The sequence below is a fragment of the Enterococcus sp. C57 genome (assembly GCF_040887305.1).
Taxonomy (GTDB): Bacteria; Bacillota; Bacilli; order Lactobacillales; family Enterococcaceae; genus Enterococcus_B; species Enterococcus_B hirae.
The window spans coordinates 57,672-288,357 of sequence record NZ_JBFOFP010000004.1; the positions used below are offsets into that span (position 1 = coordinate 57,672).

The 230,686-nt window shown below is 36.9% G+C and carries 218 protein-coding genes, 4 pseudogenes, 1 riboswitch and 1 other annotated feature (2 of these 224 only partly in view); of the genes and pseudogenes, 177 read left to right on the top strand and 45 right to left on the bottom strand.

The window, feature by feature from the left end; genetic code table 11:
- From AB5M32_RS05860 to coaA, 5 genes are all read right to left on the bottom strand, one after another.
- Window positions 1–170, bottom strand: partial view of a restriction endonuclease gene (locus tag AB5M32_RS05860; RefSeq protein WP_178286991.1) — the beginning only. It extends 388 nt beyond the left edge of the window; 170 of the gene's 558 nt are visible here — the first part of the coding sequence; it begins with the start codon at window positions 168–170; its stop codon lies beyond the left edge, outside the window.
- Between the two features lie 23 nt (window positions 171–193).
- Window positions 194–1,159, bottom strand: coding sequence for a caspase family protein (locus AB5M32_RS05865; RefSeq protein WP_178286989.1), 966 nt, complete (start codon window positions 1,157–1,159; stop codon window positions 194–196).
- An 11-nt stretch (window positions 1,160–1,170) separates the two neighbouring features.
- Window positions 1,171–1,548 (bottom strand): TIR domain-containing protein, encoded by a 378-nt coding sequence (locus AB5M32_RS05870; RefSeq protein WP_178286987.1) that lies wholly within the window; start codon window positions 1,546–1,548, stop codon window positions 1,171–1,173.
- A gap of 186 nt (window positions 1,549–1,734) precedes the next feature.
- Complete coding sequence (gene guaA, locus AB5M32_RS05875; protein ID WP_010720480.1) at window positions 1,735–3,300, bottom strand: glutamine-hydrolyzing GMP synthase; 1,566 nt, start codon at window positions 3,298–3,300, stop codon at window positions 1,735–1,737.
- Window positions 3,301–3,359: 59 nt separating this feature from the next.
- Window positions 3,360–4,283, bottom strand: coding sequence for a type I pantothenate kinase (gene coaA / locus AB5M32_RS05880; protein WP_010720479.1), 924 nt, complete (start codon window positions 4,281–4,283; stop codon window positions 3,360–3,362).
- 321 nt (window positions 4,284–4,604) lie between these two features.
- Between coaA and AB5M32_RS05885 the strand changes: the two genes are divergently transcribed.
- The 13 genes from AB5M32_RS05885 to deoD all read left to right on the top strand — a co-directional run bounded on the left by AB5M32_RS05885 (window position 4,605) and on the right by deoD (window position 19,809).
- Entirely contained in the window at window positions 4,605–5,210 is a 606-nt protein-coding gene (locus AB5M32_RS05885; protein WP_010736788.1) for a class I SAM-dependent methyltransferase, read from the top strand.
- Window positions 5,211–5,562: 352 nt separating this feature from the next.
- Window positions 5,563–7,884 (top strand): hypothetical protein, encoded by a 2,322-nt coding sequence (locus AB5M32_RS05890; RefSeq protein ID WP_368024365.1) that lies wholly within the window; start codon window positions 5,563–5,565, stop codon window positions 7,882–7,884.
- Window positions 7,885–8,052: 168 nt separating this feature from the next.
- Window positions 8,053–9,069: a LacI family DNA-binding transcriptional regulator gene (locus AB5M32_RS05895; protein WP_010720475.1), complete on the top strand. Its 1,017-nt coding sequence runs from the start codon at window positions 8,053–8,055 to the stop codon at window positions 9,067–9,069.
- 140 nt (window positions 9,070–9,209) lie between these two features.
- Window positions 9,210–10,511, top strand: coding sequence for a pyrimidine-nucleoside phosphorylase (locus AB5M32_RS05900; RefSeq protein WP_063626393.1), 1,302 nt, complete (start codon window positions 9,210–9,212; stop codon window positions 10,509–10,511).
- 14 nt (window positions 10,512–10,525) lie between these two features.
- Window positions 10,526–11,188, top strand: coding sequence for a deoxyribose-phosphate aldolase (gene deoC / locus AB5M32_RS05905; RefSeq protein WP_010720473.1), 663 nt, complete (start codon window positions 10,526–10,528; stop codon window positions 11,186–11,188).
- A gap of 17 nt (window positions 11,189–11,205) precedes the next feature.
- Window positions 11,206–11,604 carry a cytidine deaminase gene (locus tag AB5M32_RS05910; RefSeq protein ID WP_010720472.1) on the top strand — a complete coding sequence of 133 codons (399 nt, stop codon included), beginning with the start codon at window positions 11,206–11,208 and terminating at the stop codon, window positions 11,602–11,604.
- A 73-nt stretch (window positions 11,605–11,677) separates the two neighbouring features.
- Window positions 11,678–12,760 (top strand): BMP family protein, encoded by a 1,083-nt coding sequence (locus AB5M32_RS05915; RefSeq protein WP_010720471.1) that lies wholly within the window; start codon window positions 11,678–11,680, stop codon window positions 12,758–12,760.
- A gap of 381 nt (window positions 12,761–13,141) precedes the next feature.
- Window positions 13,142–14,704 carry an ABC transporter ATP-binding protein gene (locus AB5M32_RS05920; RefSeq protein ID WP_010720470.1) on the top strand — a complete coding sequence of 521 codons (1,563 nt, stop codon included), beginning with the start codon at window positions 13,142–13,144 and terminating at the stop codon, window positions 14,702–14,704.
- Complete coding sequence (locus AB5M32_RS05925) at window positions 14,697–15,830, top strand: ABC transporter permease (protein ID WP_010720469.1); 1,134 nt, start codon at window positions 14,697–14,699, stop codon at window positions 15,828–15,830. Before AB5M32_RS05920 ends, AB5M32_RS05925 begins: the two co-directional genes overlap by 8 nt.
- A complete protein-coding gene (locus AB5M32_RS05930; RefSeq protein WP_010720468.1) occupies window positions 15,830–16,786 on the top strand; it encodes an ABC transporter permease in 957 nt (318 codons plus the stop codon). Before AB5M32_RS05925 ends, AB5M32_RS05930 begins: the two co-directional genes overlap by 1 nt.
- Window positions 16,787–16,883: 97 nt before the next feature.
- A complete protein-coding gene (gene deoB, locus AB5M32_RS05935) occupies window positions 16,884–18,050 on the top strand; it encodes a phosphopentomutase (protein WP_010720467.1) in 1,167 nt (388 codons plus the stop codon).
- Between the two features lie 211 nt (window positions 18,051–18,261).
- Window positions 18,262–19,080 (top strand): purine-nucleoside phosphorylase, encoded by an 819-nt coding sequence (locus AB5M32_RS05940; RefSeq protein ID WP_010736792.1) that lies wholly within the window; start codon window positions 18,262–18,264, stop codon window positions 19,078–19,080.
- 21 nt (window positions 19,081–19,101) lie between these two features.
- Window positions 19,102–19,809 (top strand): purine-nucleoside phosphorylase, encoded by a 708-nt coding sequence (gene deoD, locus AB5M32_RS05945; RefSeq protein WP_368024366.1) that lies wholly within the window; start codon window positions 19,102–19,104, stop codon window positions 19,807–19,809.
- 54 nt (window positions 19,810–19,863) lie between these two features.
- Here the strand turns inward: deoD and gpmA are convergent, their stop codons facing one another.
- The 3 genes from gpmA to rpiA form a co-directional block, all read right to left on the bottom strand.
- Window positions 19,864–20,550 carry a 2,3-diphosphoglycerate-dependent phosphoglycerate mutase gene (gpmA, locus tag AB5M32_RS05950; RefSeq protein WP_010720464.1) on the bottom strand — a complete coding sequence of 229 codons (687 nt, stop codon included), beginning with the start codon at window positions 20,548–20,550 and terminating at the stop codon, window positions 19,864–19,866.
- A gap of 308 nt (window positions 20,551–20,858) precedes the next feature.
- The gene (locus AB5M32_RS05955) at window positions 20,859–21,440 is read right to left on the bottom strand and encodes a recombinase family protein (RefSeq protein WP_010720463.1); all 582 of its coding nucleotides are present in this window, start codon (window positions 21,438–21,440) and stop codon (window positions 20,859–20,861) included.
- A gap of 137 nt (window positions 21,441–21,577) precedes the next feature.
- Window positions 21,578–22,261 carry a ribose-5-phosphate isomerase RpiA gene (gene rpiA, locus AB5M32_RS05960; RefSeq protein WP_010736793.1) on the bottom strand — a complete coding sequence of 228 codons (684 nt, stop codon included), beginning with the start codon at window positions 22,259–22,261 and terminating at the stop codon, window positions 21,578–21,580.
- Window positions 22,262–22,569: 308 nt separating this feature from the next.
- Between rpiA and rpsL the strand changes: the two genes are divergently transcribed.
- The 49 genes from rpsL to AB5M32_RS06205 all read left to right on the top strand — a co-directional run bounded on the left by rpsL (window position 22,570) and on the right by AB5M32_RS06205 (window position 62,239).
- Complete coding sequence (rpsL, locus tag AB5M32_RS05965; protein ID WP_002294318.1) at window positions 22,570–22,983, top strand: 30S ribosomal protein S12; 414 nt, start codon at window positions 22,570–22,572, stop codon at window positions 22,981–22,983.
- A gap of 91 nt (window positions 22,984–23,074) precedes the next feature.
- On the top strand, window positions 23,075–23,545 hold the full coding sequence (gene rpsG, locus AB5M32_RS05970; protein WP_010720461.1) for a 30S ribosomal protein S7: 471 nt from the start codon (window positions 23,075–23,077) through the stop codon (window positions 23,543–23,545).
- Window positions 23,546–23,623: 78 nt separating this feature from the next.
- Window positions 23,624–25,708: an elongation factor G gene (gene fusA, locus AB5M32_RS05975; RefSeq protein WP_010720460.1), complete on the top strand. Its 2,085-nt coding sequence runs from the start codon at window positions 23,624–23,626 to the stop codon at window positions 25,706–25,708.
- Window positions 25,709–25,879: 171 nt separating this feature from the next.
- On the top strand, window positions 25,880–27,067 hold the full coding sequence (tuf, locus tag AB5M32_RS05980; RefSeq protein WP_010720459.1) for an elongation factor Tu: 1,188 nt from the start codon (window positions 25,880–25,882) through the stop codon (window positions 27,065–27,067).
- A 353-nt stretch (window positions 27,068–27,420) separates the two neighbouring features.
- Complete coding sequence (locus AB5M32_RS05985) at window positions 27,421–28,257, top strand: PRD domain-containing protein (RefSeq protein WP_368024367.1); 837 nt, start codon at window positions 27,421–27,423, stop codon at window positions 28,255–28,257.
- Between the two features lie 9 nt (window positions 28,258–28,266).
- Entirely contained in the window at window positions 28,267–30,243 is a 1,977-nt protein-coding gene (gene nagE, locus AB5M32_RS05990) for an N-acetylglucosamine-specific PTS transporter subunit IIBC (RefSeq protein WP_053766558.1), read from the top strand.
- A 240-nt stretch (window positions 30,244–30,483) separates the two neighbouring features.
- Window positions 30,484–31,953, top strand: coding sequence for a PRD domain-containing protein (locus AB5M32_RS05995; RefSeq protein WP_094940659.1), 1,470 nt, complete (start codon window positions 30,484–30,486; stop codon window positions 31,951–31,953).
- A gap of 1 nt (window position 31,954) precedes the next feature.
- Window positions 31,955–32,443: a PTS sugar transporter subunit IIA gene (locus AB5M32_RS06000; protein ID WP_053766556.1), complete on the top strand. Its 489-nt coding sequence runs from the start codon at window positions 31,955–31,957 to the stop codon at window positions 32,441–32,443.
- 20 nt (window positions 32,444–32,463) lie between these two features.
- Complete coding sequence (locus tag AB5M32_RS06005) at window positions 32,464–32,778, top strand: PTS fructose transporter subunit IIB (protein ID WP_010736797.1); 315 nt, start codon at window positions 32,464–32,466, stop codon at window positions 32,776–32,778.
- 15 nt (window positions 32,779–32,793) lie between these two features.
- Window positions 32,794–33,876 (top strand): PTS fructose transporter subunit IIC, encoded by a 1,083-nt coding sequence (locus AB5M32_RS06010; RefSeq protein WP_010720453.1) that lies wholly within the window; start codon window positions 32,794–32,796, stop codon window positions 33,874–33,876.
- Window positions 33,877–33,900: 24 nt separating this feature from the next.
- Window positions 33,901–34,752: a class II fructose-bisphosphate aldolase gene (locus tag AB5M32_RS06015; RefSeq protein ID WP_010720452.1), complete on the top strand. Its 852-nt coding sequence runs from the start codon at window positions 33,901–33,903 to the stop codon at window positions 34,750–34,752.
- An 18-nt stretch (window positions 34,753–34,770) separates the two neighbouring features.
- Window positions 34,771–35,670, top strand: coding sequence for a ketose-bisphosphate aldolase (locus AB5M32_RS06020; RefSeq protein ID WP_178286983.1), 900 nt, complete (start codon window positions 34,771–34,773; stop codon window positions 35,668–35,670).
- A 458-nt stretch (window positions 35,671–36,128) separates the two neighbouring features.
- A complete protein-coding gene (gene rpsJ / locus AB5M32_RS06025) occupies window positions 36,129–36,437 on the top strand; it encodes a 30S ribosomal protein S10 (RefSeq protein WP_010720450.1) in 309 nt (102 codons plus the stop codon).
- A 30-nt stretch (window positions 36,438–36,467) separates the two neighbouring features.
- Window positions 36,468–37,097: a 50S ribosomal protein L3 gene (gene rplC / locus AB5M32_RS06030; RefSeq protein ID WP_002290445.1), complete on the top strand. Its 630-nt coding sequence runs from the start codon at window positions 36,468–36,470 to the stop codon at window positions 37,095–37,097.
- Between the two features lie 27 nt (window positions 37,098–37,124).
- Window positions 37,125–37,748, top strand: a complete 624-nt coding sequence (gene rplD / locus AB5M32_RS06035; protein ID WP_010720449.1) for a 50S ribosomal protein L4 — start codon at window positions 37,125–37,127, stop codon at window positions 37,746–37,748.
- Window positions 37,748–38,038 (top strand): 50S ribosomal protein L23, encoded by a 291-nt coding sequence (rplW, locus tag AB5M32_RS06040; RefSeq protein ID WP_002290449.1) that lies wholly within the window; start codon window positions 37,748–37,750, stop codon window positions 38,036–38,038. Before rplD ends, rplW begins: the two co-directional genes overlap by 1 nt.
- 39 nt (window positions 38,039–38,077) lie before the next feature.
- Window positions 38,078–38,911, top strand: a complete 834-nt coding sequence (gene rplB, locus AB5M32_RS06045; RefSeq protein WP_010720448.1) for a 50S ribosomal protein L2 — start codon at window positions 38,078–38,080, stop codon at window positions 38,909–38,911.
- A 42-nt stretch (window positions 38,912–38,953) separates the two neighbouring features.
- Window positions 38,954–39,232 (top strand): 30S ribosomal protein S19, encoded by a 279-nt coding sequence (gene rpsS / locus AB5M32_RS06050; RefSeq protein ID WP_010720447.1) that lies wholly within the window; start codon window positions 38,954–38,956, stop codon window positions 39,230–39,232.
- Between the two features lie 21 nt (window positions 39,233–39,253).
- Window positions 39,254–39,601 (top strand): 50S ribosomal protein L22, encoded by a 348-nt coding sequence (gene rplV / locus AB5M32_RS06055; protein WP_002288657.1) that lies wholly within the window; start codon window positions 39,254–39,256, stop codon window positions 39,599–39,601.
- 13 nt (window positions 39,602–39,614) lie between these two features.
- Entirely contained in the window at window positions 39,615–40,271 is a 657-nt protein-coding gene (rpsC, locus tag AB5M32_RS06060; RefSeq protein ID WP_010720446.1) for a 30S ribosomal protein S3, read from the top strand.
- Window positions 40,272–40,273: 2 nt separating this feature from the next.
- Window positions 40,274–40,708: a 50S ribosomal protein L16 gene (gene rplP, locus AB5M32_RS06065; protein WP_010720445.1), complete on the top strand. Its 435-nt coding sequence runs from the start codon at window positions 40,274–40,276 to the stop codon at window positions 40,706–40,708.
- Window positions 40,698–40,886, top strand: a complete 189-nt coding sequence (gene rpmC / locus AB5M32_RS06070) for a 50S ribosomal protein L29 (RefSeq protein ID WP_002288664.1) — start codon at window positions 40,698–40,700, stop codon at window positions 40,884–40,886. Before rplP ends, rpmC begins: the two co-directional genes overlap by 11 nt.
- A 24-nt stretch (window positions 40,887–40,910) precedes the next feature.
- Window positions 40,911–41,177 carry a 30S ribosomal protein S17 gene (rpsQ, locus tag AB5M32_RS06075; protein WP_010720444.1) on the top strand — a complete coding sequence of 89 codons (267 nt, stop codon included), beginning with the start codon at window positions 40,911–40,913 and terminating at the stop codon, window positions 41,175–41,177.
- Window positions 41,178–41,234: 57 nt separating this feature from the next.
- Window positions 41,235–41,603 carry a 50S ribosomal protein L14 gene (gene rplN, locus AB5M32_RS06080; protein WP_002288669.1) on the top strand — a complete coding sequence of 123 codons (369 nt, stop codon included), beginning with the start codon at window positions 41,235–41,237 and terminating at the stop codon, window positions 41,601–41,603.
- Window positions 41,604–41,639: 36 nt separating this feature from the next.
- Window positions 41,640–41,951, top strand: coding sequence for a 50S ribosomal protein L24 (gene rplX / locus AB5M32_RS06085; protein WP_010720443.1), 312 nt, complete (start codon window positions 41,640–41,642; stop codon window positions 41,949–41,951).
- A 25-nt stretch (window positions 41,952–41,976) separates the two neighbouring features.
- The gene (gene rplE / locus AB5M32_RS06090) at window positions 41,977–42,516 is read left to right on the top strand and encodes a 50S ribosomal protein L5 (protein WP_002288671.1); all 540 of its coding nucleotides are present in this window, start codon (window positions 41,977–41,979) and stop codon (window positions 42,514–42,516) included.
- Window positions 42,517–42,534: 18 nt separating this feature from the next.
- Window positions 42,535–42,720, top strand: a complete 186-nt coding sequence (locus AB5M32_RS06095; protein WP_002356214.1) for a type Z 30S ribosomal protein S14 — start codon at window positions 42,535–42,537, stop codon at window positions 42,718–42,720.
- 36 nt (window positions 42,721–42,756) lie between these two features.
- Window positions 42,757–43,155 (top strand): 30S ribosomal protein S8, encoded by a 399-nt coding sequence (rpsH, locus tag AB5M32_RS06100; protein ID WP_002288675.1) that lies wholly within the window; start codon window positions 42,757–42,759, stop codon window positions 43,153–43,155.
- Between the two features lie 31 nt (window positions 43,156–43,186).
- Entirely contained in the window at window positions 43,187–43,723 is a 537-nt protein-coding gene (gene rplF, locus AB5M32_RS06105) for a 50S ribosomal protein L6 (RefSeq protein WP_010720442.1), read from the top strand.
- A 158-nt stretch (window positions 43,724–43,881) separates the two neighbouring features.
- Window positions 43,882–44,238 (top strand): 50S ribosomal protein L18, encoded by a 357-nt coding sequence (rplR, locus tag AB5M32_RS06110; RefSeq protein WP_005880747.1) that lies wholly within the window; start codon window positions 43,882–43,884, stop codon window positions 44,236–44,238.
- A gap of 20 nt (window positions 44,239–44,258) precedes the next feature.
- On the top strand, window positions 44,259–44,759 hold the full coding sequence (gene rpsE / locus AB5M32_RS06115; RefSeq protein WP_002288681.1) for a 30S ribosomal protein S5: 501 nt from the start codon (window positions 44,259–44,261) through the stop codon (window positions 44,757–44,759).
- 14 nt (window positions 44,760–44,773) lie between these two features.
- On the top strand, window positions 44,774–44,953 hold the full coding sequence (gene rpmD / locus AB5M32_RS06120) for a 50S ribosomal protein L30 (RefSeq protein WP_010720441.1): 180 nt from the start codon (window positions 44,774–44,776) through the stop codon (window positions 44,951–44,953).
- A gap of 61 nt (window positions 44,954–45,014) precedes the next feature.
- A complete protein-coding gene (gene rplO / locus AB5M32_RS06125) occupies window positions 45,015–45,455 on the top strand; it encodes a 50S ribosomal protein L15 (protein WP_010720440.1) in 441 nt (146 codons plus the stop codon).
- On the top strand, window positions 45,455–46,750 hold the full coding sequence (gene secY / locus AB5M32_RS06130; protein ID WP_010720439.1) for a preprotein translocase subunit SecY: 1,296 nt from the start codon (window positions 45,455–45,457) through the stop codon (window positions 46,748–46,750). Before rplO ends, secY begins: the two co-directional genes overlap by 1 nt.
- Before the next feature lie 59 nt (window positions 46,751–46,809).
- Window positions 46,810–47,457, top strand: a complete 648-nt coding sequence (locus tag AB5M32_RS06135) for an adenylate kinase (protein ID WP_010720438.1) — start codon at window positions 46,810–46,812, stop codon at window positions 47,455–47,457.
- A gap of 191 nt (window positions 47,458–47,648) precedes the next feature.
- Window positions 47,649–47,867 carry a translation initiation factor IF-1 gene (infA, locus tag AB5M32_RS06140; RefSeq protein ID WP_002288695.1) on the top strand — a complete coding sequence of 73 codons (219 nt, stop codon included), beginning with the start codon at window positions 47,649–47,651 and terminating at the stop codon, window positions 47,865–47,867.
- 32 nt (window positions 47,868–47,899) lie between these two features.
- Window positions 47,900–48,016, top strand: a complete 117-nt coding sequence (gene rpmJ / locus AB5M32_RS06145) for a 50S ribosomal protein L36 (protein ID WP_002288710.1) — start codon at window positions 47,900–47,902, stop codon at window positions 48,014–48,016.
- A gap of 17 nt (window positions 48,017–48,033) precedes the next feature.
- Window positions 48,034–48,399, top strand: a complete 366-nt coding sequence (gene rpsM, locus AB5M32_RS06150; RefSeq protein ID WP_002288713.1) for a 30S ribosomal protein S13 — start codon at window positions 48,034–48,036, stop codon at window positions 48,397–48,399.
- 27 nt (window positions 48,400–48,426) lie between these two features.
- Complete coding sequence (gene rpsK, locus AB5M32_RS06155; protein ID WP_002288714.1) at window positions 48,427–48,816, top strand: 30S ribosomal protein S11; 390 nt, start codon at window positions 48,427–48,429, stop codon at window positions 48,814–48,816.
- Window positions 48,817–48,895: 79 nt separating this feature from the next.
- On the top strand, window positions 48,896–49,834 hold the full coding sequence (locus AB5M32_RS06160; RefSeq protein WP_005880735.1) for a DNA-directed RNA polymerase subunit alpha: 939 nt from the start codon (window positions 48,896–48,898) through the stop codon (window positions 49,832–49,834).
- 27 nt (window positions 49,835–49,861) lie between these two features.
- The gene (gene rplQ / locus AB5M32_RS06165) at window positions 49,862–50,242 is read left to right on the top strand and encodes a 50S ribosomal protein L17 (protein ID WP_005880733.1); all 381 of its coding nucleotides are present in this window, start codon (window positions 49,862–49,864) and stop codon (window positions 50,240–50,242) included.
- Window positions 50,243–50,514: 272 nt separating this feature from the next.
- Window positions 50,515–51,354, top strand: coding sequence for an energy-coupling factor ABC transporter ATP-binding protein (locus AB5M32_RS06170; protein ID WP_034697737.1), 840 nt, complete (start codon window positions 50,515–50,517; stop codon window positions 51,352–51,354).
- Window positions 51,330–52,199 carry an energy-coupling factor ABC transporter ATP-binding protein gene (locus tag AB5M32_RS06175; protein ID WP_025480273.1) on the top strand — a complete coding sequence of 290 codons (870 nt, stop codon included), beginning with the start codon at window positions 51,330–51,332 and terminating at the stop codon, window positions 52,197–52,199. The genes AB5M32_RS06170 and AB5M32_RS06175 overlap by 25 nt, the downstream gene beginning before the upstream one ends.
- The gene (locus AB5M32_RS06180; protein WP_010720435.1) at window positions 52,189–52,986 is read left to right on the top strand and encodes an energy-coupling factor transporter transmembrane protein EcfT; all 798 of its coding nucleotides are present in this window, start codon (window positions 52,189–52,191) and stop codon (window positions 52,984–52,986) included. Before AB5M32_RS06175 ends, AB5M32_RS06180 begins: the two co-directional genes overlap by 11 nt.
- 15 nt (window positions 52,987–53,001) lie before the next feature.
- The gene (gene truA / locus AB5M32_RS06185; RefSeq protein ID WP_063626400.1) at window positions 53,002–53,751 is read left to right on the top strand and encodes a tRNA pseudouridine(38-40) synthase TruA; all 750 of its coding nucleotides are present in this window, start codon (window positions 53,002–53,004) and stop codon (window positions 53,749–53,751) included.
- 381 nt (window positions 53,752–54,132) lie between these two features.
- Window positions 54,133–55,383: a hypothetical protein gene (locus AB5M32_RS06190; RefSeq protein WP_256736246.1), complete on the top strand. Its 1,251-nt coding sequence runs from the start codon at window positions 54,133–54,135 to the stop codon at window positions 55,381–55,383.
- Between the two features lie 361 nt (window positions 55,384–55,744).
- Window positions 55,745–58,348, top strand: coding sequence for a hypothetical protein (locus tag AB5M32_RS06195; RefSeq protein ID WP_178286981.1), 2,604 nt, complete (start codon window positions 55,745–55,747; stop codon window positions 58,346–58,348).
- A 310-nt stretch (window positions 58,349–58,658) separates the two neighbouring features.
- A complete protein-coding gene (locus AB5M32_RS06200; protein ID WP_096709759.1) occupies window positions 58,659–58,997 on the top strand; it encodes a hypothetical protein in 339 nt (112 codons plus the stop codon).
- Between the two features lie 344 nt (window positions 58,998–59,341).
- Window positions 59,342–62,239: a hypothetical protein gene (locus AB5M32_RS06205; RefSeq protein ID WP_256736245.1), complete on the top strand. Its 2,898-nt coding sequence runs from the start codon at window positions 59,342–59,344 to the stop codon at window positions 62,237–62,239.
- 481 nt (window positions 62,240–62,720) lie between these two features.
- On the opposite strand, the gene AB5M32_RS06210 is transcribed toward AB5M32_RS06205, so the two are convergent.
- Both AB5M32_RS06210 and rpmB read right to left on the bottom strand, forming a co-directional pair.
- Window positions 62,721–65,345, bottom strand: coding sequence for a YfhO family protein (locus AB5M32_RS06210; protein WP_178286979.1), 2,625 nt, complete (start codon window positions 65,343–65,345; stop codon window positions 62,721–62,723).
- A gap of 360 nt (window positions 65,346–65,705) precedes the next feature.
- Window positions 65,706–65,894, bottom strand: coding sequence for a 50S ribosomal protein L28 (gene rpmB / locus AB5M32_RS06215; RefSeq protein WP_010720425.1), 189 nt, complete (start codon window positions 65,892–65,894; stop codon window positions 65,706–65,708).
- A 270-nt stretch (window positions 65,895–66,164) separates the two neighbouring features.
- On the opposite strand from rpmB, the gene AB5M32_RS06220 reads away from it, so the two are divergent.
- The 19 genes from AB5M32_RS06220 (at window position 66,165) to AB5M32_RS06310 (ending at window position 91,651) form a co-directional block, all read left to right on the top strand.
- Window positions 66,165–66,527, top strand: coding sequence for an Asp23/Gls24 family envelope stress response protein (locus tag AB5M32_RS06220; protein ID WP_010720424.1), 363 nt, complete (start codon window positions 66,165–66,167; stop codon window positions 66,525–66,527).
- Window positions 66,528–66,579: 52 nt separating this feature from the next.
- A complete protein-coding gene (locus AB5M32_RS06225) occupies window positions 66,580–68,253 on the top strand; it encodes a DAK2 domain-containing protein (protein ID WP_010720423.1) in 1,674 nt (557 codons plus the stop codon).
- A gap of 123 nt (window positions 68,254–68,376) precedes the next feature.
- Window positions 68,377–70,413 (top strand): ATP-dependent DNA helicase RecG, encoded by a 2,037-nt coding sequence (gene recG, locus AB5M32_RS06230; RefSeq protein WP_178286977.1) that lies wholly within the window; start codon window positions 68,377–68,379, stop codon window positions 70,411–70,413.
- 47 nt (window positions 70,414–70,460) lie between these two features.
- Window positions 70,461–71,462, top strand: coding sequence for a phosphate acyltransferase PlsX (gene plsX, locus AB5M32_RS06235; protein ID WP_010720421.1), 1,002 nt, complete (start codon window positions 70,461–70,463; stop codon window positions 71,460–71,462).
- A 121-nt stretch (window positions 71,463–71,583) separates the two neighbouring features.
- Window positions 71,584–71,826 (top strand): acyl carrier protein, encoded by a 243-nt coding sequence (gene acpP / locus AB5M32_RS06240; protein ID WP_010720420.1) that lies wholly within the window; start codon window positions 71,584–71,586, stop codon window positions 71,824–71,826.
- Between the two features lie 270 nt (window positions 71,827–72,096).
- Window positions 72,097–73,101, top strand: a complete 1,005-nt coding sequence (locus tag AB5M32_RS06245) for an ABC transporter ATP-binding protein (RefSeq protein ID WP_010736807.1) — start codon at window positions 72,097–72,099, stop codon at window positions 73,099–73,101.
- The gene (locus tag AB5M32_RS06250) at window positions 73,102–74,046 is read left to right on the top strand and encodes an ABC transporter ATP-binding protein (RefSeq protein WP_010720418.1); all 945 of its coding nucleotides are present in this window, start codon (window positions 73,102–73,104) and stop codon (window positions 74,044–74,046) included. It begins immediately after the preceding gene.
- Window positions 74,046–75,008 (top strand): oligopeptide ABC transporter permease, encoded by a 963-nt coding sequence (gene opp4B, locus AB5M32_RS06255; protein ID WP_010720417.1) that lies wholly within the window; start codon window positions 74,046–74,048, stop codon window positions 75,006–75,008. The genes AB5M32_RS06250 and opp4B overlap by 1 nt, the downstream gene beginning before the upstream one ends.
- A gap of 27 nt (window positions 75,009–75,035) precedes the next feature.
- A complete protein-coding gene (locus AB5M32_RS06260) occupies window positions 75,036–75,950 on the top strand; it encodes an ABC transporter permease (protein ID WP_010720416.1) in 915 nt (304 codons plus the stop codon).
- A 27-nt stretch (window positions 75,951–75,977) separates the two neighbouring features.
- On the top strand, window positions 75,978–77,756 hold the full coding sequence (locus tag AB5M32_RS06265) for an oligopeptide ABC transporter substrate-binding protein (RefSeq protein ID WP_010720415.1): 1,779 nt from the start codon (window positions 75,978–75,980) through the stop codon (window positions 77,754–77,756).
- A gap of 291 nt (window positions 77,757–78,047) precedes the next feature.
- Complete coding sequence (rnc, locus tag AB5M32_RS06270) at window positions 78,048–78,734, top strand: ribonuclease III (protein WP_010720414.1); 687 nt, start codon at window positions 78,048–78,050, stop codon at window positions 78,732–78,734.
- A gap of 21 nt (window positions 78,735–78,755) precedes the next feature.
- Window positions 78,756–82,334 carry a chromosome segregation protein SMC gene (gene smc, locus AB5M32_RS06275; RefSeq protein ID WP_053766548.1) on the top strand — a complete coding sequence of 1,193 codons (3,579 nt, stop codon included), beginning with the start codon at window positions 78,756–78,758 and terminating at the stop codon, window positions 82,332–82,334.
- Window positions 82,335–82,342: 8 nt separating this feature from the next.
- Window positions 82,343–83,152 (top strand): Cof-type HAD-IIB family hydrolase, encoded by an 810-nt coding sequence (locus AB5M32_RS06280; protein WP_063626406.1) that lies wholly within the window; start codon window positions 82,343–82,345, stop codon window positions 83,150–83,152.
- A 10-nt stretch (window positions 83,153–83,162) separates the two neighbouring features.
- Window positions 83,163–84,164 carry a signal recognition particle-docking protein FtsY gene (gene ftsY, locus AB5M32_RS06285; RefSeq protein WP_010720411.1) on the top strand — a complete coding sequence of 334 codons (1,002 nt, stop codon included), beginning with the start codon at window positions 83,163–83,165 and terminating at the stop codon, window positions 84,162–84,164.
- A 261-nt stretch (window positions 84,165–84,425) separates the two neighbouring features.
- Window positions 84,426–86,705 (top strand): bifunctional glutamate--cysteine ligase GshA/glutathione synthetase GshB, encoded by a 2,280-nt coding sequence (gene gshAB, locus AB5M32_RS06290; protein ID WP_063626407.1) that lies wholly within the window; start codon window positions 84,426–84,428, stop codon window positions 86,703–86,705.
- A 313-nt stretch (window positions 86,706–87,018) separates the two neighbouring features.
- Entirely contained in the window at window positions 87,019–87,732 is a 714-nt protein-coding gene (locus AB5M32_RS06295; protein WP_063626408.1) for a hypothetical protein, read from the top strand.
- A gap of 109 nt (window positions 87,733–87,841) precedes the next feature.
- On the top strand, window positions 87,842–88,855 hold the full coding sequence (locus AB5M32_RS06300) for a DUF3324 domain-containing protein (protein WP_063627681.1): 1,014 nt from the start codon (window positions 87,842–87,844) through the stop codon (window positions 88,853–88,855).
- 151 nt (window positions 88,856–89,006) lie between these two features.
- The gene (locus AB5M32_RS06305; protein WP_034698647.1) at window positions 89,007–89,213 is read left to right on the top strand and encodes a hypothetical protein; all 207 of its coding nucleotides are present in this window, start codon (window positions 89,007–89,009) and stop codon (window positions 89,211–89,213) included.
- A 20-nt stretch (window positions 89,214–89,233) separates the two neighbouring features.
- Entirely contained in the window at window positions 89,234–91,651 is a 2,418-nt protein-coding gene (locus AB5M32_RS06310) for a BspA family leucine-rich repeat surface protein (RefSeq protein ID WP_063626409.1), read from the top strand.
- A gap of 219 nt (window positions 91,652–91,870) precedes the next feature.
- On the opposite strand, the gene AB5M32_RS06315 is transcribed toward AB5M32_RS06310, so the two are convergent.
- Window positions 91,871–92,317 carry a YueI family protein gene (locus AB5M32_RS06315; RefSeq protein WP_010720405.1) on the bottom strand — a complete coding sequence of 149 codons (447 nt, stop codon included), beginning with the start codon at window positions 92,315–92,317 and terminating at the stop codon, window positions 91,871–91,873.
- 145 nt (window positions 92,318–92,462) lie between these two features.
- Between AB5M32_RS06315 and AB5M32_RS06320 the strand changes: the two genes are divergently transcribed.
- The 5 genes from AB5M32_RS06320 to AB5M32_RS06340 all read left to right on the top strand — a co-directional run bounded on the left by AB5M32_RS06320 (window position 92,463) and on the right by AB5M32_RS06340 (window position 97,572).
- Window positions 92,463–93,413 carry an ABC transporter permease gene (locus AB5M32_RS06320; protein ID WP_368024368.1) on the top strand — a complete coding sequence of 317 codons (951 nt, stop codon included), beginning with the start codon at window positions 92,463–92,465 and terminating at the stop codon, window positions 93,411–93,413.
- A complete protein-coding gene (locus AB5M32_RS06325) occupies window positions 93,406–94,362 on the top strand; it encodes an iron chelate uptake ABC transporter family permease subunit (RefSeq protein ID WP_178286973.1) in 957 nt (318 codons plus the stop codon). Before AB5M32_RS06320 ends, AB5M32_RS06325 begins: the two co-directional genes overlap by 8 nt.
- Window positions 94,359–95,114 (top strand): ABC transporter ATP-binding protein, encoded by a 756-nt coding sequence (locus tag AB5M32_RS06330; RefSeq protein WP_178286971.1) that lies wholly within the window; start codon window positions 94,359–94,361, stop codon window positions 95,112–95,114. The genes AB5M32_RS06325 and AB5M32_RS06330 overlap by 4 nt, the downstream gene beginning before the upstream one ends.
- Window positions 95,115–95,135: 21 nt before the next feature.
- Window positions 95,136–96,089 carry a siderophore ABC transporter substrate-binding protein gene (locus AB5M32_RS06335; protein WP_178286969.1) on the top strand — a complete coding sequence of 318 codons (954 nt, stop codon included), beginning with the start codon at window positions 95,136–95,138 and terminating at the stop codon, window positions 96,087–96,089.
- A gap of 277 nt (window positions 96,090–96,366) precedes the next feature.
- The gene (locus tag AB5M32_RS06340) at window positions 96,367–97,572 is read left to right on the top strand and encodes a hypothetical protein (protein WP_178286968.1); all 1,206 of its coding nucleotides are present in this window, start codon (window positions 96,367–96,369) and stop codon (window positions 97,570–97,572) included.
- Window positions 97,573–97,896: 324 nt separating this feature from the next.
- On the opposite strand, the gene AB5M32_RS06345 is transcribed toward AB5M32_RS06340, so the two are convergent.
- Entirely contained in the window at window positions 97,897–98,193 is a 297-nt protein-coding gene (locus AB5M32_RS06345) for a hypothetical protein (protein ID WP_010736821.1), read from the bottom strand.
- 237 nt (window positions 98,194–98,430) lie between these two features.
- Here AB5M32_RS06345 and AB5M32_RS06350 point away from each other — a divergent pair, with 237 nt between their 5' ends.
- The 3 genes from AB5M32_RS06350 (at window position 98,431) to AB5M32_RS06360 (ending at window position 100,354) form a co-directional block, all read left to right on the top strand.
- Window positions 98,431–99,000 carry a GNAT family N-acetyltransferase gene (locus tag AB5M32_RS06350; protein ID WP_010720398.1) on the top strand — a complete coding sequence of 190 codons (570 nt, stop codon included), beginning with the start codon at window positions 98,431–98,433 and terminating at the stop codon, window positions 98,998–99,000.
- A gap of 72 nt (window positions 99,001–99,072) precedes the next feature.
- On the top strand, window positions 99,073–99,429 hold the full coding sequence (locus AB5M32_RS06355) for an iron-sulfur cluster biosynthesis family protein (RefSeq protein WP_010736822.1): 357 nt from the start codon (window positions 99,073–99,075) through the stop codon (window positions 99,427–99,429).
- Between the two features lie 25 nt (window positions 99,430–99,454).
- Window positions 99,455–100,354, top strand: a complete 900-nt coding sequence (locus AB5M32_RS06360; protein ID WP_063626414.1) for a metallophosphoesterase — start codon at window positions 99,455–99,457, stop codon at window positions 100,352–100,354.
- A 334-nt stretch (window positions 100,355–100,688) separates the two neighbouring features.
- On the opposite strand, the gene AB5M32_RS06365 is transcribed toward AB5M32_RS06360, so the two are convergent.
- From AB5M32_RS06365 to AB5M32_RS06375, 3 genes are all read right to left on the bottom strand, one after another.
- The gene (locus AB5M32_RS06365; RefSeq protein WP_010720395.1) at window positions 100,689–101,834 is read right to left on the bottom strand and encodes a hypothetical protein; all 1,146 of its coding nucleotides are present in this window, start codon (window positions 101,832–101,834) and stop codon (window positions 100,689–100,691) included.
- A 142-nt stretch (window positions 101,835–101,976) separates the two neighbouring features.
- Window positions 101,977–103,071 (bottom strand): hypothetical protein, encoded by a 1,095-nt coding sequence (locus AB5M32_RS06370; RefSeq protein WP_368024369.1) that lies wholly within the window; start codon window positions 103,069–103,071, stop codon window positions 101,977–101,979.
- A gap of 152 nt (window positions 103,072–103,223) precedes the next feature.
- On the bottom strand, window positions 103,224–103,958 hold the full coding sequence (locus AB5M32_RS06375; protein WP_010720393.1) for an MIP/aquaporin family protein: 735 nt from the start codon (window positions 103,956–103,958) through the stop codon (window positions 103,224–103,226).
- Window positions 103,959–104,272: 314 nt separating this feature from the next.
- On the opposite strand from AB5M32_RS06375, the gene AB5M32_RS06380 reads away from it, so the two are divergent.
- The 6 genes from AB5M32_RS06380 to AB5M32_RS06405 all read left to right on the top strand — a co-directional run bounded on the left by AB5M32_RS06380 (window position 104,273) and on the right by AB5M32_RS06405 (window position 108,653).
- Complete coding sequence (locus AB5M32_RS06380) at window positions 104,273–104,689, top strand: CidA/LrgA family protein (protein ID WP_010720392.1); 417 nt, start codon at window positions 104,273–104,275, stop codon at window positions 104,687–104,689.
- Window positions 104,682–105,383 carry an LrgB family protein gene (locus AB5M32_RS06385; protein ID WP_010720391.1) on the top strand — a complete coding sequence of 234 codons (702 nt, stop codon included), beginning with the start codon at window positions 104,682–104,684 and terminating at the stop codon, window positions 105,381–105,383. Before AB5M32_RS06380 ends, AB5M32_RS06385 begins: the two co-directional genes overlap by 8 nt.
- Window positions 105,384–105,446: 63 nt before the next feature.
- The gene (locus tag AB5M32_RS06390; RefSeq protein WP_034698668.1) at window positions 105,447–106,982 is read left to right on the top strand and encodes a helix-turn-helix domain-containing protein; all 1,536 of its coding nucleotides are present in this window, start codon (window positions 105,447–105,449) and stop codon (window positions 106,980–106,982) included.
- Window positions 106,972–107,193, top strand: coding sequence for a DUF2829 domain-containing protein (locus AB5M32_RS06395; protein WP_010720389.1), 222 nt, complete (start codon window positions 106,972–106,974; stop codon window positions 107,191–107,193). Before AB5M32_RS06390 ends, AB5M32_RS06395 begins: the two co-directional genes overlap by 11 nt.
- Window positions 107,190–107,951, top strand: a complete 762-nt coding sequence (locus AB5M32_RS06400) for a 3-oxoacyl-ACP reductase (RefSeq protein ID WP_178286963.1) — start codon at window positions 107,190–107,192, stop codon at window positions 107,949–107,951. Before AB5M32_RS06395 ends, AB5M32_RS06400 begins: the two co-directional genes overlap by 4 nt.
- Window positions 107,952–108,143: 192 nt before the next feature.
- On the top strand, window positions 108,144–108,653 hold the full coding sequence (locus AB5M32_RS06405; RefSeq protein WP_010720387.1) for a QueT transporter family protein: 510 nt from the start codon (window positions 108,144–108,146) through the stop codon (window positions 108,651–108,653).
- 123 nt (window positions 108,654–108,776) lie between these two features.
- Here the strand turns inward: AB5M32_RS06405 and AB5M32_RS06410 are convergent.
- Window positions 108,777–108,944, bottom strand: a pseudogene (locus tag AB5M32_RS06410) (transposase); the annotation flags it as partial.
- A 388-nt stretch (window positions 108,945–109,332) separates the two neighbouring features.
- On the opposite strand from AB5M32_RS06410, the gene AB5M32_RS06415 reads away from it, so the two are divergent.
- Together AB5M32_RS06415 and AB5M32_RS06420 are read left to right on the top strand one after the other, a co-directional pair.
- Complete coding sequence (locus tag AB5M32_RS06415; protein WP_193796983.1) at window positions 109,333–109,497, top strand: hypothetical protein; 165 nt, start codon at window positions 109,333–109,335, stop codon at window positions 109,495–109,497.
- Window positions 109,498–109,876: 379 nt separating this feature from the next.
- Window positions 109,877–110,485: a hypothetical protein gene (locus tag AB5M32_RS06420; RefSeq protein ID WP_141639396.1), complete on the top strand. Its 609-nt coding sequence runs from the start codon at window positions 109,877–109,879 to the stop codon at window positions 110,483–110,485.
- A gap of 706 nt (window positions 110,486–111,191) precedes the next feature.
- Here the strand turns inward: AB5M32_RS06420 and AB5M32_RS06425 are convergent.
- The 3 genes and pseudogenes from AB5M32_RS06425 to rpsD form a co-directional block, all read right to left on the bottom strand.
- Window positions 111,192–111,344, bottom strand: a pseudogene (locus AB5M32_RS06425) (transposase); the annotation flags it as partial.
- Window positions 111,345–111,590: 246 nt separating this feature from the next.
- Window positions 111,591–112,139: a biotin transporter BioY gene (locus tag AB5M32_RS06430; protein ID WP_010736828.1), complete on the bottom strand. Its 549-nt coding sequence runs from the start codon at window positions 112,137–112,139 to the stop codon at window positions 111,591–111,593.
- 324 nt (window positions 112,140–112,463) lie between these two features.
- Window positions 112,464–113,075 carry a 30S ribosomal protein S4 gene (rpsD, locus tag AB5M32_RS06435; protein ID WP_010720384.1) on the bottom strand — a complete coding sequence of 204 codons (612 nt, stop codon included), beginning with the start codon at window positions 113,073–113,075 and terminating at the stop codon, window positions 112,464–112,466.
- A gap of 447 nt (window positions 113,076–113,522) precedes the next feature.
- On the opposite strand from rpsD, the gene AB5M32_RS06440 reads away from it, so the two are divergent.
- From AB5M32_RS06440 to AB5M32_RS06470, 7 genes are all read left to right on the top strand, one after another.
- Window positions 113,523–114,158, top strand: a complete 636-nt coding sequence (locus AB5M32_RS06440; RefSeq protein ID WP_178286961.1) for a DNA alkylation repair protein — start codon at window positions 113,523–113,525, stop codon at window positions 114,156–114,158.
- A 21-nt stretch (window positions 114,159–114,179) separates the two neighbouring features.
- Window positions 114,180–114,953: a Cof-type HAD-IIB family hydrolase gene (locus tag AB5M32_RS06445; RefSeq protein ID WP_010720382.1), complete on the top strand. Its 774-nt coding sequence runs from the start codon at window positions 114,180–114,182 to the stop codon at window positions 114,951–114,953.
- Between the two features lie 167 nt (window positions 114,954–115,120).
- Window positions 115,121–115,918, top strand: a complete 798-nt coding sequence (locus AB5M32_RS06450; protein ID WP_010720381.1) for a TIGR00282 family metallophosphoesterase — start codon at window positions 115,121–115,123, stop codon at window positions 115,916–115,918.
- A 15-nt stretch (window positions 115,919–115,933) separates the two neighbouring features.
- The gene (locus AB5M32_RS06455; protein WP_178286959.1) at window positions 115,934–116,308 is read left to right on the top strand and encodes a YlbF family regulator; all 375 of its coding nucleotides are present in this window, start codon (window positions 115,934–115,936) and stop codon (window positions 116,306–116,308) included.
- The gene (gene mutS, locus AB5M32_RS06460; RefSeq protein ID WP_178286957.1) at window positions 116,292–118,904 is read left to right on the top strand and encodes a DNA mismatch repair protein MutS; all 2,613 of its coding nucleotides are present in this window, start codon (window positions 116,292–116,294) and stop codon (window positions 118,902–118,904) included. Before AB5M32_RS06455 ends, mutS begins: the two co-directional genes overlap by 17 nt.
- Window positions 118,905–118,967: 63 nt before the next feature.
- Window positions 118,968–121,067, top strand: coding sequence for a DNA mismatch repair endonuclease MutL (gene mutL, locus AB5M32_RS06465; RefSeq protein ID WP_178287315.1), 2,100 nt, complete (start codon window positions 118,968–118,970; stop codon window positions 121,065–121,067).
- A gap of 28 nt (window positions 121,068–121,095) precedes the next feature.
- Window positions 121,096–121,653: a nucleoside triphosphate pyrophosphatase gene (locus tag AB5M32_RS06470; protein ID WP_034698682.1), complete on the top strand. Its 558-nt coding sequence runs from the start codon at window positions 121,096–121,098 to the stop codon at window positions 121,651–121,653.
- A 223-nt stretch (window positions 121,654–121,876) separates the two neighbouring features.
- Here the strand turns inward: AB5M32_RS06470 and AB5M32_RS06475 are convergent.
- The 3 genes and pseudogenes from AB5M32_RS06475 to treP all read right to left on the bottom strand — a co-directional run bounded on the left by AB5M32_RS06475 (window position 121,877) and on the right by treP (window position 124,864).
- Window positions 121,877–122,018: pseudogene (locus AB5M32_RS06475) on the bottom strand (putative holin-like toxin).
- 295 nt (window positions 122,019–122,313) lie between these two features.
- Window positions 122,314–122,458 (bottom strand): annotated as a pseudogene (gene pepG1, locus AB5M32_RS06480) (type I toxin-antitoxin system toxin PepG1).
- A gap of 420 nt (window positions 122,459–122,878) precedes the next feature.
- Entirely contained in the window at window positions 122,879–124,864 is a 1,986-nt protein-coding gene (gene treP, locus AB5M32_RS06485) for a PTS system trehalose-specific EIIBC component (protein ID WP_034698684.1), read from the bottom strand.
- Window positions 124,865–125,097: 233 nt separating this feature from the next.
- Between treP and treR the strand changes: the two genes are divergently transcribed.
- From treR to AB5M32_RS06525, 8 genes are all read left to right on the top strand, one after another.
- Window positions 125,098–125,811, top strand: a complete 714-nt coding sequence (gene treR, locus AB5M32_RS06490; protein WP_010720375.1) for a trehalose operon repressor — start codon at window positions 125,098–125,100, stop codon at window positions 125,809–125,811.
- A 77-nt stretch (window positions 125,812–125,888) separates the two neighbouring features.
- Window positions 125,889–126,332, top strand: a complete 444-nt coding sequence (gene msrB, locus AB5M32_RS06495; RefSeq protein WP_034698687.1) for a peptide-methionine (R)-S-oxide reductase MsrB — start codon at window positions 125,889–125,891, stop codon at window positions 126,330–126,332.
- Window positions 126,333–126,638: 306 nt separating this feature from the next.
- Window positions 126,639–127,241, top strand: a complete 603-nt coding sequence (gene ruvA, locus AB5M32_RS06500) for a Holliday junction branch migration protein RuvA (RefSeq protein ID WP_010720373.1) — start codon at window positions 126,639–126,641, stop codon at window positions 127,239–127,241.
- Window positions 127,242–127,253: 12 nt separating this feature from the next.
- The gene (ruvB, locus tag AB5M32_RS06505) at window positions 127,254–128,255 is read left to right on the top strand and encodes a Holliday junction branch migration DNA helicase RuvB (RefSeq protein ID WP_010720372.1); all 1,002 of its coding nucleotides are present in this window, start codon (window positions 127,254–127,256) and stop codon (window positions 128,253–128,255) included.
- 92 nt (window positions 128,256–128,347) lie between these two features.
- Window positions 128,348–128,929, top strand: a complete 582-nt coding sequence (locus AB5M32_RS06510; RefSeq protein WP_010720371.1) for a TetR/AcrR family transcriptional regulator — start codon at window positions 128,348–128,350, stop codon at window positions 128,927–128,929.
- A 13-nt stretch (window positions 128,930–128,942) separates the two neighbouring features.
- Window positions 128,943–129,407, top strand: a complete 465-nt coding sequence (locus AB5M32_RS06515; protein ID WP_161637991.1) for a low molecular weight protein-tyrosine-phosphatase — start codon at window positions 128,943–128,945, stop codon at window positions 129,405–129,407.
- A gap of 136 nt (window positions 129,408–129,543) precedes the next feature.
- Window positions 129,544–129,918, top strand: a complete 375-nt coding sequence (locus AB5M32_RS06520) for a hypothetical protein (RefSeq protein WP_010720369.1) — start codon at window positions 129,544–129,546, stop codon at window positions 129,916–129,918.
- A gap of 160 nt (window positions 129,919–130,078) precedes the next feature.
- Window positions 130,079–130,414, top strand: coding sequence for a hypothetical protein (locus AB5M32_RS06525; protein ID WP_178286953.1), 336 nt, complete (start codon window positions 130,079–130,081; stop codon window positions 130,412–130,414).
- A 606-nt stretch (window positions 130,415–131,020) separates the two neighbouring features.
- Here AB5M32_RS06525 and brnQ read toward each other — a convergent pair.
- The 5 genes from brnQ to AB5M32_RS06550 all read right to left on the bottom strand — a co-directional run bounded on the left by brnQ (window position 131,021) and on the right by AB5M32_RS06550 (window position 137,818).
- Window positions 131,021–132,376, bottom strand: coding sequence for a branched-chain amino acid transport system II carrier protein (gene brnQ, locus AB5M32_RS06530; RefSeq protein WP_178286951.1), 1,356 nt, complete (start codon window positions 132,374–132,376; stop codon window positions 131,021–131,023).
- A gap of 408 nt (window positions 132,377–132,784) precedes the next feature.
- Window positions 132,785–134,140: an amino acid permease gene (locus AB5M32_RS06535; protein WP_010736842.1), complete on the bottom strand. Its 1,356-nt coding sequence runs from the start codon at window positions 134,138–134,140 to the stop codon at window positions 132,785–132,787.
- A 270-nt stretch (window positions 134,141–134,410) separates the two neighbouring features.
- The gene (locus AB5M32_RS06540) at window positions 134,411–135,151 is read right to left on the bottom strand and encodes an amino acid ABC transporter ATP-binding protein (RefSeq protein ID WP_010720365.1); all 741 of its coding nucleotides are present in this window, start codon (window positions 135,149–135,151) and stop codon (window positions 134,411–134,413) included.
- Between the two features lie 12 nt (window positions 135,152–135,163).
- Complete coding sequence (locus tag AB5M32_RS06545; protein WP_010720364.1) at window positions 135,164–136,759, bottom strand: ABC transporter permease subunit; 1,596 nt, start codon at window positions 136,757–136,759, stop codon at window positions 135,164–135,166.
- Between the two features lie 249 nt (window positions 136,760–137,008).
- Window positions 137,009–137,183, bottom strand: a riboswitch (Lysine riboswitch).
- Window positions 137,184–137,515: 332 nt separating this feature from the next.
- Entirely contained in the window at window positions 137,516–137,818 is a 303-nt protein-coding gene (locus tag AB5M32_RS06550; protein ID WP_010736843.1) for a hypothetical protein, read from the bottom strand.
- Window positions 137,819–138,039: 221 nt separating this feature from the next.
- Between AB5M32_RS06550 and AB5M32_RS06555 the strand changes: the two genes are divergently transcribed.
- The 7 genes from AB5M32_RS06555 to AB5M32_RS06585 all read left to right on the top strand — a co-directional run bounded on the left by AB5M32_RS06555 (window position 138,040) and on the right by AB5M32_RS06585 (window position 143,872).
- Window positions 138,040–138,765, top strand: coding sequence for an NAD-dependent protein deacylase (locus tag AB5M32_RS06555; protein WP_010736844.1), 726 nt, complete (start codon window positions 138,040–138,042; stop codon window positions 138,763–138,765).
- Entirely contained in the window at window positions 138,752–139,606 is an 855-nt protein-coding gene (locus AB5M32_RS06560; protein WP_223609960.1) for a chorismate mutase, read from the top strand. Before AB5M32_RS06555 ends, AB5M32_RS06560 begins: the two co-directional genes overlap by 14 nt.
- Complete coding sequence (locus AB5M32_RS06565) at window positions 139,599–140,120, top strand: transcription repressor NadR (protein ID WP_034698694.1); 522 nt, start codon at window positions 139,599–139,601, stop codon at window positions 140,118–140,120. Before AB5M32_RS06560 ends, AB5M32_RS06565 begins: the two co-directional genes overlap by 8 nt.
- A 258-nt stretch (window positions 140,121–140,378) precedes the next feature.
- Window positions 140,379–141,071 carry a hypothetical protein gene (locus AB5M32_RS06570; RefSeq protein ID WP_368024370.1) on the top strand — a complete coding sequence of 231 codons (693 nt, stop codon included), beginning with the start codon at window positions 140,379–140,381 and terminating at the stop codon, window positions 141,069–141,071.
- Between the two features lie 80 nt (window positions 141,072–141,151).
- Entirely contained in the window at window positions 141,152–142,102 is a 951-nt protein-coding gene (locus AB5M32_RS06575) for a hypothetical protein (protein WP_178286947.1), read from the top strand.
- Between the two features lie 335 nt (window positions 142,103–142,437).
- On the top strand, window positions 142,438–142,728 hold the full coding sequence (locus AB5M32_RS06580; protein WP_256736236.1) for a hypothetical protein: 291 nt from the start codon (window positions 142,438–142,440) through the stop codon (window positions 142,726–142,728).
- A gap of 67 nt (window positions 142,729–142,795) precedes the next feature.
- Window positions 142,796–143,872, top strand: a complete 1,077-nt coding sequence (locus tag AB5M32_RS06585; RefSeq protein WP_256736235.1) for a hypothetical protein — start codon at window positions 142,796–142,798, stop codon at window positions 143,870–143,872.
- Between the two features lie 144 nt (window positions 143,873–144,016).
- Here AB5M32_RS06585 and def read toward each other — a convergent pair whose 3' ends face one another.
- A complete protein-coding gene (def, locus tag AB5M32_RS06590; RefSeq protein WP_368024371.1) occupies window positions 144,017–144,580 on the bottom strand; it encodes a peptide deformylase in 564 nt (187 codons plus the stop codon).
- 248 nt (window positions 144,581–144,828) lie between these two features.
- On the opposite strand from def, the gene rpsO reads away from it, so the two are divergent.
- From rpsO to AB5M32_RS06610, 4 genes are all read left to right on the top strand, one after another.
- Complete coding sequence (gene rpsO / locus AB5M32_RS06595) at window positions 144,829–145,098, top strand: 30S ribosomal protein S15 (RefSeq protein WP_010720353.1); 270 nt, start codon at window positions 144,829–144,831, stop codon at window positions 145,096–145,098.
- A 182-nt stretch (window positions 145,099–145,280) separates the two neighbouring features.
- Window positions 145,281–147,404, top strand: a complete 2,124-nt coding sequence (gene pnp / locus AB5M32_RS06600) for a polyribonucleotide nucleotidyltransferase (RefSeq protein ID WP_063626433.1) — start codon at window positions 145,281–145,283, stop codon at window positions 147,402–147,404.
- Window positions 147,405–147,638: 234 nt separating this feature from the next.
- Complete coding sequence (locus tag AB5M32_RS06605; RefSeq protein WP_010720351.1) at window positions 147,639–147,896, top strand: GlsB/YeaQ/YmgE family stress response membrane protein; 258 nt, start codon at window positions 147,639–147,641, stop codon at window positions 147,894–147,896.
- A 126-nt stretch (window positions 147,897–148,022) separates the two neighbouring features.
- Window positions 148,023–150,017 (top strand): KUP/HAK/KT family potassium transporter, encoded by a 1,995-nt coding sequence (locus AB5M32_RS06610; RefSeq protein WP_306172393.1) that lies wholly within the window; start codon window positions 148,023–148,025, stop codon window positions 150,015–150,017.
- 70 nt (window positions 150,018–150,087) lie between these two features.
- On the opposite strand, the gene AB5M32_RS06615 is transcribed toward AB5M32_RS06610, so the two are convergent.
- Complete coding sequence (locus tag AB5M32_RS06615) at window positions 150,088–150,357, bottom strand: hypothetical protein (RefSeq protein ID WP_051641764.1); 270 nt, start codon at window positions 150,355–150,357, stop codon at window positions 150,088–150,090.
- A 32-nt stretch (window positions 150,358–150,389) separates the two neighbouring features.
- Window positions 150,390–151,127 carry a hypothetical protein gene (locus AB5M32_RS06620; protein ID WP_178286945.1) on the bottom strand — a complete coding sequence of 246 codons (738 nt, stop codon included), beginning with the start codon at window positions 151,125–151,127 and terminating at the stop codon, window positions 150,390–150,392.
- A 243-nt stretch (window positions 151,128–151,370) separates the two neighbouring features.
- Between AB5M32_RS06620 and AB5M32_RS06625 the strand changes: the two genes are divergently transcribed.
- Together AB5M32_RS06625 and AB5M32_RS06630 are read left to right on the top strand one after the other, a co-directional pair.
- On the top strand, window positions 151,371–152,696 hold the full coding sequence (locus AB5M32_RS06625; RefSeq protein ID WP_010736850.1) for a hemolysin family protein: 1,326 nt from the start codon (window positions 151,371–151,373) through the stop codon (window positions 152,694–152,696).
- 336 nt (window positions 152,697–153,032) lie between these two features.
- A complete protein-coding gene (locus tag AB5M32_RS06630) occupies window positions 153,033–153,890 on the top strand; it encodes a DUF2382 domain-containing protein (RefSeq protein WP_178286943.1) in 858 nt (285 codons plus the stop codon).
- 122 nt (window positions 153,891–154,012) lie between these two features.
- Here the strand turns inward: AB5M32_RS06630 and AB5M32_RS06635 are convergent, their stop codons facing one another.
- The 3 genes from AB5M32_RS06635 to AB5M32_RS06645 all read right to left on the bottom strand — a co-directional run bounded on the left by AB5M32_RS06635 (window position 154,013) and on the right by AB5M32_RS06645 (window position 156,814).
- Complete coding sequence (locus tag AB5M32_RS06635) at window positions 154,013–155,398, bottom strand: MATE family efflux transporter (protein ID WP_063626437.1); 1,386 nt, start codon at window positions 155,396–155,398, stop codon at window positions 154,013–154,015.
- 268 nt (window positions 155,399–155,666) lie between these two features.
- Window positions 155,667–155,990 carry a DUF960 domain-containing protein gene (locus tag AB5M32_RS06640; protein ID WP_010720345.1) on the bottom strand — a complete coding sequence of 108 codons (324 nt, stop codon included), beginning with the start codon at window positions 155,988–155,990 and terminating at the stop codon, window positions 155,667–155,669.
- A gap of 215 nt (window positions 155,991–156,205) precedes the next feature.
- Window positions 156,206–156,814, bottom strand: coding sequence for a 50S ribosomal protein L25/general stress protein Ctc (locus AB5M32_RS06645; protein ID WP_010736853.1), 609 nt, complete (start codon window positions 156,812–156,814; stop codon window positions 156,206–156,208).
- A gap of 327 nt (window positions 156,815–157,141) precedes the next feature.
- Between AB5M32_RS06645 and AB5M32_RS06650 the strand changes: the two genes are divergently transcribed.
- The 14 genes from AB5M32_RS06650 (at window position 157,142) to AB5M32_RS06715 (ending at window position 169,782) form a co-directional block, all read left to right on the top strand.
- Entirely contained in the window at window positions 157,142–157,858 is a 717-nt protein-coding gene (locus AB5M32_RS06650) for a 16S rRNA pseudouridine(516) synthase (protein ID WP_081128316.1), read from the top strand.
- 11 nt (window positions 157,859–157,869) lie between these two features.
- Window positions 157,870–158,565 carry a YjjG family noncanonical pyrimidine nucleotidase gene (locus tag AB5M32_RS06655; protein WP_010720342.1) on the top strand — a complete coding sequence of 232 codons (696 nt, stop codon included), beginning with the start codon at window positions 157,870–157,872 and terminating at the stop codon, window positions 158,563–158,565.
- 83 nt (window positions 158,566–158,648) lie between these two features.
- Window positions 158,649–159,278 (top strand): uridine kinase, encoded by a 630-nt coding sequence (udk, locus tag AB5M32_RS06660; RefSeq protein WP_010720341.1) that lies wholly within the window; start codon window positions 158,649–158,651, stop codon window positions 159,276–159,278.
- Window positions 159,279–159,422: 144 nt separating this feature from the next.
- On the top strand, window positions 159,423–160,022 hold the full coding sequence (locus AB5M32_RS06665; protein ID WP_034698710.1) for a TVP38/TMEM64 family protein: 600 nt from the start codon (window positions 159,423–159,425) through the stop codon (window positions 160,020–160,022).
- Between the two features lie 23 nt (window positions 160,023–160,045).
- Window positions 160,046–160,537 carry a GNAT family N-acetyltransferase gene (locus AB5M32_RS06670; RefSeq protein WP_010736856.1) on the top strand — a complete coding sequence of 164 codons (492 nt, stop codon included), beginning with the start codon at window positions 160,046–160,048 and terminating at the stop codon, window positions 160,535–160,537.
- 429 nt (window positions 160,538–160,966) lie between these two features.
- Window positions 160,967–162,343, top strand: coding sequence for a hypothetical protein (locus AB5M32_RS06675; protein WP_094940636.1), 1,377 nt, complete (start codon window positions 160,967–160,969; stop codon window positions 162,341–162,343).
- Complete coding sequence (locus AB5M32_RS06680) at window positions 162,327–162,791, top strand: YaiI/YqxD family protein (RefSeq protein ID WP_088745039.1); 465 nt, start codon at window positions 162,327–162,329, stop codon at window positions 162,789–162,791. The genes AB5M32_RS06675 and AB5M32_RS06680 overlap by 17 nt, the downstream gene beginning before the upstream one ends.
- Window positions 162,792–162,917: 126 nt before the next feature.
- Complete coding sequence (locus tag AB5M32_RS06685; protein WP_034698720.1) at window positions 162,918–163,283, top strand: DUF2512 family protein; 366 nt, start codon at window positions 162,918–162,920, stop codon at window positions 163,281–163,283.
- A gap of 169 nt (window positions 163,284–163,452) precedes the next feature.
- Complete coding sequence (locus AB5M32_RS06690; protein ID WP_010720335.1) at window positions 163,453–164,529, top strand: D-alanine--D-alanine ligase; 1,077 nt, start codon at window positions 163,453–163,455, stop codon at window positions 164,527–164,529.
- A 76-nt stretch (window positions 164,530–164,605) separates the two neighbouring features.
- Entirely contained in the window at window positions 164,606–165,958 is a 1,353-nt protein-coding gene (gene murF, locus AB5M32_RS06695; RefSeq protein ID WP_094940635.1) for a UDP-N-acetylmuramoyl-tripeptide--D-alanyl-D-alanine ligase, read from the top strand.
- A 322-nt stretch (window positions 165,959–166,280) separates the two neighbouring features.
- Window positions 166,281–167,792: a DEAD/DEAH box helicase gene (locus AB5M32_RS06700; RefSeq protein ID WP_010720333.1), complete on the top strand. Its 1,512-nt coding sequence runs from the start codon at window positions 166,281–166,283 to the stop codon at window positions 167,790–167,792.
- A gap of 129 nt (window positions 167,793–167,921) precedes the next feature.
- Window positions 167,922–168,272, top strand: coding sequence for a holo-ACP synthase (acpS, locus tag AB5M32_RS06705; RefSeq protein ID WP_010720332.1), 351 nt, complete (start codon window positions 167,922–167,924; stop codon window positions 168,270–168,272).
- Window positions 168,273–168,287: 15 nt separating this feature from the next.
- The gene (gene alr, locus AB5M32_RS06710; RefSeq protein ID WP_010720331.1) at window positions 168,288–169,409 is read left to right on the top strand and encodes an alanine racemase; all 1,122 of its coding nucleotides are present in this window, start codon (window positions 168,288–168,290) and stop codon (window positions 169,407–169,409) included.
- A 10-nt stretch (window positions 169,410–169,419) separates the two neighbouring features.
- Entirely contained in the window at window positions 169,420–169,782 is a 363-nt protein-coding gene (locus AB5M32_RS06715) for a type II toxin-antitoxin system PemK/MazF family toxin (protein ID WP_010720330.1), read from the top strand.
- A 323-nt stretch (window positions 169,783–170,105) separates the two neighbouring features.
- On the opposite strand, the gene rpsN is transcribed toward AB5M32_RS06715, so the two are convergent.
- The gene (rpsN, locus tag AB5M32_RS06720) at window positions 170,106–170,375 is read right to left on the bottom strand and encodes a 30S ribosomal protein S14 (RefSeq protein ID WP_010736862.1); all 270 of its coding nucleotides are present in this window, start codon (window positions 170,373–170,375) and stop codon (window positions 170,106–170,108) included.
- Window positions 170,376–170,597: 222 nt separating this feature from the next.
- On the opposite strand from rpsN, the gene AB5M32_RS06725 reads away from it, so the two are divergent.
- The 6 genes from AB5M32_RS06725 to AB5M32_RS06750 all read left to right on the top strand — a co-directional run bounded on the left by AB5M32_RS06725 (window position 170,598) and on the right by AB5M32_RS06750 (window position 182,304).
- Window positions 170,598–171,542, top strand: coding sequence for an NADP-dependent oxidoreductase (locus AB5M32_RS06725; protein WP_178286941.1), 945 nt, complete (start codon window positions 170,598–170,600; stop codon window positions 171,540–171,542).
- 258 nt (window positions 171,543–171,800) lie between these two features.
- Window positions 171,801–174,506, top strand: coding sequence for a YhgE/Pip domain-containing protein (locus tag AB5M32_RS06730; RefSeq protein ID WP_178286939.1), 2,706 nt, complete (start codon window positions 171,801–171,803; stop codon window positions 174,504–174,506).
- A gap of 561 nt (window positions 174,507–175,067) precedes the next feature.
- Window positions 175,068–176,891 carry an amino acid permease gene (locus AB5M32_RS06735; protein WP_010720326.1) on the top strand — a complete coding sequence of 608 codons (1,824 nt, stop codon included), beginning with the start codon at window positions 175,068–175,070 and terminating at the stop codon, window positions 176,889–176,891.
- Window positions 176,892–177,050: 159 nt separating this feature from the next.
- A complete protein-coding gene (locus tag AB5M32_RS06740) occupies window positions 177,051–177,761 on the top strand; it encodes a hypothetical protein (protein ID WP_178286937.1) in 711 nt (236 codons plus the stop codon).
- Window positions 177,762–177,889: 128 nt separating this feature from the next.
- The gene (queA, locus tag AB5M32_RS06745) at window positions 177,890–178,921 is read left to right on the top strand and encodes a tRNA preQ1(34) S-adenosylmethionine ribosyltransferase-isomerase QueA (RefSeq protein ID WP_010720324.1); all 1,032 of its coding nucleotides are present in this window, start codon (window positions 177,890–177,892) and stop codon (window positions 178,919–178,921) included.
- Between the two features lie 746 nt (window positions 178,922–179,667).
- On the top strand, window positions 179,668–182,304 hold the full coding sequence (locus tag AB5M32_RS06750; protein ID WP_178286935.1) for a cation-translocating P-type ATPase: 2,637 nt from the start codon (window positions 179,668–179,670) through the stop codon (window positions 182,302–182,304).
- 132 nt (window positions 182,305–182,436) lie between these two features.
- On the opposite strand, the gene AB5M32_RS06755 is transcribed toward AB5M32_RS06750, so the two are convergent.
- Window positions 182,437–183,450 carry an acyltransferase gene (locus AB5M32_RS06755; protein WP_161637975.1) on the bottom strand — a complete coding sequence of 338 codons (1,014 nt, stop codon included), beginning with the start codon at window positions 183,448–183,450 and terminating at the stop codon, window positions 182,437–182,439.
- Window positions 183,451–183,778: 328 nt separating this feature from the next.
- Complete coding sequence (locus AB5M32_RS06760) at window positions 183,779–187,636, bottom strand: putative mucin/carbohydrate-binding domain-containing protein (RefSeq protein WP_178286932.1); 3,858 nt, start codon at window positions 187,634–187,636, stop codon at window positions 183,779–183,781.
- 348 nt (window positions 187,637–187,984) lie between these two features.
- Here AB5M32_RS06760 and AB5M32_RS06765 point away from each other — a divergent pair, with 348 nt between their 5' ends.
- Window positions 187,985–191,032, top strand: coding sequence for an immunoglobulin-like domain-containing protein (locus AB5M32_RS06765; protein WP_178286930.1), 3,048 nt, complete (start codon window positions 187,985–187,987; stop codon window positions 191,030–191,032).
- Between the two features lie 564 nt (window positions 191,033–191,596).
- Window positions 191,597–191,815 carry a hypothetical protein gene (locus AB5M32_RS06770; protein ID WP_010720317.1) on the top strand — a complete coding sequence of 73 codons (219 nt, stop codon included), beginning with the start codon at window positions 191,597–191,599 and terminating at the stop codon, window positions 191,813–191,815.
- A gap of 202 nt (window positions 191,816–192,017) precedes the next feature.
- Here the strand turns inward: AB5M32_RS06770 and AB5M32_RS06775 are convergent, their stop codons facing one another.
- Window positions 192,018–193,454 carry a helix-turn-helix domain-containing protein gene (locus AB5M32_RS06775; protein WP_223603461.1) on the bottom strand — a complete coding sequence of 479 codons (1,437 nt, stop codon included), beginning with the start codon at window positions 193,452–193,454 and terminating at the stop codon, window positions 192,018–192,020.
- Between the two features lie 312 nt (window positions 193,455–193,766).
- Between AB5M32_RS06775 and AB5M32_RS06780 the strand changes: the two genes are divergently transcribed.
- The 19 genes from AB5M32_RS06780 (at window position 193,767) to AB5M32_RS06870 (ending at window position 210,210) form a co-directional block, all read left to right on the top strand.
- Window positions 193,767–194,228 carry a hypothetical protein gene (locus AB5M32_RS06780; RefSeq protein ID WP_178286928.1) on the top strand — a complete coding sequence of 154 codons (462 nt, stop codon included), beginning with the start codon at window positions 193,767–193,769 and terminating at the stop codon, window positions 194,226–194,228.
- A 147-nt stretch (window positions 194,229–194,375) separates the two neighbouring features.
- On the top strand, window positions 194,376–195,080 hold the full coding sequence (locus tag AB5M32_RS06785) for a YveK family protein (RefSeq protein WP_010720314.1): 705 nt from the start codon (window positions 194,376–194,378) through the stop codon (window positions 195,078–195,080).
- An 11-nt stretch (window positions 195,081–195,091) separates the two neighbouring features.
- A complete protein-coding gene (locus AB5M32_RS06790; RefSeq protein WP_010720313.1) occupies window positions 195,092–195,790 on the top strand; it encodes a CpsD/CapB family tyrosine-protein kinase in 699 nt (232 codons plus the stop codon).
- A gap of 353 nt (window positions 195,791–196,143) precedes the next feature.
- A complete protein-coding gene (locus AB5M32_RS06795; RefSeq protein ID WP_223603460.1) occupies window positions 196,144–196,722 on the top strand; it encodes an LPXTG cell wall anchor domain-containing protein in 579 nt (192 codons plus the stop codon).
- Window positions 196,715–197,398 carry a class D sortase gene (locus AB5M32_RS06800; protein ID WP_178286926.1) on the top strand — a complete coding sequence of 228 codons (684 nt, stop codon included), beginning with the start codon at window positions 196,715–196,717 and terminating at the stop codon, window positions 197,396–197,398. Before AB5M32_RS06795 ends, AB5M32_RS06800 begins: the two co-directional genes overlap by 8 nt.
- A gap of 148 nt (window positions 197,399–197,546) precedes the next feature.
- Window positions 197,547–198,272, top strand: a complete 726-nt coding sequence (locus AB5M32_RS06805) for a hypothetical protein (protein ID WP_228197237.1) — start codon at window positions 197,547–197,549, stop codon at window positions 198,270–198,272.
- The gene (locus AB5M32_RS06810) at window positions 198,269–199,036 is read left to right on the top strand and encodes a tyrosine-protein phosphatase (RefSeq protein WP_010720309.1); all 768 of its coding nucleotides are present in this window, start codon (window positions 198,269–198,271) and stop codon (window positions 199,034–199,036) included. The genes AB5M32_RS06805 and AB5M32_RS06810 overlap by 4 nt, the downstream gene beginning before the upstream one ends.
- A 34-nt stretch (window positions 199,037–199,070) precedes the next feature.
- Window positions 199,071–199,763 carry a sugar transferase gene (locus AB5M32_RS06815; protein ID WP_010720308.1) on the top strand — a complete coding sequence of 231 codons (693 nt, stop codon included), beginning with the start codon at window positions 199,071–199,073 and terminating at the stop codon, window positions 199,761–199,763.
- 7 nt (window positions 199,764–199,770) lie between these two features.
- Window positions 199,771–200,895, top strand: a complete 1,125-nt coding sequence (locus AB5M32_RS06820; RefSeq protein ID WP_178286922.1) for a glycosyltransferase — start codon at window positions 199,771–199,773, stop codon at window positions 200,893–200,895.
- A 13-nt stretch (window positions 200,896–200,908) separates the two neighbouring features.
- The gene (locus AB5M32_RS06825; protein ID WP_096709713.1) at window positions 200,909–201,895 is read left to right on the top strand and encodes a hypothetical protein; all 987 of its coding nucleotides are present in this window, start codon (window positions 200,909–200,911) and stop codon (window positions 201,893–201,895) included.
- Window positions 201,896–201,900: 5 nt separating this feature from the next.
- Window positions 201,901–202,941: a glycosyltransferase family A protein gene (locus AB5M32_RS06830; protein ID WP_010720305.1), complete on the top strand. Its 1,041-nt coding sequence runs from the start codon at window positions 201,901–201,903 to the stop codon at window positions 202,939–202,941.
- Window positions 202,938–204,014 (top strand): EpsG family protein, encoded by a 1,077-nt coding sequence (locus tag AB5M32_RS06835; protein ID WP_010720304.1) that lies wholly within the window; start codon window positions 202,938–202,940, stop codon window positions 204,012–204,014. Before AB5M32_RS06830 ends, AB5M32_RS06835 begins: the two co-directional genes overlap by 4 nt.
- A 16-nt stretch (window positions 204,015–204,030) precedes the next feature.
- Window positions 204,031–205,176 (top strand): glycosyltransferase family 4 protein, encoded by a 1,146-nt coding sequence (locus tag AB5M32_RS06840; RefSeq protein WP_161652308.1) that lies wholly within the window; start codon window positions 204,031–204,033, stop codon window positions 205,174–205,176.
- A complete protein-coding gene (locus AB5M32_RS06845) occupies window positions 205,176–206,027 on the top strand; it encodes an NAD(P)-dependent oxidoreductase (protein ID WP_010736877.1) in 852 nt (283 codons plus the stop codon). Before AB5M32_RS06840 ends, AB5M32_RS06845 begins: the two co-directional genes overlap by 1 nt.
- 3 nt (window positions 206,028–206,030) lie before the next feature.
- Entirely contained in the window at window positions 206,031–207,197 is a 1,167-nt protein-coding gene (locus AB5M32_RS06850) for a nucleotide sugar dehydrogenase (RefSeq protein ID WP_368024372.1), read from the top strand.
- Between the two features lie 5 nt (window positions 207,198–207,202).
- A complete protein-coding gene (locus AB5M32_RS06855; RefSeq protein WP_010720300.1) occupies window positions 207,203–208,624 on the top strand; it encodes a flippase in 1,422 nt (473 codons plus the stop codon).
- 250 nt (window positions 208,625–208,874) lie between these two features.
- The gene (locus AB5M32_RS06860; RefSeq protein WP_010736880.1) at window positions 208,875–209,291 is read left to right on the top strand and encodes an Ohr family peroxiredoxin; all 417 of its coding nucleotides are present in this window, start codon (window positions 208,875–208,877) and stop codon (window positions 209,289–209,291) included.
- Window positions 209,292–209,582: 291 nt separating this feature from the next.
- Window positions 209,583–210,035 carry a hypothetical protein gene (locus tag AB5M32_RS06865; protein WP_126344803.1) on the top strand — a complete coding sequence of 151 codons (453 nt, stop codon included), beginning with the start codon at window positions 209,583–209,585 and terminating at the stop codon, window positions 210,033–210,035.
- A complete protein-coding gene (locus AB5M32_RS06870) occupies window positions 210,001–210,210 on the top strand; it encodes a PepSY domain-containing protein (protein WP_368024380.1) in 210 nt (69 codons plus the stop codon). Before AB5M32_RS06865 ends, AB5M32_RS06870 begins: the two co-directional genes overlap by 35 nt.
- A 101-nt stretch (window positions 210,211–210,311) precedes the next feature.
- Here AB5M32_RS06870 and AB5M32_RS06875 read toward each other — a convergent pair whose 3' ends face one another.
- Window positions 210,312–211,013 (bottom strand): DUF975 family protein, encoded by a 702-nt coding sequence (locus AB5M32_RS06875; RefSeq protein ID WP_126344801.1) that lies wholly within the window; start codon window positions 211,011–211,013, stop codon window positions 210,312–210,314.
- A gap of 208 nt (window positions 211,014–211,221) precedes the next feature.
- Here AB5M32_RS06875 and tgt point away from each other — a divergent pair, with 208 nt between their 5' ends.
- The 4 genes from tgt (at window position 211,222) to AB5M32_RS06895 (ending at window position 217,083) form a co-directional block, all read left to right on the top strand.
- Window positions 211,222–212,367 (top strand): tRNA guanosine(34) transglycosylase Tgt, encoded by a 1,146-nt coding sequence (gene tgt / locus AB5M32_RS06880; RefSeq protein ID WP_010720296.1) that lies wholly within the window; start codon window positions 211,222–211,224, stop codon window positions 212,365–212,367.
- A 92-nt stretch (window positions 212,368–212,459) separates the two neighbouring features.
- Complete coding sequence (gene yajC / locus AB5M32_RS06885; RefSeq protein WP_010720295.1) at window positions 212,460–212,849, top strand: preprotein translocase subunit YajC; 390 nt, start codon at window positions 212,460–212,462, stop codon at window positions 212,847–212,849.
- 272 nt (window positions 212,850–213,121) lie between these two features.
- A complete protein-coding gene (gene adhE, locus AB5M32_RS06890; protein ID WP_010736883.1) occupies window positions 213,122–215,719 on the top strand; it encodes a bifunctional acetaldehyde-CoA/alcohol dehydrogenase in 2,598 nt (865 codons plus the stop codon).
- 287 nt (window positions 215,720–216,006) lie between these two features.
- Window positions 216,007–217,083, top strand: a complete 1,077-nt coding sequence (locus tag AB5M32_RS06895) for a hypothetical protein (RefSeq protein WP_368024373.1) — start codon at window positions 216,007–216,009, stop codon at window positions 217,081–217,083.
- Between the two features lie 237 nt (window positions 217,084–217,320).
- Here AB5M32_RS06895 and fni read toward each other — a convergent pair whose 3' ends face one another.
- From fni to mvk, 4 genes are read right to left on the bottom strand one after another with little or no spacing between them, the layout of a single operon-like run.
- On the bottom strand, window positions 217,321–218,367 hold the full coding sequence (gene fni / locus AB5M32_RS06900) for a type 2 isopentenyl-diphosphate Delta-isomerase (protein WP_161652305.1): 1,047 nt from the start codon (window positions 218,365–218,367) through the stop codon (window positions 217,321–217,323).
- A complete protein-coding gene (locus tag AB5M32_RS06905) occupies window positions 218,364–219,449 on the bottom strand; it encodes a phosphomevalonate kinase (protein WP_010720289.1) in 1,086 nt (361 codons plus the stop codon). Before AB5M32_RS06905 ends, fni begins: the two co-directional genes overlap by 4 nt.
- A 12-nt stretch (window positions 219,450–219,461) precedes the next feature.
- The gene (gene mvaD, locus AB5M32_RS06910; RefSeq protein WP_010736887.1) at window positions 219,462–220,439 is read right to left on the bottom strand and encodes a diphosphomevalonate decarboxylase; all 978 of its coding nucleotides are present in this window, start codon (window positions 220,437–220,439) and stop codon (window positions 219,462–219,464) included.
- Window positions 220,432–221,379 carry a mevalonate kinase gene (mvk, locus tag AB5M32_RS06915; RefSeq protein WP_368024374.1) on the bottom strand — a complete coding sequence of 316 codons (948 nt, stop codon included), beginning with the start codon at window positions 221,377–221,379 and terminating at the stop codon, window positions 220,432–220,434. The genes mvaD and mvk overlap by 8 nt, the downstream gene beginning before the upstream one ends.
- Before the next feature lie 314 nt (window positions 221,380–221,693).
- On the opposite strand from mvk, the gene AB5M32_RS06920 reads away from it, so the two are divergent.
- The 7 genes from AB5M32_RS06920 (at window position 221,694) to AB5M32_RS06950 (ending at window position 229,727) form a co-directional block, all read left to right on the top strand.
- The gene (locus tag AB5M32_RS06920) at window positions 221,694–222,353 is read left to right on the top strand and encodes a deoxynucleoside kinase (protein ID WP_025480266.1); all 660 of its coding nucleotides are present in this window, start codon (window positions 221,694–221,696) and stop codon (window positions 222,351–222,353) included.
- Window positions 222,354–222,577: 224 nt separating this feature from the next.
- Window positions 222,578–223,483: a magnesium transporter CorA family protein gene (locus AB5M32_RS06925; protein WP_010736889.1), complete on the top strand. Its 906-nt coding sequence runs from the start codon at window positions 222,578–222,580 to the stop codon at window positions 223,481–223,483.
- Window positions 223,484–223,666: 183 nt separating this feature from the next.
- Window positions 223,667–223,792, top strand: a sequence feature (ribosomal protein L20 leader region).
- Window positions 223,793–223,836: 44 nt separating this feature from the next.
- On the top strand, window positions 223,837–224,361 hold the full coding sequence (gene infC / locus AB5M32_RS06930; protein ID WP_010720284.1) for a translation initiation factor IF-3: 525 nt from the start codon (window positions 223,837–223,839) through the stop codon (window positions 224,359–224,361).
- Between the two features lie 71 nt (window positions 224,362–224,432).
- Window positions 224,433–224,633 (top strand): 50S ribosomal protein L35, encoded by a 201-nt coding sequence (gene rpmI, locus AB5M32_RS06935; protein WP_002289309.1) that lies wholly within the window; start codon window positions 224,433–224,435, stop codon window positions 224,631–224,633.
- Between the two features lie 54 nt (window positions 224,634–224,687).
- Window positions 224,688–225,047 carry a 50S ribosomal protein L20 gene (gene rplT, locus AB5M32_RS06940; RefSeq protein WP_010720283.1) on the top strand — a complete coding sequence of 120 codons (360 nt, stop codon included), beginning with the start codon at window positions 224,688–224,690 and terminating at the stop codon, window positions 225,045–225,047.
- Between the two features lie 1,087 nt (window positions 225,048–226,134).
- Window positions 226,135–226,848 (top strand): type II toxin-antitoxin system PemK/MazF family toxin, encoded by a 714-nt coding sequence (locus AB5M32_RS06945; RefSeq protein WP_178286916.1) that lies wholly within the window; start codon window positions 226,135–226,137, stop codon window positions 226,846–226,848.
- A gap of 1,058 nt (window positions 226,849–227,906) precedes the next feature.
- On the top strand, window positions 227,907–229,727 hold the full coding sequence (locus AB5M32_RS06950; protein ID WP_063626470.1) for a DUF6056 family protein: 1,821 nt from the start codon (window positions 227,907–227,909) through the stop codon (window positions 229,725–229,727).
- Between the two features lie 132 nt (window positions 229,728–229,859).
- Here the strand turns inward: AB5M32_RS06950 and AB5M32_RS06955 are convergent, their stop codons facing one another.
- The 3 genes from AB5M32_RS06955 to AB5M32_RS06965 all read right to left on the bottom strand — a co-directional run.
- Window positions 229,860–230,027 carry a hypothetical protein gene (locus AB5M32_RS06955; RefSeq protein WP_010720280.1) on the bottom strand — a complete coding sequence of 56 codons (168 nt, stop codon included), beginning with the start codon at window positions 230,025–230,027 and terminating at the stop codon, window positions 229,860–229,862.
- A gap of 132 nt (window positions 230,028–230,159) precedes the next feature.
- Window positions 230,160–230,591: a thioesterase family protein gene (locus AB5M32_RS06960; RefSeq protein WP_063626471.1), complete on the bottom strand. Its 432-nt coding sequence runs from the start codon at window positions 230,589–230,591 to the stop codon at window positions 230,160–230,162.
- A 2-nt stretch (window positions 230,592–230,593) separates the two neighbouring features.
- On the bottom strand, window positions 230,594–230,686 hold the 3' end of the coding sequence (locus tag AB5M32_RS06965) for an NAD(P)H-hydrate dehydratase (protein WP_063626472.1). Its footprint extends 756 nt past the window's final position; only the last 93 of its 849 coding nucleotides appear in the window; the start codon falls outside the window, past its right edge; its stop codon occupies window positions 230,594–230,596.

A 230,686-nucleotide genomic window follows, 5' to 3' on the forward strand; every position in this document is an offset into this window, starting at 1 on the left:
TCAATATATCCATCAATTTGATAATTACCATCAAATGTTTCAATGATCTTGTCGTGTTCAATTACTAAGTTTTCAAGGTTTTTGGTTTGTTCCTTTAGAACGTCTAAAGAGTAACGTTCAAATTGCTCAGGTGTTAGTTCAAAAGTTTTATCTATAGTTGGATTAAACATATTTCACCTTCAGTTCAAATAAATTAAAATCTTTTATCTTTAGATAATCTCCAGTAATGTAATCCTAAAGCAGTTAATTTACATGATTTACTATTCATTGCAGCAAAATACATGTGTTCTGTCCCCACAGGTTCTATTAAACCTACACTCTCGTATAGTTGTAGTGTTTTAAACTTAGAAACATTATTTTCATCTGCATAAGGTTCAATTATTTTATGTTCTTGTTTTGGATCATTGGTAAACTCAAAAGATGGATCTAATTGAAATTCATCGCTGGAATTTGGGAAGAAAGTTGATAATTTTCGTAAAAGTTCTTTTGGTACACGTGGATCAATAGATCGTATAGGTAAAAATCTTGAAATATTAGTTTTAAAAACAGGGCGTTGTTCCCAAGTACCTAAAGATTGATCAATAAATGAATATAAGCTAGCAGGAGTTATATTCCCAGTTATGTCTGAGGCACTTCCTCTTAACCCTTGCAATAACAAGTTTGTGAATATACCATGACCGGATACTTCCATAGATACTTCATCACGCATACTTGCTGACATTATTGTGACTCCTTCTCCAAGGAAGGATTCTGTACCCTGAATAACTCCTGATTCACCAAATTTTCCAGAAAAACAACAATCTAATATAATAATTTTATTTCGACACTTTGAAGCATTAGCTAATCTCAATACTTCAGTCATGGGTACTCCTAAGTCATAATTTTTAAAGTCGGGTGTTACTAAATATCCTGATCCTGAATCACTACCGTGTCCAGAAAAATATAGTAATGCAATATCAGCATCTCCTGAAAATAATTTTTCTATAGACCTAAGTAAATCTGCTTTAGTAGCAACATTGTTTAATTGGACAACTTCAAAATTTGGTGAACCGTCACCATTAGTTTGTAAAAGTTCTGTTACTGCATTTGCATCATTTATACAGCCACTGAGGGGAATGATAGGGTAATCATCTATACCTATTACTAGCGCTTTTTTCATAATTGTAACTCCTATAAATTATTAATCCAAGATGCAATATTTGCCCATTTCCAATCTCTCATTTTATAAGATGGTAGTTCAGGAGGAATTTTAACATCTAGATGGTTATCATTTCCCCAAATTCCCAAAACCGGAATTTTTTCTTCAGAAGCACATTTGATTTCCCAACGTTCCCCATCAGCATTCATTGTGTTTTTTGTCACAATTGCAATTACTCCATCACAACCTTTTATTTTCGTTCTACATCTAGTCTTCCAAGAATCATTCCAAGGCTGTTTTACAGACATATCAACAAACTCAAATGGACTGTTTGTATTTTTTGCCTGACCAACTAAAAAATCTCTCAAGTTAGAATCTTCGATTGCAAAGCTAATAAATATTCGTTTCATTTTTTATTTCCTCCGATCAATATTTATATTTATATTATACATTGCTAAAATTTTTTAAGTAGTCTATAAATGAAGAAAAATATTATATTATCAGATGTTTTATTTAAAGTTGTGATAAAAGTGTGATAATGAAAAAACAAACAGCCAACAAACATTGGTTTAACCACGTTTGTTGGCTGTTTTTCATTATTCCCACTCCACAGTTGCAGGTGGTTTAGAAGTGATGTCGTACACGATACGGTTGACGTGAGCGACTTCGTTTACGATGCGGACAGAGATTTTTTGTAAAACATCCCATGGGATACGGGCAAAGTCTGCTGTCATCCCATCAATAGAAGTGACTGCACGGATACCTACTGTATAGTCGTAAGTACGGCCATCGCCCATTACGCCGACAGAGCGGATTCCTGGTAGAACAGTGAAATATTGCCAAATGTCACGATCTAAGCCAGCTGCTGCGATTTCTTCACGTAAGATCGCATCTGATTCACGGACGATTTCTAGTTTTTCTTCACTGATTTCACCCAAGACACGGATACCTAGACCAGGACCTGGGAAAGGTTGACGCCAAACGATTGAATCTGGCATTCCTAGTTGTGTTCCTAATTCACGGACTTCATCTTTGAATAATGTGTTCAAAGGTTCAATCAATTGGAATTGCATGTCTTCTGGTAGTCCACCCACGTTATGGTGAGATTTGATCGTTTGAGCAGTTTCCGTTCCACTTTCGATCACATCAGTATAAAGTGTTCCTTGGGCTAAGAAAGCAATTCCTTCTTCTCCCGCTAATTTTGTTGCTTCATCATCAAAAACATACACAAATTCATTACCAATGATTTTACGTTTTTGCTCAGGATCAGAAACGCCGGCTAACTTGTCTAAGAAACGTTTTCTTGCATCCACTTTGATAATATTTAGACCAAATTTCCCGCCTAAACTTTCCATTACTTGGTCTGCTTCACCTTTACGCAATAAACCATGGTCAACAAAGATGGAAGTTAGCTGATCACCGATTGCTTTTTGTAGAAGAACACCAACGACACTAGAATCCACGCCGCCAGAAAGTCCAAGCAATACTTTTTTATCGCCAACTTGTTCACGAATTTTTTCGATTTGCATATCGATGAAGTTATTCATTGTCCAGTTTCCTTCACAATGACAAACATCAAAAGCAAAATGACGGAGTAATTCGATTCCGTATTCAGAATGACGAACTTCTGCATGGAATTGGATACCATAGAAATTACGTTTTGTATCTTGGATGGATGCGATCGGGCAGTCTTTACTTGTACCAACGATTTCAAATCCTTCAGGAACTTGGGTTACTAAGTCCCCGTGGCTCATCCAAACGGTTTGTTGTTTAGGTGTGTCATTGAACAATACTGCATCGTCACTGGTTACTTCTAACTGAGCTTTTCCGTATTCACGGTTTTTAGCTGGTTCAACTTTCCCACCTAGCTTATACGTAATCAATTGCATACCGTAGCAAATACCCAATACAGGAATCCCTAAGTTAAAGATTTCTGGATCGATTCCAAAAGCATTTTCATCATACACACTGTTAGGACCACCGGAAAGAATGATTCCTTTTGGATTCATTGCTTTTACTTCTTCAGCAGAAACCCGATGGCTCAATAATTCAGAAAAAACTCCTAAATCACGGATGCGTCGTGTAATCAATTGGTTATACTGGCTACCGTAGTCTAATACGATAATCTTTTCAACGTTTGTCATGTCGGCAACGTTTGTCACATTTATTACCCCTATCCCTTTAAATTTTATCTCAAAATAGAATAAACTATTTTAAAATGCTAATATTTTCGCATGAAAATCGAATCAATAATATGATTTTCAGTTTTATGGAGAATTATATCTGCTCTGCCACGAGTAGGCAAGATATATTCGTTTAAATTTTTCAAATTCACATTTTTCCATACTTCTTGCGCCATTTTAAATGCATCGTCACGATCGCCAATAGCAAATTGATAGTAATAATTTTGTGGATTTTGAAAAGCGGTGTCGAGTAAGGCACCGAATCGATCTAAATACCATTTTTCAATTAATGATGAATCAGCATCAACATAAACAGAAAAATCAAAAAAATCACTGACATAGATTTGTTGATTAGCAGGCAGTTGCAGCGTGTTGATTCCTTCAACAATCAGAATATCAGGTTGTTGGATCAATTCATATTCGCCAGGAATGATATTGTAAATGTCATGTGAATAAACAGGTACTTTTATTTCTTCCTGACCGGATTTTACTCGATTAAGAAAATCAATCAACATCTCCATATCATAACTTTCTGGGAACCCTTTACGATTCATGATCCCTCGTTCTTTTAACGTTTCATTAGGATATAAAAAACCATCAGTTGTAATCAACTGAACATTCCTGCGTTTAAATGTACGTGATAAGATCGTTTGTAACAGGCGAGCTGTTGTGCTTTTTCCAACGGCAACACTCCCAGCAATTCCAATAATAAATGGCGGTACTTCGACATATTTATGAAGAAATAGACCTTTACTTAACGAAAGAGATTCAAATTCTTTCATATATAGATAAATCAAATGAGCAAGAGGAACATAGATATCTCGAACATCTTGCATTGAAATACGGTCATTTAAACTTTTGATGTTATCTAGCTCGTCTTGGGTCAAAGGTGCTTGTCCATTACGATAAAATTCACGCCATTCTTCTCTTGCCACACGGTAGTAGTTCATTGGATCATTCATAATAGCCTCCTGCATTCTCCCATCAATGGAATCATTTTAACATAAAACACGGCTAAACCCCACCACTAAACGAGAATGGTTATAAGTCTCTTATTTTTAAGTGAATAACTGTTAACTGAATAAATAAAAAGGATGACATATCAAAATTCATTCTGTTCGTGTTTCTGATCAACTATTTATTTAAACTAGGAAAAATAGACATTGCATGCCAATTGATAAAAGGATAGACTAAGAAACAAGAAACAAGAAACAAGAAACAAGAAACAAGAAACAAGAAACAAGAAACAAGAAACAAGAAACAATATAAAAAGGATGAACGATATGACGAATCATTATTATTCGCAAGAGCCAACGACAGAACATGACTTTGAACAATGGTCATTTGAATTAAAAGGAAAAAACTTCCAATTTGTAACAGATTCAGGAGTATTTTCACGTGAAACAGTCGACTTTGGTTCACGAGTGTTAATTGATACCTTTAATTGGGAAGAGCTGCCAGCTGATGGCAAAATTTTGGATGTTGGTTGTGGCTATGGTCCGATTGGATTGGCGATCGCTTTTGCTAGTCAGCGATTTGTTGAGATGGTCGATATTAACTCTCGGGCAGTAGAATTAGCTCAAGGAAATGCGAACCGCAATGGGATCAAACAGGTGGATATTCATCAATCGAATATCTATGAAGCAGTTCATGAAGAAACTTATGCAGCAATCGTCAGCAATCCGCCAATTCGTGCCGGTAAAAAAGTGGTACACGAAATTTTAACCGAAGCATATCCAAGGTTAAAATCGGGTGGAACACTAACCATTGTCATTCAAAAAAAACAAGGGGCTCCTAGTGCAAAAAGCAAAATGGCAGAGACCTTTGGGAATGCTGAAATCGTCCATAAAGAGAAAGGGTACTATATCATCAAAAGTATCAAAGAATAACTGTTTGATTGTGGTGTTTGAGACTAAATAAAAAGCTATGACAAAATAACACACTCTAAAAGCAACCGAAGAATCCTAAAATAGAAGTAACTATTTGCGGGTCCTTCGGTTTATTTTTGTCCCTTTCTTTCTATTAAAAAACAGGCGATAGGTACTCTAGGTCATGGGAATATGGAGATCGTAAAAAAGTTGATGACAGGAGTGAGACACTTCGCTAACTAGTGGAACTTTTTCCTATTGAAAAGTGGCGTATTTCAAGGAGCTAATAATTGAATAACGTTTCTTCCTTTTTTAGAAAACAAAACTAGCATGGTATTGAAAAATTTGAGTGACTTGAAAGGAGAATAAAAAAATGACACAAACCAGAATGATAGTAGATACTAAATCTATTTTAGAATTACCCATGTATAACCAGGAAAACGTATTAAGGTATTTAGAAAAAGACCATGTCGAAATGGCTACAACATTTAAAGCATGGGAAGAAAAGGCGAAGGGGATCGTCCAGAACAATAAAACGAAAAGAGAAAAATTAAATAGCAAAAGAGAAAAAAGTGAAGTTCAGCCAGATGATCAACATGTTGCTTTAACAAATGAACTTTTAGATCTCTTAGATGGATTAGTACATCATGGTTTGCATCAGTATCGTCCCACGCTGGTGTCTAAGTATAAAAATCTATTGATATGGAAAGATCAAGAAAAATTTGATTTCTTACTTAAGAATCGAGATGCTAAGAACGGGTTCACTCAAATCATGAACGACAAGCCTATGATTAAGCTTTACCAAAAAAAGCCAAAGAAATTTGCTCAGATCAAAAAAGGCTACCATTCTCAAAAAAACAACGATGTCCTATTTGTTGGAAACATGCTGCTGTTTGAACTACTTGATTTTTCTCGCTCAGAGAGGGAACAACTGGTAAAAGAATTTCTAACCCATACGATTCCCAACGATCAGCGACGAGACAACTTAAATCAAGAAATTCAAAATCGTCCTGCGGCAACGCTTGACAAGCTTTCACAGAGAAATAAAACAGTCTATTGGGAGTTTGTTAGTATCAGAAGTGTGGCAGATTATTCTAAAGTAAAACATGTGAAAGAACAAATTGATCATCAAGATGGATTGACTCCAGAAGAAAAACAGGCACTTCATAACGATTTAGATGCACGTATCGCCAAATTTAATAGTCAAGCTATACTGTTTGAAGAAGCAGTCGCGGATCTAAGTGAAAAAAATAAGGATTTACATAAGATGTTCAAAAAAGATGTACCACAAGAGCGAATTGACTTGCTCAAACGAATCAAAGATGAGTCAAATTTGGATTGGCTAACAAAGAATGTGTTGACCGAAGAATTAGTAAGAAAACAAGTAGCTCAAGAAAAACTAGATACATATAAAGCACTGATGAGTGACAAACAATTGACCCGAGAAGTGGTAGCTAGCATCAAACAAAGCAAAGAGTATTCAGAAGAAATAAAAAAAGCTCTCATTTCTGAAATTAATCCCTCAGAGGAAGCGAAAAAGAACAACATCAAAAAAATATCAGTTATCAAACAGGAATTTTTCATTAGAAAGCAACTGTTAGAAGTACTAAAAGAACGAGTGGCAACGGATAAAACCTATCAGCCGCTTTTTGAACAAATAGAAAAAGTCACGAATAGTAATGAAAAACAAAAGGAACATGTAACTGCTCAAAGTGATATCAAAGAGTGCCAAAAGTTTATAAGTGAAAATAAATGGGAAGAGGAAATGATTAAAAGAATCAATCAAGAGGAACGAATCCCTCCACATTTGAAAGTAATCGTTTTATCTGAGTTAAAGGAACCAACAGCAAAAAATCAACGAGTTGGTGGAGAAAATCGGCAAGATTCCACGCTTGTTGCTCTTGTTTTAAAGTCTCACGTTCAAAATATACAACTAGGATACCAACAAGAGGTTTCTCAAAAGACGAAGAAGGAGCAACAAATTGATCATCGCATGATTAAATACGAACAAAAGTTACAAAAAATTCTAAAGATAAGAACAGGACTCTTTGATGCCATAAATAGATTTGAGAGCCAGGAGAAACAACTGATAGGGGATGGGGGAAAGATTTCTGTTCCCAAGGATGAACAAGAAAAAGGCAGTCAACAAGCTACGCTGACTAAAAAAGATTTGCAAGAGAATGAAGAGCAGAGGCTAGCTATGGATATCGGAGAGCTTCTTATGAAAGGAAATACGGCAGACTATTTTCAGGCAGTCGATAAACATGATTTAAACTTTTTAAATCTTAGGCAACAAGTAAGGCAAGATCCAAAGATTCCTATTGAAAATAAAAAACCTTTCCTTGAACAGCTAACAACGATGATCGCCACGGATCGAACGGCAGGTTATCAAAAAGAGCTTCAACTTTTTTCATCTGTTCGAGAAAAGATTCTAGAACTCCATAATGAAATCTTAAACGATCAGGAAATAGCTCATGATGAGAAAAAAATACTTCTCAAGCAGGTAGATAGAATGGTAGGAGCGATTGAAAAACGGGATTCTGAACATATAGCTGCTGATCATTTAGTAACCCAAAGTCAGAAGTCTTCTTTGAGTGAGAAAGTAACTAGTGCAATCAATAATAGAAAAGATCAATCGCTAGTTACTCAAGCCAATGAAAAAACTCCTATGAAAGAGAAGAACAATGACAGATGATCGGCAGTTACAGAAGTTTTTAAGAAGTCAGTTTAGGAAATTGGCACTTTCCAAGTTATTTATTTTTATTAGTGAATAAAAGATTTTTTCTTATTTTTTTCTATCTATTCTTTTTTATATGCTTTTGGTAAACTAAAAAAGAATTTACATCATAAAGGAGGAGAAGAAGTGAAACTAACGATCCGAGACATTGCAGAAATGGCAGGTGTTTCAGTCACCACTGTATCACAAATTTTAAATAATAAAGGGAGCCGCTTTAGTGATAAAACACGAAAAAAAGTCCTGAATATTGTTAACGAGCACCATTATAAACCAGATTACTTTGCCTCGAATGTGATCAATCGTCATTCTAAAACGATTGGTATGATCGTGCCAGATGTCACTGACTTCTTCTTTTCTAAATTGATTGAAGGGGTCGAGAGTTACTTGAATCCACTGGGGTATGTGATCATGCTTTGCAACTCTCGTCATAGTCAAGAAAATGAAATCAAGTATTTAAAAGAATTGGCTCATCGCTCAGTGGATGGAATCTTATTGGCTACGCCCAATGTTTTGCCAGATGACTATTCTTTAGATAGTGGTTTTTATAAAAATATGCCGATTATTTTGATTGATCGTGGATTGAATACCAGAGATAATGGTCGGTTGATCGTAAAAGAGTATGAGGGGGCTTATCAAGCAGTTTCTTTGTTTATTAAGAACGGTCATACCAAAATCGGTATGCTCAAAGAAACAACAGGCTATTACCAGTTAGAAGAACGGTTCAACGGGTATCGTCATGCACTAAAGGATCATGGAATCCCTTTCAATGGAAAGTATGTAGAACAAGGGGAGTTGACGGTCCAAGGTGGATACGAGGCGTCTAAACGGCTCTTAAAGCACAAAGATCTTACAGCAATTTTTTGTGGAAATGATGCAATGGCGATTGGTTGTTACCAAGCGATTGATGAATTAGGCAAAAAAATCCCCGATGATATTTCAGTTATTGGTTTCGATGGGTTGAAGTTATCCGAGTATATGATCCCTCAATTGACAACAGTGAAACAGCCAAGTTCTGATATTGGATTTTATGCCGCAAGATTTTTGATCGACACGATCGAGTTCCCACAACGCAAAGTTCCGAACAAAGTCTTTGAAACAAAATTAATTATTCGTGAGAGCATAAAAACATTGACAAAGGGATAACTCAGCGTTATATTGCTTATGTAAGTGTTTACAAAGGCGGTGAGTAGCTCTTTGTATTCTTAGTAAACTGGTTTACTAAAGTGGTTTACCTTTTGGAAAATTCCTGTATAATACCGAATGAAGACGAGGAGGATCAAGCAATGCGAATGGTGGATCTGATTGAAAAAAAGCGAGACGGAAATGAATTATCGACAAAAGAAATCGAGTATATTATTACAAAATACACGAATGGTGAAATTCCAGATTATCAAATCAGCGCATTGTTGATGGCGATCTTTTATCAAGATATGACCGATAGAGAAATCACGGATTTAACACTTGCCATTGCCCACTCAGGAGATGTCATTGATTTAAGTCCTTTAGATGGGATCAAAGTGGATAAACACTCTACAGGTGGTGTGGGAGATACGACAACGTTGATCTTAGCGCCTTTAGTTGCAAGTGTGGGTGTTACAGTTGCCAAAATGTCTGGTAGAGGTTTGGGGTATACAGGTGGTACGCTGGATAAACTAGAAGCAATTCCTGGATTTCAAATCGAGCTTTCTGATGAAGCGTTTATCCGAATTGTCAATGAGAGTAAAGTGGCTGTTATTGGACAATCAGGAAATCTTGCACCAGCAGATAAAAAACTTTATGCTTTGCGGGATGTGACTGCGACAGTGGATTCGATTCCTTTGATTGCCAGTTCGATCATGAGTAAGAAAATTGCCGCAGGAGCAGATGCGATCGTTTTAGACGTGACGACAGGTGACGGCGCCTTTATGAAGAATATTGAAGATGCTAGACGTTTAGCAAAAACAATGACTAGTATTGGAAAATTAGCTCATCGTCAGACAGTAGCCGTAATTTCTGATATGTCTGAACCTCTTGGTGAAGCAATTGGTAATAGTCTTGAAGTTGTGGAAGCAATTGAAACGTTAAACGGCAATGGACCAGAAGACTTGCTGGAAATGTGTTATGCATTAGGGAGTCAGATGGTGGTCTTAGCCAATCAAGCAGCAACAATCGAAGAAGCTAGAAGTTTACTGCAAGAAGCACTAGAATCTGGCAAAGCCTTAGACAAATTTAAGGAAATGATCCGTAATCAAGGTGGAGATGACTCTATCGTAGACCAACCAGAACGGTTACTGACAGCTAAGTATGTTGTTGAGTTGCCAGCCAAATCGAGTGGTATTGTCTCAAAACTCGTTGCGAATGAGTTGGGGATTGCAGCTATGATGTTAGGTGCAGGACGCAAAACTAAAGAAGATGATATTGATCACGCAGTTGGTCTTAAATTAAATAAAAAAATTGGTGATTCTGTAAAAGAGGGAGAATCATTATTGACAATCTACAGTAATACAAAAGAGATTTCTTCTGTTCAAGAATTGCTCTATCAAAATATCCAAATTAGTGACTCGGCTGAAAAGCCTACATTGATACATGATATCATCACCGAATAAAAGGAGAGAAAAAAATGGAATTGAACCGAATGATCGATCACACCATCTTAAAAGCAGATGCTTCTCAAGAAGACGTCATGCGAATTATTGAAGAAGCAAAGAAATACCATTTCTATTCTGTTTGTATCAACCCAACATGGGTCGCACTAGCAAAAGAACAATTAAAAGGCGAACCAGTGGCAGTATGTACAGTAATTGGCTTTCCTTTAGGAGCTAATACTGCTGAAACTAAGGCTTTTGAAACTACAAATGCGATTGAAAATGGCGCAGATGAAGTGGATATGGTCATCAATATTGGGGCAATGAAGTCTCAACAGTTTGATAAAGTCCAAAAAGATATTGAAGCAGTGGTTGCAGCGGCCAAAGATCGTGCTTTAGTCAAAGTCATCATCGAAACAGCTTTATTAAATCATGAGGAAATTGTAAAAGCTTGTGAGCTGGCAAAAGCTGCTGGGGCAGACTTTGTTAAAACTTCTACAGGATTTTCAACTGGAGGAGCAAAAGTCGAAGATGTTCGTTTAATGCGTGAAACTGTTGGACCTGAAATGGGTGTAAAAGCATCTGGTGGTATCCATAACGAAGCTGAAGCTTTGGCAATGATTGAAGCTGGTGCGACAAGAATTGGTACCAGTGCAGGAGTTTCGATTATGTCAGGATCTACTGGCGAAGGCTATTAAGTAGTAAGGGGAAGCTTATGACAGAAGTGAAGCAAGAATGGATCAACATTGCAGTAGAAGCATTGGATAAAGCATATGTACCATATTCACATTTTCCAGTAGGCGCATGTTTAGTCACTGAATCTGGAAAAACGTATCAAGGAGTCAACATCGAAAATGCCTCGTTTGGTTTAACCAATTGTGCGGAGCGCACGGCTTTTTTCAAAGCTGTTTCTGAAGGAGAAAAAGAGTTTACTCATTTAGTAGTGGCTGGTCATACGCCAGAGCCAATTTCTCCTTGTGGTGCTTGTCGTCAAGTAATGGCTGAGTTTTGTGTACCAGACATGCCGGTAACTTTAGTAGGGGATAACGGTGTGACTAAGGCAATGACGGTTAAAGAACTATTACCTTACGCCTTTACAGAAAAAGATCTATAGAATTATCACTCATGTTCATTCAGTCAGCTGACTGTTGAAAAATAAAACAATTATTTTAGGGGGCTTTACAGAAATGAAAAAAGCAAAATTATTTGGTTTAAGTGCTGTAGCGTTATCTGCTGGGTTATTATTGGGCGCATGTGGCAGCGGATCAGATTCAACTGATTCAACCGGTGGAAACAGCGGTTCAAAAACAGCAACTGCAGCATTGATCACAGATACGGGCGGTGTTGATGACCGTTCATTCAACCAGTCAGCTTGGGAAGGACTACAAGCTTGGGGGAAAGATCATGATCTATCACGTGGGAATGATGGGTTCCAATATTTCCAATCAGCAAATGAATCAGATTATATCCCTAATATTGACCAAGCTTTGAATGCAGGTTTTAAAACAATCTTTGGTATTGGTTATAAATTGAAACCAGCTATTGAAGAGCAAGCTGCATCAAATCCTGAAACAAACTTTGCTATTATTGATGACGTTATCGACGGCAAAGACAACGTGGTTTCAGCAACATTTAAAGATAACGAAGCTTCTTATCTTGCTGGGATTGCCGCAGCTTACACAACTGAAACAAACACTGTTGGTTTCATTGGTGGGGTAAAAGGTGAAGTAATCGATCGTTTTGACGCAGGATTCAAAGCTGGTGTAGATGCTGGTGCAAAAGCATTAAACAAAGAAATTAAAGTCTTGAATCAATATGCAGGAGACTTCTCAGCGCCAGATAAAGGACGTTCAATTGCTCAAGGAATGTATGCACAAAATGCAGATATCATTTTCCACGCATCTGGTGGTACTGGTAACGGTGTATTCCAAGAAGCGAAATCATTAAACGAATCAGGCGACAAAAAAGTTTGGGTTATCGGGGTTGACCGTGACCAATCTGACGAAGGCGAATACACTTTAAATGGTGAAAAGAAAAACTTTACTTTGACATCAACTCTAAAAGGTGTAGGAACTGTTGTTGAAGACTTAGCTCAAAAATCAGCTGATGGTGATTTCCCTGGTGGGGAACATACCGTTTACGGATTGAAAGAAGACGGTGTTGGTATCACAAAAGGTCAACTTTCAGAAAAAGCAGAAAAAGCTGTGAATGAAGCAAAAGAAAAAATCATCTCAGGAGATATCAAAGTACCAGAAACTCCTGAAAAATAATCAAACGAATTTCTATAGCCTTGTTGGACAATTGTTTGACAAGGCTATGGTTTAGTAAATAACTAACGATTGTTTCTTTATCAAGATGTTGCTGAAAAGCTATTTTCGTTTTTTTGTTCTTAATTCTTGAAGTAGAACATGCTGCTCACAGCCTCTTGCTAAACGGCGTTCAAGAAGCAGCTCCTCAACAATAAGCGATGATTTTTAAAAATATGAGAAGCTATTTTAAAAAATCCTCTCTTATTTGCTCGGAGCTAAACGCTTCTTTCACAGCCTCTTGATAAGGGAATAATCCCCTGAAATTTTTGCTTCAATTTGAGATTTTATGAAAAATCTTTGTTAATCGTTGCCTAGATAGAAATCGTTAGGATGTGAAAAATTGTGGTTCAAGAAAATATTGTCATCGAAATGCGGAATATCACCAAACAGTTTGGTACGTTCAAAGCAAATGACAACATCAACTTGCAAGTGAAAGCAGGAGAGATCCACGCTTTACTTGGAGAAAATGGTGCCGGAAAATCAACCTTGATGAATGTGCTCTCAGGCCTTTTAGAGCCAACATCAGGTGAAATACTGATGCATGGGAAAGAAGTGAAAATTACAAGTCCGACAAAAGCGAACCAGCTAGGTATCGGAATGGTCCATCAGCACTTTATGCTTGTGGATGCATTTACTGTTACTGAAAATATTGTTTTGGGAAGTGAGCCAAGTCGAGCAGGGGTACTTGATCGTCGCCAAGCACGTGAAGAAATCCAAAAGCTTTCTGAACAATATGGTTTATCGGTCAATCCTGATGCGTATGTCCGAGATATCTCTGTTGGAATGGAACAACGGGTAGAAATCTTAAAAACACTTTATCGTGGGGCAGATGTCTTGATTTTTGACGAACCTACAGCGGTATTAACGCCACAAGAGATTGACGAACTGATTGTAATCATGAAAGAGTTGGTCAAAGAAGGAAAATCGATCATTTTGATCACCCATAAGTTAGATGAGATTAAAGCTGTAGCAGATCGTTGTACAGTTATCCGTCGTGGTAAAGGGATTGGTACAGTAAATGTAAAAGATGTCTCTTCACAACAATTGGCAGATATGATGGTTGGACGTACGGTTTCATTTAAGACAATGAAGAAAGAAAGTCAGCCTCAAGAAGTTGTGTTATCGATTGAAAATCTAGTGGTTAAAGAAAACCGAGGATTGGACGCAGTCAAAGATCTAAGTTTAGAAGTACGAGCAGGAGAAGTTTTAGGAATTGCTGGTATTGATGGTAACGGACAGTCAGAATTGATCCAGGCGTTAACCGGTTTACGTAAAGCAGAAAGTGGAACAATTCGCTTAAAAGATGAAGATATCACGAATAAAAAGCCAAGAAAAATTACGGAGGCTGGTGTAGGACATGTGCCCGAAGACCGTCATAAGTATGGCTTAGTGTTGGATATGACGTTAGCGGAGAATATTGCTTTACAAAATTATTACCAAAAACCTTACAGTAGAAATGGCTTATTGAATTATTCGTTGATCAATGAACATGCACGAGAATTAATCGAAGAGTATGATGTTCGAACAACGAATGAACTTGTGCCAGCAAAAGCATTATCAGGTGGGAATCAACAAAAAGCAATTATTGCTCGGGAAATCGATCGTGATCCTGACTTGTTGATCGTTGCTAATCCGACACGTGGGCTAGATGTTGGAGCAATCGAGTTTATTCATAAACGTTTGATTGAACAAAGAGACAAATACAAAGCGGTCTTATTGATTAGTTTTGAATTAGAAGAAATTTTGAATGTTTCTGATCGTATTGCGGTACTCCACGAAGGAAAAATCGTGGGAATCGTTGATCCAAAAGAAACTTCTGAAAATGAACTAGGATTACTTATGGCGGGCTATTCTTTAGAAGAAGCAAGAAAAGAGTTAGAAAAGGTTGGTGGCGCACATGAATGATCGCAATGAAAAGATACGTAATCTCCTAGTTCCTATTTTTTCGGTAATTCTAGGTTTAGTTTTAGGTGCTATCTTGATGGCAGCTTTTGGTTATAACCCAGGCCAAGGTTATTCTTCAATGTTAAATGCGTCCCTTGGTTCTCAAAGAAGTATTGGTGAAACATTACGGCAAGCAACACCGTTGATTTTTACTGCATTAGGTTTTTCTGTTGCGAACTCAGCAGGATTCTTCAATATCGGGCTTTCGGGACAAGCACTCTGTGGTTGGATCGTTAGTGTGTGGGTAGCACTTGCCTTTCCTGATCTGCCAAAAGTCATTTTATTACCGACTTGTGTGATTTTAGGTGCTTTGGCAGGAGCCTTGGCTGCGGCTATCCCAGGGGTGTTAAGAGCCTTTTTCGGTACAAGTGAAGTAATCGTCACTATTATGATGAACTATATTTTACTTTATTTAAGTACTTTTGCTTTACATGACATCATGCCAGACACGTATCGTTCAAGCTTAGATTCTTCAAATTTGATTGGGCAAAATGCTTCTCTTAGATTACCTTGGCTGACACAAATGTTTGGCGGTTCTCGTGTAAATGCTGGTTTGTTTTTAGCATTGATTGCACTGGTTGTTGTTTGGCTATTGATGAAGAAAACGACGTTAGGCTTTGAAATTCGTTCGGTAGGTCTAAATCCTTTTGCTTCTGAGTATGCTGGAATGAGTAGTAAACGTACGATCGTCTTCTCCATGATGATTTCAGGCGCTTTAGCAGGACTTGGTGGAGTAGTCGAAGGATTAGGAACGTATCAAAACTTTTTCGTCCAAACAACTTCATTAGCCATCGGATTTGACGGAATGGCTGTGTCACTGTTAGGTTCTGGTTCAGCGATTGGAATTTTACTTTCAGCACTCTTGTTCAGTATCTTGAAAATCGGTGGTTTGGGGATGCAAACAGGTGCCGGTATACCATTTGAAATCGTAAATGTATCGATTGCATTGATTATTTTCTTTGTTGGGATCAACTTCTTGATTCGTTTCATTATGGCAAAATTCTTCCAAGGTAAAAAACAAGAAGCGATCGTGGAGACTGTTGAATCGAAACCAACAAATCAGAGTCAAGAAGGAGGAGAATTATAATGTCAACAACTGAGTTAATTGCTTTAATCCTCACTTCAACGTTGGTTTATTCAACACCATTAATTCTTACATCTTTAGGTGGAACTTTTTCTGAACGAAGTGGGATTGTCAATGTAGGTTTAGAAGGCATCATGGTTATGGGTGCTTTCAGTGCGGTAGTATTTAATCTAACCATGAGTCCTACCTTAGGAGACATGACACCATGGATCGCTATTTTAGTCGGTGGGATAGTTGGTGTGTTATTCTCTTTATTACATGCAGTAGCAACTGTTAGTTTACGTGCAGACCATATCATCAGCGGGACAGTTATCAACTTGATGGCACCAGCTTTGGGTGTATTTTTAATTAAAACATGGTATGGAAAAGGACAAACTGATAACATTTCAGTTAACTTAGGATATTTCTCATTTCCTGGATTATCAAAAATCCCTGTGATTGGACCAATTTTCTTTAAAAATACATTTTTACCAGCTTATTGTGCCATTTTAATTGCGATTCTTGCTTGGTTTATTATCTTTAAGACAAAGTTTGGACTTCGCTTACGCTCAGTGGGTGAAAATCCTCAAGCAGCGGATACATTGGGAATCAATGTTTACGCGATGCGTTATTCTGGGGTATTGATCTCTGGTTTACTTGGCGGAATGGGTGGCGCAGTATTCGCTCAATCGATTTCAGGGAATTTCTCTGCCGGAACGATCGTAGGTCAAGGGTTTATCTCAATGGCTGCTATGATCTTCGGTAAATGGAATCCACTAGGGGCCATGGGCGCTTCTTTATTCTTTGGTTTTGCGCAAAGTTTAAGTATCATCGGGGCTCAATTACCAGTGATTTCTTCGATACCGCCAGTATTGCTGCAGATTGCACCTTACCTATTAACCGTTATTGTGTTAGTAGCGTTCTTAGGAAAAGCATCTGGACCTAAAGCAAACGGTAAAAATTATATAAAATCAAAATAAACTTTTAGTGAATAAAAAGGGTGGGTTACGGGAAATGTTTTTTCGACTCGCCCTTTTTGATTTAATAGCAATAATAAAAAAGAAAGAAGGAATAATCATGTTTAAACGCGTACATTTGATTGTCATGGATTCAGTAGGAATCGGCGAAGCGCCAGATGCTGAAAAATTTGGTGATAAAGGTTCAGATACACTAGGGCATATCGCAAAAGAAGCTGGTTTGACAATTCCTCATTTAGAACAGTTAGGATTAGGAACGATTCGCCCATTAGAAGGTGTCGAAGCGGTTAAAAACCACCAAGGCTATGCCACTAAATTGGAGGAAGTATCTGTAGGAAAAGATACAATGACCGGTCACTGGGAAATCATGGGTCTGAACATCAAGACACCATTTCGAGTATTTCCTAACGGTTTCCCTGATGAATTACTCAAACAAATCGAAGACTTCTCAGGACGCAAAATTGTTTGCAATCAACCATATAGTGGAACCGCTGTTATAGATGACTATGGTGAACATCAAATGAAAACTGGTGATTTGATCGTCTATACGTCCGCAGATCCAGTTTTACAAATTGCTGCACATGAAGAAATTATTCCTTTAGAAGAACTTTATCGGATTTGTCAGTTCGTTCGTGACATTACTAAAGACGACCCATACATGATTGGTCGAATTATTGCGCGACCTTACGTTGGAGAACCTGGTAATTTTACTCGTACGAGCAACCGACATGATTACGCATTGGATCCATTCGGGCATACGGTTTTAGATTCATTAAAAGAAGCAGGAAAAGACGTTATCGCTGTTGGAAAAATCAACGATATCTTCAACGGTCAAGGAATTACAGAGTTCGTCCGTACGAAAAGCAATATGGATGGCGTTGACCAATTATTAAATGTGATGAAAAAAGAGTTTACAGGGATCAGTTTTACTAATTTAGTTGATTTTGATGCATTATTTGGACATCGTCGGGATGTTGTAGGTTATGCCCACGCAATTGAAGATTTTGATTTACGTATTCCTGAAATATTAGAGGCAATGGCAGAGGACGACTTACTGATGATTACTGCTGATCATGGAAACGATCCAACATTCCCTGGAACAGATCATACACGTGAATATGTACCATTATTAGTTTTCAGCAAAAAAATGCAAGGACAAGGAAGCTTGCCACAAGGCTACTATTCAGATATCGCAGCAACGATTGCTGAAAACTTCGATGTTCCTGCTACCGAAAATGGCGAAAGTTTCTTAAAACTTTTGAAATAGGAATGACAGACCGCGTTTGAAAATTTGACCTGAAAAAGCGTAACTAAGATAGGTCAATCATTTTGTTCAAAGAGCCATCTTGCTTTAACAGTATCAATCAAGAGGTGAAAAGCCTTGTTAATCAGGCATACCTGTTTTTTTAGCTAGTCGAACGACAGGGCTTCTAACTTCTTGACTTCTGTAGAAAAAAATAGTTAATAGGAGAAAGTAAATGACCCAATTAAGCGAAATGTTACAAGAAACGACTCAATTTATTCTAGAAAAGGGCGTAAAAGAAATTGATTTTGGTTTGATCTTAGGTTCAGGTTTAGGAGAGTTAGCGGAAGAAATCGAGGAAGCAATCGTGATTCCTTATGACCAAATCCCATTTTTCCCAACATCAACAGTTGTCGGCCATGCTGGTCAATTAGTCTATGGTACCTTGTCTGGTAAAAAAGTTCTGGCAATGCAAGGACGATTCCATTTTTATGAAGGTCATTCAATGCAAACTGTCACTTATCCTGTGCGGGTAATGGCAGCATTAAAGGCTCATTCGGTGATTGTCACGAATGCAAGTGGTGGGGTAAATGAATCATTTGTTCCTGGCGATTTGATGTTGATTACTGATCATATCAACTTCACAGGTCAAAACCCATTGATTGGTCCTAACGAAGATGAGATCGGTCCACGCTTCCCTGATATGAGCGAGGCGTATACCTTAACTTACCGTGAAGTAGCCAAAGAGGCTGCGAGCCAATTAGATTTGACTCTTAAAGAAGGGGTATATATGGGCTATTCTGGACCAACATACGAAACACCTGCAGAGATTCGGATGTCACGTACGATGGGAGCAGATGCAGTCGGAATGTCCACTGTGCCAGAAGTGATCGTTGCAGCACATAGCGGATTGAAAGTTCTCGGCATTTCATGTATCACTAATTTAGCAGCAGGCATGCAAGCGAACCTTAACCATGAAGAAGTGGTGGAAACAACGCAACGTGTCAAACAATCATTTAAGGCATTGATTAAAGAAGTATTAGTATTACTATAACTGAATCAAGGAGAGTGTCAGATGAGCGTACACATTGAAGCAAAACAAGGAGAGATCGCTGATAAAATACTACTTCCAGGCGATCCTTTACGAGCAAAATATATTGCTGAAACATTTTTAGAAGATCCAGTATGTTACAACCAAGTTCGTGGGATGTTAGGTTTTACTGGAACCTACAAAGGCGAACGTGTTTCGGTACAAGGAACGGGGATGGGGATGCCGTCAGCGACGATCTATGCCCATGAATTGATTCATTCATACGGTGTGAAAAAATTGATACGAGTGGGTACATGTGGTGCATTATCTAAAGATGTCCATGTTCGTGATCTTGTTTTAGCTCAAGGAGCAGCTACTAGTTCTTCGATGATCGAGAAAAATTTCCAAGCCTTTCATTTTCCGCCGATCAGTGATTTTAAGTTATTGTTGAAGGCGTATGAAATTTCAAAAGACAAAGGATTTACCACACATGTAGGGAATGTTCTCTCGGAAGATTCATTTTATAAAGATGATTCAACAGAAACGTTTAAATTAGCTGAATTAGGTGTGCTAGGTGTGGAAATGGAAGCAGCTGCTTTATACTATTTGGGAGCAAAATATCATGTCCAAACATTAGCAATCATGACAGTGAGTGACCATTTGCTTACCGGAGAAGAAACAACTGCAGAAGAGAGACAAACGACATTTAACGAAATGATCGAAGTCGGATTAGAAACAGCAATCGCAGATTAATAAAAGAAGTGAGCGAGTGATTCAATTGAATCGCTTGCCCACTTTTTTTATTTATTATAGATAGTATTTTTTAGCAACTGTCAAATCATCGTTTAATTCATAAACAAGTGGTTGACCAGTTGGAATTTCAAGATCCATGATATCTTCATCAGAAATTCCTTCGATGTGTTTTGCTAAAGCACGTAGAGAGTTACCATGTGCAGCTACTAAAACAGTTTTGTTGTCTAGTAAAGCTGGAGCAATTTCGTCTTGCCAGAATGGTAAAGCACGTTCTAAAGTAACTTTCAAGTTTTCGCCACCAGGAATATCGCGTTTGTCTAACATTGCATAACGACGATCGTTTGCAGCAGAACCTTCGTCACTTTCGTCCATCAATGGAGGAAGAGTGTCGTATGAACGACGCCAAATGTGTACTTGGTCATCTCCATATTTTTCAGCTGTTTCTTTTTTGTTCAATCCTTGTAATTTACCATAATGACGTTCGTTTAAGCGCCATGATTTGATTTGAGGAACCCAAAGTTGATCTGAGTGTTCTAAAATCAAATTACATGTTTTGATGGCACGAGTTAAAACTGAAGTGTAAGCAACATCAAATTCAATTCCAGCTTCTTTGATTTTGCGTCCGCCTTCTTTGGCTTCTTCGATTCCTTCTGGTGCTAAGTTTACGTCAGCCCAACCAGTAAATTGGTTTAATGCATTCCATTCACTAAGACCATGACGAGAAAAAACTAATTTTGGCATGTTTAGCTCTCCTTTAAAATAGGTTATATTTCTGAAAATTTCAGTTCTGCTTTATTGTACAATTTTTTTGACTAGATTTCCATTGAAAAATGAAGTTAATGAAAGGGAAAATCAGAAGATAGACAGATAAAAAAACAAAAATAATTCTTACAGTGACAGATAAACAGAGGTAGGTGGGTCAATGACTACTTTGACATTGATCCACCTACCTATTCATTATATACAGTTGATTCGTCTTTAGCAGACAGTCTGCGTTTGTTGCGCCAATCCATTTTTAAATGAAAGAATATCAAGATGTAGGCAGTCGTTTAAGATAATTGCTGAATCTCTTTTTCTGGAAGATTGATATATTTATAACAGGTTCCAACTGATACACCACATTTAGTAGAAATTAATTGGATCGTTTCTTTTTTTTCATAATAAAGCCGACGAATTTTTTTAATTGTTTTTGGATCGATTTTTGGACGACCCCCGATTTTACCTTTTTTACGTGCTTCATCTAACCCAACAAGTGTCCGTTCCTTGATTAAAGAGCACTCCATAATGGCTAATCCTTCCATTAGTTGAAAATAGATTTTCCCCATCGGTGTACGCGTATCGATCTCTTCTTGGATACTAACTAGGTGTAAGCCACGATCTTTGAATAATTGTGTGAGTTCTGTTAGCTGACGAGTGGACTTCCCTAGACGATGAAGTTGACAGATAACTAAAGTATCGCCTTGTCGCATTTCCTTGATTACTTTTTCTAAACAAATATTATTAGACACCGCATCTTTAGACTTGTATGTCTCGTGAAAAATCTCCTGACAACCAAAATTAGAGAGTTGCTCCACTTGTGTTGTAAGATCAACATCATTTATGGTTGTGCGTGCATAACCAATAATCTTCATGGTGATTCCTTTCTAGCAATGATTTTCTGTCTATAGATAACAGTAAAAATGTAGCATAAAGTCCATTGAAAAGATAGTTTTTTTATGTTTTTAAAATGAACTATTTTTGCTAATTTTTATAACTAATATCAGGGTTGTTATTTTTGATGAGGTGAGTCGATAATTGATACGCCTTGTGCGGAGCCGACGACGACTTTTGAAACCATATTTAAAAACAGTCCATGTTCAACGACACCAACCAGTTGATCAAGGTACGTTGCCAAAGCTTCAGGGTCATTGATCACTTCTAAATGTAAGTCAATAATGTAATGACCACTGTCTGTTTTGACTATCTGACCTGTTTCGGTCTGACGTAAAACAGGTTGGTAACCTTTCTCATCAAAGATCCGCATCAATTGTTGAGCGCCATAAGGAATCACTTCTACTGGAAGAGGGAACTGCCCAAGCTGCTCCACTAATTTTGATTCATCAACGATCCAAATGACTTGTTTTGAATACGTAGCAACAATTTTTTCAAAAAGTAATGCTGCGCCACCACCTTTAATTCCTTGAAATGCTTTACTGATTTCATCAGCACCATCGATCGTGAGATCAACTACGGGTACTTCATCAATACTCTTAAGAGGGATACCTAATTTTTCTGCTTGTTCTTTAGTGGCATTCGATGTAGTGACACCAGTGATGTTTAATCCTTCTTCACGCATTCTTCTACCGATTTCTTCTACCATATAATAGGCTGTAGAACCGGTACCCAAACCAACGATCATTCCGTCCTTCACAAATTTAGCTGCTTCAATTCCAGCTGCTTGTTTCAAATTCATCTGTTGTTCCCACCTTTTTTTTCGTCTCTATTCATAGCTATTTTATATTGAATGATTGGAAAAAGATAGCGTCCTTTTTTTAATTTCAAATGGCTAAAAAAAATACATAACACTGGTTGACAGAGTACTTTATTCATGATATCCTAACCAAGGTGCTTTATCTACAGGTCTCTGGTAAAGAGACGTGCTGACTGTTTATCAAAGCATATTTGATAAAGATGCAGAATTGCATTTATTTTTTATCGCAAAAAAAGAACCACCTGGATGTGTGGAACTAGACGCGAATCGTGGGAAGGAGGAAACAAGGAATGCCTACAATTAACCAATTAGTACGTAAACCTCGTAAATCAAAGGTGGAAAAATCTAATTCACCTGCTTTGAACAAAGGATATAACAGCTTTAAGAAAACTCAAACAAACGTGAACTCTCCTCAAAAACGTGGGGTAGCAACACGTGTGGGTACAATGACACCTAAAAAACCGAACTCAGCTTTACGTAAATATGCTCGTGTTCGTTTGTCAAACTTAATTGAAGTTACTGCTTATATCCCAGGGATTGGTCACAACTTACAAGAACATAGCGTAGTATTACTACGTGGTGGACGTGTAAAAGACTTACCAGGGGTACGTTACCATATCGTTCGTGGTGCACTTGATACAGCTGGTGTAAACGACCGTAAACAAAGCCGTTCTAAATACGGTACTAAAAAACCTAAAGCTTAATTTTAATTATTAAACAAATGAAACTTGTTCTTACTATGTTAAGAGAGTAAGGCAATTACTATGAAGAATATTTCGGAAGGAGGAGTTACGGATGCCACGTAAAGGTCCTGTTGCAAAACGTGATGTTTTACCAGATCCTATTTATAACTCAAAATTAGTAACTCGCTTGATCAACCGTGTAATGGTTGACGGAAAACGCGGTGTTGCAGCTAGTATTATTTATAACGCCTTTGATTTGATTAAAGAATCTACAGGTAATGATCCATTAGAAGTGTTTGAACAAGCTATGAAAAATGTTATGCCTGTTCTTGAAGTTAAAGCACGTCGTGTTGGGGGTTCAAACTATCAAGTACCAGTTGAAGTTCGCCCTGAACGTCGTACAACTTTAGCTCTTCGTTGGGTAGTAAACTACGCTCGCTTGCGCGGTGAACACACAATGGAAGAACGCTTAGCAAAAGAAATCATGGATGCTGCAAACAACACTGGTGCTTCTGTTAAAAAACGTGAAGACACTCATAAAATGGCTGATGCCAACCGTGCATTTGCTCATTATCGTTGGTAAGATCCTCTCTGCCTGTTGGGTTAAACGACAGCAGAAAGTCAATTTACAATCGATTTAAATAAAGAGAGGAGTAAGAAAATGGCAAGAGAATTTTCGCTAGAAAAAACTCGTAATATTGGTATCATGGCTCACGTTGATGCAGGTAAAACTACAACAACAGAGCGTATCTTGTACTATACTGGTAAAATCCATAAAATTGGTGAAACCCACGAAGGAGCTTCACAAATGGACTGGATGGAACAAGAACAAGAACGTGGTATCACAATTACATCTGCTGCGACTACAGCGCAGTGGAAAGGTTACCGTGTAAACATCATCGACACACCAGGACACGTAGACTTCACAATTGAAGTTCAACGTTCTCTACGTGTATTAGATGGTGCGGTAACTGTACTTGACTCACAGTCAGGTGTTGAACCTCAAACTGAAACAGTTTGGCGTCAAGCAACTGAGTACCGAGTGCCTCGTATCGTATTCTGTAACAAAATGGATAAAATCGGTGCGGACTTCTTGTACTCAGTAAAATCATTGCATGATCGTTTGCAAGCAAACGCGCATCCAATCCAATTGCCAATCGGTGCTGAAGAAAACTTCACTGGTATCATCGACTTGGTTAAAATGAAAGCTGAAATCTATACAAATGACTTAGGAACAGATATTCAAGAAACTGAAATTCCTGAAGAATATTTAGAACAAGCTCAAGAATGGCGCGAAAAATTAGTCGAAGCTGTTGCTGAAACAGACGAAGAACTAATGATGAAATATCTTGAAGGTGAAGAAATCACACAAGAAGAATTGATTGCTGGTATCCGCCGTGCAACAATTAATGTTGAATTCTTCCCTGTATTAGCTGGTTCAGCGTTCAAGAACAAAGGGGTTCAATTAATGTTGGATGCCGTTCTTGATTACTTGCCTTCTCCAGTTGATATCGAAGCAATCAAAGGGATCGATACAAAAACAGACGAAGAAACAACACGTCCAGCTGACGATGAAGCTCCTTTTGCTTCATTAGCGTTTAAAGTAATGACTGACCCATTCGTAGGTCGTCTAACTTTCTTCCGTGTTTATTCTGGTGTCCTTGAAAGTGGTTCATATGTATTGAACGCTTCTAAAGGCAAAAAAGAACGTATCGGACGTATTCTACAAATGCACGCCAACACTCGTCAAGAAATTGATAAAGTGTACTCAGGTGATATCGCCGCTGCTGTTGGATTGAAAGATACAACAACTGGGGATACATTATGTGCATTAGACTCACCGGTTATTCTTGAGTCAATCGAATTCCCTGACCCAGTTATCCAAGTTGCTGTTGAACCTAAATCAAAAGCAGACCAAGATAAAATGGGTGTTGCGTTGCAAAAACTTGCTGAAGAAGATCCTTCATTCCGAGTTGAAACAAACGTTGAAACTGGTGAAACTGTTATCTCAGGTATGGGTGAGTTGCACTTAGACGTTTTAGTAGACCGTATGAAACGTGAATTTAAAGTTGAAGCAAACGTTGGTGCTCCACAAGTTTCATACCGTGAAACATTCCGTGAAGCAACAAAAGCTGAAGGTAAATTCGTACGTCAGTCTGGTGGTAAAGGTCAATACGGTCACGTATGGGTTGAATTTACACCAAACGAAGAAGGTAAAGGCTTCGAATTTGAAAATGCAATCGTCGGTGGGGTCGTTCCTCGTGAATACATCCCTGCTGTTGAAAAAGGACTAGAAGAATCTATGAATAACGGTGTTCTTGCTGGCTATCCATTAGTGGATATCAAAGCAAAACTTTACGATGGTTCATACCATGACGTCGATTCAAATGAAACAGCCTTCCGTGTTGCTGCATCTATGGCTTTAAGAGCTGCTGCAAAACACGCACGTCCTGTTATTTTAGAACCAATGATGAAAGTAACGATTACTGTTCCAGAAGATTACTTAGGTGATATCATGGGACACGTAACTAGCCGACGCGGTCGCGTTGAAGGTATGGAAGCACATGGTAACTCACAAATCGTTAATGCGATTGTTCCATTGGCTGAAATGTTCGGTTACGCAACAACATTGCGTTCAGCAACTCAAGGACGCGGTACATTTATGATGGTATTTGACCACTATGAAGATGTTCCTAAATCAGTCCAAGAAGAAATCATTAAGAAAAACGGCGGTAAAGCTGAATAATTTCTTAAAACAAGATCGTCTGTTTGACAGATTATCTAAAGAGACTGTATTTTTAATATAGTTTCGTGTAAAATAATTATCGATGATATGGGCATGTGATAGACTTTTGGTTTATCACATACCTATCAGACAAATAAAAAATATATTGTATTTTTAGGAGGACATTTTAAAATGGCAAAAGAAAAATTTGACCGTTCTAAACCACACGTTAACATTGGTACAATCGGACACGTTGACCACGGTAAAACAACTTTAACAGCAGCAATCACAACTGTACTATCTAAGAAAAACGGCGGCCAAGCTATGGCTTACGATCAAATCGATGGTGCTCCAGAAGAACGCGAACGCGGAATCACAATTTCAACAGCTCACGTTGAGTACGAAACTGACACTCGTCACTACGCTCACGTTGACTGCCCAGGACACGCGGACTACGTTAAAAACATGATCACTGGTGCTGCTCAAATGGACGGAGCTATCTTAGTAGTATCTGCTGCTGATGGTCCTATGCCTCAAACTCGTGAACATATCCTATTATCTCGTCAAGTTGGTGTTCCATACATCGTTGTATTCTTGAACAAAGTAGATATGGTTGACGACGAAGAATTACTAGAATTAGTTGAAATGGAAGTTCGTGACTTATTAACAGAATACGAATTCCCTGGTGACGATGTTCCTGTAGTTGCTGGTTCAGCTTTGAAAGCTTTAGAAGGCGACGCTTCTTACGAAGAAAAAATCCTTGAATTGATGGCTGCAGTTGACGAATATATCCCAACTCCAGAACGTGACAACGACAAACCATTCATGATGCCAGTCGAAGACGTATTCTCAATCACTGGTCGTGGTACTGTTGCTACAGGTCGTGTTGAACGTGGACAAGTTCGCGTTGGTGACGTTGTAGATATCGTTGGTATCGCAGAAGAAACAGCTCAAACAACAGTTACTGGTGTTGAAATGTTCCGTAAATTATTAGACTACGCTGAAGCTGGAGACAACATTGGTGCTTTACTACGTGGTGTTGCACGTGAAGACATCCAACGTGGACAAGTTTTAGCTAAACCAGGTACAATCACACCTCATACAAAATTCTCTGCAGAAGTATACGTGTTGACAAAAGAAGAAGGTGGACGTCATACTCCATTCTTCACTAACTACCGTCCACAATTCTACTTCCGTACAACTGACGTAACAGGTGTTGTTGAATTACCAGAAGGAACTGAAATGGTTATGCCTGGCGACAACGTAACAATGGAAGTTGAATTAATCCACCCAATCGCTATCGAAAACGGTACTAAATTCTCAATCCGTGAAGGCGGACGTACAGTTGGTGCCGGTGTCGTTACTGAAATCAAAGCTTAATCTTTGATCAACTGAATTGTAAGCAACATTGTATTCGGACAATAAAAAGTCATGGTGTCATTAGACATCATGGCTTTTTTTATGGCTTATTTTAAACTTTATTGAGTAAATGAAAGCATTTTGTTTGACAAAAGGAAAAAAAGATGTTGACAAAAAAACGTTCCCTCGATAAAATTAAAGCGTTAACATATTTATTTTTCATGTGACTAGATCATACTAGGCATGGGAAGATTCCGTCGATAAGGAGACTTTGGTGGAATTTTTCTATGCTTTTTTTGTTGTCAAGCTTAAGATTGATAAAGGATGATTGGTCCATGAAGTAACTTTAATTCTGCAGAAAAAGGGTTATTAATATGAAAATCAAAAAGATTTTTAATCAAAATGCGGTCTTAGTCGATGACGATGGACAAGAAAAGGTCGCAATTGGTAAAGGTGTTGGATTCGATAAAAAGCGCAATGACTTGATTTTTCATCGAGAAATTGAGCGGATGTTTGTGATGGAGCCAGAAAGTCAAATGAAATTACAAAGTTTGCTGAATCAAATTGACGAAAAGTTTCTTTTTGCCGCTGAACACATCATTGATCATGCAGAAACAGTTTTAATGAAAAAGCTGAACGAGCATGTGTTGATCGCGTTAACGGATCATATTGCTTTTGCTGCTGAAAATATTCATAATGGAATTGTTATTCGAAATAAATTACTGCGAGAAATCGAGGCGCTGTACCACGAAGAATTTAGTATTGCGCAATGGGCAGTTGATTATTTGAATCACACTTTAGCTATTCCTTATACATATGATGAAGCGGGTTATATAGCGATACATATCCATAGTGGTCATAGCGGACAAACTAGTAATCATCGTAGCATTCGCGAAGTCACGATCGTGTCGGAAATTATCCAGTTGATTGAAAAAGAGCTGAGGATCGATATCCATTCCGAACAAATGGCACTGAATTATTCTCGTTTAGCAAACCATCTTCGGTTGTTGATCCAACGGTATCACAATCAGCAGTATGCGGTCTTAGACGAGGAGATTATTGAGATAGTCAAACGAAAATATTCAGGAAGTTATGCAGTCGCAAAAAAAATTCGAGTACTTTTAACTAAACAATATCAAATGTCTATTACAAGCGAAGAACTTGGTTATTTAGTTATTCATATCGAACGCTTGCGAGGGACAACAGAATAGGAGAACAAAATGAAAACATACTTACAACGAATGGGACGTTCCTTGATGTTACCAGTAGCAACCCTACCAGTAGCTGCTTTATTCATGGGGATTGGTTATTGGATCGATCCGACTGGTTGGGGTGGCAATAACATTTTTGCCGCTTTTATGATCAAAGCTGGAGGAACAGTCTTAGATAATTTAGGAATCATTTTTGCTGTTGGATTAGCATTGGGGATGTCTAAGGACAAAGATGGTTCATCAGCATTGGCAGGATTGATCGCCTTTTTAGCACCAGTCACATTAGTCAATAGTGCTTCTGTTGCATTGTTTACTAAAGTGGATGTTGAAAAAGTGAATATCGCTTTTGATGCAATCAATAATAAAAATGTATTTATTGGAATTTTGGCAGGCTTAGTCGCTGGTGCGATGTATAATCGCTTCAGCGGAGTTAAATTACCAATGGCGTTGTCTTTCTTTAGTGGAAAACGAGCAGTACCGATCGTAACAGCTGGTTTAATGGCAATTATTTCTGCTTTATTGATTTTTGTTTGGCCACCAGTTTATGATACATTGGTTAGTTTCGGTGAATTGATCTCTGGAATGGGCGCGTTAGGTGCTGGTCTATATGGCTTCTTCAACCGTTTGCTGATTCCAACTGGTTTACACCATGCACTTAACAATGTTTTTTGGTTCAATTTAGCTGGAATTGATGATATCGGTAAATTCTGGGCAAGTGAAGGGGTAAAAGGAGTCACCGGTATGTACCAAGCTGGTTTCTTCCCGGTCATGATGTTTGGGTTACCTGCTGGTGCACTTGCTATCTATCAATGTGCGCGACCAGAAAAGAAAAAAGTGACCGCATCTTTGATGTTAGCTGCCGCTTTCGCTTCTTTCTTTACAGGGGTGACTGAACCGTTAGAATTTTCATTTATGTTTGTCGCTTGGCCATTGTACGTCGTTCATGCTGCTTTAACAGGGATTTCGATGTTTATCGCAGCAACCTTCCATTGGACAGCGGGCTTTAATTTTAGCGCCGGCTTTATTGATTTCTTCTTAAGCTTACGTGTACCTATTGCCAATCAACCATTAATGCTATTGGTATTAGGCTTGGCGATGGGTGTGATTTATTACTTTACATTTTTATTTGTCATCAAAAAATTCAATTTGATGACGCCGGGGCGTGAAGAAGATACTGGAGTTGCAGAAAATGGGGAAGTAGGAACAGTGCCAACTGGTGACAATCGATTTGCCACGCTAGCTAATCAACTTTATCAAGCATTAGGTGGTGCAACGAACGTTGTTTCCATTGACAATTGCACGACACGTTTACGCTTGTATGTAAAAGATACGGCAAAAGTTGATCAAGGGAAAATCAAAGCAACTGGTGTTCCAGGCCTGAAAGTAATTGATGCCAAAAATATTCAAGTGATCGTTGGAACGGAAGTCCAATTTGTTGCAGATGAAATGAAAAAAATTCATGGAAGTAGTGGCAAAGGAACTGCTCAGTCCACGCCTACTGTGACAACCAAAACAGTCGTTGATCCACAAAACCAAGATATTTTTGCGGTAGCAAATGGGAAGCTAATGCCAATCACAGAAGTGGCGGATGATGTCTTTTCACAAAAAATGATGGGAGACGGGTTTGCGGTTCTACCAACGAATGGCGAAGTGTTTGCTCCAATCGCTGGTACGATTATCAATATTTTTCCAACGAAACATGCAGTTGGTATCAAAACGGAATCAGGAATTGAAGTTCTCTTGCATATGGGGATCGATACCGTGAACTTAAAAGGAGCGCCTTTTACGATCTACGTTGAAGAGGGACAAAAAGTCGCACGTGGTCAATTAATTGCAACCATGGACTTGGTGGCACTACAATCGGCAAACAAACAATCAGATCTGATCGTTGCTTTTACCAATGGTGAAAAAGTGGCGAAGCTAACGATGGATGCTAGTGGGGTAGTTAAAGCAAATGCTGTGATTGGTCATGTTAAGAGTAATTAAGGAAGAAAACTACTGACACCAATCAATAGTTACTTATTTTTATCGTTTCGTCTATTCATCACTTTTATGTACTCTGATGTATCATGTAAAACACCGAAGACAGGTTTTTGCCTGCTTCGGTGTTTTTTGTCTTTTTTGCCACTTTTTGTAAACGCTTTTAAAAATGTCCAGAGTAATGGACAGAACAAAAAATGAGTTGTCAGAAAATTCCGTTATAGTATAAACAAGGAGGTTGAACAAATGCAGCTAAGCAAAAGAGAGAAAGAAATGGTCGAATACTTTGTTAAACATGGCTTATCCCTTACAGCTCAGGAGTTAGCTGAATTTGCCCATGTTTCTACGAAAACGGTCTACCGTACGATTAAAAAGATAAATGATGTGTCTGAAAACGGGGAAATCATTTTGGCAGAGGCAGGCAAAGGATTTCGGTTAGACTACGATAAATATTTAAATGTGAGTGCAACGCATAATGAAAGTCGAACGAGTCAAGGACCTTTGGAAAGAAGAAATGCGATTTTGCTTAATTTGTTGTTTAAGGCACCCAAGAAGTTATTAATCAATGAATTGTTCCATCCGTATTATGTGAGTGATCCGGTAATTAGTAATGATTTGGCTAAGATCAGTTTATTTTTAATGAAAAACCACCTCCAACTTAAACGACAAGGTACCCGAATTGGTATCGAAGGAACAGAAAAACATATTCGTAAAGTAGTGAATATGCTATTAAGTATCCATTTATTGGAAGATAAACAAGTGGTTCCTAGTCACCCAATGATCAGCTCATTTGATATCAATTTTATTACTTCGATCGTTGAGTTTATCGAACAAAAACTAGTCAGTCGAATTGCCTATCCATATGCAATGAATATTTTTTCTCATATTTATATCTTAGTCAAACGCTTCCGTGAAGGGGTCGTGTATTTAGAAGAAGATACATGGGATTTAGATGAAGAAGATCAGGCGCTGATCCATTATAACCAGGAACTGTACCAACTATCAAAGCAAGTCATGCTCAAATTAGGTCAATATTTAAATACGACTCTCCCTGAAAGTGAAACTTTTTATCTTTTTCAATACTTGATTTCCTCCAGGATCGAAAATGGTTCGATTAAACATCAAAATATCTCAAATGAAGCTGAAGAAATCACCCGTTTTTTTTCTGCTACGATGAGCCGGCTCATGGGAGTGGCGATTGATCAAGAACGAAACCGACATGATTTGTATAGTCACATTCAGCCGCTATTGTATCGATTAAAACATGAGATCACAATCAAAAATGATTTATTGCACGACATTGAATTAGAGTACCAGGAAACGTTTCAATTAGTAGAATTTGTCAGTAAAATGGTCCAAAAAAAATTTCATACAAACCATATATCCAAAGATGAAATTGGATTTTTAACATTATACTTTGTGAGATACAAAGAGTTAGCCCCAATAAAAAAACGTGTATTGATCATGTGTAGTAGTGGTGTTGGAACTTCAGAACTATTGAAAGTCAAAGTAAAAAAAGCCTTTCCTGAATTAGAGATTATTGCTGTTTTATCTTCTCGGCAGTACCAGAAAAACCAAGCGGAATTTAGTAAGATCGATTTGATTTTAACAACGGTTTGTTTGAATGAGCCACCGAAGATTCCCACGATATTAGTAAACTCAGTATTTACCAAGCAAGACGAAAAACGTGTGAAGCAAATGTTAGGAGAGATGTGAAATGGTTACAAAACAGGTAATGTCAGAATTTAGTATCGCAAATGTGATTACAGAAAAACTGATACGTTTAGAAATGAAAGCGAAAACAAAAAAAGAAGCGATTCTCGAATTAAGTGAATTACTAAAAGAAAACGGCATTATCAAAGATGTTGATGATTTTTCATCAGATGTCTTTCAACGGGAGAAAGAAGGAATCACAGGGATTGGAAACGGTGTGGCGATTCCCCACGGAAAATCAGCGAGTGTCATTCAGACTTCTTTGGTTGTGGGTAAAGTCGAGACCCCGATCCCTTGGGAATCATTAGATGAGCAGCCTGTAAAGGTCATTATCTTATTTGCAGTAAAAGATACAGATGCCAATACCGTTCATATCAAATTGTTACAAAAAGTAGCAATGTTATTAGCAGAAGATACCATTATCGAAAAAATGAATCAGGCAACTAGTAAAGCAGAATTAATGGAACTATTAGCAAAAGAACCAACTGTCTAAAAGAAAAGGAGGAAGAAAAAATGAAGATCGTCGGAGTAGCAGCCTGTACTTCAGGAATTGCACATACGTATATTGCCAAACAAAAATTAGAAAAAGCAGCAAAAGCATTAGGACATGAAGTGCACATCGAAACACAAGGAACAATTGGTACAGAAGACGAGTTATCGAAGGAGGAGATCAAGCAGGCAGATGTCGTCATTATTGCAGCAGATATCAAAATTGGTGGCAAGGAGCGGTTCGAAGGAAAAAAAGTGATTGAGATTCCTACGAACATGGTCATTAAAGCACCGAAAGGGTTGATTACTAAAATTGAAGAAGAACTCAGTAAAACATAAAAGGAGAGGAATTGGATGCTTCGTCAACTACAATTAAAAAAGCATGCACTGACAGCTATTTCATACATGTTACCAGTTGTTGTGACCGCTGGACTCTTGATCGCTATTGGGAATTTAACAGGTGGGCAAGTCATCAATGATTATCAAGCGTCTTATTCTGTACCCGATGCCTTAGTTTCTCTAGGGGTTTTGGGCATGGGATTATTGGCTCCAGTGATTTCTGCAGCGATTGCCTATTCCATTGCCGATCGCCCAGGGATTGGTCCAGGTTTGTTTATGGGGTTAATTGCCAATGCCATTGGCGCAGGTTTTTTAGGTGGTATGTTAGGCGGTTACTTGGTGGGGTTCTTTGTCCTATTATTGGTGAAATATCTCAAAGTTCCTAAGTGGGCACAAGGATTGATGCCGATGATGATCATCCCACTGTTAGCGACCCTTAGTATCGGTTTATTGATGTTTTTCGTGGTAGGTGTGCCGATTGTTTGGGCAACAGAAGCGATGACCGATTTTTTACAAGGACTACAAGGTTCTGGAAAATTCCTCTTTGGGTCAATTGTCGGTGGGATGGCTGCCTTTGATTTTGGTGGACCAGTCAATAAGGTAGCCTCATTGTTTGCTGATGGGATGCTTTTGGAAGGTGTGCAAGAACCAGAAGCTGTGAAAGTGTTAGCGTCAATGGTTCCGCCTTTCGGTGTCACCATTTCATGGGTTTTATCTAAGTTATTTCGGCAAACAAAATATTCAAAAGAAGAAGAAAACAACATTAAGATTGCTTTTCCGATGGGACTTTGCATGATTACGGAAGGCGTTATCCCCTTAGCGGCAGTTGATCCGCTTCGTGTGATCATTTCGTGTACAGCTGGTGCAGCGATTGGCGGAGGTTTGAGTATGTCGTGGGGAATTGGGTCACCAGTTCCTTCTGGTGGGGTCTTTATTATCCCAGCAATGACGGATCCGTTGAAGTTTACCTTTGCCTTATTGATTGGTTCTGCAGTTACCGGCATTCTATTGTTTGTTTTGAAAAAGGCGCCAGCTGAACACCCTGTCGTAGAGGAAGAAGAGGAAGAAGTAGATTTTTCTTCTATTAAATTATCTTAAAAACTGTAGGGAGAAGGATTTGATATGTATGTGTCAATGAAAGAGATGCTCAAAAAAGCAAATCAAGAAAACTATGCTGTCATGGCGATCAATTGTTTTAATCTAGAAACAGCAAAAGCAACGATCCAAGCTGCTGAGGAATTACATGCGCCGATCATCATAGATTTATTGCAAGATCACTTAAAGCAACACATCAATTATCATTATTTAACGAAGCCCATCATCCGTATGGCACAGGATGCCAAAGTCGAAGTAGCGATTAATCTAGATCATGGTCAAGACATCGCATTTGTCAAACAGTGCTTACAAGAAGGATTTTCCAGCGTCATGATGGATGCTTCGATGTATCCCTTGGATCAGAATATCGAAATAACGAGAGCGATGGTTCAATTTGCCCAAACGTATGATGCGAGCGTAGAAGCAGAAGTAGGAAATATGGGGGCAGTCACAGGCGACCATTTTACAGATGATGCCATGTGTACGGACCCAGCAGAAGCAATCCGATTGATCAATGAAACGGGTGTGGACTGCTTAGCGATTTCCTATGGCTCCAGTCACGGAGATTATCCTAAAGGGTACAAACCACGTTTTCGTTTCGATATTGTTCAAGAAATAAAAGAGAAGACTCAACTTCCGTTAGTTTTACATGGGGGGTCAGGAGCGGGAAAAGACAACATTCGCCAATCCATTGAGTTAGGGATCAATAAGATTAATGTTGGTTCTGATTTTATGAAGGCGCAACAACAAAGATGCCAACAGCTTCTACAACAGGAGCCAACGATCGAATACCCAACTCTCATCCAACAAACAGTCATAGCAGGAAAAGAGTTAGTTCAGCAATACATTCAACTATCAGGTTCAACCAATAAATCATAGAAATGGAGAAAATAGACGATGTTAATCAATATGAATCAAATGTTAGAAATTGCCAAGGAAAATCATTTTGCAGTAGGGGCGTTTAACGTTGCTGACAGCAACTTTTTACGAGTAGTCATTGAGGCGGCAGAAGAAAATGATGCACCCGCAATCATTGCAGTCCATCCGACAGAATTAGACTTTACCAAAGATGAGTTTTTCCAATATGCAGTGAGCCGAGCGAAAAACAGCGCTGTGCCTTTCGTTATCCATATGGATCATGGCGATAGCTTAGCAAGTATCATGCGAGGGATTCATTGTGGGTTTAGTTCAGTTATGATCGACGGATCCTTGTTGCCATTTGAAGAAAATATTGCACTAACAAAAGAAGTGGTAGATGTTTGCCATAAGATCGGGGTCTCGGTTGAAGGCGAACTAGGAACGATTGGTAACACGGGTACTTCAGTAGAAGGCGGTGTATCGGAAGTCATTTATACGAAGCCGGAAGATGCACAGGAATTTGTGGAACGTACAGGAATCGATTCGTTAGCGGTGGCAATCGGAACCGCTCATGGTATCTATCCAAAAGATGTCAAGCCAGCATTGAAAATGGATGTTTTAACAAGTATTAAAGAAAAAGTAGCCATTCCGCTAGTTTTACATGGAGGATCTGCTAACCCAGACGAAGAAATTGAGAAAGCAGTGCAAATCGGTATTCAGAAAGTCAATATTTCATCCGACTATAAATATGCTTTTTATAAAAAGTGTCGTGAGATCTTAGCTACAACAGAGCTATGGGACCCAAATGCCATTTATCCTGAATGTATCGCAGCAGCAAAAGAAGTGGTGAAGCAAAAGATGGAACTCTTCCATTCAATCAACCAAGCAAAAGTCTATCGTCAAGCGAATATTCAACCTTGGCGACAAGAACAGAACTAAAAAAAAAATCCAAACTTTGTTTTTCAAGAAAAGTGTATGGCTTAGATCGGCTATCACTTCCGATAGTTAATAGAATAAAAAACCGTAGAAACCAACATGATTGGGGGTTCTGCGGTTTTTTTGAATAACTGATGATAGGCGAACTACTATAGGAAGGAAGTTTAGTAGAAATAAAATGTGACATTTAAGGATAAGAGACATCTAAAGTTATCTAAATGAAAACTTATGAAAACAAATTGTTTTTTACAGGAAAAAAGCCTTGCTTTGTGGATTTAGATATATTATAATTACAAAGGTGCGTTTACCTAAACGTAAATGTCACAGACGTGATCTATAGGATTTCGTCGGCTAAGAAACGAGAGGTTGCGACACGCCCGGACGCTTTGCCACGAACGAGCGTGACGGAAATTTTCGTGGAGCTATGTCTACTTTTCAAAATAGGCGAAGGAGGGAACAAGATGGCAAAACAAAAAATTCGTATCCGTTTAAAAGCGTATGAACACCGTATTTTAGATCAAGCGGCGGATAAAATCGTGGAAACTGCAAAAAGAACTGGAGCTAGCGTGTCTGGTCCAATTCCATTACCAACTGAACGCAGTCTTTACACAGTTATTCGTGCGACTCACAAATACAAAGATTCACGCGAACAATTCGAAATGCGTACACACAAACGTCTTATCGACATTGTGAACCCAACACCAAAAACTGTTGATGCTTTGATGAAGCTAGACTTACCATCTGGTGTTAACATCGAAATCAAACTATAATATTAAAATAAAATTAATGGAGGTGTACTCATGACCAAAGGAATCTTAGGGAAAAAAGTGGGAATGACACAAATCTTCACTGAATCTGGCGAATTAATTCCAGTAACTGTTGTAGAAGCTACTCCAAACGTAGTGCTACAAGTGAAAACAATGGAAACTGATGGCTACGAAGCTATTCAAGTTGGTTACCAAGATATGCGTGAAGTTTTATCAAACAAACCTGCGAAAGGTCATGTTGCAAAAGCAAACACGGCTCCTAAGCGCTTCATTCGTGAATTCAAAAATGTTGAGCTAGGAGAATATGAAGTAGGAAAAGAAATTACAGTAGATGTTTTCCAAGCAGGAGACATTATTGATGTAACAGGTACTACGAAAGGTAAAGGATTCCAAGGGGTTATCAAACGTCACGGCCAAAGCCGCGGACCAATGGCTCACGGTTCTCGCTACCATCGTCGTCCTGGGTCAATGGGTCCAGTTGCACCTAACCGTGTATTCAAAAACAAACGTCTTGCTGGCCGTATGGGTGGCAACCGCGTAACAATCCAAAACTTGGAAGTTGTTCGCGTTGATGCAGAAAGAAACGTTATCTTAATTAAAGGAAATGTTCCTGGAGCTAAAAAATCATTAATCACTATCAAATCAGCTGTGAAAGCTAAATAATAGTAGGAAGAAAGGAGGAACTAAGGAATGCCGAATGTAGCATTATTCAAACAAGATGGAAGCCAAAACGGTGAAATCACACTTAACGAAGAAATCTTCGGAATTGAACCAAATGAAAGTGTTGTTTACGATGCAATCGTTATGCAACGTGCGTCATTAAGACAAGGAACACATGCGGTTAAAAACCGTAGTGCTGTTCGAGGCGGTGGACGTAAACCATGGCGTCAAAAAGGAACTGGTCGTGCTCGTCAAGGATCAATCCGCTCACCACAATGGCGTGGAGGTGGCGTAGTCTTTGGACCAACACCACGTTCTTACAGCTACAAACTTCCTAAAAAAGTTCGTCGTTTAGCAATGAAATCTGTATTGTCAGAAAAAGTTGCTGAAAACAACTTGGTAGCAATTGAAGGATTAAGCTTCGATGCACCAAAAACAAAAGAATTTAAACAAGTTCTTGCTAACTTATCTATTGACTCTAAAGTATTGGTTGTTCTAGAGAATGGTAACGACTTTGCTGCTTTATCAGCACGTAACTTACCAAACGTAACTGTAGTAACTTCTGATAACGTAAGTGTTCTAGATGTTGTTTCAAATACAAAAGTGTTAGCAACACAAACTGCTCTTACTCAAATTGAGGAGGTGCTTGCATAATGAACTTACTAGACGTAATCAAACGCCCAGTGATCACTGAAAAATCAATGCTTGCCATGGATGACAAGAAATATACTTTTGAAGTGGACACTCGTGCAAACAAAACTTTAGTAAAACAAGCGGTTGAAGCTGCTTTTGACGTAAAAGTTAAAAACGTGAACATCGTGAACGTACGTGCGAAATTCAAACGTATGGGCAAATATGCAGGATATACAAAAAAACGTCGCAAAGCGATCGTTACATTGACTGAAGATTCAAAAGAAATCCAATTATTCGAAGCTGCTGAATAAGCACTTACTAGATAACTCATTAAATTAGGAGGGAAAAACGTGGCGATTAAAAAGTACAAACCTACCTCAAATGGTCGTCGTAACATGACAGGTTCTGATTTTGCTGAAATCACAACATCAACACCTGAAAAATCATTGTTACAACCATTGAAAAACCATGCTGGACGTAACAATAACGGCCGCATCACTGTACGTCACCAAGGCGGCGGACACAAACGCCAATATCGCGTGATCGACTTCAAACGTAACAAAGATAACGTTGTTGCAACTGTTCAAACGATCGAATACGATCCAAACCGTTCAGCTAACATCGCGTTAGTACACTATGAAGATGGAGTGAAAGCTTACATCTTAGCACCAAAAGGACTACAAGTTGGAATGAAACTTGTTTCAGGTCCAGATGCAGATATCAAAGTCGGAAATGCTCTTCCTTTAGAAAACATTCCAGTTGGTACTGTTATCCACAATATTGAAATGAAACCTGGTAAAGGTGGACAATTAATCCGTTCTGCTGGTACAAGTGCTCAAGTACTTGGTAAAGAAGGCAAATACGTATTGATCCGCTTAAACTCTGGTGAAGTTCGTATGATCTTAGCTGCTTGCCGTGCAACAATCGGTTCAGTAGGTAACGAACAACACGAATTGATCAACATCGGTAAAGCTGGACGCTCTCGTTGGATGCGTAAACGCCCAACTGTACGTGGTAGCGTAATGAACCCTAACGATCACCCACACGGTGGTGGTGAAGGTAAAGCTCCTATCGGACGTAAAGCACCAGTTTCTCCTTGGGGACAACCAGCACTTGGTTACAAAACTCGTGATAAAAAAGCTAAATCAGACAAACTTATTGTTCGTCGTCGTAAAAATAAATAATTTCTTTGACCATGTGTCGCACATTTTGAGAGGAGGTTCACCATGGGTCGTAGTTTAAAGAAAGGACCTTTCGTTGATGAGCATTTAATGAACAAAGTTGAAGCTCAAGCAGGGGTTGAAAAGAAAAAAGTTATCAAAACTTGGTCTCGTCGTTCGACCATTTTCCCAAGTTTTGTTGGATATACCATCGCAGTATACGATGGACGTAAACACGTACCAGTTTACATCCAAGAAGATATGGTAGGACACAAACTAGGTGAATTCGCACCAACAAGAACTTATCGTGGCCATGCTGCAGACGATAAGAAAACGAAACGCTAATTGAGGGGAGGATAAAACCAAATGGCAGAACAAATCACATCAGCTAAAGCAACTGCAAAAACAGTTCGCACTTCACCTCGAAAAGCCCGTTTAGTAATTGACCTTATCAGAGGTAAAAGTGTTGCGGATGCAATTTCAATCTTGAAATTCACACCAAACAAATCTGCTGGAATCATTGAAAAAGTATTGATGTCAGCAGTTGCGAATGCAGAAAACAATTTTGACTTAGATGTTGAAAACTTGGTAGTATCTGAAGCATTTGTTAACGAAGGACCAACAATGAAACGTTTCCGTCCACGTGCAAAAGGATCAGCTTCTCCAATCAACAAACGTACAAGTCATATCACGGTAGTCGTATCAGAAAAATAAGGAGGGATAATCAGTGGGTCAAAAAGTACATCCAATTGGAATGCGTGTAGGCATCATCCGCGACTGGGATGCTAAATGGTATGCTGAAAAAGAGTATGCAGAGTTCTTACACGAAGATTTAAGAATCCGTAAATTTATTTCAACTAAACTTGCTGATGCTGCTGTATCAACAATTGAAATCGAACGTGCTACAGGCCGTGTTAACATTTCAATTCACACAGCAAAACCAGGTATGGTTATTGGTAAAGGCGGATCTGAAGTCGAAAACCTAAGAAAAGAATTAAATAAATTAACTGGTAAAAGAATCCATATCAACATCGTGGAAATCAAAAAACCAGATCTAGATGCAAAATTAGTAGGTGAAGGAATCGCACGTCAATTAGAAAATCGTGTTGCTTTCCGTCGCGCTCAAAAACAAGCCATCCAACGTTCAATGCGTGCTGGCGCTAAAGGGATCAAAACTCAAGTATCTGGACGTCTAAACGGTGCGGACATCGCTCGTTCAGAAGGATACTCAGAAGGAACTGTTCCTCTTCACACATTACGTGCGGATATTGATTACGCATGGGAAGAAGCAGATACAACATACGGAAAACTAGGAGTTAAAGTGTGGATCTATCGTGGAGAAATTCTTCCAACTAAAAAAAACACTGAGAAAGGAGGGAAATAATCATGTTAGTACCTAAACGTGTAAAACACCGTCGTGAATTCCGCGGAAAAATGCGCGGGGAAGCCAAAGGTGGTAAAGAAGTAGCATTCGGTGAATACGGTTTGCAAGCTGTTGATTCACATTGGATCACTAACCGCCAAATCGAAGCTGCTCGTATCGCAATGACTCGTTACATGAAACGTGGTGGGAAAGTATGGATTAAAATTTTCCCTCACAAATCTTATACTGCCAAAGCAATTGGGGTACGTATGGGTTCTGGTAAAGGGGCACCTGAAGGATGGGTTGCACCAGTAAAACGTGGTAAAATCATGTTTGAAATTGCAGGCGTGTCTGAAGAAGTGGCTCGTGAAGCGTTACGTCTAGCTTCTCACAAATTACCAATGAAAACTAAGATCGTAAAACGTGAGGAAATGGGTGGTGAATCGAATGAAGGTTAAAGAAATCAGAGAATTAACCACTGCCGAAATGCTTGATCAAGAAAAACAATTAAAAGAAGAATTGTTTAATCTTAGATTCCAATTAGCAACAGGTCAATTAGAAAACACTGCACGTATTAAAGAAGTACGTAAATCGATTGCACGCATCAAAACTGTATTGCGTGAACAAGCTAAGTAATTATGGAAGGAGGCCATTAAGCGTATGACTGAAGAAAGAAATCAACGCAAAGTTTATCAAGGTCGCGTGGTATCTGACAAAATGGATAAAACCATTACAGTTTCTGTTGAAACAAAGAAAAACCACCCTATCTATGGCAAACGCATGAACTATTCTAAGAAATACAAAGTGCATGATGAAAACAACACAGCTAAAGTTGGCGACATCGTGAAAATTATGGAAACTCGTCCATTATCAGCTACAAAACGTTTCCGTTTGTTGGAAGTAGTCGAAGAAGCAGTTATTATCTAATAACACGAGATTTTCCTATATAGATTGAATGCAAAATCTGAAAGGAGGATACACAACGTGATCCAAGCAGAAAGCCGTTTAAAAGTCGCTGATAATTCAGGCGCACGTGAAATTTTGACGATCAAAGTCCTTGGTGGTTCTGGTCGTAAAACTGCTAACATCGGTGATGTGATCGTTGCTACGGTTAAACAAGCAACGCCAGGTGGGGTTGTCAAAAAAGGTGACGTCGTAAAAGCCGTTATCGTTCGAACAAAATCAGGAGCTCGTCGTACAGACGGTTCATATATTAAATTTGATGAAAATGCTGCAGTGATTATTCGTGATGATAAAAGCCCTCGTGGAACGCGTATCTTTGGGCCGGTTGCACGTGAACTACGTGAAAACAACTTCATGAAGATCGTTTCACTAGCACCAGAAGTTTTATAATCTTGAGACACTTATCAAAGGAGGTGCGAAACAGTTATGTTTGTTAAAAAAGGCGATAAAGTTAAAGTTATCACTGGAAAAGACAAAAATAAAGAAGGCGTTGTATTAGCAGCGTTTCCGAAAAAAGATAAAGTCATTGTCGAAGGTGTGAATGTTGTTAAAAAACACCAAAAACCTTCTCAAGCTGCTCCTCAAGGTGGAATTGTTGAGATGGAAGCACCAATTCATGTTTCTAACGTGATGGTGATCGACTCTACTGGCGTAGCTGGCCGAGTTGGCTACAAAGAAGTAGATGGCAAAAAAGTCCGCGTTTCTAAAAAAACCGGTGAAGTTTTAGATAATAAATAAGTTTAAGGAAGGAGGGGCTTACTGAATGAACCGCCTAAAAGAAAAATATCTTAAAGAAGTAACTCCATCATTGATGGAAAAATTTAACTATAGCTCTGTTATGCAAACACCTAAAGTTGAAAAAATCGTCATCAACATGGGTGTTGGTGATGCGGTATCAAACGCTAAAAACTTAGATAAAGCAGTTGAAGAATTAACTTTGATCACTGGACAAAAACCAATGATTACTAAAGCTAAAAAATCAATCGCTGGATTCCGTTTACGTGAAGGAATGCCAATTGGGGCAAAAGTTACCTTGCGCGGAGAAAGAATGTACGAATTTCTAGACAAATTGGTTTCAGTTTCTCTACCACGTGTACGTGACTTCCATGGTGTAAGTAAAAAAGCCTTTGACGGTCGTGGAAACTATACTTTAGGTATTAAAGAACAATTGATCTTCCCAGAAGTAGATTACGATTTAGTAGATAAAGTACGTGGTATGGACATCGTTATTGTAACGACAGCTAACTCAGATGAAGAATCTCGTGAGTTGTTGACACAATTAGGCATGCCATTCCAAAAATAATTAAAGGAGGCGAACTACGTGGCTAAAAAATCAATGATTGCTAAAAACAAACGCCCTGCAAAACATTCAACACAAGCTTACACTCGTTGCGAACGTTGCGGACGTCCACATTCAGTTTATCGTAAGTTCCATCTTTGCCGTATTTGCTTCCGCGAACTTGCCTATAAAGGTCAAATTCCCGGCGTGAAGAAAGCTAGCTGGTAAAAAAGTAAATTCGCATAAGAAGGAGGTAAAAGATCAATGGTCATGACAGATCCAATTGCAGATTTTCTAACTCGTATCCGTAACGCAAACATGGTTAAACATGAGTCTTTAGAAGTTCCTGCATCAAAAATTAAACGTGACATCGCTGAAATCTTAAAACGTGAAGGTTTCGTTCGTGATGTTGAATATATCGAAGATGACAAACAAGGCGTGATCCGTGTTTTCCTAAAATTTGGTAAAAACGGCGAACGTGTTATCACTAACTTAAAACGTATCTCTAAACCAGGTTTGCGTGCTTATGTCAAAGCTGACGAAGTACCAAAAGTATTGAACGGTTTAGGTATCGCAATCATTTCGACTTCTGAAGGTGTTGTTACTGATAAAGAAGCTCGTGAAAAAAATATCGGCGGCGAAGTTATCGCTTACGTATGGTAATCAACTAGAATTTACAAGGAGGTGTCTTTAAGTGAGCCGTATTGGAAATAAAGTTGTTGTGATCCCTGAAGGAGTAACAGTTACTCAAGATGGAAACAACATTACAGTTAAAGGACCTAAAGGTGAATTAACACGTACTTTCTCTTCTGATATCAAAATGAATATCGAAGGAAACGAAGTGACTTTCACTCGTCCAAATGACAGTAAAGAAATGAAAACAATCCATGGAACAACTCGTGCTAACTTCAACAACATGGTTGTAGGTGTTAGTGAAGGATTCCAAAAAGCATTAGAATTGATCGGGGTTGGGTACCGTGCGCAATTACAAGGATCAAAACTTGTCTTGAACGTAGGTTACTCACATCCAGTAGAAATCACACCACCAGCTGGCGTAACTGTTGAAGTACCAGCTAACACACAAGTAATTGTTAAAGGTGCGAACAAAGAAGAAGTTGGCGAATTAGCTGCGAACATTCGCGGAACTCGTCCTCCAGAACCTTATAAAGGTAAAGGTATTCGTTATGTTGGCGAATATGTACGCCGTAAAGAAGGTAAAACTGGTAAATAGTTTAGAAAAATTGCATAGAAGCCAGCAGCAGGAAAAAAGGATTTTGCAGAAGTTTACCTTCATTCAAAAGAAATTTAACTTGTGCCGCAGCTTCTATTTTTCGAGACTTTGGTGTTTCTGCCTAAGTGCAGTACAATAAAATTAAAGAGGTGACAATTGTGATTACAAAACCAGATAAGAACAAAACACGTCAGAAAAGACATCGTCGTGTACGTAACAATATCTCTGGTACTGCTGAGCGCCCACGCTTGAACGTTTTTCGTTCTAACAAAAACATCTACGCTCAAATTATTGATGACGTAGCGGGTGTAACGCTAGCAAGTGCCTCTACCTTGGATAAAGAAATTTCAGGTGGAACAAAAACAGAAGCAGCACAAGCTGTCGGTAAATTAGTTGCTGAACGTGCAACTGAAAAAGGCATTAAAGTAGTAGTCTTTGACCGTGGTGGATACCTTTACCATGGCCGTGTGCAAGCTTTAGCTGAAGCTGCTCGCGAAAATGGACTAGAATTTTAGGAAAAGGAGGAATACCATTCATGGTTTATATCGATCCAAAACATTTGGAATTAGAAGACCGCGTTGTTGCAATTAACCGTGTAACAAAAGTTGTTAAAGGTGGACGTCGTCTACGTTTTGCTGCTTTAGTTGTTGTCGGTGACAAAAACGGACATGTAGGATTTGGTACTGGTAAAGCACAAGAAGTACCTGAAGCAATCCGTAAAGCAATTGAAGATGCGAAGAAAAACTTAGTTGAAGTACCTATGGTTGGTTCAACAATCCCACACGAAGTCATCGGTGCTTTTAGTGGTGGTAGAATCCTAATGAAACCTGCTGTTGAAGGTTCTGGGGTTGCTGCTGGTGGACCAGTTCGTGCCGTATTGGAATTAGCAGGGGTAGCAGATATCACTTCTAAATCTTTAGGTTCAAATACACCAATCAACGTTGTTCGTGCAACTGTTGAAGGTTTGAAACAATTGAAACGTGCAGAAGAAGTTGCAGAACTTCGCGGCAAATCAGTTGAAGAATTAATCGGATAAGGAGGACAAAAATAATGGCTGAATTAAAAGTTACTTTAAAACGCAGTATTATCGGACGTCCTCAAAACCAACGTGATACAGTAAAAGCGTTAGGTCTTACAAAGATTAACAGCTCAGTGGTTAAACCTGCTAATGAAGCAATCAAAGGCATGATCAACACTGTTTCTCACTTGGTGGACGTTGAAGAAATCTAATTAAACAAACCTAGTATATAGTAAGAAATATGAACTAGAATATTAAGGAGGTGCCAAACCTATGAAACTTCATGAATTAAAACCTGCAGAAGGTTCACGACAAGTACGTAACCGTGTTGGACGTGGTACTTCTTCTGGTAACGGAAAAACTGCTGGACGTGGTCAAAAAGGTCAAAAAGCTCGTTCAGGCGGTGGTGTACGTCTAGGATTTGAAGGGGGTCAAACTCCATTATTCCGTCGTTTACCAAAACGTGGTTTCACAAACGTGAACCGCAAAGATTATGCAGTCATCAACCTTGATGTCCTAAATCGTTTTGAAGATGGTGCTGAAGTAACTCCAGTTGCTTTAGTAGAAGCTGGAATCGTGAAAAACGAAAAATCTGGAATCAAAGTATTAGCTAACGGTGAGTTAACTAAGAAATTGACTGTGAAAGCCGCAAAATTCTCTAAGGCAGCTGAAGAAGCAATCGTTGCTGCTGGTGGGTCAATTGAGGTGATCTAATGTTCAAACTGTTAAAAGATGCTTTTAAAGTAAAAGACATTAGATCCAAAATCCTATTTACTGTTTTTGTTCTATTTGTATTTCGCTTAGGTGCACATATCACTGTGCCCGGAGTAAATGCTAGTTCATTGCAAAACCTTTCTTCTTTACCTTTTTTCAACATGTTGAACTTGGTGAGTGGTAGTGCGATGCAAAACTTCTCCATCTTTTCAATGGGGGTTTCGCCTTACATTACAGCTTCGATCGTTATCCAATTGTTACAAATGGATATCGTGCCACGTTTTGTTGAATGGTCAAAACAAGGGGAGGTTGGTCGTAAGAAGTTGAATCAAGCAACCCGATACCTGACATTAGTATTGGCATTTGTCCAATCTGTTGGGATCACTGCTGGATTTAACCAATATGCTCAACTAGGTTTTGTGAATAACCCTAACGTTTCAACCTATGTTACTATCGGTCTGATTTTGACTGCGGGTACAATGTTTGTCACTTGGTTAGGAGAACAAATCACAGAAAAAGGAATCGGTAACGGAGTATCAATGATCATCTTTGCAGGGATCATTTCTCGACTTCCTGAAAGTGTAAAAGAAATTTATGAAGACTATTTCGTAAATATCAATCAATCAGATATCTGGAAATCTGCAATTTTCATTGCTATTTTAATCGTTGCAATCTTATTGATCGTAACGTGCGTTACATTTTTCCAACAAGCTGAACGCAAAATCCCAATTCAATATACGAAACGTGTAGCAGGGGCGCCAACAAGTAGTTATCTACCGTTGAAAGTCAATGCGGCTGGGGTTATCCCGGTTATCTTTGCAAGTTCGTTTATTGCGACACCTAATGCGGTTTTACAAGCATTGAGTGGAAGATTTGGGGCTGAAAACTGGTATAAAATAATGATGCAGATCTTTAACTATAATACTGCACCTGGTGCAACTATTTATACGATCTTGATCGTCGCATTCACATTCTTCTATGCTTTTGTTCAAGTAAACCCTGAGAAATTAGCGGAAAACTTACAAAAACAAGGAAGCTATATACCAAGCGTACGTCCTGGTAAAGGAACTGAAGAGTATGTCTCAAGCTTATTGATGCGTTTAAGTACAGTCGGTGCGATTTTCCTTGGTTTAGTGGCTTTATTACCGATCATTGCTCAAATGATTTGGAATCTGCCTCAGTCCATTGGGTTAGGTGGTACTAGCTTACTGATTGTCATCGGTGTAGCTTTAGAAACTGCGAAACAGTTAGAAGGCTTAATGCTGAAACGTAAGTACGTTGGATTTATCGAGTAAGAAAGCGTGTTGAGGTTTTTCCTCAACACACGTTCTCACATTTATTAGGAGGGAAAACAATGAACCTCATTTTAATGGGGCTACCAGGCGCAGGTAAAGGAACACAAGCAGAAAAAATCATTGATGCTTATCATATTCCTCACATCTCAACAGGAGACATGTTCCGTGCAGCAATGCAAAATGAAACAGCTCTTGGCTTGGAAGCAAAGTCTTATATTGATAAAGGTGAATTAGTTCCTGATGAAGTAACAAATGGAATCGTGAAAGAGCGCTTAGCTGAACCTGATACGGAAAAAGGCTTCTTATTAGATGGTTTTCCCCGTACACTTGAGCAAGCAGAAGCGCTAGATGCAATGTTAAAAGACTTAGACAAAAAAATTGATGCAGTCATCGATATCCATGTTGGTGAAGATGTATTGGTTGAGCGTTTAGCTGGCCGATTCATTTGCAGCAATTGTGGAGCAACTTATCATAAAATTTTTAACCCTACAAAAGTTGAAGATACATGTGATCGTTGTGGTGGGCATGAATTCTATCAAAGAGAAGATGATAAACCTGAGACGGTTAAAAATCGTCTGGCTATCAACATCAAAAATAGTGAACCAATCTTGGCCTATTACAAAGAACAAGGTTTGCTAAACACTATCGATGGTGATCGTGAAATCGATGCTGTATTTACTGATGTCCAAAAAATTATTGAAAAATAGCACGATTGCCCGTAGCCGACTTGCATTAAGCAGTTACTCTTGTCAAGTTCAATAAATTATGATAGAATATGTCAGTCCGACTTCTAGAGAAATCCTCTAGATGATCCATTTTGAGAATTTTGAGGTGGGAACTGCAGTTTCCGCCATTTTATCGTGTGAAAATGCGAAACAAGTACAAGGAGGTACTGTGCGTGGCAAAAGAAGATATGATTGAAGTCGAAGGTACAGTCGTCGAAACTTTGCCGAATGCAATGTTTAAAGTTGAACTAGAAAACGGACACCAAGTTCTTGCTACTGTTTCAGGTAAAATCCGTATGCATTACATCCGTATCTTACCTGGTGACAAAGTGACGGTTGAATTGTCTCCGTATGATTTAAACCGTGGCCGTATTACTTATCGCTTTAAATAATTGTACTCCGTAAAACTACAGGAGGTATTATCATGAAAGTAAGACCATCAGTAAAACCAATGTGCGAACATTGTAAAGTAATTCGTCGTAAAGGACGCGTTATGGTGATTTGCCCAGCAAATCCAAAACATAAACAACGTCAAGGATAATTGGAGGTGCAATAAATATGGCTCGTATTGCAGGAGTAGATATTCCTCGTGATAAACGTGTAGTAGTTTCTCTTACTTATATCTATGGTATTGGTAACACTACTGCTAAAAAAATCTTAGCTGATGCTGGTGTATCTGAAGATGTTCGTGTTCGTGAATTAACGAATGAACAAACAGATGCTATCCGTGCAGAAGTAGATAAATTAAAAGTTGAAGGTGACCTTCGTCGTGAAGTGAACTTAAACATCAAACGTTTGATGGAAATCGGTTCATACCGTGGAATCCGTCATCGTCGTGGATTGCCTGTTCGTGGACAAAACACGAAAAACAATGCACGTACTCGTAAAGGTCCAGCTCGCGCTATCGCTGGCAAGAAAAAATAATTCTTAAGTGAAGGAGGTTAGAACTTCATGGCAGCAAAAAAAGTGAATCGTAAACGCCGTGTGAAAAAGAATATAGAAGCAGGTATTGCACATATCCATTCTACATTCAACAACACTATCATCATGATCACTGATACTCACGGGAATGCATTAGCGTGGTCATCAGCTGGTTCATTAGGCTTCAAAGGAAGCAAAAAATCAACTCCTTTTGCCGCTCAAATGGCAGCAGAAACAGCTACAAAAGCAGCAATGGAACACGGATTAAAAACTGTTGAAGTAACAGTTAAAGGACCTGGTTCTGGACGTGAAGCAGCAATTCGTTCATTACAAGCTACAGGTTTAGAAGTGACTGCAATTCGTGACGTGACTCCAGTTCCTCATAATGGTGCCCGCCCTCCAAAACGCCGTCGTGTTTAATGAGTGCCGCTCATTTTGAGTTCTATTAGTAACGTCATTGAACAAGACACTTTTCGTTTTGAAAGGGGTAAAGATAAGAATGATTGAGTTCGAAAAACCAAGAATCGCAAAAATTGATGAAGAAAAAGATTATGGCAAGTTCATCGTTGAACCTCTTGAAAGAGGATATGGGACTACTTTAGGGAATTCCCTACGTCGTATTTTATTATCTTCTTTGCCAGGTGCTGCCATCACTAATATTCAAATCGATGGTGTACTGCATGAATTCTCTACCATTAAAGGGGTAAGAGAAGACGTCACTCAAATCATCTTGAACATTAAAGGCTTAGCACTTAAAATGTATGGTCAAGAAGAAAAAACCCTTGAAATCGATATTACCGGACCTGCTACAGTAACTGCTGGCGATATTATCGTTGATAGTGAGGTAGAAATTCTTAACAAAGATATGTACATCTGTAGCGTCTCTGAAGGAGCTACGTTCCACGCTCGCTTAACAGTGAAGCCAGGACGTGGTTATGTTCAAGCAGATGAAAACAAAAAAGAAGATATGCCAATTGGTGTACTTCCAGTCGATTCAATCTACACGCCAGTTCGTCGTGTGAACTACCAAGTAGAAAACACTCGTGTTGGACACCGTGAAGATTTTGATAAATTGACGATGGAGATTTGGACAGATGGTTCAATCGAACCGTTGGAAGCAATGAGTTTATCTGCAAAAATCATGACAGAACATTTAGACATCTTTGTAAACCTAACTGATGAAGCTAAAAATGCTGAAATCATGGTCGAAAAAGAAGAAACACAAAAAGAAAAAATGTTAGAAATGACAATTGAAGAATTAGACTTGTCTGTTCGCTCTTATAATTGTTTGAAACGTGCAGGAATCAATACTGTACAAGAACTTACAAATAAATCTGAGCCAGAAATGATCAAAGTCCGTAACTTAGGACGTAAATCATTAGAAGAAGTGAAAGCTAAATTACACGACTTAGGTTTAGGTTTACGTAAGGAAGATTAAAACCTTTTACGAAGGAGGGAAACCAACGTGAGTTATCGTAAACTAGGACGCACATCTAGCCAACGTAAAGCGATGTTGCGTGATTTAACAACTGACTTATTAATTAACGAACGTATTGTGACTACTGAAGCTCGTGCGAAAGAAGTTCGCTCAACTACAGAAAAAATGATCACTTTAGGCAAACGTGGAGACTTACATGCACGTCGTCAAGCTGCGGCTTTTGTACGTAATGAAGTTGCTAGCGTACGTGAAGAAAATGAGGACATCGTCATTGAATCAGCTTTACAAAAACTATTTAATGATATCGCACCTCGTTATGCTGAACGTCAAGGTGGCTACACTCGTATCTTGAAGACAGAACCAAGACGCGGTGATGGTGCACCAATGGTTGTCTTAGAACTTGTCTAAAATCACACTAATAACATCACTTTATAGATGATTCTTTTAGAGTGTTATGATGTTGGAAGTTAACTCTTCCGAGTCTAGCTCAGCGCTACTCCCCAAATCTATTGGTTTGGGGAGTATGCACTCATCATAAAGTGTTTTTTTGTACCTTCAATTACCTGTCAAGACATCTAATTGAAGGTGTAAAAAAACACTTTAATTAAAACGGAAACAATTGAAAAATCAGGTGTTTTTTGATAGTGTTAGTAGGAACTTAGGATGGAGAAGGAGTAATTATGGAGCCAATAATTGAATTAGGAAAGATTAATTACAAATATCAACCTGATGACCCTCGTCCAGCATTAAAAGACATTTCATTTACCATCAAGCAAGGTGAGTGGATCGCAATCATCGGACATAATGGATCAGGGAAATCAACACTTGCAAAAACAATCAATGGGTTGCTTCTACCAGAGTCTGGTATTGTGAAAGTTGGCAATCAAACACTTAATGAAGAAAATATCTGGTCGATCCGTCGAATGGTTGGAATGGTTTTCCAAAATCCAGACAACCAATTTGTTGGATCTACTGTTGAAGATGATGTTGCTTTTGGTCTTGAGAACCAAGGTATACCTAGAGAAGAAATGGTGATCCGTGTACAAGATGCGCTAGAAAAGGTACGTATGATCGATTTTGCCAAACGTGAACCAGCAAGACTTTCTGGTGGACAAAAACAACGAGTAGCCATTGCTGGAGTCGTAGCTCTACGTCCAGATATTATTATCTTAGATGAAGCTACTAGTATGCTTGATCCAGAAGGTCGTGAAGAAGTGATTTCCACGATTAAAAAAATCAAAGATGAAAGTAATTTGACCGTCATATCTATCACTCATGATATCGATGAGGCAGCAAATGCCAATCGGATATTAGTGATGAAACAAGGAGAATTAGTCAATGAAGGCACACCAGAACAAATCTTTTCTGCTGGCCCAGAATTGATCAATTTAGGGTTAGATCTTCCTTTTCCTGAAAAATTGAAAAGCGCCTTGAAGCAACGAGGAATTGATGTTCCTAGTGAATATATGACAGAAGAAAGGATGGTGGAATGGTTATGGACATCCGTTTTGAAAAAGTAGATTTCACCTATCAACCAAACACACCATTCGAACAACGTGCATTATTTGAGATTGATTTAATGATTAAAGAAAATAGCTACACAGCCTTAGTCGGGCATACTGGAAGTGGGAAATCAACCTTACTGCAACATTTGAATGCGTTGATTAAACCTACCAGCGGGATCGTACATATTGGCGATCGACAAATCAAGCCCGATACGAATAATAAAAACTTAAAACCCATTCGTAAAAAAGTAGGTATTGTTTTTCAGTTTCCTGAAGCCCAATTATTTGAAGAAACGGTAGCAAAAGACATTGCTTTTGGACCAAAGAACTTTGGTGTCAGTGAGGAAGATGCACGAGATTTAGCTAAAGAAACATTAGCACAAGTTGGTTTAGATGAAACTTACTTAGAGCGTTCTCCTTTTGAATTATCAGGAGGACAAATGCGTCGAGTAGCGATTGCAGGTGTACTTGCTATGAAGCCGGAAGTACTAGTATTAGACGAACCAACGGCTGGACTTGATCCTCAAGGTCGAAAAGAAATGATGGATATGTTCTGGCGACTGCACAAAGAACAAAAAATCACGATCGTATTGGTCACTCATTTAATGGATGATGTGGCAAATTACGCGGATTATGTTTATGTCTTAGAAAAAGGTAGGATTGTAAATAGCGGTCAACCTCATGCAGTTTTTCAAAATCTATCTTGGCTCAAAGAAAAGCAATTAGGTGTTCCGACTGCGACAGAATTTGCGGAAAAGCTGAATAGTCGAACAGCGCTTTTTTCCGAACTTCCAATCACTGCAGATGAATTAGCAGATCAGCTCGTAGCATTAGTAGGGGGACAACCTGATGATGAATAAATTAATTTTTGGTCGATACATGCCTGGAGATTCCTTGATCCATCGATTAGACCCTCGAGCAAAGTTATTAGCAAGTTTCTACTTTATTGGAATTATTTTTTTAGCAAATAATTGGCAGACTTATGCGTTATTAGCTGTTTTCACTTTACTTGCTGTCTTTCTCTCAAAGGTAGATTTCAAATTTTTCATCCGAGGCATCCGTCCTTTGATCTGGTTGATTTTATTTACAGTGGCACTCCAAGTATTATTTACTAGCGGTGGTGCTACCTACTGGAGTTGGGGAATCTTCAATATTACGGAGTTCGGTGTAATGAATGGGCTGTTTATTTTTTGCCGATTTGTACTAATCATTTTTATGTCTACCTTATTAACATTAACGACTCCACCTTTGGAATTATCTGATGCGATTGAGTATTTACTTCGCCCATTAAAAGCAGTTCGCTTTCCGGTGCATGAAATTTCGTTGATGCTTTCGATTGCTCTACGATTCGTACCAACGTTGATGGATGAAACAGAGAAAATCATGAATGCACAACGAGCTCGTGGGGTTGATTTTGGTGAAGGAAGTCTAGTCCAAAAAATGAAAGCAGTTATTCCTTTGCTGATTCCTTTGTTTGTTAGCAGTTTTAACCGGGCAGAAGATTTAGCGACTGCCATGGAAGCAAGAGGATACCAAGGTGGTGAAGGAAGAACAAAGTACCGCATACTGCATTGGCATCAACGAGATACGATGGTCCTTGTTGTTTTTGTCTTGATGACCATTGCATTAGTCTTTTTAAGAAGTTGATGAGTAGGTGAAAGTATGACACGTTATAAAGCAATTATTGCCTATGATGGTACCCATTTTAATGGTTTTCAGAAGCAACCAAATGGTCGTACTGTCCAAGAGGAAATGGAAAAAACGCTAAAGAAAATGGCCAATGGAAAAGAGATTACTGTCTTTGGTTCTGGCCGTACTGATGCAGGGGTCCATGCGATGGGGCAAGTGATCCATTTTGATTACCCTGAAGAACGACCTTTAGAACGTATGCGTTTTGCATTAGATACGCAATCGCCAGAAGATATCGCAGTTAAAGCCGTTGAGATCGTTTCAGATGATTTTCACGCGCGCTATTTAGTAAAAGAAAAAACTTACCAGTTTCGGGTCGATATTGGAAAACCACGCAGTCCGTTTCGTCGGCATTACGCAAGTTATTTCCCCTATCCACTTGATTTATCGAAAATTCAACGAGCATTGCCTGACTTAATAGGTACCCATGATTTCACTTCTTTTTGTGCTTCTGGAAGTTCAATCGAGGACAAAGTAAGAACGATCTATGAAGCAAAGATGGAAGTCAATGAGGCCGGGGATGAGTTGTTATTTACTTTTCGTGGGAATGGTTTCTTGTACAAGATGATTCGGATCCTTGTCGGTACGTTGCTGAAGATTGGGAACGGGCGACTTTCAGAGGATAGTATACCCGAAATCATTGCGAAAAAAGATCGAAATGCTGCAGGACCCACAGCTCATCCAGAAGGGTTATATCTGTATGAAGTGGTGTATGATCAATAAAGAAAAGTTCCAAATAGATCCTATTGGAGGTAATAAACTTCAAAAAAGGATGAGAGGGTTAAATGGTTAAGAGAAAATAGCTATTTTTATGAATCCATAAAGACCTTTCATTCACACGTTTCGTTTAGAGAAAAAATATTTCTCTAAACGGAACGTTTTTTTATTTTTTTATGAGTTTTAACTCTCCAAAAATAATAACAGTAACAAGATATTACTAGTATCTAAGTAGCTAAATGATCAATTTTATAGAAATATAAAATAACTATTATTTAAAATAACAATCGAAATAACATAAAGTATATAAAAAAGAAAAAGTTGTTGCTAAAGAGAGGATTCTTTTCTTTATAATAGAACCTAATGAGCGAAAGGAGAATAAATGATATGAGCAATGAAAAATTAGATCAGAATACTTTAATCAGCATACTGGGAGAAGTAAATGAGGCAACACCAGAACCAGCAAAAAATTCGGCAAACAATAATCCATCAGTACTATCGAGTGCGAAGATGGAAAATTCAACTAGCATATTGGGAGAAACAACCGGTTCAAAATCGTTTATGGCTATGACAGCAGCTGAGAAAAAAATTTTTAAAAACGCTATGGGTAATATATTCCAACAAAAGCTAACCATACAGCCAAAAATAGTAACACCAGATCCAGCAAAAAATTCGGCAAACAATAATCCATCAATACCATCGAGTGCGCAGATGGAAAATCCAACTAGCATATTAGGAGAAACAACCGGTTCAAAATCGTTTATGGCTATGACAGCAGCTGAGAAAGAAAATTTTAAAAATGCTATGGGTAATATATTCCAACAAAACCCATCCATACAGCCAAAAATAGTAACACCAGACCCAGCAAAAAATTCGGCAAACAATAATCCATCCATACTATCGAGTGCGAAGATGGAAAATTCAACTAGCATATTGGGAGAAACAACCGGTTCAAAATCGTTTATGGCTATGACAGCAACTGAGAAAGAAATTTTTAAAAACGCTATGGGTAACATATTCCTAAAGAACCTGCCCATACATCAGACAACAGTAATACCAGTGCCAATAACAAAGGAATCGTCAAAAACTAAACCTTCTGATCAAGGAGAGCATAGAAGAAAATTCGTTGATGTATTAAACCAAATAAAGTTAAATAATCCAGTAGCACAAGAAAGAACAGCAGAGTCTGCAAAAAAAGAATTTACAGAAAACACCTCTTTGATATTACCGAGTGAGGAGAAGTCAGGACAACCCGAGTCAACAAGAATAGATCTTACGGAAAACAATTCTTCGAAACTATTGAGCGGAGAGAAGCCAGAACAACCCGAGCCAGCAAAAAAAGAATTTACAGAAAACATCCCTTTGACATTACCGAGTAAGGAGAAGCTAGAGCAACCTGGGCCAACAAGAAGAGATCTTACGGAAAACACTTCTTCGAAACTAGAAGTTGATCAAGAAAAACATAACAATAAAACCAATCAACTGGTACCAAAAACAAATGTCAAAGCGTTAACTAAGTTTTTTGAAACAAAGAGTTCTATAAACGAAGCTTGTGATAGAGCAAAACAAGGTGCAGAGTTAGAAAAAAATAGAATTTCCCAAAATACTGTGACAAATGGACAATCTTTATCTAGGTAATAGCTGATAATCAACCCTTAAATAAAGAAGTCAGATGGATTTTATACGGCTAGTGAGTACACCTGTTGTTTAATTATTTGAGAACGTACCATAGCTACTCAAGGTGAGCCATTTTTGTAGGATAGAATGCTTCAATTCATGATTTTGTTTTATGAATATGCGAATCGAGTTCAGTACTCAGCTAAATATTGGAAGAGTAGATATGAAAAATAATGACTAGATATTAAGTTAGACGATGTGTACGAATGTCGAACATTTTTACTAAGCGAAACATAAATTTTAAAAAAAAGAAAAAATAGGTAAAGGAATGATTGGATTTTAGTATACAATATGGACTAACTTAACGGAGGGAGATTTTTTAATGGAAAATAATCAGGAAACATTGAAGACTATACATGGAGACCTTATAGCGATAGCTAACAATCTAGGATTTTATGATAGCGAAACATTTCATAAAAAAATAAGTGAAGAAACAAAGAAAACGTTATCGAAAGACAATAAGCAATTAACCAAAGAAAAACTAGAAGTAGCAGTGATGAACTTAACTGAAATGATACCGAATACTATAAAAACTAAACTAAAGGCAGATGAAAGGCTAGTAGCAAGTAAAAGCGCACGTTTATTTACACGTGCTGTAAGCGAAAAAAAGCAAGATTCAGATGGTATTTTACAAGATATACTAGCATATAACAAAAGTATTAGTGATGGAGTGGAATCACTGAAGAAAGCTAGACCGCATGAAAGAGAACAGCTAATTAGTTCAATTGAAGAAGGTTGGGAAGCTGCTAAGAACAATTTGAACCTATTAAAAAAAGACGAGGGTATTGCTCCTGATGGAATGACTAACACTGCAGTAATAGAATCTCTATTATTTCAGAGAAAGAATTTTTTAAATACATATCACATGATACATCAAGTAAGGGAACAACTTGGTTTAAAACAAATTCGAAGGCAAGATTTAAGTGTTGGTGCTAATAGCCAAAACTCTTCGGTTAGTTTAGCAGAAGTGGTTAAAATGAAATTTAAAGAATTCCAAAAGAAACAACAAGAGAGTCTAAAAAACAGTTCAGAGGACAACACAATACATAGTTCCCAACTTACGAGTCAAGGACAAAACGGAAATCATGCTGTTGATGATAATGGGTATGACGAACCAGTTGAATATGGTGAAGTAGGCATTTATGGGGAGAACGAAAATCCTGAGGAGCTAACTCCTCGTTCAAGTGCTGTTGATGATAATGGGTATGAAGAACCAGTTGAATATGATGAAGTAGACATTTATGGGGAGAACGGGAATCCTGAGGAAGTAAGTTTAGAGCCAACTCCTCGTCCAAGTAATGCTTCTACCACGTCTTCAATATCTTTTAGCATCTATGATGAAGTTGCGGATATTAATAATGATTATGAAGTCGTAGATAATAACCGGGATCAAGGGCCGAAACCGGAACTTTGGCAATCCATGAACTCTTTAAGAAATGAAAAGCAAAAACTATATAAAGAGATCATTCAGTTATCTAAAGAACATAAAGTAGGTACAAAAGAATTTTCTGAAAAAGTAGAGAGATTACTAGATATTCGCTATAAAATCGCCATAAAAAAAGAACTGATTCAAAAGGTTGGTTTTGATTTCACAAAAATTTTAAATAATCCTAAATTTTTAGGTAGAGACAATCCAGACATGATAAACAAATATGATGATGCAATCAGTAATTTTATAAACCAAACGAAAACTAATATACCACAAGTAACAACTGACAATACTAAAGATGAGAATAAGAAAAAAAGAGCTAAATTATATCAGAAAATGAAACATCAATTTAATACCAATCAAACATTGTCTGGAAGAGAATCAGCTGCACAGATTTATCCACTTATAGTAGAAGTATTGAACAAAAATATACCTAATAACCTATCGACCTATGATTATTACGATTTGAGTAAAAGTAAAACGTTGAAAAAGGCCGGTCTTCATAAATGGGGAAATGTTGAGAAGATATTGGATGCTTCGAATCGATTAAAGTTTAATTATCCGTCACCTGATACTAAAAACTTGCAGTACGTTAAACAAAGCAAAAAAGAGTTAAAGGAACTTGAATTGGTTTTCAATAAACAAGTTACTAAATTTTATAAGCTTTTTAAAAATGCTAAAACTTCACTAAATAAGGATGTGCATGAAAAAGAATTCATCACTAATCTAAGCAACTTACGTGACATCCATCATCAACTTGAGACTAGAAAAACGATCGAACACATGCTTGGGATGGACTATGAGAAATTTTGTCACAAATTTGCTGAGCGAAACAACGTTGATCCCCAAAAAATCATTCATGCATGGCAGGAGACAGCAGCAACGCAATTAAAAGATAAAAGTCCTAATCTGGTGGATGATTTTACACAGGAGGTTAGCAAAAGATTTCAGGATGTGACAAGGAGTGCTGACCCGTTATCAGTTGGGAAGTTGAATGAATTTTTTAATATGGATTTATATAAGGCTAGAATAGCGAAGAACTATTTAGACTCCAAAAAGGTTGATTATGCTCAAGATAGAGCTTGGATTATTAATAAGGTCAATTATATAAAACGATTGGATAAAGAGGGATCATATAAAAGGGCGAATGAAGAGTTCATAAAGCTACTACCAGAAATAGATAAGCTACTTAATCAATACACGCTAATCGAACAACCATTTTATCACATTAATACCCCTATTAATGAGTGTCCTACATTAAAGAACTTAGGAATTAAAGATTGCCGTGAGTATTTACCAGATCCTGTGAAAAAAATAGAACCCCTTTACGCTGAAGTGAATAAAAATAAGGGAATGAATCCAGAAAATGCCCAAGGACGATTATTAAATATAATAAATGGAGCACAAAGTAAAGTACAGCAGGATGCGCAAAATCAACAACTTGATCCGTCTAAAGGAAAGCCTAGTAATGATTTATTAAGAGAGACTAGTGTCTAATTTAAATTATAAAATGTAAAACAAACAGTTAAAGAATCTAAAACCATTTTTGTACCGATCCCTAAAGATTAGCTCAAAAACTAACTTCTGGGGGTCGGTAGTTTTATGAATAAATAGACAAAAAAGTAAGGGACAAAAAAAGACACCACAACATTATAATTTACCTATGACATAAAGTCTGAAAGAGCGAAGGGAGAAAAAAATTATGGAAAATAAGCAATCAATAGGACAAGGTAAGCACCATGGAAAATAAAAAGAACGATGGTATCCCTAAAGAGCAGGCAATGCGATCCGATCCAAGTATCATCAAATGACAATAAAACAATTGCAACAAACAAAAAAAGAATTGTATAAAACTATTATTGCGTTATCTAAAAAAGGGGAGGTAAATACCGAAACATTTAAAGAAAATCTATCTAATTTGTTGGAAATAAGATATCAACTTGCAATAAAAAAAGAATTTGAACAAAGTATTGGTGTAGATATTTCCATTTTTTATCAAAAAGAGTCATTATTTACTATGCCAGCTATAGAATCAAGTTTGGAGCAAACTTTAGAATCAATACAACCTTTAAATCAAATTTACAAAAATAAAATGACTGAACTTTATCAAAAAAACCAGCAATCATCAGAAGGTCCTTCGGTATAATTTACCATCAACAAATGGTGTTTCTAACAGTCGATTGGAAACTGAAACCAGAAATGATCGTTCTTTTTAACTAATAGATAAATAAAGCATCAAGAGTGGCAGAAGCATTCAGCCAGGATGTATCATTTGTGTTATTTTATTTTTGGAGTTCCTAATTGGAAGACTCAGGTAAGCTCGCGTACTACGGGTAAATTCTAAAATAGATCAATCAGTTTACTGAATCCTCTGTTACTATACAGAACTTAAATTTTAAAAATAAAGAAAAAAATGGACTAGGAACCACTTGTTTTGAGTATATAATGTGAAGGACTTAGTAAGTTTATTAACGAAAGGAGAGTTATTTTATGGGAACTGAAGAAGATAAATATCTAGGAACATCAAGCTTTAACCGTATTACTTACCATCAAAGTTTTGACGATAGTTCGGATTCTGAGGATGAGTTTGAACAAGCTGCAGACCCAAGGGAGAATGCTGGGGCTAACGAAAACCAAGCTATGATCGTTGACTATAGTAAGCTAACAATGAAAGAGTTGAAACACGAGAAAGAAGATTTGTACAAAGAAATCATCCCAGCTTATGAAGAAGGGGATTTGGATACCAGTCAATCGAAAGAAAAATTACGTAACTTGTTAAACATACGATACCAAATTCTTGCTAGAAATCAGCTTAAAAAACAATTCGGTATTGATGTTCACGCTTTGTATCATAAAGATCATTTGTTTGATGATCGAAGCGTAGAAGGGCAACCATTGAATCAAACATACAAAAAAAAAATAGTTGCTCTTTCTAATGGAATCTCAGATCCTCCAGAACAATCAGTAGATTATTTAGATAAACCATCAAAAAAAGATCTAAAAGAAATTGGTGAGCTCTATAAGCAAATAAAGAAGTTAAAAACAAAAGATTTAGAAAAAGCAAGGAGTTTAGTTAAGCTTTTGCATAACAAACTTCAACCTGAATTGAATAAAAAATTACAATACCTAAATGATCGACATAGCTATGACTATTACGATCTAAGTCGAAGCAAAACTTTACAAAAAGCAAGGATACACGATATAGATAGTAAAAATATACTTATAACAAATAGCAAAGAACGTTTAACTCATAGAAGCTATAATCATAAAACATTTGACTTTGACATCCATACTAAAAATAAGAAGGAACTAAAGCAACTAGAAGAGAAGTACAATAAATCACTTGCTTCGTTGATTAAAAAATCAAGAAAGCAAGAAGTCCCTGGTTTGAATGAGCGTATTAAATGGACTATAGGACAACTACGTGATGTCCGTCTTCATCTTTATGTCGTAAGAAACGTGGATCGTGTTTCTAGTATTGACCTGCGCGAGTTTTGTGAAAAATATGCTCCAAGAATAGGGGAAAATCCGCAACGACTCTATCGGTCGTTTCAATTGACACTGGCAGATCATTTAAAAACGTCGGGGTCTAGCTTAAGTGAAAGGCAATCTATTGATAAAAAATATCAAGAATTAAAAAAAGAGGATAGTGAAATAAACTGGAATGAATCGAAGAAGAAGATAAACGAACTCTGTTCCCAAATATTCCGGGTACTTAAACATAATGGCTTGATAGAAGCTAACGCCTATAAGTACAAAAATGACTTAGAAAATAATAGTCCTATCTATAAGCTATTTGAAAAAGAGATTGAAGAGATCAAAAAGACTACATTAGAAAATGCTGTTCCTGAAATTTCAAAAGAACGAAGTGAGTATGTAGAATTAGGAATAAAAGATTTGAGGAAAACAAAAAAGAAATTATATGATGAGATTATTACGGCGTATCGAAACGGGTATGGAGACACTCCAAGCTTTAAAGAAAATTTACGAGATTTACTAGAAGTTCGTTACCAAATTGCAATGAAAAAAGGGGTGAAACGAAATGTTTTTAGCCTAATGACAAAAGCGGAAAATTCAGTCGCAACAAAAAGCTATAATTATTACGATCTCAGCACAAGCAATACGTTAAAAAAAGCAGGTATACATAACATAGATAGTAAGATGATTCTCAGTAAGGAAAATGAATACACATTAAATGAACAAGATCAAGAATATCTTACAAAAAATGAGCAAGAATTGGAACAAGAATTAGCTGATTTGAAAAATCTGAAGAATACACTTGATAAACAATCAAGTGAACAAACAGATCCTCGGCTGAAAAAGCAAATGGAAGTGGGATTAGCTGAATTAACAGCTCAAATAGAGGACACTTCTCTTCATCATCGTGTATTGCGAGATATAAACGAATTTGTTGGTATTGACCTCCAAGAGTTTTGTGAAAAATATGCTCGAAGAGTAGGGGAAGATCCACAAAAATTACATTATATGTTTCAAAAAAAAGCAGTAGAAAAATTAAAAACGTATAATGGAAATGTTGAAGAAACAAAGTCAGAATTAAAATTTGTTGCTGAGAGCTACGAGAGCATAAAACAGGATGATAAAAAAAAATACTGGAAGAAAGCGAATAGGGAGATAAACACCCTTATTTCAAAAATAAACAATGTATTTGAAACGGATGAGTTAACCGAAAATCAACACTTACAGGAACCACGATTATCTGTGGAAGAAGGACAATCAAGTAGAAGTAGTTTTGATCAATCCGCTCGTAGCTCTCAAGCCGGCTCCGAATTTTCAATTAGTAGTAGTTTATTGGATAAAGCAAATCCAGAAGAAACAAATTTATATCTAGAAGCGAGAAATACTACATTAGCTAGTGAGATAAAAGGAGCAACAGACGGTTTAGGCAAACCCGCTTGTAACTTTAAAACTGGCTCCAATACTTCAAACCAGAGTAGTTTAACAGATAAAGAGATTAATCCAAATCCAGAAGTAACACAGCTTAGTGGAAACAGCAAGGAAGAAGGAAAAACAGGCAGTTTAGATCAACATACCTCTCAAACCAAAAAAACAGGTGGCATGCCTTTGTTTAGACCTACATATTTGAATAATATCGGTGACTTGCAAAACAACCCAATATATCAAAGAATCGCTAGACAATTAAGTAATGAAGTGGGGAATAATGGCAAGTTTAATAACGGAGAAGTGTATAACAGAAAGGTAGATAACGGTAGATTGAGTAATGGTCAGCAAAAAGAACTTAGAGTAATTTTAGGAAACTATGGCACACAGGAGGTCAAAATAGATTCGCAGTCTGAAAGACCTACAGCATCTCGAAATCTTGTAAGCCGGCTAAATAATCCTAAGGACGCCGTTGGGTACGACAGATAAGTAATCAATAAATCTGAACATTTAACTTTTTAACTCCGTTAAGAAATGATCGGAAATTGATGTTGGTTATGAGAGATAGAATAATTGGGACAGAAAGAAGAAAAGTTTCTTTCTGTCTTTTTTATTTGGTAGGTTTTGCCATAACGGAACATGTTTTGTAGGTTGAAATAATAAAAATAAGCGATTGGATCCTTGACAATTCATCCTCTCTTTCCGGAGGTGCGAATTTAAATAAGGGCAGTTCATCTAATCAACAGGGTGATGTTCAACGCTTAGGAGAGCTTTTGGAGAACATGAATCAAGTTCGAGTCTGCAATCAACATCAAGGATTGCAGGCTCCACAAGTCCTGTAAGGAAGATAACAGAACATAATGAAATTACTGAATACGGTAGTAGATAAGTAATCAGAACTATAAGAGTCATCAACGTAAAAATCAGCGCCATCATTTCAATTTTAGAAATGATGGCGCTGATTGGATCATTAACTATGTTTATATCGCTTATTTACTTTGGGCTCTTTCTTTTGATACCACACATATAGGATAAAAAGTCCGATACAAAGAACGAACAAAATCGTTCCGATGATAAAACCTTGAGGTAAGTAACTAAAAGTGACGGTATGTTTGCCTGCAGGTAGTTTGATCATTACAAAGGCATCTTTGAAGTTTTCGACTTTGACTGCCTTTCCATCGATTTTTGCGGACCAACCAGCATCATAAGGGATCGTTGTGACTAGCATTCTTTCTTCGGATGTGTTGACAGTACCAGTGGCTGTTCGGCCGGTCGTTTTCATAGCAACACCATTTTCTTTGATTTGGTTCATTGCTGCTTGATAAGCAACAACATCAAGTCCAAGAACTTTAGGTTCCATAAAGCTAACCTCTTTTGTGCCATAAAAACTAGCGGAGAAAGTAACTGTTGTGTCTTGAGGATAATATCCTAGATCATAATATTGTCCAGAAATACTGATCTGAGTCTTTCGTGACACACCGTTGACAGTAATCGTGGCGGTAGAGCTTTCTAATTGGGCATAGTTAGTAGGGAACAAACTGAGATAAGCTTGTGTGTTTGCTGGTACACGCACTTCCCAAGTAAGCGTTTTGGGCTGGTTATTCGTGGTTTCAGAATAAGTCACCCCGGTAGACGTCTTGTTTACTGTGACGTTTTGTTGGCTTTTCAAAGTTGGTGTGTAGAAAGTAAAATACCGCTCATTTAAATCAGCCAGCCGATTGATCAAATTGGTTTGACTCGTGAGATTGTCAGTTAATGGTTGTTCCACGTGATTAATATCTAATGGTGCTGTAAAAGCTAGCGGTAAAGCATTTAGATTTTTATAGAGTGTATAGTCACCGCTCTGACTTTCTTTCACAAAGCCATATTTGCTAAAGCTGCTGTCGTTTTTAGCAATATTATATTTTATTCCTGTAAACCCATCCATCAATAACGTATTGTTTGCGTAGCGGATATTAAGATTTGTTCCTCTTGAACGAAAGCCTAACGAATCTAGATAAGCAGAAGAGTTCCTGTTTCTAATAGAAGAAAACAAACTGATACCACTATAGCCATAGTTAATGGAATCATTAGGAGAAATCGGATCAAGATTTTCTAATCGATAAAAAGTATCCGATTCTTTTTTTGTCTGATCAACAAGTGACTTGATGCTAGGAGCAGGATCAGTATATAAGCTTCGTGAAGCATAATTCCAATCGTCTAATATCCCATGAATCATACTATTCGTATTGACACTTGCTTCTCCTGTCATCAGTAACAGTAACAATAAGCTAAGGTATTTAACGGGCTGTTTTGGTTGCTGGAAAAAGCCAATTGTTAATGCATAAAGACTCAAGAAAACAATCGTTAAGACAAACGATGTCGTTGTAATATAAGAGTAACTATTATTAGGCTTAAGGCCCCATGCGATAGCAAAAACTGCTGCTAAAATGATGATGATACTTAGGAGTAAGCCTTGATCCTCTTTAGTTATTCGTTCCCATCCTTCGGCCGCTAACAAAAGGACGAGAAAAGAAAATAAATAGGAATAGCGGAACAAAAACATATTTGGCGCATGCATACCATGCCAAAAGAGGTTGAGTGGTACAAGATAGAAACTAGCAATCAATAAAGCAAATAAACTACCATACAATAGTTTGTTCTTTAAGTTGATTTTTCGACTAGCAAAATAAAATAGACATAAAACTAATGGAAACAAACCAGCATAAATAAAAGGAATGGAGCCATATTTGGTTGTGTCATAGACACCGATCATGTTTTTCATGATGATATCCAAATATGAGGTAGCTTCGGTTTTTAGTGTAGTGATTTGTGTTAATGTTTCGCCATTTGATCGGAGATCCAAGACTGCTGGAAGAATAATGATCATTGATGCTCCACCAGCTAATAAGGAAGTAATCCCATAAGGTACAATCGATTTTTTGTAGAGTGACCATTTTGTAAACAGCCTTGCCATAAAATAAAGAAAAGAAAAAATACCGATCATAAAGCCCATATAAAAACTGGATAAAAAGAGCAATAAGTAACTAACAAATAATAATGTTGGTCGTTTATAATCCATGACCCGATGGATACCCAAAATAATAAGTGGAAGATAAATAAACGCATCCAACCACATAATGATCTCAGAATGAGCGGTAATGAAAGAGATCGAAGCATAGCTAACACTTAAAGCCACTTGTCCCCAACGTGGAATTTTATACGTCCGCGCAAGGAACCAAAAAGATAATCCAGCAAACCCAACTTTAAGCAGAGTTAGAAAATATAAAGCATCAGGCATCATATTATTAGGAAACAAAAGAACAAGCGGAGTAAATAATCCGCCTAAGTAATATGAAATTAAAGATAAATAATTCAGACCTAATGAGGCGTTCCAAGTATAAAAAATACTTTGCTTTCCTAATAACATGTTCCGAAAGCTTGCATGGAAATTTGAAAATTGAGAAAATGCATCACTTGCAAGAATGCTTCGGCTACTTCCTGGATAAATTCCGATACTTAAGTAAACTAACGCAAGTATCAAAAAAGGGATCAGAAAACTAGCAAAAGCATAACGACCATTTTCTTTAAAAAAAAGTTTGATTTTTGTTTTCATTGATTCATTCACCAAATTTCTATGAAATATGAAGTTATCTCTAGTTTATCATATTCATATTTTTAACTACATGAAAAGACTTGGCATTTCCAAAAAAATAAAAAAACAATAATAAATAACATTCATATTGGGAGTGGAAGGCAAAAAAACTTATATAAACTGATTTTATAAATGATAAAATACCAGTTTTTAAAAGAATACATGTTTAATATTAAGGACTTGGCAAAACCTAAAAAGCCTACAAATGATCGTTCATCCAGATCATTTGTAGGCTTTTCAACTAACTTCTTTTATGAAAAGTAAGGCATTATAATAAAAATAAAAACCGTTCACGCACCGAACGGTTCAAACTTCATTCAATTAAACGCGTGCAACTTTTCCTGACTTCAAAGCACGAGTTGACACCCAAACTTTTTTAGGTTTTCCGTCGATCATAACGCGAACTTTTTGTAAGTTAGGTTTAACAGTACGTTTTGTTGAGTTCATCGCATGAGAACGATTGTTTCCACTTTTTGTCTTGCGACCAGTAAAGTAACAAACTTTTGCCATGTAATTTTCCCCCTTTACCTCGATTTGGAGCGATAGAATAATTCAGCTCATACCAGAATAACATATCATATGAAGGGGTAATATGCAAGTGTCTTTTCATAGCAAGAATTGACAATCCATGGGAATAATTGTAAATTATACAGGACTAATTTTAAAATTTTCAGCGGTTTTTGAGTACTTTAGGGTAACTGCCTTTTATTTCGGGTGACGCTATGATAAAATATGATAGAAGAAAAATGGGAGTATTTTGCCCGTTAAGGAGGCTCATTCATGGCTGTAAAAATTCAAACGTCAGCTGGAACCATTGAAATTACCAATGATGTGATTGCAACAGTTGTTGGTGGCGCCGCAACAGATGTGTTCGGTGTTGTAGGAATGGCCAGCAAGAACCAAATAAAAGATAATATTACTGAAATTCTACGAAAAGAAAATTATTCTCGAGGAGTAGTTGTTCGCCAAGAAGCTAATGGCATCGCAGTAGATGTTTATACGATCATTAGTTATGGTACAAAAATTTCAGAAGTTTCTCGCAATGTCCAAGAAAAAGTAAAATACAACTTGGAGACATTACTAGGTGTAACAGCCAATTCTGTTAATGTTTTCGTCCAAGGTGTTCGTGTACTGCCAGACTAGGCAGAAGGCTTGCTGAATGATTCAGCAGTCGATCTGAAGGAGGATTATCTAGGTGAGTGTAACAGAAATCAGTGCAAGCCAATTCCAGGAAATGGTTCAGGCGGGCGCGAATCGTCTGCAAGTAAATGCAGAATATGTCAATTCGTTAAATGTATTCCCAGTTCCTGATGGAGATACAGGTACCAATATGAATTTATCTATGACAAGTGGAGCTAAAGCAGTTGCTGATTCTACTTCTGAAAAAGTAGGCGAGTTAGCAGCAATGTTATCAAAAGGCCTACTAATGGGAGCCAGAGGAAATTCAGGAGTTATTTTGTCTCAATTATTCCGAGGCTTTTCAAAGCAAATACCTGACGTGACAGTGTTAAACGCTGCAGATTTAGCTGCGGCTTTTACGCATGGCGTTGAGACAGCTTATAAAGCAGTCATGAAGCCTGTTGAAGGAACCATTTTGACAGTAGCCCGTGAAGCTGCAAAAGCTGGAGAAAAGAAAGCTAAAACAAGTGACGACGTTGTTGAAGTGATGACGGCTGTGGTAAAAGGTGGGAAACGTGCCTTAGCGAAAACACCTGATTTGTTACCAGTGTTAAAAGAAGTCGGTGTCGTCGATAGTGGCGGTCAAGGTTTGCTATTTGTATATGAAGGCTTCTTAAGTGCCTTGAATGGTGAGTTCAAAATGACAGAAGTCTATGAACCATCACCAGCTGAAATGGATGAAATGGTCAATGCTGAGCATCATCGCAGTGTCCAAGGTCAATTAGCAACAGAAGATATCCATTATGGTTACTGTACAGAAATCATGGTAAAAATCGGTGAAGGGCCAACCGTCGATAGCCAATTTGACTATGAAGAATTTCGTAATTACTTAGATGGAATCGGTGATTCATTATTGGTTGTTAATGATGATGAGATCATTAAGGTCCACGTGCATACCGAAAATCCAGGTGAAGTATTAAATTATGGACAAAAATTTGGTTCATTAGTAAAAATCAAAGTCGACAACATGCGTTTACAGCATGAAACGATTTTAGAACACGATGAGCAAGCGAAGCCACAAAAAGCAGCTCGTACACCTTATGGGATCGTAGCGATTGCAGCCGGTAAAGGAGTGCAAGAGTTATTTGAAAGTTTAGGAGCAAACTACGTCATTAGTGGTGGACAAACGATGAACCCAAGTACGGAAGATATCGTTAAAGCGATCAAGGAAGTCAATGCGGATAAAGTCATCGTATTACCAAACAATAAAAATATCTTTATGGCTGCGGATCAAGCGGCTGAAGTAGCAGATATCCCAGTAGCGGTCGTACCATCAAAAACGATCTCTCAAGGACTAACTGCGATGCTTTCATTTAATGATCAAGTATCGTTGGAAGAAAACAAAGCGACTATGACAGAAATGCTTGCAAGTGTCGTTAGTGGGCAAATTACTCATGCGATTCGTGACACAACCATTGATGGTGTGAAAATTACTGAGGGCGATTTCTTAGGGATGATTGATGGAAAAATCGTTATCTCAGATTCTGACATGATGGCAACTTCATTCGCTACCTTAGAAAAAATGATCACTGAAGAAACAGAAATTGTGACGATTTTAGCAGGTGAAGGTGGTTCGGTTCATCAAGCAGAAGAATTATCAGCTAAATTAGTTGAACAACATCCAGATTTAGAAATTGAAATTCATCAAGGCGATCAACCGGTTTATCCGTATTTATTCTCTGCAGAATAGAAAAGGACAATCCTTTTCGCCTGAACGAACGGTAAAAGAACGGGGGCTGTACCAGGTTGTTGGTGCAGCCCTATTTCTAAGGAATGGATTGATAGTGAAACATACGGTAAAGGAGGGTGAAATATGAGGTCTTTAAATGATCCAGTGACGATGTTAGCCGGTGTGGGAGCAAAAAGGGCGGATAGTCTTGCTAGTCTGGGAATCCAAACCATCGAAGACCTATTGACCTATTATCCTTTTCGCTATGAAGACATTCAAGAAAGAAATTTAAATGAAATACTTGATCAAGAAAAAGTGACTTTAAAAGGCCTGGTTGTTTCACCACCAGTAATGAGTCGCTTTGGATACAAAAAGAATCGACTCCAATTTCGTATGATGCAGGATCATGCTGTTTTCAATGTTTCTTTTTTCAATCAACCATATTTGAAAGATAAAGTGATCTTATCCGAAGAAATTGCTGTCTATGGAAAATGGGATGCGAAACGGAAGTCATTAAATGGTATGAAAATTTTGGGTTCTCAAGCGGTGGATGATTTTTCTCCAATCTATCATGTCAATAAATCAATCCGTCAAACAACTTTAGTCGATTTGATTCGAAGAGGGTTCGAAGAGTATGGTGATTTGATCGAAGAGAATCTTCCCAATGGATTAGTTGAGAAATATCGACTGTTGGATCGGCCAACAGCTGTTAAAAGCATGCATTTTCCGAAAAATCATGAAGAAAACCATCAAGCAAAACGAAGAACTGTCTTTGAAGAATTCTTTTTATTTCAAATGCGACTTCAAGGGCTTAAAAAATCGGAAAAAGCAGAAACAAATGGCATTGAAATTTTATATGACATCCAGCGCTTGAAACAATTTATTCAAAAACTACCTTTTGAATTGACGGATGCCCAAAAAAGAGTCACGAATGAAATTTGTCGTGACTTAAGAAGTCCGCAACATATGCAACGCCTATTGCAAGGTGATGTAGGTAGCGGAAAGACGATTGTTGCAGCAATTGCCTTATATGCGGCGGTCACTGCAGGGTTTCAAGGCGCATTGATGGTACCAACTGAAATTTTGGCACAACAACACATGGAAAGCCTTCTTCAATTATTTGATGCGCAAGAAGTTAAACTTGCTCTGTTAACGGGTTCGACGAAAGCCAAAGAACGAAGAGAACTACTCGAATTGCTGGAACAGGGAGAAATCGATATCGTTGTCGGTACCCATGCGTTGATTCAAGAAGGAGTCGAATTTCAACACTTAGGTTTAGTTATTACGGATGAACAACATCGTTTTGGTGTGAATCAGCGAAAAGTACTCCGTGAAAAAGGCTGGCGTCCAGATGTTTTATTTATGACAGCCACACCAATTCCTCGGACTTTAGCGATTACTGCATACGGAGAAATGGATGTTTCGGTAATTGACGAACTTCCAGCTGGCCGGATTCCAATAGAGACGAGATGGGTTCGTACGCCACAATTAAATAGTGTGTTAGATTGGACATGGAAGGAACTGGCGAAAGGACATCAAATGTATGTCATTTGCCCGTTGATTGAAGAGTCAGAAGCATTAGACGTTAAAAACGCTGTTGAAATTTATGAAAAATTAAGTGCGCTTTTTGCGCCTCAGTATGAAGTCGGATTGTTACATGGTAAAATGAAGAACCAGGAAAAAGAAGCAATTATGGAAACATTTAAAGAAAACAAGATGCAAATCTTGGTTTCAACGACGGTCATCGAAGTGGGTGTAAATGTTCCGAATGCTACAGTCATGTTGATCATGGATGCTGATCGTTTTGGATTAGCACAGTTACATCAATTACGTGGACGTGTTGGACGTGGTAGTGATGCTTCTTATTGTGTATTGGTAGCTAATCCTAAAAATGAATTAGGGATTGAGCGAATGAAAATAATGACAGAAACGAACAATGGCTTTATTCTAAGTGAAAAAGATTTAGAGTTGCGTGGACCAGGAGAAGTATTTGGTTTTCGCCAATCAGGCTTACCGCAATTTGCAATTGCTGATCTTGTAACAGATAGTAATATATTAGAGGTAGCTCGTGATGAGGCACAAAAGCTATGGCAGTTAAAGGATTGGCAACTATTGCCAGAATACCAACATTTGGTCCGCAGTTTAGACTTGGAAAATCAAGATAATCGTTATTTTGATTAATAGACTGTGCTATACTTTATAGTGATGATAAAAAAGGAGTGGAAATAATGAAAATTGCCGTAGATGCAATGGGTGGAGATCACGCACCACAAGCCATTGTGGAAGGTGTGGCTTTAGCTCAAAAAGATTTCCCAGATGTGGAATTTATCCTTTATGGTAAGGAAAATGAAATAAGAAAATATCTAACAACAGAACACAATGTGACGATCATTCATACAGATGAAAAAATCGATAGTGATGATGAACCAGTTAAAGCCATTCGCCGTAAGAAGAATGCTTCGATGGTTTTGGCAGCACAAGCTGTCAAAAATGGTGAAGCAGACGCGATTTTTTCAGCGGGGAACACTGGCGCATTATTAGCAGCTGGACTCTTTATTGTTGGTCGTATCAAAAACATCGAACGCCCTGGTCTGATGTCTACTTTACCGGTAGTCGGTCAACCCAATGCAGGGTTTGATATGCTTGATCTAGGTGCAAATGCTGAAAACAAACCGGAACATTTATTACAATATGGAATCTTAGGCTCATTTTATGCAAGAAAAGTCCGAGGAATCGGTAGACCTCGAGTTGCTTTATTGAATAATGGGACGGAAGCAACAAAAGGAAGCGAATTAACTAAAAAAGCTTTCGAATTACTTCAAAATGAAACCAGTTTGAATTTTATTGGAAACGTTGAAGCGAGGGAACTATTGAACGGGGTAGCAGATGTTGTTGTAACCGATGGATTTACAGGCAATGCAGTATTGAAATCCATTGAGGGGACAGCAATGAATCTGATGGACCTTCTGAAAGCTGCCATTTTAAATGAAGGATTTAAAGGAAAAATGGGCGCACTATTGTTGAAAGATGGGTTACGTTCATTAAAATCAGAAATGGATTATTCAAAACATGGCGGAGCAGTTCTTTTTGGATTAAAGGCACCAGTCATCAAAACTCACGGTGCGACTGGACCAGATGCAGTGAGACATACCATCAGACAAATCCACACTATGTTGGAAACCAATGTGGTAGGGCAGTTAGTTGAACAATTCGAAAAACCTGCAGAATAATGTTTCTGGTTGCTCGTCGACGACCCTATAGAAAAAAAGGTGGACAATCTTAGAAAATGTCAGTAAAATTAGCCTTGGTGAAGGAAATCGGCAATTTTGATAATTGTTGGAGGTGAAAACATTGTCACGTGAAGAAGTATTTAATAAAGTAGCGAAAATTATTTCAAATCATTTTGAAATTGATACAGATAAAGTAACTGATGAATTAAATATCAAAGATGACCTAAAAGCTGACTCAATCAGCATCATGGAATTTGTTTTGGAACTTGAAGATGAGTTTGGAACAGAAATTTCTGACGAAGATGCAGAACAAATTGAAACAGTTGGTGGGGCAGTTGACTACATCAGCAATCATCTTAACTAATCATCAGCATGAAAGTGAGTAAAGATCAATCGGATCTTTACTCACTTTTTTTTAATTTTTCAAGTGATTTATCTTTATTTTAAATAGATTTTTCTGACAATTCTGGCAACTGACTGAAATTTTCTTGCATTGTAGAGGGGTTTTATATATAATTATTAATAATATATTGCACTATCCTTAGAATAACGCTTATTATAAAACGTTTTATTCTGTGGGATATCATTTTTTATTAAGAAAACTTCCAACCAGGGAGCAGAGAGGGGTATTCGATTGTCAGATAATCAACTATTAGATGTTCAGAACCTACATACAGGCTTCCGTCTTAAAGATGAGTATTACGATGCAGTAGATGACGTTTCTTTTACATTAGATAAAAACGAGATCTTAGCAATCGTTGGAGAATCTGGTTGCGGGAAAAGTACATTAGCGACTACTATTATGGGGTTACTTGATCCAAACAACACAAAGATCACAGGCGAAATTTTATATAATGATTTAAACTTGATTGAATTGAATGAAACTTTGTATAACAAAATCCGCGGGAATGATATTGGGATGATTTTCCAAGATCCGTTATCTGCGTTAAACCCTTTGATGCGTATTGAAGATCAAATTAAGGAAGGGTTATCTTATCATACCAAAATGAACGCTGAACAACGGCAAGCACGTGCCTTGGAATTGCTGGAGCAAGTTGGGATTCCTAATCCTGCAAGAGTCGGACGACAATATCCCCATGAATTATCTGGGGGGATGAGACAGCGGGTAATCATCGCCATTGCGATTGCGTGTAAGCCACCGATTGTTATTGCAGATGAGCCAACGACAGCGCTAGATGTAACGATTCAAGCGCAAATCCTTGATTTATTAAAAGACTTACAAGAAGAAACCAAAACAGGAATCATTCTGATCACGCATGACTTAGGTGTTGTGGCAGAAATGGCTGATCGGGTAGCGGTAATGTATGGCGGTCAATTTGTTGAAGTAGCTGGGGTCAAAGAACTGTTTGAAAATCCTAAACACCCTTATACCCGTTCATTGTTGAACTCTATTCCTCAAGAGGGGAACCATGAAGCTGAGCTCCATGTGATTGAAGGCGTTGTTCCTTCTTTGAAAAACATGCCACGAACTGGTTGTCGCTTTGCTCCTCGGATTCCTTGGATCCCAGCCAGTGATCACGAAGAAAACCCTGTCCTTCATGAAATTGCTCCGAATCATTTGGTTCGTTGCTCTTGCTACAAACATTTCCACTTTAGAGACGAAAAAGGAGAGGTGTAGATGACAGAATTAATTACAATCAGCGATTTGAAAGTACACTATCCTATTCGTAGTGGATTCTTTAATCGAGTAACGGATCATGTATATGCAGTAGATGGTGTCGACTTCATTATTGAAAAAGGAAAAACGTATGGTTTAGTAGGAGAATCTGGTTCTGGTAAATCAACGACAGGGAAAGCAGTCGTTGGATTAGAAAAAGTGACTTCAGGACAAATCATTTATGAAGGTAAAGATGTCACTAAAAAAAGTAACCGACAAAAAATCGGCTATAACAAAGATGTTCAAATGATCTTCCAAGACTCAATGTCCAGCTTGAATCCTAAAAAGCGAGTATTGGATATTATTGCAGAACCGATCCGTAACTTTGAACGTTTGAGTGATCAAGAGGAAAAGAAAAAAGTGAAAAATCTACTGGATATCGTAGGGATGCCGGAAGATGCGCTGTATAAATATCCACATGAGTTTTCAGGTGGACAGCGTCAACGTTTAGGGGTTGCACGTGCAGTTGCGACAAACCCAAAACTCATCGTAGCAGATGAACCAGTTTCTGCATTGGATTTATCCGTTCAGGCGCAAGTATTAAATTTCATGAAACGAATCCAACAAGAATTTGGTTTAAGTTATTTATTTATTTCTCATGACTTGGGAGTCGTGAAACATATGTGTGATAATATCGCAATTATGTATAAAGGTCGATTCGTTGAAATTGGTACACGAGAAGATATTTATAATGATCCACGTCATATCTATACGAAACGTTTACTGTCTGCTATCCCTCGGATTGATGTCGAAAATCGGGAGTTACACAAAGAGAATCGACGAAGAGTGGAACGTGAGTACATCCAAAATCAAAAGGAGTACTACGATGCAACTGGTCGAGTGTACGATCTCCGTACGATCACACCGACGCATAAAGTAGCGTTGAAAGATGGAGGTGCCAGCTAATGTGGAAAACGATATTACGACGTGTATTATTAATGATCCCACAAGTTATTATTCTTAGTATTTTGATCTTTATGTTGGCAAAAGCGATGCCTGGAGATCCTTTTACCGGGTTGATCAACCCCAACCAAGATCCAGCAGTCATCGAGCAAATGAGACAGGCAGCTGGTTTGAATGATCCTTGGTATGTCCAGTATTTCCGATGGATCGGGAATGCGTTACAAGGAGACTTCGGTCAAAGTTTCTTATACAAACGTTCAGTTTCTGATTTGATTGGTGAGCGTATCGTCAATACTCTTTACTTGTCGATCTTAACAGTTATCATTACTTATTTGATTGCTGTACCACTAGGTATGTTGGCGGGCAGATACCAAAACTCATTTTTGGATAAAGCTGTTGTAATCTACAATTTCTTTAGTTTTGCTGTTCCGTTATTTATCTTTGGATTGATTATGTTATTTGTATTTGGTTATCGTCTAGGTTGGTTCCCAACCAGCGGCTCCCAGACGTTAGGAATCCAAGGGGGCTTTTTCACCCAGTTGATTGATCGCATGAAATACATCATTTTACCATCGATCACTCAAGCCTTTTTAGCTACAGCTGTAACGATCCAGTATTTACGTAGCGAAGTCATTGATTCAAAATCTTTAGACTTTGTGCGAACTGCCCGTTCAAAAGGGGTACCAACCAATAAAGTATTTAGTCGTCATATTTTCCGAAACGCGGCATTGCCGATGGCTTCACAAATGGGTTATGAAATTACTTCCTTGATTGCTGGTTCAGTAGTTATTGAAAAGATTTTTGGCTACCCAGGAGTCGGTAAATTGTTTATTGATTCGATCGGACAACGTGACTATACAGTTATTACCTCCTTAGTATTGATTTTAGGAATTGCGACGTTGATCGGAACCTTGCTTTCAGATATCATCATGAGCATTGTTGATCCACGTATCCGTATCCAATAAAATTCAATCAGAAAGGAGAAAAGACAAATGAGTGATAAAAAGAAAGACGTTGTGCAAGAAAGTATCCCGCCAATGGGGTTACGAATGATTGCCCGTGAATTTAAAAAAGATAAAATCGCTATTTTTTCATTAGGCTTACTCGTTATTTTATTGTTAGTTATCTTTATCGGTGCGTTATTTACAGACCAAGATAAAGTAATGTATGTCAGCATCTTTGATAAATATGCAGCTCCAGGTGCTATCTCTACCGAGGGGACAAAATTTATTTTAGGAGCAGATGAAGGTGGTCGGGATGTTTTAGGACAACTGATTATCGGTGCAAGAAACTCCGTCACCATTGGTTTTGCAATCACAGTCATCACTTCGATTATCGGGGTTGGACTAGGGATCATTTCTGGGTTTTATGGGGGGATCATCGATAATATTTTGATGCGTATCGTTGACTTCATTATGATTTTACCGATTATGTTGATTATTATCGTATTTGTATCGATTATCTCTAGATATAATGTTTGGTCGTTCATCTTCATTATGAGTGCATTTTATTGGGTTGCTAAAGCTCGATTATTCAGAAGTAAAACTTTATCAGAAGCAAGGCGTGATTATGTGAGTGCTTCAAAAACAATGGGAACAAGTGATTTTAAAATCATGTTCCGTGAAATCATGCCTAACTTAAGTTCATTGATCATTACCAACTTAACGATGAACTTTGCAGCAAATATTGGGATCGAGACCACTTTGACTTTCTTAGGGTTTGGCTTACCAGCAAATGTTCCTAGTTTAGGAACACTAATCGGTTATGCCAGCAACGGTGAGGTTTTAGTGAATCGACAATGGATCTGGTTACCTGCGTCAATTCTAATTTTAGTATTGATGTTGAGTATAAACTATGTTGGACAAGCGTTTAAGCGTTCTGCCGATGCACGCCAACGATTAGGATAAAGAAGAAAGCAAAGGGGGAAATAAGGAATGAAGAAATCAATTTTAGGCGTTGTTACACTTTTTTCAGTAATGGCATTAGCTGCTTGTGGAAGCGGCGGAGGTTCTAACTCTTCTGGGAGTTCAGCAAATAACGGTGAGAAGAAGGAATTAACATTTCCAATCTCAACGAAAAATGATAAAGATGCAATAAAAGATGGCGAATTGGAGGCTGCAGTAGCAACCGATAGTCAATTCAAAGGATTGTTCCAATGGGAATTTTATCAAGATTCTTACGATGCAGCATTTATGGCACCTTCTCATGAAGCACTATTTACAAATGATGCGGACTTCAAGATCACAAATGATGGTGCAGCGAGTTTAGATTTAGACCAAGAGACGAAAAAAGCAACGATCAAAGTAAAAGACAATGTAAAATGGTCAGATGGTAAAGATGTAACCGCTGATGACGTGATTTTCCCTTATGAAATTATCGGTAACAAGGATTATACAGGTATCCGTTATGATGATAACTTCCGAAACATCGTTGGGATGGAAGAATACCATAGCGGTAGCGCTCCGACAATCTCAGGTATCAAAAAAGTGGACAATAAGACAGTTGAAATCGAATATAAAAAAGTGGAACCAAGTATGCTTCAATCAGGTGGTGGGATTTGGGCATATGCAGCTCCAAAACACACACTTGAAGGTGTAGCAATCAAAGACATGGAATCAAGTGATCAAGTACGTAAAAATCCAGTGACTTTTGGTCCATATTACATGAGTAATATCGTTGCAGGAGAATCAGTAGAGTATCTACCAAATGAATATTACTGGAATGGCAAACCACAATTGAAAAAAATCACGATGAAATCATTGCCGATTGCTAGTGCAACAGAAGCTTTGAACTCAAAACTTTATGACATGATTTTCCAAATGCCTACAGATACGTATGACACATATAAAGATGTCTCAGGTTACACAAACTTAGGACGTGAACAAACATCATACACTTACTTAGGCTTCAAATTAGGTAAATGGAATGCTGAAAAGAGCAGTGTTGAATACGATCCAAATTCTAAAATGGCAGATAAATCATTGCGACAAGCAATGGGTTATGCATTAGATAACGATGCAGTAGGGGAACGTTTCTATGCAGGGTTAAGAAGCAATGCTACTTCATTGATTCCTCCTGTATTTGAATCATTCCACGATGACGATCTAAAAGGATTTACGCAAGATATCGATAAAGCAAACAAATTATTAGATGATGCTGGCTATAAAGATGTAGATGGTGATGGGTTACGTGAAGATAAAGACGGAAATAAATTAACGATCAACTTTGCTTCAATGTCAGGTGGCGAAACAGCGCAACCATTATCTGATTACTATGTGCAACAATGGAAAAAAATCGGCTTAGATGTGAAATACACGACTGGACGTTTAATCGAATTTAACTCATTCTACGATAAATTAGAAAATGACGATCCTGAAATTGATGTATATCAAGCAGCTTGGAGTACAGGAACTGATCCAAATCCAAACGGACTATGGGGACCAAATGCAGCATTCAACTACACTCGTTTTGAATCAGAAGAAAATACGAAATTGATCAATGATATCAATTCAAGTGAAGCATTTGATGCAGATTACCAAAAAGAAGCATATAAAAAATGGCAAGCATATGCATTTGAAGAAGCTTTCGCAATTCCAACATTGTTCCGTAATGAAGTACTACCAGTGAGCGATCGTACTAAAGATTGGGATTGGTCATATGATGCACCAAATCCATGGGCGAAAGTAACGGTAACAGCAGAATCACGTTCTTAAAATAAGGACATACATGCCGTTTAGCGAAAGTAATGAATGAATCTGGCAATGAGAAAGACCTCCCAAACACGGAAACGGTTTGGGAGGTCTTTTCGTATAGCTGACAACTTTTGAATACTATTTATCAAATCAATCAAATGATCAGCTAATAAATTCTTTAATCGAAAAAATCATTGGATCCTTGAGGTTTATTAAACCTTTACTTACCTTTTGTCGGAACCATTTCAAATTTAGACAAAAACCAGTATAATAAGGAAGTATTGAAAAAATATCCATAAAGGAATGTGAAAAATGGACAATCAGCTGACAAATGAATTAAAAGAAAAGTATACTATCGTTTTTCACGATCTCAATCTACTTGAACAAGCTTTTACCCATTCATCCTATGTGAATGAGCATCGCAACCTTCAACTATCAGATAACGAACGATTAGAATTTTTAGGAGATGCCGTATTAGAATTAATGGTTTCAGAATATTTATATCGTTTATATCCAGATATCCCAGAAGGTAAACTAACAAAGACACGTGCGGCGATCGTTCGTGAAGATAGTTTATCCAAGTTTGCCAAAGAATGTGGATTTGATAAATATATCATGTTAGGTAAAGGAGAAGAAAATTCTGGGGGAAGAACCAGACCAGCTCTTCTTTGTGACTTATTTGAAGCCTTTCTAGGTGCTTTGTACCTTGATCAAGGGTTTGAAGCAGCCCATGCCTTTCTTCAAACAGTTGTCTTTCCAAAAGTCAAAGCAGGTGCTTTTTCACATGAGATGGATCATAAAACGAAGTTGCAAGAAGTGTTGCAAAAATCAGGTGATGTATTTATTGAATACCGATTAATAAAAGAGGAAGGTCCGGCACATGAACGGATTTTTTGGATCGAAGTCTATGTAGATGACAAGTTGATTGGGACTGGGCAAGGAAAATCGAAAAAACTAGCAGAACAAGCTGCTGCAGAAAATGCACTGGCAGCACTGTAAAAGTAAGTGAGGGAACGCTTCGTGTATTTAAAACGAATTGAAATAGCTGGATTTAAATCCTTTGCAGATAAAACAGTGATTGATTTTGAAAATAGTGTGACAGCCGTCGTTGGACCAAATGGGAGTGGCAAAAGTAATATCACTGAAGCAATCCGCTGGGTTTTAGGCGAGCAATCTGCTAAGAGCCTTCGAGGTGGGAAAATGCCCGATATTATTTTCGCTGGTTCAGACTCTCGTAAGCCTTTGAATGTGGCAGAAGTTACAGTACTTTTGGATAATACCGATCATTATTTACCATTGGATTATCAAGAAATCAGCGTGACTCGTCGCTATCGACGAACAGGCGAAAGTGATTTTTTTATCAATAAACAACCTTGTCGATTGAAAGACATCCAAGAACTGTTCTTAGATTCAGGTTTAGGAAAAGAATCGTTTTCGATCATTTCACAAGGGAAAGTAGAAGCAATTTTTAGTAGTAAGCCAGAAGACCGTCGGGGAATATTTGAAGAAGCAGCAGGTGTATTAAAATATAAACAACGCAAGAAAAAAGCGGAACAAAAGTTATTTGAAACAGAAGATAATCTTAGTCGAGTGCAAGACATTATTTACGAGTTGCAAGAGCAATTAACACCTCTAGCTGAGCAAAGTGAAATCGCTAAGAAATTTTTGCAGTTAAAAGAAGAATTAACCCAAACGGATATAGCGTTGATGATTACAGAGATCAACGTAGCGAAAAAAGAGTGGGAAGAAAAACAAACTCAGCTGACACAATTCAATCAAGAGCTGACAAAATTAGCGACACATATCCAATCGCAAGAAGCCGTGCTATCAGAAAAAAGAAAGCAAAACGCCAAAAAAGACCGTCAAATTGAAAAAGGTCAACAAAGTCTGTTGGCATTGTCTGAAAGATTAAAACAAGCAGAAGGGCAAAAAGATGTCTTAATAGAGCGGACAAAGCATACACAAAAGAGTACGCAAGAATATCAGGCTTCTTTGGCCGAGGCGCAAAAGAAAGTAGCGCATTTTGAGGAACTTCAGGAAAAATTGACAAAAGAAACAACTGAAAAAGAAACAGAAATCCAAGAAGCACAACAACAGTTGATGAAGACACAACAAGAATTGGAAAAATATCAAAAATCAACGAAGGAATTATTATCTGAATTACGAGATCAATATGTTGATTTGATGCAAGAACAAGCGAATGTCGGAAATGAATTGAAATATCTTGAACGTCAATATTTACAAGAAACGTCCAAAAGTAAACAAACATTAGCGAAGCAATCAGAAGTAGAAGCCTCTGTCTTGGCGTTATCCTCTCAAAAACAGGAACTATCTGAAAAACAAGCAAATCTTCAACAAGCTTTAGTTAAGAACCAACATGAGTTGGAAGAAGTTCAAACAAAAGGGAAAACAGTACAAACTAAATTAACCAATGAACAACCTAAAATGTACCAATTGATGAACCAAGTCCAACAATTAAAGGCACGCCAAAAAAGTTTACAAGAAATCCAAGAAAACTATTTTGGTTTCTACCAGGGCGTTCGGTTAGTTTTACAACATAAACAACAATTATCTGGTATCGTAGGTGCAGTCGCTGAGTTAATTGATGTACCTAGCTCTTTTACCCTTGCAATCGAAACAGCTCTAGGTGGAGCAGCGCAACACGTCATTGTTGAAAACGAACACGATGCACGTCAAGCAATCACTTATTTGAAAAAGCAAAGAGGGGGTAGAGCGACCTTTTTACCGTTAACAACGATTAAACCTAGACAGTTACCTGCGCACGTTCTTTCGCAAGCAGCAGCGGTAGATGGGTTTTTAGGTATCGCAAGTGAACAGGTGACATTCCCTGCAGAAATTCAAACCGTGGTCCACAATTTATTGGGAACGATCTTATTAGCGAAGGATCTAACTAGTGCCAATGCTATTGCTCAGACCATACGATACCAATACCGAGTAGTGTCTCTGGAAGGAGACGTGATGAATGCTGGTGGTTCCATGACGGGTGGAGCAAATAAACGGGGGAATCAAGGCAGTCTCTTCTCTCAAAATCAAGAATTGAAACAGCTGACAGCAGAATATGAACAAGCAGATCAGCAGTTGCAAAATCAAGAAAAAATTGTTCAAGAACTACAAACCAAAGTCGCTGACTTGAGCCAAAAACAAGAAAAGTTGCGTACGCAAAATGAACAATTGCGGTTTGAAGAGCAGGAAATAACGAATCAACTGCAAAATATCACGAATGACTTAGCACGCTTTGAAAAAGAAAAGCAACTCTCAAACTTTGAAACGAGAGAATTGCAACAATTCATCGAAACATATCAAAAACAACAAGCAGAGTTAACGGCAAGACAAAAGGAAATCGAACAACAACGACAACAAATCGATGAAGAGATCAAATCACTGAACCAAGAAAGTGATCAAATGGAAGAAAAACGATCACAAGTCCAAGCACGAAAAGCACAGGAACAAGCAGATTTAGCTGTCTTGAAAGAGCAATTCAATCATTTACAGATCCAATTACGTGGAGCACGTGTTCAAAAAAATGAAGCACTTGAACGTCAGACAAGTTTAGAGCAACAATTAGCAACATTGACTGCAGATTTTTCTGATCATGAAATCACTGAAGAAAGTTTAGCGAGCCAAATCACGGAACTTGCGCAACAGCGTGAAGAACTGCAAGCAGAACTAGTGGCAGTGAAGGAACAACGAGAACGTACGCAAAAAGAAATCGATCAGCTTGAAACAGTACTTGCTGAAAAAAACCAACAACAAAAGCAACAGCTAACAGAACAATCGAAACTGGAAGTGCAAAAAGACCGTGCAGAAATGTTGTTGGATCATCAGCTGAGCTATTTGCAAACGGAATACCAAATCAGCTTTGAAAAAGCTGTCACTGATTACCAGCCAACTTCCGATATTGTAAGTAGTCGCACGAAAGTAGCAGTCTTAAAAGAGCAGATCGCAGACCTTGGACCAGTGAATATCCGTTCGATTGAGCAATTTGAGCAAGTGAATGAACGACATACGTTTTTAGCCACACAACGTGATGATTTGTTATCTGCAAAGAACCAATTGTTTGAAACAATGGAAGAAATGGATGCTGAAGTACGGGCTCGCTTTAAAGAAGTCTTTGAAGCAATCAGGCAAGAGTTTAAAGTAGTCTTTCCTAATATGTTTGGTGGCGGTCGCGCAGAATTGGTATTGACTGACCCATCGGATCTATTAAAAACAGGGATCGAAATCGAAGTGCAACCACCGGGCAAGAAATTACAAAGTCTGAGCTTGCTTTCTGGCGGAGAAAGAGCATTAACTGCTATCGCCTTGCTGTTTTCAATCATCCGAGTTTGTCCTGTTCCATTTTGTATTTTAGACGAAGTAGAAGCTGCGTTAGATGAAGCAAATGTGAAAAGATTCGGACGTTATTTAAGTGATTTCCAAGATGACACTCAATTCATCGTGGTCACACACCGAAAAGGTACCATGGTAGCTGCCGATGTTTTATATGGAGTAACCATGCAAGAATCAGGTGTTTCAAAAATTGTGTCTGTCCGTATGGAAGATATCAATGAAGAAGGAAAAATGGAAACGAAGGTGTAAGGAAATAAATGATTAAATTAATTGCGATCGACTTAGACGGTACATTATTGAATGAAGAAAAACAAATTTCAGATGAGAATAAGCAAGCTTTAGCGAAAGCAAAAGAAAAAGGTGTTAAGATCGTTTTATGTACTGGTCGTCCCTTAGCAGCAATGGCTCATTATTTGCAAGAGTTAGGATTAGTGGACGAAGGGGATTATAGCATCACCTTCAATGGTGGTCTTGTTCAAAAAAATGATACAGGAGAAATCATTGAGAAAAAAGTGATGGAAGTTGCTGATATCCATCGTTTATATGATCTTGCGCAAAAATTGGCATTGCCCTTAGATGTATTATCAGATCATGTGGTTTTACAATTACCGACTGCACCAGGGAAGAAATCTTTATACAACACATTAAATAAATTATTGCAGTTTCAACCGGCAAATTTAGCAGATCTGACAGACGAGTTTGTGTTGAATAAAGCAGTTATTGCCTATCCGCAAGCGGAATTAGATCCTAAGATCAAAGAAATACCAGCCGAATTTCATGAACGTTATGAAATCATCAAGACCCGCAGTATGCTTTTAGAATTTATGCCAAAAGGTGTGACAAAAGCTTATGGTATTTCTTTACTAGCAAAAGATTTAGGTTTAGAACCAGCTGAGATCATGGCAATTGGGGATGAAGAAAACGATTTGCCGATGATTGAATACGCTGGAATGGGTGTTGCCATGGCAAATGCCGTCCCATTTGTTAAAGAAGCAGCGAATTATGTTACGTCAAGTAACTTAGAACATGGTGTAGCCAAAGTTATCGAAAAATTTGTTTTAGATTAGGGGGGATCGTATGGGCTTTTTTGATAAAATCAAGCGTGCTTTTACTGGTGAACAACAAGAACCAGAAGAAGTCGAAGTACAAGAGAAATATGATAAAGGGTTAGAAAAAACCAGAAAAACATTTGGCGAACGAATGAATGAATTGTTTGCTAATTTTCGGACAGTAGACGAAGACTTTTTTGAAGAATTAGAAGAAACACTGATTGGTGCGGATGTTGGGTTTGATACGGCTATTCAGATTTCTGAAGCGTTGCGTCAAGAAGTAAAACTGAGAAACGCAAAGAAACCAGCTGAGATCCAAAATGCAATCATTGAAAAATTAGTGGATTTATATGAACAAGAAGGAATCAACGAAGTTAATGAATTAAATCTACAAGAAGAAGGATTAACAGTTATTTTGTTTGTCGGGGTAAACGGTGTTGGAAAGACAACCAGTATCGGAAAACTAGCCCACCAATACAAAAATGAAGGAAAAAAAGTGCTGCTGGCAGCAGCCGATACTTTCCGAGCAGGTGCGATTGACCAATTAGTGGTTTGGGGCGAACGTGCTGGTGTCGAAGTGGTTCGGGGAAATGCTGGTGGCGACCCAGCAGCAGTTGTGTATGATGCGATGGAACGTGCTAAAAGTGAACAGGCAGATGTGTTGTTAGTAGATACAGCTGGACGTTTACAAAACAAAGTCAACTTGATGAATGAGTTGGAAAAAATCAAACGTGTCATTCAACGAGAATTACCAGATGCACCTCACGAAACATTACTTGTACTAGATGCGACTACTGGTCAAAATGCAATGGTACAAGCAAAACAATTTAAAGAAACAACTGATGTCACTGGGCTCGTTTTAACCAAACTAGATGGTACAGCCAAAGGTGGGATCGTGTTAGCCATCCGTAATGAACTTCACTTACCAGTGAAATTGGTAGGGCTTGGCGAAGGAATCGATGATCTTGAACCATTTGAACCTAATGATTTTGTTATTGGTTTATTTAAAGGATTGTTGAAAGAAGAGTAAGCAATTATTCTTTTTATCAGCAAGAAGAGCATTTAGCTAAAAAATTGAATCTTTTTAGCTAGATGCTTTTTCTTATAGAAAGGTAACGGTAATTCTACATATAATGATGGTATTAGTAAGGTATGGGAGTGAACCAACCCAACCGACGAAGTAAGCGTACATAAAATTGGACAGGCTTTTTTTATATTTTGAAACAATTTCATTCTTTTTCTGGCTATTTTTTACTATAATTAGAGGCATACGAACTGGAGGATAATCAACATGAATTTTAAACAATTACTAAAACATCCTAGTTCACGTCCATTTATCGATCAAGCACGTTTTGGTGTGGAACGAGAAGGACAGCGAGTGAACCTTACAGGAGATCTAACACGTACTGATCATCCAAGTGTTTTTGGCGATCGTACGTTTCATCCATATATACAGACAGACTTTAGTGAAACACAAATTGAATTAATTACACCAGTCACCGATTCGATCCATGAGCTTTTCCAATATATGTCAGCCATTTATGATGTTGCTGCTCGCTCAATTCCTGAAAATGAAATGATCTGGCCTTTAAGTATGCCACCAGCATTGCCAACAAAAGATGAAGACATCATGATTGCAAAATTAGCAAATTTTGAAGATGTGTTATATCGCCGCTATTTAGCTAAAGAATATGGGAAAAGAAAGCAAATGGTTAGTGGTATCCATTTTAATTTTGAATTTGGAGATGATTTGCTTCGATCGTTGTTTGTGCAACAAACAGAGTTTTCGGAGTTTGCTGCTTTTAAAACAGAGCTATATTTGAAAACTGCGCGCAATTTTCTGCGCTATCGGTGGTTGATTACCTATTTTTATGGGGCATCACCATTAAGTGAAGCAAACTATTTCATTGATAAACCAGCTCCTAATGAGCCAGTTCGAAGTATTCGGAATAGTTCGTATGGTTATACGAATCATCCAAATGTCAAAGTTTCGTATGCTTCAATGGAGCAATATTTGTTCGACATTGAAAAGATGGTTGAAGAAGGAAAACTATCAGAAGAAAAAGAATTTTATACGCCACTTCGTTTTCGTGGTGGTAAACGGGTAGCAGATTTAGCTAAAACGGGTGTGCGTTATATCGAATTAAGAAATATCGATTTAAATCCCAATGCACGTTTAGGAATTGATCAAGAACAAGTTCGTTTCTTACAGTTATTTTTAACTTATATGTTATGGACGGAAGAAAAAGAAGCAGCTGATCAATGGGTAGAAGAAGGAACTAGAAAAAATGAAATCGTCTCTCTTGAACATCCTCTAAATCAAACCGAGTTTATCGAGGAAGGCCGTTATCTTTTAACTGATATGAAGAAAATGGCGCTCGAACTTGAGCAACTAGAGGCACTACCACTGATTGAAAAAATGTTAGAAGAACTGGAACGTCCAAGTGAAACACTAGCAGGAACAATCTATCAAGCAGCAAAAGAAAGTAGTCAACATCAGTTTGCTACCTCTTTGGGTCTTTCTTACTATCAAAAAGCGCATGAACGTCCGTATCAACTCGCAGGATTTAGAGAGATGGAGTTGTCTACGCAAATCTTGTTATTTGATGCGATCCAAAAAGGTATTGAAGTGAAAGTGATTGACGAATCTGATCAATTTTTGCGGTTACAGCATCACGATCATATTGAGTACGTGAAAAATGCAAATATGACAAGTAAAGATAGCTATATCGTTCCCTTGATCATGGAAAATAAAACGGTCACTAAAAAAGTCTTGAGAGAAGCCGGCTATCGTGTGCCAAACGGAGCCGAGTTTACGACAATGGAGGAAGCAGTCAAAGCCTATCCAAGATTCGCAAACAAAGCATTTGTCATTAAACCTAAATCAACGAACTATGGACTAGGCATCACGATTTTTAAATATGGTGCTGATTTAGAGGACTATCAAGCAGGACTTGCGATTGCCTTTAGCGAAGATCGTTCGATTTTAGTAGAAGAATTTATGCCAGGCACGGAATATCGCTTCTTTGTGATTGATGGTAGAGTCAAAGCAATCATGCTTCGTAAACCTGCTAATGTCGTTGGAGATGGACAACGTACAGTTGCTGAATTGGTCGCTGAAAAGAATCTTGATCCTTTAAGAGGCACAAATCATCGAGCACCTTTAGAGCTAATTCAATTAGGAGAATTAGAGCAACTGATGTTAAAAGAACAAGGGCTTACCGTTTCTTCTGTTCCCCAGAAAGATCAGGTTGTTTATCTACGAGAAAATTCTAATATTAGTACAGGTGGCGATTCGATTGATGTCACAGACGAATTTTCTGAAAGTTATAAGCAGATAGCTGTTTCTGCAGTTGAAGCTTTAGGCGCAAAAATTAGTGGAATCGATTTGATTATTCCGGACAAAGAGGTAGCACCGGAAAACAGCGCTACTGCTTATGGGATTATCGAAGCTAACTTTAATCCAGCGATGCATATGCACGTGTACCCATTTGCAGGTAAAGGGAGAAGATTGACTTTAGATGTATTGAATTTATTGTATCCTGAACTTAATATCCTGACTCAAAATTAATCACATTATGGCAAAACTCACTAGCTAAAAAATAACCTATAGAATCCAGAAAATAAGGGTGTTATTTTCGGATTTTATGGGTTTTTTTTTATGCATCGGGTTGCTAAGTACACGATTTATTTTTAAAAGTCATATGTAAAAAGTTAGTGTCATCTGTTTTTCTTAGTGATTTGTTTTTTAATTTTTTTAAGAATAAGTGTGAAATCAAAAAAAAACAAAAAAAACTGAATCTAGTTTAATGATACGCTTTTTTTGTTCAATCAGGACAGTATAAAAATACCCAATGTGTGAAAAAAGAAAGTGAGTGAAATAAATGAAAAAAAGTACTTTTTTAATCAGCACTGGCTTGTTGGCTTCTTTTTTATTAATTAATAATCCAAGGGTATACGCAGCAAGCACAACTACGACTCCGAGTCCAGCAACAGCTGAAACACCGATCAGTGCGCCACTTGAATTACCAACGAATGGTGGGAGTAATCCAACGCCACCAAGTTATACGAAAGATCCTGCCAGCTCATCTGATCCAGGGAATAAATCAAATAATCCTACGGTTGCTTTTGGGATTGCTTATGAACCAGGTACTTTTACAATCCCGTCAACAAAATTATTGGAAACTGGCTCTCAGACGATCCCTGTGACCATGCCACAAAATTCTGGCACATTTGATGTCGGGGTCAAAGACAAAACTCGGGAAACTATGGGATGGTCTTTAAAAGCACAAGTTGTTTGGGATAATGGAGAAAAAGGAATGTCGATTCAAACTGCCCATACTGGAACTAATGCGAAGGTCAATACTGGAAATGGTCAGTTAGTGGACGCTCCAGCTGGTTCAGTTACTGCTGTGCCAAATGTTGAGATTACATCAGATGCTCAAGTTTTATTGATGTCAGGAACACAGGGATTTGTGCATAATGACACCTATGATTATGGATTAGGACAAGTGTCTCTTAAAATAGCAAATACAAAAACTACGCCAGCAGGGACACATACAGGACATGTCGAATGGAATCTATCGGTTGCTCCATAATTACCTTAAGAAGGGAAAGGACTTACTCTTTTCCTTTTTTTGATTATTGGCAGACCAAGCTTTTGATCAAAGAGCTGCTGATAATCAAAAAAAGGAAGGAAGAACGGTATTGTTAAAAAAAGTGCAATCAATCATCTTATTTCTTATGTTTATGTTTATTGGTACGTTGGATGTTCAAGCAGAAGAAATAATGGGAGGCTATACGATCGAACGTATTCCCAATATACATCAAATTGATACTAATTTAGGCTATTTTTATCTATGTGAGCAACCAGGTACACAAGATCAATTGGGTGTTAAATTGATCAATAGTTCAAATCAGGAGAAACTATTAACGATTAAAGTTACAAACGCAAATACCAATGTGAATGGTTTGTTAGATTATACAGGTACGATAAAAGACAACAAAGATTTGAAATTACCATTGACTTCGATCGTCAAAGCGACACAGTCAGAAGTCAAAGTACCAGCAAAGAGTGAAGTAAAGACCTCTCTTACGGTTACATTACCCAAAGAAAAATTTCCCGGTGTGGTCGTCGGAGGAATCGTGGTTTCTGAGAAAGCTGAAAAAACACCAAAAGACCAGAAAAAAGAAGTATCAATCGAAAATACGTATAACTACACATTAGGAGTAGTTTTAACCAACAATGCAAAAACCAAAATGAATCAACCTATTTCTGTTACTTTAGAAAAAGTCGCTCCGATTTTATCAAATGGAAGAAAAATCATTCAAGCAGATATTTTAAATCCTAACCCTTATATATTTGATCAAGCAACTGTTGCAGGTAAAATTCTTGAAAAAAATACAGATAAAGTCATCAAAGAGCAACAAAAAACAAATGTAAATATTGCACCTTATTCAGTCTATCCTTTTCAATTTGATTGGAAAAAGGATGAACTAAAAGCAGGGACATATGTTTTTACTGGTTCAGTTAAGGCAGGTGGCAAGGAATGGTTATTTAGCAAAGAATTTACGATCAATCCAACAACGGCTAATGATATCAATGAACAGTCGCTTTATCACGTTGTTGTTCCTCAATGGCTCCAAATTAGTTGGATCATTCTCTTTTTAGTCAATGTAGCTGGCATCAGTTATCTCATTATAAGATATAAGAAAAATTAATGAGTACTCATTCTATTTTTCGTTTATATCCATTTTTAGAAAAAATAGGAGTATGAATGATTTACTTTATGAACAGAAATAACATACTTTCAAAGGAGGAATCAAATAAGTATAAGTCTTATATTTATTTGATTGGAAGGAGTGAACAATTATGTATACGATACCGATTTTTATTATTTCAACGGGTATTCTCTTCATGGGCTTAGCCATTTACCTATTTTTAATGAATTATAAAAGAGTGATTATAGGAGAAGAAAATAAAACGATTCTTTATCTTAATACACTAATTCTTATTACTTCAATTTGTTTCATCTTATTAGGTATTGGTTACTTTTTCGTTGTGGCGAAACAATTATAAGTGAAGAGGAGCTGACTGATTTGAGAAAAATAAAATATGTTTCGATCATGATGATTTTGTTAGGAAATATGGTTTATTATGGACAATCAGGCTTTGCAGATAGCCAAACAGAGCAAACAGCGACTGCCGTTGAAAACAACGACTTGAAGCAAGTAGTAGAATCGCCAACGGGAGGAATTCATCAGGGAGTCTATCAACACATCAACTATCTATTGAATGATTCAGAACTAACGCTGTCAGGATTGTCAGACAATACCCAAGTCCCAGCCATCGTGATTAATTCTTCATTTTTAGATGCTATTCAACCAAATATAAAAAAACTAATCTTATCTCCACAATTTTTGAGAGATATCAACAAAAATGAAGTGCATTCTTTGACGGTATCTGCTGATCTTCCTTTCGCCCCTTGTATTGCTAGTGATCAGGGAAATAGTGTCAACTTGTCACAAGTATTTTTTAGAAATCAAACACTTAGAAATGTTGATTTTGGGCAGACTGATTTTAGTCAAGTGACTAATACAAGTGAAATGTTTAAAAACTGTGCGCAATTACAATCTGTAAAGATCAACAAACTTGATGCGACTAATCTATCAGGTATGTTTATGAATTGTCCGAATTTAACACAAGTGACAATCTTAGAAAATGAAATGCCAGAAGATTTGAGTGATATGTTTAATGATTGTCCACAGTTAACAAAAATTGAGGGAATCAACAATTGGAAGACAACCATGATTAAAAGTGTCAAAGGATTCGTCACTAATTGTCACGCATTAAAAAATTTAGATTTAAGTCATTGGCCAGTTTCATTGCAGAATCAATTGCAAGAACAACTAGCAAACAGTGTCATTTTAAAAGACCTAATGAATGAACATTCTATTGAGGGAAGTTATGTAGCGACATCGCCTGTAGATCAAATAACTTCCTCTGTTACAGCAGCAACCGGTACTGTATCGGAATGGCAATATCAGTTGACGCCACAAAAGGATCGTTATCTTTTAACGAAATACATTGGAAAGAGCCAAGAAATCGTTGTGCCTACAGTAATCAATGGAAAGCCGACTATTTTGAACAATATCAACACTGCAGTTTTCCCTAATTATAAATCGATTACCAGTTTTAAAATTGCTTCGGGGAATAAAGTACCAATTCAAACGACAGATTTAAGACATGCTTTTCAATTTTGGTCGAATTTAAAGGAAGTAGATTTGACGGGATTGGATGTTAGTACAGTGACAAACACAGGAGCGATGTTTGCTAATGATCCCCTTTTAACTAAAGCAAATCTGAGTGGTTGGGATACTTCCCATATTATAGATATGAATTATATGTTCAATGCAGATCGAAAATTACAAGAATTAGAACTAGCAAATTGGGATGTTCGTCAAGTAGTAAATATGGATCATATGTTTTCTTATTTATCTAGTGTAAAAAAATTAGATTTGAGCTCTTTTCAAACCGAAAAAGTAAAGATTATGAACAGCATGTTTCTTGGCATGAATGAGTTAAACTTATTAGATTTAAGACAATTTGATCTGACGAATGTCACTGATACTACTAATATCTTTACTACAGACAACAAGACTCCACTATTAGTTATTGCCAAAGATAATAAACTATTGAATTATAATTATCTTTCAAATAATCGGATAATCGCTGGTCCTACTTTTGATGCCAACGGGGGAACGTTTGAAGATAATAGTATAACAAAACACTATTTCCAATCTGTTGCGGTTTCTCCTACCGATCCTAAACTACAAATGGCAACACTTGATCAATTCAAAGCTACTCTAGTCGCTGAGAAACCAAATAGCATTTTTATCGGCTGGAACATAAAAGAAGGGGGCAGTGGAAATCAGGTGACAGACTTACTCAATACGACTTATCAAGCCATCTGGTCACCATTACCAGAAATGCCATCTCCTTCAGACAATATGAGACCGGGAACAACAAGTTCATTTGGACTTTCTTATATCCCTAAGAAATTTAGCTTTCTTGAAACACCATTAAAAGAATCAGGAGAGCAATATATTCCATTTATTAAACAAACTTCTTTTGATGTCGGTGTATGTGATGAGAGTCAAACTAATAATAGTTGGTCACTACAAGCGCAACTTGTTTGGGATAGCGCTCAGGAGATTCCAACAAGCTCGATCGTCCTAACTAACCAAGGTATCGTGAAGAAAAATATCAATGATGGAAATGCGCCATTTAATCCTAGTACGGACTTGGTTGATTGTGGTAGTGAAGTCCAAGGTACTATTTCACCAGAAATAAAAACGGATAGCCCAACCGTTATAATGAAAGCTACTCAAGCAATTCATACCTCTGTCTATAATTATGATTTAGGAAATGTCTCGCTCAAAATCACTGATGCAAAGGTAGCACAACCCGGAAATTATACGGGGCACGTTGAATGGAATTTAGTTAATGCCCCTTAAAATTGATTGAATAGTTATGAAGATCAAAAGAAATTAGCTATGGGATAACATAGGTGAAAGATTTTTTACTGAATGAGGTATGTTGTAGATTGAAAATAGTGTTCAACGCCAAAAAAAGAGAAGATACTTAAATTGCTTGTCAATTTTAGTATCTTCTCTTTTTTAGAGATTGTTTTGAGTATCATGCCTTTTATGGGGAATATGACAGTCAGCATAAGCTTAAAATAGTCGTTCCCAAAAGCTTTTTTTCTTCGGCTGTTCTTTTGGAGAAAGAGACTCTTGTTTGGGATATTTCTTTTCTACATCAATGACTGGCTCGTTGACCGCTTCTTTAGCAGCGACTAATAAACCAAAGCTATTGGGATCATCAGATACATAATCATTAACGATCGTAAAGCGTACATTTTGTTTGGTAGCAAGTTGGATATATTGATTCTGGATCGTTAAAGGTAGCGAGCCATTCAGAAGAACCGTAACATCGGGTTGTTTTTCGATTTCTTTGAGAAAGTTTTCTTTGTTTATAGGATCTTTCATCTCAGCTACAGTCATACTTAAATAGCAACGTTCACGGAATGTCCCCATATATTTATGTTGTTCCTCCGGATTAACTAATGGTGTACCATACATCCCCTTATCTAAGTGGCTTTGTACATCATCTTTTGACATCAAAATATCCTCCTTTTCATTGTATAGCTAATAAAAGTATAACATACAAACAATTGAAGTTTGAAAGGAAAAAAAGCGGTTGCTTTTGTTCATCTGTTCACTTAGAATAAGAATGAGAATCATTATCAATTACAGGAGGGGTTTGATGCGCTACGGTTGGCTCATAGGGTTGTTAGGTTTACTGACTATCAGCTCATTATTTATTGGTGTCTCAACGATTCAAGTAATTGATTTGCTTCAATTCAAAGGACAAAGCACGCAATTGTTTCTTGCCACTCGTCTGCCACGAACGGTTTGCCTGATCCTTGCAGGAGCAACTAGCAGTATTTGTGGCTTGATCATGCAACATTTGACGCAAAATAAATTTGTTTCGCCTACTACAGCTGGAACGATGGATAGTGCAAGATTGGGTATTTTATTGGTGATGCTTTTTTTACCAAATGCACCGTTGCTTTTACGTTCATTTACCGCTTTTTTGTTTGCTTTTGGTGGGACACTTTTATTTCTTTTTTTGGCACAAACGTTACCTCAAAAGAATCAACTGATGTTACCATTGATCGGTGTCATGTTAGGTAATATCATCGGCTCCATTGCCACTTTTTTTGCCTATCAATTTCAATTGATCCAAAATATGTCTTCTTGGTTACAGGGGAATTTTGCCACGATTATACGTGGAAATTATGAATTGCTTTATGTAACCGTTCCATTATTAATCGTTATTTCTTTCTTTGCTTATCGATTTACGATTGTTGGATTGGGGGAGTCATTTGCGGTCAATTTAGGGATTGACTATAAAAAAATGCAGTTACTAGGGATCGGTCTCGTTTCTTTGGCTAGTGCGATTGTTTTGATCATGGTGGGAAGTATTCCATTTTTAGGGGTAATCATTCCAAATATCACAGCCCGTTTATATGGAGATCAAGTACATAAAACAATTGGTATTACTGCATTGTTGGGAAGTGTTTTCTTACTTTTTTGTGATATCGTTGCTCGCTTGGTGATCTATCCTTACGAAATCCCAGTAAGTGTGATCGTGGGAATCTTCGGGGCTATTATTTTTCTCTATTTGTTGGTTAGGAGGAAAAAATATGCTTAAAAAAAGGGGCGTATTCATCGGACTGTTGCTTCTTGTCCTCTTAGTGATTATGAGCTATTTAACGATCAACACTTATGGAAATTGGCAATTTGCTTGGGCCTTACGGAGTAAAAAAATCGTTGCTTTTTTACTGGTTGCGTTAGCCACCAGTAGTGCCACGATCAGTTTTCAGACAATTACCCAAAACCAGTTTTTGACACCCTCAGTATTAGGACTAGATTCTCTCTATGTCTTAGTTCAAACGGTCCTTTTCTTTATCGTTGGGGGTGTGACCATGCTTCAGCAAACAGGGACTGGCTTTTTTTTGACAAATATTGCGTTAATGGTAGGTCTGAGTCAATTACTCTTTTTCTTTTTACTGAAGAGAGGGCAAACGAACTTGTTTTTGCTTTTGATGACTGGTGTCATCTTAGGGACTTTGTTCAGTAGTGTGAGTACATTTCTACAAGTGGTGATGGACCCAAACGAATATGATTTATTACAAGGAAAATTATTTGCTAGTTTTGGGAACATCCCTAGTCATTATCTAGTACCAGCAACTATATTGATTAGTGGTACATGGCTCTTTTTGTTTTATAAAAGTCGTTATTTAGATGTTTTTCATCTAGGGCAAGAGCAGGCAATCAATTTAGGAATCGATACAGAGCGATTTCAATTTTTAATCCTGTGCGGTGTCAGTCTTTTAACAGGGACAGCAACGGCATTAGTAGGACCATTAACTTTTTTAGGTTTTATTGTAGCGAATGTTAGTTATCGATTATTTGCGACTTATCGGCATCGAGAGTTGTTTTTAGGTAGTTTTTTGGTTGCGTTACTGTTTTTGGTGGGGGGACAACTGCTGGTTGAACAAATTTTTAAATGGAATACCACTGTCAGTGTCATCGTAGAATTTTCAGGAGGACTGTACTTTATGATCAAACTGATTCGAGAAAGGAAGACAATTGGATGATCGATTTAAAAAAGGTCAATAAAAGTTACCATGACAAACGGGTAGTCAAAGACGTCGATGTATCAATCCATGAACAAAGATTAACGGCTTTTATTGGTCCCAATGGTGCTGGTAAATCAACGGTTTTATCCATGATTAGTCGTTTGATTGCGAAAGATACTGGGGAAATCTATCTTGATCATAACGAAGTGAAAGCCTGGCGATCAAAAGAATTAGCTCAAAAATTATCCATTTTACGCCAATCAAATGGCATTAGTATGCAAATCACAGTGGAAGAACTGGTAGAATTTGGGCGCTTTCCTTATACGAAAGGCAAGTTGACTACAAAAGATCAACTAATCGTGGCGGAATCTTTGCAACACTTAGGTTTAACCTCCTTAAAAAACCAGATGATTCATACGCTTTCGGGTGGGCAATTACAACGAGCTTATATAGCGATGGTGTTAGCCCAAGATACTGATTATATCTTACTTGATGAACCGTTAAATAATTTGGATATGAATTTTGCTGTTCAGATCATGCAAATTTTACAACACTTAGTTCGAGATTTAGGGAAAACGATCATTATTGTGCTTCATGATATCAATTTTGCAGCAAGCTATGCGGATGAGATCATTGCCATGAAAAATGGGGAACTGTTTATTCAAGGAGCCACCAATGAAATTATCCAAAAGAACATCTTAGATGAATTATATGAAATGGACATTCGAGTTTGCGAGATTGAAGGACGCAGATTCTGTCTTTATTTTTAAAATAGCAAAAGGAGAATCGGAATGAAAAAATTAGTTGTCAGTTTTTTATTAGTAGCAACAGTAGCGTTAGCAGCATGTGGTAGCAATGCGGGAAGTACTACGACAAATACGAAAACCAGTGGCGGAGAAGTTCAATCTTCTTTGACCGTAAAAGACAGTAATGGTGAGAAAATTGAAGTTAAACAAAAACCTCAAAAAGTCGTCGTCTTTGATAATGGTTCTTTAGATACTTTGGATGCATTAGGAGTGGGGGATAAAGTCGTTGGTGCGGCCTCTAAGAATTTACCAGACTATTTGGCAAAATATAAAGAAGTGGATTCCGCAGGCGGACTTAAAGAACCTGATTTAGAAAAAATCAACCAAATGCAACCTGATTTGATCATTATCTCAGGGAGACAAAGCGATTATCAAGAGGAATTAAACAAAATTGCGCCTACTTTATATTTAGCTGTTGATTCAAGCAAGCCATGGGAATCGATACAACAAAATGTTCAAACCTTAGGAAAGATTTTTGATCGAGAAGATCAAGCCGAGGCAGGACTTACCGATTTAACTAAAAAAATCAATGAGATAAAAGAAAAAACAAGTAATCTTGATCAAACTGCGTTAGTGACGTTAGTCAATGAAGGACAATTATCCGCCTATGGTTCAGGATCACGCTTCGGACTTGTTCATGATGTCTTTGGTTTTAAACAAGCAGATGAACATATTGAAGCTTCTACTCATGGACAAAGCGTCTCTTATGAATATGTATTAGACAAAAATCCTGGTATTCTTTTTGTGGTAGATCGTACGAAAGCGATCGGTGGCGATGACAGTAAGGATAATGTCGCTGCGAATGAGTTGATTGCACAAACGGATGCAGGTAAACATCATAAAGTGATTTCGCTACAGCCAGACGTTTGGTATCTAAGTGGTGGAGGCTTAGAATCCATGAAATTAATGATTGAAGATGTTGCTCAAGCCTTGAAATAAAGTAAAAACGAGATGGGACGATTGTTATCGGTCTCATTTTCTTTATATATTAAAAAAATATTAGATTCTATAGATGGTGGAGTAATCTTTTTTATAGTCATAACGGGATGTGCTCACATTTATGTAAGCTTAGAACAACTATTTCTTTCTTGAGGAAAAAATTAATGAATATTATATCTTCAACTATGCTATATTTGTTAGCAACTCCCACTAATGAATCGAATAAAGTTTTTTAAATTATTCATCTTAATCTCTACATAGAAAGGAATTGAATTATATGGATGATTATCAACGTCGTTATGAGCTTTTAGCCCTGACCTTAGGGTTAAAACCTAATACCAACTTATACTATAGAATGGAAGATGCTGTCACAGAGCACAAGAGAGACGGTGATACTGGCACAGAGGACGAAGTGATGCTACTTTCTACCTACAAAAAAATGATTGAACAGGATACTGATGGGTTCTTTATTGATGAAAATAGGAAAGAACACATTCTTTCGTCATTAACAAAAACACTAGATTTTTGTAATGCACCAAGTACTGCTGCATCGTTACAAATACTAGAAAGTCTTAAAACAAATGATCCTACGTCATTTTTGATTGTACCACTTGCCTATCCTCTTTATGCTGGTAAAGGACATTGTTCTGGATTAATAATATATAAACAGGGAAATTGTTATGACGTAGTAATGGTTGATAAAGCGAAACAGTTTAATCATCAATTTCCTGTTGGACTTGTAACCATCTCTGATGAAAGAACAGACCAGCTTAATCATGTACTTTATTTAAGTAATAAGTTTTCTCTACCAACGATACAACCTTTCGAAGAATTAAAGAAATTAGTTCACATATCAACAAAAAAGTGTGTTTCTAGGCTTAACGTTGATATGTCACCTCAAAATGTTGGAAACTGCATTGTTAGCGAGGTAGAATCTACACTTAAAGTAGCTCTTTTTAACTGTCAAAAAAGTATTCTGTCATATTCTAATTCTAAACCAACATTGAGACCGAAATGGAACACTTGCCCTAATTCAACTTTAGAGATGAGAAAACGATTTCTTAAGGCTTTGAAAAGTAATCAACATGAACAAAATAAGTCTTTTGACTATATTTTTAACAATTATTATCTGAAGCGAAAAAATCATCCAAAAAATGTAAAATTACAACAGAAGATGATGAAATTAGAAAAAATACGAAGTCAAAGAAAAAATAATATATATAAAAAAATAAAATACATAGTTTTAAAAAGAAGATATAACAATATTTATAAAAGAAATTGGAGGCTTTATAAACGGAATAAAATTGTTGAAGAATTTAAAAAAGATTCTCGTATTGTAGGAATCAACAATGAACAAATGCCACCTTCTATACCTCAATTAAAAAAAATGGGAGATATTCTTACCTTACCTAGACAACAAAGAACTAAGCCTTCGTTACAATCATATGTTGTAAAGCAAGAGAAATACTTTTCTAGAACATAAGCTTGTTTAATAAAAGTACATTTTTTTTTAAGGAAGATTAATGGTTATGGATTTGTATATAGATATATATTTAGAAGATTTAAATAGGAGAAAAAATGAGACTGTCAGAAAATAATCTGTCAGTCTCTCTTTTGGTTATAAAGCAAGCTATTAGTAGCATTTAGGGAAGTCTGTCTTCAACATAAATTCATTTTCGACTTCATAAGGATTAATTCTAGGTTGATGCTGGGTAAATAATCGTGTGAAAAATTTTTTTATCATCTCGTTCGCCTCCTATGGTGTTGATAAGGATACTAAACGAATCATAAATAAAACTTAACTTTTTCACATTTTCGTTTCAGCTAATGTTTGGTAATTCAGAATCTTCATTGTACGATAAAATTCAGCTGGTAAATGTGCCCACCGTTTTAACAATTGGGAAAAATAACTTTTTCCGGCTTTGATTTTATACTCACCTAGTACCAAGCCAAAAGAAGGCATTAGTTTTTTTGATAATTGTTTAAATGTCGTGAGGGCTTGTTCTTTATCCTCGTTGACAAATAAGGTTTTTACTTCAATATAAGATCCTTCAATATTTTGGGTTTCTTCAATAAAATAGATTTTTTTCGTATATTCTCTCATAGGAACTCCTCCGATATCCATTGTATTTATTGGTTATTTCAACGATAACGAAAAGATGTTAATAAAACGTGAACAAAAAATTATTCTTTTTCAAGCAATGATTAAGGATTTTTTATTTTGAACTTTCCAGTCCTTTATTTTAGGCAGGTTTAAGAATTCTTTCGACGGAAGTAGTTGAAAGTTATAACAAATTTCGCTACAGTTAAGAAAACGAAAAAGCAAAAGGTGAGGATAGCGATGGAACAATTGATCAATCGAAATTTGGTTTTTGCGCAACATCAACGTATTGAAACAGAGCGCTTGATTTTACGCCCCGTTACATTAAATGATGCAAAAGACATGTATGACTATGCTCATGATGAAGAAACGACACGGTTTGTATTTCCAACACATCAATCCGTTGAAGATACGAAAAACAGCATCGCTAATTATTTTATGTCAGCACCTTTAGGGAAGTACGGTATTGAATTAAAAGAAAATCAACAATTCATCGGGACAATTGATTTAAGAGTACAAGAAAATGAAGATAACGCAGAGATCGGATATGCACTGAATAAGAACTATTGGGGAAGAGGATTTGTTCCAGAAGCGAGTCAAGCATTGATAAAATTAGGATTTGAAGAGTTAAACTTGGTTCGGATCTTTGCTTATCACGATGCAGAAAACCCTAAGTCGGGGCGTGTAATGGAAAAACTTGGGATGAAAAAAGAAGGAATCATCCCTGATGCAAGGCGTTTCAAAGGAAAAATCGTTTCAGTTGTCTTGCGAGGATTGACACGACAAGAATGGCAAGCAGGTAGAAGTTGATAAAGGTGTAGCATAAACAAGTTAGTTGCATCTGAGTTGTAAAATCATTAAGCTAAGTTTGAGGTGATAAGAATGGAATTATTACTAACAGATGAAGCAAAAGAAAAATTATTAGCACAACAAAATGAAGATGAACAGTTATTACTTGATATTGAAGACGGAGATGGTCCTTTTGCCGACAGTCGAGTAACTTGTCAGATTGATACATCCTTTCGTTTGATTCTCGTAAAGAAAGAGACAACAAAAGATTTGAGTTTATACTCTGTCAAAGTAGAAACAGCTGTCGGACCAATCTATATCAAAAAAAGTGCATTGATGTATCTGGATGATCCGACAACAATTGCAGTCGAACCGACTTATAAGAGTTTACAGTTAAAAGGCCCCAGTGGATTACTAAAAGGTAATCTTCAAATCATACATCACGAGTAGAAAATAGGAGACAGAAGGTAAGCGTATGGGAAACTTGGCAATTATCAGCGATTTACATGTAGATATCAATCAGTTTAGTGAACAAGAATGGCTGATTTTGTGGAAGGTTCTCACAGACAAAGGGATCACACGGCTTCACTTAGCTGGAGATGTGGCGAATAAAGTCGATCTTTGCCAAGCAGTTGTTGAATTTTTTGCTAAAAAAGGAATTCCTACAACGTTCAACTTTGGGAACCATGAATTGGTAGATGTTGAGGGAGAAGAAATGATGAATCATTTTCCAGATTCTCATTTTTTAAATGAACGATATCTGGCGTTGAATAAGCAGACAGTCCTACTTGGGATGAATGGTTGGTATGATTATCAATTCTCAGAGTTAAAAGAAAATAAACAAATTCTGCGCATGAAGAACCTTTACTGGTATGATCGTTTTATTAAACGAGAGGGAAGTGACATTGAAGTCAACGCTCGAGTTCTGATAGCAATGAAAAAGTTACTAGACCAGTTAGAAGCCAAAAAACTGGACGTCATTTTAGCGACGCATTTCGTTCCTAAAAAAGACTTTATTGTTTATCAGAACGCTCCATACGAACGCTGGAACAACTTAAATGCTTTTTTAGGTTCCGCTTCTTTTGGACAACTATTAGATCAATACGATAATATCAAACAGGTTGTTTTTGGTCACACCCATCGTCGTTTTGAAGATAAAATCATTCATGGTACCCGCTATAGTTGCCGTCCTTTTGGCTATTATTATGAATGGCAATTGACGAGGGAGTTTGTACGAAAAAATCACTTGATCGATAGTTATCATCCCATGAAGTTACGCACGCTATTACGAAAACACGACCCCGGGTTTAATCGCTACCGCAATGAACATTTGTATGAAGAGTTTGCAAAAGCCATGACGATCATTTCTTATTAGAAGGGTCGTCGTGGCTTTTTACAGGCGTACGGAGCAGGTGAAAGAATCGCAACAACAATCAAGGCCTTTTTTTGCACGATCTCGTGAGCAACTTTCCGAATGATTAAATTTTGTCTACTAATCTGATCATTTTTTTGATAGAACCATTCACACAGCAGTTATCTAGGTTATGGTTATTTAATCACATTAGAGAAGATATGTTTTTTAATCGCTAAAATGAAAATGGGACTGAAGAATGTACCGAACTTCAGAAGTTAGACTTTTGGTCTAACTTTTGGGGAGACTACAGAATCAATTCTGTTTCATTAATTCCATAAATTATAGAACTTTTATTTTAACGGTCACGTGTCCAATAGTTATTTTGCAAAGAAGCTTCATTAGACATAGTTTTAGCTGGCTGGGTTGCCTTTATAGATTCTATCTTTTTTTTATTTAAATTAAGATAAGGGTCCTGCATGATTTCTTTCGTGATATGGGCATAAATTATCTCTTGTTTTTGTTGAATTTGCCATTTTCTAATATGATATTTTATTCTAAGAAAAGGATTTTTTGAAGTTTTCCATTTTTTATTTATTTTGGGAAGAGACATTTTAGCGTGTTTTCTTTCTTCATAATATGAGTAAATGATGTCTAAAACTTTATTTTCATTGATATCATTACCTTTTAGTACATTCAAGAAACGTTGATTAGTCTCATAGCTAGCTTCTATCTTTTCCATAGGTTTTATACTTATATTATTTTTACGATGATCAATATCTTTATAAACATCCGTATGGCAACAAAATAAGGCTGTTTTAAAGGCTAGATTAACACCAGCAAAGATACAATTACCAACCATTTGCTTTTTTACTTTAATTTTTAAATCAGATGCTTTTGGTGAGACATATGAAATATCATCATTATTTGAAAGTTCTACGATCGCGTTTAAAATGCCATAGTTTTGCATTTTATTATAACTACCTACGGTTTTATTGGTGCTTTTGTTATCCAAGAGTACCTGGCTAAGTAATTGTAGTTTTGATTTAGGAATCTTTACATAGCTTCCCTGTCGCTCATTATAGTAACCGCCTTTATCTAATATGGCTACTGTATAATAGTCTTTCTTTTTATGTATGAGTAATCCGACACTATGTTTAGTGCCCTCACCTTCAGTAAGAAAGTTAGCAGAGGTAATGATAAAAGAAGTGTAATTATCGGATTTTAATCTTTCTAACAAGTGAACAATTTCAGTTACCATTTGAGTTTCATAAAAATCAATAGTATGTTGTAAGGATTCAATTACAGAGGCTTTGTGTTCTTTAGCAACGAAGAAATTATCTGAATCTTTTAAGATCATCTTCTGATAATTAGAGAATAGTAATTGATAAAATTCTTTAGCATCGGGTCCACTAGAATGGAAGACATTGCTATCTTTTAGACCTAAGAATAAGGCCAGTAATTCTGCTTTTTTTTCAGTACTACTTAGATTTTTTTCAGACATTTTTAATACACCTCGTGCTTATAGTTTTAATTATGTAACAATGAAATTGATGCTTGCAGTTGTAAAAAGTCTACCTCCTTAGATAAGTGTAAGCTTTGAGACTGTTTGCGCACAAGCAGATTATTGATTTACAATGTTTCCTTTAGCGAATGAATACGTCTTTTGGCGCCATTTTTTCGGTTCTTGTTTCGTTAGCTCTCCTATTTTTTTCGCTAGTTATTTTTTCAAAAATATCGATCATATTTTTGGTATTACCATCTTTTGGATATGCTCCTGTTTCCTGATCTTCTATAATTGCTTTGTTTAGGTATGTCGGTCTCTCTATTTTTAAGATTTTTTGAATTTCGTTATGATCGGTAAACATTTTTTTGATTGCTTCATGTATTCTGTTTTTTTCTGCTGCTAAAGGTTCCTTGATCGCATTCGCTAGTTTTCTCAGTTTGTACAGTTCAAATAAATAATCAAGATGAGGAGATTCCCCATATTCTGCTTTGATCGCAGTTAAAAGACGTTGATGCATCTCAAAAGTATCACTCCATTTTATTTTTTTTCTACTTTGAGAAGCGAGAAGGTCATGGCGACAATGTAAGAGCGCAGTTTTTGCAGTAGCTTCTATTTCTTTGACCACACAATTTCCTTCTTTTTGTTCATGCATCGTATAGTCTAGTGACGAAAAGCTGTTGGAAGAGGAATGGTCAATAATTCTGTACAGAATATCATAACAAGTTTCGAGTTTAGGATGATCTCTCTGTGCAAACAATTCTTTACAAAGGGGAGCCATTTTCTCCGAAGAAATTTTAACCATATTTACAGATGAATTTGACAGGTGCTTCCTTTTATCCACTAGAATAATTCTATAGTTTTTCGTTTCTTTGTAGATGAGTGCTCCGGAAACATGACCACTTTTTTTATTTTTCTTTATACTATAAGATAAGGGCAAAAGAATAAAATCTTGAGGATCATTTGAAACCATCCGCTTTAAAGTATGAAAAAGTTGTGTGTGACGAGTAAAAGAATAGAAATCCTTGCTTCGGTTGAGTGACTGAATCATTTTTAATTTGTCTTGCTTACGTACAAAAAATTCTTGTTCATCTTGTTGGATCATTTTAATATAAATAGAAAATAAAAGTGGGTAATTCACTTTATCATCTTCCGGAGACCATCTATTATTTTTCTTTAATGATAAAGAAAGAGCAAATATATCAAGATGTCGTTGAAGCTCTGTTTCGTAAGGCATAGGAGTTCCTCCATTCATAAAATAAATAGTAAAGTCTGCGATTTATTTTGCGTGCTTACTTAGTATGACATAGGTTAAAAGAGGACAGAAATCAATTTTTTCTCCAAATAAAAAAACTTGGAATCGAAGTGATTCCAAGTTTTTTTGATAAATTAAGCCATAAATAAGAATTTGTATAAGAAAACAGCAACGATACCAGCACAAATCGGTGCAACAACAGGTACCCATGCATAACCCCATTGTGATGAACCTTTATGTTTTAATGGTAACAATGCGTGGACTAAACGTGGTGCGAAGTCACGTGCTGGGTTCAAACCAGGTCCAGTAGGTCCGCCGAGAGAAGCAACTAACGTCCATACTAAGAAACCAAGAGCTAAGTGTGCTGTACCAAGATTGTCTTGGAAGAAAGGTGCTTTAGTAATTCCTAGTGCACCAAAGAATAAAACAAATGATCCAAAGAATTCATTAACAAAACCATTGAATTTAGAACCAACACTGTTGATTGTTGAGAAAGTACCTAATACATGGTTTACATCGTCTGTTTGATCATAATAAGGTTTGTAGCAAGCTACAACGATCAATTGCCCAATTGCGGCACCAATCAATTGAGCAGCAATATAAGGTAATACTTCAGCCCATGGGAATAAACCATTTGAGGCAAGAGCAATTGTGAACGCTGGGTTAATATGATTTCCACTGATACCACCAAAAATCATTGCTGGCATCATTACACCACAGCCATAACCTACAGCGATCAACATCCAGTCACTTCCATAACCTTTTGTTCCTTTTAAATCTACGTTTGCTACAGCACCATTCCCAAGAATGATTAATAAAGCTGTACCGATCATTTCCGCCACAAGACGGGTCATAAGTGAATAATCCATATATACCTCCAAAATTTATAAAAATGCAAAAAAAAAGAAACAACAACACAATAGGTGTAGTGCTTCGCATCCGACGTTTTTATTGGTCATAAATAAGTGCAGATAAAAAAATGATTTCTATGTATAAAAGAAATCTGACCAACTTCCAAAACAACGTACGGAACTTTCCCACAAAACACCAACCTTAATTATAAATATACCAAAAAAAAACGACTATATTTTTCAAATATTGTACTTTAGAAACAGCACAATTTGAAAATTTCAGAAAAATATTGTTAGTAAAATGAAAGCTAACAATAAGGAGTGTTTCATAGATGAAATTTTTTCAAGAATTTTTTATTATCCTCTTTTTCTCAGTTTTAGGTGAAGGAACTCGTGTATTGTTCCATTTACCAATTCCTGGAAGTATCCTAGGTATCTTATTTTTGTTCCTAGCTTTTGAGATGCGACTAGTAAAGCCTGAGCATTTAGGAGGAACAGGTGATTTTTTATTAAATAATTTAACGATTTTATTCGTCCCGGCAGGGGTAGGTTTACTTGACTATTTTGGTGATATTGCGACAATTTGGCCTATTTTATTAGGTGCGGTAGTGATCTGTTCGATCGTAACGATGGTCGTAGCAGGCAAAACGGCAGAAGTAGTAGAAAAAATGTTACAATCTGTTCAATTGAAACAAACAAGTAGCCAAAAGTTGCAGAAAATCAAAAGGAAGGAGCAACAAATTGACTGAATTTATTCGTAACCCATTATTTGGATTAAGCTTAACGTTAGGTGTCTACGTATTATCAGATAAATTTTTACGCAAGTATAAATTGCCAATTATCAATCCGTTGGTATTGTCTATTTTAGTGATCATTCTTTTTCTTCATTTTTCTGGAATCAGTTACCAGGATTATAATGTGGGTGGGAATTTTTTGACCATGATGATCACGCCAGCAACAGTTGCATTAGCTATTCCTTTATATAAAAATTTTCATTTGTTAAAAGAAAATTTTTTCCCAGTCATTGCGGCAATTTTAGCGGGGATCGTAGCTAATTGCTTAGTCAGTGTGGGTATTGGCTATTTATTTACATTAAAAAAAGCGATGGTCATTTCTCTGCTACCTAAATCAGTGACAACAGCGATATCTGTTGATCTTTCTCATACGATGGGAGGAATCAATGCGGTCACGCTTGCAATTGTTGTTTCTACTGGTATCTTTGGGTCGTTGATCGCTACTCATATCTTTCGTCTTTTTAAGATCAGCAGTCCGATTGCTAAGGGGGTTGCGTTAGGAAGTACCTCTCATGCGATTGGTACAGCAAAGGCAATCGAATTGGGTGAGATCGAAGGGATTATTTCAGGCTTAGCCATTGGCGTCAATGGCATGCTGACCGTCTTTTTATTACCATTATTATTTCAGTTTTTTACTAACCTGTTTTGATGTTGTTTCCCAGGATTTATGCTACAATGAAAAAAACGTTCTAGCATAAAGGAGTGGTAAAAGTTGTATTTGTCATCTGAATATTTAAAACGATTTGATAAAGACCTTTATTATAAAATTCTCCTGCTGGAAAGTTTCGAGGATCATCAGTGGCACACGATTGCTGAACTGGCACAAACAGTCCAATTAGATGCAAGAAGTGTCGCTAAGTACTTAAACGAATTAACAAAAAATTACCATCAGTTCAACGAGAGCTCTCAAACATTGTTTATGAAAACCCCTCGTTCTGGCTATTCCTTTTATGATACGCTTGATTCTATCGAACATGAGCGTTTTTTGATTTTTCTCGTGCAAAGTACGCTGAAATACCAGCTATTGCACGATATTTTTTTTGAAGAGTTTCATACGATCTATCAATTTGCTCAAAAACAATATATCAGCGAATCAACTGCGCGTCGAAAGATCAACGAGTGGAGAGAACAATTAAAAAATTACGGGATTTATTTACAACGTGGGACTTATGTGGTGCAAGGAGAAGAAGAAATCATCCGGCTTTACCTTCACATGACGTTTTGGCAGTTGTTTCGTGGGAAAATTTGGCCTTTTGTAACGATTTCACAATTAGATGTGAAAAAAATTGCTGAACAAATCATGGCTTTTTTCAATGTTCGCCTTAATGAGATCAAAAAAAGAAGACTAGAGTATATGTTAGGAGCTTTCTTCTTGCGTAAATCTCAGAAGCATTACGTATCGTTAAACGAACGAAAGCGACAACTGATTACTGATAATCCTATGTTTCAAAAATTTTGTCATTGGATGCAACCAGTGTTTCCTAACTATTTTCAAAATGAAGAAGAATTAGGTGCGTTATTTTTAGTTTTGATGACACGAGAAGAGTACTATACGGATGAAGACATCCGAGAAGAAATGTTTGCTTTCCATCGAAGGAGACAAACACCACCCTACCATGCACTTTATGAAGCAAAAGAAGCATTAGCTCTCTATCAAGTGGAACAAGGATTGTCAGAAGAACCCTTAACAAAAGAAGCTGAAACCTATCTTTTTAGTAGTCATTTATTTGCCTATCTTTTTCCAGAAGCTAAGGAAACCATTGATGGGAACGACAGTGACTTTATAAATCATTTGATGATCGAAAATAGTGAAATTATCCAGTGGCTCGATTTGTTTTTTGAGACCGAGCAAAAAGTGGATCAGCTAGCATTTCAAAATACGTCTTTTTTGATGGGGCGGTATTTAACGGTTTTAAAGACAATGGGTGCATTTACACCAAAGTTACCGCAGATCACGATTCTTTTGATGACAGATTTCCCTCTGTTTGAAGAGCAGTTGTTAATAGAAGACTTACATCGTTTTTTTCGAAATGTTTATTGTTTGAAATTTTTACCAACAGATTATCGGGGACGAGAAGTTGATTTATTACTTTCAACGAGCAAAGTGCATCGTAAGCCATGGTCTGATTTAGAATACTTTATCGTGACTGGAGAGTTACAGTTAAACGATTATATCCAATTGTACCAAAAATTTGTGTTGATCCAAGACCGAAAAGACAAAGAAAGGAACGAAATAAATGACATTTGAAGAAATTTTACCAGCATTAAAAAAAGGGAATAAAGTAATTCGAAAAGGTTGGAGTGGTTTTGAATTGTATGTCGTTCTTGTTTCAGGAGAAGAATTTGACGGTTGTCCCGTTACCCCTTACTTTTTAATCAAAACAAGTGACGAAGGATTTTCCAGTTTTGCGCCTACAGTCTGTGACATTTTAGCTGAAGATTGGATCATTGTGGAATGAAAAATAGATACAGTGATCTAACAGAGAAAGTTGTTTTTGTCACTGGAGCAGCTTCAGGTATCGGACAGGCACAAGCTAAAGCCTTTTTAGAACAAGGTTCGCGGGTGTTTGGTTTTGATCAGCAATTAGGCCGAATGGACGATCTATCCCAGCAATTTTCTGAAACCTTTGCTTATTTTTTAGGTGATATCACGAATCATTCTTTGTTAAAAAAGGCGGTTGAACAGTGTCACGAAACGTTTGGAAAAGTTGCGATCTTGCTGAATACAGCAGGAATTTTAGATGAGTACCAGCCATTGTTGGAAACAGATGAAGCTTTATGGGATCGAGTGTTTGCTGTTAATGTCAAGAGTATGTTTCAGCTGACGCACTTGATCCTTCCGGACATGCTTGAGGAAGAAACAGGGACAATCATCAATATGGCATCAATTGCTGGCTTTGTCGGTGGTGGTGGCGGGATTGCCTATACCAGCGCAAAGCATGCGATCGTTGGTTTTACGAAGCAATTAGCATTAGATTATGCTTCTAAAGGTATTCGTATCAAAGGGATTGCGCCAGGAGCAATTCAAACACCTATGAATGCAGCTGATTTTGCAGGAAATGGTGAGATGGCGGAATGGGTAGCGAATGAAACGCCTGTTAAACGGTGGGCACAACCAGAGGAAGTGGCTGAATTAACGTTGTTCTTGGCGACCCCTCAAGCAAGCTATATCCAAGGGACGATCGTTCCAATCGATGGTGGTTGGTTATTAAAATGATTTTGTCTTTTTTATTGTTTTCAGATATGCTATGATTAGCGAATTTATTCGCACTACGGCACTTCAGTTGGAAGTCAATTCCCATCCTTTGGTCGTAGTTATTACCAAGAGTTGAGAGAGACGAGATTTTTTGTGGCATTTTTGACCACAAGGATGATCGATTGTATCACGACCTTGTAAAGGAGAAAGAATATGGATCAAAAGAAAATTCGTTCTACTAATCGTTTTACCACAGCAGAAATTGCTCGAATGGCACTTGTAACAGGCTTATATGTGGCAGTTACATTCGTGTTGTCAGTTATCAGTTTTGGTGCCATTCAAATACGTCTTTCCGAAATGTTCAATTATTTGTCGCTCTATAATAAAAAGTATATTTTGGCTATCACGCTAGGTGTTGCTTTAGCCAATCTTTCCTCACCATTGGGATGGATTGATGTAGTAGTTGGTAGTATCAGCACCTTACTCGTCTTATTGATTAACTATGAGATAACAAAACGAGTAAGAAACATGAAAATAAAAATGGTGATTACAGCTTTGGTCTTTGCATTTTCTATGTTTACAGTTGCTGGACAATTGAAGCTATTCTATCAATTACCCTTTTTCTTCACTTGGGGAACTGTTGCTTTGGGTGAGCTAGCTTCCATGCTAGTGGGAGGAGTCATCATTTATTGGGTCGGACAAAAAGTAGATCTAAAAAAATAAACGACGATTTAGCTAAGGCTAAAAATAGAAGATAAAAAAACTTAAAATTGAAAGCTTTCAGATTGAAGACAATCCTTATGTAAAAATGAGGTTTGTCTTTTTTATATGTCTTTTTTCGCTTGATATTTTTTGATTTAGCTTTATCATATTTAGACAAGCAAAAGTAAGGCCGATTTTCATGTGCATTTTTACAATTCCTATTTGATTGGTATAACGTAACCCATGAAATTCTTTTGTGGTGCTGAATATTCGTTCAATCGTTTCTTCTCTTTTTTTATAGAGATCTTTAAACTTACTTTGTTTTGAAAGCATCAGGTACAGCTCCAATTTATCGTTCTGTTTTAACGTATAAAAAAGACAAAGCACTATAAATAAGTACTTTGTCTATAGTCTGAGATGGGTTATAAACAGAGCCTTTCTTTTTCTTATTGCCATTTATCGCATTGAGATTTGTGTCGATTAAAAAGAAAAATGACAAAATATAATTAATTACTTATATCTTATGTAGTGTTCAGAAGGGGAAGGCTATGTCAAATAAAAAATATGATTTACAAGATGAAGTTTTGATGACTGCGGCTGAAGCAAGTATGAATAACTTGAATACAAAAGATTAGAAGCAGAGATACTTAAAATTTCTTATAAAAATCGGTATAGCTTGTTAAAAAAAAAGAAGGAACGTTTGAAAAAAATTGAAAGACCTATTCCTGAAGTATATCAGAAAAAAATCAAAAAATGGCTGCAACCTAATAGTTGTTTTGAAGAAGGTATAAAATTTGCACTTGATTATAAGGAAGTAATTTATTGTATCGGACAATTTCAGCAAAACGAAGTTTATAACGCTTAGATCGAATTTCAAGATCAAGAGTATTGTTTTGATGGACACTGCAAGCTTTTTATAAAAAAGAAAACTAAAATAGTTGTATATGAGGACTGCTGTAGGAATCACACAAGTATGCTAAATATGGGTTATATCCAGAAGATTATCAAGCTATAAAATAAATAGTTTAAATAATATTTGTTTTTTTATAAATATTTAATTTGTTTGAATGTTGTTTTTTTAGCTTTTTGGTGTTTAAAAAATATTTTATTATTTAAAAAAACGTTATTATAACGACACCGTTTTATCATCATTATTTTTGGGTAATATAATGTATGAATTTCCATTAGGGGTTATTATTGTATTGTAAACGTTTGCAATAAAATAAATGAATGGAGAAGACCAAATGAAAAAAGAAATTGGTAGGTCCTCTAAAAGTATTTATGCTTTATTTTTCGCAATTCTTTTATGTTTAGGTATATTTTCTCCCACGGCATCAATAGTAGTAGCAGCTGATGAAATTGCTGTGCCAGAAGCAACTTCAATAGAAGTAGTGAAAAATGCGAAATGGGTCGCATTAGAACAGGAACTAGCTACACCTCAATATCAAGTAGCTTCGAAGGCCAATCCTGAAAGCACGGCACAATATATACTTAACAAATATGAGGGAGCAGAAGCCTTCGCTGCTGGGTTAGGTCAACGTATACAAAATGGTGGCTGGAATGTATATTATAATACAGCTTCTGGCAAACAAACTGCTCGTACCGCTTATAATGGTATGTATGTTGCTGCTGCAGGAACCGGTAGCCTTGCTACGGCTTTAGCTAAATTTAGTACTTCTGCTGGATCAGTAGTTATTGGAGCTGCAGCTCTTTTAGCAGGTATAGCAATGGGTAAGCTTACCCTTTACTCAAAAGATTGCAGAGATAAAATTGACAACCATGGAAATACCGGTACTGCTCGGATTACACTTACTGAATCAAGATGGTCTTCTAAATATGATAACCGTTGGTAAATTGATCATTTAAACTAAAATACAATCTCTGTTAAATTTATTGATATAATAAATGAGTATAGAGATTGTATTTAGTACATGAGGAGGTGGGAGATGAAATCCCTGGGTTTTCTAAGAATTTGTCAATTTATTCTCTTAGCTCTAAGTCTTTTTTTAGCTATGAAACACCATGCATCATTCGCTTTGTTTCTATGGGCACTATCTAGTGTACTGAGTTTCACTATCCCCCAAAAATATCGATCCCTTTTTCGGTCACCTTACAAAGGATTATTCTTTCCAGTATGGATTGAAAATATTATGGAGTTAGTAATAACAATAGGTGTACTGCTATTGATGAGCTTTCTTTCATGATATAGAAATAAATACGTTGATTTGGAAATATAGTTGCCGCTTGGTAAGGGGCAACAATTATTTAGTTACTACAAAGAATGCTTAAACGTCTCTAATTTTATGTTGGAGGCGTTTTTTTCTGGCGATAGATCCTTCCAAAATTTAAAGTAGTGATCTGTTAGTTCAATGCTACTGATAGTATCCTAATGTACATGGTGTTCACGAATCAACTGTATAGCAACGTATTAAGAATTAAGAATCAGAAATTTTTACAAAATATAATTTATATCAGATTGAAGACAATCCTTATGTAAAAATAAGGTTTGTCTTCTTTTCTTTAGAAAAATACTCTTTTTTCGCTTGATATTTTTTGATTTAGCTTTTTCATATTTAGACAAGCAAAAGTAAGCCCGATTTTCATGTGCATTTTTACAATTCCTATTTGATTGGTATAACGTAACCCATGAGATTCTTTTGTGGTGCTGAATATTCGTTCAATCGTTTCTTCTCTTTTTTTATAGAGATCTTTAAACTTACTTTGTTTTGAAAGCATCAGGTACAGCTCCAATTTATCGTTCTGTTTTAACGTATAAAAAAGACAAAGCACTATAAATAAGTACTTTGTCTATAGTCTGAAAGCTTACGATTGTAAGCTTTTTTTATTTATCAACAATTCAAGGAATTTAGGTAATGCCACAATCAGTTTGAATCAGTGACGATTTTATTTTAAAAAATTTTTCGTAAAGGAATACAACGTAGTAGTTGTTTTGTCTAGTTATTTATCCATACTAAACAACTGAAGTCGAGACAAACGTTTTTTTAGAAACAGACCTACCGAAGCGGCAGCAATCGATTTGATTGCTTCAGGGATTATAAAAGGAAGAAATCCACTTAAAAATGCAGTGTGAAGAGAAAGACTGCTACTGATCATTAACCAAAGCATGCCACAGCATAATGCGGCTGCTGAACCAACTAAGTTTGCGGATATTGTCAGAGGATAGCGAGAACCGACTTTCTCCATGATAAATCCAATTAGCCAAGACTGGAGGATAAAACCAACTAGATAGCCACCGGTAGGACCGAATAATACACCAATCCCTCCAGACATCCCCGAGAAAACAGGTAACCCAATAAGACCTAATAAAAGATAGATCAAGACGGAGACAGTTCCTGTTCTCTTACCAAGGAAAGTAGCAGTTAAACCAATGGCAAAAGTCTGTCCAGTCAAAGGAATTAGACCTAGAGGGAAAGTGAATTGTGAAAGAACGGCAATGATCGCTGCAAATTCTGCAGCAAGAATGAGTTCTTTGAGTGATTTTGTCATAAGTTCTCCTTTGTTAACCATTTTTATTTTCTAAGTTAACGAAATTGTATAAGAAAAATTATTTTTTGTAAAGTATATTTTTTAAATAAACGAAGTATTCCTTCAAAATATTAGTCTATCTTCCTTTGAGGATAGGTTATATGTTCAGTTAAACATTGTTTCATTTTGAACTTTTTGGCAAGTCTCAACATATGATTCTAGGAGAGTTACACGGGCGAATCAAATTCAAATAAAGAAGAGAGCTAGAAAAGAGAGAGGGAAATCTACATAAAAAAAGCCCAACTATCGAATAGATAGTGGGCTTGTAAGCCAAAGCTTTGAAAATTATAGGCTTTGGTTGTAGTATTCAACGACAAGAGCTTCGTCGATTTCTGGATATAGTTCGTCACGTTCTGGTAAACGAGTTAATGAACCTTCCAATTTTTCAGCATCGAAGCTTACGAATGCTGGACGACCAACAGTTGCTTCAACAGCTTCTTTGATTGTTGTCATGTTTTGTGATTTTTCACGAACTGAGATCACTTGACCAACTTCAACGTGGTATGAAGGGATATCAACGCGTTTGCCATCAACCATCACATGACCATGGTTAACTAATTGGCGAGCTTGACGACGAGTAGTTGCAAGACCTAGACGATAAACAACATTGTCTAAACGTTGTTCTAGTAAGATCATGAAGTTAACCCCGTGTTTACCTTCTTTGATTTTGCTAGCTTTAACGAACAAGTTACGGAATTGACGTTCGTTCATTCCGTACATGTGACGTAGTTTTTGTTTTTCAGTTAATTGCATACCGTATTCTGATTGTTTGCCACGGCTGTTTGGTCCATGTTGACCTGGAGCGTAAGGGCGACGTGCTAATTCTTTTCCTGTGCCTGATAATGAAATACCTAGACGACGAGAAATTTTCCATGATGGTCCTGTATAACGAGACATTAAAATTTCCTCCAATAAAATAAATTTAGTTTTTGGAGTAAAATAATCCGATAAAAAATTCATAATCGTGTAGTCCATTCTTCAATCTTCACCTTTGCAGCCGCGGTTACGCAATTGAACCCGAATCGGGGCAATGAACTAGGGACGAAATTATTATTTTTCCGCTGCATTATTTTACACAAAGTCCAGTATAAGGGAAACAAGGTGAAACTGTCAAGTACGTTTCTCTTTAAAAACGCTTTACAAACCTTGTTTCACTCTATAAAATAAGAGGGTATCTTTTAAAAGCATGAAAAATAAACGTACCAATCTTAAAAAGAAATAAATGAAGGATCATGCTTGTGTAAGCACAGCCTATTTTCAACCTACAGAGCCACTAAAAGGTAGTGACAGTGATTTTTCAGCTGTCACCTAAGATACGGGCTTGATTTTTCAAGGAGGACTGTCTTGGAACTTTTAGTTTTTCAAAAAAATGAAGAAAAAGCACATCCAATGGAAATGTATATGAGAAATCAGTTCTCATTTGCAGGTGTGCCCAAACCAGAACGTTGGAAATTGCAACAAACACTTTTGCGTGAAAGCAAAGTGCTTGATGTTCCAGACCTTTTTTTCCTTGTTTTCTATTATTATGAAAAAAAAGAACGGGAGTATCAGTACCTGGCGATTGATTTGATTCAACAAAACATCAAACGTTTATCATTGGATGAGTTGGTCGAATTGTCTGTATTGGTACCGGAAAAAGCATGGTGGGATACGATTGATACTTGGCGGAAAGTTTATGCTACATGGTGTAAACTTCATATGGAACAATTAGAGACGGTTTCTCTTTTGTTTGAAAAAAAAGAAGATTTTTGGCTTCGGCGAATAGCAATTACGTTACAGTTAGGATTTAAAGAAGCTACCAATCAGCTGTTGCTGGATCGAGTGATTACTGAAGATCGCTTCTCAAAGGAATTTTTTATTCAAAAGGCGATTGGGTGGGCATTGCGCGATTACAGCAAGACAAATGTTTCTTGGGTAAAAGAACAATTGACAAAAGAATGGTCTGCTTTGACAAGAAGAGAAGCAAGCAAGTATTTATAAGAAAGTGAGTCGACTAAAAAAATGAAACGTAAATTATTTGCTTTTGATATTGATGGGACGCTACTGGACACAAATAAACAAGCATTAGACAGCACAAGAGAAGCCTTGGATAAGTTACGTAAAGCAGGACATTTGGTAACGATTGCTACTGGACGTAGTCGTTTCCATGCGCAAGAGGTTATCCGAGATCTAGCATTTACAAATTATATCTTATGTAATGGCGCTGCTGGATTTTTAGATCATGAACAAGTTTATAAAAATTTGCTTGACCGTGAACAATTAGACAATTTTGTCAAAGAAGCACAAGATAAAAATATCGATACTGCTTTTGTGAGTCTAGATAATATCAAACGTTATTCTTCCAATCATGTGGGAATGATGGAAGAGGCAATGCATTCATTTGGTGCTGTTTTACCTGAACTGGATCAGTACTTTGTGGAAGAACAAGATATCTATCAAGCTTTAGCATTTTTTGATCAGAATTACGATCATCATTTTTCTAGTTACGATAAGATTCGATTTGTTCGTTGGCATGAAAAAAGTGTGGATGTTGTTCCACATGACGGTTCAAAAGCAGCCACGATTTTACACCTAGCAGAACAAGTCGGAATTGCGCAAGAAGATATCATTAGTTTCGGTGATGGCCAAAATGACCGGGAGATGCTGCGTATGTCAGGCATTGGTGTTGCAATGGGAAATGCAGTTCCAGAGGTACAAGCAGAAGCGAAGTTGGTTACTGATACAAATGATGAAGATGGAATTTGGAAAGCATTGAAGCAACTTTCCATGATTTAAATAAACAAGTATAATCTAGGATAGTAAAAAGAACTAGTTGGAGACTGACTTCAGCTAGTTTTTTAGTAGTTTCAGATGAGGGTTACGCAGAGGATTTTTCTGCCCTTTTCTTTCTACAAAAAAACAACTATAATATAGAATGATGTTAAAAGAGAAGAGGAAAACGTGTGCGGGTTTTATTTATTGGTGATGTAGTAGGTTCAATGGGAAGAGATATGATTACAACCTATCTTCCTCGTTTAAAAAAGAAATATCAACCACAGGTCACAATCGTAAATGGAGAAAATGCAGCTTCTGGAAGAGGAATAACTGAAAAAATTTATAAAAAGTTTTTACAAGACGGTGTAGATGTTGTCACGATGGGCAATCATACTTGGGACAACCGAGATATTTTTGAATTTATCGATCAAGCAAAAAAAATCGTTCGTCCAGCAAACTTTCCTGAAGGAACGCCAGGTCAAGGAATGGTATTCGTGAAAGTCAATCAAGTAGAACTAGCTGTAATCAACATGCAAGCACGTTCTTTTATGGTCGACTTAGATGATCCATTCCGCAAGATGGATCGCTTGATCGCCGAAGCAAAAAAAAGAACGCCAATCATTTTTGTTGATTTTCATGGAGAAACGACAAGTGAGAAACAAGCCATGGGATGGTTCTTAGATGGAAAAGTCTCAGCGGTCATTGGGACCCATACGCATGTACAAACCAATGATGCTCGGATTCTACCGCAGGGAACTGCCTATTTAACTGATGTAGGTATGACAGGTCCTTATGACGGAATTTTAGGTATGCGCCGAGAACCAGTTATCGAAAAATTTTTAACAGCTTTGCCGAAACGTTTTGAAGTCGTTGAACGAGGACGAGGTATTTTGAGTGGCTGTTTACTGGAATTTGATGATGCAACTGGTAAAGCGAAAACCATTCAATTAATCCAGATCAACGAGGACCGTCCATTTTTAGAATAGAAAGTGAGACATCTTTTGCATAAAGAGCCGAATATTCAACGAGAAGCGGATAAATTAGCTCAACTTTTAAGTGAACATGAAACGATCATCCGCTACCATGAACTAGAGCGAAAAGTACAAACTAGTTCCTATTTAGGAAAGTTAACGGAAGATATCAAATCTGCACAAAAAGAAGCAGCAAACTATGCTTATTATGGGAAAAGAATGGCAGAAAAAGAAGCGAATGGTCGGGTTGAACAATTGACGAAACAATTTGATCGACATCCGATCGTAGTAGCTTATCGGAAACAATTGCTTGAAGCAAATGATTTATTGCATCATTTGACGAAAATGCTGCAAGATGAAATCAATAATTGGATAGAGGAGGAAGACAATGCCTCAAAAAACTAAGAATACTCCAATGATGGAACAATATTTAAGCATCAAGGCCCAATACCAAGATGCTTTTTTGTTCTATCGTTTAGGTGATTTTTATGAATTATTTTATGAAGATGCCATCAATGCGTCTCAAATTTTAGAGTTAACATTAACCAGCAGGAATCGTAATGCAGACGAACCAATCCCAATGTGTGGGGTACCTCATCATGCAGCACAAGGCTATATTGATATTTTAATTGAAAAAGGCTACAAAGTGGCTATTTGTGAACAAGTAGAAGATCCTAAGACCACCAAAGGGATGGTTAAACGTGAAGTGATTCAATTAGTGACACCTGGAACAGTCATGGATAGTAAGGGACTATCTGCTAAAGACAATAATTTTTTGACAGCAATTGTTAGCCAAGGCAACGAATTTGGATTTGCCTATGCTGATTTAAGCACAGGGGAGTTAAAAACTGCTCATTTGTTTGATGAAGAAGCTGTACTGAACGAAACGACAGCTTTGCAAACAAAAGAACTTGTTTTAGGAAATGAAATTAGTGAAAAACTTGCTGAGCAATTAAAGAATCGATTAGGATTAGTTTTCTCAAAACAAGAAACAAGTGAAGAAAATGCAGAGTTTAATTTCTTAACCAGTGAGCTATCCGATCCACTTGAAAAAGAAGTGACCGGAAAATTACTTACTTATTTAGCAGTGACACAAAAAAGAAGTCTTGCGCATATCCAAAAAGCGATCGAGTATCAACCGGATCACTATTTGAAAATGGATTACTATTCTAAGTTTAACCTCGAACTAAGCCAGTCCATACGTACAGGAAAAAAACACGGCACGCTTTTATGGTTGCTAGATGAAACGAAAACAGCTATGGGCGGGCGTTTACTGAAACAATGGCTTGACCGTCCGCTGATTCAACTCAATCAAATCAAGGCACGACAAGAAATGGTAGCTTCTCTTTTGAATAGCTATTTTGAACGACTTGATCTACAAAGTGCATTGACGAAGGTTTATGATTTAGAACGCCTAGCAGGAAGAGTGGCTTTTGGAAATGTCAATGGGCGTGACTTGATTCAATTAAAGACTTCTTTAGAACAAGTACCGCTGATTCGTCAACTGATCGAAGGGATCGATCAAGGTCAGTGGACTGACTTATTGAAGGAAATGCAACCGATGGATGACCTGGTTCATTTGATTGATCAAGCAATTCAAGAAGACCCGCCCCTACAAATTACTGAGGGGAATATCATTAAAGATGGTTTTAATGATCAGTTAGATACGTACCGTTCTGCGATGACTAATGGGAAGCAGTGGCTAGCAGAGTTAGAAGCAAGAGAACGTCAGCAGACTGGGATCAAAAATTTAAAAGTTGGCTTTAATCGTGTATTTGGTTATTATATCGAAATCACTAAAGCGAATCTGGCAAATGTTGAACTGGAAAAATATGAACGTAAACAAACATTGGCCAATGCAGAGCGCTTTATCACACCAGAATTAAAAGAGTTAGAGACGCAAATTTTAGAAGCAGAAGAAAAGTCTGTTGATTTGGAATATCAGCTGTTTTTAGCAGTGAGAGAAGAAGTCAAAAAAGCGATCAAACCATTACAAATTTTAGCAAAATCAATCAGTACAGCCGATGTTCTGCAAAGTTTTGCTACGATCAGTGAGCGATACCAATATGTTCGTCCTGAGATGGTCTCGGATCGACACCAATTACTGATTCAAGAAGGTCGGCACCCAGTCGTTGAAAAAGTATTAGGACATCAAGAATATATTCCCAATAGTGTGGATATGGCTGAAGACGAAATGATTTTATTGATAACTGGACCGAATATGTCAGGGAAAAGTACGTATATGCGTCAGTTAGCATTAACTGTTTTAATGGCTCAAATGGGGTGCTTCGTCCCTGCGCAAAAAGCGATCTTACCAATTTTTGATCGGATTTTTACCCGGATTGGTGCAAGTGATGACTTGATTGCTGGACAAAGTACGTTCATGGTGGAAATGATGGAAGCCAATCAAGCGTTGCGGCATGCGACACCAAACAGCTTAATTCTTTTTGATGAATTAGGTAGAGGAACTGCGACTTATGATGGAATGGCATTAGCTCAAGCGATCATTGAATATATCCATCAACATGTACAAGCAAAAACGCTCTTTTCTACACATTACCATGAGTTAACAGTTCTAGAGGAAGAATTACCTCAATTAAAAAATGTACATGTAGGAGCTGTTGAAAAAGACGGCGAAGTAGTATTTTTGCATAAGATGATGGATGGCCCAGCTGATAAAAGCTATGGGATCCATGTAGCGAAAATTGCAGGGCTACCTTCTAATTTATTAGCAAGAGCTGCAGATATTTTGCATACTTTAGAATCAGGAGAAGTGAGCCATCATTCCGTGGCTGTTACAAGTGAGCCGCTTGAAGCAATAGCACAACCAGTAACTGATACTGTATCGATAGAACAAGAAGAAACGCAACAACTGTCCTTGTTCAGTGAATTAAGCGATGCCGAAACAGCAGTTATTTCTACATTGAAACAAATGAATCTGTTAGAAATGACACCAATGGATGCATTGAATCAACTCTATGAATTGAAAAAACAGCTGTAAATCAACGATAAATAAGAAGAGTAAGCTCACTATAAATACTATATAGGAAGAAGGCGTAGAATGATGGCGAAAATCCAAGAATTATCAGAACGCTTAGCCAATCAAATCGCAGCCGGTGAAGTTGTCGAACGTCCAGCCTCGGTAGTCAAAGAACTTGTGGAAAATGCTATAGATGCAGGAAGTAGTCAAATCGATATTTTAGTTGAAGAAGCAGGATTAAAAACGATCCAAGTGATTGATAATGGAGAAGGTATTTTGACAGAAGATGTTGAGAACGCCTTTAAACGTCATGCAACAAGTAAAATCCACAATCGTGACGACCTTTTCCGAATTCGTACGCTTGGGTTTCGAGGAGAAGCATTGCCTAGTATTGCTTCTGTTTCAGAGATGACGGTAGAAACAGCCAATCAAGAAGAAACGCAAGGAACCTATTTAGAGCTTAAGGGGGGTGCGGTAATGGAACACCGCCCAGCTCCTTTAAGGCAAGGAACGAAAATCACAGTCAGCAATCTTTTCTTTAATACACCAGCACGCTTAAAATATGTTAAAACGTTGCATACTGAATTAGCGAATATCGGTGATATTGTGAATCGCTTAGCCTTAAGTCACCCGGCAATTGCTTTTCGATTAGTCCATGATGGGAATAAGATGTTAGCAACTTCAGGAAATGGCGAATTGAAACAAACGATTGCCGGAATCTATGGGTTGAATACAGCAAAGAAAATGTTGAAGATTGAAGCGAAAGATTTAGATTTTGAAATCTTCGGTTATATTTCTTTACCTGAAGTGACTCGTGCTAGTCGTAATTATCTTTCAACAATCATTAATGGACGTTTTATTAAAAATTTTTCCTTGAATAAAGCAATTGTAGCCGGCTATGGTTCAAAACTAATGGTAGGGCGATTCCCAATCGCTGTACTGGAAATCAAAATGGATCCATTGTTAGTGGATGTGAACGTCCATCCAACAAAGCAAGAAGTTCGTTTATCGAAGGAACAGGAATTAACTGAGCTAATTACTCAAGCGATTCAAAAAGCATTGGTACAGGAGAACTTAATTCCCAGTGCAGCTGACAATTTGCGATTCAAGAAAAAGGTTGCTGATCAACCAAAAGCGGAACAAATCGAAATTGATTTATCTTACGCTTTTGAAGAAGCGAAACCTAAGAAACCGCAAAGCTTGAATTTTGATCAAACAACCGGAACATTTTTTGTAGCGGAAGAAAAAAGCGAGTTTGTGCATGAATCTGTTGATAAGTCTGTGGATAATGTTGAAAACTCTCCTGTATTTTCTGAAGAAACTACTAGTTATCCAGAAAGCAAAAGAAAAACAGTGGATAACTCTGGTGATATTGTTGATAACTATGTAGAAAAACCAGTGGATAAGAGTGAAAATGAGTTATCCACTGTTGAAAACTTTTCCAACGAGCATGAAACAACAGCTGAAGAAGAAACTTCTTCAGAAACAGTTTATCGTGAGGAGTTAGCGCTACATCCAGAGTTTGATTTAAGTCAAAATGGGCGCTCATTAGATCAAGCAATTCAGAAATTAGAAAATGAGCAGGTAACACAACGCTTTCCACAATTAGAATATTTTGGACAAATGCATGGAACGTACTTGTTTGCTCAAAGTCAGGATGGCTTATACATTATTGATCAACATGCAGCGCAAGAACGAATCAAGTATGAATATTTTCGAGAAAAAATTGGCGAAGTTTCTAACGATCTACAAGAACTACTTGTGCCGTTTGTATTAGATTATCCCAATAGTGATGCTTTGAAACTGAAAGAGAAAAAACAATTGCTTGAAGAAGCAGGTATTTATCTAGAAGAATTCGGTCAAAATAGTTTTATCGTCAGAGCACATCCTACTTGGTATCCAGCTGGAGAGGAAGAAGCGATTATTCGAGAAATGATCGATATGTTGTTAACAACGGGTAGTGTCAGCGTGAAGAAATTTAGAGAAGCCACAGCAATCATGATGAGCTGTAAACGTTCAATCAAGGCAAATCATTATTTGAATGAAGCTCAGGCGAGGGTTTTATTGAAGGACTTAGCCCAATGTGAAAATCCTTTTAATTGTCCTCATGGACGCCCTGTGTTGATCCATTTTACTAATTCAGATATGGAAAGAATGTTTAAACGCATCCAAGATCCACATTAATGAGTCTCATGAAAAGGAGAAGAAACAGATGAAAATTGTGTTAGCTTCGCAGTCCCCTAGAAGAAAAGAATTATTAGGGCGACTGGTTAGTGCATTTGATGTTCATCCGGCTGATATCGATGAAACACCTTTTGTTCAAGAAAAACCTAAAAATTATGTTGAGCGAATGGCAACTGAAAAGGCAAAAGTAGTCAAACATCAATACGATAATGATGTATTGGTGATTGCAAGTGACACGACAGTTGTTTTCAATGATGAGATCATCGGTAAACCAGCGGATGAACAAGAGGCAAAAGCTATCCTTCAAAAACTTAGTGGGAAAACGCATGAAGTATATACAGCCGTGGTGTTGACGAAAGGTGATCAAGAAGAAAAAATCTTAGCACAAGCTAAGGTGACCTTTTATCCTTTGACAACTAAGGATATCGAAGCCTATTTAGTAACCGGTGATTATATGGATAAAGCTGGTGCGTATGGTATTCAAAGTTTTGCAGGTGCATTTGTTAAAGAGATCCAAGGCGACTATTACAGTATTGTTGGATTTCCAATCGGTGCAGTTTATCAAGGTTTGAAAAATTTTATGTAGCTGCAGTTGACGGAAATCAGAAATTGAGATAGGAACGTTCAAGTTTGTGTCCGCTACTTTCAGTCATATTTAGAATTGCAAAGTGTATGAGTGATTGGTATAATCAAGACGAAAGAGGAGTTGCGCTAACAACTCCCCTGGACAGCACCGCGAAAGACGGTGGCGGTTGAATTTAAATATTCGACAAAGAATAAGAATAGCCAGTCTCCCGCTAAAGTGACGGCTATTCTTTGTCGTTTTTAAGCATAGTGACGATCAAACTGACTAAAGCGATGGTGAACGTACCAAAGCCAAGTATGGTTTGAACGATCTCATATGCGGACAAAAAGCGAACTCCTTTCATAGATTTTAGTACTTATTCCCATAAGCACCACCACCTTTGTGAGAAGTTGCCACCGTCGATCCACTTTACTGTCGAGTTTATTGTAGCATATTATCGCCACGAGAAACGTGTTTTATAAAACATAAAAACGTTATTTTTATTTAGGTTTTTTTAGAGGAATTCTATCTTTACGAAAGTTGTAAATACCTGAAGGAATTGGTATAATGAAAACTAAAGAGGAGTTGCGTCCAACAACTCCTCTAGACAGCACCGCGAAAGACGGTGGCGAATTAGTTTAATAGTTCAAAAAGAAATAGCTATACTCGCTAAAGTGACGGCTATTTCTTTTTGTCGTTTTTAAGCATAGTAACGATCAAACTGACTAAAGCGATGGTGAAAGTACCAAAGCCAAGCATGGTTTGAACGATCTCATATGCGGACAAAAAGCGAACTCCTTTCATAGATTTTAGTACTTATTCCCATAAGCACCACCACCTTTGTGAGAAGTTGCCACCGTCGATCCACTTTACTGTCGAGTTTATTGTAGCACATTGTCGCCACTAAAAACGTTATTTTTATTTAGGGTTTTTAAGAGGAATTCTATCTTTAAGAACGTTGTAAATACCTAAAGTAACTGGTATAATAAAAACGAAAGAGGAGTTGCGACCAACAACTCCCCTGGACAGCACCGCGAAAGACGGTGACCGTTTAATCAGATATTTCAAAGAGAAATAGCCAGACTTCGGTTAAAGTGACGGCTATTTCTTTTTGTCGTTTTTAAGCATAGTGACGATCAAACTGACTAAAGTGTTGATGAAAGTACCAACGCTTAAAGAGTGAAAAATAACCTGAAAAAATTCACTAGAAGAATTTTTTCAGGTTATTTTTATACAGTAGTATTTTTTATTTTAGTTGCGCTTTTCCAATTTGTTCGCTATGACGAACGAGACCTGTTTGATCTAATGTTAAGGCAGCAACTTTTTCATTATTTGTTAATACAACTAAGATGTCCGTTTTCTTCCCAGCCTGCTCAATTGCTGTGAGGTCCATGTCGGCTAGTTGTGTTTTTGGCGTGACTGAATCGCCTTCTTTTACATGGATCGTAAAAGGTAGCCCATTCAATTCGACAGTATCTAGACCCATATGAACGAGAACTTCCAGACCTTCATTAGTTAAAAGACCAATCGCATGTTGTGTATCAAAAATATTTGTTACTTTACCAGCGACTGGAGCATAAACTTTTTCGTTGGAAGGTAGTACAGCATAACCTTCACCCATCATTTTTTGAGCAAAAACAGGATCTGCTACTTCGGTGATTTCCTTGATTTGTCCATCTGCTACAGCGAATAACTCTTCTGTCGGAGCAGAAACTGCTGTTGCATTGGCAGCTTCAAATTTTTGTGGTGAAACGTTGTTTCCATCAGCTGTTTGTAGTTGTAAGCCAGTTGTGTCTTCTACGGGTACAGCAGGATCGATTTTATTTAAGATCCCTTGACGTCTGAAGATTACGGTTAAACCAAATGGAACAATAACTGCAATGATCATAGAAATGATGAACGGAACCCAAGTTTCTGCTTGGATGGCTAGAATACCAGGTAGTCCACCAACACCAATTGCATTAGCACGTACATTCATCAAGTTGGCAAACATTCCAGCTAAACCTGAACCAACCATTGCGGCAACAAATGGGTAAACATATTTTAGATTGATCCCAAACATTGCAGGTTCAGTTACCCCTAGATAACAAGAAATCATTGCTGGAATCGAGATTTGTTCTTCTTTTTTATTTCCGCGATGTAAGAAGATGATCGCAAGAACTGCCGAACCTTGTGCGATATTTGATAAAGCAATCATTGGCCAAAGATTCGTAGAGCCAAAATCGGCAATCAATTGCATATCAATTGCATTCGTCATATGGTGTAAGCCGGTGATTACTAAAGGTGCATATAAGAAACCAAAGACGGCACTAAATAACCAACTGATTGAAGAAGTCAAGCCAGTATTAACAATATTTGAGATCCAACTACCGATTGTCCAACCCACAGGCCCTAAGATGACATGGGCAGCTAAGACTGTTGGGAGTAGAGAGAACAATGGAACAAATATCATAGAAATCGACTGTGGAATATATTTACGGAAGAAAATTTCAAGATAAGCTAACATAAATCCAGCAAGCATCGCTGGAATGACTTGTGCCTGATAACCAATCATATCAACTTGAGCAAAACCAAAATCCCAAAATGGAATATCAGCCGCAGCTGTTGATGCGACACTATAGGCATTTAATAATTGCGGTGAAACTAACGTAATCCCTAAAACAATTCCTAATATTTGTGTAGTGCCCATTTTTTTCGCGATACTCCAAGTGATACCAACTGGTAAGAAATGGAAAATTGCTTCGCCAGGTAGCCATAAAAAGCCGTTTACGCCGTTCCAAAATTGAGAGTGTTCAACAATTGTTCCACCAAGACTTTCAAATTGAATTCCTTCTAATACGTTCCGGAAACCTAAAATCAGTCCCCCTACGATAATGGCTGGAATCAATGGTGTAAAAATTTCTGCCAAAACAGCGATTGCTCGTTGGACAGGGTGGAGATTTTGTTTAGCAGCAACTTTACTTTGCTCCTTGGATACGCCTTCAACACCTGATACAGCAACGAAGTCGTTGTAAAAGGTTGAAACATCGTTACCAATAATGACTTGGAATTGCCCAGCATTGGTAAACATCCCTTTCACACTAGGAATATCTTCGATTGCTTCTTCATTGGCTTTTTTTGGATCATTTAAGACAAAGCGCATCCGAGTGGCACAATGACTAACTGCAGCAATATTTTCCTTTCCACCAATTTCCTTTAACAGTTTCTCAGCATCTGCTTGGTACTTTGCCATAGGAATAAACCCCTTTCTTTTTAAACTTGTATACACAAGTTATCTTATCCATACTATACTTGTTTCTTCCTACTATTGCAAGCGTTTTACAAGCGAAAAATGAAAAAATGTAATCGTTACACTTGGCTTAGTGTAGGGATATGTGAAAAGAGGGGGCAATTGAAATAACAAAAAAGCTGTAGTATAGTTTATATGCGACTAAAAGAAATTGAATATTAAGTGGAGGAAATGTAATGAATAAATTTAATGAAATTTTTTTAGATTTAGAGCAAAAAATTTTGGATCAACAATACCCTCCGCATACTTTGCTCCCTAGTGAAAATCAGCTGATTCAAATTTATGGTGTTTCACGAGAAACAATTCGAAAAGCGCTTAACCTGTTAACGACTGAAGGTTATATCCAAAAGAAACAAGGAAAGGGTTCGATTGTTTTAGACCGCAATCGATTTGATTTTCCAATTGCAGGATTAACAAGCTACAAAGAATTACAGGAAACACAACGAATCCCAAGTGAAACCATCGTTCAATTAATCGAAGAAACAGAAGTGGACCAATCATTGAGTGAAATAACAGGCTGGAAGAAAAAAACGCCGGTTTGGCATTTGATTCGTCAAAGGAAAATCAATGGAGAAGTGGTCATATTAGATCGTGATTATTTATTAAAAAATGTGGTACCAACTTTAACAGCAACACAAGCTGCTGGCTCGATCTACGAATACTTTGAAAATGAATTGCAACTAACGATTGCTTACGCCCAGAAAGAAATTACCGTTGAAGAAGTAACTCCTGAAATCGAAGAGATGATGGATCTACATGGAGATCGCTATGTCGTGGTAGTAAGAGGACTGGTTCACCTCGAAGATACAAGGTGTTTCGAGTATACAGAATCAATTCACCGTTTAGATAAATTTCGTTTCGTCGAGTTTGCTAGACGTCGTAAAGTCTAAGCAATTATTACTATGAGCAGAATGTTTGCTTCTGATACTTTTGTCGTTATGATTAAAAGAAAAAGGAGGCGTTTTTAGTGGGCGATTTCAAGAAAAATGAGCGTGATTTAAAAGAGGAATTATCTCCAATTTCATATGCTGTGACGCAAGAAAACGCAACAGAAAGACCATTTAGTGGGAAATATGATGATTTCTATGAAAAAGGGATCTATGTCGATATTGTCAGTGGGGAGCCATTGTTTAGCTCAGCCGAAAAATACGATGCGGGATGTGGCTGGCCGGCGTTCAGTAAACCAATCACTAGAAAAGATATTAAAGAAAAGGCCGACTTTTCTCATGGTATGCACCGAGTGGAAGTGCGAAGCAGTCAAGCAGATTCTCATTTAGGGCATGTATTCAATGATGGTCCTGCTGAAAAAGGCGGACTACGTTATTGCATCAATTCTGCGGCTTTAAAGTTTATTCCATATGAAGAAATGGAAGAACAAGGATATGGAGAATATCTATCACAAGTTGAATAAGGAAGAGCTTTATTTTTGGGTAAAAAATCTTGAGACAATTTTTGATTGTTTCAAGGTTTTTTCTTATTTATCTTTATTGAAGCGTTGTTTCCTGAATATTGATCCTTTGTTTTGAGGAAAGTGCTGAAACTCTGATCGTTCAATTAAAATCTCTTGCAAAAAATGTTTATCCTAAAAACCTTGATAAACTTACGTTAAAAAGGAGAAGCGTAGCTCGATCTTCTGTTCTCTTTTTTCAAAAGAAAAAGTATGCTACAATGGAAGAAAATATGCGAACATATGTGTGTGAAAGAAAGAGGATAACAGATGTATGAATATCTTACAGGTGTAGTAACCTTTATCAATCCCTATTATTTAGTAATCGAAACAAATGGGATCGGTTATCAAATTGCATTAGGCAATCCCTATCGTTATAGTAGTAAGCTAAACAAAGAAATCAAACTTTACGTCCATCAGGTCATTCGAGAAGATGCACATCTTCTGTACGGATTTGATTCTTTAGAAGAAAAACAATTATTTTTAAGGTTAGTTAGTGTTTCAGGAATTGGACCAAAAAGTGCCTTAGCGATTATGGCTAGTGATGATCATTCAGGATTGATTCAAGCGGTTGAAACAGGGGATGTGACTTATCTGACCAAATTCCCTGGTGTGGGTAAAAAAACAGCTCAACAAATGATTTTAGATTTAAAAGGAAAATTTGGCGAATTAAGTATCGATACGCCCTTCAATTTATTTGATGAAAGTACAGCACAAGATGCGACGGCATTATCAGAAGCAATGGAAGCTTTATCAGCACTTGGATATAGTGATAAAGAGGTCAAGCGGGTCGAGAAACAACTAAAAGAAGTAGAAAATCTCACAACAGATGAATACTTACGCCAAGCTTTAAAATTAATGATGAAAAAATAAGGAGGGAAAATGATGACCGATGAACAGTTATTATCCCCTGAAACGGGCGAGAATGAATTAAGTTTAGAGAAGACCCTCCGCCCACGGTTACTTTCCCAATATATTGGTCAAAAGAAAGTGAAACAGGAACTCAAAATATATATTGAAGCTGCCCGTCACAGGGAAGAGCCGTTGGATCACGTTTTGTTATATGGTCCGCCGGGATTAGGGAAAACGACAATGGCAATGGTGATTGCGAATGAAATGGCAGTCAATATACGAACAACTAGTGGTCCCGCAATCGAGCGACCAGGAGATCTGGTTGCTATTTTAAATGAGTTAGAAGCTGGCGATGTTTTATTTATTGACGAAATTCATCGATTACCTCGTGTAGCAGAAGAGATGCTTTATTCTGCCATGGAAGATTTTTACGTTGATATAATGGTTGGACAAGGACCAACTGCTCATCCTGTTCATTTTCCTTTACCACCTTTTACATTAATTGGCGCAACAACTCGTGCAGGTATGCTTTCAGCGCCACTTCGTGATCGATTTGGGATTATTTCTCATATGGAATATTATGAAGAAGCTGATTTAAGAGAAATCGTGATTCGTTCTGCTGATATTTTTCAAACAGAGATCATTGAAGAAGGTGCACTGGAAATTGCTAGACGTTCAAGAGGAACACCACGGATTGCTAACCGCTTGTTAAAAAGGGTACGTGATTTTGCACAAGTACAGGGAGATGGCAAGATCAATCAAACCATTGCCGATCAAGCATTAACGTTGTTACAAGTCGATCAGGCAGGTTTGGATTATGTCGATCAGAAACTATTACGTACGATGATTGAATTATATGGTGGCGGACCGGTTGGATTGAGTACGTTATCTGTCAATATTGGTGAAGAAAGAGAAACTGTTGAAGATATGTATGAACCTTTTTTGATCCAAAAAGGTTTCTTGAAACGGACACCTCGTGGAAGGATCGCCACACCATATGCCTATGAACATTTTGGATACGATTATCAAGTATAAAAAAGGATACTTGAATCGACTGTCCATATAAATACTTTTTCAAGAAAATCGTAGAATGAGAAGTTTTTGTAAAGAAGATAGGAGATGATGAGATGGGCGATACACCGCATACTAAGCAATTGATTAAAAACGTATTGATTGATTTATGTCAAAAGCAGTCTTTTCAAAAGATCAGTGTACAGAAAATCGCCCATGAGGCAGGCATCAATCGCCAAACATTTTACTACCATTTTACAGATAAATACGATTTGTTGAGATGGGTGTATTACGAAGATTGTTTATGCTATTTAGATCCTCATTCTCTTTCTTTAGACAACTGGGAAGAGCAAGCATTAAAAATGTTGAAGGCAATTGCTGCACAAAAAGAATTTTATGCGAACACTGTTACATCTGACCAAGAAATACTACAAAAAGAGTTTACTGCTGTTATCCAGCAATCATTTATTAAGATTTTTGATCAAATGGATGAAGAAAAGCAGTTATCAAAAGCGGACAAATTGTTTTATGCTCGTTTTTTTTCTTATGGATGTAGTGGGGTTCTAATCAATTGGATTACACATGATTACGAAGAGACGCCTCTAGAAATCGCCGTCCAATTGTTCCGCTTAGCCAAAGATACAGAATTATATTCCTATCGGTTGTATGCAAAAGAAGAGCTGGAAACAAATGATTAGAAGGAGATCAAACATGACGAAAGTTTTATTTGTATGTCTAGGAAATATTTGCCGTTCACCAATGGCAGAAGGTTTGTTGAAGAAAATGGTAGCTGAAGACGGACAATCTGATCGATTTTTGATTGATTCTGCAGCGACAAGCACTTATGAAGTGGGGCGTTCACCTCATAAAGGAACAAAGAAAATTTTAGAAAATGAGAACGTGGATACGAGTCAAATGATTGCACGCCAAATCACAGAAGAAGATTTTCAACGATTTGATTGGATCATTGGCATGGATCAATCTAACGTAGAGAATTTACAACGGATGGCACCGACCGACGCACAACATAAGATCCATTTATTTTTAAGTCGGGTTCCTGGAAAAGAAACACAAAATGTTCCTGATCCATACTATACCGATAACTTTGACGAAACTTACCAATTATTGACTGAAGGGCTCAAGTATTGGATGCAAGAATGGAAAAAAGATAAATAAAATAACGATATATCTATATAGGCAACGCTTTCTTTTTGTTGCTCAGTATAGATAATATTCTTGTTATTTCGTTAAATCTTAGGTAGAATATAGTTAATTAAGTAACACTTTCTTAGCTAAAGGAGGAGTGCATTCAATGAACGAAGAAACAGTATCACCAATGAAGAAATTGACCAAGTTAGTCACGCATACGTCGTATCAGCTTTTTGATTCTTTTGTAAATGACACTGAAAAAATAGCAGAGAATGTACGTTTGCAAGGAAAGTTTGTTTTAGAGCTGCAAAAAGCAGCTACTCAACATAGTTTAGTGATTTTACAAGTAAGAGCCAATCGAAAAAGTAATAAGTACGAAACGATTTCAGGCTGGGTAGCTACAAAAAATGTTGAAAAAGAAGTAGTCATGATTCGCCTACAAAACAAGGAACAACAAATACGAATGGTTCCAATTGATCAAATCGAAAAAATCACCAGTCTTTCTCCAGCAGGAGATCAAGAGCGGTTATCTAAATAGAAGCAAAAAAAGCGATGGAATAGATTCTTCATTTTCCGTCGCTTTTTGCTTTTTTTCATATGATGCTGGCGAAGAGAAAACTGAAAATCAATACTAGAGCAGTACATAATCAAGTCATGAGGATAGATGGATTTTATCAATCAATAGAGAGGTGTTATGGGTGCCAAAGAATCGTTTGATTAATTATATGACCAAAAATTGGAAGATAGCCGGATGGAATATATTTGATTCTTTATTCCTTTCTGCAGCTACAATCGTTGTTTCTTTAAATATAGTGTTCGTCCTATTTCCAGATTTGGATAACTATTATACAAACGCATTAAATTTATTTTTGATTGGTCTGATGATGGTGTTTGTTGGCTTGGGAGAATCAGTAAAATCTAAAGTTGGAAAACGAATCGATGTCTTAATTGGTAGTATTTGGGTAATTTATCTATGCCTCTATTACTTTACAGGTTTTCATAATCCTACTTGGATGAATTGGCAGTTTTTTTGATACGATAAAACGAAAACCAAGAATGATACTTTGAAAAATTGGTAAGACTATTAGGAATGACAAAAGCTGGCTAGTTGGTGATAGATAAACTAAAACACAAAATGGTTGAGACAAAACTATTTTTCAGGCTTGTCTCAGCCATTTCTAGTTCAATAAAAAAGTCCTGCTAGCCGGGGAGCTAGCAGGATAAGGAGTTAAAAATGAAAAAGTGTTGTTAGGGTTGTTTGTTGGTATGCTTATATATTACTCAGGAGTTGTGAATTTTTTGTGACGAAAGTTTTTGGAAGTTGGTAATTTTTTTAGGAAAATATATTTCTGCTAGCCATTTGACTAAATAGTTAAGTACATCCAATGGATTCATTCAAAAAGTAATTTTGTCAGTTATCTGTTGATTCTAATGACTTAGTAAAAAATTCAGAGCCGAAAATAGAAGTAAAATACACAGGTTCCTTCTTGTATATATAAATAGAGCATATTTGAAGCACTTTTCCACTGTTAGATGCAATCTAATAATGGAAAGTTACTTCAAATATGCTCTGTTCATTTCACAGAAGTGATGATAGTACACCGTTCCTTCTTTTAGAAGAATGATCGTCCTAGATGCCGTTACTCTACAATAGGTGTTTCTTTTTTAACCATACTCCAAATCAAGCCAATTACTAAACCAATCAATGCTGGGACGATCCAACCCATTCCTAATTTAAAGAATGGCAGATAATTCGTTGCGAAGTCTAACAACGTTTTGACAAAGCTGGTTTGCTTGATTCCGTCTGGGCAAGCATTTAAACCGTCTAAAATTGAAGCAATTAGTGTAAAATAAGTGGTCATGCGGTAAACAGCAGGACGTTGTTTAAACAATGGACCCACAAGAACGAGTAAGATCAAGGTCATTGCTAAAGGATAAATAAACATCAAGACAGGTAATGAAATTTGGATGATATTTGTCAATCCCACAGTAGCGACCAAACAAGCAAGTGCACTAGCTAGTGTCACAAATACAATGTAATTTCTTTTAGGAAACAGATCGGTAAAGGTTTCTGCGAAAGCAGTGATTAGTCCAATCCCTGTTTTTAAGCAAGCAAGGATCACAATAAGAGCGAGCAAGATACTGCCATAAGTTCCTAAATAATGATCTGCGATTTGCGCTAGTGCGATCCCGCCATTTGAACTTAAAGCAAATCCACCGAGACTCATTGTTCCCACATAAGCAAGTAATGTGTAGATGATTCCCATCAAAACGATACTGATTGCACCAGATTTGATCGTATCCTTAGCAATCTCAGAAGGCTTTGTTACGCCCATATTGCGAATCGTAGTAACGATAAGGATACCAAATGCTAAGGCAGCAAGTGCATCTAACGTATTATATCCTTGAGTAAAACCAGTAAAGAAAGCATGTTCTTGATAACTAGGTTGGACAGTAGCTTGATCGATTGCACCCAATGGATGAATAAAAGCAAGTACCAACAAGATTCCTAGTAAAATCAAAAAGGCAGGATTAAGGAATTTTCCTACATAATCAAGGATTTTAGTAGGCCGTCTGGATAACCACCAAGCAGTGAAGAAAAATAAAATACTAAAAATAACTAAAAATACATGTTGTTGCTTGGCTTGGATAAATGGAGCTAAACCAATTTCAAAAGAGGTAGTTGCTAATCTTGGTAAGGCGAAAAACGGTCCGATGACGAGGTAAAGCAAAACAGTAAAAACCAAAGCATATTTTTTGCCGATCCGTTCTGCTAATTCATAAACCCCTGATGTTTTTGAAACACCGATGGCAATTACACCTAAAAAAGGTAGTCCGATCCCAGTTACTAAGAAGCCAAGATTGGCCCAGAAAACGGCAGAGCCAGATTCTTGTCCCATGTGAACGGGAAAAATCAAATTACCAGCACCAAAAAATAAACCGAATAACATTGAACCGATAAACATACTTTCTTTGAACGTCAATTTTTTTGTCATAGATTTCTCCTTTACTTATTTATACTTTTTTTAAAGTAACAAAAATAACGTAGTTTAGCAATGTTTTTCTAATCAAATAATGAGTATAAAGTATTGATCTTGAGTTGAAATAATCATTATATCCTGAGTGGTTCTGTGAGAGAGTAATTGAAGGGGAGATGTTCTATAAGTAATTGACCAAAAAATCTGGAGGCTGAGCCAAAACTTGCCTCAGTCGCTTCTAGAAGCTCTAAAACCGAATAAATGGTGAGACAAAAGTGGCATCTTCGGAAATTCCTTCTTATTCTTGATGCGAAACACTTTTGTCTCAATCTCATATTCTAAAGATTTTTTGCGGCTTATAAAAAAGAGAGTCCTAACATACTTTTATCAATTTATTTTTTTTTAGTATGGATTGTTGTCAGTATTTCAAAGTGATTGTTTTTCGTATTTCATTCGATAAATGATCAATAACCCAATAAACCAAACAGGAGTTAAGAGTAAGGCAATACGTGTGTCTTTGCCAAGAAATAAAACTAGACAAATGAAAATCATGTAGGCAAAAACAAGAAAATTACTATAAGGATAAAAAGGCATTTTGAACGTATGCTCTTTTTTACCTAACATACTTTTACGATATTTTAAGTGAGTGTAAACGAGTATTCCCCAGATAAATAAAAAGCAAGTAGTCGCAATACTGCTGACGAGTGTAAATACTTCACTAGGCATCACATAATTTAGGATAACGGAAATAAAAATCACAATAGTTGAAAAAACTAACGCATTTCCTGGTACACGGTGAGAAGTCAACTGACGGAATTTTTTAGGCGCGCTACCTTCTTGTGAAAGAGAGCGTAACATACGTCCTGTACTGTAGATCGCGCTGTTACAAGCAGAAGCCGCAGCACTCAATACGACTAAATTAATCAAAGAAGCGGCTACGGTGATCCCAATTTCTGAAAACACTTCGACAAATGGGCTGTTGTTCGCATCTAAGCTATTCCAAGGATAGATAGACATGATAACGAACAAAGAACCAAGGTAAAAAAGAATGATTCGAATAGGAATATTATTGATAGCTTCGGGTAAGACTTTCTCAGGGTTTTTGGTCTCACCAGCAACCAAACCGACTAATTCGATTCCTGTAAAGGCAAATGTGACCATCTGAAAGGAAAGAATGAATCCTTTCGTACCAGTTGGGAAAAAGCCGCCATGTGACCAGAGATTGGTGATACTAGCAGGTCCAGCACTTGTTTTGTAATGGGTAAGAATCATGTAAATACCAACGATAATAAATGCAATAATGGAAACGACTTTGATCAAAGCAAACCAAAATTCTAATTCACCAAATAATGAAACAGCCACCATGTTTAAACCAAGCAGTAAAATCAGAGCGATCAATTCAGGAAGCCATTGTGGGACTCCTGGAACCCAGTAACGGACATACATCCCAATCGCTGTCAAATCCGCCATGGCGATCGCAACCCAACAAAACCAATAAGTCCAACCTGTTACGAAAGCAACTTTTTTTCCAAGATATTCTGCAACAAAATCAAGAAATGAATGATTATTTGTATTAGATAATAAAAGTTCACCTAAGGCACGCATAATAAAGAAACAAACGCACCCGGTAATAAGATAAGCCAGTAAAATAGAAGGACCAGCTAATTGAATCGTTTTTCCTGCTCCTAAGAAAAGACCTGTTCCGATCGCACCACCAATCGAAATCAGTTGAACGTGTCTATTCTTAAGTCCACGCTGTAGTTCTTGTTGCTCTTCAACCATTGTTTAATCATCCTAACTAAAAAATTTGATAATTTCTATATTAATAGAATTTTCTAAAAATTACAACTTAATTCAGAAAATATTCAAAAATTCATTTTCAAACAAATGCAATCAGACCAATCAATCTAAGAGGAGAGAATGATCGACTGATGAATTAATGAATGGTGTTCAAATAGATTGCAGATAAACATGAGAAAATAGTGAATCATTTCCCAAAAAAGGAAAAGCCTTTATCAAAACGAACCTGTCGTTTCGGATAAAGGCTTTCTTCTATTTTTTTAAGATACGTGATAAAAACTCTTTGGTACGTTCTTCTTTTGGATGAACAAAAATATCATCAGAGGTTCCTTCTTCAGCAACAACACCTTTATCCATGAAGATGACACGATCAGAAACATCTTTTGCAAATTCCATTTCATGTGTCACGATAATCATCGTTAAACCAGTGTGAGCTAGGTCTTGAATGGTATTCAATACTTCTCCGACCATCTCAGGATCAAGTGCTGAGGTTGGTTCATCAAATAACATTACATCTGGGTCCATTGAGAGGGCTCTAGCGATTGCCACACGTTGTTTTTGACCACCTGATAATTGAGAAGGTTTGGCTTCAATATAACGTTCCATTCCAACTTTTTCTAGATTTTCAAGAGCGACTTTACGAGCTTCGTCTTTGTTTCTTTTTAAGACAGTCGTCTGACCAGACATACAGTTTTCTAAGACATTCATGTTATTGAAAAGATTGAACGATTGGAATACCATTCCGACATTTGTTCGATATTTAGGCAAGTTATATTTTGGCGCAAGAATATTTTCACCATTATACATAATTTCGCCACCAGTAGGTTTTTCTAAAAGGTTGATGCAGCGTAAGAAAGTTGATTTACCAGAACCAGAAGAACCAATGATGGTTACAACTTCACCTTTATGGATATCCATGCTGATGTCTTTTAATACTTCATTTTCACCAAAGCTTTTTCTTAAATGATTGATTTTAATGATTTCTTCACTCATGATTCTTCCTCCTTATTCCTGCAAGTTGGCGTTGTCAACTTCTTCAATTTTTGTATAGGCTGAAGGACCATCGATTTTTTTCTCCACTACACGCAAGATTCTGGTAATCGTAAAGGTCATAACCAAGTAAATGATACCTACGATTGTAAATGTTTGGAAGAATTGGAAGTTTGCTCCTGCAGCAGAGTTCCCTTGGAAGAATAGATCAGCTACACCAATAACACTTAAGACTGCTGTATCTTTGATATTGATAACAAATTCATTCCCGGTCGCAGGTAAGATGTTACGTAAGACCTGAGGAACAACTACTTTTCGCATTGTTTGTCCATGTGTCATACCAATTGCTTGCGCTGCTTCAAATTGTCCTTCATCGACAGCGAAAATACCACCACGGACGATTTCAGTCATATAAGCACCGGTATTGATCGATACAATGAATAAGGCAGCAATTGTACGATCAAGGGAGATTCCAAAGGCTAATGCTAATCCGTAAAAGACGACCATAGCTTGAACCATCATTGGTGTTCCACGGAATATTTCAATATAAATCGATAGTAGTAAATTTGCTAACTTTTGGAAGAAACGTGTCACGGCATTGTCAGACTCAGGAATAGAACGGAAAACACCGATCAACAAGCCTAAGGTAGTTCCAATAACTGTCCCAATCAATGCAATAAATAACGTAAGTCCTGCACCACGAAGGAACATATTCCCATATTGATCCCAAATCGTTTTGAAATCAGTGAACAAACCAGCTTTTTCTCCCTCTGTATTTGTTGAAGCGGGTTGATCTTTGATTGCTTGATCCATAATTTCTGTACGTTCTTTTTGAGAGATACCGCTAAGAATTTGGTTAACTTTTTGGATATCTGGGTCACCTTTACGCATTCCAATAGCGATTTGGACATCTTCAGGATTTGTTTGAAAACCATTCTGACCAGTAAATTCTAACATTTTTAAATCTTTATTGACGCTAGTTGCTGTCACCCCTTCAGGTCGTTCGCTGACATAACCATCAATCATACCTGAAGCAAGAGCGGTACGCATCGCAGAGAAGTTATCCATTGCTTGTTGCTTTTGCACATCAGGAATTTGATCGATGACATTATAATGGAAAGTATTCAATTGAGCAGTAATCTTAGCATTTGATAGATCCGCCAAACTTTTTGCATTGGCATATTTACTATCTTTTTTGACGACTACAACAAGTTGTGATTCATAATAAGGATCGGTAAAATCAATTTCTTTTTTACGTTCTGCTGTGGGGCTCATCCCAGCAATGATCGCATCGATTTTGCCAGATTGTAACGCAGGGGCTAATCCATCCCATTTGGTTTGCATGATGACTAATTTTTTCCCTAATCCATCCGCAACTTTTTTGGCAATTTGGACATCATAACCACCAGCATAGCTTTTTTGACCTTGGATCGGTACAGCGTTGTTGGCATCTGTTTGCTGTGACCAGTTGAAAGGGGCATACCCCGCTTCCATACCTACACGGAACTCATCTGTTGGTGTTTTCTCATCGGCATTCACGAAACTTCCTACAGTGAAGAATGAAAAAATAAATGCCATCAATAGGGTAAGTGTAACTGAACTTTTTTTCATAATCTTTCTCCTTTTCTTTTTACACATACGGCTCGACGATTTCATCAGGAATGAAATGGGCGAAGTTCCGCTTCAGCTAACTTAATTTTACTGTCAGATAGACGTACTTATCAAATTAACTGTTTACGCATAATTTTTTTACGAGCGGTTAAACAAATGCGTTGCAGTAGCTTATCAGGAGAAATAAAAAACGACCGCTTCAAGAATATAAAAGGGTCGCTAACATTTCACAAAAGTGATAAACCTCTCACAAAACATAGCGCAACTTAGCATCACTGCTAAGACAGTCCACAAGCTCTTAACTTGTGTCCCAACGTAAACTTCAAGCAAAGAAGAGTACATTTCGGCGATCTTCCCTAGTCCTGCTTCACGGTGTTTGCTTCACTCCACAGGGTTAATGATTCTCGCGACCTCTACCTCATTGATTGAGGTATCTCGTATTCAGTTATTTATACAAAAAATAGTTTACGATAGACAAAGCACTTTGTCAATCTATAACAGAAGTTTTCTTGTGAAGTATTGATAGCTATAGAGAATTTCTATAATTATACAAAAAATAAGAAAAATGATATTCAAAAAGAGTGAGAGTTGTAAAAGAATAATTATTCATTAAATAAATAAAAATTAGGACACGAATCTATTTAAGTGTCCTAATTCCTACTTATTTATATAAATATAAAGTAAAGCAGTCGAAAAGATGAGCTGCTTAGCAATAGCTGACCCAATCAATCATTTTCGATCCTGGCTTTCTGTATATTATGCTGTTTTACTAACTACTTTTTTTTCACGACCTAAGATTGCTTGAAGAATAATCGTTACGCCATAAATAGCCAATATTAGATAAATCAGACTTGAATATTGAGTGATTCCCCAACCCCATGTTCGGAAAATAACTAAGGTAATCGCTAAAACGATCGCAGCAAGTACATTGAAAAATGCAAATGCCCAAAGATTTCCATTTTCTTTACGAGCAAGGTAAAAAATTGAAAAATAAATACTTAATGCTAACCAGGCGATACAAGCTAAAATCACGCCCCAGTAAATAATGGATGGTACCATACCAACTCACCTCACTTTTGTTCTATATGCTTGGTTTATCGTACTATTAGATAGCAATAGTGATGATCATACCGAAGAATCTAGCAGTATTGTAGCACGTTTTCATTGGTTTGTCAGTCTATATTGTGAGATGTTTCTCAAAAAATGAAATCGTTTGAATAAAAAGTACGATCAATCAATAAACGAAAGATAGATGTATAATAAGAGAGAGGTGAAAGGAAATGAAAAAAGTAACCGTTGAAGAAGCGGTAGCAACAATAGCCACTAGTTCAAAAATCACTTTCCTAACTGGCGCTGGGGTATCAACGCCTTCTGGTATTCCCGACTATCGATCGTTAAAAGGAATCTATCATGGATTGGAACAACCCGAATACCTTCTAAGTCATGAAGCAATGAACAATGAGCCACAAAAATTTTATTCATTTGTGAAAAAAATCTATCATCCAACAGCAAGACCAAATATTATTCACTTAGAAATGGCAAAGTTAGCCTCAAAAAAGCAAGTTTGGGTAGTTTCCCAAAATATCGATGGATTACATGAAAAAGCGGGAAGTCCAAAACTTGTGAATTTTCACGGAAATCTTTATCATTGCTATTGTAGGAAATGTGGGAACACCGTTTCTTGGGAAACCTATTTACAAACAGATCAACATGCAACATGTGGGGGACAAATTCGACCAGATATCGTGTTGTATGGGGAGGGATTTAATGATGAAGTCATAGAGCGAGCAACATCGGCTGTTCAACAAGCAGAGTTGATCGTCATCGTCGGAACGAGTTTTCAAGTACACCCGTTTTGTGACTTAATCCAATTTCGTAATACGAAGTCTCAAATCTTAGTAATCAACCAAGAGCCAATCCAGTTAGACCAAGAATATGATTTTCTGCAAACGGACGGTGCTATAGTATTTGAAAAATTATCAAAAGGAGCAAATTATGACCATTAGAACAGAAAAAGAAAAAATGATTGCTGGCGAATTATATTTTGCTAATGATCCGGAATTGGTAGCGGATCGTCAATACGCAAGAAGCCAAAGTACGATCATCAACCAAGCAGAAACAGCAGAGCTACGTTCTCAATTACTAAAAGAAACCTTTGGAAAAACGGGAGAAAAAATCTACATGGAGCCAACGATCAATTTTGATTATGGTTACAATATTCGTGTAGGTGAAAACTTCTATGCGAACTACAACTGTACATTTTTAGATGTAAGTACGATCGAAATCGGCGACAATTGCATGTTTGCTCCAAATGTTCAACTTTATACAGCCACTCATCCACTTCATCCAGTGAAAAGAAATAGTGGCTTAGAATATGCGAAACCAATCAAAATTGGTCATAATGTCTGGCTTGGTGGTGGTGTGATCGTTACGCCAGGTGTTACGTTAGGAAACAATGTCGTAGTTGGAGCGGGTTCTGTTGTAACTAAATCTTTTCCTGATAATGTAGTGATTGCAGGTAATCCTGCTCGAGTAATCAAAAAAATATTAGAAGATCAACAACCAGAAAAACTTGAAGACTTACGTCAAACAATCGATCAGATTGATCAACAAATCGTCAAATTACTAGAAAAACGTATGGACACGGTAACGAAAATTGGCGAAACCAAACAAGCATCGAAAAAAGCAGTCTATGACGAAAAAAGGGAGCAAGAAGTATTAGAAAAAATCGCTAGTCGGTTAGAAAATACGAAATATAAAGAAACGATCACAGCGACATATATCGATCTTATGAAACATTCTCGTGATTATCAAAATGAATTGAATGGGGAGAAAGTGGATGATTGATGGAGAAGCACGGCGCAAAGAGATTCTGCATACCCTGGCAAATGAAGAAAAACCGGTCAGTGCCAGCAAATTCGCTTCACGGTTTCAAGTGAGCCGTCAAATCATTGTCGGAGATATTGCGTTGTTGAGAGCATCAGGTGCGACTATTATTGCAACGGCAAGAGGTTACGTTCTTGAAACCAATGAAACACAGAACGGCTTAGTGAGCAAGATTGCTGTCCAACATGGTCGTGAGCAAACAGAAGAAGAGTTGCGCTTGATCGTTGAAGCTGGTGGCGAAGTTTTAGATGTCATTGTAGAACATCCCTTATATGGTGAGTTGACAGGCATGCTTCATATCCAAACAACTCAAGAAATTGAATTGTTTATGAAACGCTATAAAAAAAGTAATGCTACGTTGTTATCTGAGCTGACCGATGGGATTCATCTGCATACCATCCGTTATCCAGATACTAATGTGTTGAGAACGATTAAGCAACAGTTGATAAAAGCAGGAATTCTCTACGAAGGCTAATGAAGAGCAGAGTAGTCTGGGATGAATATTTAAGAACATTAAATAATAAATAACTGGTATGATTTGTCCATTTATGAATCGTACCAGTTATTTTATTTTTTTGAAAAAATAAGCGTTCGACTATTTTATTTATAAATTACAATGATATGGAATATGAATAATTCAAGCACTATTCTTCTACATAATAAAATAATAGTGGGAACCAAGTTTAGCAATAGATGTTTTTAATACATACTAAAGTAAAGGGAGTTAAACCAAATGGATAAATTCACTAGCAAAACAGTACAAGGAAATGGTGAAAAGGCTAAAGTCACAGCAAACATCCAAGAAAACGCAGAAGTGAAAGACCAAAAAGAAGTAAATTCCAATATGCCTTTTATCCAGCAAAATATAGAAGAAATTTTCACTTTACAATGGGGAATTCAAGAAGTAGAACAAAAATTAGAACAAAAATTAGAACAAAGATTAGAACAAGAATTAGAACAAAGATTAGAACAAAGATTAGAACAAGAATTAGCAGCAAAACAAAGCTTCATTAGCCTCTGTAAAAAAAATCAGAATCAGAATATTGAGGAAATTAGTAACAAATTCAACGAGTTAAACAAAACAAGTGGAATAGTCAATCCAATTCCGACTTTCATCAATCAAAAGTTAGAAGAAACTTTCCTATTGAACAAGCGTATTCTGGAAATACATGACACAACAGAAATAGATAGTAAGTCAAAGAAATCAATGATTGAGAACTTAGAAAATTCGAAGGATAAGCTTATGGATCAATTAATTAAGGAAGTTAGCGAAGAATTCAACAAATTAACAAAAGAACAATCAAAACAGACATTAAGAAGCATGAAAGAAATACAAAAGGTAAAAAACACAAGACAAAATCCTTTATCTAAAAGGGCAAACCATTTCTCACGACAAGCAGAACCAGATCAAAAGAAGTCAAGATAGTAATATAAGTTGCAATAACATTGAATATGAATTATTCAGGTACTATTTTTCTACATACTAAAGTAAAGGAGCTAAAACAAATGGATAAATCAACTAGCGAAACAGTTCAAGGAGATAGTGAAAAGGCTAAAGTCACAGCAAACATCCAAGAAAACATAGAAGGAATTTTTATATTTGACGAAGTGATTCGAGAAACTCAAGAAATGGTAAGAACAAAGGAACTGATAAGATCAGGAGAATCACTGATTGCGATCTTAATAAATCGAAAGGAACAGTATATTAAGGAAAATAGCAGAAACCTCAACGAATCAAAAAAAGAACAAACACAACAGGCATCAAGTAACATGAAAGAAATGAAAAAGGTAAGAAATACAAATAAAAAGCCTTCATTGCTAAAGGTAATGTTCAATAAACTAATGAGAAGGTCAAAAAATAAGGACAAAAAAGAAGTAAATTCCCCAAATAATCCAATAGAACCAAGTGGAATTGAAAATACGTCTTTACTCAAACAAAAGATAGGAGAAATTTTCATATTTGACGAAGTGATTCGAGAAACTCAAGGAAAGGAACTGACAGAATCAGGAAAAAAAGTGAGTGAGTACGTAAAAAATCAGAAGAATCAGCTTATTGAGGAAATGAGCAAAGAATTCAATGAATCAGACAAGGCAAGTGGAATCGAAAACCCCGTTTCGTCTTTAATCAATCAAAAATTAGAAGAAAATTTTGAGGCGAATCAATTCGTTCAAAAATACGAAAAAGATGTAAGCACACATACTTCCGCAATGGTACTATCGATTAAGTTATTAAAAAATAAGAAGTATGCTATTGAGGAAACTATTGGAAAAATCAACGAATTAAAAAAACAACCACAACAGACATTAAAAAGCATGGAAGAGGTACAACAGGTAAAAAATACAAGACAAAATCCTTTATCTAAAAGGGCAAACTCTTCACCACAAAAAGCAGAACCAGATCCAAAGAAGTCCAAGATAATGCAACAAGTAGGCCAACCGGATCAAAGTCGGTCATGATATCTGAAATGGTTAAGGTAAGATCGTTACACTAAGAGAATAATATTGTAGTACAAGAGTTTACGTACTTGAAACTAATGAAACAAAGAACGGCTTAGCGAGGAAAAGAGTTGCCTGGGCTGAATATATAAGAACATTAAATAATAAATAACTGGTATGATTTATCCATTTACGAATCGTACCAGTTATTTTATTTTTGGGAAAAAGAAGGAAGAAACTAGTTTCATTTTCTAAGTAAAATGGGACAATAGGAAGTTTTGTAGCTGAATTTGTTTTTTGATACTACTTCTTACAGAAGCATTCGTGACATAAATAAAATATAGGAGTTGAAGCGCATGATAGGATGGATCTGTCAGTTTGAAGATGTGATTCGCTTTTTGGATGATGAAATTAGCGTAAATTTAAAGCAAGCTAACTTACGAATAGCAACATTCAATGCATGTTCAAATAAAAATCAGACTGAAATAAGCCTCCTAAATAAAGGGGAGGATGCTCAATCTAAGCTAATAAAAGAACAATCTCAACGCTTGTCTATGAAAAATTATGTACAGAAAGATATTAGTTATCTATCGAAAGAAAAGCTTGCTGAATATGCAAATATAGCAGAACAGCGAATCATCGAATGAAAGACAAAGAATTCTGGAGATAAAGTACTGGAACAACAAACTAGTTTTTGGAAGGAGTACAATAAAGTTGCTATCTGAATTAAAGAGTATTGAAATGTTGGAAAAGCGGAAAAGAAATATAATAGAATTCCCCTTTTTATACGAACAAAGAACCGTTGAACAAACGATCAGTTGGATCGATGACCACTGGGGATCGTTTTTCGATAGAAGTGAGCGTACAAAGAATCTCTTAAAAAAAAATCTTACCATTTGTCAAGAGGATCTAGAATTTAGAGCACAAGCAGATAAGCTACAATTTGAGATAAATCAACGACCTGTTTCAGAAATAAATGCGTTTTTAAGAGCAGTGGCAGAACGAATAGTTAAAATACAAACAAAACTACAAGAAATCGAATTAAACTCTTCTGAATATGACTGGCGGGACCCATATTCTGCAAAAGAAGAATTAGAGAAGTGGAAAAGTTTCGTGGTGGAAATATACAAGTCGCAGGCTGTTCTGATACAACCTGATCTATATGATAAAAATACAGTTGAGGATAAAATAAAACAATTGCCGAGTAATAATGCCACGCTCTTTAATTTGATGGCTAGAAAAAGATGCGAGAAAGATCTTGCGTTACGATCTGAAGCAGAAACAATAATTGAAAATATAAAATGCAAAAATACTCCAGAAATAGTACATATATTAAAAAAAATAGAAGGTCAAATTGAAAAAATTAAAGTTGGGATCAATAAATTAAAAGTATCAAATTCTGAATTAGAGACAGAAATTACTAAAAATCAATTAATGCAAGAAGATGAGCCAATAGGAGAACGCAAAGATCAATTAAAAATCTTGACTCAGCAACTTCGTGCTCAGCGAGAGAATCAATGCTATGCGCAACAGAACGGAGAACAACAGTTAGACAAATGGATGGAAATGATTGGTGAAATAAAACGTTGGGCAAAAACAAACAAGATAGACCTATTGGAGTTGGAAAAGAATCTGACGTTAAGCCCATCTCCAGAGAATCTAGGGCAGAAAAAGATAGTAGAAGGCACAACTAGAGCGGGAGGTAAACTTGAACGACAAGAAGAAAAATTGGGAGAAAATAGACATAATAAAGACAGAAACCAGTTTAATGGACAACGAACACATCGCTGATTCTTAGTAATATAAAAAAGGAGTGGGGCTCCCCACGTCAAAAAGCAACATCTTCGAAAAAATGAGTAGCGATTTCCGAAGATGTTGCTTTTTAGTTCAATTTCTTACGAGTCATTTAGATTGAAATACAACTTTCAATCATTTTTATTCAATCACCAATACGCCTTCTTTAAGGGCAAATGGATTCTTTTCGTTGATATGGTCGTAGAACATCACGCCGTTGATATGATCAATTTCGTGTTGGACAACGATTGCCTCATAATTTTTCAAGCGGATTTTATGTTTCTCGCCATTCATATCTGTATAAGAAACCGTGATCTTAGCGTGGCGGACTACGTAGCCAGGTATTTCTCGGTCAACAGATAAACAGCCTTCTCCTTCGCCAAGGCAAGCATCTTGAACTGAGTGACTAAGGATTTTTGGATTATACATTACCGTACTTAGCGTGGGTTCTGTTACTTCTGGATCAGGGCTTGGCACGTGTACAGCAATGATGCGTTTAGAAATATCTAGTTGAGGAGCAGCTAAACCAACCCCTCCACGTAAGTTTAATTCTTCCGCTTTGATTGGATCTTGGCTATTTTTCAGGAATTCGAGCATTTCTTTTCCTAGGTCGATATTTTCTTTGCTTAATGGGAGAGCAACTTCTTCAGCTACTTCCCGCAAAGTAGGATTTCCTTCACGGATGATATTATCCATTGTGATCATGGAATATGTACCCCTTTCTTTTTAGACAGTTATACGTCTATTTTCGCATTATAGTTTAACATAAAATTTAAAAAGTAGGAGAAAGTTTGTTTAAAAACTAAATTTTCTTAATGATTCTTCACTTGATTTCTCCCGTAGATTCAGGTAAAGTATAGCTGTATGCGTAAGGCATATCGCCTGTTACTTGGTTAAGCGAATCACCAACGTTTTACTCAGTCACAGGGGAATAATCGAAAGAGGTGAAAGAAATGGCAATTTCAAAAGAACGTAAAAATGAAATCATCAAAGACTATGCACGCCATGAAGGGGATACTGGTTCTCCAGAAGTACAAATCGCTGTATTAACGGAAGAAATCAACCACTTGAATGAACATGCACGTATGCATAAAAAAGATCATCATTCATACCGTGGCCTAATGAAAAAAGTTGGTCACCGTCGTAACTTGTTAGCTTACCTACGTAAGACTGATGTACAACGTTACCGCGAATTGATCAAACGCTTAGGTCTACGCCGTTAATTTTGACAAAAAGAGTGGGGTTCAAATGAATCTCACTTTTTTTACTGTAATACCTAATACAACCATTCTCGAAAAAAGCATGATAGACTCCTACTAACCAAATGAAAGCTGGATAAGCGACGTTTGGCGGTTTTCATTTGTTTAGTAGCGTCTTGCTTTCACGAGAAAGAAAAGGAGTAATTATGTCAGAAAAACAAATATTCAAAACGACATGGGGAGGCCGTCCCTTACAAATCGAAGTCGGTCAATTAGCAAAACAAGCGAACGGAGCAGTTTTAGTTCGCTATGGAGATACTGTAGTTTTAAGTGCGGCAGTTGCTTCAAAAGAAGCAAAAGATACTGACTTCTTCCCGTTGACGATCAACTATGAAGAAAAGATGTATGCTGCCGGTAAAATTCCTGGAGGATTTATCAAGCGTGAAGGTCGTCCAAGTACAGAAGCAACTTTAACGGCTCGCTTGATCGACCGTCCGATCCGCCCAATGTTTGCGGATGGCTTCCGTAACGAAGTTCAAGTAACCAACATCGTGATGAGTGTTGAAACAGATTGTTCACCTGCGATGGCTGCAATGCTAGGTTCTTCTTTAGCATTATCAATTTCAGATATTCCATTTGATGGACCAATTGCTGGTGTCGAAGTCGGCCGTGTGAATGGCGAATATGTCTTGAATCCAACAGTTGAACAAGCAGAACAAACAGATATTGAACTAAGTGTTGCAGGTACAAAACAAGCAATCAACATGGTTGAAAGTGGTGCGAAAGAAGTTTCTGAAGAAGATATGCTTGGAGCATTACTATTTGGTTTTGATGCAATCAAAGAATTAGTTGCTTTCCAAGAAGAAATCGTCCAAGCTGTCGGCAAAGAGAAAATGGAAGTTTCTTTGTTACAAGTAGATGCAGATTTGAAAAAAGAAATCTTTGATGCTTCTTATGCTACGATGAAAACGGCTGTTATGACAGAAGAAAAACTAGCTCGTGAAGACAATATCGAACAAGTAAAAATCGATATTCGCGAAGCTTATGCCGAAAAATTTATCGGGCATGAAGAGGAAGATCAATTACTAAAAGAAGTAAAACAAATTACTGAGGACTTAGAAAAAGATGTAGTTCGTGAATTGATCACGATCGACAAGATTCGTCCTGATGGGCGTAAATTGGACGAAATCCGTCCACTAGCTTCAGAAGTAAGCTTGTTGCCACGGGTGCATGGTTCAGGTTTGTTTACTCGAGGACAAACTCAAGCATTATCTGCTTGTACCCTTGCGCCACTAGGTGAACACCAAATTATTGATGGACTGGGAGTAGAAGTTAGCAAACGATTCATCCACCATTACAACTTCCCACAATTTTCTGTTGGTTCAACAGGGCGTGCGGGATCACCTGGTCGTCGTGAAATCGGACATGGTGCTTTAGGCGAACGTGCGCTAGCACAAGTGATTCCTTCAGAAGAAGATTTCCCTTATACAATCCGTTTAGTGGCAGAAGTTTTAGAATCGAATGGTTCTTCTTCACAAGCAAGTATCTGTGCTGGGACATTAGCATTGATGGATGCCGGTGTACCAATCAAAGCACCAGTTGCAGGGATTGCAATGGGACTTGTTTCAGATGGCGAAAACTATACGATTTTAACAGATATCCAAGGATTAGAAGATCATCTGGGAGATATGGACTTTAAAGTGGCTGGAACTAAAGATGGGATAACTGCTCTACAAATGGATATTAAGATCCAAGGAATTACGGAACAAATCCTAAAAGAAGCGCTAGCCCAAGCAAAACAAGCACGTATGGAAATCTTAGAAGAATTGACTTCAACGATTGCAGCACCTCGTGAAGAATTAAGCCCATATGCACCGAAAATCGAAATGATCCAAATCGACCCTGCGAAGATCAAAGATGTGATCGGTAAAGGTGGCGACACAATCAATGGTATCATTGAAGAAACTGGTGTGAAAATCGATATCGATCAAGATGGTAAAGTAAGTATTGCTTCATCTGATAAAGAAATGATCCAAAAAGCAATCAAGATCATTGAAGACTTAACCAAAGAAGTAAAAGTCGGTGAGGTTTATCTAGGAAAAGTAGTTCGTATTGAAAAATTTGGTGCTTTCGTTAACTTGATCAAAGGAAAAGACGGATTGGTTCACATCTCTCAACTTTCAAATGACCGTGTCAATAAAGTAGAAGATGTAGTCAAATTGGGTGATGAAGTCCTTGTCAAAGTAACTGAGATTGACAAACAAGGTCGCGTAAATCTTTCTAGAAAAGCGATGTTAACAGAAGATGGTTCTGAAAAAGAAACAAAATAATCGTTTAAGCGATAAAATAGCAAAAAGAGTAATCTGAGGGTTGAAATGCCTACGTCAGTGAAAAATACTTGTTTTTGCTACATTGAAAAAGAAGGAGTGAGACAATGTCTTACTCCTTCTTTTTATAGCTAAAATCCCTCTGGAAAGTTTACTTGGATAAAAGCTATTCATAATCTTTGGTCTAATTTTCAAAATAACGTAAAATAAAGGTGTATTTTTTAAGGAGGGAACGAGATGCTTTATTTTTTTCTGACTTTGATCGTTGGTGGCGTTTTAGGTCTGTTCGCTGGATTGATCTTAAATGAGGATGTACCTGGCGGTGTCACTGGAAATGTAGTGATCGGCTTTTTAGGAAGTTGGTTAGGAGAATTTGTTCTTGGTGAATTAGGTCCCTCGATCAAAGGATTCTACCTCATCCCTTCATTGCTAGGAGCTCTTTTTTGTCTCGGTGTGTATTCATTTTTAGCAGACTATATCCGTCGACATTACTAAATGAAATCTTGTATAATGATTTGACACTTCGTAGGGGTCTCTAGTTAAGTAAATCACATGAAATAAAAGATCAATGATTTGTGAAGAAAATACGATAGTGAACGAAAGTAGAAAAGAGGGGGACAATTGACAACAAAACACAACACTAAAAAAATTTCAATGGCTGGTCTATTAGTTGCGATGGGCGTAGTTTACGGAGATATTGGAACGAGTCCACTATATGTAATGAAGGCCATCGTAGAAGATAACGGAGGACTACGAGGTATCAATCCTGAATTTGTCCTTGGTTCGGTGTCATTGATTTTTTGGACACTAACATTACTTACCACAATCAAGTATGTGGTGATTGCGTTAAATGCCGATAACCACGGTGAAGGTGGGATTTTTTCTTTATATACACTGGTCAGGAAAGGGAGCAAATACTTGATCATTCCGGCAATGATCGGTGGAGCTGCTTTACTTGCTGACGGTGTATTGACCCCAGCAGTGACTGTCACGACAGCAATTGAGGGGTTAAGAGGTATCCCACAATTTTTTGATCGATTCGGTAACAATCAAAATATTATTGTCATTATTACATTAGTCATCATTTTCATATTATTTATGGTTCAACGATTCGGTACCGAGATAGTAGGAAAAGCGTTTGGTCCGATCATGTTATTATGGTTTACTTTTTTAGGTGTGATGGGTTTAATAAATTTCAGCCAAGACTGGACGGTAATCCGAGCGTTGAACCCCTACTACGCGATTCGCCTACTTTTTAGTCCAGACAATCGATTAGGTCTCTTTATTTTAGGAAACATCTTTCTGGCTACGACAGGGGCGGAAGCATTGTATTCTGACTTGGGGCATGTGGGGAAATTAAATATCCGTTTAAGTTGGCCTTACGTTAAACTTTGCTTAGTATTGAATTACTTCGGACAAGCGGCTTGGTTACTGAATATTTATCAAAATCAAGAGGTGCAACAAATCAATAATCTCAATCCATTTTTCCAAATGTTACCTAAAGGTTGGTTGATTATTGGCGTTGGGTTTGCTACGATCGCTGCGGTCATTGCTTCACAGGCTTTGATTACTGGATCATTTACATTGGTATCAGAGGCGATTAAGTTAAAACTCTTACCACGCTTGAAAATCATGTATCCAGGAAACAGTATCGGTCAGATGTATATTCCCGCGGTTAATTTGATTTTATGGTTGGCTTGTTCGTTGATCGTGGTTACTTTCCGAACATCACATCATATGGAAGCAGCCTATGGACTTTCAATTACTGTCACGATGTTGATGACGACGGTACTTCTTTATTTCTATTTGATCCAAAGCAACTATTCCAAATGGTTCGCCTGGATTGTGTCTTTCTTTTTTGGTGCGATCGAGATCATCTTTTTCATCTCAAGTATCGTGAAGTTTTTCCACGGAGGGTTTGTTGCGGTGTTGATGGCGATCATTATTTTAGCTGTCATGTTCATTTGGGAACAAGGAAATATCATTCGTGAGTCTGCTGCGGAAGATGTGGCATTAAAAGATTACATTCCACAATTAGCGGAATTAAGAGATGATCACTCATTGCCACTTTATCAAACTAATGTGGTGTTCTTAGTACCAGATATGGCCGAAGGAAAAGTTGGTAGACAATTTGTCTACTCGATTCTGGACAAACGACCAAAAAGAGCACGTGTATATTGGTTCGTACATGTGGAAGTGACGGATGAACCTTATACGAAAGAATACCAAATCGATATGATGGATACTGATTTTGTCGTACAAGTGAATCTCTTCTTAGGATTCAGAGTACAACAAGAAATCAATGTCTATGTTCGTCAAATCATTCATGATTTGATGAAACAAGGAAGATTACCAAAACAACCGCAGACTTACTCGTTAACTCCGGGAAGAGAAGTCGGTGATTTCCAATTTATCTTGATTGATGAAGTGATCTCAAATGTGACGACTCTCAGCAAATGGGAACGACAAATCATGCAAGCAAAACTTGCAATTAAAAAAATTGCGACCACGCCAGAAACTTGGTTTGGTTTAGAGTATAGTGAAGTAAAGCATGAAACAGTACCATTACTAATTGGTGTAACAAGAAAAACGTGGTTAAAAGAACGGAAAAATTAAACTTTAGCGAATAAAGTATTCAATGGGAGAGACATTTCTTGGAATGTTTCTCCCATTGTTTTTGGGCTATTTAGCGTTGCAAAGAGAGTTTAGCTTTTTTAGGCTCGCTTAGATGTTTATTTGAAATACTATTGATTGCTTTTCTTTTTAAATCTTTTAGGTGAGATTTTCCTAGGTAGATGTCAATTTCATTTGGTTCTTGTTGCATTTGCTTTATGTAAACTTGGGTTTGCGTCTTTTTATATGCGAAATTCATCTTAGCGAGGTGTTTTTTAACACCAATTTCGATTACTTTTTGAGTTTTTAGAATGATTTTTTTTCTTAGTATTTCAGCATCCAACTTTGGTAATTCAAGGTTATTAATGATGTTGTTTAGGCTGTGTAACGTTTTTTTTTCTTTGCGATTATTTTTATTTTTTGATTGAAATTCGATATTATATTCATTTTGTTTGCTTCAACTATTTTTTTTGTGTTGGCTAAACGGTCCATTGTTTTTGGTAACTGGAGGTTAGCCATAATAAATTTAATACTTCTGGCTTTATAGTTTAATTTAGACAAAGATGTTAAGCATTCGTTTGGGTCACGTTCTTTACACCTCGTGTTCCACTGGTCAATCGTATTTAGTAGTTCTTGGTTGGATTGAAAATCTGAAGTGATAGTTGATCGCTCTGCCGTAATGATTTTATCTGATTCAATGACTGGATTTATCGTTTCTGGTAAGTAAAGATTCGCTATGATAAATTTGATCATTGAATCATTATAGTTACAGGTAGCTAGAAAAGCGAAGGTTTCATCAGCACCGTTTAGTTTAAGCATTGCGTTCCACTGGTCAATTGTGGTTAGTAACTCCTGATCAGATGAAAAACCTGATTCCACCACCGTTTTGCCCAGAACATTTAACAAGGTTTCAATCTGTTCTTTATCTGTTCCTGCTGGCAAATGAAGGTTGTTTATAATATTTTTGATACTTTCAGTTTCATAATTAAATGTAGTTAAATAGGCTAAGGTTTGGCTTAAGCCGTGAATTTTCAACATTCGATTCCACAAGTGAATACTATTTTCTGATACTTTCATTAATTTGTGTTCTTTCAGAACTTGACTAAGGGGCATAAGATAATCTCCTTTTGATTTTTTTACTAGAACTATTGTAAAGGAATCGATCAGACAAAGAGTCTTCTTTTTTCGACTATATGAAATTTTAGTTTTGGATAAAAGCTTGACAAAGCTTGCTAAGTTAAAAGAGTTTTGTGGGTCAAGATACTTTCTAAAGAAACTCAATGCAATCGTGGATCGTTGATTTAAATTATTTTTCGAAAAGAGGTACAATAGGGGAGAGAAGAGAGGTGGGAAGTTATGGTACTTAATTTTGCCATATTATTTTTGATGATTGCGGTGACTTCTTTTTTTGTAGCTAGTGAATTTGCATTAGTTAAAATCAGACGTTCACGTTTAGAACAATTAGAAAGAGAAAATGTAAAGAATGCCAAATTAGCATTACATGTCACGCATCATTTAGATAACTACTTGTCGGCTAGTCAATTAGGAATTACCTTGACTGGGTTGATCATTGGTTGGGTTGGCGAAGGCTCAGTGGCGGCGTTACTAGAGCCTTGGATCGGTCGATTGCCGTTTAGCTCAGCATTGAGCGGAACGATTTCTGTCGCGTTAGGGTTTATCTTAGTGACATATATCGATGTGGTGATCGGAGAACTTTTACCTAAAAGTTATAGTATCGTGAATACAGAGCAAGTGGTCTTATTTGTTGTACGTCCGTTGCATTATTTTTATAAAGCAATGTTTCCTTTTATTTGGGTATTGAATCATTCTGCTGCGGCTTTAGGAAAAGTATTAGGTGTGAAATTAGTTTCAGAAGGAGAAGAGACATTATCTCAAGAAGAATTGACGTTAGTGGCTATGAATTCTTATGAAAAAGGAGAGTTGACGAAAGAAGAGTACTATTATTTAGAAAATGTCTTTGAATTTGATGATACGTTGGCAAAAGATATCCAAGTGGATCGAACCTCTATGCAGGTTTTTGAAGCTGGTGAGACAGTGAAAGATGCAATTCAAGCTTCTATTCAAAGAGGTCATACCCGCTACCCCGTTATTTCTGGGTCAAAGGATCACGTCCTTGGTTATGTTACTTTACCAGATTTGATTAAGCAGTCGTTTAAAGACGATCAATTAACAGTGGATGAGTTGGTGGAAGAACCAATCGTTACTTCAGAAACGATCCCCATCAAAAAACTGTTGACGATCATGCGTAAAAAAGGAAAACATATTGCTATTTTAAAAGATGAATACGGGGGAACGAGTGGTTTAGTGACGATTGAAGATATTTTAGAAGAAATCGTAGGGGAAATTCGGGATGAAACGGATTTGGATGAAGCATTGATAGCGAAACAAGCAGATGGGAGCTATATTGTTTCAGGAAAATTGACGTTAGATGATTTTGGTCGTTATTTCCACGTTACGATCCCTGAATTTGAAGAGTCTACTTTTATCACACTATCTGGATTTATGTCGAACCATGAAAAAAACATCAAGACAGGTACAGTGATCCAGATTGATTCTTTTCAATTTACGGTGTTAGAATATAACCATACGCATGTGGACTATTTTAAAATCAAAAAACAAGAAATAGCAGAAAACAGTATCGATTCGAATAAAACAGAATGAAGAATCTGGGATAAACAAAATCCTACATTTCACGATCAAAAAAAATGAGAGAAGTAAGACAAAACATTCTAACCACTACCAAAAACGAATAAACCGATGTTTATACTTTCTTTTTGTCCCTTAGTCGGAAGCTTCCTACTCATTTTGGTGGACGGATCTCTTGATCATAAGATTTTAAACGATAGAACTGATGCCAATCCATTCGACTTAGCTGAATGGATTGGCATCTTTTTTACTTTGTAAACCATATATTTGTTCTAAAAAAAAATATCCGATAGAATAGACCTGTAAGCGGAATCACTAAATACAGACATACTATTAACAGGAGGGATTCACATGAATGAAAGAAATCTAACAGTTATTGGTAGTTACAGTACGAGGGAAGAAGCTTTATCAGTGATCGAACAATTGCGTGATGAAGGATACGATCGAGACGATATCATTATCTATACGACAAAAGATGCTGCTCAAAATTTTGGTTTTTCTGGTTTATCAGGAATTGATGTAGAAACGAATGTGGATGAGGTTGAAGGCACGCATGAAGAACGCTCGCTATGGGAACGGATCAAAGATACGTTCACTTCTAACACCTATGAGGAAGATTCGTATACAGAAAAAGCGGATGATTCTGTTAACGATGATCCATTGTATTCATACAAAGAGGATATTGCCGCTGGGAAAATAGTGATTACGGTTAAAGATTACAAAGCGCAAAATGAAGCAGTTGTTGAAAACGATCGGACTCAAAATATGCCCGATCCAACGGATACACTAAATACAAATAATGAAAATATTCAACTCAAAGAAGAACAGTTAGATGTCAATACCCATGACGTGACAACTGGGGAAGTTGATATCCATAAACACGTTGTTAATGATACTAAAACAGTGGAAGTCCCTGTGAAGCGTGAAGAAATCGTTATCGAAAGAAAACCAGTAAATGCTGAAGCAAGCGATAATATTTCAGATGATTCTTTGGAAGACGAAACGATTACAATTCCTCTTAAAGAAGAACAAATTGATGTCAATAAACATACTGTAGTACGTGAAGAGGTAGGTATTCACAAAAAAGAGCATGAAGATATGAAACAAGTGACGGAAGAAGTAAGTCGTGAAGAGTTGGATATTGATACAAAAGGAGACGTTCGAGTAGAAGATACGGATGAAAATACTCGTAAAAATGATCATATATAATAATTGATCGCTAAAATCATCTAACCAGACTCCTTCGTTTTTTGAACGGAACATCATGTAAATTGCTAATAAAAAAGACATTTCTGCTTATCTGATCGATGAGAGAAATGTCTTTTTTTCTTTTATTGGATACTATTGTATTGGATTTCAGGATCATCCATAGCGTATTGTTGTTCATTCTCGAAAGATTTAAGTTGTTTCATTGAACGCAAGTAAGAGTATAGTAGAACAGCGACAGATCCTGCCCAAGCAAGTGGTGAAGCAGCTGCAGCACCCGTATAACCAAGTAAACCAGTTAAAATGATTGCTGCAAATGAACGCATGACTAATTCCATCATTCCTGCGAGTGTTGGAATCTTACTTTGACCAAGTCCTTGTAGTGTGTAACGTAAGATAAATAAAATCGCTAAGATCCAATATAAGGAGCCATTGATGTTGAAGTAAGTTTGAGCTAATTCAAAGACACGAGTCTCTGTCGGTGAAACAAACAACTGCATAAGTGAATGACCGAAGAAAATCACGATCGCACCCGCAACAACACTAAAGCCAATACTCATCATAAGTGTTTGCTTAACACCTTTTAAAATTCGACCATATTCTTTTGCACCATAATTTTGAGCAGTAAATGTTGCAATAGCAATCCCGAAGGACATCATTGGTTGGTTAGCAAATTGGTCAATTCTGCTGGCTGCTGCTTGAGCGGCTACGACATCTGTTCCTAAACTGTTCAACGCAGCTTGAAGGACGATGGCGCCAATGGCGATGATGGATGATTGAAAAGCCATTGGAAGAGCAGCGTTTAAATGAACACGAATCTCTTCTTTATCAAAGTGAAAATCTTTTTTACGTAATTGCAACAAAGGAATTTTTTTCTTGATATAAACTAAACATAGTAGGCTTGAGCAAACTTGGGCAATAACCGTTGCAATTGCTGCGCCTTCGACACCCATTCCAAAAGAAATGATGAAAATCAAATCAAGCACAACGTTGACAACCACTGCAATAATCAAAAAGAAAAGTGGTGTCCGGCTATCTCCAAGCGCGCGAATAACATTTGAAAGCAAGTTAAAACTCATAGATGCGAAAATCCCTAGTAAGATGATTGAAATGAACGTTTGTGCTTGGTCAATAATCTCAACGGGCGTTTGCATCAATTGCAGCATCGGGCGAATAAATACTAAACTAAGGACGGTTAATGCAATAGTGACAACCAAACTGATAACAACACTTGCAGCAAAACTTTTCTTAAGACCACGATAATCTTTTGCACCATAACGCTGAGCTGTAATGATCGCTAATCCAGCAGTAAGACCTTGAGCGAAGCCAAGGATTAAAAAGGTCAAGCTTCCGGTTGCACCAACAGCAGCCAGCGCATTTTTCCCTAATGTTTGACCAACGATGATCATGTCGACCATGTTGTAAAATTGCTGAAAGACATTACCAATAAGTAAAGGAACGGTGAACATTAAGATTAGTTTAGCTGGACTTCCTTTTGTTAAATCGCGCATTTTTTAAACTCCTTATTGTCTATAAAATTTAGTTAGTAGTATATAGTGTTTATCCTGAGATTACTAGGTAAAAATGAAATAATTTTGATAACTTTCAATGTATTGCAGATTTATTTTCAAAGATATTTTCAATGATGTGCATCATAAAACAAGCCAAGAATTGAATCGCTGAATAAATTCAAAGAATGAAACGCAAAGAATAAATTCAAAGGATCAACTACTTGGCCTGGGCGTACAAATCAAAAGGGACAACGAATGGTTGTGAACCTTAATACTGTCTTATCTCGCTGGGTAAAAGAATGGTTTCTCTAGTACCATCATCATAAGCATATACTTGGCTTGGAAAACTTGATGAATAGTGAAACGGTAAATCGATTCCCATCTCAACATCACTACCAGCTTGCGAAAAATGCATAGTTACTTTTCCATTATTGTCGATTAAATCAAAGGCTAACATATTATCTAAGGGGATGACTCCCTTAAGGTCTAGGTCAATAATAAACCAGATACTATCAATCAGTTCATCTGGTAAACTTGATACAACACCTACAGAGGCATACCGGTTACGACTACTGTCAAAACTTTCAAACATCTGTTTAACCTCCTTCGTTTTATCGAATAGACATGTTTTATTTCTTCATTTAGGATAAACGATTTACTGTAACGATGGTTCATTCTAATAGACTTTTTTTAAAAATGCAACAAAAATCGTGTACTTTTTTTCAAAGTATAAGTTTTTTTTAAGGAGAGAAAAAAACGTGCCAAAAGCGAAGGTTGCCAACGCTTTTGACACGAACAAGTCACTTGTTATTCTTCCGTTGAACCAATAACTTCTGGTTCGCTTTCTTCATCAGTAGTTTCAGCTTCCTCAGTTGGAGCTGCTACTGCAGCAATTTGTTCTTCACCATCAGAAACGACTTTATAATCGTTGTTTTCAGGTAGATCGGCTACTGTGATTGCATCGCCTAGATTTAGGTTTGTTACATCAACTTCGATACGTTCTGGTAAGTTGCTTGGTGTAGCAGAGACGATCACAGTGTAAAGGTTTTGTGCTAAGACACCACCAGCTTTTACACCTGCAGCTTCGCCAACAAGAACGATTTCAGTTTCGACTTCAGTTTCTTCTGACATGTTCACAGATAGAAATTCCACATGTTCAAAATGGTTGGTAAAGGTATTCGTTTGGACTTTATGAACCAACGTGTTAACTTTTTTTCCATCAATCGTCATTGTGATTACTGTATTTGCGCCATTTTCACGTAATAATTTACTGAATATTTGTCCATCAATAGCAATCGGAGTACTTTCAACATTGTACCCATAAACAATAGCTGGAACTTTACCTTCATGACGCAATTTATTTCTCAATGAACGGGGACGTACTTCTCTCTTACTTACTTCTAATGATACTGACATAACCAAAATTCCTCCTTAAAATGTGACTGTCGGCAACGTAGACCAACAGATTTTATTTAAGTGAACTTTCGACGGCTATTCTCGTGCACATTATTGGCTAGGGCGCTTAAAAAACGCAAAAAGATAGATGCGCGCATCTACCTTTAGAAAGTCAGGATTCAACTTTTCTCCACCAGGTCATTACGCTGTGTATGAGAAATCCAATTCACTTTACTCTTTAACCGTAGCGCGAATCTGAATTTAAGTCAAGGAATAACAATGGCTTTCTTATTTGCATCTACTTTCTTTCGGGTTATAATGCTTGTTAGGCTAAGAAAGGAAAGCACCATGCGTTTAGATAAATTAATTGAAGAAACTTTACAAACGACTCGAAAAGAGATGAAGCGTTTATTTGCATCAAAACAAGTGAAAATTGATGGTTGTGTCGAATTTTGCCAAAACCGAAATGTGGATAGTTTGATTCATGAGATCGAAGTCTCAGGTAAGCGTTTAACGACAAACGAAGTCTATTACTTATTGAATAAACCGAGTGGTGCTGTGACTGCAGTTAAAGACCAAACAAAAATGACCGTGTTAGACTTGATTGCTTCAGCGGATCGAGCGAAGCCGCTCTATCCTGTCGGACGCTTGGATCGTGATACCACAGGACTACTATTACTGACATCAAATGGTCAGTTGGGATATGAAATGTTGCTGCCTGATAAAAAAGTCTTCAAAACTTATGAGGCGCAGATCAATGAACAAGTGACAGCTTCAGATATCGAAGCTTTTCAAGCAGGAATTGTTTTTGAGGGTGGCTATCGTTGTTTACCTGCACAATTAACAATCATGGAAACATCCAAAAACAGCAGTCGAGTACGAGTAACGATACAAGAAGGAAAATTTCATCAGGTAAAAAAGATGTTCCTTGCACGTGGTAAAAAAGTGACAAAGCTAAAGCGACTAATGATGGGACCTTTGCAGTTAGATGACCAACTTGCTGAAGGTGCCTATCGTTCACTGACATTAACCGAATTAAAGCAATTGAAAATATATTTTAAATAGGAGAGAAAAAAATGAATTATCATACTTTATTATTCGATGTAGACGATACGTTACTTGATTTTCAGATGACAGAAGCAAAAGCATTAAATGAATTATTTGCAGAGCAAGGAATTGAATTGACACCAGAAGTGAAAACAAGTTATAAGGCATTAAATCATCACTTATGGCGTGAATTTGAAAAAGGGAATATGACGAGAGAAGAGGTTACTGGGAGTCGTTTTGGACTACTATTTCAACAATTTGGTAAAACAGTTGATAGTTTAGCTATGGAGAAAAGATACAGACATTACTTGAATCAGGGGCATGATTTGATTGAGGGAAGTCATGAACTGCTTCAGACGTTATCTTCACAAGCGGATCTTTATATTGTGACAAACGGGGTATCGAAAACGCAATATCAACGTTTGACTGATGCGAAAATGTTGGGCTATTTCAAAAAAATTTTTGTTTCAGAAGATGTGGGCGCCCAAAAACCAATGAAAGAATTTTTTGATCATGTCTTTTCACAGATTCCTCAATTTGAAAAAGAAAAAACAGTTATTATTGGCGATTCATTGACCTCAGATATTAAAGGAGGGAACTTGGCAGGAATTGATACGATTTGGTTTAACAAAAATCGGTTGCCGGAAATTCCAGAAATCGTACCGACTTATCGGATTGATTCGTTAGCAGAACTTTATCCTCTTTTGGAAATCGAGAAGCATTAATTTTCAGAAAAATATAGCATTTTCGTGTATTTTCGCTATAATAGATAAGAATGTAAAAACGGATATGAAAGAGGTTTTAGTCAATGACAAAAAGCAAGCCAATTATCATTGGTGTGACGGGTGGATCAGGAAGCGGTAAAACAAGCGTAAGTCGTGCCATTTTCAATAATTTCCCAGACCATTCCATCATGATGCTTGAACAAGATTCTTATTATAAAGATCAAAGCCATTTGAGCTTTGAAGAACGATTGAATACGAATTATGATCATCCCTTTGCCTTTGATAATGATCTGCTGATTCAGCACGTGAAAGAACTACTGAACTATAACGCCATTGAAAAACCAGTTTATGATTATGTTGCACATACAAGAAGTCAAGCAACAATCATCCAAGAGCCTAAAGAAGTAATTATATTAGAAGGCATTTTGATTCTAGAAGATGAAAATCTACGTGACTTGATGGATATCAAAGTATATGTAGATACAGACGATGATATCCGTATCATCCGCAGAATCAAACGAGATATGGAAGAACGTGGCAGAACGTTGGATTCCGTGATCGAACAATATTTGACCGTGGTTAAACCGATGTATCATCAATTCATTGAACCAACTAAGCGTTACGCCGATATCATCGTGCCAGAAGGTGGCGAAAATCACGTAGCGATCGATTTGATTACGACGAAAGTTGCTAGTTTTTTGGATCATAAATAAAACAAAGAAACCAATAGGATAAGTCGAAGAATCATGAAAATAGGAGAAGCTATTTTCGATTCTTCGACTTATTTATCAAGTGAAACGTTTACTTTTGCAACGATTCTTAATGAAAAGTAGCGCTAAAAGGTGGAGAGACTGAAAATGAACGATCACAATCATTTACATAAATATATCCGAATAATCCCGATTATTGGCTTATTGTTCTTTTTGGTGTTAATCATTTATGCTTATCAACATGGGATCTTTCGATCAACCACTTCTTTGCAACGCTTTATCCAACAATTTGGGGAGTATGCAGTAGTGATTTTTATTCTCCTGCAGATCATTCAAGTGATCATCCCAATACTACCTGGAGGAATTTCTTCAGTGGCAGGCTTGTTGATGTTTGGGAATGGCTGGGGATTACTTTATAGCTGTATTGGATTGATTATCGGTGAAGCCATTGGTTTTTTATTGGTTCGTTATTATGGCGTTAGTTTTGTACAACTTATTTTATCGCCCAAAAAGTACCAAAAATTCGACCAATTACTGACACAGAAAACGAAGGATATCAAAAAAGTACTGTGTTTGACCATGTTGATTCCTTTTGCGCCTGATGACTTGGTTTGTCTGGTCGCAGGGTTAACTAAAATATCTTTTAAGGAATATATCCAAATTGTCCTATTATTGAAACCTTGGTCTGTCGGTGCGTATAGTTTGATTATGTTGTATCTGTTCCAGAAAGCACAAGGAAATTTTTAGCAGTAAGAGAGGAAAGAAAAAGAATGTTAGAAAAAGTCAAGGTAACCTCAACTGAAATTGACGAGTTGGTATCAGTGATCAAGGAAGTTTGGCCAGAAGCATTTGTTCCGATCATTGGGCAAGCACAAGTGGACTATATGCTGGCTACCTATCAATCAAAACAACAGATTGAAAAAGAAGTGGCGGAAGGTGTGCAGTATTTTCTCTTAAAAGAGCAAGGGCAAACGGTCGGATATACCGCCTATGAGGTAATAGCATCCAAAATATATTTGAGTAAGTTATACTTAATGAATCAATTCAGAGGGAAGGGATTGACGTCGGCTCTTTTTCAGTGGTACGAAACTATCGCTAGAGAACAAGGAATCAAAGAGATTTTTCTACGTGTCAATCAAGGCAATGCTCAAGCCATCGCCGTTTACCTTCATCAAGGTTTTGAAATGGCTGGTGAACTGATCTCGGATATTGGTCAAGGATTTCAAATGGTCGATTATCAAATGAAAAAAAGACTCGCATAACTTTGGGATATGTGTTAAAGTAACGACATGCGACGGGTCGAGAAGGCCTCTGGTTTACAGATGCGCCTAATTGATTTTGGAGACACAAGATCATGATGTGATCACTTGCCGGAATGCAAGGGTGTCGGGCAAGACTTTTGTGGAGAAGGGCTTGTCTGCTTGAGTTCACAAAAACTCAAGTACCAGTAAGATAGGACATTAGTCAGAAGAGATTCTGGGTAATGTCCTATTTTTTATGGGCAATCTTTCGTGGTTTGTTTTGGCTTGAGCGTTACTAATACTGACAAGAAGACTTGTCGCAATAGGTTATCGCTCGTTATAAGTCGGAATTCTTAGTTGATAGTATTGGCTAAAATTGGTTTCTACTTATGATTAATGCTAGAATGAATGAAAAATAAGTTTTGTAATTACTCGCTAAGGAGTTTTTTTATGTTCGAGAAAATCAAACAATTTGGTCGTAATTTTACGCAATCAACACCTTTTATTTTAGCTAATACGGTTATATTTATTCCTTATCTTTTATTTCTGAATTTGAGCGATGGGGCTAACTGGGCTTCGATTTTACCGTTTACCTTATTTTATACTTTCCGTATGACGGGATTGTTTTTGATCCGCAGTATTCGTTTAGGTCTAGATAGTTATACATTACTGATGATTGCTCTTTTGATGGGAGGGGCGGGTTCGTTATTAGGGATCTTTGGTGTGCTCTATTTCCCCTTGTTTTATTTGTCTAGTATTTTATTGGGATTTAGTGCAGCTTGGCTACTTCCAGCAAATGTGACTGTTAATTACCATGAAAAGCGACAGGGTTTTACGAATATGACAGGCAAAAAATATATCTTTGCGCTACTATTATTGGTTTTGCTTTTTCGCTCGATCGAGTTGTCAGGTACGACCCAAATCGTTGTGACGTTAGGGCTGTATACATTGTTTTATATCATGGCTTATCACACCATCAGCCATTATCCTAGGTATGAATTGGATTTTAAAGAGATGAAAACGACGATTTTTGTCACGAAAGAATTTGTGCTGTTCATTGTGTTTTTTGTCTTATTGTTTTTGCTTCGAAATGCACGATTGCTCGTTGAGCCAGAACTGTTTGATCTTACAATTTATGTTTTTCTCTTTTTATTTGTTTTAGCCGCTTTTTATTTAGGGAGAGGCAAAAAAAATTGGCAGTTTCCAAGTTGGCTCAATCTCATGAATTTTTTGAGTGGAATGGTGGGAAACTTTCTCTTTTTGTTTAGTACATTTTATGTAGGAGTTTTGTATGGATTTGATCATTTAGCCACTTATATGTATCTACCTTATATAGCTGGAATGGTCGTCGCTAAGCTGATTGGTAATCGTATCTTACGTAGTTTCCCCTATCCTCCAGTGATCGTCCAGTTGATCGGGCTATCTCTCTCTTTATTGATTTTATTGATCCCGACTGCGTTTGTGATTGGATTGTTTTTCTTAAGTTTTTGTCATGCTGTGATCAGCGGTTGGTTAAATCGTGTGTGCTATGATACCGATACGGATATTCCCATGGATCAGCGAGTCATCATTAAATTTACGACACAAAACAAAGGGAGTGTGGTCCATCAGTTTCTCTTGATGGGGCTATTATTAGTTCTTACCCGTTGGCTAGAGCTACCCGTTGCAGTGCTGTTGCAGTTGACTGACAAGTTAAGAGTTCCTACGATCAGTGTGCAATTAATGGAATACGCTAAGTGGGGGAACATCAGCTGGTTACTCCTTGGTGTGCTGGGTGTTTATCTATTATGGAAACGAGAGGTGCGGCATCATGCGAATACTGATTGATGGAGATGGTTCGCCGGTTAAGGAAGATGTAATTGAAATTGCTGGTTTGTATCAAGTGGAAGTCATGATCGTGACGAGCGTGGCTCATTACACCCATAAAGAATATCCAGCGTATGTTCATTTTGTGTACGTTGACCAAGGCGCAGATAGCGCAGATTACCGCATTGTAGGATTGATTCGCAAAGGAGATATTCTAATCACACAAGATTATGGGTTAGCTTCTTTAGTTTTACCAAAGAGGGTACGAGTGTTTCATCAAACGGGTAAAGAATTTAGTGCAACAACGATTGACTCCTTGTTAGAACAACGTTACCAAAGTGGAAGGTTGCGCAAAGCAGGTCTTCGAACTAGAGGACCTAAACCTTTTACCACTCAAGATCATCAAAACTTTAGACAGGCATTAATTCAAGCGCTTGAACAAGTCAAGTTATCTTCAAATAATGAGTAGCGACAATAGGTTTGTTTTCCCCTCAATTAGTACGATATCTTTGCTTGTATTGTCTTTAAAATGATAAAATAATTAAAGATATTTTATTATCTAATTTTTTTCTAATCTGAGGGGAGAGAGTGGAAAATGAAACATGTAAAAGCATTAATTGTAAAAGCAATCATGATTTGGGCGATTTTATGGATCGTATTAACAGGATTATACGGAGTTAGCTTCATGGATTCGACAATTGTTGGGGTCATTATCGTTGTGATGATTTATGTATTAGGTGATTTACTCATTTTGCGAAAGGTGGGGAATATTGCGGCGACGATCGCAGATGCCGGTTCTTCCGCAGTCATTTTGTGGGTATATCTTTATTTTATGAATGATATGACGAACATCTGGATGAAAGTTTTGATTCCTGCTTTATTAATTGGCATAGGAGAATGGTTCTTCCATAAATGGTTGTTAAATCAAGGAATTGTCCCTGATGAACGAAAGATGGAATAGATGAAAAACAACAATCGAAAAAGAGGCGCAGGCAGCGATGCCGTGCCTTTTTTCTTGATTTAACAAATAAGTTTATCGACTTTTTGAAAAATAAGCTGTTTGATTCTTTTGATTTTGTGCTAAAATATGAAGTAAAAGTGAAAGATATTGGATACGGGAGGACAATCTTTTGAAGATTACTTTACTATATGGTGGACGCAGTGCAGAACATGATGTTTCAGTTCTTTCAGCGTTTTCAGTCTTAAATGCTATTTATTATACTTACTATCAAGTTCAACTGATATTTATCAGCAAAGAAGGTCAATGGGTGAAAGGCCCTTTGTTAACAGAGAAACCAGCGAGCAAAGAAGACTTACATTTGACGTGGGACCCAAGCGGAAAAGTGACAGATGGCTTTACGGGAAGAGTGATCAATCCTGGAGAAATCAAAGAAGAAGGAACGATTGTTTTCCCTGTCTTACATGGACCTAATGGTGAAGATGGAACGATTCAAGGATTTTTGGAAACATTGAACTTACCATATGTCGGCGCTGGCGTTTTAACAAGTGCTTGTGCAATGGATAAGATCATGACCAAATACATTTTGCAAGCGGCAGGGGTGCCACAAGTTCCTTATGTCCCTGTTTTGAAAAATCAATGGAAAGAAAATCCTAAAAAAATCTTTGATCAATGTGAAGGGTCTTTGCTTTACCCAATGTTTGTCAAACCAGCAAATATGGGTTCAAGTGTAGGGATCTCTAAAGCGGAGAACCGTGAAGAGCTGCAAAATGCGCTTGCATTAGCTTATCAATATGATTCTCGTGCGATCGTTGAGCAAGGGATCGAAGCACGTGAAATTGAAGTAGCTGTTTTAGGAAATGAAGACGTGCGTACCACGTTACCTGGTGAAGTAGTCAAAGATGTTGCATTCTATGATTATGATGCGAAATACATCAACAATAAGATTGAAATGCAAATCCCAGCTGAAGTACCGGAAGAGGTCTATCAAAAAGCGCAGGAATATGCAAAAATTGCGTATACAATGCTAGGTGGGAGTGGCTTGAGCCGTTGTGATTTCTTCTTGACGAATAAAAATGAACTATTCCTAAATGAGTTAAATACAATGCCTGGATTCACGCAATTTAGCATGTATCCATTATTGTGGGAAAACATGGGCTTGAAGTATGGCGATTTGATCGAAGAATTGATTCAATTAGGAATCAATCGTTTTAATCAACGACAAGGTTTTTTTGAAGCAAACGAATAGACAATTAAAAATAGAAGCTGGAGCGAATGTCATTCACATTTGTTCCGGCTTCTAAATGCGAAAAGGCGGGTTTTTTATGAAACTAACAGTACAAGAAATCGCTCAAGCTGTAGGAAGCGTAATGAATGATTTAACGGAAATCACAGGTGTGGAGTTCGATAGTCGCAAGATTGAAAAAGGTGGGTTGTTCGTGCCGCTAAAAGGAGCAAGAGATGGACACGAATTTATCCAACAAGCCATGGATAATGGAGCGGTTGCTACTTTTTGGAGTTTGGAAGCGTCCAAAGCACCTAGCGGGATTCGAGTGATTCTTGTGGATGATCCACTAAAAGCAATGCAAGATCTGGCGAAGTACTACCTAGCGAAAGTTGGGGCTGAAGTGGTGGCAATTACGGGAAGTAATGGGAAAACAACGACAAAAGATTTGACTGCTTCAGTTTTAGCTCAAAAGTACAAAACCTATAAAACACAAGGAAATTACAACAATAATATTGGCTTGCCTTATACGATTTTGCACATGCCGATGGATACCGAAAAAATCGTTTTAGAAATGGGGATGGATCATGCCAGAGAGATCACTGAGCTTTCTTTGATTGCCCGACCTAAAGTAGCGGCTATTACGATGATTGGTGAAGCACATATTGAAAACCTTGGCTCACGAGCAGGAATCGCGCAAGCAAAAATGGAGATTGTTGATGGTTTGAGAGAAGATGGGCTGTTGATTATCCCAGAAGAAGAACCATTATTGAAACCTTTGACTGAAAGTTTGACTCAAAAAATTGAAACGTTTGGATTAAATACAGGGCAGCTACAGGCGGAGGTAACGAGTGAAGAGAAAACAGCCACACATTTTATCGTCAATGATGAATCGTTCATGATTCCTCTTCCTGGAAGTTATAATGTCACCAATGCGTTGATTGCTTATGCTGTTGGGCAATTTTTTGGTCTGCCAACGGAAGCCATCCGTCTAGGTTTAGCAAGTGTCACAGTGACGCAAAATCGTACGGAGTGGCTAAGTGCTGGAAATGGTGCGGGGATTCTAAGTGATGTCTATAATGCGAATCCTACAGCAATGGGATTGGTCTTAGATACTTTTGCCAACTTACCAACAAAAGGGAGAAGACTTGCTGTACTTGCGGACATGCTGGAATTAGGACCAGATGCTTTGAAGATGCACGCAAGTATGGCTGAACATCTTGATCCAGCTGATTTTGCGGGAGTCTATTTATATGGGCCCCAAATGAAAGCATTATATGAAAAGTTGAACGAAAAGTATCCAGATTTATACGTACAATATTTTGAAACAGATAAAGAACAACTCATTGCAACGGTGAAAGAAGAAATACGTCCGGAAGATAGCATCGTTTTAAAAGGAAGCAATGGAATGGGATTGATTGATGTCGTTAAACAATTGCAAGGAATGAAATAATAAACTGCAAACTTGCAGAAAATAAGAAATTATGCTAGAATAACCTATTGCCGAAAGATGAAGAGAAATTGGACTGGTTCTTTCGTTTATGTAAATTGCTAGAGCCAGATGTCATAACAATGATAAAGCTGAACGCGACCCGTTTGGCTTTTCTAATGCCTAAACTTCGCAAAGTGATTTTTCGGTGGTGCCACAGGGGCTAAGAATGAGTAAAAACGTACGTGGCCACTGTCAAAAAGAACCAAACACTTTGACCGAACAATCGACGGGGTAGCAAAAATTAAGCTACATCCTCAGTTAACAACCATATAGGAGGATTCATTTGAAATTTAAAGAATTAGAATTATCACCAGAATTATTGAAATCAGTAGAGCGTGCTGGTTTTGAAGAAGCAACACCGATCCAGTCAGAAACAATCCCTTTAGCATTGTCTGGAAAAGATGTGATTGGACAAGCACAAACAGGGACTGGTAAGACGGCTGCTTTTGGTTTGCCGATGTTAGAAAAAATCGACACTAATCGCCACGAATTGCAAGGGTTAGTCATTGCACCGACACGTGAATTAGCGATCCAAACACAAGAAGAGCTTTATCGTCTTGGTCGTGATAAAAGAGTACGTGTACAAGCTGTTTACGGAGGCGCTGATATCGGTCGCCAAATCCGTGGATTGAAAGATCGTCCACATATTGTCGTAGGAACACCTGGACGTATGCTGGATCACATCAACCGCCACACATTGAAATTAGGAACAGTGGAAACATTAGTTCTAGATGAAGCAGATGAAATGTTGAACATGGGCTTTTTGGAAGATATTGAAAGTATTATTTCAAAAGTACCTGAAGAACGCCAAACATTATTATTCTCAGCAACAATGCCACCTGCAATCAAAAATATCGGCGTGAAATTCATGAAATCACCAACACACGTGAAGATCAAAGCGAAAGAAATGACAGCTGACTTAATCGATCAATATTATGTTCGAGCAAAAGAATACGAAAAATTCGATATCATGACACGTTTGTTCGATGTCCAAACACCAGAACTTACGATTGTTTTTGGTCGTACAAAACGACGTGTTGATGAATTGGCACGTGGATTAGAAGCTCGCGGTTATCGTGCAGAAGGAATCCATGGGGACCTTTCACAACAAAAACGAATGAGTGTTTTACGTTCATTTAAAAATGGTCATTTAGATATTTTAGTTGCTACGGATGTAGCTGCACGTGGCTTGGATATTTCAGGCGTGACTCACGTCTACAACTATGACATTCCACAAGATCCAGAAAGTTATGTTCACCGTATCGGACGTACAGGTCGTGCGGGTAAAGGCGGGATGTCAGTGACATTCGTTACGCCAAACGAAATGAGCTACCTACATGTTATTGAGAACTTAACGAAAAAACGGATGGCTACTCTACGTCCGCCAACTGAAAAAGAAGCATTCAAGGGACAACTAGGTGCTGCAGTGGAACAAATCGAAGCTAAGCTTGAAGAAAACGGCTTAGACAAGTATTTGCAAACAGCAGATAAATTGCTTGAAGAGTATTCTGCACAAGATTTAGTAGCTTTGTTACTAAAAACGACTGCGAAGGATCCTTCTGATGCAATACCAGTTAAAATCACTCCAGAACGTCCATTGCCAATGCAGAAAAAAGGCTATAATAAAAATGGCAAACGTGGCGGCGGAAATAACCGTAATCGACGCGATAATAACAACTACCGTGGCAACAAATCAAAAGGTGGCTACAGTAAAAATAATAACCATCAAAAAGATGGCGGTAAGCGTCAAAACGATAAAAAACGTGGATTTGTGATCCGTACAAATAACGATTAATAATAAATGATAAGCTTCTCTTTTTTAAGAGGAGCTTTCTTTTTAGTTATTTATGGACATATTGGTGGTAAAATACCGAGAATTTGGTAGAATGAGAGTGTTCTAAAATTTTTGAAAAGAGTAGAGTCTATGATTAAAGGAATTGGGATTGATGCAGTTGAGTTACCAAGGATTGCAAAGATCATCAAAGAAAAACAAAATTTTATCGACCGAGTGTTGACGCCAAATGAAATCGAGCAATTTCAAATCCTGCCTTTTCACCGACAAGTAGAATTTCTCGGAGGGCGTTACGCTTGCAAAGAAGCTTTTTCAAAAGCGTGGGGAACTGGTATTGGTAAGGTGACGTTTCAAGAAATTGAAATTTTAAAAAATGATGCAGGACAACCTGTAGTCACAAAATCACCTCATTCAGGTACTTGTTTTGTTAGTATCACGCATACGGATGAATTAGCGTTTGCACAAATTATTTTAGAAGATTAGAAAGAAGGAAAAATCATGGTTGTCGCTTGGCACCGACCTACAAGAGTCATTATACATACAAAAGCTATTACTGAAAATGTCAAAAAAGAATTAGCTAGATTACCAAAAGGAAAAGAGCTATTTGCTGTAGTCAAAGCAAATGGTTACGGGCACGGAGCAGTCCAGACAGCAGAAGCTGCACTGGCTGGAGGTGCTACTGGATTTTGTGTGTCTAATCTAGACGAAGGGATTGAATTGCGGGAAGCGGGATTCACACAACCTATTTTAGTGTTGAATATGATTCCCATTGACGCATTGACTTTAGCGGTTGTCCATGATTTATCGATCACTGTAGGAAACAAAGAATGGTTAGAACAGGCTGTTGAATATCTGCAAGAAAGAAAGCTGAAACATGCGTTAGCACTTCATTTGAAAGTTGATACCGGCATGGGACGGATTGGTTTTTTGACACCTGAAGAAGTCGTAGAGGCAGTTTCATTTATTCAAGAAAGTGCTGTATTGGAATGGGAAGGGATTTTCACCCATTTCTCAACGGCTGATCAAGCGGATGAAACGTATTGGCAACAGCAACATCAACGTTTTATAGAGACAATCGATGCATTGCCTGCTTTACCTAAGTATGTTCATGTAAGTAATAGTGCTACTGCTTTATGGCATGATGAAAAAATTGGTAACATGATTCGTTTTGGTGTAGCAATGTATGGGTTAAATCCTTCAGGGCATGCACTGCCAGAACCGTATCCATTGGAACCCGCACTAGAGTTAGTTTCCGAGTTGATCCAAGTGAAACGTTTGGCTAAAGGTGAAGGCATCGGCTACGGGGAAACCTATATTACCGATCAACCAGAGTGGATCGGGACGATCCCGATTGGCTATGCGGATGGCTGGTTACGAAACATGCAAGGCTTTTCCGTCCTAGTGGATGGAAATTTATGTGAAATTGTCGGACGTGTGTGTATGGATCAAATTATGATCCGTTTACCTCAGGAAGTTCCACTGGGAACAAAGGTTACTTTGATTGGTAAAAATCAGGAAAAAGAGATATCGATGCAAGCAGTAGCGGATCAATTAGGTACGATCCACTATGAGGTAGCCTGTGTACTAGGAACGCGCATTCCTAGAGAATATGAAGAGTAAGGAGAATCCTATGGTAAAAAGAGGAGACATTTATTTTGCTGACCTTTCTCCAGTCGTGGGTTCAGAACAAGGCGGGACACGACCTGTCTTAGTTATTCAAAATAATTTAGGGAATCATTTTAGTCCAACGATTATTGTGGCGGCCATTACTGCCAAAATGGCCAAACCTAAATTGCCTACGCATATTGGAATAAAAGCAACTGGTACTGGAATCGAACGTGACTCTGTCATTTTACTTGAACAGATCAGAACAATTGATAAATCAAGATTAAAAGAAAAAGTTTGTCATTTAGATCGAGGAATTATGTCAGAAGTCGATCATGCACTTAAAATCAGTGTAGGTATCGAAGCATTGACCCCTGTCGCTAAATAAGTACATTATGCCTTTACATATAAAAGGAACAAGCTAATTATCTTGAATGTCAATCAACAAAGGTTATAAGAGAAATCGTTGGATCTGAGCGTTAATGATGTCAATCGCTATACGGTCGTTTCTGACTCTTAATAAAAAATGCTGGATAATGATAAGAAAAAAGTTGAGTCAGCATTGTTCAACTTATAAAAAAGCCGTAAGGACCAAAAATAGTTTTCCTATCTTTAGTCCTTACGGCTTTTTTTATATGTGTTTGATTAGTTTATCTTATTCAGAGAGTGACTGCTATTTTGCCGGAATATCTTTCGTCTGTCTAATACTAATTACCAACTAGCTTTTTTGACACCAGGGATCAGTCCTTGATGAGCTAGTTCGCGAAATTTCACACGAGACATGCCGAATTTTCGCATATATCCGCGAGGACGTCCATCGATCAAGTCACGGTTTTTCAAACGCTCAGGGCGTGCATCTAAAGGTAATTGACGTAAGGCTTCATAATCTTTATTCGCTTTTAACTCTTGTCGTAAATCAGCATAGCGGGCAATCATTTCTTGTTGTTTTCTAGCTTTTGCAATTTTTGATTTTTTTGCCATATTTTCCTCCAATAATCTCTTTAATTTTTCAAATCGTAAAAATTACGGTTTAGTGTAGATACCTTAACATAGTGTGAGAAATAAAACAATTATTTTGTTTCTAAAAATGTTTAGTCCTTCTCTTGTTCTCTATGAAAGAGAAAGACCACCGATGAGATTAAAACAGTTTTTTTGTCAAATAGTGGTGTTACACGTAAACTAGAAGAAAAGGAGGGGGTAGAGATGCGTAGGTTTGCTATTAGTGGTTATGGGCCAGCTGAAAAGGTGTTTCAAGAAATAGTAGACACACCAAGGGAGGTCACGCCAAATCATCTTCGTGTGGAATTGAAAGCGTTTAGTATCAATCCTTATGATGTCGCTTTGCGTTCAGGAAAGATGAAGGAAGTTCGAACCTTAACATTCCCTTACGTATTAGGGAATGATGGTGCAGGAATCGTGACGGAAGTAGCAAGTGACGTCGATTCATTTGCTGTGGGGGACCGTGTAGTCGTTCATCCTGTGTCAGGTGCTTACGGTGAAGAAATCGTCTTACCAGCAAGTAAAGTGGCTAAAATACCAGATGAAATGAGTTGGGGAGAAGCAGCTGCAATGGTAACGACGGGGATCACTGCTTACAATGTGATTAATCATCTGCTAACGATCCAACCAACTGACACGGTAATGGTGACCGGAGCTTCAGGAGGCGTAGGAACTAGTTTGATCCAATTACTTCATCAAAAAGGGATTCGGACGTTTGCTAGTGCATCAAAGACAAATGAAGAATTAGTCCGAAGTTTAGGCGTTACTCATTTTTCTTCTTATGATCAAGAAAATCCTGAAGAAGTATTCAGTAATCAAGCAGATATTGTGATCGATGCGACGAAAGGAAGCATCGCGGGAGACATGGCTATCAAAATTATGAAAGAAGAAGGTCATTATGTTGCGTTGAACGAATTGCCTTCCCTTGCATCTCGTCAGAAAAAAAATGGGTTTTATGAGACTTTTGTTCCTAGAAAAGAATACTCAGATCAAGAAGCTTTGACTCATTTAATTGCTGCATATAAAACAGGAAATTACCATATTTTTGTAGCAGAAGAATTAGCTGCAACTCTTGATCATTTAATCTGGGCGCACCATCAACTTGAAGGACACCCCTCTGCAGGTAAAATCGTATTAACCTATGATTAGAGCTGGGCTGGTAAAAGGAGCAAACTTTTTCTGGATGCGTTTTCTTCTTCTGATTTTTAGCATGAAAATTTCTTTCTGCTTTATTTAATGGTAAAGTGGTACATGTAAAATTTAACTATTTCTTCAATTCTATGGTCAGACAATCGGACAGTTTGACTATTATGTCTAAATTATCGAGCTTTTTGAAAAAAGGGAATTGAAAATTACATGATTTACATGGTAAAGTAATGCAGCTGAAAAAAGAAGAAGGGGATATTTATGCGGTCAATCAAAAACACATTAAAATTATATCTACTTGACTGGAAAAGAATTTTTAAAAATCCAATTGCTACACTTTTGATCATTGCAATTATGATTATCCCTTCATTATATGCGTGGTTCAACATCAAAGCGTTATGGGATCCTTACGGAAATACCGGTGAATTGCCTATTGCGGTTTACAGTGCAGATCAACCGGCAGAATTTCGAGGGAAAGAAGTCGCAATTGGGAAAGAAGTGATCAAATCACTTCATGACAATAAACAACTCGGATGGCAATTCGTTGACTCAAAAGCAGAACTGGAACAAGGGGTTCGTTCTGGGAAATATTATGCAGGAATCTACTTACCGAAGGATTTCTCAGAAGACTTGTTAAGTTTTACGAGTGGAGAGATCAGAAAGCCAAAAATCGAATACACGGTGAATGAGAAAATCAATGCGATTGCTCCTAAGATCACCGATAAAGGAGCTTCTGCGATCCAAACCCAGATTACAGATGAATTTATCAAGACAGCTAGTTCAACGTTATTGAAGGTCTTTAACGAGATCGGTTATGACATTGATTCGAATCTAGTAAGTATCAATAAGGTCAAATCAATGATACTTTCAACGGATGAGAACCTTGATACGATCGACAGTTATACGCAACAAGTACTCGATTTACAAAAACAACTACCTTCTATTAAAGAAAAGTTAAACAAAGCCAATGAATTTGTGGACTATCTCCCACAAGTCGATGAAATGGGACAAAAAGTGGTTGCACTGAATGATAAAATGCCACAACTCCAAGAGCAAGCGAAAATCATTTTAGATTTACAACAAAAAATACCGGAAATCCAAAATGCAGGTCGACAAATTGCTGAGATCGATCAGGATTTTTCATCGATCCAAGAAACGATGGATCAAGGAATCACTGAAGCGAAACAAGGGTTGTCGATCATTCAACAAGTCCAAGAAATCTTACCTGACGTGAAGAAATTAGAAACACAAGCAAACGACCTAGCTACTCAAACAAAATCAGGTGCAGAGCAGTTAAAAGACGCATTACCAGGTATCACAACGAGTGTGAATACAACGGTACAATCGATTAGTCAGGTAGCAACATCTATTGATTCATTTACAGCTAGTGTCGATCAGGCAATTGCAGATAATCAATTGACGGAAGAAGAGAAGGGAAACTTACTCAAATTATTGGATAATCTCTACAATAGTTTACCAGCACAGCAACAAGCGATTGATCAGTTGATTACCTTTTTGACACAGTTACAGAATCAAACGGGTAATACCAAACTTCAAAAAATAATTGATACATTAAATAGTATCAAACCAGTTTTAAGCGGCTTACAAAATCGCCTACCAGCGTTGAAACAAGCCATTCAAGAAGGAAATATCGATAACGTAAGAAATATCTTAGGGCAAATTCAAACTGCTGCTAAAAATGTCAATAACTTGATTTCTGGAATCGATGTGAACCAAGTCAGTTCAACCGTTGATTCACTATTAAATCAAGTCATCAGTACGATTGAAACAGCTCAAGGTGCGTTAAGCAAGGCTGACCAAATCGATTTTGATTCGCTGTTAAATTCAACAAAAGCAACAGTGACCAATGCAGTGGCGATATTAGAGAAGTACCAAAAAGAAATGCCAGCGATCGGACAAGAGATCCATGATGCAAACACCATGTTGAATGGTAATATGGAAACGATCGTCAATGGGATCAATAAAGGAGCCGATCTGTATAATAATGATTTGCCAGTGTTAGCCAACAAATTGAGTACAGCTGCTAACTTTATCCAAAATGACTGGCCAACGATCAAAAATGAAATCACAAGTACGATGACAACAGCGAATGAAAAAATGCCACAAGTTGAAACGGCAGTAAATGCAGCAGCTGATTTAATCAATAATGATTGGCCAAACATCAAGACAGGTATCCAAAAAGCAGCAGATGCTATTCGTAAAGGAGAAAAAGAAGTTGATCTAGGAGAAGTGATCAAATTATTGAAACTAGATGCCACGAAAGAGAGTGACTTCTTTACGCAACCAGTAGAATTAAAAACCAATACGATGTATCCAATTGCAAACAACGGATCGGCAAGTACGCCATTTTATACAGCACTTTGCTTGTGGGTGGGAGCTGTCTTACTCTCAAGTGTAGCGACAACCGATTATTATCTCGGTAAAAAAGAAAGAAACAATTTTACAAAACGAGAACAATTTGTTGCTCGAATGCTCACGTTCTTAACAATGGCTATCGCACAAAGTTTGATCGTTACTTTAGGAAATATCTTTTTATTAGGTGTAGATGTCCATAATCCAGTTTACAGCGTGTCCTTTGCCGTTTTGATCTCGCTAGCCTTTATGATGATCGTGTATGTTTTAGCGGCGCTATTTGATAATGTTGGAAAGGGACTTGCGATCATTATCCTCGTGCTATCGATTTCTGGTGGAGGTGGGAACTATCCTATCCAAGTATCAGGGAAGTTCTTCCAAATGATCAATCCATTCTTGCCATTCACTCATGCGGTTAATCTATTACGAGAATCAGCAGGAGGAATCTATTGGCCAAATGCTGCAAATGCGATTTGGATCATGATTGGTCTATTCGTTAGCTTTGGTGTTATTGGAACGGCTGTTGCGCCTTATGTCCAAGAAAAAATGGTCAAATTCAAAGAAGCAGCACATCAGAGTCATATTTTCCACTAGTAGTTAAAGCAATAACCAGTTTGAAAAAAGAAGACCTTGTTAGACAGAAATAGTCATGTATTTTCGTCTGACAAGGCCTTTATTTTATTAACAGAGCTTAGGTGATCAGAGGAGCTATTTTTTTCTTTTTGTAGAAACAACGAGTTTAATTGAAAAAATTGAAAATAGAAAAGTAAAGTTTGTTATGGCTGATTCCACAATGATTGATGATTGCTAGAAAAAATCACAGTCCATTTACTTATTTTTTGGAAAGTGCTGGTTGTTCAAGTTCTACGAAAAGTAAAAGTTTTTATTGAATAGGAAAGAAAAATCTCGATGAGTGAGATGTTACATTTTTTGACAGAAAAGGAAAAAAGTCGTTGAAATGTAAGGCATTTGCTAATTTAACGTACGATTGAAAAAAATACTGTTTTTTTTCTAATTTTTTTCAATTAATTTTATGAAAGTTTATTGACTTTTATATTATGGGAGCGTACTATAACATCTTGTTTAAGATAAATTTTTTTTTAATTTTGACAATAATAATTTTGAAGTAAATATGTGTGTAAAGGAGTAAAAAAATTGGACTACTTAAAAAGGTTGTTAGTAGGTAAGCCGTTGAAATCTGCTGAAAACGACGAGCATAAATTAACTCGTTTTGCCGCGTTAGCATTGCTGTCATCGGATGCCCTATCATCCATTGCTTACGGTACAGAGCAGATTGTGGTTGTTTTAGTTGCCTTGTCAACTGCAGCCATTTGGTATTCACTGCCAATTGCAGCATTTGTTATTATTCTATTGATTTCATTAACTCTCTCTTACCGTCAAATCATTCACGCGTATCCTCAAGGCGGAGGAGCTTACGTCGTCAGCAGTGAAAACCTTGGGAAAAATGCCGGGTTGATCGCTGGAGGTTCCTTGTTGATCGACTATATGTTGACGGTAGCTGTTTCCGTGTCAGCTGGTGCCGAAGCGATTACCTCGGCAATTCCCGCATTGTATGGTCACCAAGTAGCAATCTCAGTTGCAATCGTATTGCTCTTGATGATGCTGAATTTACGCGGGTTAAGGGAATCGGCTTCTTTCTTGCTATTCCCTGTTTACACGTTCATCATTGTGATTACGTTGCTAATTGCGGTCGGACTGTTTAATATCATTACTGGTGCCGTACCATTACATGCAACAGCCTTACCTGGAGCTGCAATCCCAGGGGTGTCGATCGCATTGATTTTGCGAGCATTCTCTTCTGGTTCTTCTTCTTTAACAGGGGTTGAAGCAATTAGTAATGCCGTACCATTTTTCAAGAAACCTCGAGCAAAAAATGCAGCAGCAACTTTAACAATGATGGCTTTGATCTTAGGCTTCTTCTTTGTCGGTATCACGTTCATCAACTATTGGTATGGGATCGTACCTGAAAAAGAAGTTACTGTATTGTCTCAAATTGGGAAAGCTGTCTTTGGCCATGGCGTATTGTATTATGTATTACAATTTGCTACCGCTTTGATCTTGGCGGTTGCTGCCAATACTGGATTCTCTGCATTCCCAGTATTAGCATACAATTTGGCAAAAGATAAGTTCATGCCACATATGTATCAAGATCGTGGCGATCGTTTAGGGTACTCAAATGGGATCATGACATTAGCTTTTGGTTCGATTATTCTCTTATTTATTTTCCATGGTTCAACGGAACGCTTGATTCCGTTATACTCGATCGGTGTATTTATTCCTTTTGCGCTATCGCAAACAGGAATGGTCGTTAAATGGAAAAAAGAAGGAAAGAACTGGTTAGGAAAATCTATTGCAAATATCACAGGTGCGTTTATCTCTTATGCGATCATTGCGATTTTGTTCGTTTACCGCTTAGGTGATATTTGGCCATTTTTTATCATCATGCCAATTGTGATGTATATTTTCTATCGCATTCATGATCACTACAAAAAGGTAGCAGAACAGTTGCGACTTGAAACGGACGCCAAGTTACATGACTATGATGGAAATACCGTGTTGGTTTTAGTAGGAAATGTCACACGTGTTAACATCGGTGCGATCAATTATGCTCGTTCGATCGGGGATTATGTGGTGGCCATGCACGTGTCATTGGATGAAGATATAGCAAAAGAAAAAGAAATTGAAGCAGACTTTAAGAAACATTTTCCTGATGTCCGTTTTTCAGTTGTTCATTCTTCTTATCGTTCCATTGAAAATCCAATTATCCGCTACGTTGATCTGGTAAGTAAAAATGCCGCAAAACAAAACTATACGACGACAGTATTGATTCCACAGTTTGTACCAAACCGTCGTTGGCAAAATATCTTACACAATCAAACAAGTTTACGATTAAGACTTCGTTTATCTTGGCGAGAAAATATCGTGATAAGTACGTATAGTTATCATTTGAAGAAATAAATGTTAAAGACCAAAAAATGCTTGAGTGAGAAACTCAGGCATTTTTTTATTTATTTATTTTCTAATTACAAAAAAAATAAATAAAAAAGTGTCACTTAATTGATGTATTTTTTTAGTAGAACATGTTTATCCAATTTATTTGAAGGAGCTGAAAAGACAATGGCACAATATTATAGAAATACTGAAAATGGGAAAGTCTTGACGGAAGATCAATATAAAGAAATCAAGGATCAAATGGGCCACTTTCAAAAAGTATCTGACGATCAACTCAATAAGTCAGAAATGTTGATGGCTAAAATTGCTTCAGGTGATTTAAATGATTATTCTTCTTTTTATGAAATGGAAGATCTAGCTCTAGATCCAAACATCGAAGTAGAGCCGGAAAATACACTAATAGTGATCAACATGGCGGAAGATGTTCACTGCTTAGAAGTGTTCAATAAACTTAAAAGAAATGATCTAAAACCAGATGTTGAGGTTCAACAAGTAATGTTAGCTCAACGCGCATTTGACGAAAGAGGATTTACAGTGATGGATTTTGAGAATCTTTCAGGCGAAAAGAATGAGTGGCGTGATAGTATTTTAGGTATTATTATTGGCTTTATCGGTGGTCCATTAGGGGCGATCTTTGGCTGGGCAATTGGCGATGTCATTGGTTTTGGGCAAGCGCATCATGCAGAGAAAAAATCTAAAAATGTTTTTCATTATATTGCTAACTGTATCCCAGAAGGACAAGAAGGGGTCTTAGCGATTGTCAAAGAAATGGATGCAAAGAAATTGAATGACTTAATCACTGTGGAGTTTGGAGGCACAATTAAACGTTTTGAACTCAATCATATCAATGAGGCAATCAAATCTATAAAAAAATAAAACGATCACTTGCAAGAAATCGGTTTGTTCGTTCGTTTCTCTTTCTTCTTTTTTCGAGTGCGGGTTTTGCCAAGGCAACAGTAAAAATGTTAGAATGACAAGGCAGAAGATAGAAAGTGAGTGACGATATGTTAACAACAGAAGATTTTGACTTTGATTTACCAGAAGAGTTGATCGCTCAAACACCACTAAAAGACCGTGACCATTCTCGGTTACTAGTTTTAGATCGTACAACTGGGGAAATGTCGGATAAACATTTCCATGACATCTTAGAAGAATTGCATCCAGGAGATGCGCTAGTGATGAATAATACACGTGTGTTGCCAGCTCGTTTATATGGTGAAAAAATTGAAACAGGTGCACACCTCGAAGTATTACTTTTGACAAATACAGAAGGAGATACTTGGGAAACGTTGATCAAACCGGCAAAACGAGCAAAAGTAGGCACGCGGATTACCTTTGGTGATGGTCGTTTACAAGCAGTTGTCAAAGAAGAATTAGAACATGGCGGAAGAATCATTGAATTTGAATACGAAGGTATTTTTCTTGAAACGCTGGAATCATTGGGCGAAATGCCTTTACCGCCTTATATCAAAGAACGTTTAGAGGATCCAGATCGTTACCAAACTGTTTATGCAAAAGAAAACGGGTCGGCAGCAGCTCCTACAGCTGGATTACATTTTACCAAAGAATTGTTAGCAGAAATCGAAGCAAAAGGGGTAGAACTCGTCTATTTGACACTTCACGTAGGGTTAGGAACATTCCGACCGGTCAGTGTGGACAAGATTGAAGAACACCACATGCACAGTGAATTTTATCGTCTAACAGAAGAAGCAGCAAGTCGCTTAAATCAAGTCCGTCAAAATGGGGGCAAGATCATCGCCGTAGGAACGACTTCGATCCGTACACTTGAAACGATTGGAACTAAATTTGATGGTGAAATCAAAGCAGATAGTGGTTGGACAGATATTTTCATCACACCAGGTTATCAATTTAAAGTAGTAGAGGCCTTTTCAACAAACTTCCATTTACCAAAATCAACGTTAGTCATGTTAGTGAGTGCCTTTGCTGGACGAGAATTAACATTAGCAGCTTACCAACATGCTATTGATGAACGTTATCGCTTCTTTAGTTTTGGCGATGCAATGTTTGTCAAATAAAGATAAAAAAGCTGTTTCAATACGATTAAATAAAATGGCAGCAATTGTTCATTTTAAATTATCAGTCAAAGAATCCTCAACTAGAAAAATGGGTTCTTTGACTGATTTTTTTCTATTCTTTGTTTTAGTTGAAATTAAAAAGTGTAGGAGACATGGATTCGTTTCTTACAGAAGATAAATAAACTCAGGCGACAAAAAAAGCTGGGCTCTCGATAAGCCCAGCTCTTCGTATGCGGAAGGAATCAAATAAACAAAATAAGTGTAACTTTCCATGACCCATGCAAAGTACCGTGTTGAATTTCTTCTTGATAAACAAAAAATCTTGTTTTTGTTACATCTTCAACAGTTGAAACATCTCTTGATTCTATTCAGTTTTCAGATATTCATGTTCTTCTTTTTTACGTATCATGTTACTTCTGGTTTAGATACTGCACGATCTAACGCCTCATACGCATTCACTATTTGTAAAAGATTATACTTCACATGACCTCATTGGTGAAACCTGTACCTTTTAACAACTTTGTTTGCTTATACTAATCTATCGAGAAATTCTTTTGTTTATTTGATGGTATCCTCCTTCCTTACACTTATAATATAGCACACTTTGTTAGCGGTTGCAAAAAAGAAGCTCACGAGATATGCTTATTTTAGAGAAGCAACAAGCGGTATAGTTGAATAAGGCAATTTAACAATGGTATAGTAAAATAAGTACCTTTTTTGTGTGCTTAAAATAAAGGAGGAATAGGATGGATGATTTTAAGAAAACAGTGAAAGAAGTGGAGAATGAAACAAAAACAACAATTGAACAGGGGTTAACGACCCAAGAAGCAGAAAAAAGAAGTCAAGAACAAGGGAAAAACAAATTTGAGGAAGCGCCTAAAGAGTCATTGGCAAAAAAGTTTTTACGAAGTTTATCTGATTTTACTACGATTATTTTACTTGTAGCAGCAGTCATTTCTTTTTATACTGCCTTTGCCACCGAACATGGGGATTTATTTGAAGGACTGTTGATTATTGCGATCGTAATCATTAATTCAGTATTAGCTATCGTACAAGAAGGAAATGCCGAAAAAGCGTTGGAATCTCTTCAGGATATGAACAAGCAAACTGCCACAGTCATCCGAGATGGCAAAGTTGAAAAAGTGGATGCTGAACACCTAGTTGTGGGAGATGTTCTGGTCTTGGAATCTGGCTCAGCCATTGCGGCGGATGCTCGATTAGTTGAAACCTCGCAATTAAGAGTAGAGGAATCGGCACTGACTGGTGAAAGTGAAGCGGTCGAAAAAGATGCAGATTATGTGAGTCAAGAAGATGATGCCTTAGGTGATCAAATCAATATGGTGTTTAAAGGGTGTACAGTCGCAGCTGGTCGTGGGAAAGCGATTGTGACCGCTATCGGGATGAAAACCGAAATGGGTAAGATTGCTGGACTTTTAAATGACAACACTGCTCAAAAAACACCATTACAAATTCGACTGAATCAACTAGGCAAACGCATCAGTTTTATCGCATTAGCTGCTGCAGCGTTAGTGTTTATTATTGGTGAACTCCAAGGAGAACCCTTACTGGAAATGTTTATGACATCCATTTCTTTAGCCGTCGCTGCGGTGCCAGAAACATTGACAGTTATCGTTACATTGACTTTAGCATATGGTGTCCAAAAAATGGCGAAGAAACATGCCATTATTCGTCAGCTCCCCGCAGTTGAGACTTTAGGAACAGCCAATGTGATTTGTTCAGATAAAACGGGAACGCTGACACAAAATAAAATGCGTGTCCGCCGAGTTTGGAGCAAAGAAGATGAAGTGACTGATGTAGAGGACTCAATGACCAACAGTGCGATGGAAATCTTGAAGATGGCTGCTCTTTGTACCGATGTGACGGTCGAAAAAGAAAATGATGAATTGATTGTCAAAGGAAACCCTACAGAAGCCGCGATCGTACGAGCGGTTGAAGAAAATTATCACACAAAAGAGGAATTAGAAGAAAAGTACCCGAGAGTGGCAGAACTACCCTTTGATTCAGACCGTAAGATGATGACAACGGTTCATCAAATGGGTGAAAAATATATTTCAATTACGAAAGGCGCTTTTGACGTCCTAGCTTCGCGTTTTACTTCAGGAGACATTGAACAGGCCACGATCGTCAATGACAGTTTTGGGAAAAAAGCTTTAAGGGTCATTGCGGTAGGTTATGCTACCTATGAAGAAGAACCGCAAGAAATCACGTCAGAAGCATTAGAAAAAGATTTACGTTTGATTGGTTTGATCGGCATGATTGATCCGCCTCGTCCTGAAAGTAAAGGAGCAATCAAACGAGCGAAAAAAGCAGGAATCAAAACAGTGATGATCACCGGAGACCATGTGGTAACGGCTAGCGCAATTGCCAAAGAATTAGGTATTTTAACGAATCCAACCGAAGCACTGTCGGGCTCAGAACTACAAGCACTATCTGATGATGAATTAGACGAACGTGTCAAAGACCTTTCTGTCTATGCTCGTGTTACGCCGGAAGACAAGATCCGGATCGTTAAATCATGGCAACGAACTGGTGCAGTGGTGGCTATGACTGGAGATGGCGTCAACGATGCACCCGCCTTGAAGGCAAGTGACGTAGGGTGTGCAATGGGAATCACTGGAACTGACGTGGCACAGAGTGCATCAGATATGATCCTGACCGATGACAACTTTGCAACGATCGTCGATGCGGTTAGTCAAGGACGTTCCGTCTATCAAAACATTCGTAAAGCGATCAACTTTTTGTTGAGTTGTAATGTCTCAGAAATTTTTATTGTGTTGATTGCGATGCTAGTGGGCTGGGGAGCACCATTTACAGCAGTTCAATTGTTGTTTGTCAACGTGGTTGCTGATGGGTTGCCTGGATTTGCTTTGGGGCGTGAACCAGCAGAAAAAGGGATCATGGACGAAGCACCGATTCCTAAGAATGAAGGGATTTTTGCTCGAGGATTACTACAAAAAATTGCGATCAATGCGACTACATTTACTATCGTGACTTTGTTTGGTTATTATTTGGGAAGCTATGTCGATACCATTAGCCCTTGGGTCGATGCAGGACAAGAAGTTGGACAGACAGTTGCCTTTTTAGTGTTAGCATACTCGTCAATCCTCCATGTATTCAATGTGCGTAGCAGTCAGTCAATTTTCAAAGTGAACTTAGCAACGAATAAATCGTTATTGGAAATGGCGGTACTTTCATTGGTCATCACTACGGTCATTGCACTTTTACCGTTTACCCAAGAACTCTTTGGCTTAGTGCATGTTAGCTTAAACCATTGGTTGTTAGTAGGCTTTTTATCAGTCGTACCTGTGGCTGTGAATGAGTTGATCAAATTTCATCAATTGCCTGAAGCAGAAGAAGAATAAATCAAAAGAGCTTGGGACAAAAACGAACAGCCCAAGCTCTTTCGCATGTAAAAAATGGCTAAAAGACGTTTAAACAGCTGACTTTCAGTAGGGAAAGTTGATGCGAGAGATTTCTCTTTCCTGCTTCTGCGGTTACTCGTCACATTCTACTTGGCGTGTTTTGTTCTTAATTTGTTTTACTTTCTTTTTGCCTTGATTGATCAAAAACAACGTAAGTAATGACATAGAAAGTAAATAGATAAAATTAAAGAACCAATTGTTTAACAGACTTCCTTCCTTTGGTAAATAAAACTCATAAATATAAATATAGAAAATATGAATAAAATAAAGTTCTTGTGAATGAAGAGAAAGATAATTACTGATAGGGGCGAAGAAATTCCCTTCATATTTAGCTAACATATACCATAAGAAACAGCCACAGAAACACCCATATAAAATAAAAGGAACCTGTGGTGGGTATTTAAAGTAAGTTAATCCATGGAGTCCGTAGAGATAGAAACTAATGCTTAAGTAACATAAGATAACAATTGATAAGTGTAATAGTTTTTTTCGATCTAATTGAAAAACAAGTAATCCTAGTAAAGCAATCGGACAATAGCCAAAAGCTAAAGGAACGAGTTGAGTATAAAGGATTTGCCATGAGCTTGGAACATAAGGAATCAAATAAACTAAAAAGATTTGGAGGATTAATAATAAAGTGAAAATACCAAGTATTTCCACAAAGTGCTGATATTTTTTGCTCAATTTATACAGGAAGGGCATGAGTAAAGATACAAGAAAAAACGTTCGCATAATCCAAGCATAACCATAACCTGTATCCATGAAAAAAGCGTGCAAAATATAAAAAATATTAAATTGATAAGGAGTATCGGTAATCTGAGCAATGAAAAAAAGTGATGTAAATAATAACGCCAGAAATATATAAGTTGGAACCATTAAACGAGTGAATCTTTTTTTGACATAGGAAATATAGGAGAGATTCTTGCTGCTATAGTAATAAGAAATAGCTAAACAAAAGGCCATTAATGGCACATCAAAACAACGCAAATTGAATAGGATTCCTTGTAATCCTGTATGAGCAAGAATGATACACAAAATTGCTAATGCTCTCAAGTGATCAATTTTTTGATTGCGTGATCGTTTCATAAAATAATCATCCTTAATAAAGTGGCTGGGGCAATAGTGACTCTATAATTTGAGGTTGAGACAAAATTGTTCAGTATCAAGAAATAAGAAAGAATTTCCGAAAATTGACAAGAAATACAAACACTAGTTTTTGATGTTGATTGTTACCTGCTTGGTGCTCCTCAAATTTTCCGAAGATACTAGTTTTATCTCACCGTTTATTCGTATTTAGAAATACTAGAAGAGACTGAGACAAGTTTTGTCCCAGTCTCTTCATGATTGACAAAGAGCCGCAATCGTTGCTCCAGCTTCAGTTAAATAGTTAGTATAGAATTTTTAATAACATTTTTTACTTTCTTAGAACTAATTGTCCGTTACGTACATCGTAATGGTATGTTCCTCTTGTATTGTGTTTCAAGTTCTCATGATTGATGGCTAAACGAGTTGCATTTGCTTCTCGGTGTGTCACAGTAACTGTGTCGCCCTCCTTCAAATTGATCGTATCCGTTTTAGCATCATAATGACGATCTCCAATGTATTCTTTTTGATAGAGCGTTTCATTATTACGTGAAATAGTGATACTTGCATAGCGATCATTGAAGTAACTATGCGGAGTACCAGCTATTGTACGTACGGTTGCTACGCCATTTGCTACGTCAAAGGAAGCAAAATGGAAGTTTCCTAATCCTTTGAAAGTAAACTCTTGCAATTGATCAAAAGCATTATTTAATCGTGTCAATAAGTTATCTTTTTGGCTACTGTTTGGTAAAGCCGTTACTTTTTTCTTGGCTTGATCAATATCTTTTTGCATCAGATTTGTCTTGATTTTCGAATGATCATTGTCTTGGAATAAGTGGTCAACAGCTTCTGTGGCTTCTTTGAGATAGTTATTTAATGAAATAGTTACTGTACCATTGTCTTTCACAAAAAGATATGGTTTTTGGATATAACCAGTGTCTGTTCCCAATTCAAGAGAGTATACACCATTTGGCATGTTGTTGATCGTAACTGGATCGCTACCTAAAGTAATTTCTTTATAAAGTTTATTTCCATCTAAAATACGCAATTTCATACCTTCGAACAAGTTGCCATCTTTAAACTTCAATGTAACGTTGCTTGTTAGATTCAATGGTTTTAATTCTTCATTTGTAACTAAAGATAAAACGGAACTTAGACGATTATTTTGTGTCAATTGTTGAATCGCTGCATCTAATCGATTATCAGGAACCACTTGTGCCAAATGAGCCACTTGTTGGTAGCCATTATCTGCGGCTGCTTTTTTCGCTTTTTCTGATACTGATAAGCCCCAAGCGTTTAAGACAGCAGAAAAGTCCACTTTCTTCGGTGCACCCATTTCAGTTGTGATCAAATCTGGTAATGGATAGTTATTGGCATTGAATCCTGACTGACTAGCAAATTTTCGGTAGTTTGTATAGAAATTTGTAAAGCCTTCATTTCCTGCTTTATCAACGATGTTTGAAAGAATGACTAATTTTTTACGTAAATCTTGACTATTGAATTTTGGATCAGCACTATTGATTGTATTCTTTAATGCATTTTCAATGGATTGTTTGTGTCCATAATCATAAAGCCAAGAATTTTTATCGGCAGCAGTTTTACCCATGTGTTTGTAATTATAAATTACACCATATAGATTATTCCAAACTTCACCGACATCCATTCCTTTGTTCATAAAGCTTCCTTGATAGCCGTGACCAGTTTCATGAAGCACTCCCCAACCATCGCCTAACCAAGCGTCGCCAGACGTACTAGTTTGTGCTGCCCAAAGGCCACCATAATAAAGAGCACCCGCACCTGAAGCATCTGCTTTATAGAAATATCTACGTTCTGAAGAACGGTTCAATGGATTTGGGTCATTGTCAGATAAACCTAATAATTCATTATAGGATCCGATAATATCATTATCATATTTATCAATTAGACGGTTGAGGTCCACTTTTAAAGCTTGATTGCGATTTTGTTCAGGTAAGAAAGTTTGAAATCTCTTACCTTTGATCAATCCATAACCTTTTGTTTGATTCCAAGTATCTTTAAATGCTTCGATATCCCCATTTTTACTAAAGACTGGTAATAGGATTTTTTGTCCTTCTACAGTAAATTCTAATTGTGGTTTTTCCCCATTTTCTTGATTATATGGCGTATAAACAAATGGTACTGCTAAAGCTTTAGCAGTTAGTGTGACATTGTTTGTTGTGAAATCAATAGCAGATTCAGTACTTGAATTATTGGTTAATAAACGCAACGTCATTTTTGAAGTGAATTTTGGATTCGTTTGTCTAATGGTAATTTTTGCACCTTTTGTTAATTGGATACCTAAATCTTGACGATCATGATCTTTCCCCATTAAAATTCCTGCAGCAGCAGTATTTCCTGGATATGCTGTGGTGAACATTGTTTTTTTATAGGTTTTTAATGCAAGATAAGCTTGGTCATATTTTTTTTGTAAAGCTGTTCGTTCAGCTAATCCGTTAGGTAAAGCATTGATTTTTTCTAAAGCTGTGTTTAATTGTTCTTGTGTATTTTCAGCTTTAGGTGTTTCGCCATCGAATAAATCATTGACGGCTTTCGTCGCTTCTGCCAGTTGCGAAGTGAGGTTTTCTAATTTGCCATTTTTAACAAGATAGGTGTAATTGCCGGCAGTATTGCCCTTTAAAGAAGGATCTGTAGCAACAAAACGAGTATCATTCGCTTCACGATGTGTGATCGTTACGATATCCCCATTTTGTAAAGGAATATCTTTTTGTTCGGCTGTCAATTTTTGGTTGCCGACAAAGTTTTTTTGATAAACCACTTGTGTCCCACGTTTAATTTGTAAACTTGCGTAAGTATCTCCATAGAAGCCCCAATGTGGTTGGACAGCGAGGGTTTGTAAGTGGAGGTTACTTCTAGCAACACTGATTTGAGCAAAGGTTGTATTATCATAACCTTTTAAGGTAAATCCTTGTGTTTCAGCTTGAACACTGATGGCATTGTAGGCCTTTTCCAGCTTATTCCATAACTGATCGCGTTGAGTTAGATAATCCGGTAGTGCATTAAGTTTAGCTGCTGCTGCATCTGCTTGCTCTTGGGTAATGCCCAGTTTAGGTGTGTCGCCATTGAACAACTCGTTGACAGCTTTCGTTGCTTCTGCCAGTTGCAAAGTGATGTTTTCTAATTTGCCATTTTTAACAAAATAGGTGTAAGTGCCGGCAGTATTGCCCTTTAAAGAAGGATCTGTAGCAACAAAACGAGTATCATTCGCTTCACGATGAGTGATCGTTACGATATCTCCATCCTGCAAAGGAATATCTTTTTGTTCAGCTGTCAATTTTTGATTGCCGACAAAGTCCTTTTGATAAACCACTTGTGTTCTACGTTTAACTTGTAAACTTGCGTAAATATCACTATAAAATCTTGAGTGTGGTTCAACGGCCATTGTTTGTAAGTGAAGAGTACTATTCACTACACTAATTTGAGCAAATGTTCGATCATAGTAACCTTTTAGGGTGAAACCTTGTGTCTCAGCATGGACACTGATGGCATTGTAAGCTTTTTCTAGCTTATTCCATAATTGACCAAGTTGGGGCAGATAATTTGGTAGTGCGTTAAGTTTAGCCGCTGCTGCATCTGCTTGTTCTTGGGTGATGCCCAGTTTAGGTGTGTCGCCATTGAATAAATCATTGACTGCTTTTGTCGCTTCTGCTAGTTGTAAAGTAATATTGCTTAATTTGCCATTTTTAACGACATAAGTGTAATCGCCAGAAGTATTACCTTTTAATGATGGGTCATTGACAGCAAAACGAGTATCATTCGCTTCACGATGAGTGATTGTTACGATATCTCCATCCTGCAAAGGAATATCTTTTTGTTCAGCTGTCAATTTTTGGTTGCCGACAAAGCTTTTTTTGTAGACGTCTTGTGTTCCACGCTTAATTTGTAAACTTGCGTAAGTATCTCCATAGAAGCCCCAATGTGGTTGAACAGCGAAGGTTTGCAAGTGAAGGTTACTGTTAGCAACACTGATTTGAGCAAAAGTTGTATTATCGTAGCCTTTTAATGTAAAACTTTGCGTTGAGGCTTTAGGAATAACTTGAGTATTAGTTGATGAGAGATTTTCTTGGGTAGCTAGTACTTGGGCACTTGGTAAAAGTAAATTTGAAAATAGCATGATACCAGTAGCTGAAGTAACAATTATTTTCTTTTTCATTGTATTTCATCCTTTCTCCTATCCAAATAAAGATTTCTGTTTAGGACCTAAGCATATTATTAGTGGCTCAGATAATTTTTTTTTATATTTCAAAAAAGATAGAAGAAATTTATTTTGCTAGAAATAGGTTAAGACATTGATATAACAATATTTGATGTGGATAACTTTAGGAGAGCAATCATTTTTTATTGGAAAAAGGATAGACGTTTATTCGATTGGAGATTTTTATTTTTTAACATAAGTATTCTTGAAATTGAAAAAACGTGAAAAATTTTTTTTTGGAGGTCGCCTATAATTTGTCTATCAATAAAAATTTATTGACAATTTAATAGGAGGTTTTAATGTAAAATGGGAAAGAAAAATCTATCAAAAAGCAAAAAACTTAGAAAACAACTACTTGCTGCGTCAGCTGCAGGTTTAGTGCTTGTTTCAAGTGCAGCTAGTGCAGGAACCTCATTGGTTTATGCAGCAGAAAAAAATCAAACAGCAACTACTGCTGAAAAAAATACAAAAAATTCGGAGGCTATTTCAAACGAGAACACGTTGACTCAAAAACAAAATCTAACAGCTACAGAAAGAAAAACAGTGAATCCTTCCAATTTTGATTGGAATATTGGAGAAGTATTACCATCAACACCGACGAATAATTATTCTGGGACACTACCAAATACTGTGCGAGGAGCTACTTTTCAAATTACTTTTTCAATCTTCAAACAACCTAGTTCCACATTAACAGCGAATGACATAAAGGTTAATGTTCAAGGGAAAAATGTGAAGTTTTCTACTTCGCAATATTCAAATACAATAAATGTTCAAGTGACATTCCAAGCTGAAGGAACATCAACTAATTTTTCTATTAATGTGGCTACTGGTAAGGGAGATATTGCTCGTTGGAATACAAGTAACTATCGTAAATTCACCGATGTCCCACAAAGTGCAATCACAAGTAGAAACAGAATCAGTACATTGCTTGACTCAATTTATTCAACGAGTGGTGTCTTAGCTCCAGGTGTTACTCAAAGTAGAATTGATAATGTTCGTCAAGAAATGAATAATTATATTCCAAGAGATATTAGTAGTAGCTATATCTCAGCATACTGGGCTAATTTCCTTACACCGTTTCTAGATAAAGCATCCGCTGAAGTAGATCAAATAAATAAAGCTACGGTAGCAGTGAATAACTTATTCAATGATAATCAAGTACCTAAACCTAATAATACAAGTGAACAGGTTAACGCTGCCAAAGCATTAGTAAATGCTCTGCCATATAGTCAAGCAAAAGAAGACTTGCTTGCAAAGGTTGCAAAAGCTCAGAATGCTTTAGACGAAATACAAGTAAATGCAGCCACAGAAGCAGTAAATGCGTTATTCAATGGAGATACACCAAAACCAGAAAATACACAAGAACAAATTGATGCAGCTAAAGCTAAAGTAGATGCATTAGCAAATAGTGATGCAAAAACAGCTTTATTAGCAAAAATTACGACAGCTCAAAATGCTTTAAATGCAGAAGTAGAAAAAGAAAATGCAGCCACAGAAGCAGTAAATGCGTTATTCAATGGAGATACACCAAAACCAGAAAATACACAAGAACAAATTGATGCAGCCAAAGCAAAAGTAGATGCATTAACAAATGAGACAGTAAAAACAGCTTTACTAGCAAAAATCACTGCTGCACAACAAGCATTGGATGAAGCAACTGAAGAAGCTGCGAAAGTACAAGCAGCCACAGAAGCAGTAAATGCGTTATTCAATGGAGATACACCAAAACCAGAAAATACGCAAGAGCAAATCAATGCAGCCAAAGCAAAAGTGGATGCTTTAAAAGCAAGCGAAACAAAAACAGAATTATTAGCCAAAATCCAAAAAGCACAAGAAGCACTTGAAGAAAAATCGAAACAAACATTAACACTTAATCCATATACATTAGGAGATCAATATGTAACGGGTACAATTACTGGGAACATCAAAAAATTCCAATTGATTGTCAATGGACAAACCTATGAACCTGGTTTTAAATTAAAAAATGGAAAACTTGAAGTATATGTAGGAAATCGTGTCCCAGAAGGAACAACTGAGTTTACATTAAAAGCATTTAACCCAGCAGGCACACAAGTTGCTTCTCAAACAGTACAAGTTCAAGCACCATCATTGTCTGTCGATAAATTTGTTTTAGGTAGTGAATACATGACAGGCTCTTACCAAGGCAACAGCATTAATAAATTCCGACTAACTGTTGATGGTAAAGTATATGAACCAGGCTTTAAATTAGAAAATGGTAAATTTGAAGTTTATATCGGAAGTAAAATTACTGGAAGTTCAAAAGTTATTAAGCTTGAAGCATTAGATAAAGCCGGTAAAACAATTGTCGAACAAAATGTAACAGTAGAAGCACCGCAATTGACAATTAATGAGTACATTCGTGGTAATGAATACTTAACAGGTACTGTTGCAGGGGAAGGCGTTAAAAAATTCAAATTGATTATTAATGGACAAGAAAGCTTCCCAGGATTCAAATTAACTGACGGTAAATTTGAGATTTACGTTGGTAATAAAGTACCAGCAAATGTTAATTCTATTAAAGTAGTGGGAATAGATAAAACAGGTCAAGAAATTGTTTCTCAAGATGTGAATGTACAAAATCCTGAGTTACAACCAAATGAATACCTAGCTGGCAATGAGTATGTAACAGGGACGTTCACAGGTCAAGCAATTAAAAAATTCAAATTAGTAGTTAATGGACAAGAAAATTACCCAGGATTTAAAATCACTGAAGGTAATAAATTTGAAGTATATATTGGTAACAAAGTACCAGTAGGAACAACGACATTTACGCTGATTGGATTAGATAAATCAGGACAACAATTGACTTCAAAAGAAATCACTGTGCAATCCCCAACTTTAAGTATCAATGAATATGTCCGTGGCGATGAATATATGAGAGGTACATTCAACGGTGACGGCATTAAGAAATTCAAATTAGTAGTAGATGGACAAGAAAGCAATCCTGGTTTTAAAATCACTGGTGAAAACCAATTTGAAGTTTATATTGGTAATAAAATCACGGCTGATTCAAAATCTATAAAATTAGAAGGCCTAGATAAATCTGGAAATGTCTTAGTAAGTCAAGAAGTTTCAGTTTCCCAACCAGAATTAGTTCCAAATGAATATACACGTAATTCAGAGTATCTAACAGGGACTTACAAAGGAGATATCCGTTCTATCAAATTAACTGTTGATAATAAGGAATACAAACCAGGCTTTAAATTAAAAGAAGGCAACCAATTTGAAGTTTATATTGGTAATAAGATTCCAGCTTCAGCAAATAGTTTTACAATTGAAAGTCTAAGTTTCGATGGAAAACAACTTGTTTCTGTAAATGTACCTGTTAAATAAAAGGTATGAAAGACGCTCAAAGCATAGAGAACGCTTTGAGCGTTTTTTTGTTAAAGTTCGTCTATTTGATATAAAAGTAAAAAATTCCAACTGACTTTGATTTTTTTTCAATTATTGAGGCTGTTCTAAAAAAAGGAAGAAATAGTTAAAATTAATACTTTGTGCAACTAAATAGAGTCATTGACCGAAGGAAGCTAAAGAAATGTATTATTTCTATCCTATCTTTCAACTAGATTCATTTAAGTTTTTAGTATGAATATAGCAGTATGTTTAAAAATGAAAAAGAATGGATAGTTAATTTTATTGATAAAAAAATAGGCTGAGGTGAAATAGATAAAAAAATGTTATCTGTATGTTTTGCTAAAATATAAATTAAGAAAAGAGGAAAGCGGCTCTCTTTTTCTGCTAGTTCATTGCAAAAAGTATTCTTTAAGGTCTTTGAACGAATGTTTTTCATTTTTAGTAACTTAGAAGAAATTTTTACCAAAATAATTGTAAAATGAGCAGAAGTAAATTTTTATAATGATAACAGTAAGTAATTTTAGGAAGTTAGGAGAAATGATCATGAAATTAGAACGTGGAATCACTGTTTCGGCCTGTGCTGTCTCTGGGGAATTAGCTACAGGGAAGATTAGTAATATTTTAACGAATGTCGTTATTGTAGAAGCAGGTGTCAAACACTATGTTGTTACTAAGAAAGTGCTGAAGGAACAAGGATATATCATCGAAGAGCCAGAAGAAGAATTAGCAAAAGATTATAAAGATTATATAGTAGCGATTTGAAGAGAAATAATCTTTGTCCCATACTTGCTCTTAGTTTGTTCAAACTAGTTTACTGAGTGGAAAAAAGAAATATTGCTTATTCGAACAAACAGAGTGAAATCATTGGTACTGAACTAGCTTTTTTATTAGTGATAGAAAAGAAAAAAGAATTAGCAAGCAAATTGGATCTTGCTTGCTAATTCTTTTCAGTATCAAGTGAAGATCAATCAAAGTTCATGATACGTGTCGCAATCTTATTGATATCCTTAGAGATGGAATTCAATGAGATTGGGAAAATATTCTCGGTGTTAAAGGTTTCCTTATTCAAAAGCGTTCGCTCACAAATAATTAGATGACCGGTTTTTTTGATATATTTAGGCACATCGTCCATGGAATAATAAAGGGTAGTGTCAATCAATAAATCACTTGTAGACATTTTCTTTTCTAATGAATTCCGAAATACGATATGCGAAGTTTCACTTTCTGCTACGATGACCACACCTATTTTTGATTGGTTCCCATGGGTCAAGATGAAAAAGGTCAACTGACAAAATTCTTGCAGATGAAAATAAGGAATATGATGAATAGGAGTATCAAGTTCTTCAATCCATTTATTTAAAATAAACTTGACTTTATTTAATAAATCTAGTTGCTCTGCACTTAAGAAAATATGTTTGGTAACTAAGAAATTACCAACGTTCAAAGCACACGTGTATAGCAGGTTAAAGAGGGGGACTTCAAACAAAATATTGCCAAATAAATTCACACCAAATTCTTTTTCAAACATTTCGATCAATAAATCGATTTCTTTAAACTTGGTGATCAAGCGATTTCTTACATAATGATAATCGATCTCGATCATGAAATAATTTGGTGAATTGTAAGGAAGTGTACGGTAAATAAGGGCTAGATAGGCTATCTCTTCATCTGTTAAAGGTTCCTCGATTTGTATGAAAATCTCTCTAAACATATTGAAAATGATACCATCTTTAAAAATGTTCATAGTGTCGTTTGGAAAGACAATTGGATTGCTTTTTCGCCGTTCCAATGAAAGATAGATGGCGGATTTGAAGAAAGTATATTGAGTTTTATTTAAACGATTAGACAGGATATGAAGTAGTTTGTCTGCATATTTTTCAGCTTTTTCCATTGTTATGGGATCAATTTGTGTATCTAAATAGTCACACCGCATCCAAACTGAAAGGATCAAAAAGCGATACTGTAACTCATGCGATTCTTCGGGTTCCTTCGTAAGTGGGGTGAGTGCTTCTGCAAAATAGTTCTCTACATCTTTTTTTATTTTGAATACTTTTGTCACAGATAAAAACTCTTCATCCACAAGTGTTAAATAATCATTTTCTCCCATGATATATCGGGAACAAACTCTTAAAAAATTAGAATCTTGGTAAATTTGTTTGATGAGATCATAGCGCCTAATAGATGGTTTGAAAAATATCAGTAGATGACTACTAGTCATTTTATAATAGTCGATATCATCTTCGAGTCGAATGACTAATTTTTGGAAATCCGCTTTGATTGTGTTGAATGTCACACCCAATCTTTCTGCAGTTTCGCTTACGTTCAGTTCTTTTAATTCAAATAAAAATTCAACTAACTTTACTTTTCTAATAATGTCTTTTTCTATATAATCTTCAATCATTTTAAATTCTCCTAAACAGATTTGATTCTCTTCCATTTGAAGTTTCCTTCGCTTGGTAAATATCACTTTATAACGCAAAATATCCATTTTTTGTTCGTTAAATTTTGGGAGAACCAATATAAATAAAGGTAACTATAGTTATTCTATAAGCAATTTTAAAAGGGATTTTTTTTATTATTAATTTTTTTGTGGGGTTCTATAAAAAAATTAGGAAAGTATTATGAACGAAAATACTATACTAATATAGCAACTAAATTTTTTTGTACTAATTTAGGAAGAATGAGATAAATGATTTTAAGGAGAGATGAACAAATGAAAAAAATAATTTTAGCAAGTATGGTTGTCTTCGCATTGGCAGGCTGCTCGGCAGGTAAAACAACTAAAACTACTAATACAACTAGCACTGATAGTACAGCTTCTTCCAGTCAACCAACGCAGACAAGTAGTGAAATGACATGGGCCGATAAGCAAGATATAGAAGTAAAGCAATTAACAAAAATTGCTGAAAAAACGATTACCCAAAATAATAAATTGGACCCAAAAAAATTGAAGTTTATTAAAGAAACATTATCAACAGCTGATTTAAAGACAGTTAAAGGAAAAGGCCAAGAATATAAAAATGTCAAAGAAATTTATGGGAAATATAGTTATGAAGGTAAAGAGTCTGATTTTGATCTAGTGATTTCATTTGAAAAACCAGATTCATTCAAGCAATATACAGTCATCAAATATGTAACGGATAATGAAAAAACTAATTTCAATAAGATTGATTAAGTCAATAGTTGACTGTAGTATCCCTTAGATAATTGATAGCAACTAAGAAAGATAAAAAAAGTATTATTTTCTTTCAAAGTGAACATCGTCAATTAACGAGCAAAAATAGTTTATAAATAATTTTATTTAGGAGAATCAGAGATAAGGATGGAGCAAACAGTAAACATAGAGAAATTTTGGCGTATCATAAAAAAAAGAAAATTTGCGATTGTGATTTCTGCTTTATTAGGTTTAATTATGTCCATGCTTTTGATTGCATTTGTCTTAGTCCCAAAGTATGAATCACAAGCCCAATTAATCGTTACTTTACCTAAAAACGAAACGGCAGACATTAATGATGTCAACAGCAACTTGCAAATGATTACCACCTATAAAGACATTATTACTGGAGACTTGATAATGGATGAGGTGTCTCAAGACTTAGCGAAAAATTTTGGTGTCCATTTAACAATTGAGCAATTACGAAACCTTATAAGTATCAAACAAAAGGAAAATTCTCAAATGTTTTCGATTGTCGCAACGGATCCTGATCCAAAACTTGCCCAATACATTGCTAACGTTACAGCCGAAAAATTTCAGAAGAATGCAAAAAAATTACTCAATGTAGATCGCATTTCGATTATTTCAAAAGCTACGCTTAGTGCAACACCAACAGAGCCACATAAAAAAATAGTTTTGGCCAAAGGATTGCTCATTGGTTTATTTATTGGTTTGATGATCATTATGATATTAGAATTCATGGATCGAACAATCAGTGATAGTGAGACGATTCAAAATGAATTTAATATGGTGGTACTGGGAAGTATCCCTTATATGGATGACAATGAGAAAAAAAATCGAAAAAAGAAGTAAGGGTGTAATCAATGAGAAAGACAAGAAGAGGAAGAAATGCCACAGTCAGAAAAAATTTAATTACAATCATGGATAAAACTTCACCGATTACAGAACGCTATCGAACGATTCGGACCAATATCCAATATAGTTTTCCTTATGGTAAAAAAGTGCAAACATTAGTGGTTACTTCGCCAGGTGTAGGTGAAGGTAAATCAACTACAGCAGCTAATTTAGCAGTGGTTTACGCAAATCTAGGGCAAAAAGTATTGATCATAGATGCAGATATGCGGAAGCCAACCCTAGACAAAATTTTTTCTTTAGAGAAACATGTAGGTCTTAGCACATTATTAGGTACAAACATCAAGGCTAAAGAATGTATACAAGAAAGTTTTGAAAAAAATCTTTCTGTTATGACAAGTGGACCGAAACCTCCTAATCCGGCTGAATTGTTAGGTTCTTCTCGCTTAGAAGAAGTGATTGAGGAGTTGGAAGCAACCTATGACATGATCATATTCGATACCCCTCCCTTGACTGCCGTGACAGATGCACAAATACTGTCTTCAAAAGTGGATGGAACGATTATGGTAGTCAGTGAAAAGTTAACAAAAAAAGCGAATTTTCGAATAGCTAAACATCTACTGGAATTAGTAAATGCCAATATTTTAGGAGTAGTTTACAATGCTTCTAAAGAGGATGAAAATCAAGGCTATTACTACTATGGATCGTGACCTGCTATCATGTTCCAAATGAAACTCTTTGCTAAAGAGAAAAGCATCAAAGTACACGAATGACAAAACAAAAGAACTTTTTCAAAGAAGACCCTAAGTTTTGAAAAAAATCATTTGTCGTAAGAGGCTGACACTGAGGTCTCTCATTTATTTCCTTTTATAATTATGAAAGAGTTTGAGACAAAAATTTTTTGTCTCAAACTCTTTTTATGTATACAAATCATTTTTTATTTTTTTAAGTAATTCGTTTGAAGGCTAAAAAAACAAAAAAAATCAAGTGAGGGTTCTCAGTAGAATAAAAGACATAGTTAATCCTAAATTTACAGGATTTATTAATGAAAGGCGGAGAGATCATGAAAAATTTTAAAGGGATATTGTTTACATTGGTGTCAGTTATCTGTTTATTGTTGCCGACAGCAGTTCATGCTGAAACACAAGGGGCAATCACCAACGCAGAAAGAGATATTTTAAATGAGCTTTATACCGGTGTAACGGTGAAAGGGAAAAAATATGATTTTGATATTACAGATATCACAAAAGCAGAAAATTATCTGAAGGTCCATCAGGTGTCAGATGAAAATGCGTTAAAGGTAGCAAATTACTTAAGAGAAGCACGTCAATTGATCTTAGATAATTCACAAAATGTCGATGTTCGTTCGATCCATTCACTAAAAAATCTGATCAAAGCTTTACCACGTCCAGTGATTGAGCAATTAAAAACGATTGTCTTAAAAATTGGAGAAATTTTAAATCTGAGAGTGACTTTTTATCGAGATGGCGTTTCGGTTGTCGATCCTTCAGGTACTCCTATTTATTCTACAGAAGATGAAATCAAACAAACCGGTGCAGATTATACCACGAGCTATGTGGCTTTAGGTGCTGTATTGATGTTGGCTGGAGGCGCATATTGGGTGGCACGTAGAAGTGAGTAAGAGAGGAATCAAGGGAGGGCTAAATCGAATAGTTAACGGATGTCTGTTGGCGTTTCTTTTTTTGGTCATCAATTATTCTTTGATTTATGTGATTGGCAAACCAGTCATTCACTTTGTCACCTCCTCTATCCAGACATTGTTACTTGCAGAGGCACCCACATTTAAAGAGAACAATCATAAAGAAGCTATCAAACAACTCTCTACGAATGGAGAAAGCGAGATTTCTTCTAGTAAAATTCAATTTCCTCATTATGGTCAATTGTATGGAGAGATATCTGTCCCTTCGATCCAATTAAAAACACCATTATATTTTGGCGATTCAGCAACTATTTTAAGAAAAGGCGCGGGACAATATATGGGTTCCACTTTTCCAGGAGAAATAGGAACTACATTGATTGCTGGGCATAATAGTGATTCATTTGGCAAGTTAATTAACATCAAAGCGCAAGAGATTATAACAATCCAAACGAATTACGGTAGCTATCAATATGAGGTAGAAGAAGTAAGAGTAGCCAATAAACATGATGCTCAGATAAAGCAGGAGGTTCGTCAAAGAAATAATGCCAAATTAATACTATATACCTGTTATCCGATCGACAGCATTGGCTTAACGGATCAACGATTATTTGTAACTGCAAAATTACATGCAGGACCGATGATCAATGAAAATAAATAAACAAAGGATAGTCGGCATGAAGAAAGGTTTAAGAAAGAAAACAGCACGCTTATTTTTGACCTATATTTGCTCGGTTGCATGTCTTTGCTTTTTGTCTTTGCTTTGTATCAGAGTAACCTTAGCAAATCCTAATTTCATGAGCAAGCAAATGGAAAATTCTCGATATACAAAATTAGTTCAACAAGAAATTAACGAGAAAATTCAAGATATTGGAAGAGGTAGCAATGTCCCGGCGAATCAGTTAAAAGAGATTGTCTCGTTATCATTTGTCCAAACTAATGTCAAAAAGTATGTAACTAGCCTTTATATGAGGAAAACATACGATTTATCTGGAGAAGAAGAAATCAAAGAGAAAATCCAACAACATTTAAATCACTATATTCAAACAAAAAACATACAAGTAACGAAAGACAAAGAACAAGTAATCAATAGGCTAGTGGATTCTTCGATCGAAGCAACCGAAAAATCGTTAGAAATTCCATTTTTAGCTAACTATGTGAATAAAGTGAAGCAATTTAAGCCGTTGCTGAATCAATTGATTATTGGAAATGGTGTGATCTTGGTTTGCCTACTTCTGCTATTACTCCACACCATTCATTGGTCACATCAAAAATTCCGATTTGTCGCTTTGATGTTTTTAGGCGCTGGCGGAACACTCCTATTATTACCCACATGGATCTATTTTAGTGGTGTGATTGATCGTATCGGTATTTTAACGGAAAGTGTTTATTACTTTGTACGGGGGTACTTATTGTCTTTCGTCCAAACATTTATATATGCAGGGATACTTGCTGTGGTTATGGCTATTGGAATGTATGTAATCAGTGAGATAAAAAGAAAGGTCGTTATCAATAAAGGTGGGGCTCAAAAATGATCGATTTACATTGTCATATTTTACCAGGAGTTGACGATGGGCCGAAAACCATCGATGAAAGTCTCAAAATGGCGTTGAAAGCCAGAGAACAAGGAATCACACATTTGATGTGTACCCCCCATCATAAGAATGGGCGATTTTTGAATCCCGCTACGAATGTAGCCAATGAAGTAGCAAAATTACAAACTGAATTTGATCGTAACAATATTGAGCTGAAATTGCTCGTAGGTCAAGAAAATCGTATTACTGGTACGTTGATAGAAGATTTAGAAAAAAGAGAAATTATTGGTTTTGGGCAGCAAAAACAGTTTCTACTAATAGAGTTCCCGACGAATGACGTTCCCCTTTATGCAACAAAGCTCTTTTTTGAATTAATTGCTAAAGGCTATATACCAATCATCGTCCACCCAGAAAGAAATAGGATATTCATTAATGATCCGAATAAACTGTTACCTTTCTTAGATATGGGGGCGCTAGCTCAAGGAACGGCACCAAGTATCGTTGGTTTGTTTGGACGAAAAATCCAAAAGACTGCCAAAACAATGATTCAATTAAATATGGTTCAAATGATTGCTTCCGATGCCCATAGTTTAGAAAAAAGGAATTTTTATTTAAAAGAAGCATATCACATTATTCAAAAAGATTATGGTAATGAAAAAGTTAAATCATTAAAGAAAATGCCGATGGATATCCTATACGAAAACAAAATTGAGCCGTTTACTTATCAAAGAGTGAAACATCGTCGATTTAGTTTCTTTCGTTGATTTGATCCATTCGATAAAGAAAGGTGGCAATGGGATGAGTGAAAATATCGAGGTTACGAAAAAATTTCAAGAGGGCTTTGGCTCGAGAGTCCAATTTTATCGTGTGAAGCTGAAACGCAAAAAATTATATGAACTTTCTAAAAGAATCATTGATATTGTTTTTAGCTTTATTGGCCTTGTGGTTTTATCACCTCTCTTACTTTGGATTGCTCTTAGGATATATCTGGAAGAGCCGGGAAAACCAATCATTTTTTCCCAATACCGAGTAGGCAAAAATAAGCAGTTATTCAAAATGTATAAATTTCGTTCGATGTGTGTCGATGCAGAAAAAAAGCTCCCAACGCTACTGAGCAAGAATGAAGTAGAAGGGGCGATGTTCAAGATGAAAGATGACCCACGTGTAACAAAATTTGGACGATTCATTCGTAAAACAAGCTTAGATGAATTACCACAACTATGGAATGTTTTGAAAGGTGAAATGAGTTTAGTTGGTCCTCGTCCATCTTTACAAAGAGAGGTTTCGCAATATACGAAATATGATGAGCAAAGACTATTGGTCAAACCAGGTTGTACCGGTTTATGGCAAATTAACGGGCGTAGCAATATCGGTTTTTCTGAAATGGTGATGCTAGATTTAGAATATATCGAAAAGCGAAGTATTTATATTGATTTCAAAATCATCTATCGTACATTTTTTGTTATTTTGCGTCCTGAAGGAGCGTGTTGATAGGGAAATGAAAAAAAAAGTTTTGCTCTTGAGTGAATCAATGGAAGGCGGCTTAAGAAAACATATCGTTCAATTGATTGAACAATTAGACCAAGAAGAATTTGATCTTTACTTTATTCATGGAACAAAAAAAATGGATCACTGTTTTTCTGATCAATATATGCAGTTAAAAGATCGAGCTACCTTTATTCCCTGTCCTACCTTTACTAGAAATGTAGATGTGAAAAATGATTATGTTACTTACCGCTTCTTGAAACAACAAATGAAAGAAATTCAACCGGATATTGTGCATTGTCATAGTTCGAAAGCCGGTGCGCTAGGGCGAATAGCTGCTAAAAGAAATCGTATTGAGCAAGTTTTTTATACACCACATGCGTATTCTTTCTTATCTTCGGAATTTAAGCAATCTAAGAAGACACTATTTATTTGGATAGAGAAGATGCTAAGTAGGTATGCAACGAAGAAGACGTTTAATGTATCTGAAGAAGAACGAATGGCAGGTATAAAATTACACCTTGATAACCCATCCAAATTTATAGTCATCCGCAATGGATTGCCTACAATAGGCTTTCCTTCTAAAAAAACGATCAAAGAATCTCTAGGGTTGAAGGAATCGAATATTGTTATTGGTAACAACGCACGTCTTTCTTTTCAAAAAGACCCTTTTTTATTTATGGAAGTAGCAAAAGAAGTCATTCAACAAGACCCTAATTATCATTTTGTCTGGGCAGGGGATGGACCACTATTCAAAGAAGTCAAAGCATTTTTAATCAAGCACGATTTGACGGGAAATGTCCATTTATTAGGAGAAAGAACGGATAGTGAACGAATCGTTGCAGGGTATGATCATTATTTGATCACTTCGAGATATGAAGGGTTGCCTTATTCTTTGATCGAAGCGATTCGCGCTGGTGTTCCGATTATTGGCAAAAAGGTGACAGGAGTAGAAGAAATTATTGAACAAACAGGTGGTTGCTTATTAAATACAGATAGTCCTCACTCATTTGCACGAGCAATCCTAAATGCAGAGCATAGCTGTGACAAACAACAAATAATAGCGATCTATCAAAAAAATTATTCATTAAATCAAATGATTCGAGAGATTACAAAACAGTACAACGGAGAAAATTGAGAGAAGGCATAGTATGGACAAACGCTTAAAGGATAAAAAAATATTGTTTATTGCATGGAAATTTTACGATTATCCACAGCTGATCATCGAAGAATTAGAAAGAAAAGGCGCAAAAGTGACGTATTATAATGCGATCCCTTCGGACTCACACCTCAAAATGAAACTTTCTACAAAGTTCAATACCTTAAGAGAGAGTTATCTGAAGCAAATTTTATTAGCGATAGGACAAGAAAATTATGATTACTTTTTCGTTATCAATCCAGTACTGTTTCCTGAAAAGTTCATCAAAGAGGTGACCGATATTGTTGGACCGATCCCTAAATTAGCCTATTTGTGGGATTCAATTGCTACATTTTCACAAGTGACTAGATACTTTGATTATTTTAATTATTTATATAGTTTTGATGCGAAAGACTGCAAGAAATACGCAGAATTAAATTTTTTGCCATTATTCTACATAAATTCCGATGAGAAAAACAAAAAAGAGCCAACCTATCTTTTTTCTTTTGTGGGATTCGGTCATAGCATGCGTTACTCATTTATCAATCAAGTAAAAGAACTTTGTGAGAAAAAACAATATAGCTACTATTTCAAACTATATCTTCCTTCTATCTGGCATTTTTATTATTACAAATATGGAACTAAGACACTCGCAACAGCCAAAAAAGAAGAATTCATCTATCAACCACTTCCGCAAACACTCGTTAATGAAGTGGTTAAAGAGAGCAAAATTATTTTGGATCTAGAGCTAGCAAATCAATCAGGTCTCACGATGCGTACGATTGAGACACATGGAATGAGAAGAAAACTGATTACAACAAATCCAGAAGTGAAAAATTATGATTTTTACCATCCTGATAACATTTGCGTAGTTGACCGAAAAAAGCCAGTTATTCCACAACGTTTTATTGAGACAGACTACCATTTACTAAATGATCAACTTTACAAAAACTATCAATTATCCACTTGGCTCGATCGGATCTTCAGTGGAAAGGAGTAAGAAAATTGAAGAGAATTAGCGTGATTGTTCCAATCTATAACGGAAGCTTGTATTTAGAAAATACACTCCAAGCGTTATTGAATCAGCCCTACAAAAATATCGAGTTGATTTTGATTGATGATGGTTCACAAGATGATAGTTATCAAATTTGCCAAAAATTTGCACAACAAGATGAACGTATATTATTGATTCATCAAACAAACGCGGGGATCTGTGCAGCCCGTAATACAGGTTTAGCTTATGCGACAGGCGAATTTGTTAGTTTTATCGATCAAGACGATGCAATTGATCCCAATATCTATGTCTATTTGTCTAACAAAATCGGAGATGCAGATATGATCGTAGGCGGCAAATCGATGCAGTTGATTGATAAGAAACAACTGCTTTTGTCTGAAATAGATTACTCCTATGAAGAAAAGCAATTAAAGGATCAAAAAGAGATTGCTTATGCTTTGTTTAATTTAGATCATCGAATGACGTTTCTCCATTTATGGAATTGTTTGTACCGAAAAAAAATAATAGATGAGTATGATTTGAAATTCGATGAAAGATTTCGTTATGGGCAAGAAGATACTTTATTCAATTTTAACTATGTTTCTAAATGTCAAACGATTCAGCTGGTCCCCGAAGTAGTTTATCAATATAGTCAACGTGAATTGACGAGTACTTCTTTAAAAAATAATCCCTCAGCTGTGAAAGATTTTCAAATATTTATAGAAACAATTGGAGAAATTGAATGGAATGAACGCGTTTATCCCTACTATCAAAAATATCGCTATACTTATTTTTTACGACATGGGTTGAATATCTATACCCAATTCGGCATGAATACAGCGAATCAAAAAAAGATGCTACAAGATATCCAACAACTATTGTCCAAAGAGAAAATACAGAAACCTTTAATCATAGAATCATCACGGTATTATAGAAACTATTTATGTCTGGTGAGTCGTTTAATGGAAAAACGGAGATATCGAACCTTGAATCAGTTGATTTATGGAACCAGTTTTATAAAAAAAATGTTGAATAGGGTGTCTGCTGGATGATCATCGTTGCTTATTTTGCTGTACTGATACTTAATTTTATTGAAGTTTTCAGAAATAAACGCAATAAATATTTACTCTTATTAAGTGTTTTGATCCTTGGATTGATTTTTGCAGGTGGTACTGAAAATACAGACATGGTCTACTATAAAGCAACTTATTTTGATGATGCACGTATCAAATATAAAGCGACAGAATTCGGCTTTTACTATTTTGCACAGTTTTGCCGACAATTAAATTTAGGACTCTTTGGTATGCGTGGGTTGGTCTTTTTATTTGCAACCCTATTAATCGGTGCGACAGTTAAAAAATATTGCGTAAATACTCATCTATTTATAATTATTTATACGTTATTTTTATTTTTTATTGATGCTATTCAACTAAGGAATTTAGTGGCGATATCTCTTGTGATTTATTCATTTCCATATTTAGTAGAAAATAAAAAAATAAAATATTTTTTTGGCATAATTAGCGCTAGCTTATTTCATACGATCAGTTTATTTTATCTACCGTTTTTATTTTTATCTTCAAAAAACAAAAAGTTTTTTATTCAACTAATGGTTGGTGGTGCAATTTTTCTGGAGTTGATCTATGTAATCTATAGTGGAACTCCTCCCTATTTGAATTATTTAATCGAAGAGTTCTCAACAAATTCCGGAAGAATCCAACAATATACTGAAAAAATAACAAATGGTTCGATACAAGTTATTTTTCTTTTCTTGCTGAATGTGGGGTTAGCATACTGGGCACATTTAGGATTTCCTAAAAGTACAATCAGTCAAAAAAATAAACTATTCTCACAATATGTGTTTTATGCTTCGGTGATTTTATTGATGTTTATTCCTTTGCTTTGGTATTCTGTGGAATTTTACCGTTTAGCCAGAGGTATATTGCCTTTGATTTATATTTCTGTGATCAATGCTAGTTATAAATACAAAAAAGTCACCTATTATCAACTCGTTTTGTGGGGGATGTTAGTTATTCACCTTCTGGCTTGGTTTTATGTTTCTTATTTTTCGATCTCTATACCTGAAAGGATTTTTAATCCGCTATTTTATCAGAATGAATGGCTATAAGAAAGGACAAAATACAATGAGCATCTTATTTTTGAGTGGGATTTCTGCAGAAGAAAATAAAGGTATTTTTAAAAAGAACTGTTCCCAAGCAAAGTATATGAGCAATCATAAAAAGCAATGTTGGTTACTTTATTTTAAAAAACAAGAAATAAGAGTACGTGAGTTTTATGACAAGCAGATGATTCACGACAGTCTATTAACAAAGAGTGATGCAACGAATCACCGTCAAAAAATAAAAGATATCCAAATAGCAACAAAAAAATTATTGTTGTCGAGAGAATGGACTCATTTCTATTTTCGGGATCAATATTATACAAAAATAATGAGTGAACTGTTAAGTATCTCTCAGCAAAAAACAATTCAAACGATTATGGAAATTCCTACTTATCCTTATTATAAAGAACAATTGAATGTAGCACCCAATAAGTTAAAGGGTGGATTGAGTCTAGTATGGAATTACTTAGGTGATCGATTGTATGAAAAAAAATGCAATAAGATTGCAGTAATTGAGGCGAAGACAAGTAATAAAAAAAAGGCGAAGATGGTTTCTTTTTACAATGGTGTAGATCCGGATAATTTGCCAGTCAATTTATATCAGAAAAATGAAGAACAGCCTACACATCGGGTAGTTGCTGTTGGAAATTTTTATCCTTATCATGGGCTGGATCGTTTAATTGAAGGACTTGAATATTATTATCGGACAAAAGATGAGATAGCACCAGAGGTCTTCTTTGACATTGTTGGTGGGGGACCAGCAATTGAAGAGTTAAAACAACTGGTAGCATCTTACCGATTACAAGGATACGTTATATTTCATGGGTATAAAGATCGTCAAGAATTAGAACAGCTTTATGGTGAAGCTTCAATGGCTATCGGTACATTAAAGTTACATCTACGAGGTGCCAATATTGAGACAGCTATCAAAGTATCCGAAGCACTTTATCAAGGAATTCCAGTGATTACATCAGGCGAAACACCATTTTTTAGTGCAGTAAAACAAAATATTTATCAAGTAAAGGATGATGATTCACCGATCTCAATCAACGAAATGCTTCAATTTTTGGGAAAAAAACGTATCCCTGTTGGGGATCAGGTGTTACTCGACCTCTTCTCATGGGAAAAAATAATAGAAAAAATAGTAAATTTTGGGAGTGAGAATTGATGAAAATATTAGTAACTGGAGCAAACGGTTATTTAGGAACTGGAATTGTAGACCAACTGATCAATGATGGAAATGAAGTTATTGCGACAGATGTCAGAACGAATCGAATAAATAAAGAAGCCACTATCTATCAAGAAAATCTTTTTGATATTTCTGATCCGTATCATTATTTTGGTGAACCGAACGTATTAGTCCATCTTGCATGGCAAGATGGATTTATCCATAATGCAGAAAGTCATATTAGAAACTTATCCGATCATGCACTATTTTTAAAAAAATTTTTCTTATCAGGAATCGATAAAATCGTAGTGATGGGATCGATGCATGAAGTTGGATTTTATGAAGGCTGCATTAACGAATTCACTAGTACACACCCAATGAGTTACTATGGCATTGCAAAAGATTCATTGAGAAATTTCAGTTCGTTTATGGCTAAAGAAACCAATAAAAAATTTCAATGGTTGCGTGCTTATTACATTGTATCGAATCAACCGGGTGGTAGTTCGGTTTTTTCAAAAATCATTGAGAAAGCCAAGGAAGAAGAGGTAAACTTTCCTTTTACAATGGGGGAAAACCAATACGATTTTTTAGACTATGATGATTTTTGTTTTCAAGTAGCAGCAGCTGTTGAACAAGACGAAATCTCAGGAATCATTAATATTTGTTCAGGTTATCCTGTTAAATTAAAAGAACGTGTCGAACAATTCATTGCAGATAATCACTTGAATATTCATTTGGATTATGGTGCCTATCCCGATAGAAAATATGATTCTAAGGCTGTATGGGGGGATAATAAAAAAATACAAAAAATTTTAAAACAAGCAAAAAATAAAAAAATAAGTAAGGTGTAAGAAATGAGACTATCTGTTTTCGGTATGGGCTATGTAGGGCTAGCAAATTCATTGTTGCTTGCCCAAAATAATGATGTGGTTGCTTATGATATCGATCAGAAAAAAATCGAGAAACTAATAAAAGGTTGTTCCCCAATCGAAGATAAAGAGATCCAAGAATTTTTGAATAATAGAGAATTGGGAATAACTTTTACACAAGACTTCAAAAGTGCAGCATCATGGGGAGAATTTATTTTGATTGCTACTCCAACCGATTATGATGAAGAAAAAAACCTATTCGATACTTCCTCCATAGAAGAAGTAATCGAAAAGGTAAAGGCAGTACGTACGGATGCTGTATTTATCATTAAGTCAACGATTCCTTTAGGTTATATTAAGTATTTAAAAAAGAAATATCAATCAGAGGATTTTATTTTTTCACCAGAATTTTTGCGGGAAGGAAAAGCATTGTATGATAATCTCTATCCTTCTCGTATCGTTGTAGGCGAAAACACGAAAAGAGGACAAAAAATTGCTTCGATGTTTAAAAAAAATACTCGAATAAAAGATGTTCCTGTTATTTTAACTGATTCAACAGAAGCAGAAGCGATCAAACTGTTTTCTAATACCTATTTAGCATTAAGGATTGCTTATTTCAATGAACTTGATACTTATGCTGAAATGAATGGATTAGATACAGCTCAAATTATCTCGGGGGTTTCAATGGACCCAAGAATAGGGGACTATTATAATAATCCCTCTTTTGGTTATGGCGGATATTGTTTACCGAAGGATACGAAACAATTACTAGCGAATTACCAGCACGTGCCAAATGATCTGATCCAAGCCATCGTTCAGTCAAATGATACAAGAAAAACATTTATTGCAGATCGTATCATGGAAAAAAATCCAGATATAGTAGGGATTTATCGTTTAACAATGAAGGCGGGCTCTGATAATTTCAGATATTCATCTATTTTAAGTATCATGCGTCTTTTGAAAGATCAAGGCATTAACGTAGTCATTTATGAACCGACAGTGAAGAAGGAGCATTTTTCGACATTTAAAGTAATAAAGGACATTGATGAGTTCAAGAAGCATTCAGATGTGATATTAGCCAATCGATTTGATCCGTTACTCAAAGATGTAGAAATGAAAGTCTATACGCGAGATATATTTGGAAGGGACTAATAGAATTGAAACATGTGCTTAAAAATTTTGGGTATCAGTCATTATTTCAACTGACAAAGATTATCATGCCAATCATTACAGTCCCAATTGTTTCAAAAGCATTAGGTCCTGGAGGATTAGGGATTTTTAATTACACCAATTCGATTACTCAATATTTTGTGTTAGTCGCTAGTTTAGGGATCTCGATGTATGGGAATCGAGAAATCGCATTAGTTTATAATCGTAAAGAAAATATTTCAAAAACGTTTTGGGAAATCTGTTTATTAAAAGCAGTTTTAACATGTATTACACTTTTAGTTTTTTTGTTATTTACTACTTTTTTAGGTAATAAGATCTATTTCTATATACAAAGTCTCACTATTATAGCTGTTATGTTTGACATTTCGTGGTTTTTTATGGGAATCGAGGATTTCAGAAAAACGAGCATGATCAATCTGGGAATTCAATTTGTTACTTTCATTTTAATTATCTTTCTGATTAAAGATTCTTCTGATACGATTTTATATGTTTTACTACAGTCAGTAGGAACCTTATTATCTCAACTATTGACATGGCTATTTATTCATAAACATATAAATTTTAAAAAGGTAGCATTCTTAGATAGCTTTAGACATATCCGATCATCTTTTGAATTTTTTATCCCACAGGTTGCTATTTTACTTTATACGAATCTAAACAAGACTTTATTGGGTGTTTTTATTGGTAGTACAGCTGTTGGTTATTACACTAATTCATTAACAATCAATACGGTATTTATCACGGTTATTACAACGCTTGATATGGTGCTATTACCGCACATGAGTGGGTTATATGCCAAAGGAAACATTAATAAGATGGTGGACATCATTGATAAGACGATTCATTTACAATTATATTTTAGTGTTCCAGCGATGTTCGGGATGCTTACGGTTTACGATAAATTAGTTCCCTGGTTTTTTGGGAAAGAATTCTTATTCATCAATAAAGTTATTCCACTTTTTTCTATTTTGATCGTTGTGATGCCCTTAGGTATGTCCATTTCTAGACAATATTTGATACCGATTGGCAAAGTAAAAATCTACAATAAATCTGTATTAATTGGTGCGGTTATCAATATTTTATCTAATTTAATCTTGTTACCGTGGATCGGTTTTTTTGGAGTGGTTTTTTCAAACCTTTTAGCAGAAATTTTTGTAACAGTGGTACGTACAAAATCATTCTTGAATCAAACAAATTTTAGCTTTAAGAAAAAAAACTTACTGGTTATTTTTTGTTCATCCATTATTATGTGGTTCGTTACAAGAATAATTACAAATGGCATGTCACCTACCTTTTTGACTAATCTAATCCAAGTTTCTATAGCCGTCCCTATCTATTTTTTACTAACGTCTTTGTTTGGCTATAACCCTATTTTGAGTGGTTTAGGGAAATGGAAAAAAGAAAATTGAACACGAGTAGTTTCCTTGCTCAAAATTTTTTAATAATTTCAATAAAGAGTAGATTCGTATTTTTTTTAAGAAAAAATGACGTTGAATAATCCTTTAGAGTAAAGAAGTAAATAGACGCAGTTTGGTTTCAGGTAAAATTTACTATTCTTGTAAACAACCCAATCATTCCTATACACTAACCTTTTATGTGATACCCAATTACCTAGATGCCAACTACTATATTTACAATCAACTTTGGAGGGCGAAATTTATGAGCAAAATTTATGAGGTAGCTACTATTAATACAGGTGGTCGTAGTGGTAAAATTTATTCACAAGAGAAAAAATTTTTGTATGATGTCGCAGCACCTGGAACCCAAAACACGGATGCAACAAATCCCGAAGAGCTCTTTGCAGCAGCTTATAGTGCCTGTTTTAACGGTGCCTTAGAATTAGTTTTATCTAGAAAGAACATCAATCAACCTAGTTCAGTAAAAGCAAACGTTGCCTTGCTGAATCATGGAGAGGCAGATTTTACAATAGAAGTTCTTTTGACAGTCTTTATCAAAGATATGCCGAAAGATGAAGCAATACGTTTTGTTGAAGAAGCAGATCAAGTTTGCCCTTACTCAAAAGCTTTGCGTGGAAATGTAACAGTAAATTTAGAAATCAGTGACACTGACTTCTAAAATCGTTCCTTTCCATCAAAAGTAATGATGAAACATATTAGAAAAGCCATGGGGGAGCTTTTCTAATATGTTTTTTTTTTATTTGTTCATGACTAGATGGTAAAAAAATAAAAAAAATAAGATGAAAGATTTAAGTAGAATAAAGACATAGGGATATATTATTTGCTTTATCTCTTATATTCTCTCAATGAGGCTGGAGGATTCAATTCATCCAGCCTCAAACTCCTAAAAAAAGAACGATTAATCGTTCATTTCAAGAATCTAACAATTGATTGTGAAGGAGCGGAAAAGATGAAGTTGTTTGTATGGTGTTTAACGGTATTAACTAGTTTTAGTTTGGGGATGTTGGTGATGTTTGTTTTTAATTATCCTTATGAAAATTATGGGAATGAAACGAAAGAAATCAAGGTTGCCAATGTTTCTAGTTCGTCCACATCTGCGGATGAAATTGAGGAGCCGGAAAAATTCAATGTATCATTAAAAGAAGCACTTGAAACTTATCAGACTTGTTATCCTAATCAAGCGATTACTTCTGTGAAAGTTAGTCAGACTGTTGGTCCTTACTATTACGAAATTACTGGTAGAGATGCAACTAAAGAATGCAGCGTAAGAATTTCAACTAAAACAGCGAACATCAAAAAAAAAAGTATATCGCATACGAAACAAACACGAACAAGCCACTACCGAGCAATCCGCAGATCTGTTCAATATCAAAAACTTAAAAAGTTTATCGGAAGTTACTGAAGTAGCTGAAAAAGTAGCTGAAAAAACGAATGGGACAGGAAAAGCGGTAAAGTGGTTCCTTGAAAGACAATCAGGGAAATCGTATTGGACAATTACTATTAAAGAAAAAATAAAAAAAGTGACAGTCAAAGTTGATGCGTATACTGGCGAAGTTCTAAAAGCTGAGCAGAAGTGAGCGAAATGAAAAAAGCGACTGCGGCTGAAGCATGTGAAACGACCCTCAAAAGTTAGATTTTTGGTCTAACTTTTGAGGGTCGTTTCATTGGACATTGATTTTTATACGTTTTTTGGCAATTGTTCATAAAAAGCTGCTTTAGTTGCTGTAATATAAGGATTTAACCATAAATAACCAATTCCAGCAGTTAGCATGGCTAAGATATGCCAGCCAATAAAGGATAGATCAAGCCAGAACAATTTACCTTTGTAGCCATCCATTAATTTACGACTAGCAGTGATCGTATTGAGAACACTCGGTTTTTCCCCTGTTTCAGTGATAACATCATAGTAAATGAAGTAACTTTGGGAATAAGAATAACTTTTGATGATACCAGGTATAACGAATAATAACGCCCATAAAGTAGTAAAGATCGAAATCAAAATAGCTAGTAAAATCACACCACCAAGAAATAATCCTGTAAAACCACGAAAGGCATCTTTAAATGGTTCGATGGTCGATTTGGTTCCACGCAGGATATCTAGATAGGTCCATGAAATCCCACTCATAAATAGTGCGCTGATAATACCAGACACAATACCACCACCGCTAGAAGCAGCACCTCCGTTGGTATTGTTTGCCATATCTTGGACAGCTGCAGGATCATTATAAGAATGAGCAAATAATAAAGCAGTCGGGATAGCAATGATCATAATGAGTGCAATTGTGATTAACGTTGGGACTAAATTCAATAATACAGCTTGTCCCCAGCGTCCTTTTAAACTGTCTTTTGCTTGTTGTTTCAGTTCTTTTGAAGATAGCATGAGTTTCACTCCTTTTTATTTATGCCATAAGTATAACAAAGAAGAAACAATTTGGCTTTCTTTATCTTTTATCTGTTATTATAATTTCTTTAAAAAATGAAGGTTAAATAAACACCTGTTACCCAATGAACCCTTGCAAAAAAGAGTTAGAACGATTATGATGATGGGAGTTGTCAATGCGATTATTATAGAGAAAGTAGGGAATTGAATGACACAACCTGCCATTCGTTATCGTTTAATCAAAAAAGAAAAACATACCGGTGCCCGTCTTGGTGAATTGATCACTCCTCATGGGACATTTCCCACACCAATGTTTATGCCTGTGGGAACACTAGCAACTGTCAAAACCATGTCACCTGAAGAATTAAAAGCAATGGGTGCGGGAGTCATTTTAAGTAATACGTACCATTTATGGTTACGACCTGGAGAAGACTTGGTAGAAGAAGCAGGCGGCTTACACAAGTTCATGAATTGGGATCAACCGATTTTGACAGATTCAGGTGGTTTTCAAGTGTTCTCGCTAAGCGATATGCGTAACATCGAAGAAGAGGGTGTCCATTTTAAAAATCATTTAAATGGTTCTCGGATGTTTTTATCACCAGAAAAAGCAATTAATATCCAAAATAAATTAGGATCAGACATCATGATGAGCTTTGATGAATGTCCTCCTTTTGATGAAAGCTATGATTATGTCAAAAAATCAGTGGAAAGAACCTCACGTTGGGCTGAGCGAGGCTTAAAAGCCCATCTGAATCCTGATCGTCAAGGATTATTTGGTATCATTCAAGGAGCTGGGTTTGAAGATTTACGTCGCCAAAGTGCAAAAGATTTGATCTCAATGGATTTCCCTGGCTATTCAATCGGTGGTTTGTCTGTTGGCGAACCTAAATCAGAAATGAACCGTGTGTTAGAGTTTACAACACCATTGATCCCTGAGGATAAACCACGTTATTTAATGGGTGTTGGTGCAGCAGATTCATTGATTGATGGCGTGATTAGAGGAGTCGATATGTTTGACTGTGTCTTGCCTACACGTATCGCAAGAAATGGTACTTGTATGACTTCACAAGGACGCTTAGTCGTGAAAAATGCACAATACGCACATGACTTCCGCCCAATCGATGAGAAATGTGACTGCTACACATGTAAAAATTATACACGTGCGTATATTCGTCATTTGATCAAATGTGATGAAACATTTGGGATACGGTTAACGTCTTACCATAACTTGTACTTCTTATTAAACTTGATGAAACAAGTGCGTCAAGCGATCATGGATGACAATTTATTAGAATTTCGAGCAGCCTTTTTTGAGGAATATGGGTTTAATAAAGAGAATGCCAAAAGTTTCTAATCTTTTTCACTAAATTTATGTAAAAAACTAGTGTCTCACGCCTTTTTCTGCTAAAGTTGAGTGTGTAGATACATGTTAGTGAGGTGAAAAAAATGGGATCATTACCAATGTTAGTCATGTTCGTTGCTCTTTTAGCAATGTGGTATTTTATGTCACGTTCACAAAAGAAACAACAACAAGAACGACAAAATTTACTAGACAGTATGAAATCAGGCGATGAAGTAGTTACAATCGGCGGATTACATGGTGTTGTTTCAGAGATCGACAATGAAAAACGCACAGTCGTTATAGATTGTGAAGGGATTTTTCTAGAATACGATCGAGCAGCCATCAAAACGGTTAAACCTGGAACTGTCGTAACCAATGATTCGACAGTAAATACGGTAGAAAAAACAGAACCAAAAGTTGCTGAAACAGTAGAAGTGAAAGAAGAAGCTACTGAAACTGTTGAAACACCTGAAGATAGTAAAGAAAACAAATAGGTAAAGCTTAGTAGTTGAGTCTGAGACGGTGTCTCGGGCTCTTTTTTTATCCTAAATCTCTGACTTTGTTAAGTTTTGAATAAACGGTTTTTTTGATAAAATACTTTGGGTAATTAGGATGATAAATAAAAACACTGATAAATAAAGGAATTAATCGAAATTTAAAAAACTGTGAAAAAAATCACAATAAAGGTTTACATCTGAAAAGGTTTGTTGTATGATGAGAATGTGAATTAATTAACAAACAACCATGACCCATTAGGAGGAAGACAATGGCTAAAGTAATGGAGAAAGAACAACCAAAAACTATTGATGTTCAAGGAATGATTGATGAATTAGCAACGAAAGCAAATGTCGCATTAAAAGAGATGGAAAACTTTGATCAAGAAAAAGTAGATCATATTGTGCATGAAATGGCAATGGCAGCATTAGATCAACATATGCCGTTAGCTAAAATGGCAGTTGAAGAAACTGGTCGTGGAATCTATGAAGATAAAGCGATCAAAAATATGTATGCTTCTGAATATATTTGGAATAACATCAAGCACGATAAAACAGTTGGTGTCATCAATGAAGATGTTCAAAAAGGCTTGATTGAAATTGCTGAACCAGTTGGTGTGGTTTGTGGGGTAACTCCAACAACTAACCCAACATCAACGACAATTTTTAAATCAATGATCGCGTTGAAAACAAGAAACCCAATCGTTTTTGCATTCCATCCAAGTGCTCAAAAATCTTCTGCTGAAGCAGCACGTGTCGTTCGTGACGCAGCGATCGCAGCTGGCGCACCTGAAAATTGTATTCAATGGATTGAACATCCATCGATTGAAGCGACTTCAATGTTGATGAATCATCCAGGGATCGCAATTGTTTTAGCTACTGGTGGGGCAGGAATGGTAAAATCTGCTTATTCAACAGGAAAGCCAGCTTTAGGTGTTGGACCAGGTAATGTACCAGCATATATTGAAAAAACAGCAAAAATCAAACGAGCAGTGAATGACTTGATCGTTTCTAAAACGTTCGATAACGGAATGATTTGTGCTTCTGAGCAAGCAGTAATCGTTGACAAAGAAGTCTATGCTGCAGTTAAAGCAGAATTCCAAGCACATCAAGTCTATTTTGTGAAACCAGCTGAACTTTCAAAATTAGAAGATGCAGTGATGAATGAAGGTAAATACGCAGTAAATCCAGCAATCGTTGGACATTCTGCAATGGACATTGCAAAACTAGCTGGCATCAAAGTTCCAGAAGGGACAAAAATGTTAGTAGCTGAATTAGAAGGTGTCGGAGCGGATTACCCTCTTTCACGTGAAAAACTTTCTCCAGTACTTGCAATGGTTAAAGCAAACAATACAGAACATGCCTTTGAATTATGCGAAGGAATGTTGAACTTAGGCGGATTAGGCCATACTGCAGTGATTCACTCAGAGGATGAAGAGCTGCATGTGAAGTTTGGTCTACGGATGAAAGCTTGCCGTATCTTAGTAAATACTCCTTCAGCAGAAGGTGGAATCGGAAATATCTACAACGAAATGATCCCTTCACTAACTTTAGGTTGTGGTTCATATGGTAAAAATTCTGTTTCTAGAAATGTAAGTGCCATCAACTTGATCAATGTCAAAACTGTAGCGAAACGGAGAAATAATATGCAATGGTTCAAATTACCACCAAAAATCTTCTTTGAAAAGAACTCTTTGCTTTATTTAGAAAAAATGGAAAACGTAGAGCGTGTCATGATCGTTTGTGATCCTGGTATGGTGCAGTTTGGTTACTGTGATACGGTTCGTGAAGTACTATCAAGACGTAAGAATGATGTGAAAATCGAAGTCTTCTCAGAAGTTGAGCCAAATCCTTCAACAAACACAGTCTATGCAGGAACGAAATTGATGGCTGATTTCAAACCAGACACAGTGATTGCATTAGGTGGCGGTTCTGCAATGGATGCTGCTAAAGGAATGTGGATGTTCTATGAACACCCAGATACTTCATTCTTTGGAGCAAAACAAAAATTCTTAGATATCCGTAAACGGACATATAAGATCGATAAACCAGAAAAAACACAATTTGTGTGTATTCCGACAACTTCAGGAACGGGTTCTGAAGTAACACCTTTTGCCGTTATCACAGATAGTGATACACATGTGAAATATCCATTGGCAGATTATGCATTAACACCAGATGTAGCAATCGTCGACCCACAATTTGTCATGTCAGTACCAGCTTCTGTCACGGCAGATACAGGGATGGACGTATTAACTCATGCGATTGAGTCTTATGTTTCTGTTATGGCTTCTGATTATACAAGAGGCTTGAGCTTACAAGCAATCAAATTAGTCTTCGATTACCTAGAAAAATCAGTGAAAACTCCTGATATGGAATCACGAGAAAAAATGCACAACGCTTCTACAATGGCAGGGATGGCATTTGCGAACGCCTTCTTAGGAATTTGTCACTCAGTTGCGCATAAAATTGGTGGAGAATATGGTATCCCACATGGTCGTACAAATGCCATTTTATTACCACATATCATCCGCTATAATGCAAAAGATCCACAAAAACATGCAATGTTCCCTAAATATGATTACTTCCGTGCAGATACAGACTATGCAGATATTGCTAAGTTCTTAGGGTTAAAAGGACAAACAACAGCGGAATTAGTTGAAGCTTTAGCAACAGCAGTTTATGAATTAGGACAATCAGTTGGAATCAATATGAGCTTGAAGGCGCAAGGTGTAACACAAGAGACCTTAGATTCAACGGTTGACCGTATGGCAGAACTTGCTTATGAAGATCAATGTACAACAGCAAATCCAAAAGAGCCATTGATCAGTGAGCTAAAACAAATCATTATTGATGCTTATAATGGTTAATTCAATACAAGTATAGTTAATCAAGCCCCTTTTCCAGATAAAGATAATCTGGAAAGAGGGGCTTTTTTTGTCGGAAAGGGGATCAATATCGTTAGAACTAGCGTAGGAATTTCTTTTGTTAGAAAAAAACGATTAATTCGCTTTTTTAGAAAAAGTAGTTTTATCAAGACCGATGAACCATGTTACTTTAGATAAGTAAAAATGAAAAAAGAAAGGAAGTTGTTAGGATGACAAAACCATTATTTGAGAAAACAAAAAATCAAGAAAATATGGGAAAAGAACAATTGATGTCAATCGTTGATTCATTAGAAGTCAAATTGCGGGAAAACTTAGAACCACTTGAAAACGTACACAAATGCACTGAGCTATACATAGAGTTGAAAAATGAACTAAAGAGAGAAATTGAAGAACGGGCTAAGAAAAGAGAGGATTGGTATAAGAAAAAGCATTCTCAAATTAAAAAAAAGGAAGATTGTGAGCAGGAACTTCAAAACGCAGTGAAAGCAAAAAAAAATGCATTATATAAAAGCACCAAGCGAGTACATGGTGAAACGATCAAGAGCAAAAAAAAAGAGCTTAACGAAATAGCAAAAGAAATCAAAAATTGCAAGTCTGAGATAAAAAAACTGACGAAGGAAATGAAGTATTTAACTGGTAGGAGAGGTGAAAAATGGATCGATCATTCTTTATTAAAGTACGTGGTGAACACTAAAGTTGTCGCAGATGAAAAAAATACACCGGAGGATGACAAACTAAAAGAGGAAGCAGCAACAAAAAATAATGTAGTAACAGAAGAGGAAGCAGCAACCGAAAAAAATATAGCAGCAAAAGAAAAAGTAACAACAAAAGAACTAAAACTGGTTACTAAAGAATTGACTGAAAAACAACGAAAGCAACAATTAAAAAATAATCTCCACAATCTTAAGGAGCTAGATCAAACGTTAAAAAAATTAGGGAATGTAAAGAGTCCTTGTTTTAATCAAAATAAAATAGACTATTATGTCATAATACGTTTATATCTTAAAAGATCTATGCAGCTAGAAAAAATTATACGATTCAGGATTAACCCTGGCGGAAAAACGCTCAATCTATTTAGTGGTGGTAAAGTGGATAAAAAACGAAAAAAAATAGAACGAGATCTTCAGATGAGTTGGAGAGATATTTATAGTTATCTACTAACCAATCCAGATAACTTTAAGCGTGAAACAGCAGTTCAGGAAAAACAGCAGGGGAAAAAACAATTGACTGATCTAATAAGCAAAGAACTAGGGAAAGTATGTGAAACGAGTAATCCTGAGATAGGGAAGGGGATGGGTATAATAAAACCTAGCGCTCCGCCAATGATGCCAGGAATGGAATTATAGCCGTTTGTCAAAGATACATAGGTTTTATTTTTGTTTATCAGATGCAAAAGAGTTGGTATCCTATTATTTATCGCATGAAAACTAGAACAAACGTATGAGGCGATTGGTGAAGGATAAAATAGAGTCAACGCCATAAGAAAATCTCATTTTAAGAAAACTTTGTATTTTTGTAGACAAAAAAGGTCGTCATTCATCTTTTCGATGATTGGACAACCTTTTTGAGTTGAATCGATTTGTTTATTTCTTTCGTGTGCCATATTTGGTCAGAGGGATTCCTCGGGCTTCGCACCAATCTTTAGTAGTTCCAGATAAAATCAAGGGTTGGTGATGAAGTTCTTGGATAGTTTTAGCTCCTACCATGGTCAATAGCCGTTGAAGTTCTGCTTGCCATTGTTGGACTAGTTGGATCGTTTCTGCCACGCCGTGTGTCATGAGATGCGTTAAGATCGTTCCAGAAACGCCTACTGCATTGGCACCAAGACAAAGTGCTTTGAAGAGGTCGAAGGCATTGCGAATACCACCAGAAGCAAGAATCTCTACTTGGTGTTGGGCTTCGTTTGCCTCTAGCAGAGAAGTAACCGTTGATTGTCCCCAATCGACTAAATAATCTAACTCTCTTTTTTTGCGACGAGCATTTTCGATTTGAGTGAAGCTGGTTCCGCTTCGGCCACTGATATCGATTGTCTGAACCCCCAACTCGGCTAGTTCATCAATCGTTTCTCTGGTCATACCAAAACCGACTTCTTTCACGATCAAAGGAACCGAAATGCCTTCGCTGATTTCTTTGATCAATTTTTTCCAATTGGAAAAATCACGATCCCCTTCAGGCATCACCAATTCTTGTGGTGCATTGAGATGGAGTTGTAAAGCATCGGCTTGAAATAGTTCAATCGCCTCTTTTGCTCGTGCTAAAGAGGTGCCGGCTCCTACGTTGGCAAGGATCTTTCCTTCTGGATAAACGTCACGCATGATCGTGTAAGAATCGCTTAAAGCAGGATCTTTTAAAGCTGCACTGACTGAACCCGTGGCAATCATTAAATTTGTTTCTTTTGCGATCATCGCTAGATCATGGTTGATTTTTTTAGTTTTTTCACTTCCACCAGTCATAGCATTGATATATAAAGGATAGTCTAAAGTTAAGCCAGCAACAGTCGTATGTAGATCAATCTCTGACATGGAAACTTCAGGTAAGGGGTTATGAACGATTCGAACCGTATCAAATTCATTTTTTTGTTTACTATGAAAAGCTTTAGCTAATGAGACATGTTCATCTTTTCGATTCATCCTTTTTCCTTTCGTTGGTTACTATAGACGTGTAATGGCAAGGGTGTAATTTCTGCTAATTCCCAAGCGCTCATCAAAGGCAAGATACCGGATTTTTGATCCACGATTACGATACCACAATCGCCACCACCTGCTCCAGATGATTTTGCTGCGCCCTCGTATTCTTCTGCTAAGCTACATAATTTATTTAAAGCAGGGGTTTCGATCAATACGCCCGTAATTGACGATAGCTCATGGAGTAGTTGTCGGTTTTTCCTGATCATGGCTTGGATCAAATCAATGTTATTTTCTTTGAATCCTTTAATCATTTCATGAACGCATAAGGTACTATCTTGTAAAAATTTTTGATAGGCTACCATTTTTTCCTTACGTGAGCGATGGACTTGATCGACTAAATCAGAAGTTGATGCAGGACTGCCAGTCCAACCAATCAGTAAACGCAGATCTTTCGGTGTCGGAAGAGACTCAATGGATAAACCAGGCCAATCCATTTCGATGAGTTCAACGATTGTATGTTGTTTTTCTTGTTCTTGGAGCCACTGGTGATCAAAGGTTGAAAAAGCAATCCAACCACCATAACAACTAGCTGCAATATCTCCACAAGAGCCATTATCTTGAACCGTTAAATTTGCTAGTGCAGCAATTTTGAAAATTTCAATCTGTGTAAGATTTAACGCATAAAACATATTCAATGCCTTGACTGTTGCGACAGTTACGGCGCCACTTGAGCCTAGACCGTATTTGCGTCCGTTAGAACTATCCAATTCACTTGTCACTTTTAGGTCATAAAAAGAAAGTAAAATATTTTTTTCTCGTGCGTATTTTTCAGTCAAACGAATGGCAGCAAGGATATAATGAAATGGATTTTCACGAATATCCAAGACAAGTTCACCATCACGCCGAGTCCAACGAATCGGCATGCCACTATATTGCTCAGATTGGATGCTGCCGACTTTTCGTGCGGTTTCAACTGTTACAGTAACAAACTGATCAATGGCTACGATGATAGCCGGATGTCCGGTTTCAACAACTGCGTATTCTCCAGCAATATAAAGTTTTCCTGGTGCAGATACTTCAATCATAAAAATCTCCCTTTATTCAATAATCGTCATTCCTGGACCTGCAAAAGCCGAAATGACTTGTTGGCTACTAAATAAGTCACTAAATGTTGTTTTGACCTTATCTAGATGGTCTTTTTGAACTAGCACTTTCACATTTGGGCCAGCATCCATAGTAAAGTAACAAGGAATCCCCTGATTTCTTAAATCCCGTACCGCTTGCATGGCTTTTAAACTATCAGGAGACCAGTAGGTAAATGGCGGACGTGCAGCTAATGTCGTTCCATGCATTTTTAACCCATTTTGTTCCATAGTTTCACCTAGAAGTTGAAAGTTCTTAGTTTTGATTGCTTGTTTTAGTTGATAAAGATCGGCTTCGACAGAATCTAACCATCCTTGATAAAAACTTGAAGTTTCAACCGTTCGGCGCATACCATCACGACTTGAGACATCTTTTTTTTGCTCATTCAACAATAGAAAGACCATCGCTAAGTGATCTTCAAAACCGTCTGAGGAAATTGGATGAGCATACGAGCTTTGATCATCGTGTCCTTTTTCCCATTCAACAAATCCACCAAAAATACTCCGACAAGCGGAACCTGATCCTCTACGAGCCAGTCTTGATAAAGCTTGATCATCTAATCCTAATTTCAATGCCTCGTTGCATGCTCCGGCTAAAGCCGCTAAGCCGCTGGCAGAAGAAGCTAAACCCGCAGCAGTCGGAACGAAATTCTGGCTGATCACTTTTGCTTTTTTCGTGGTACCCGCTTTTTCTCTCACAATATCCAAAAAAGTACTGATTTTTTTGGTTGCTTTTTCATCTTGCAATTGATTATCTAAATAAAATTGGTCTTCTGTGTAAGCTTCTGAAAAGCTGACTTCAGTTTCCGTATAAAATGCATCTAATGTGAGTGATAAGCTGTTATTCATCGGGAGAATTAACGATTCATTTTTTTTACCCCAGTACTTGATAAGGGCGATATTCGTATATGCTCGTGCTTTGCCTTTAAACATAGGTATGTACTCCTAATCCTTGAATCCAAGTTGCAGCTGCTCCCGCTTGTAAGAGGGCTTCGCTGATTTCTTGGGCTTTTGTTTTTGTTTGAGCTAGCGCAATCATGCAGCCACCTCGACCACCACCAGTTAGTTTTGCTCCCAAAGCGCCTGAATCTCTAGCGGTTTCGATCAATACATCAAGAAAATCGTTGCTGATCGTTAAATTTTTTAAAATTAGTTGGGCTTCATTCATCGCTTGGGCTAAATGCTCGGGGTTATTTTTAACAATGGCTTTTTTTGCTTGCCTTGTTAAGTATCCTAGTTGTTGGATTTTTTGTCCAACTTTCTGCTGATCTTTTTCAAATAAATGAGCAACGTCTTTGACCACTGCTCGCGTCTGACCTTTGATTCCGGTATCAGCGACAATCAAAAAAGCGTCGATATTTAAAGAGAAATAATCAAACGGGTGTCCTTTCACAAAGTAGATTGGTTCTAAACTGCTTGTTGCCGCAGCATCGATACCGCTAGGATTACCATGGGCAATTTTTTCTGAAATTTGGACATTTGTCAAGAGCTGTTCGCGAGAAAGTGGTTGTTCGAGATAATCGTAAAAGGCACGAGTAACTGCCGTAGCTACTGCAGCGCTTGAGCCCATTCCACGTTCGGCAGGGATAGTGCTGTGAATAGTTAACTCTAATGATTGCTCAATTTGCAGTTCCTTTTTTAAGTTGAATACTAACTGCTTGATGTTTTTTAACGAATGTGGGGCATCAGGCAGTATTCCTGTATAGTAGGAAGAAACAAGCTGATCTCCTGACGAAGTGATGTGTTCATTCAAGGAAGCAACTACTTTTGCTGCCTGAAAAGGAAAAGCGATTGCCGGTTCGCCGTAGACAACTGCATGTTCGCCCATCAGAATAATTTTACCATTTGATTCCCCTTGGCCATAATTTGCCATAATCTAACTCCTTCTTTTATTCCCATAACTTTTTTGAGCAAAAAATAAAGCGCCTTGGATCCTTTGCGCTAACGAACAGATTGTATAACATAGAAGTTCAAAAAACAATTCATCTTTATTTTACTAAAACCTTCCCAGAAGTAAAATAAAGAATACGTTTTCTGTTGAAAAACCTCTTTTTTCTTAAGATTTTATTGAATTTTATGAATGGAAATATCCTGTTATTCCTAATTGACACCACCAGATATTGGGGGTATATTTAAAAAGAATTGGAAAAAGACACAACATTTAGTGATAAAGTGAGTTGGAGGTTAATGAGTGTGATTGTTTTAGCAGGTACCATTGGCGCTGGAAAATCAAGTTTAACAGAAATGATGGCTGAACACTTTGGAAGTCGAGCTTTTTATGAGTCAATCGAGGATAATGAGGTATTGCCTTTATTTTATGCCAATCCTGAGCAGTATGCGTTTTTGTTACAAATCTATTTTTTGAATAAACGTTTTGAAAGTATCAAGCAGGCAATGAAAGAAGACAACAATGTTTTAGATCGTTCGATCTATGAAGATTCTTTGCTTTTTCATTTGAATGCTGATTTGGGTCGGGCAACTGAAACAGAAGTTCGAGTATATGACGAGCTATTAGCAAATATGATGGAAGAGTTGCCGTATGCCGCACATAAAAAACATCCGGATTTATTGGTTCATATTCGTGTTTCATTTGATACGATGCTTGAACGGATCGAAAAAAGAGGACGATCATATGAACAACTTTCCTTCGATCCAAGCTTATATGATTATTACAAAGAATTGAATCGTCGCTATGATCAATGGTATGACGAGTACAATGAAAGTCCCAAAATCCAAATTGATGGCGATCGATTCAATTTTGTGGAAGATCCCCAAGCAAAAGTAGAAGTGCTGAACATGATTGAAGCAAAGTTAGCAGAAATTCGTCAAGAAGTCTTTGTTTCTTGAGTCCAATAAAAAATGATAGTATAAAGAAGACAGGATCTAACTTCGATATCTAAGCCGAAGAAATTGAAAATAGGAGAGCTATTTTCGCTTTTCATCGGCTTATTTATTTTTAAAAGCGAGACAGCGGTCAGAAGTGCTAACGATTTGTAAATTCGCCAAGAATACTTAGAAGAATCGTCGTGAGATACCTAATGAATCTATCAGCACAGGAAGAAGGGGACGGTATGAGAGAAAAACATTTTTTTAATTTTGATCAAAATTTTTGGCTGAATGTGCCTAGAGATGATGTAATGGGAATCAAAAATCTTAAGGAAGAGTATGGCATTAGTGATGAGATGCTTACCTATTCTTTAGATAAAAATGAACGAGCTCGTGTGGAATATGATACTCTTGATGATATTTTACTTTTGGTCACTAATGTTCCTCATCAACAAAAAATCGAAAACCACTATGAAACAAGTCCAGTAGCATTTATTCTAAAAGAAAATGGTCTATTTACATTTACGACTCAAAATACAGAATATGTGATTCGCCTGATTCGTTCAATCTTAGATCGGGATTCCGAGATAAATGTATACAGTTTACTTTTTCGTACGCTCTTTCTGATTTCAGATTCCTTCTTCCCGTTGATCGAAGAAGTGAATAGTGAACGACAACGCTTAAACCAAAAGTTGCGAGAAAAAACTACGAACCGCAATTTACTAGCTTTATCTGACCTCGAAGTTGGTTTAGTTTATCTAGTGACTGGTACAAAACAAAATGTCGTATTATTAGAACAAATCAAAGCATTAGCGATTTATCGAAAGCTCACTGAAAAAGAGAAGGAACAATTGGATGATGCATTGATTGAAGCAAAACAGGCAGTGGAAATGACCAATTTGGCCTCCCAGATCCTTGATCAACTTTCGGGAACGTATAATAATTTGTTGAACAACAACTTAAATGACACGATGAAATTTTTGACAGTCTGGTCATTGATTCTGACCGTTCCTACCATTGTGACAGGCTTTTTCGGTATGAATCTACAATTGCCTTTTACACATTCTGTCTTTGGTTGGGGGATCGCCTTATTCATCAGTCTGATATTGTCAGTTTGGATGCTGATCGCATTGTGGCGTAGGATTCGGTAGTTTCAAGGAAGACGGTCACCAAAAAAGTTGAGTGTCTGATGAAGGGTGTGTTTCGATAGCTAAAAGTTTTTTATTTGGACAAGTATATAACTAAAGTAATTAACTGATTAGGGAATGTTTCGAGAGTCTCTAGTGAAAAAGATTGACAAAAAAATATAGATTTGCTATACTATTGAAGTTGAGAAATAAAAGCAGAAGCACCCGCTTCTCGCCTTAGTTGATTCAGTCACTGGGCTAGATAGTTTTCATCTATTGAATTAGGTGAAGTACGTGCGGGTTCTGGAAGAGAACTCGTTTTTTTTATTGCCGAATATTCGGCACGCTTTTCTTTCTCTCATAATATTTGGAGGTGAATGACCATAGCAAAGGATATGATGGTTAACGACGGCATTCGTGCACGTGAGTTACGATTGATCGGTTCAGATGGTGAGCAATTAGGAGTTAAGACAAAAGCAGAAGCATTGAAAATTGCAGAACAAGCAAATTTAGATCTTGTGTTAGTTGCCCCAAGTGCGAAGCCACCAGTTGCGCGAATCATGGACTACGGAAAATACCGTTTCGAGCAACAAAAGAAAGACCGCGAGGCGCGTAAAAAACAAAAAGTGATCAATGTTAAAGAAGTTCGTTTAAGTCCAACAATTGACGTGAATGACTTCAATACAAAACTTCGTAATGCACGTAAGTTCTTAGAGAAGGGCGATAAAGTGAAAGCTTCTATCCGCTTCAAAGGCCGTGCCATTACCCACAAAGAAATTGGTCAAAAAGTCTTGGATCGCTTAGCTGAAGAAACTGCTGATATTGCGACAGTTGAGCAAAAAGCGAAAATGGACGGACGCAGCATGTTCTTGACGCTGGCACCGAAAAACGACAGTAAGTAATTTGAATGACTCACTGACTGTTGGACAGTCGATAGTCGGATAACGAAAGATTTTGAGGAGGAAATATAGTCATGCCAAAACAAAAAACACACCGCGGATCAGCAAAACGTTTCAAACGTACTGGTAAAGGCGGATTAAAACGTTTCCGCGCGTTTACAAGTCACCGTTTCCACGGTAAAACTAAAAAACAACGCCGTCAATTGCGTAAAGCAAGCATGGTTTCTAGTGGCGACTTCAAACGTATTCGCCAACAACTAGCAAAAATGAAATAAAAAAAACAAAAAGATCGAAATTTGAAGATTTATTTTTATTAGGAGGAATTAAACATGGCACGTGTTAAAGGTGGAACAGTCACTCGTAAACGTCGTAAAAGAATGCTAAAATTAGCAAAAGGTTACTACGGTTCAAAACACACTTTATTTAAAACAGCAAAAGAACAAGTAATGAATTCATACAACTACGCATATCGCGATCGTCGTCAAAAGAAACGCGACTTCCGTAAATTGTGGATTGCTCGTATCAACGCAGCAGCACGTATGAATGGCTTGAGCTACTCAAAATTGATGCACGGTTTGAAATTAGCTGAAATCGACATCAACCGTAAAATGTTAGCCGACTTAGCTGTCCACGATGCAGCAGCATTTACTGCATTAGCTGACCAAGCTAAAGATGCTTTAGCTAAATAATCAAATAAACGTTGTTAAACCAACGTATACCCCGCTTTTATCGAGCGGGGTTTTTCTTTTGTCACAGAATTGACCCAGACTTTTTCAAAAATAGAAGGTCATCTTTTCTTTAGTATCTTTAACGACAGGAGACTGAACCAAAACTCCCCTCAGTCGCTTCTGGTGGCTCTAAAAGTGAATAAACGGCGTTCAAGAAACAACTCCTCAACAATAAGAGAGGAGCTAGTCGTTTCTTTCACAGTCGCTTGCTAAATGGCGTTCAAAGAGCTGACCTTCGGCAATAAGGATGAAACGTAAAAGATAGGGAGCTGTAAGTTTCATCCTTATTACCTAGGTTAAGTTGCTCTTTTCATGACCTCTTGTTCACGGTGAGACAAAAGTAGCATCTTCAAAAAACAAGTCCGAAATTTACTGGAAATATGAGAAGCATCAAGTAGTAACAATCAACAGCAAAAGCTAGTGTTTGTGTTTCTTGTCAATTCTCGGAATCTCCTTCTTATTTCTTGTTGCTAAACACTTTTGTCTCAACCTCATAGAATAAAGAGTTCTAACTAAACCGTAGATTGATAATTTATTCACATTTAAACATAGAAATGAATGCGCTCTTATGATAAAATTTATAGGAACGTTTGTTTGTTTTATTGCTTCTAAAGAGATGTTTAGTATACGAAAAAATTATTAAATAATGGGAGGATTGATGAAAAAATAAAGCAGAGCGTTCCTGTGTGGTCTAATTTTCAAGTGAAGGATGGATGTATAACAAGAATAATCCAATACATACAACTGACGAATCGTTAATAAACATTGTAAATTATGAAATCAATCTATAAAGTTTCAATACAAAGTAAAGAATAAAAGAAATAAGATGGAAATATTGACTGGCGGAAAATCGTGTAAATAATTAGATTCTAAGATAAAAATTGGAGATTCAGGAGTTAAGTGACTGGATTTTACAAGCGATTGAATAAAAAATATACCGTTATTTTTTGAAAATTTCTCGAAAAAGAGTATGCCTATGTAGAGAACAGGCTTGCATATGTGAAACCCAAAATATTAATTAAGATATTAAAAGGTTGTGAATATGTTTATGGATAGACAGTATTATAAACAAGTAGCTTCAAATCAATACCAAGCAGAATTAAAAGTAGGTTCTGATAAAAAATTAATGAGCGATATCTCTTTCAGACATTATAAATTGACCAAGCAAGTAGAAAATATGAAGATGAAAGATGGAATAAAATGGTGTTATGGATATTCAAACTATATTAATCATCAAGGAATACCCGTTTTAAAAGGTATTCAGCGACAAAAATTTCAAAGAGGACAAATAGTTTTTGTTGATTTTTTTGGAGGATTCGGGGAAGAATTAACTTTTGACCATAATGCTGTAGTGTTACAAGCTGGAATTAAAGGATTAGTAGTCGCTCCTATAACCTCATCTCCTAGATATTATCAAGATATAAATAATCCATTGTTAGTACAAATAAAACAAAAAACTAACAATCAAGGTAATTTATTGTATAACTCTACTATTAGAATAGACCAACTAAGATATATAAGTCGTAGTAGAATATTGAAAAGACACGGACTGATATCTGATGGAGCAAAGTTAGACGAAATATCTTTAAAAATATCTCAGTATCTTACTCCTTTTTTATTGAAACAGATGGAAGAGGATATAGCAGAAAGTAAACAAAAAGCTAAAGAAGATGTGGAGAAGTTGAATGAGCAAATCAAACTCTTACAAGAAGAAAATTTTAGATTAAAAGAATTAAATAGAAGAAGCCAAGAAGGTTTATAAGTGGCTTGACAAAAAAGAATTTAGAAAATACAATTAATTTGTAAATAAGAATTAACCGTATACAAATAATACTATTTTTCGGTGCATCAATTTAATTTTGATGGGACCCTTACACGAATGAAGTGTAAAAGATTTTTTATCCCTTGTGCTTTTAGCATAAGGGATTTATTTATGTTCTAAAAATTTGTGCGCTATGAAAAATGATGTGGGTGAAGAGAAATCTTAGAATAATTTGAACAGAAAGAAGAAAAGATTCTTTCACGATTTCTTGTTCTAGAAGGTGTTTATACATAGGCAAATTGAAATAAACCTTAATGTTTCAAAAAATGAGAAAGTATTTCGAAAAGTATTTTCTTATTTTCCTCGGAGTCCAAAAATCCCCTCAGTCTCTTCGGGTGTCTCTAAAAGTGAATAAACGGTGTTTAAAAAGCAACTCCTCAACAATAAGCGATGATTTTCTAAAATATGAGGAGCTATTTAAAAAAATCCTCTCTTATTTGCTCGGAGTTAGTCGTTTCTTTCACAGCCTTTTGCTAAACGGTGTTCAAACATCAGCTCCTTGAAATAAGCCTGAATTTTTCAAAACATGAGAAGCTGTTTCAAAAAATTCTTTCTTATTGTCATCAGAGCTACCCGATGTTTTCACGACCTCTTGCTAAACGGCGTTCAAGAAGCAACTCCTCAACAATAAGCGATGATTTTCTAAAATATGAGTAGCTATTTTAAAAAATCCTCTCTTATTCGCTCGGAGCTGAACGCTTCTTTCACGACCTCTTGCTATTACGATAATCTTGCTTATGATGTCTTTTTTCGAATAACGAACAGGTCAGGTGCTTGGTCTTTATCTCCCTTTTTCAGGGGCGGAGAATAGGGTTAGTCCTTTGATTATTCGTACATAACACGCATTCATGATTACTGATGGTTGTTTCCTTATTTGATCTATGTGGCAGTCGAATACAAAAGTAAGAATGTAAGTTGAATCAAAAAATGCTATAATTTTCTTTGTGAATCACAGGAACCCTTTTTATAGCAAAATTTAAGAAGAAAGTAGGAGCGAAGTGAAACAAATAAAAGAGACTATCCGCAATAATAAAAAAATTTTAGTTCTTATTTCTGCCTATGTTATCATGGTTGTTTTAAATTTTTTGACACCGTTAATTGCGGATGATATTGAGTATATGTATAAAACAAGTAGTTTTTCGTCTATTTTACATGATGAATACACACAATATATGACTTGGACGGGAAGATCCGTTGTCCATATCATTGCACGTTTATTTTTGTTGATGCCTAAAACAGTATTTAATTTGGTCAATCCACTGATCTATGTTTTATTGACATTATTGATTTATAAAATGACCACAAAAGATAATACTACGTTTTATTCCTTCAAATATTTTTTAATTAATGTATTTTTATGGTTATTTGTCCCAGCTTTCGGTCAAACAATTTTATGGGAAACTGGTGCTGCTAACTATTTATGGGGAGGTATCATCGTTGTCAGTTTCCTATTTCTTTACCACCGCTATTATGAGAAAGAGCAAGAATTGTCTTTTAATCCTATAGTAAATAGCATATTGCTACTCATTTTAGGAATCTTAGCTGGCTGGTGTAATGAAAACACTTCTGGTGGGATGATCTTGATCGTTCTTGGCTACCTCTATTTTTATTATCAAAAGAAAAAGCCTTTACGACCATGGATGTTCACAGGATTGTTAGGAGCAATTTTTGGCTTATACATGATGGTAACAGCCCCTGGAAATGCTGTTCGAGCTACTTATTTTGCTCGTAGCCAGTGGTCTTTACCTCGGAAATTGTATTCGGGCGTTTTTTCAATCACAAAAACGCTATATGAAAATAGTTTAGCTCTTTTTGTGTTGATGGCGGTTCTGATCGTGTTGGGAATTTTCTTTAGTAAACACAAAGAATGGTTGAGACTATCCTATATCTATCTCTTTGCAGGGATAGCCACGATCTATGTATTATCTCTTTCACCAGCTGGACTTGATTGGGGAAGATCATTTTTTGGTGGTGTTTTATTTATCATTATGGCGATGGCGTTTGAATGGCCAGATAAAGTGTTGAAATCTACCCAGGGAGCGTTTTATGGGGTGATTAGTGGCGTATTGATTACCCAATTTCTATTTACTTTTGCTTTAGGAGTCAATGACATAGCACTTTCTTATAGAGAGATCAATCAACAATACCATTACGTCAGAGAGCAAAAAAAACAAGGAAATTTGAATCCGGTGATTGCCAACTTTACGATTTATAATCAAACTGGTCATACTGCTTACTCGGGAGGACTATCCCACGTAAAAACGGATATAACGAAACAAGTCAATCGAGCGAATGCAAAATATTTTGGTTTAGAGTCCATTCATTCAGTACCAAAAGAGGCTTGGGAAACAATCTATCAACAGGGAGATCCAAAATGGATGAGTATTTGGAATGCTAACACCTATTTTGAAGCATTAAGTCAAACTGATCATTTGGTTGTGATGGCAGGTGCAGGAGATAAGGCACAAATGAACCAGCAGTTAGCTGAAGAGATCCGTAAGCTGTTCCCTGAGTTTAAAAATGGGGATTCAGAAAGTTCTTGGAATTTTTCGGGTATCCGTCTGTTAGGAAAAAATCCTGAATTTTCACAGACAAAGAACTATAATTCTGTTAGCCAAGAAATCAATGGGAAAGAGATCTCAGTATCTTCAAGTTTTACACCGTATGCTGACCAACAGTTTGCTGCGATAAAAGTGGGCGATATAAATGTTGCAAGAAATAAAGCGGGCATAAATATTGCTGTTTTGTCAAAAGAAGGAAAAATAGTAGATGCTGTTAATATTCAATTAACTGGTGACAAACTAACCCTCTCAAGATAGAAGAGAGAAAATAGTAAGAAAAACGAGCCTACCAAAAGGATCACTCTTTTTGGTAAGCTCGTTTTTTAAAGAAATTTTTTGGACAAGCAAAAACCTCAATCATGTTGACTAACTAATGATTGAGGTTTTATTTCAATCAGGGCGTACTTCGTGCAGTTGTTTGACACGCCCTCCGATCGATTTAGCAAAAGCTTCTGATGCTTTTTTTTCTTTGAAAATCAATAAGTTATCTGGATTTTTTTCTCTTGTGCGGCAGCCTGTTTTATCAATGTAACCGTGCAATACTTTCACAACATACATGATGATCACCTGCTTTTTATTTTATTATACGGATGAATCAAGCCAACACAAGAAAAAAGGCAGCTTTTTTGATTTTTTTTAAGAAAATCCGTAATGGAAATCCTAAAAAATACAAGAGTTAAATACTATTCTTCAGCTATCCAACTGTGCATACTCGTGGAATAAGCGATCTAATGCAGGAGTTACCCGTTCAAGTTTGGTTAACTTCTGATTGTCAGCGAGTAAAAAACAATGTTTGCTAGAGCCAGTTGTTCGTAATTTTCCGTCATCTAAACCGTAGATTTCATAACTAAAATTTAATCTTGTGCCACTATATTGTTCGATTTTAGGCAAAATACGAACAGTTTCACCATAACGAATCATTTCTTTGTACTGGCAAGTGACTTCTAAAACAGGGATGATCACCCCTAGTTTTTCAATTTTTGTATAGCTGAAACCTAAATGATCCAATAAAGCAACACGAGATTCTTCCATCCAACGGATATAGTTGCTGTGGTGGATGATCCCCATTTGATCGGTTTCATAGTAAAACGGCTCACGAATGTACCCAGTAAATTTTTCCATCATTAGAACTCCTTGTTTCCATCATTTTTCTGACTAAAATAGTGCATCCATTGAGGGATTGCTTGACTGATTTGTGTCGGTAAAACAACATATTG

Coding starts and splice junctions, on each gene's coding strand:
- AB5M32_RS05865 (WP_178286989.1), bottom strand. CDS start 1,159: ATGAAAAAAGCGCTAGTAATAGGTATAGATGATTACCCTATCATTCCC.
- AB5M32_RS05870 (WP_178286987.1), bottom strand. CDS start 1,548: ATGAAACGAATATTTATTAGCTTTGCAATCGAAGATTCTAACTTGAGA.
- coaA (WP_010720479.1), bottom strand. CDS start 4,283: ATGAATGATCCAATGAACTACTACCGTGTGGCAAGAGAAGAATGGCGT.
- AB5M32_RS05885 (WP_010736788.1), top strand. CDS start 4,605: ATGACGAATCATTATTATTCGCAAGAGCCAACGACAGAACATGACTTT.
- AB5M32_RS05890 (WP_368024365.1), top strand. CDS start 5,563: ATGACACAAACCAGAATGATAGTAGATACTAAATCTATTTTAGAATTA.
- AB5M32_RS05900 (WP_063626393.1), top strand. CDS start 9,210: ATGCGAATGGTGGATCTGATTGAAAAAAAGCGAGACGGAAATGAATTA.
- deoC (WP_010720473.1), top strand. CDS start 10,526: ATGGAATTGAACCGAATGATCGATCACACCATCTTAAAAGCAGATGCT.
- AB5M32_RS05910 (WP_010720472.1), top strand. CDS start 11,206: ATGACAGAAGTGAAGCAAGAATGGATCAACATTGCAGTAGAAGCATTG.
- AB5M32_RS05915 (WP_010720471.1), top strand. CDS start 11,678: ATGAAAAAAGCAAAATTATTTGGTTTAAGTGCTGTAGCGTTATCTGCT.
- AB5M32_RS05925 (WP_010720469.1), top strand. CDS start 14,697: ATGAATGATCGCAATGAAAAGATACGTAATCTCCTAGTTCCTATTTTT.
- AB5M32_RS05930 (WP_010720468.1), top strand. CDS start 15,830: ATGTCAACAACTGAGTTAATTGCTTTAATCCTCACTTCAACGTTGGTT.
- deoB (WP_010720467.1), top strand. CDS start 16,884: ATGTTTAAACGCGTACATTTGATTGTCATGGATTCAGTAGGAATCGGC.
- AB5M32_RS05940 (WP_010736792.1), top strand. CDS start 18,262: ATGACCCAATTAAGCGAAATGTTACAAGAAACGACTCAATTTATTCTA.
- deoD (WP_368024366.1), top strand. CDS start 19,102: ATGAGCGTACACATTGAAGCAAAACAAGGAGAGATCGCTGATAAAATA.
- gpmA (WP_010720464.1), bottom strand. CDS start 20,550: ATGCCAAAATTAGTTTTTTCTCGTCATGGTCTTAGTGAATGGAATGCA.
- AB5M32_RS05955 (WP_010720463.1), bottom strand. CDS start 21,440: ATGAAGATTATTGGTTATGCACGCACAACCATAAATGATGTTGATCTT.
- rpiA (WP_010736793.1), bottom strand. CDS start 22,261: ATGAATTTGAAACAAGCAGCTGGAATTGAAGCAGCTAAATTTGTGAAG.
- rpsL (WP_002294318.1), top strand. CDS start 22,570: ATGCCTACAATTAACCAATTAGTACGTAAACCTCGTAAATCAAAGGTG.
- rpsG (WP_010720461.1), top strand. CDS start 23,075: ATGCCACGTAAAGGTCCTGTTGCAAAACGTGATGTTTTACCAGATCCT.
- fusA (WP_010720460.1), top strand. CDS start 23,624: ATGGCAAGAGAATTTTCGCTAGAAAAAACTCGTAATATTGGTATCATG.
- tuf (WP_010720459.1), top strand. CDS start 25,880: ATGGCAAAAGAAAAATTTGACCGTTCTAAACCACACGTTAACATTGGT.
- AB5M32_RS05985 (WP_368024367.1), top strand. CDS start 27,421: ATGAAAATCAAAAAGATTTTTAATCAAAATGCGGTCTTAGTCGATGAC.
- nagE (WP_053766558.1), top strand. CDS start 28,267: ATGAAAACATACTTACAACGAATGGGACGTTCCTTGATGTTACCAGTA.
- AB5M32_RS05995 (WP_094940659.1), top strand. CDS start 30,484: ATGCAGCTAAGCAAAAGAGAGAAAGAAATGGTCGAATACTTTGTTAAA.
- AB5M32_RS06000 (WP_053766556.1), top strand. CDS start 31,955: ATGGTTACAAAACAGGTAATGTCAGAATTTAGTATCGCAAATGTGATT.
- AB5M32_RS06005 (WP_010736797.1), top strand. CDS start 32,464: ATGAAGATCGTCGGAGTAGCAGCCTGTACTTCAGGAATTGCACATACG.
- AB5M32_RS06010 (WP_010720453.1), top strand. CDS start 32,794: ATGCTTCGTCAACTACAATTAAAAAAGCATGCACTGACAGCTATTTCA.
- AB5M32_RS06015 (WP_010720452.1), top strand. CDS start 33,901: ATGTATGTGTCAATGAAAGAGATGCTCAAAAAAGCAAATCAAGAAAAC.
- AB5M32_RS06020 (WP_178286983.1), top strand. CDS start 34,771: ATGTTAATCAATATGAATCAAATGTTAGAAATTGCCAAGGAAAATCAT.
- rpsJ (WP_010720450.1), top strand. CDS start 36,129: ATGGCAAAACAAAAAATTCGTATCCGTTTAAAAGCGTATGAACACCGT.
- rplC (WP_002290445.1), top strand. CDS start 36,468: ATGACCAAAGGAATCTTAGGGAAAAAAGTGGGAATGACACAAATCTTC.
- rplD (WP_010720449.1), top strand. CDS start 37,125: ATGCCGAATGTAGCATTATTCAAACAAGATGGAAGCCAAAACGGTGAA.
- rplW (WP_002290449.1), top strand. CDS start 37,748: ATGAACTTACTAGACGTAATCAAACGCCCAGTGATCACTGAAAAATCA.
- rpsS (WP_010720447.1), top strand. CDS start 38,954: ATGGGTCGTAGTTTAAAGAAAGGACCTTTCGTTGATGAGCATTTAATG.
- rplV (WP_002288657.1), top strand. CDS start 39,254: ATGGCAGAACAAATCACATCAGCTAAAGCAACTGCAAAAACAGTTCGC.
- rplP (WP_010720445.1), top strand. CDS start 40,274: ATGTTAGTACCTAAACGTGTAAAACACCGTCGTGAATTCCGCGGAAAA.
- rpmC (WP_002288664.1), top strand. CDS start 40,698: ATGAAGGTTAAAGAAATCAGAGAATTAACCACTGCCGAAATGCTTGAT.
- rpsQ (WP_010720444.1), top strand. CDS start 40,911: ATGACTGAAGAAAGAAATCAACGCAAAGTTTATCAAGGTCGCGTGGTA.
- rplX (WP_010720443.1), top strand. CDS start 41,640: ATGTTTGTTAAAAAAGGCGATAAAGTTAAAGTTATCACTGGAAAAGAC.
- rplE (WP_002288671.1), top strand. CDS start 41,977: ATGAACCGCCTAAAAGAAAAATATCTTAAAGAAGTAACTCCATCATTG.
- rpsH (WP_002288675.1), top strand. CDS start 42,757: ATGGTCATGACAGATCCAATTGCAGATTTTCTAACTCGTATCCGTAAC.
- rpsE (WP_002288681.1), top strand. CDS start 44,259: ATGGTTTATATCGATCCAAAACATTTGGAATTAGAAGACCGCGTTGTT.
- rpmD (WP_010720441.1), top strand. CDS start 44,774: ATGGCTGAATTAAAAGTTACTTTAAAACGCAGTATTATCGGACGTCCT.
- rplO (WP_010720440.1), top strand. CDS start 45,015: ATGAAACTTCATGAATTAAAACCTGCAGAAGGTTCACGACAAGTACGT.
- secY (WP_010720439.1), top strand. CDS start 45,455: ATGTTCAAACTGTTAAAAGATGCTTTTAAAGTAAAAGACATTAGATCC.
- AB5M32_RS06135 (WP_010720438.1), top strand. CDS start 46,810: ATGAACCTCATTTTAATGGGGCTACCAGGCGCAGGTAAAGGAACACAA.
- rpmJ (WP_002288710.1), top strand. CDS start 47,900: ATGAAAGTAAGACCATCAGTAAAACCAATGTGCGAACATTGTAAAGTA.
- rpsM (WP_002288713.1), top strand. CDS start 48,034: ATGGCTCGTATTGCAGGAGTAGATATTCCTCGTGATAAACGTGTAGTA.
- rpsK (WP_002288714.1), top strand. CDS start 48,427: ATGGCAGCAAAAAAAGTGAATCGTAAACGCCGTGTGAAAAAGAATATA.
- AB5M32_RS06160 (WP_005880735.1), top strand. CDS start 48,896: ATGATTGAGTTCGAAAAACCAAGAATCGCAAAAATTGATGAAGAAAAA.
- AB5M32_RS06170 (WP_034697737.1), top strand. CDS start 50,515: ATGGAGCCAATAATTGAATTAGGAAAGATTAATTACAAATATCAACCT.
- AB5M32_RS06175 (WP_025480273.1), top strand. CDS start 51,330: ATGGACATCCGTTTTGAAAAAGTAGATTTCACCTATCAACCAAACACA.
- AB5M32_RS06180 (WP_010720435.1), top strand. CDS start 52,189: ATGATGAATAAATTAATTTTTGGTCGATACATGCCTGGAGATTCCTTG.
- truA (WP_063626400.1), top strand. CDS start 53,002: ATGACACGTTATAAAGCAATTATTGCCTATGATGGTACCCATTTTAAT.
- AB5M32_RS06190 (WP_256736246.1), top strand. CDS start 54,133: ATGAGCAATGAAAAATTAGATCAGAATACTTTAATCAGCATACTGGGA.
- AB5M32_RS06195 (WP_178286981.1), top strand. CDS start 55,745: ATGGAAAATAATCAGGAAACATTGAAGACTATACATGGAGACCTTATA.
- AB5M32_RS06200 (WP_096709759.1), top strand. CDS start 58,659: ATGACAATAAAACAATTGCAACAAACAAAAAAAGAATTGTATAAAACT.
- AB5M32_RS06205 (WP_256736245.1), top strand. CDS start 59,342: ATGGGAACTGAAGAAGATAAATATCTAGGAACATCAAGCTTTAACCGT.
- AB5M32_RS06210 (WP_178286979.1), bottom strand. CDS start 65,345: ATGAAAACAAAAATCAAACTTTTTTTTAAAGAAAATGGTCGTTATGCT.
- rpmB (WP_010720425.1), bottom strand. CDS start 65,894: ATGGCAAAAGTTTGTTACTTTACTGGTCGCAAGACAAAAAGTGGAAAC.
- AB5M32_RS06220 (WP_010720424.1), top strand. CDS start 66,165: ATGGCTGTAAAAATTCAAACGTCAGCTGGAACCATTGAAATTACCAAT.
- recG (WP_178286977.1), top strand. CDS start 68,377: ATGAGGTCTTTAAATGATCCAGTGACGATGTTAGCCGGTGTGGGAGCA.
- plsX (WP_010720421.1), top strand. CDS start 70,461: ATGAAAATTGCCGTAGATGCAATGGGTGGAGATCACGCACCACAAGCC.
- AB5M32_RS06250 (WP_010720418.1), top strand. CDS start 73,102: ATGACAGAATTAATTACAATCAGCGATTTGAAAGTACACTATCCTATT.
- opp4B (WP_010720417.1), top strand. CDS start 74,046: ATGTGGAAAACGATATTACGACGTGTATTATTAATGATCCCACAAGTT.
- AB5M32_RS06260 (WP_010720416.1), top strand. CDS start 75,036: ATGAGTGATAAAAAGAAAGACGTTGTGCAAGAAAGTATCCCGCCAATG.
- AB5M32_RS06265 (WP_010720415.1), top strand. CDS start 75,978: ATGAAGAAATCAATTTTAGGCGTTGTTACACTTTTTTCAGTAATGGCA.
- rnc (WP_010720414.1), top strand. CDS start 78,048: ATGGACAATCAGCTGACAAATGAATTAAAAGAAAAGTATACTATCGTT.
- AB5M32_RS06280 (WP_063626406.1), top strand. CDS start 82,343: ATGATTAAATTAATTGCGATCGACTTAGACGGTACATTATTGAATGAA.
- ftsY (WP_010720411.1), top strand. CDS start 83,163: ATGGGCTTTTTTGATAAAATCAAGCGTGCTTTTACTGGTGAACAACAA.
- gshAB (WP_063626407.1), top strand. CDS start 84,426: ATGAATTTTAAACAATTACTAAAACATCCTAGTTCACGTCCATTTATC.
- AB5M32_RS06295 (WP_063626408.1), top strand. CDS start 87,019: ATGAAAAAAAGTACTTTTTTAATCAGCACTGGCTTGTTGGCTTCTTTT.
- AB5M32_RS06305 (WP_034698647.1), top strand. CDS start 89,007: ATGTATACGATACCGATTTTTATTATTTCAACGGGTATTCTCTTCATG.
- AB5M32_RS06315 (WP_010720405.1), bottom strand. CDS start 92,317: ATGTCAAAAGATGATGTACAAAGCCACTTAGATAAGGGGATGTATGGT.
- AB5M32_RS06320 (WP_368024368.1), top strand. CDS start 92,463: ATGCGCTACGGTTGGCTCATAGGGTTGTTAGGTTTACTGACTATCAGC.
- AB5M32_RS06325 (WP_178286973.1), top strand. CDS start 93,406: ATGCTTAAAAAAAGGGGCGTATTCATCGGACTGTTGCTTCTTGTCCTC.
- AB5M32_RS06330 (WP_178286971.1), top strand. CDS start 94,359: ATGATCGATTTAAAAAAGGTCAATAAAAGTTACCATGACAAACGGGTA.
- AB5M32_RS06335 (WP_178286969.1), top strand. CDS start 95,136: ATGAAAAAATTAGTTGTCAGTTTTTTATTAGTAGCAACAGTAGCGTTA.
- AB5M32_RS06340 (WP_178286968.1), top strand. CDS start 96,367: ATGGATGATTATCAACGTCGTTATGAGCTTTTAGCCCTGACCTTAGGG.
- AB5M32_RS06345 (WP_010736821.1), bottom strand. CDS start 98,193: ATGAGAGAATATACGAAAAAAATCTATTTTATTGAAGAAACCCAAAAT.
- AB5M32_RS06350 (WP_010720398.1), top strand. CDS start 98,431: ATGGAACAATTGATCAATCGAAATTTGGTTTTTGCGCAACATCAACGT.
- AB5M32_RS06355 (WP_010736822.1), top strand. CDS start 99,073: ATGGAATTATTACTAACAGATGAAGCAAAAGAAAAATTATTAGCACAA.
- AB5M32_RS06360 (WP_063626414.1), top strand. CDS start 99,455: ATGGGAAACTTGGCAATTATCAGCGATTTACATGTAGATATCAATCAG.
- AB5M32_RS06365 (WP_010720395.1), bottom strand. CDS start 101,834: ATGTCTGAAAAAAATCTAAGTAGTACTGAAAAAAAAGCAGAATTACTG.
- AB5M32_RS06370 (WP_368024369.1), bottom strand. CDS start 103,071: ATGCCTTACGAAACAGAGCTTCAACGACATCTTGATATATTTGCTCTT.
- AB5M32_RS06375 (WP_010720393.1), bottom strand. CDS start 103,958: ATGGATTATTCACTTATGACCCGTCTTGTGGCGGAAATGATCGGTACA.
- AB5M32_RS06380 (WP_010720392.1), top strand. CDS start 104,273: ATGAAATTTTTTCAAGAATTTTTTATTATCCTCTTTTTCTCAGTTTTA.
- AB5M32_RS06395 (WP_010720389.1), top strand. CDS start 106,972: ATGACATTTGAAGAAATTTTACCAGCATTAAAAAAAGGGAATAAAGTA.
- AB5M32_RS06400 (WP_178286963.1), top strand. CDS start 107,190: ATGAAAAATAGATACAGTGATCTAACAGAGAAAGTTGTTTTTGTCACT.
- AB5M32_RS06405 (WP_010720387.1), top strand. CDS start 108,144: ATGGATCAAAAGAAAATTCGTTCTACTAATCGTTTTACCACAGCAGAA.
- AB5M32_RS06420 (WP_141639396.1), top strand. CDS start 109,877: ATGAAAAAAGAAATTGGTAGGTCCTCTAAAAGTATTTATGCTTTATTT.
- AB5M32_RS06430 (WP_010736828.1), bottom strand. CDS start 112,139: ATGACAAAATCACTCAAAGAACTCATTCTTGCTGCAGAATTTGCAGCG.
- rpsD (WP_010720384.1), bottom strand. CDS start 113,075: ATGTCTCGTTATACAGGACCATCATGGAAAATTTCTCGTCGTCTAGGT.
- AB5M32_RS06445 (WP_010720382.1), top strand. CDS start 114,180: ATGAAACGTAAATTATTTGCTTTTGATATTGATGGGACGCTACTGGAC.
- mutS (WP_178286957.1), top strand. CDS start 116,292: ATGCCTCAAAAAACTAAGAATACTCCAATGATGGAACAATATTTAAGC.
- mutL (WP_178287315.1), top strand. CDS start 118,968: ATGGCGAAAATCCAAGAATTATCAGAACGCTTAGCCAATCAAATCGCA.
- AB5M32_RS06470 (WP_034698682.1), top strand. CDS start 121,096: ATGAAAATTGTGTTAGCTTCGCAGTCCCCTAGAAGAAAAGAATTATTA.
- treP (WP_034698684.1), bottom strand. CDS start 124,864: ATGGCAAAGTACCAAGCAGATGCTGAGAAACTGTTAAAGGAAATTGGT.
- treR (WP_010720375.1), top strand. CDS start 125,098: ATGAATAAATTTAATGAAATTTTTTTAGATTTAGAGCAAAAAATTTTG.
- ruvA (WP_010720373.1), top strand. CDS start 126,639: ATGTATGAATATCTTACAGGTGTAGTAACCTTTATCAATCCCTATTAT.
- ruvB (WP_010720372.1), top strand. CDS start 127,254: ATGACCGATGAACAGTTATTATCCCCTGAAACGGGCGAGAATGAATTA.
- AB5M32_RS06510 (WP_010720371.1), top strand. CDS start 128,348: ATGGGCGATACACCGCATACTAAGCAATTGATTAAAAACGTATTGATT.
- AB5M32_RS06515 (WP_161637991.1), top strand. CDS start 128,943: ATGACGAAAGTTTTATTTGTATGTCTAGGAAATATTTGCCGTTCACCA.
- AB5M32_RS06520 (WP_010720369.1), top strand. CDS start 129,544: ATGAACGAAGAAACAGTATCACCAATGAAGAAATTGACCAAGTTAGTC.
- brnQ (WP_178286951.1), bottom strand. CDS start 132,376: ATGACAAAAAAATTGACGTTCAAAGAAAGTATGTTTATCGGTTCAATG.
- AB5M32_RS06535 (WP_010736842.1), bottom strand. CDS start 134,140: ATGGTTGAAGAGCAACAAGAACTACAGCGTGGACTTAAGAATAGACAC.
- AB5M32_RS06540 (WP_010720365.1), bottom strand. CDS start 135,151: ATGAGTGAAGAAATCATTAAAATCAATCATTTAAGAAAAAGCTTTGGT.
- AB5M32_RS06545 (WP_010720364.1), bottom strand. CDS start 136,759: ATGAAAAAAAGTTCAGTTACACTTACCCTATTGATGGCATTTATTTTT.
- AB5M32_RS06550 (WP_010736843.1), bottom strand. CDS start 137,818: ATGGTACCATCCATTATTTACTGGGGCGTGATTTTAGCTTGTATCGCC.
- AB5M32_RS06555 (WP_010736844.1), top strand. CDS start 138,040: ATGAAAAAAGTAACCGTTGAAGAAGCGGTAGCAACAATAGCCACTAGT.
- AB5M32_RS06565 (WP_034698694.1), top strand. CDS start 139,599: ATGATTGATGGAGAAGCACGGCGCAAAGAGATTCTGCATACCCTGGCA.
- AB5M32_RS06570 (WP_368024370.1), top strand. CDS start 140,379: ATGGATAAATTCACTAGCAAAACAGTACAAGGAAATGGTGAAAAGGCT.
- AB5M32_RS06575 (WP_178286947.1), top strand. CDS start 141,152: ATGGATAAATCAACTAGCGAAACAGTTCAAGGAGATAGTGAAAAGGCT.
- AB5M32_RS06580 (WP_256736236.1), top strand. CDS start 142,438: ATGATAGGATGGATCTGTCAGTTTGAAGATGTGATTCGCTTTTTGGAT.
- def (WP_368024371.1), bottom strand. CDS start 144,580: ATGATCACAATGGATAATATCATCCGTGAAGGAAATCCTACTTTGCGG.
- rpsO (WP_010720353.1), top strand. CDS start 144,829: ATGGCAATTTCAAAAGAACGTAAAAATGAAATCATCAAAGACTATGCA.
- pnp (WP_063626433.1), top strand. CDS start 145,281: ATGTCAGAAAAACAAATATTCAAAACGACATGGGGAGGCCGTCCCTTA.
- AB5M32_RS06605 (WP_010720351.1), top strand. CDS start 147,639: ATGCTTTATTTTTTTCTGACTTTGATCGTTGGTGGCGTTTTAGGTCTG.
- AB5M32_RS06620 (WP_178286945.1), bottom strand. CDS start 151,127: ATGCCCCTTAGTCAAGTTCTGAAAGAACACAAATTAATGAAAGTATCA.
- AB5M32_RS06625 (WP_010736850.1), top strand. CDS start 151,371: ATGGTACTTAATTTTGCCATATTATTTTTGATGATTGCGGTGACTTCT.
- AB5M32_RS06630 (WP_178286943.1), top strand. CDS start 153,033: ATGAATGAAAGAAATCTAACAGTTATTGGTAGTTACAGTACGAGGGAA.
- AB5M32_RS06635 (WP_063626437.1), bottom strand. CDS start 155,398: ATGCGCGATTTAACAAAAGGAAGTCCAGCTAAACTAATCTTAATGTTC.
- AB5M32_RS06640 (WP_010720345.1), bottom strand. CDS start 155,990: ATGTTTGAAAGTTTTGACAGTAGTCGTAACCGGTATGCCTCTGTAGGT.
- AB5M32_RS06645 (WP_010736853.1), bottom strand. CDS start 156,814: ATGTCAGTATCATTAGAAGTAAGTAAGAGAGAAGTACGTCCCCGTTCA.
- AB5M32_RS06650 (WP_081128316.1), top strand. CDS start 157,142: ATGCGTTTAGATAAATTAATTGAAGAAACTTTACAAACGACTCGAAAA.
- AB5M32_RS06655 (WP_010720342.1), top strand. CDS start 157,870: ATGAATTATCATACTTTATTATTCGATGTAGACGATACGTTACTTGAT.
- udk (WP_010720341.1), top strand. CDS start 158,649: ATGACAAAAAGCAAGCCAATTATCATTGGTGTGACGGGTGGATCAGGA.
- AB5M32_RS06665 (WP_034698710.1), top strand. CDS start 159,423: ATGAACGATCACAATCATTTACATAAATATATCCGAATAATCCCGATT.
- AB5M32_RS06670 (WP_010736856.1), top strand. CDS start 160,046: ATGTTAGAAAAAGTCAAGGTAACCTCAACTGAAATTGACGAGTTGGTA.
- AB5M32_RS06675 (WP_094940636.1), top strand. CDS start 160,967: ATGTTCGAGAAAATCAAACAATTTGGTCGTAATTTTACGCAATCAACA.
- AB5M32_RS06680 (WP_088745039.1), top strand. CDS start 162,327: ATGCGAATACTGATTGATGGAGATGGTTCGCCGGTTAAGGAAGATGTA.
- AB5M32_RS06685 (WP_034698720.1), top strand. CDS start 162,918: ATGAAACATGTAAAAGCATTAATTGTAAAAGCAATCATGATTTGGGCG.
- murF (WP_094940635.1), top strand. CDS start 164,606: ATGAAACTAACAGTACAAGAAATCGCTCAAGCTGTAGGAAGCGTAATG.
- acpS (WP_010720332.1), top strand. CDS start 167,922: ATGATTAAAGGAATTGGGATTGATGCAGTTGAGTTACCAAGGATTGCA.
- alr (WP_010720331.1), top strand. CDS start 168,288: ATGGTTGTCGCTTGGCACCGACCTACAAGAGTCATTATACATACAAAA.
- AB5M32_RS06715 (WP_010720330.1), top strand. CDS start 169,420: ATGGTAAAAAGAGGAGACATTTATTTTGCTGACCTTTCTCCAGTCGTG.
- rpsN (WP_010736862.1), bottom strand. CDS start 170,375: ATGGCAAAAAAATCAAAAATTGCAAAAGCTAGAAAACAACAAGAAATG.
- AB5M32_RS06725 (WP_178286941.1), top strand. CDS start 170,598: ATGCGTAGGTTTGCTATTAGTGGTTATGGGCCAGCTGAAAAGGTGTTT.
- AB5M32_RS06730 (WP_178286939.1), top strand. CDS start 171,801: ATGCGGTCAATCAAAAACACATTAAAATTATATCTACTTGACTGGAAA.
- AB5M32_RS06740 (WP_178286937.1), top strand. CDS start 177,051: ATGGCACAATATTATAGAAATACTGAAAATGGGAAAGTCTTGACGGAA.
- queA (WP_010720324.1), top strand. CDS start 177,890: ATGTTAACAACAGAAGATTTTGACTTTGATTTACCAGAAGAGTTGATC.
- AB5M32_RS06750 (WP_178286935.1), top strand. CDS start 179,668: ATGGATGATTTTAAGAAAACAGTGAAAGAAGTGGAGAATGAAACAAAA.
- AB5M32_RS06755 (WP_161637975.1), bottom strand. CDS start 183,450: ATGAAACGATCACGCAATCAAAAAATTGATCACTTGAGAGCATTAGCA.
- AB5M32_RS06760 (WP_178286932.1), bottom strand. CDS start 187,636: ATGAAAAAGAAAATAATTGTTACTTCAGCTACTGGTATCATGCTATTT.
- AB5M32_RS06765 (WP_178286930.1), top strand. CDS start 187,985: ATGGGAAAGAAAAATCTATCAAAAAGCAAAAAACTTAGAAAACAACTA.
- AB5M32_RS06770 (WP_010720317.1), top strand. CDS start 191,597: ATGAAATTAGAACGTGGAATCACTGTTTCGGCCTGTGCTGTCTCTGGG.
- AB5M32_RS06775 (WP_223603461.1), bottom strand. CDS start 193,454: ATGATTGAAGATTATATAGAAAAAGACATTATTAGAAAAGTAAAGTTA.
- AB5M32_RS06780 (WP_178286928.1), top strand. CDS start 193,767: ATGAAAAAAATAATTTTAGCAAGTATGGTTGTCTTCGCATTGGCAGGC.
- AB5M32_RS06785 (WP_010720314.1), top strand. CDS start 194,376: ATGGAGCAAACAGTAAACATAGAGAAATTTTGGCGTATCATAAAAAAA.
- AB5M32_RS06790 (WP_010720313.1), top strand. CDS start 195,092: ATGAGAAAGACAAGAAGAGGAAGAAATGCCACAGTCAGAAAAAATTTA.
- AB5M32_RS06795 (WP_223603460.1), top strand. CDS start 196,144: ATGAAAAATTTTAAAGGGATATTGTTTACATTGGTGTCAGTTATCTGT.
- AB5M32_RS06805 (WP_228197237.1), top strand. CDS start 197,547: ATGGAAAATTCTCGATATACAAAATTAGTTCAACAAGAAATTAACGAG.
- AB5M32_RS06810 (WP_010720309.1), top strand. CDS start 198,269: ATGATCGATTTACATTGTCATATTTTACCAGGAGTTGACGATGGGCCG.
- AB5M32_RS06815 (WP_010720308.1), top strand. CDS start 199,071: ATGAGTGAAAATATCGAGGTTACGAAAAAATTTCAAGAGGGCTTTGGC.
- AB5M32_RS06820 (WP_178286922.1), top strand. CDS start 199,771: ATGAAAAAAAAAGTTTTGCTCTTGAGTGAATCAATGGAAGGCGGCTTA.
- AB5M32_RS06825 (WP_096709713.1), top strand. CDS start 200,909: ATGGACAAACGCTTAAAGGATAAAAAAATATTGTTTATTGCATGGAAA.
- AB5M32_RS06835 (WP_010720304.1), top strand. CDS start 202,938: ATGATCATCGTTGCTTATTTTGCTGTACTGATACTTAATTTTATTGAA.
- AB5M32_RS06840 (WP_161652308.1), top strand. CDS start 204,031: ATGAGCATCTTATTTTTGAGTGGGATTTCTGCAGAAGAAAATAAAGGT.
- AB5M32_RS06845 (WP_010736877.1), top strand. CDS start 205,176: ATGAAAATATTAGTAACTGGAGCAAACGGTTATTTAGGAACTGGAATT.
- AB5M32_RS06850 (WP_368024372.1), top strand. CDS start 206,031: ATGAGACTATCTGTTTTCGGTATGGGCTATGTAGGGCTAGCAAATTCA.
- AB5M32_RS06860 (WP_010736880.1), top strand. CDS start 208,875: ATGAGCAAAATTTATGAGGTAGCTACTATTAATACAGGTGGTCGTAGT.
- AB5M32_RS06865 (WP_126344803.1), top strand. CDS start 209,583: ATGAAGTTGTTTGTATGGTGTTTAACGGTATTAACTAGTTTTAGTTTG.
- AB5M32_RS06875 (WP_126344801.1), bottom strand. CDS start 211,013: ATGCTATCTTCAAAAGAACTGAAACAACAAGCAAAAGACAGTTTAAAA.
- tgt (WP_010720296.1), top strand. CDS start 211,222: ATGACACAACCTGCCATTCGTTATCGTTTAATCAAAAAAGAAAAACAT.
- yajC (WP_010720295.1), top strand. CDS start 212,460: ATGGGATCATTACCAATGTTAGTCATGTTCGTTGCTCTTTTAGCAATG.
- adhE (WP_010736883.1), top strand. CDS start 213,122: ATGGCTAAAGTAATGGAGAAAGAACAACCAAAAACTATTGATGTTCAA.
- AB5M32_RS06895 (WP_368024373.1), top strand. CDS start 216,007: ATGTCAATCGTTGATTCATTAGAAGTCAAATTGCGGGAAAACTTAGAA.
- fni (WP_161652305.1), bottom strand. CDS start 218,367: ATGAATCGAAAAGATGAACATGTCTCATTAGCTAAAGCTTTTCATAGT.
- AB5M32_RS06905 (WP_010720289.1), bottom strand. CDS start 219,449: ATGATTGAAGTATCTGCACCAGGAAAACTTTATATTGCTGGAGAATAC.
- mvaD (WP_010736887.1), bottom strand. CDS start 220,439: ATGTTTAAAGGCAAAGCACGAGCATATACGAATATCGCCCTTATCAAG.
- mvk (WP_368024374.1), bottom strand. CDS start 221,379: ATGGCAAATTATGGCCAAGGGGAATCAAATGGTAAAATTATTCTGATG.
- AB5M32_RS06920 (WP_025480266.1), top strand. CDS start 221,694: ATGAGTGTGATTGTTTTAGCAGGTACCATTGGCGCTGGAAAATCAAGT.
- AB5M32_RS06925 (WP_010736889.1), top strand. CDS start 222,578: ATGAGAGAAAAACATTTTTTTAATTTTGATCAAAATTTTTGGCTGAAT.
- infC (WP_010720284.1), top strand. CDS start 223,837: ATGACCATAGCAAAGGATATGATGGTTAACGACGGCATTCGTGCACGT.
- rpmI (WP_002289309.1), top strand. CDS start 224,433: ATGCCAAAACAAAAAACACACCGCGGATCAGCAAAACGTTTCAAACGT.
- rplT (WP_010720283.1), top strand. CDS start 224,688: ATGGCACGTGTTAAAGGTGGAACAGTCACTCGTAAACGTCGTAAAAGA.
- AB5M32_RS06945 (WP_178286916.1), top strand. CDS start 226,135: ATGGATAGACAGTATTATAAACAAGTAGCTTCAAATCAATACCAAGCA.
- AB5M32_RS06955 (WP_010720280.1), bottom strand. CDS start 230,027: ATGTATGTTGTGAAAGTATTGCACGGTTACATTGATAAAACAGGCTGC.
- AB5M32_RS06960 (WP_063626471.1), bottom strand. CDS start 230,591: ATGGAAAAATTTACTGGGTACATTCGTGAGCCGTTTTACTATGAAACC.